At 60.6% G+C, this 230,686-nt stretch carries 176 protein-coding genes, 1 tRNA gene and 2 pseudogenes (1 of these 179 running past the window's edge); 90 read left to right on the plus strand and 89 right to left on the minus strand.

Annotated elements, in window-relative coordinates:
* Positions 1 to 51: 51 nt before the first annotated feature.
* Positions 52 to 1,953, plus strand: coding sequence for a polysaccharide deacetylase family protein (locus NF78_RS23910; RefSeq protein WP_156119945.1), 1,902 nt, complete (start codon positions 52 to 54; stop codon positions 1,951 to 1,953).
* Between the two features lie 69 nt (positions 1,954 to 2,022).
* Here the strand turns inward: NF78_RS23910 and psb32 are convergent, their stop codons facing one another.
* Positions 2,023 to 2,763, minus strand: a complete 741-nt coding sequence (gene psb32 / locus NF78_RS23915; RefSeq protein ID WP_035992333.1) for a photosystem II repair protein Psb32 — start codon at positions 2,761 to 2,763, stop codon at positions 2,023 to 2,025.
* 156 nt (positions 2,764 to 2,919) lie between these two features.
* Positions 2,920 to 3,192, minus strand: coding sequence for an Npun_R1517 family heterocyst differentiation transcriptional regulator (locus tag NF78_RS23920; protein ID WP_035992335.1), 273 nt, complete (start codon positions 3,190 to 3,192; stop codon positions 2,920 to 2,922).
* Between the two features lie 651 nt (positions 3,193 to 3,843).
* Here NF78_RS23920 and NF78_RS23925 point away from each other — a divergent pair.
* The 6 genes from NF78_RS23925 to hpsU all read left to right on the plus strand — a co-directional run bounded on the left by NF78_RS23925 (position 3,844) and on the right by hpsU (position 10,663).
* Positions 3,844 to 4,872: an AEC family transporter gene (locus NF78_RS23925; protein WP_035992338.1), complete on the plus strand. Its 1,029-nt coding sequence runs from the start codon at positions 3,844 to 3,846 to the stop codon at positions 4,870 to 4,872.
* Positions 4,873 to 4,958: 86 nt separating this feature from the next.
* A complete protein-coding gene (locus tag NF78_RS23930; protein ID WP_072016235.1) occupies positions 4,959 to 6,614 on the plus strand; it encodes an alpha-amylase in 1,656 nt (551 codons plus the stop codon).
* A 211-nt stretch (positions 6,615 to 6,825) separates the two neighbouring features.
* Entirely contained in the window at positions 6,826 to 7,905 is a 1,080-nt protein-coding gene (locus NF78_RS23935; protein ID WP_081972880.1) for a fatty acid desaturase, read from the plus strand.
* Between the two features lie 161 nt (positions 7,906 to 8,066).
* Entirely contained in the window at positions 8,067 to 8,999 is a 933-nt protein-coding gene (locus NF78_RS23940; RefSeq protein ID WP_035992340.1) for a glycosyltransferase family 2 protein, read from the plus strand.
* Between the two features lie 73 nt (positions 9,000 to 9,072).
* Positions 9,073 to 10,032, plus strand: a complete 960-nt coding sequence (locus tag NF78_RS23945; protein WP_035992343.1) for a glycosyltransferase family 2 protein — start codon at positions 9,073 to 9,075, stop codon at positions 10,030 to 10,032.
* A 22-nt stretch (positions 10,033 to 10,054) separates the two neighbouring features.
* Positions 10,055 to 10,663, plus strand: a complete 609-nt coding sequence (gene hpsU / locus NF78_RS23950; RefSeq protein ID WP_052050893.1) for a hormogonium polysaccharide biosynthesis acetyltransferase HpsU — start codon at positions 10,055 to 10,057, stop codon at positions 10,661 to 10,663.
* A gap of 185 nt (positions 10,664 to 10,848) precedes the next feature.
* Here the strand turns inward: hpsU and surE are convergent, their stop codons facing one another.
* Complete coding sequence (gene surE, locus NF78_RS23955) at positions 10,849 to 11,583, minus strand: 5'/3'-nucleotidase SurE (protein ID WP_035992346.1); 735 nt, start codon at positions 11,581 to 11,583, stop codon at positions 10,849 to 10,851.
* 129 nt (positions 11,584 to 11,712) lie between these two features.
* Here surE and NF78_RS23960 point away from each other — a divergent pair, with 129 nt between their 5' ends.
* Both NF78_RS23960 and NF78_RS23965 read left to right on the plus strand, forming a co-directional pair.
* The gene (locus NF78_RS23960) at positions 11,713 to 12,630 is read left to right on the plus strand and encodes a diacylglycerol/lipid kinase family protein (protein WP_072016236.1); all 918 of its coding nucleotides are present in this window, start codon (positions 11,713 to 11,715) and stop codon (positions 12,628 to 12,630) included.
* Between the two features lie 15 nt (positions 12,631 to 12,645).
* On the plus strand, positions 12,646 to 12,972 hold the full coding sequence (locus tag NF78_RS23965; protein ID WP_035992352.1) for a hypothetical protein: 327 nt from the start codon (positions 12,646 to 12,648) through the stop codon (positions 12,970 to 12,972).
* A gap of 29 nt (positions 12,973 to 13,001) precedes the next feature.
* On the opposite strand, the gene pyk is transcribed toward NF78_RS23965, so the two are convergent.
* The 4 genes from pyk to NF78_RS23985 all read right to left on the minus strand — a co-directional run bounded on the left by pyk (position 13,002) and on the right by NF78_RS23985 (position 22,461).
* Positions 13,002 to 14,435 (minus strand): pyruvate kinase, encoded by a 1,434-nt coding sequence (pyk, locus tag NF78_RS23970; RefSeq protein ID WP_035992355.1) that lies wholly within the window; start codon positions 14,433 to 14,435, stop codon positions 13,002 to 13,004.
* Between the two features lie 64 nt (positions 14,436 to 14,499).
* Positions 14,500 to 19,065, minus strand: coding sequence for an EAL domain-containing protein (locus NF78_RS28560; RefSeq protein WP_156119946.1), 4,566 nt, complete (start codon positions 19,063 to 19,065; stop codon positions 14,500 to 14,502).
* A gap of 283 nt (positions 19,066 to 19,348) precedes the next feature.
* Positions 19,349 to 20,719, minus strand: coding sequence for a GTP-binding protein (locus NF78_RS23980; protein WP_035992358.1), 1,371 nt, complete (start codon positions 20,717 to 20,719; stop codon positions 19,349 to 19,351).
* 44 nt (positions 20,720 to 20,763) lie between these two features.
* Positions 20,764 to 22,461 (minus strand): DUF697 domain-containing protein, encoded by a 1,698-nt coding sequence (locus NF78_RS23985; RefSeq protein WP_052050895.1) that lies wholly within the window; start codon positions 22,459 to 22,461, stop codon positions 20,764 to 20,766.
* A 254-nt stretch (positions 22,462 to 22,715) separates the two neighbouring features.
* Between NF78_RS23985 and NF78_RS23990 the strand changes: the two genes are divergently transcribed.
* Together NF78_RS23990 and bioD are read left to right on the plus strand one after the other, a co-directional pair.
* The gene (locus NF78_RS23990; RefSeq protein ID WP_035992360.1) at positions 22,716 to 24,620 is read left to right on the plus strand and encodes a serine/threonine-protein kinase; all 1,905 of its coding nucleotides are present in this window, start codon (positions 22,716 to 22,718) and stop codon (positions 24,618 to 24,620) included.
* A 153-nt stretch (positions 24,621 to 24,773) separates the two neighbouring features.
* A complete protein-coding gene (bioD, locus tag NF78_RS23995) occupies positions 24,774 to 25,487 on the plus strand; it encodes a dethiobiotin synthase (RefSeq protein WP_035992363.1) in 714 nt (237 codons plus the stop codon).
* Between the two features lie 148 nt (positions 25,488 to 25,635).
* Here bioD and NF78_RS31530 read toward each other — a convergent pair whose 3' ends face one another.
* Complete coding sequence (locus NF78_RS31530; protein ID WP_156119947.1) at positions 25,636 to 25,842, minus strand: hypothetical protein; 207 nt, start codon at positions 25,840 to 25,842, stop codon at positions 25,636 to 25,638.
* A gap of 314 nt (positions 25,843 to 26,156) precedes the next feature.
* Between NF78_RS31530 and NF78_RS24000 the strand changes: the two genes are divergently transcribed.
* Positions 26,157 to 28,238: a hypothetical protein gene (locus NF78_RS24000; protein WP_156119948.1), complete on the plus strand. Its 2,082-nt coding sequence runs from the start codon at positions 26,157 to 26,159 to the stop codon at positions 28,236 to 28,238.
* A gap of 21 nt (positions 28,239 to 28,259) precedes the next feature.
* Here NF78_RS24000 and NF78_RS24005 read toward each other — a convergent pair whose 3' ends face one another.
* Positions 28,260 to 28,883: an NUDIX hydrolase gene (locus NF78_RS24005; protein WP_035992369.1), complete on the minus strand. Its 624-nt coding sequence runs from the start codon at positions 28,881 to 28,883 to the stop codon at positions 28,260 to 28,262.
* Positions 28,884 to 29,453: 570 nt separating this feature from the next.
* Here NF78_RS24005 and NF78_RS24010 point away from each other — a divergent pair.
* Together NF78_RS24010 and NF78_RS24015 are read left to right on the plus strand one after the other, a co-directional pair.
* Positions 29,454 to 29,636, plus strand: a complete 183-nt coding sequence (locus tag NF78_RS24010) for a hypothetical protein (protein WP_035992372.1) — start codon at positions 29,454 to 29,456, stop codon at positions 29,634 to 29,636.
* A 246-nt stretch (positions 29,637 to 29,882) separates the two neighbouring features.
* The gene (locus NF78_RS24015) at positions 29,883 to 30,146 is read left to right on the plus strand and encodes a hypothetical protein (RefSeq protein ID WP_052050896.1); all 264 of its coding nucleotides are present in this window, start codon (positions 29,883 to 29,885) and stop codon (positions 30,144 to 30,146) included.
* 111 nt (positions 30,147 to 30,257) lie between these two features.
* Here NF78_RS24015 and NF78_RS24020 read toward each other — a convergent pair whose 3' ends face one another.
* On the minus strand, positions 30,258 to 31,640 hold the full coding sequence (locus NF78_RS24020; protein ID WP_035992375.1) for a gluconeogenesis factor YvcK family protein: 1,383 nt from the start codon (positions 31,638 to 31,640) through the stop codon (positions 30,258 to 30,260).
* A 331-nt stretch (positions 31,641 to 31,971) separates the two neighbouring features.
* Between NF78_RS24020 and NF78_RS24025 the strand changes: the two genes are divergently transcribed.
* The 4 genes from NF78_RS24025 to NF78_RS24040 all read left to right on the plus strand — a co-directional run bounded on the left by NF78_RS24025 (position 31,972) and on the right by NF78_RS24040 (position 36,252).
* Positions 31,972 to 32,850, plus strand: a complete 879-nt coding sequence (locus NF78_RS24025; protein ID WP_197064950.1) for an ABC transporter ATP-binding protein — start codon at positions 31,972 to 31,974, stop codon at positions 32,848 to 32,850.
* 225 nt (positions 32,851 to 33,075) lie between these two features.
* Positions 33,076 to 34,341, plus strand: coding sequence for an MlaD family protein (locus NF78_RS24030; protein ID WP_035992378.1), 1,266 nt, complete (start codon positions 33,076 to 33,078; stop codon positions 34,339 to 34,341).
* 36 nt (positions 34,342 to 34,377) lie between these two features.
* Positions 34,378 to 34,866: a nitrate reductase associated protein gene (locus tag NF78_RS24035; RefSeq protein ID WP_035992380.1), complete on the plus strand. Its 489-nt coding sequence runs from the start codon at positions 34,378 to 34,380 to the stop codon at positions 34,864 to 34,866.
* 216 nt (positions 34,867 to 35,082) lie between these two features.
* Positions 35,083 to 36,252: an alpha/beta fold hydrolase gene (locus tag NF78_RS24040; protein ID WP_263970688.1), complete on the plus strand. Its 1,170-nt coding sequence runs from the start codon at positions 35,083 to 35,085 to the stop codon at positions 36,250 to 36,252.
* A 2-nt stretch (positions 36,253 to 36,254) separates the two neighbouring features.
* Here NF78_RS24040 and NF78_RS24045 read toward each other — a convergent pair whose 3' ends face one another.
* Positions 36,255 to 38,807: a glycogen/starch/alpha-glucan phosphorylase gene (locus NF78_RS24045; RefSeq protein WP_035992385.1), complete on the minus strand. Its 2,553-nt coding sequence runs from the start codon at positions 38,805 to 38,807 to the stop codon at positions 36,255 to 36,257.
* Positions 38,808 to 39,398: 591 nt separating this feature from the next.
* On the opposite strand from NF78_RS24045, the gene NF78_RS24055 reads away from it, so the two are divergent.
* A complete protein-coding gene (locus tag NF78_RS24055; RefSeq protein ID WP_035992390.1) occupies positions 39,399 to 40,019 on the plus strand; it encodes an NAD(P)-dependent oxidoreductase in 621 nt (206 codons plus the stop codon).
* A 219-nt stretch (positions 40,020 to 40,238) separates the two neighbouring features.
* Here the strand turns inward: NF78_RS24055 and NF78_RS24060 are convergent, their stop codons facing one another.
* Positions 40,239 to 41,255 (minus strand): hypothetical protein, encoded by a 1,017-nt coding sequence (locus tag NF78_RS24060; protein WP_052050898.1) that lies wholly within the window; start codon positions 41,253 to 41,255, stop codon positions 40,239 to 40,241.
* 243 nt (positions 41,256 to 41,498) lie between these two features.
* Between NF78_RS24060 and NF78_RS24065 the strand changes: the two genes are divergently transcribed.
* Positions 41,499 to 41,864: a DnaJ domain-containing protein gene (locus NF78_RS24065; protein WP_225885407.1), complete on the plus strand. Its 366-nt coding sequence runs from the start codon at positions 41,499 to 41,501 to the stop codon at positions 41,862 to 41,864.
* Positions 41,865 to 41,953: 89 nt separating this feature from the next.
* On the opposite strand, the gene NF78_RS24070 is transcribed toward NF78_RS24065, so the two are convergent.
* The 4 genes from NF78_RS24070 to NF78_RS24085 all read right to left on the minus strand — a co-directional run bounded on the left by NF78_RS24070 (position 41,954) and on the right by NF78_RS24085 (position 47,829).
* Positions 41,954 to 44,323, minus strand: a complete 2,370-nt coding sequence (locus tag NF78_RS24070; protein WP_197064952.1) for a hybrid sensor histidine kinase/response regulator — start codon at positions 44,321 to 44,323, stop codon at positions 41,954 to 41,956.
* A gap of 972 nt (positions 44,324 to 45,295) precedes the next feature.
* On the minus strand, positions 45,296 to 45,688 hold the full coding sequence (locus tag NF78_RS24075; RefSeq protein ID WP_035992393.1) for an AbrB family transcriptional regulator: 393 nt from the start codon (positions 45,686 to 45,688) through the stop codon (positions 45,296 to 45,298).
* A 653-nt stretch (positions 45,689 to 46,341) separates the two neighbouring features.
* Positions 46,342 to 47,046 carry a 2,3-bisphosphoglycerate-dependent phosphoglycerate mutase gene (locus tag NF78_RS24080; protein ID WP_035992396.1) on the minus strand — a complete coding sequence of 235 codons (705 nt, stop codon included), beginning with the start codon at positions 47,044 to 47,046 and terminating at the stop codon, positions 46,342 to 46,344.
* 294 nt (positions 47,047 to 47,340) lie between these two features.
* Positions 47,341 to 47,829, minus strand: coding sequence for a hypothetical protein (locus NF78_RS24085; RefSeq protein WP_035992399.1), 489 nt, complete (start codon positions 47,827 to 47,829; stop codon positions 47,341 to 47,343).
* Positions 47,830 to 48,065: 236 nt separating this feature from the next.
* Here NF78_RS24085 and NF78_RS28565 point away from each other — a divergent pair, with 236 nt between their 5' ends.
* A complete protein-coding gene (locus NF78_RS28565) occupies positions 48,066 to 48,587 on the plus strand; it encodes a hypothetical protein (protein WP_156119949.1) in 522 nt (173 codons plus the stop codon).
* 284 nt (positions 48,588 to 48,871) lie between these two features.
* Here NF78_RS28565 and NF78_RS24095 read toward each other — a convergent pair whose 3' ends face one another.
* From NF78_RS24095 to NF78_RS24105, 3 genes are all read right to left on the minus strand, one after another.
* A complete protein-coding gene (locus NF78_RS24095) occupies positions 48,872 to 52,579 on the minus strand; it encodes a CAAX amino protease (RefSeq protein ID WP_035992402.1) in 3,708 nt (1,235 codons plus the stop codon).
* Positions 52,576 to 53,451: a PHP domain-containing protein gene (locus tag NF78_RS24100; protein WP_035992406.1), complete on the minus strand. Its 876-nt coding sequence runs from the start codon at positions 53,449 to 53,451 to the stop codon at positions 52,576 to 52,578. The genes NF78_RS24095 and NF78_RS24100 overlap by 4 nt, the downstream gene beginning before the upstream one ends.
* A gap of 65 nt (positions 53,452 to 53,516) precedes the next feature.
* On the minus strand, positions 53,517 to 54,020 hold the full coding sequence (locus NF78_RS24105) for a hypothetical protein (RefSeq protein ID WP_035992408.1): 504 nt from the start codon (positions 54,018 to 54,020) through the stop codon (positions 53,517 to 53,519).
* A 125-nt stretch (positions 54,021 to 54,145) separates the two neighbouring features.
* Here NF78_RS24105 and NF78_RS24110 point away from each other — a divergent pair, with 125 nt between their 5' ends.
* A complete protein-coding gene (locus NF78_RS24110) occupies positions 54,146 to 54,730 on the plus strand; it encodes a hypothetical protein (protein ID WP_052050902.1) in 585 nt (194 codons plus the stop codon).
* Positions 54,731 to 54,851: 121 nt separating this feature from the next.
* On the plus strand, positions 54,852 to 55,301 hold the full coding sequence (gene ndk / locus NF78_RS24115) for a nucleoside-diphosphate kinase (RefSeq protein WP_035992411.1): 450 nt from the start codon (positions 54,852 to 54,854) through the stop codon (positions 55,299 to 55,301).
* 233 nt (positions 55,302 to 55,534) lie between these two features.
* Here the strand turns inward: ndk and mtnC are convergent, their stop codons facing one another.
* The 3 genes from mtnC to NF78_RS24130 all read right to left on the minus strand — a co-directional run bounded on the left by mtnC (position 55,535) and on the right by NF78_RS24130 (position 57,509).
* Positions 55,535 to 56,248 (minus strand): acireductone synthase, encoded by a 714-nt coding sequence (gene mtnC, locus NF78_RS24120; protein WP_035992417.1) that lies wholly within the window; start codon positions 56,246 to 56,248, stop codon positions 55,535 to 55,537.
* Positions 56,235 to 56,786 (minus strand): 1,2-dihydroxy-3-keto-5-methylthiopentene dioxygenase, encoded by a 552-nt coding sequence (locus NF78_RS24125; RefSeq protein ID WP_035992420.1) that lies wholly within the window; start codon positions 56,784 to 56,786, stop codon positions 56,235 to 56,237. Before NF78_RS24125 ends, mtnC begins: the two co-directional genes overlap by 14 nt.
* A 66-nt stretch (positions 56,787 to 56,852) precedes the next feature.
* The gene (locus NF78_RS24130) at positions 56,853 to 57,509 is read right to left on the minus strand and encodes a methylthioribulose 1-phosphate dehydratase (protein WP_225885408.1); all 657 of its coding nucleotides are present in this window, start codon (positions 57,507 to 57,509) and stop codon (positions 56,853 to 56,855) included.
* Positions 57,510 to 57,679: 170 nt separating this feature from the next.
* Here NF78_RS24130 and NF78_RS24135 point away from each other — a divergent pair, with 170 nt between their 5' ends.
* A complete protein-coding gene (locus NF78_RS24135; RefSeq protein ID WP_035992426.1) occupies positions 57,680 to 58,078 on the plus strand; it encodes a response regulator in 399 nt (132 codons plus the stop codon).
* A gap of 530 nt (positions 58,079 to 58,608) precedes the next feature.
* Here the strand turns inward: NF78_RS24135 and NF78_RS24140 are convergent.
* The 6 genes from NF78_RS24140 to cheB all read right to left on the minus strand — a co-directional run bounded on the left by NF78_RS24140 (position 58,609) and on the right by cheB (position 68,169).
* Positions 58,609 to 61,518: a hybrid sensor histidine kinase/response regulator gene (locus tag NF78_RS24140; RefSeq protein WP_035992428.1), complete on the minus strand. Its 2,910-nt coding sequence runs from the start codon at positions 61,516 to 61,518 to the stop codon at positions 58,609 to 58,611.
* Between the two features lie 53 nt (positions 61,519 to 61,571).
* Positions 61,572 to 63,029 (minus strand): methyl-accepting chemotaxis protein, encoded by a 1,458-nt coding sequence (locus NF78_RS24145; protein WP_081972888.1) that lies wholly within the window; start codon positions 63,027 to 63,029, stop codon positions 61,572 to 61,574.
* Positions 63,030 to 63,095: 66 nt separating this feature from the next.
* Positions 63,096 to 64,118, minus strand: a complete 1,023-nt coding sequence (locus NF78_RS24150; RefSeq protein WP_035992431.1) for a chemotaxis protein CheW — start codon at positions 64,116 to 64,118, stop codon at positions 63,096 to 63,098.
* Between the two features lie 225 nt (positions 64,119 to 64,343).
* Positions 64,344 to 65,888 carry a CheR family methyltransferase gene (locus NF78_RS24155; protein ID WP_035992434.1) on the minus strand — a complete coding sequence of 515 codons (1,545 nt, stop codon included), beginning with the start codon at positions 65,886 to 65,888 and terminating at the stop codon, positions 64,344 to 64,346.
* A 3-nt stretch (positions 65,889 to 65,891) separates the two neighbouring features.
* Positions 65,892 to 66,731, minus strand: a complete 840-nt coding sequence (locus NF78_RS28570; protein WP_081972979.1) for a pentapeptide repeat-containing protein — start codon at positions 66,729 to 66,731, stop codon at positions 65,892 to 65,894.
* 367 nt (positions 66,732 to 67,098) lie between these two features.
* The gene (gene cheB, locus NF78_RS24165; protein ID WP_035992435.1) at positions 67,099 to 68,169 is read right to left on the minus strand and encodes a chemotaxis-specific protein-glutamate methyltransferase CheB; all 1,071 of its coding nucleotides are present in this window, start codon (positions 68,167 to 68,169) and stop codon (positions 67,099 to 67,101) included.
* Positions 68,170 to 68,475: 306 nt separating this feature from the next.
* On the opposite strand from cheB, the gene cobA reads away from it, so the two are divergent.
* On the plus strand, positions 68,476 to 70,146 hold the full coding sequence (cobA, locus tag NF78_RS24170) for a uroporphyrinogen-III C-methyltransferase (RefSeq protein ID WP_035992438.1): 1,671 nt from the start codon (positions 68,476 to 68,478) through the stop codon (positions 70,144 to 70,146).
* A complete protein-coding gene (gene coaE / locus NF78_RS24175; protein ID WP_035992441.1) occupies positions 70,128 to 70,736 on the plus strand; it encodes a dephospho-CoA kinase in 609 nt (202 codons plus the stop codon). The genes cobA and coaE overlap by 19 nt, the downstream gene beginning before the upstream one ends.
* Here the strand turns inward: coaE and NF78_RS24180 are convergent.
* The 4 genes from NF78_RS24180 to NF78_RS24195 form a co-directional block, all read right to left on the minus strand.
* On the minus strand, positions 70,680 to 72,770 hold the full coding sequence (locus NF78_RS24180) for a hypothetical protein (RefSeq protein ID WP_035992444.1): 2,091 nt from the start codon (positions 72,768 to 72,770) through the stop codon (positions 70,680 to 70,682). The two genes, coaE and NF78_RS24180, sit on opposite strands and share 57 nt — an antisense overlap.
* 5 nt (positions 72,771 to 72,775) lie before the next feature.
* Positions 72,776 to 73,228 carry an SRPBCC family protein gene (locus tag NF78_RS24185; RefSeq protein WP_035992447.1) on the minus strand — a complete coding sequence of 151 codons (453 nt, stop codon included), beginning with the start codon at positions 73,226 to 73,228 and terminating at the stop codon, positions 72,776 to 72,778.
* A gap of 217 nt (positions 73,229 to 73,445) precedes the next feature.
* On the minus strand, positions 73,446 to 74,405 hold the full coding sequence (locus NF78_RS24190; RefSeq protein WP_035992450.1) for a class I SAM-dependent methyltransferase: 960 nt from the start codon (positions 74,403 to 74,405) through the stop codon (positions 73,446 to 73,448).
* Between the two features lie 132 nt (positions 74,406 to 74,537).
* Positions 74,538 to 75,212, minus strand: a complete 675-nt coding sequence (locus NF78_RS24195; RefSeq protein ID WP_035992453.1) for an HAD family hydrolase — start codon at positions 75,210 to 75,212, stop codon at positions 74,538 to 74,540.
* 225 nt (positions 75,213 to 75,437) lie between these two features.
* Between NF78_RS24195 and NF78_RS24200 the strand changes: the two genes are divergently transcribed.
* The 4 genes from NF78_RS24200 (at position 75,438) to NF78_RS31995 (ending at position 77,042) form a co-directional block, all read left to right on the plus strand.
* Complete coding sequence (locus NF78_RS24200) at positions 75,438 to 76,145, plus strand: TVP38/TMEM64 family protein (RefSeq protein WP_052050904.1); 708 nt, start codon at positions 75,438 to 75,440, stop codon at positions 76,143 to 76,145.
* A 112-nt stretch (positions 76,146 to 76,257) separates the two neighbouring features.
* Positions 76,258 to 76,548 (plus strand): UPF0175 family protein, encoded by a 291-nt coding sequence (locus tag NF78_RS24205; protein WP_197064953.1) that lies wholly within the window; start codon positions 76,258 to 76,260, stop codon positions 76,546 to 76,548.
* An 11-nt stretch (positions 76,549 to 76,559) separates the two neighbouring features.
* A complete protein-coding gene (locus tag NF78_RS31990) occupies positions 76,560 to 76,829 on the plus strand; it encodes a hypothetical protein (protein WP_197064954.1) in 270 nt (89 codons plus the stop codon).
* A 15-nt stretch (positions 76,830 to 76,844) separates the two neighbouring features.
* Positions 76,845 to 77,042, plus strand: coding sequence for a DUF3368 domain-containing protein (locus NF78_RS31995; RefSeq protein WP_197064955.1), 198 nt, complete (start codon positions 76,845 to 76,847; stop codon positions 77,040 to 77,042).
* Between the two features lie 82 nt (positions 77,043 to 77,124).
* Here NF78_RS31995 and NF78_RS24215 read toward each other — a convergent pair whose 3' ends face one another.
* Both NF78_RS24215 and NF78_RS24220 read right to left on the minus strand, forming a co-directional pair.
* Entirely contained in the window at positions 77,125 to 78,873 is a 1,749-nt protein-coding gene (locus NF78_RS24215) for an ABC transporter ATP-binding protein (RefSeq protein WP_035992456.1), read from the minus strand.
* A 209-nt stretch (positions 78,874 to 79,082) separates the two neighbouring features.
* Positions 79,083 to 80,210, minus strand: coding sequence for a YdcF family protein (locus NF78_RS24220; RefSeq protein WP_035992458.1), 1,128 nt, complete (start codon positions 80,208 to 80,210; stop codon positions 79,083 to 79,085).
* Between the two features lie 669 nt (positions 80,211 to 80,879).
* Between NF78_RS24220 and NF78_RS24225 the strand changes: the two genes are divergently transcribed.
* Positions 80,880 to 82,379, plus strand: coding sequence for an iron uptake porin (locus tag NF78_RS24225; protein ID WP_081972890.1), 1,500 nt, complete (start codon positions 80,880 to 80,882; stop codon positions 82,377 to 82,379).
* 160 nt (positions 82,380 to 82,539) lie between these two features.
* The gene (locus NF78_RS24230; protein ID WP_035992462.1) at positions 82,540 to 84,201 is read left to right on the plus strand and encodes an ABC transporter permease; all 1,662 of its coding nucleotides are present in this window, start codon (positions 82,540 to 82,542) and stop codon (positions 84,199 to 84,201) included.
* A 322-nt stretch (positions 84,202 to 84,523) separates the two neighbouring features.
* On the opposite strand, the gene NF78_RS24235 is transcribed toward NF78_RS24230, so the two are convergent.
* Both NF78_RS24235 and trmB read right to left on the minus strand, forming a co-directional pair.
* A tRNA-Arg gene (locus tag NF78_RS24235) sits at positions 84,524 to 84,597 on the minus strand.
* Positions 84,598 to 84,651: 54 nt separating this feature from the next.
* Positions 84,652 to 85,287 (minus strand): tRNA (guanosine(46)-N7)-methyltransferase TrmB, encoded by a 636-nt coding sequence (trmB, locus tag NF78_RS24240; protein WP_035992464.1) that lies wholly within the window; start codon positions 85,285 to 85,287, stop codon positions 84,652 to 84,654.
* A gap of 174 nt (positions 85,288 to 85,461) precedes the next feature.
* On the opposite strand from trmB, the gene NF78_RS24245 reads away from it, so the two are divergent.
* Positions 85,462 to 86,574 carry a metallophosphoesterase family protein gene (locus NF78_RS24245; protein ID WP_035992467.1) on the plus strand — a complete coding sequence of 371 codons (1,113 nt, stop codon included), beginning with the start codon at positions 85,462 to 85,464 and terminating at the stop codon, positions 86,572 to 86,574.
* Between the two features lie 57 nt (positions 86,575 to 86,631).
* Here NF78_RS24245 and NF78_RS24250 read toward each other — a convergent pair whose 3' ends face one another.
* Together NF78_RS24250 and NF78_RS24260 are read right to left on the minus strand one after the other, a co-directional pair.
* Positions 86,632 to 89,748 carry an endonuclease/exonuclease/phosphatase family protein gene (locus NF78_RS24250; protein WP_225885409.1) on the minus strand — a complete coding sequence of 1,039 codons (3,117 nt, stop codon included), beginning with the start codon at positions 89,746 to 89,748 and terminating at the stop codon, positions 86,632 to 86,634.
* A gap of 438 nt (positions 89,749 to 90,186) precedes the next feature.
* Positions 90,187 to 90,462, minus strand: coding sequence for a nucleotidyltransferase family protein (locus NF78_RS24260; RefSeq protein WP_052050906.1), 276 nt, complete (start codon positions 90,460 to 90,462; stop codon positions 90,187 to 90,189).
* 106 nt (positions 90,463 to 90,568) lie between these two features.
* Here NF78_RS24260 and NF78_RS24265 point away from each other — a divergent pair, with 106 nt between their 5' ends.
* Entirely contained in the window at positions 90,569 to 91,702 is a 1,134-nt protein-coding gene (locus tag NF78_RS24265; protein ID WP_035987167.1) for an ISAs1 family transposase, read from the plus strand.
* A 103-nt stretch (positions 91,703 to 91,805) separates the two neighbouring features.
* Positions 91,806 to 92,738 (plus strand): tRNA 2-thiocytidine(32) synthetase TtcA, encoded by a 933-nt coding sequence (gene ttcA, locus NF78_RS24270; protein WP_035992469.1) that lies wholly within the window; start codon positions 91,806 to 91,808, stop codon positions 92,736 to 92,738.
* A gap of 196 nt (positions 92,739 to 92,934) precedes the next feature.
* Here ttcA and NF78_RS24275 read toward each other — a convergent pair whose 3' ends face one another.
* From NF78_RS24275 to NF78_RS24325, 11 genes are all read right to left on the minus strand, one after another.
* Entirely contained in the window at positions 92,935 to 94,005 is a 1,071-nt protein-coding gene (locus tag NF78_RS24275) for a potassium channel family protein (protein ID WP_035992471.1), read from the minus strand.
* Between the two features lie 159 nt (positions 94,006 to 94,164).
* Entirely contained in the window at positions 94,165 to 97,893 is a 3,729-nt protein-coding gene (gene metH, locus NF78_RS24280) for a methionine synthase (RefSeq protein WP_035992473.1), read from the minus strand.
* 240 nt (positions 97,894 to 98,133) lie between these two features.
* Positions 98,134 to 98,553 (minus strand): YggT family protein, encoded by a 420-nt coding sequence (locus tag NF78_RS24285; protein ID WP_035992475.1) that lies wholly within the window; start codon positions 98,551 to 98,553, stop codon positions 98,134 to 98,136.
* A gap of 328 nt (positions 98,554 to 98,881) precedes the next feature.
* A complete protein-coding gene (locus NF78_RS24290; RefSeq protein WP_035992477.1) occupies positions 98,882 to 100,063 on the minus strand; it encodes a TRC40/GET3/ArsA family transport-energizing ATPase in 1,182 nt (393 codons plus the stop codon).
* A 168-nt stretch (positions 100,064 to 100,231) separates the two neighbouring features.
* Positions 100,232 to 101,011 (minus strand): YebC/PmpR family DNA-binding transcriptional regulator, encoded by a 780-nt coding sequence (locus NF78_RS24295; RefSeq protein WP_035992478.1) that lies wholly within the window; start codon positions 101,009 to 101,011, stop codon positions 100,232 to 100,234.
* Between the two features lie 173 nt (positions 101,012 to 101,184).
* On the minus strand, positions 101,185 to 102,240 hold the full coding sequence (locus NF78_RS24300; RefSeq protein WP_035992481.1) for a glucokinase: 1,056 nt from the start codon (positions 102,238 to 102,240) through the stop codon (positions 101,185 to 101,187).
* A gap of 26 nt (positions 102,241 to 102,266) precedes the next feature.
* On the minus strand, positions 102,267 to 103,088 hold the full coding sequence (larE, locus tag NF78_RS24305; RefSeq protein ID WP_035992483.1) for an ATP-dependent sacrificial sulfur transferase LarE: 822 nt from the start codon (positions 103,086 to 103,088) through the stop codon (positions 102,267 to 102,269).
* A 140-nt stretch (positions 103,089 to 103,228) separates the two neighbouring features.
* Entirely contained in the window at positions 103,229 to 103,597 is a 369-nt protein-coding gene (locus NF78_RS24310) for an aspartyl protease (protein WP_035992485.1), read from the minus strand.
* Positions 103,594 to 103,869, minus strand: coding sequence for a hypothetical protein (locus NF78_RS24315; RefSeq protein ID WP_035992486.1), 276 nt, complete (start codon positions 103,867 to 103,869; stop codon positions 103,594 to 103,596). Before NF78_RS24315 ends, NF78_RS24310 begins: the two co-directional genes overlap by 4 nt.
* Before the next feature lie 310 nt (positions 103,870 to 104,179).
* Positions 104,180 to 105,397 carry a glycosyltransferase family 4 protein gene (locus tag NF78_RS24320; RefSeq protein WP_035992488.1) on the minus strand — a complete coding sequence of 406 codons (1,218 nt, stop codon included), beginning with the start codon at positions 105,395 to 105,397 and terminating at the stop codon, positions 104,180 to 104,182.
* Positions 105,397 to 106,377: a glycosyltransferase gene (locus NF78_RS24325; RefSeq protein ID WP_035993912.1), complete on the minus strand. Its 981-nt coding sequence runs from the start codon at positions 106,375 to 106,377 to the stop codon at positions 105,397 to 105,399. Before NF78_RS24325 ends, NF78_RS24320 begins: the two co-directional genes overlap by 1 nt.
* Positions 106,378 to 106,486: 109 nt before the next feature.
* On the opposite strand from NF78_RS24325, the gene NF78_RS24330 reads away from it, so the two are divergent.
* Positions 106,487 to 107,404, plus strand: coding sequence for a phosphodiester glycosidase family protein (locus NF78_RS24330; RefSeq protein ID WP_072016237.1), 918 nt, complete (start codon positions 106,487 to 106,489; stop codon positions 107,402 to 107,404).
* Positions 107,405 to 107,735: 331 nt separating this feature from the next.
* Here NF78_RS24330 and NF78_RS24335 read toward each other — a convergent pair whose 3' ends face one another.
* The 4 genes from NF78_RS24335 to recJ are packed head-to-tail and all read right to left on the minus strand — an operon-like array spanning position 107,736 to position 113,406.
* Complete coding sequence (locus NF78_RS24335; RefSeq protein ID WP_035992490.1) at positions 107,736 to 108,434, minus strand: lecithin retinol acyltransferase family protein; 699 nt, start codon at positions 108,432 to 108,434, stop codon at positions 107,736 to 107,738.
* A gap of 34 nt (positions 108,435 to 108,468) precedes the next feature.
* A complete protein-coding gene (locus NF78_RS24340; protein WP_035992492.1) occupies positions 108,469 to 109,092 on the minus strand; it encodes a hypothetical protein in 624 nt (207 codons plus the stop codon).
* Positions 109,086 to 110,051: a zinc-dependent metalloprotease family protein gene (locus tag NF78_RS24345; protein WP_035992494.1), complete on the minus strand. Its 966-nt coding sequence runs from the start codon at positions 110,049 to 110,051 to the stop codon at positions 109,086 to 109,088. The genes NF78_RS24340 and NF78_RS24345 overlap by 7 nt, the downstream gene beginning before the upstream one ends.
* Before the next feature lie 58 nt (positions 110,052 to 110,109).
* On the minus strand, positions 110,110 to 113,406 hold the full coding sequence (gene recJ, locus NF78_RS33105) for a single-stranded-DNA-specific exonuclease RecJ (RefSeq protein ID WP_035992495.1): 3,297 nt from the start codon (positions 113,404 to 113,406) through the stop codon (positions 110,110 to 110,112).
* Positions 113,407 to 113,659: 253 nt separating this feature from the next.
* On the opposite strand from recJ, the gene NF78_RS24355 reads away from it, so the two are divergent.
* A complete protein-coding gene (locus NF78_RS24355) occupies positions 113,660 to 114,331 on the plus strand; it encodes a DJ-1/PfpI family protein (RefSeq protein ID WP_263970711.1) in 672 nt (223 codons plus the stop codon).
* Positions 114,332 to 115,143: 812 nt separating this feature from the next.
* On the opposite strand, the gene NF78_RS24360 is transcribed toward NF78_RS24355, so the two are convergent.
* The 5 genes from NF78_RS24360 to NF78_RS24380 all read right to left on the minus strand — a co-directional run bounded on the left by NF78_RS24360 (position 115,144) and on the right by NF78_RS24380 (position 121,810).
* Complete coding sequence (locus NF78_RS24360; protein WP_035992498.1) at positions 115,144 to 116,733, minus strand: lipase family alpha/beta hydrolase; 1,590 nt, start codon at positions 116,731 to 116,733, stop codon at positions 115,144 to 115,146.
* A gap of 32 nt (positions 116,734 to 116,765) precedes the next feature.
* The gene (locus NF78_RS24365; RefSeq protein ID WP_081972894.1) at positions 116,766 to 118,517 is read right to left on the minus strand and encodes a histidine kinase N-terminal 7TM domain-containing protein; all 1,752 of its coding nucleotides are present in this window, start codon (positions 118,515 to 118,517) and stop codon (positions 116,766 to 116,768) included.
* A gap of 476 nt (positions 118,518 to 118,993) precedes the next feature.
* Entirely contained in the window at positions 118,994 to 119,428 is a 435-nt protein-coding gene (locus NF78_RS24370) for an acyl-CoA thioesterase (protein WP_035992503.1), read from the minus strand.
* Between the two features lie 51 nt (positions 119,429 to 119,479).
* Positions 119,480 to 120,607: a M23 family metallopeptidase gene (locus NF78_RS24375; protein ID WP_225885410.1), complete on the minus strand. Its 1,128-nt coding sequence runs from the start codon at positions 120,605 to 120,607 to the stop codon at positions 119,480 to 119,482.
* A gap of 375 nt (positions 120,608 to 120,982) precedes the next feature.
* Positions 120,983 to 121,810, minus strand: coding sequence for a biotin--[acetyl-CoA-carboxylase] ligase (locus tag NF78_RS24380; RefSeq protein WP_156119951.1), 828 nt, complete (start codon positions 121,808 to 121,810; stop codon positions 120,983 to 120,985).
* A 294-nt stretch (positions 121,811 to 122,104) separates the two neighbouring features.
* Here NF78_RS24380 and pgeF point away from each other — a divergent pair, with 294 nt between their 5' ends.
* The gene (gene pgeF / locus NF78_RS24385; RefSeq protein ID WP_035992508.1) at positions 122,105 to 122,905 is read left to right on the plus strand and encodes a peptidoglycan editing factor PgeF; all 801 of its coding nucleotides are present in this window, start codon (positions 122,105 to 122,107) and stop codon (positions 122,903 to 122,905) included.
* Between the two features lie 2 nt (positions 122,906 to 122,907).
* Here pgeF and NF78_RS24390 read toward each other — a convergent pair whose 3' ends face one another.
* From NF78_RS24390 to NF78_RS33580, 7 genes are all read right to left on the minus strand, one after another.
* Positions 122,908 to 124,599 (minus strand): hypothetical protein, encoded by a 1,692-nt coding sequence (locus NF78_RS24390; RefSeq protein ID WP_035992510.1) that lies wholly within the window; start codon positions 124,597 to 124,599, stop codon positions 122,908 to 122,910.
* Between the two features lie 2 nt (positions 124,600 to 124,601).
* Entirely contained in the window at positions 124,602 to 125,417 is an 816-nt protein-coding gene (locus NF78_RS24395; RefSeq protein WP_035992511.1) for a TIGR03943 family putative permease subunit, read from the minus strand.
* A 92-nt stretch (positions 125,418 to 125,509) separates the two neighbouring features.
* Positions 125,510 to 126,526, minus strand: a complete 1,017-nt coding sequence (locus NF78_RS24400) for a permease (protein ID WP_035992513.1) — start codon at positions 126,524 to 126,526, stop codon at positions 125,510 to 125,512.
* 159 nt (positions 126,527 to 126,685) lie between these two features.
* Entirely contained in the window at positions 126,686 to 127,555 is an 870-nt protein-coding gene (locus NF78_RS24405; protein ID WP_035984211.1) for an aldose epimerase, read from the minus strand.
* Positions 127,556 to 127,778: 223 nt separating this feature from the next.
* A complete protein-coding gene (locus NF78_RS24410) occupies positions 127,779 to 130,145 on the minus strand; it encodes a CapA family protein (protein WP_035992515.1) in 2,367 nt (788 codons plus the stop codon).
* A 286-nt stretch (positions 130,146 to 130,431) separates the two neighbouring features.
* Positions 130,432 to 130,665, minus strand: a complete 234-nt coding sequence (locus tag NF78_RS24415; RefSeq protein WP_052050907.1) for a tyrosine-type recombinase/integrase — start codon at positions 130,663 to 130,665, stop codon at positions 130,432 to 130,434.
* Positions 130,666 to 130,786: 121 nt separating this feature from the next.
* Positions 130,787 to 131,362, minus strand: coding sequence for a tyrosine-type recombinase/integrase (locus NF78_RS33580; RefSeq protein WP_035984218.1), 576 nt, complete (start codon positions 131,360 to 131,362; stop codon positions 130,787 to 130,789).
* A 209-nt stretch (positions 131,363 to 131,571) separates the two neighbouring features.
* Between NF78_RS33580 and NF78_RS24425 the strand changes: the two genes are divergently transcribed.
* Together NF78_RS24425 and NF78_RS31535 are read left to right on the plus strand one after the other, a co-directional pair.
* The gene (locus NF78_RS24425; RefSeq protein WP_052049458.1) at positions 131,572 to 131,880 is read left to right on the plus strand and encodes a hypothetical protein; all 309 of its coding nucleotides are present in this window, start codon (positions 131,572 to 131,574) and stop codon (positions 131,878 to 131,880) included.
* Positions 131,881 to 132,240: 360 nt separating this feature from the next.
* Entirely contained in the window at positions 132,241 to 132,402 is a 162-nt protein-coding gene (locus tag NF78_RS31535) for a hypothetical protein (protein ID WP_156119952.1), read from the plus strand.
* Between the two features lie 191 nt (positions 132,403 to 132,593).
* Here NF78_RS31535 and NF78_RS24430 read toward each other — a convergent pair whose 3' ends face one another.
* Positions 132,594 to 132,812 (minus strand): hypothetical protein, encoded by a 219-nt coding sequence (locus NF78_RS24430; RefSeq protein WP_035992517.1) that lies wholly within the window; start codon positions 132,810 to 132,812, stop codon positions 132,594 to 132,596.
* Between the two features lie 271 nt (positions 132,813 to 133,083).
* On the opposite strand from NF78_RS24430, the gene larC reads away from it, so the two are divergent.
* Together larC and NF78_RS24440 are read left to right on the plus strand one after the other, a co-directional pair.
* Complete coding sequence (gene larC / locus NF78_RS24435) at positions 133,084 to 134,325, plus strand: nickel pincer cofactor biosynthesis protein LarC (RefSeq protein WP_081972896.1); 1,242 nt, start codon at positions 133,084 to 133,086, stop codon at positions 134,323 to 134,325.
* A gap of 111 nt (positions 134,326 to 134,436) precedes the next feature.
* Positions 134,437 to 135,453, plus strand: a complete 1,017-nt coding sequence (locus NF78_RS24440; RefSeq protein ID WP_072016238.1) for an IS110 family transposase — start codon at positions 134,437 to 134,439, stop codon at positions 135,451 to 135,453.
* 45 nt (positions 135,454 to 135,498) lie between these two features.
* Here NF78_RS24440 and NF78_RS31540 read toward each other — a convergent pair whose 3' ends face one another.
* Positions 135,499 to 135,978, minus strand: coding sequence for a hypothetical protein (locus NF78_RS31540; protein WP_156119953.1), 480 nt, complete (start codon positions 135,976 to 135,978; stop codon positions 135,499 to 135,501).
* Here NF78_RS31540 and NF78_RS24445 point away from each other — a divergent pair.
* From NF78_RS24445 to NF78_RS24475, 7 genes are all read left to right on the plus strand, one after another.
* Complete coding sequence (locus NF78_RS24445) at positions 135,977 to 136,282, plus strand: hypothetical protein (protein WP_156119954.1); 306 nt, start codon at positions 135,977 to 135,979, stop codon at positions 136,280 to 136,282. The two genes, NF78_RS31540 and NF78_RS24445, sit on opposite strands and share 2 nt — an antisense overlap.
* A 2-nt stretch (positions 136,283 to 136,284) precedes the next feature.
* On the plus strand, positions 136,285 to 137,844 hold the full coding sequence (locus tag NF78_RS24450; RefSeq protein ID WP_035992524.1) for a hypothetical protein: 1,560 nt from the start codon (positions 136,285 to 136,287) through the stop codon (positions 137,842 to 137,844).
* Between the two features lie 469 nt (positions 137,845 to 138,313).
* Positions 138,314 to 138,685, plus strand: a complete 372-nt coding sequence (locus tag NF78_RS24455; protein WP_156119955.1) for a hypothetical protein — start codon at positions 138,314 to 138,316, stop codon at positions 138,683 to 138,685.
* A gap of 12 nt (positions 138,686 to 138,697) precedes the next feature.
* A complete protein-coding gene (locus tag NF78_RS24460) occupies positions 138,698 to 139,360 on the plus strand; it encodes a hypothetical protein (protein ID WP_156119956.1) in 663 nt (220 codons plus the stop codon).
* A gap of 59 nt (positions 139,361 to 139,419) precedes the next feature.
* Positions 139,420 to 139,686, plus strand: coding sequence for a hypothetical protein (locus tag NF78_RS24465; RefSeq protein WP_156119957.1), 267 nt, complete (start codon positions 139,420 to 139,422; stop codon positions 139,684 to 139,686).
* The gene (locus tag NF78_RS24470) at positions 139,683 to 140,114 is read left to right on the plus strand and encodes a hypothetical protein (protein ID WP_035992532.1); all 432 of its coding nucleotides are present in this window, start codon (positions 139,683 to 139,685) and stop codon (positions 140,112 to 140,114) included. The genes NF78_RS24465 and NF78_RS24470 overlap by 4 nt, the downstream gene beginning before the upstream one ends.
* 3 nt (positions 140,115 to 140,117) lie before the next feature.
* Positions 140,118 to 140,357: a hypothetical protein gene (locus tag NF78_RS24475; RefSeq protein WP_035992534.1), complete on the plus strand. Its 240-nt coding sequence runs from the start codon at positions 140,118 to 140,120 to the stop codon at positions 140,355 to 140,357.
* A gap of 50 nt (positions 140,358 to 140,407) precedes the next feature.
* On the opposite strand, the gene NF78_RS24480 is transcribed toward NF78_RS24475, so the two are convergent.
* Positions 140,408 to 141,343 (minus strand): PAS domain-containing protein, encoded by a 936-nt coding sequence (locus tag NF78_RS24480; RefSeq protein WP_035992535.1) that lies wholly within the window; start codon positions 141,341 to 141,343, stop codon positions 140,408 to 140,410.
* Between the two features lie 432 nt (positions 141,344 to 141,775).
* Here NF78_RS24480 and NF78_RS24485 point away from each other — a divergent pair, with 432 nt between their 5' ends.
* Positions 141,776 to 142,552 (plus strand): HpsJ family protein, encoded by a 777-nt coding sequence (locus NF78_RS24485; protein ID WP_156119958.1) that lies wholly within the window; start codon positions 141,776 to 141,778, stop codon positions 142,550 to 142,552.
* Between the two features lie 158 nt (positions 142,553 to 142,710).
* Positions 142,711 to 143,187 (plus strand): annotated as a pseudogene (locus NF78_RS33585) (archaeosortase/exosortase family protein); the annotation flags it as partial.
* On the opposite strand, the pseudogene NF78_RS33590 reads toward NF78_RS33585, so the two are convergent.
* From NF78_RS33590 to NF78_RS24500, 3 genes and pseudogenes are all read right to left on the minus strand, one after another.
* Positions 143,185 to 143,844: pseudogene (locus tag NF78_RS33590) on the minus strand (EAL domain-containing protein); the annotation flags it as partial. The pseudogenes NF78_RS33585 and NF78_RS33590 overlap by 3 nt on opposite strands.
* Positions 143,768 to 144,343 (minus strand): hypothetical protein, encoded by a 576-nt coding sequence (locus NF78_RS24495; protein WP_052050909.1) that lies wholly within the window; start codon positions 144,341 to 144,343, stop codon positions 143,768 to 143,770. The pseudogene NF78_RS33590 and the gene NF78_RS24495, both read right to left, overlap by 77 nt.
* Positions 144,344 to 144,469: 126 nt before the next feature.
* The gene (locus tag NF78_RS24500; protein ID WP_035992539.1) at positions 144,470 to 144,814 is read right to left on the minus strand and encodes a hypothetical protein; all 345 of its coding nucleotides are present in this window, start codon (positions 144,812 to 144,814) and stop codon (positions 144,470 to 144,472) included.
* 266 nt (positions 144,815 to 145,080) lie between these two features.
* On the opposite strand from NF78_RS24500, the gene NF78_RS24505 reads away from it, so the two are divergent.
* From NF78_RS24505 to NF78_RS24525, 6 genes are all read left to right on the plus strand, one after another.
* The gene (locus tag NF78_RS24505; RefSeq protein WP_035992540.1) at positions 145,081 to 145,302 is read left to right on the plus strand and encodes a hypothetical protein; all 222 of its coding nucleotides are present in this window, start codon (positions 145,081 to 145,083) and stop codon (positions 145,300 to 145,302) included.
* A gap of 3 nt (positions 145,303 to 145,305) precedes the next feature.
* Positions 145,306 to 145,539, plus strand: coding sequence for a hypothetical protein (locus tag NF78_RS31545; RefSeq protein ID WP_156119959.1), 234 nt, complete (start codon positions 145,306 to 145,308; stop codon positions 145,537 to 145,539).
* 250 nt (positions 145,540 to 145,789) lie between these two features.
* Positions 145,790 to 146,374: a hypothetical protein gene (locus NF78_RS24510; RefSeq protein WP_035992542.1), complete on the plus strand. Its 585-nt coding sequence runs from the start codon at positions 145,790 to 145,792 to the stop codon at positions 146,372 to 146,374.
* A complete protein-coding gene (locus NF78_RS24515) occupies positions 146,361 to 146,636 on the plus strand; it encodes a hypothetical protein (RefSeq protein ID WP_035992544.1) in 276 nt (91 codons plus the stop codon). Before NF78_RS24510 ends, NF78_RS24515 begins: the two co-directional genes overlap by 14 nt.
* A complete protein-coding gene (locus NF78_RS24520) occupies positions 146,633 to 147,097 on the plus strand; it encodes a hypothetical protein (protein WP_035992546.1) in 465 nt (154 codons plus the stop codon). The genes NF78_RS24515 and NF78_RS24520 overlap by 4 nt, the downstream gene beginning before the upstream one ends.
* Positions 147,098 to 147,378: 281 nt before the next feature.
* Positions 147,379 to 148,578: an IS110 family transposase gene (locus tag NF78_RS24525; protein WP_081972899.1), complete on the plus strand. Its 1,200-nt coding sequence runs from the start codon at positions 147,379 to 147,381 to the stop codon at positions 148,576 to 148,578.
* Positions 148,579 to 148,730: 152 nt separating this feature from the next.
* Here NF78_RS24525 and crtC read toward each other — a convergent pair whose 3' ends face one another.
* From crtC to NF78_RS28575, 7 genes are all read right to left on the minus strand, one after another.
* On the minus strand, positions 148,731 to 152,321 hold the full coding sequence (gene crtC / locus NF78_RS30030) for a cyanoexosortase C (RefSeq protein WP_081972901.1): 3,591 nt from the start codon (positions 152,319 to 152,321) through the stop codon (positions 148,731 to 148,733).
* Complete coding sequence (locus tag NF78_RS24535) at positions 152,318 to 152,962, minus strand: HpsJ family protein (protein ID WP_035992550.1); 645 nt, start codon at positions 152,960 to 152,962, stop codon at positions 152,318 to 152,320. Before NF78_RS24535 ends, crtC begins: the two co-directional genes overlap by 4 nt.
* Before the next feature lie 39 nt (positions 152,963 to 153,001).
* Positions 153,002 to 153,625, minus strand: coding sequence for a hypothetical protein (locus NF78_RS24540; RefSeq protein WP_035992551.1), 624 nt, complete (start codon positions 153,623 to 153,625; stop codon positions 153,002 to 153,004).
* Between the two features lie 2 nt (positions 153,626 to 153,627).
* Positions 153,628 to 154,356: a hypothetical protein gene (locus tag NF78_RS24545; RefSeq protein ID WP_197064956.1), complete on the minus strand. Its 729-nt coding sequence runs from the start codon at positions 154,354 to 154,356 to the stop codon at positions 153,628 to 153,630.
* Between the two features lie 49 nt (positions 154,357 to 154,405).
* Positions 154,406 to 155,113, minus strand: a complete 708-nt coding sequence (locus NF78_RS24550) for a hypothetical protein (RefSeq protein WP_035992555.1) — start codon at positions 155,111 to 155,113, stop codon at positions 154,406 to 154,408.
* 379 nt (positions 155,114 to 155,492) lie between these two features.
* Positions 155,493 to 156,095 carry a YdcF family protein gene (locus tag NF78_RS24555; protein WP_081972903.1) on the minus strand — a complete coding sequence of 201 codons (603 nt, stop codon included), beginning with the start codon at positions 156,093 to 156,095 and terminating at the stop codon, positions 155,493 to 155,495.
* 82 nt (positions 156,096 to 156,177) lie between these two features.
* Positions 156,178 to 162,135, minus strand: coding sequence for a PAS domain S-box protein (locus tag NF78_RS28575; RefSeq protein WP_052050910.1), 5,958 nt, complete (start codon positions 162,133 to 162,135; stop codon positions 156,178 to 156,180).
* A 432-nt stretch (positions 162,136 to 162,567) separates the two neighbouring features.
* Here NF78_RS28575 and NF78_RS24565 point away from each other — a divergent pair, with 432 nt between their 5' ends.
* Positions 162,568 to 163,344, plus strand: a complete 777-nt coding sequence (locus tag NF78_RS24565; RefSeq protein WP_156119958.1) for an HpsJ family protein — start codon at positions 162,568 to 162,570, stop codon at positions 163,342 to 163,344.
* A gap of 74 nt (positions 163,345 to 163,418) precedes the next feature.
* Positions 163,419 to 164,276: an archaeosortase/exosortase family protein gene (locus NF78_RS24570; protein ID WP_035992556.1), complete on the plus strand. Its 858-nt coding sequence runs from the start codon at positions 163,419 to 163,421 to the stop codon at positions 164,274 to 164,276.
* A gap of 271 nt (positions 164,277 to 164,547) precedes the next feature.
* Here NF78_RS24570 and NF78_RS24575 read toward each other — a convergent pair whose 3' ends face one another.
* Together NF78_RS24575 and NF78_RS24580 are read right to left on the minus strand one after the other, a co-directional pair.
* The gene (locus NF78_RS24575) at positions 164,548 to 166,866 is read right to left on the minus strand and encodes a polysaccharide biosynthesis tyrosine autokinase (RefSeq protein ID WP_035992558.1); all 2,319 of its coding nucleotides are present in this window, start codon (positions 166,864 to 166,866) and stop codon (positions 164,548 to 164,550) included.
* Between the two features lie 26 nt (positions 166,867 to 166,892).
* Complete coding sequence (locus tag NF78_RS24580; RefSeq protein WP_035992560.1) at positions 166,893 to 168,029, minus strand: SLBB domain-containing protein; 1,137 nt, start codon at positions 168,027 to 168,029, stop codon at positions 166,893 to 166,895.
* 199 nt (positions 168,030 to 168,228) lie between these two features.
* Here NF78_RS24580 and NF78_RS24585 point away from each other — a divergent pair, with 199 nt between their 5' ends.
* The 15 genes from NF78_RS24585 (at position 168,229) to NF78_RS24655 (ending at position 187,226) form a co-directional block, all read left to right on the plus strand.
* Positions 168,229 to 169,056: an ABC transporter permease gene (locus tag NF78_RS24585; protein ID WP_035992561.1), complete on the plus strand. Its 828-nt coding sequence runs from the start codon at positions 168,229 to 168,231 to the stop codon at positions 169,054 to 169,056.
* Between the two features lie 123 nt (positions 169,057 to 169,179).
* Positions 169,180 to 170,640, plus strand: a complete 1,461-nt coding sequence (locus NF78_RS30040) for an ABC transporter ATP-binding protein (RefSeq protein ID WP_318655508.1) — start codon at positions 169,180 to 169,182, stop codon at positions 170,638 to 170,640.
* A gap of 7 nt (positions 170,641 to 170,647) precedes the next feature.
* Positions 170,648 to 171,970 (plus strand): glycosyltransferase family 4 protein, encoded by a 1,323-nt coding sequence (locus NF78_RS24595; RefSeq protein WP_072016241.1) that lies wholly within the window; start codon positions 170,648 to 170,650, stop codon positions 171,968 to 171,970.
* A 9-nt stretch (positions 171,971 to 171,979) separates the two neighbouring features.
* Positions 171,980 to 172,924 (plus strand): glycosyltransferase, encoded by a 945-nt coding sequence (locus NF78_RS24600; RefSeq protein ID WP_035992565.1) that lies wholly within the window; start codon positions 171,980 to 171,982, stop codon positions 172,922 to 172,924.
* A 13-nt stretch (positions 172,925 to 172,937) separates the two neighbouring features.
* Entirely contained in the window at positions 172,938 to 173,906 is a 969-nt protein-coding gene (locus tag NF78_RS24605; RefSeq protein ID WP_035992567.1) for a hypothetical protein, read from the plus strand.
* A gap of 291 nt (positions 173,907 to 174,197) precedes the next feature.
* The gene (locus tag NF78_RS24610) at positions 174,198 to 175,232 is read left to right on the plus strand and encodes a glycosyltransferase family 2 protein (protein ID WP_035992569.1); all 1,035 of its coding nucleotides are present in this window, start codon (positions 174,198 to 174,200) and stop codon (positions 175,230 to 175,232) included.
* Positions 175,217 to 176,512: a glycosyltransferase gene (locus NF78_RS24615; protein WP_052050911.1), complete on the plus strand. Its 1,296-nt coding sequence runs from the start codon at positions 175,217 to 175,219 to the stop codon at positions 176,510 to 176,512. The genes NF78_RS24610 and NF78_RS24615 overlap by 16 nt, the downstream gene beginning before the upstream one ends.
* A 13-nt stretch (positions 176,513 to 176,525) precedes the next feature.
* The gene (locus NF78_RS24620; RefSeq protein ID WP_263970689.1) at positions 176,526 to 177,725 is read left to right on the plus strand and encodes a glycosyltransferase; all 1,200 of its coding nucleotides are present in this window, start codon (positions 176,526 to 176,528) and stop codon (positions 177,723 to 177,725) included.
* A 477-nt stretch (positions 177,726 to 178,202) separates the two neighbouring features.
* Entirely contained in the window at positions 178,203 to 179,570 is a 1,368-nt protein-coding gene (locus tag NF78_RS24625) for a glycosyltransferase (protein WP_081972907.1), read from the plus strand.
* Positions 179,571 to 179,750: 180 nt separating this feature from the next.
* On the plus strand, positions 179,751 to 181,265 hold the full coding sequence (locus NF78_RS24630; RefSeq protein ID WP_052050912.1) for a hypothetical protein: 1,515 nt from the start codon (positions 179,751 to 179,753) through the stop codon (positions 181,263 to 181,265).
* Between the two features lie 260 nt (positions 181,266 to 181,525).
* Positions 181,526 to 182,740 carry a glycosyltransferase family 4 protein gene (locus NF78_RS24635; protein WP_052050913.1) on the plus strand — a complete coding sequence of 405 codons (1,215 nt, stop codon included), beginning with the start codon at positions 181,526 to 181,528 and terminating at the stop codon, positions 182,738 to 182,740.
* A gap of 144 nt (positions 182,741 to 182,884) precedes the next feature.
* Positions 182,885 to 183,922 (plus strand): glycosyltransferase family 4 protein, encoded by a 1,038-nt coding sequence (locus NF78_RS24640; protein WP_052050914.1) that lies wholly within the window; start codon positions 182,885 to 182,887, stop codon positions 183,920 to 183,922.
* A 40-nt stretch (positions 183,923 to 183,962) separates the two neighbouring features.
* Positions 183,963 to 185,135 (plus strand): glycosyltransferase, encoded by a 1,173-nt coding sequence (locus tag NF78_RS24645; protein WP_052050915.1) that lies wholly within the window; start codon positions 183,963 to 183,965, stop codon positions 185,133 to 185,135.
* Positions 185,132 to 186,364 (plus strand): glycosyltransferase, encoded by a 1,233-nt coding sequence (locus NF78_RS24650; protein WP_072016242.1) that lies wholly within the window; start codon positions 185,132 to 185,134, stop codon positions 186,362 to 186,364. The genes NF78_RS24645 and NF78_RS24650 overlap by 4 nt, the downstream gene beginning before the upstream one ends.
* Positions 186,365 to 186,425: 61 nt before the next feature.
* Positions 186,426 to 187,226 (plus strand): glycosyltransferase family 2 protein, encoded by an 801-nt coding sequence (locus tag NF78_RS24655; RefSeq protein WP_263970690.1) that lies wholly within the window; start codon positions 186,426 to 186,428, stop codon positions 187,224 to 187,226.
* A 72-nt stretch (positions 187,227 to 187,298) separates the two neighbouring features.
* On the opposite strand, the gene NF78_RS24660 is transcribed toward NF78_RS24655, so the two are convergent.
* The 3 genes from NF78_RS24660 to NF78_RS24670 are packed head-to-tail and all read right to left on the minus strand — an operon-like array spanning position 187,299 to position 192,976.
* Entirely contained in the window at positions 187,299 to 187,766 is a 468-nt protein-coding gene (locus NF78_RS24660; protein ID WP_035992578.1) for a response regulator, read from the minus strand.
* The gene (locus NF78_RS28585) at positions 187,759 to 190,701 is read right to left on the minus strand and encodes an ATP-binding protein (protein ID WP_052050917.1); all 2,943 of its coding nucleotides are present in this window, start codon (positions 190,699 to 190,701) and stop codon (positions 187,759 to 187,761) included. Before NF78_RS28585 ends, NF78_RS24660 begins: the two co-directional genes overlap by 8 nt.
* Complete coding sequence (locus NF78_RS24670) at positions 190,688 to 192,976, minus strand: NACHT domain-containing protein (RefSeq protein ID WP_081972911.1); 2,289 nt, start codon at positions 192,974 to 192,976, stop codon at positions 190,688 to 190,690. Before NF78_RS24670 ends, NF78_RS28585 begins: the two co-directional genes overlap by 14 nt.
* A 403-nt stretch (positions 192,977 to 193,379) precedes the next feature.
* Between NF78_RS24670 and NF78_RS31550 the strand changes: the two genes are divergently transcribed.
* The 9 genes from NF78_RS31550 to NF78_RS24710 all read left to right on the plus strand — a co-directional run bounded on the left by NF78_RS31550 (position 193,380) and on the right by NF78_RS24710 (position 206,720).
* Positions 193,380 to 193,601, plus strand: coding sequence for a hypothetical protein (locus NF78_RS31550; protein WP_156119960.1), 222 nt, complete (start codon positions 193,380 to 193,382; stop codon positions 193,599 to 193,601).
* 256 nt (positions 193,602 to 193,857) lie between these two features.
* On the plus strand, positions 193,858 to 199,338 hold the full coding sequence (locus NF78_RS28590; protein ID WP_052050918.1) for a PAS domain S-box protein: 5,481 nt from the start codon (positions 193,858 to 193,860) through the stop codon (positions 199,336 to 199,338).
* Between the two features lie 18 nt (positions 199,339 to 199,356).
* The gene (locus NF78_RS24680) at positions 199,357 to 200,901 is read left to right on the plus strand and encodes a response regulator (RefSeq protein WP_035992583.1); all 1,545 of its coding nucleotides are present in this window, start codon (positions 199,357 to 199,359) and stop codon (positions 200,899 to 200,901) included.
* A gap of 61 nt (positions 200,902 to 200,962) precedes the next feature.
* Positions 200,963 to 201,340 (plus strand): response regulator, encoded by a 378-nt coding sequence (locus NF78_RS24685; RefSeq protein WP_035992586.1) that lies wholly within the window; start codon positions 200,963 to 200,965, stop codon positions 201,338 to 201,340.
* Between the two features lie 505 nt (positions 201,341 to 201,845).
* Entirely contained in the window at positions 201,846 to 202,130 is a 285-nt protein-coding gene (locus NF78_RS32635) for a hypothetical protein (protein WP_052050919.1), read from the plus strand.
* Between the two features lie 95 nt (positions 202,131 to 202,225).
* A complete protein-coding gene (locus NF78_RS24695; RefSeq protein ID WP_035992588.1) occupies positions 202,226 to 202,528 on the plus strand; it encodes a hypothetical protein in 303 nt (100 codons plus the stop codon).
* Between the two features lie 580 nt (positions 202,529 to 203,108).
* The gene (locus NF78_RS24700) at positions 203,109 to 204,692 is read left to right on the plus strand and encodes a hybrid sensor histidine kinase/response regulator (protein WP_035992591.1); all 1,584 of its coding nucleotides are present in this window, start codon (positions 203,109 to 203,111) and stop codon (positions 204,690 to 204,692) included.
* Positions 204,693 to 204,701: 9 nt separating this feature from the next.
* The gene (locus tag NF78_RS24705; RefSeq protein ID WP_035992593.1) at positions 204,702 to 205,532 is read left to right on the plus strand and encodes a CBS domain-containing protein; all 831 of its coding nucleotides are present in this window, start codon (positions 204,702 to 204,704) and stop codon (positions 205,530 to 205,532) included.
* Positions 205,533 to 205,610: 78 nt separating this feature from the next.
* The gene (locus NF78_RS24710; RefSeq protein ID WP_263970631.1) at positions 205,611 to 206,720 is read left to right on the plus strand and encodes an iron uptake porin; all 1,110 of its coding nucleotides are present in this window, start codon (positions 205,611 to 205,613) and stop codon (positions 206,718 to 206,720) included.
* On the opposite strand, the gene NF78_RS33115 is transcribed toward NF78_RS24710, so the two are convergent.
* Positions 206,709 to 206,849, minus strand: coding sequence for a hypothetical protein (locus NF78_RS33115; protein ID WP_156119961.1), 141 nt, complete (start codon positions 206,847 to 206,849; stop codon positions 206,709 to 206,711). The two genes, NF78_RS24710 and NF78_RS33115, sit on opposite strands and share 12 nt — an antisense overlap.
* A gap of 241 nt (positions 206,850 to 207,090) precedes the next feature.
* Between NF78_RS33115 and NF78_RS28595 the strand changes: the two genes are divergently transcribed.
* The 5 genes from NF78_RS28595 to NF78_RS30050 all read left to right on the plus strand — a co-directional run bounded on the left by NF78_RS28595 (position 207,091) and on the right by NF78_RS30050 (position 219,142).
* Positions 207,091 to 210,051, plus strand: a complete 2,961-nt coding sequence (locus tag NF78_RS28595) for an ATP-binding protein (RefSeq protein ID WP_052050921.1) — start codon at positions 207,091 to 207,093, stop codon at positions 210,049 to 210,051.
* Complete coding sequence (locus NF78_RS24720) at positions 210,044 to 213,181, plus strand: CHASE2 domain-containing protein (RefSeq protein ID WP_035992596.1); 3,138 nt, start codon at positions 210,044 to 210,046, stop codon at positions 213,179 to 213,181. The genes NF78_RS28595 and NF78_RS24720 overlap by 8 nt, the downstream gene beginning before the upstream one ends.
* Before the next feature lie 103 nt (positions 213,182 to 213,284).
* On the plus strand, positions 213,285 to 215,066 hold the full coding sequence (locus NF78_RS24725; protein WP_225885411.1) for a hybrid sensor histidine kinase/response regulator: 1,782 nt from the start codon (positions 213,285 to 213,287) through the stop codon (positions 215,064 to 215,066).
* Positions 215,059 to 216,204, plus strand: a complete 1,146-nt coding sequence (locus NF78_RS24730) for a response regulator (protein ID WP_035992599.1) — start codon at positions 215,059 to 215,061, stop codon at positions 216,202 to 216,204. Before NF78_RS24725 ends, NF78_RS24730 begins: the two co-directional genes overlap by 8 nt.
* A gap of 727 nt (positions 216,205 to 216,931) precedes the next feature.
* Positions 216,932 to 219,142, plus strand: a complete 2,211-nt coding sequence (locus tag NF78_RS30050; protein WP_072016243.1) for an EAL domain-containing protein — start codon at positions 216,932 to 216,934, stop codon at positions 219,140 to 219,142.
* A gap of 124 nt (positions 219,143 to 219,266) precedes the next feature.
* Here the strand turns inward: NF78_RS30050 and NF78_RS24740 are convergent, their stop codons facing one another.
* The 4 genes from NF78_RS24740 to NF78_RS24755 form a co-directional block, all read right to left on the minus strand.
* Positions 219,267 to 221,039: a putative bifunctional diguanylate cyclase/phosphodiesterase gene (locus tag NF78_RS24740; protein ID WP_052050923.1), complete on the minus strand. Its 1,773-nt coding sequence runs from the start codon at positions 221,037 to 221,039 to the stop codon at positions 219,267 to 219,269.
* Between the two features lie 3 nt (positions 221,040 to 221,042).
* Positions 221,043 to 225,947 carry a PAS domain S-box protein gene (locus NF78_RS28600; RefSeq protein WP_072016244.1) on the minus strand — a complete coding sequence of 1,635 codons (4,905 nt, stop codon included), beginning with the start codon at positions 225,945 to 225,947 and terminating at the stop codon, positions 221,043 to 221,045.
* Positions 225,948 to 226,144: 197 nt separating this feature from the next.
* A complete protein-coding gene (locus NF78_RS24750; RefSeq protein ID WP_035992601.1) occupies positions 226,145 to 226,828 on the minus strand; it encodes a hypothetical protein in 684 nt (227 codons plus the stop codon).
* A gap of 182 nt (positions 226,829 to 227,010) precedes the next feature.
* Positions 227,011 to 227,625: a class I SAM-dependent methyltransferase gene (locus NF78_RS24755; RefSeq protein WP_035993999.1), complete on the minus strand. Its 615-nt coding sequence runs from the start codon at positions 227,623 to 227,625 to the stop codon at positions 227,011 to 227,013.
* 70 nt (positions 227,626 to 227,695) lie between these two features.
* On the opposite strand from NF78_RS24755, the gene NF78_RS24760 reads away from it, so the two are divergent.
* Positions 227,696 to 229,261, plus strand: coding sequence for a metallophosphoesterase family protein (locus tag NF78_RS24760; protein WP_035992604.1), 1,566 nt, complete (start codon positions 227,696 to 227,698; stop codon positions 229,259 to 229,261).
* A 204-nt stretch (positions 229,262 to 229,465) separates the two neighbouring features.
* On the plus strand, positions 229,466 to 230,074 hold the full coding sequence (locus tag NF78_RS24765) for a hypothetical protein (protein ID WP_035992606.1): 609 nt from the start codon (positions 229,466 to 229,468) through the stop codon (positions 230,072 to 230,074).
* A 175-nt stretch (positions 230,075 to 230,249) separates the two neighbouring features.
* Here NF78_RS24765 and cobU read toward each other — a convergent pair whose 3' ends face one another.
* On the minus strand, positions 230,250 to 230,686 hold the 3' portion of the coding sequence (cobU, locus tag NF78_RS24770; protein WP_412768538.1) for a bifunctional adenosylcobinamide kinase/adenosylcobinamide-phosphate guanylyltransferase. Its footprint extends 124 nt past the window's final position; only the last 437 of its 561 coding nucleotides appear in the window; its start codon lies beyond the right edge, outside the window — the gene reads right to left on this strand; its stop codon occupies positions 230,250 to 230,252.

The following is a 230,686-nucleotide window of genomic DNA, read 5'->3' on the forward strand; positions in this document are numbered from 1 at the left end:
ATATGTAATGGGTTTTGGCCGGGGCTCTGGTTCCGGTGGGGAGTGTTAGAGATGGCTAAAAGCGCTAAGAAAAGATCTGGCATTCAGCCATCGAAGTCACGCACGCTTTGGAGCATTGGGTCGGCCGCGTTTTTGCTGGGGGCCTCAGTCCCTCTGGCCGGCGCGCTGAGTACTGGATCGATTTCCGTCGGGAGCGGCATTACCCCTCGCTCTGCCCCTCCATCTCAGGCTTTAGATGCCCGGCTATTTGCCCTGATGAATGCGCCGGGGGTAGACGCTTTCCCCACGATGGTCAGCAGTGAGCGGTTCTGCCGCCAATCCCAGCCGGTCACCGCACTAGTGACGGCTAGCGATACCAGCTCAAAGCTGTTTGAAGGGGCAAACTTGGGGGCAGCCATCCGTACCCTGGGGACCGAGGCGATCGCTCAGCTAGGTGCGCAGCCCTGGCCTGCCATTCATCCCCAGGCCGCAGAGGCGCGGGTGCCAGTCCTGATGTACCACGATGTGCTCGAGCCACCGGAGGTGTTTTTTGATCTCACCCCCGAGGACTTTGAAGCCCATCTGACAACTATTCTAGAGAACGGTCTTACCCCGATCAGCCCCGACCAGCTGGTGCAGCACCTGCGTACCGGCGCTCCCCTGCCCGAAAAGCCGGTGCTGATTACCCTGGACGACGGCTACGTCGGCCACTACGAGCATGTGTTTCAGCTGCTGCAAAAGTACCAGGTGCCCGCCACCTTCTTTGTCTTTACGGGCAAGGTTGACGGTGAGGTGGTCGGGCGGTCGACGTTGACCTGGGAACAGCTCCAGACCATGGCCGCCGACCCCCTGGTCACCATCGCCTCCCACAGCGTTACCCATCCGCCCGACTTGCGCACCCTCGACGACGACAGCCTGGCCTATGAAGTTGTGGAGTCGAAACGGCGGCTGGAGGAGCAGTTGGGCATTCCCATCCGCTACTTCAGCTACCCCACCGGCTACTACGATGAGCGAGTGGCTGAGGCGGTGGCCGAAGCTGGCTATCTGGCCGCGTTTACCATGCGCCAGCAAAACGAGCAGTTTGCCGGGGCTTCAGAGTCACTGCTGGCGATCGAGCGGTTTGGCCAGTCCAGCCTCGAGGCCCTCCTCGATGTGGCCTGGGGTGGCCCCCCTGCGCCTGGGGTGGCCCCGGTTGCCGTCGCCAACTCAGAGGTTGACTTTACTAGCCCCGTAGAGGTCCAAAAGATTAACCTGGACAGACAGTCCTTTTCCTTAATTACCGGAGGACAGCCGGTCACCGTTCACGCCAACAGTCGCTACCAGGTGCAGGAAATCACGGCGGGTAGCAACATAGCTGGGGCCGTGGACGGTGGGTTTTTCTCCCTGCAGTACCTGGACTCCAACGTCATGATTGGTCCGGTCCTGAGTCAGAGCACCCGTCAATTTGTGCCTGGCTACCGAGGGGAGACTCCCAAGCTCAACGGTCGTCCCCTGGTGCTGATTTCGCCTTCCGGGGTACAGTTTGTTCCTTTTGATGCCGATCGCCACAACGCGCTGGCGGGGCTGGCCCGCGAGCTGCCCGGTGTCACCGATGCCTTTGTAGCGGCGGCCTGGCTGGTGAGGGATGGGTTGCCTCAGCCCGCCAGCAGCTTTGGCACCCTGTTTGACTACGACGCCCAGCGGCACCGGGCTTTTTGGGGTATCAACACCGCTGGACAACCGGTGGTAGGGGTCACCCACACCATGGTGGATTCGGTCCAGCTTGGCGAAATGCTGCATCAGGCAGGGCTTCGCGACGCGGTAATGCTCGATTCTGGGGCCAGTGCCTCGCTGGCCCACCAGGGCGAGTCCCTGGTGGGGTATATTCCCCGTCCAGTTCCCCACATTGTCGGCCTGATTCCTCCCGACGCCAACAACGGTAGCCCCTGCCCCCTGGTCGTCGATGGGCAAAATCCCACCACCGTCAAGCGCTAGAAGAGCGGTACAGCCTCTGGTGGCGGGCCTGGTTAATGTTTAATGAACAAGCCCAGCCGTAGATCTGGCTCAGTTGCCAAAGCCCACATACCAGAAGTAGGTGGCCATGGGAATAACCGTGGCCAGTACCAGCAGCACCACTACAACAACGGTGCTGTTGCCGCGATTCTCGGCCGTTTCTTCGGCGCTGGCAAAGGTGCTCTCGCTGTTGAAAGAATCGTCGAAGGCCGGCGGTCCGGGGTCGGCTTCACCGCTGAGCACGGCCACCAGGCGATCGCTGGCCGCCAGAAAAGCCTGGTTGTACTTATCGCCCTCCAGCAGGGGATAGAGCACGGTCTCCTGGGCCACGCTGGTCGCAATCTCGGCATCGAGCTGGGTCGCCGACTGATCACCGACGCGAATGCCAACGGTCTTGGTCACCTCATCCAGCACCAGCAGGGTTTGGTTGGCCTGCTCGGTCGGCGTGGGATACCAGCGCTCAAAAAGCTTATCGGTAAAAGTCTGAATGGTTTCGCCGTAGTCGAAGTGGTGGATGGTCACCAGCCGAACCTCATTGCCTGTGGCTTTGGCCAGATCGCCGAAGCGGCTCGAAATCTTATTTTCGTTGATGCGGCTGATGATGCCAGCTTCATCGACAATCCAGGTGGAGTCTCCCGCCGCCACGGTGGGTACCTGAAAAACGGCTACCGCTTCGGCGTCACCAACCCCCAGTCCCAGCGTCAGGCATAGCGGCAAGAGGACCCCTAAAAGGCCTCGCCAGAATAGCTGAGTAAATTGGGCAAGCTTCACCTGGGGAACGTGACGGTTCATGGGTCTGAGCTACAGCGACTACAGGGCTGAGGGATCACCAAACCTACTCTGGCCCTACTAATCAATATACGGGCCCAGGAGCCCTGAGGGAACCAGGTTGTTCAGTTCCTGGCGGGGAAGCGAGGGCTGGGCCCCGGCGACAACGGGACAGCAGAGCTAGGCGACGGGCAGGTTGCGGAGCCGAATCAACTGCCGCCGCATCCGGGGTGAGGCGGCGATTTCTGAAACTTCGCTGACTTCGACTTGAGCCTCTAGCGGTTCTACAAACTCATCGCTGCCGTAGGAATAGGCATCGAGCAAAAGTTCGAGCAGGCGATCGCGGTTGGCAATGACGCCATTTTCTTCCAGGATGCGAAACTTGATGGTGACGGCGCACTCGTAAACGCCAACCTGAGCCTCAGTGGAAAGATGGGGTGCAGACGTAGCCATGATTAGAAAGTGTACTCCCTAGCAAAGTGTAAACAGGAGTCATCAGAGGAGACTGGGGGCTAGAGAATCGAACCTGCCGGAGGCTTGCAGGGGCATCGGGCATGACTGAGCAAGGGGCGAAAAGCAGTCCGTAGCGGCGATGCAACCTCTATGATGACACTTGAACAGTGAGGCCTTTGGATCTGCGCTGCTTTGAAAATCCGCAGTAGAGCAGTCCTGAGCGCTTATTGCTATCAAACCAAAAATAAAGAGAAGGGACTAGATTTTGGGCCTTGTTTTCATGGGATTGATACAGTTTTGTGAGGCCAAGATTAATAGCACAAAGACCTATCCGTATAATTTCAGGCTGAGCCGTTTTTTTTATACTCAATCCTTCCCTTGATCGATGAAATTAGCCCTGGTTTGGGTTTAAATCACAGCTTGTTCCTGACTGGCTAACCCCCATGGAATAAGGCTGATCAGGATTGGCTAAGGCATTGAGCACTGGAGTCAAAGCTGGGCCAATCGTTGCTTTAAAGCATTGGCCTGGGGCCGTTGACAGGACCTGAAAATTGCATGGGGAAAGATGCTGCGATCGCACCAATGTAGCGCTACCTCGGCCAAAGCTGCGTAAAATACTGACTGAGCTAAGTGATATAACGAACGATTTAAATGCGTGATTCTCTGATTCAAGCTTACTTTCCGCTGCTGTTGTGGACGGGGTTAGGCGTGGTGTTGGGTCAGTTTTCGCCCGGGGCTCTGCCGCGACTGCTGGGGCGATCGCTGTACTGGGTAGGGATTCCTCTGGAAATTTTTGCCCTGGCCCGCCAGACCCATTTTGCTCAAGACACGGGGCTGGCACCGCTGTACACCGTACTCGCTCTGGGGCTGGGGCTGGGCCTGGGGCTGGCGGGCCTGGCCCTGGTGCGCTGGAGAAGCACCGCTGGCGAGGCCGCCGTGGCGTTGGCGGTTGTGGGTGCGGCAACGCCTCCAGCCCAGGAGGCCGATGCAGATTTGCCGCCGTGGGGAAACACCGTGATGACCTGGGCCGATCGGCCTCGCCACGGCAGCTTTGTGCTTGCGGCCATGCTGGGCAACACGGGATTTGTGGGGTTGGCGATCGTCCCGGCGCTGGTAAGCGGTCCCTATTTGGGCTGGGCTGTGTTCTACAGCGTGACGCAAAATGTGGTGGGCACCTACGGGCTGGGGGTATATCTAGCCAGCTGGTTTGGGCGCGGTACCCATGCCCAGTCCCGCTGGCAGCAACTGCGCGATGTAGTGACTGTCCCGTCCCTGTGGGCGTTTGGCCTGGGCACCGCTTCCCAGCGGTGGATTGGGCCACCGGCGGTGGAGGCGGCGCTGCACCGGTCGGTGTGGGTGGTCATTCCGGTAGCGCTGCTGCTGATGGGGCTACGGCTGAGCCAGCTGCAGGGCTGGAGCAGCCTCAAGCTGGCCTTGGTACCCGCTGCGCTGAAGGTTGTCGTGCTGCCTGCGGTGGTTGGGGCCGTGGCCTGGGGGGCCAGACTACCGAGCGATGCGGTGCTGGTGCTGGTGCTGATGTCGGGTATGCCCAGCGCCTTTGCGGGGCTGATTTTGGCTGAGGAGTATGAGCTCGATCGGGAGCTAGCGGCGGCCAGCATTGCCCTGTCTACGGGCGCCCTCCTGCTGACCATTCCCCTGTGGCTGCTTGTGTTTGGCTAGGGCCAGGGGTCCGCACGGAACCGGGGCTCGGGTTTTCAAAAGTTTGACCCTATCATAAGGGAGCGCATCCCCCCACGGTGGTAGCTATGGTGACACCCTTTCAGCAGCTCAAGGATCGATTTAAACGGTTTGGGTCGACGCTGAGCGCCGAGGCGACTGACACCGCTAAAACCGCGCTGCGGGACTGGCTGCGGGCCAACGCCGATCTGCTGCAGCGTCGACACAGCCAGGGGGAGTTGAACGGCACCCTAATGCAGTACTTCCACTGGTACTGCCCCGCCGATGGCAGCCACTGGAATCGGCTTAGGGCGGAGGCCCAGTCCCTGGCCGAGGCGGGCATTTCGGCGCTGTGGCTACCGCCGGCCTACAAGGGTATGGGCGGCGGCAAGGAAGTAGGCTACGGAGTGTACGATCTGTTCGACCTGGGGGAGTTTGATCAGCAGAACTCGATCCGCACCAAGTACGGCACCAAGGATGAGTATGTGGCGGCGGTGAAAGCCTGCCGGGAGTTGGGCATCAACATCTATGCCGATGTGGTGTTTAACCACAAAATGGCCGCCGATTTTGAGGAAGAGTTTAACGCGACTCCGATGGATCCCAGCGATCGCCGCCGACCCCTGGGCAACCTGCGCAAAATCAAATCCTGGACGGGGTTTAACTTTCCAGGCCGGGGCGATAAATATTCGAGCATGAAGTGGCACTGGTACCACTTCGATGCCGTTGACTACAACAGCTGGGACCCCGACTATCAGGCTGTCTGGCTGATTGAGAATAAAGCCTTTGAGGACAAGGTGAGCTGGGAGTTGGGTAGCTATGACTACCTGATGGGCTGTGATCTCGATATCGACCACCCCGAGGTCCGCGACGAGCTGAAATACTGGGGCGAATGGATGCTTGATCAGGTTGGGGTAGACGGCTTTCGGCTGGATGCGATCAAGCATATCTGCGGCGACTTTTTTGTCGATTGGCTGGACCATCTAGAGCACTACGCCCAGCGCAGTCTGTTCTGCGTGGGCGAGTACTGGACCTACGACCTGGGCACGCTGAGCTGGTATGCGGGCAACTCCGGCGGTCGGCTCGATCTCTTTGACGCGCCGCTGCACCACAATTTTTACCAGGCCAGCCGGGCAGGCAGCCGCTACGATCTGCGCCGAATTTTTGACAACACCGTCGTGAAGGAAATGCCGCAGCTGGCGGTCACCCTGGTCGAAAACCACGACACCCAGCCGCTACAGAGCCTGGAGTCGGTGGTAGAAGCCTGGTTCAAGCCGCTGGCCTACGCCATGATTCTGCTACGGCAGGAGGGCTATCCCTGTATTTTTTACTGCGACTACTACGGCGCCCACTACGTCGATAGAGGCCGCGACGGCAATGAGTACGAGATCTGGATGGACTCCCACCGGAGGATTTTGGATCGGCTACTGGTGGGCCGCAAGTACTTTGCCTACGGTCCCCAGTACGACTACTTTGACCATCCCAACGTGGTGGGCTGGACTCGGCTGGGCCTGGGCGATCGCGGTCGGGCTATGGCGGTACTGCTGAGCAATGGGGATGCGGGCACCAAATGGATGGAGGTGGGGCGACCTAACACCACCTTCTACGACCTGACCGGGCATATGTCCCAGACCATTACCACCAATGCCGATGGCTGGGCGGAGTTTTGCTGCCACGGCGGGTCGGTCTCGGTCTGGGTAGAAGACCACCCGATTCTGGGGTCGCTGCTGGGGCAACGACTGTCGTAGTCCCCACCGTCTACACCTAGCGCTTACTATGTCCAGCGCCCAGTGAGCGCACCGTAGGCAGCACCGTTTCAAATGACTGGAGTTCAAATTGCTGGGGCCACACCAGCCGCGGGATAGAATTTTTATGCCGCAGAAGGTTAAGCTATGTAACGCCCTCTCATGTTTGTAAAAGCAGCTGGGCGTTCGTCTCTATGGTTAAATTGGTACCTTTGTGCAAGTAGATCGCGTTCCGATCGGGGCTCCAGATATAGAACTATCAGCCCATGTCCGATCGGCCCAAGAGCTAAACTTTACCCTCCAAGACCTCAAGGCCGCTATTCCAGCCTACTGCTTTCAGCCTTCTACCACCCGGTCTCTCGCCTATCTTGCCCTGGATTTGGGGGTGATTGCAGGCCTGTACGCCATGGCCTACGCACTCAATTCCTGGCTGTTTTTCCCGATCTTTTGGCTGGCCCAGGGCACCATGTTTTGGGCGCTGTTTGTGGTGGGGCACGACTGCGGCCACGGCTCGTTTTCGCGCCACAGGTGGCTGAACAACCTGGTCGGTCACCTGACCCACACCCCCATTTTGGTACCCTTCCACGGGTGGCGAATCAGCCACCGCACCCACCACGCCAATACAGGCAACATCGATACCGACGAGAGCTGGTACCCGGTGAGTGAGTCGACCTATCGCGCCATGCCCGCCGCCCAGAAGTTTGTGCGGTTTTACGGCTCGCTGTGGGCGTACCCGTTTTACCTGTTTTTCAGGTCATCGGGGCGCAATGGCTCTCACTTTATGCCCGGCAGCGACCTGTTTCGCCCGACGGAGCGGCGCGGGGTTGTGGTCAGCACGATCTGCTGGTCGGCCATGGTCCTGTTTCTGGTCTGGCTGGGGGTGAGTCAGGGGCTGCTGTTTTTGGTCACGTACTACATAATCCCCTACCTGGTGTTTGTGATGTGGCTCGACTTTGTCACGCTTCTGCACCACACCGAGCCGGATATTCCCTGGTACCGGGGCGATGAGTGGTACTTTCTCAAGGGGGCGCTTTCGACCATCGATCGCGACTACGGCTTCATCAACCCGATCCACCACAACATCGGCACCCATGTGGCCCACCACATCTTTCTAAACATGCCCCACTATCACCTGAAGACGGCGACGGCAGCCATTAAGCCAATTTTGGGGGACTACTACCGCTGTTCAAAGGAGCCGGTGTGGCGCAGCTTTGCCCGCTCCTTTTGGGCCTGCCACTACGTCGCTGACCAGGGCAGCAAGGTGTACTATCAACCCCACCCCCGCCACCGCTAGGCCCTGGGGGCCTCGCAAAAATCCTGGTTCTGGGCTGTACCGGTAGTCTGGGCCGCGAAATGGGCAGTTTAGAATCAGTGTGATTCTGAACTGCCCACGTTTGTTTTGTTGGCGGTGGGATGCGGTTCTTTTGGCGATGCCCTAACGGCGATGCTCCGACTATGACTCAGCCTTTGATCTCGGCAATTATTTGCACCCACAACCGGGCCAGCTACCTGGGGGCCGCGATCGCCAGTGTGCTGGGGCAGACCTACGGAGCTTTCGAGCTGATTGTGGTTGACAACGCCTCAACCGACGATACCCGGGCCGTGGTAGACACCTTTTTGCCCCATCCCCGACTCATCTACGCCTATGAAAGTACCCTGGGGCTGTCGGCGGCGCGCAATCGGGGAGCGGCGATCGCGCGGGGCAGCATTCTCGCCTACCTGGACGACGATGCCGAAGCCTCGCCCCACTGGCTGACGGCCCTGGCGGCGGCCTTTGCCGCCTATCCCCAGGCTGCGATCGCAGGCGGTGCCGTCAGCCTGATCTGGCCCCAAGGGGTGGTGCCCCCCAGCTGGCTGTCGCCCACCCTGTCCGAGAGTCTGGGGGCCTACGATCTGGGGCCAACGGTTCACCCCATTGCCGACGCGGGCCAAACGCCCCGGGGCCTCAACTACGCGGTCAGGAAAAGCTTTTTGGACTCTGTCGGCGGGTTTGATCGGCAGCTGGGGCGAGTGGGCAAAAACCTGCTCTCTAACGAAGAACTGCACCTGACCCGGCAGGCGCTAACCGCTGGCTTTGAGGTCCTGTTTGTGCCCGCAGCCCAGGTGGCCCACAATGTGGCCCCGGAGCGGCTGCGCCGCCGCTGGTTTTTGCGTCGCAGCTGGTGGCAGGGCATCAGCGAATGCTCCCGCGAATACCTCACCCACAGCTTCAGCGGGCAACGGCTGCGGGTTCGGGGGCTGTGTCTGCTGAGAGGCCTGGTAAAAGCCTGCAAAAGCTGGCAGGACCCGGCGCTGCGGTTTGAAAACCTGGTCTACGCCTACGGGCAGTTGGGCTACCTGGTGAGTGGACTGCGCCATTGGACATCTCGGCCCCGGGCCTGCCCTTAACCTGGAATCACTACTGTTTTGCTAGGCCAAGCTCGTTAATCCACGATCAAACTACGCTTTGAAAGGAATCCCGATGGCGACGACCCCCAAAGTACCCATTTCCGTGCTGATTCCGGCTAAAAACGAGGAACAAAACCTGCCCGCCTGCCTGGCTAGTCTGGAGCGGGCGGCGGAGATATTTGTGGTGGACTCCCACAGCAGCGATCGCAGTGTCGACATTGCCACCGCGGCCGGGGCCAAGGTCGTGCAGTTTGAGTTCAACGGTCACTGGCCCAAAAAGAAAAACTGGGCCCTGGACAACCTGCCCTTCAGCCACGAGTGGGTGCTGATTGTGGACTGCGACGAGCGCATTCCCCCCGACCTGTGGGACGAAATTGCCGTCGCCATTCAGCAAACCGATTTTGACGGCTACTACCTGAACCGGCGCGTCTTTTTCCTCGGCACCTGGATTCGCCACGGCGGCAAGTACCCCGACTGGAACCTGCGCCTGTTTCGCCACCGGGCGGGTCGCTACGAAAACCTGCAAACCGCCGATATCCCCAACACCGGCGACAACGAAGTGCACGAGCACGTCATGGTGGAGGGGGCCGTGGGCTACCTGAAGCACGACATGCTCCACGAGGATTTTCGCGATCTGTACCACTGGCTGGCCCGCCACAACCGCTACTCCAACTGGGAGGCCCAGGTCTACTACAACCTGCTCACGGGCATGGGGGACGGCGGCACGATTGGGGCCAATCTGTTTGGCGATGCGGTGCAGCGCAAACGGTTTTTAAAGAAAATTTGGGTGCGGCTGCCCTTCAAGCCCCTGCTGCGGTTTGTGCTGTTCTACGTGCTGCGGCTGGGCTTTTTGGATGGACGGGCCGGCTATATCTACGGGCGACTGCTGAGCCAGTATGAGTACCAGATCGGGGTGAAGCTGTTTGAGCTACGCCAGTTTGGCGGGCAGCTCAACGTTACTCCCCAAGGCAGCCCGGCCCAGCCACAGCCAGCGGTTCAACCGGCGGTTGTTCCGGTAGAATCGGCTCCTTAGACCTCCTCGATCGCGGCTGACTATGGCTGTTTCCCCTGTTGACTCTACTGACTGTCTCCCCAGCGGGGGCGATCGCCCCTGGATAAACCTGGACGCCTACGACCAGTCCTGGTACAAACCGGGGCGTTCCAAGGGCGTAATTTTGCTGTGGTGGCTGCTCCAGGCGGTGATCTTTCCGCTCACGCCCCACGCCTCCCACGGGCCCAGGTGCTGGCTACTGAGGCGATTTGGGGCCACCGTCGGCAAGGGTGTAGTGATTCGCCCCACGGCGCGGTTCACCTTCCCCTGGAACGTCACCATCGGTGACCACAGCTGGATTGGCGACGATGTGGTGTTCTACAGCCTGGCCCAGATCACCGTTGGCCAGCACTGCGTGATTTCACAAAAAAGCTATCTCTGCACCGGCAGTCACGACATCGGCGACCCCCACTTTGGTCTGATGGTCGCCCCCGTGACGGTAGAAAACGGCGCCTGGATCGCGACCGACTGCTTTGTGGCCCCTGGGGTAACGGTGGGGGCCAACACGGTGGTGGGTGCCCGCAGCAGCGTGTTTAAGTCGCTGCCGCCGGGGCAGGTCTGCTACGGCAACCCCTGTCGGGCGGTGGCCCCGCGGCAGATGGGGCAGAACTAGTGCCGCTGCGCGGCCTTCAAACCGATAAATTCAACCGGCAAACCCCTTACCGCGCCAGGGTTGATGCATGGTCATAACAGAATATTACCTACACGTGTTTTGGCCCCCAAACCCCCAATTTTGGGGGCTTCAGATCCCCCAGGATTGGGGCGCAGGGGGGGCGAAGTCATATCGGTGGGTGTGGGTCAGTCGAAGGGATGTCTCGATTTAGCCTGGGCTAACTCCTGCTCGTGGGTCAGGTCGAGGCGCAGGGGGGTGATAGACACATAGCCCTGCTCCACGGCCCAGCGATCGGTCCCCGGTTCGGCGGCCTCCAGCGGCACCACCGTGAACCAGTAGTGCTGTCGCCCCATGGGGTCCTGGCTGGGCATGACCTGACCGTTGTACTGCCGCACCGATTGCCGGGTCCAGCGCAGGCCCTGGGGTTCGCGATCGGGAAAGTTGACATTGACCAGGGGGAGGGCCGGGTCGGACAGCAGCAGGTCCAACACCTCCTCCAGGGCGGGCTTAAGCAGGGCGAAGTTCGGTTCGCTGTCGGTGATAGGCGCACTCAGGGCAATGCCGCGCAGGCCCAGCAGCACCGCCTGCTTGGCGGCCGCCAGGGTGCCGGAGTGCCACATGGCGTTGCCCAAGTTACTGCCCAGGTTGATGCCTGAGAGCACAATGTCCACTTTGTCCCAGTGGTAGGCCCCCAGGGCCACGCAGTCAGCGGGCGTCCCATTGACACGATAGGCCTCAAAGCCCTGGATCGGGGTGCGCTTGTAGGACAGGGGGCGGGACGCCGTAATCGAGTGCCCCGCCGAAGACATTTCCACATCGGGGGCAACCACGCGCACGTCGCCAAACTTCGCCGCCACCTCGGCTAGGGCCGCAATTCCAGGGCTGTAGATGCCGTCGTCGTTAGCGATCAGGATGCGCATGGTTCAACCTCTTTTCCTCCTCTCGTCTGACGGCTATCTGCCTCTTTGCTGAGGAATACCAGAGCCGTCAATCTTTATGCTGTTCAAATCTTGTTCCAGATTTGGTGATAGGGCGTTTAGAGAATTTCTATGAGAGTTACGCTGATTCATAATTCCAAAGCAGGTGATGACGATCAACCTTCCAAAGAAGGACTTTTATCGTCCATTGAGCGGGCGGGCCATGAGGTTAGCTACCGGTCAACTGGCGACGACAATTGGGCAGCCGCCCTGGAAGAACCGGGGGATTTAGTTGTTGCCGCTGGGGGGGATGGCACCGTTGGTAAAGTGGCTAAACGGCTGGTTGAACAACCCGTCCCGATCGCTGTTCTGCCCCTGGGAACAGCCAACAACATTGCCAAAACCCTGGGCCTAATGAATACTCCCCTGGAGGAGCTGATTGCCGGATGGGCCACCGCGCCACGGGTTAAGGTTGACACCGCGATCGCCAGCGGTGCCTGGGGCAAAACCCATTTGATTGAAAGTTTAGGGGTAGGACTGTTTGCCCAAACCATGTCCCGAGCAGACAACAGTCATTATGTGGAGCAGTCGGCGACCGCAGACGAGGAGTTGAAGACTGTTTTAGGGCTGCTAAAAGAGGAAATATCTCGCTGTCCGGCTCGAACCATCACCCTTTCTCTGGATGGGCAGGATATTTCAGGCCAGTACCTTTTGCTGGAGGTGATGAACATTCAGTACGTGGGTCCCAACCTTCACCTCGCGCCCCACAAGGCCCTCAGCGATGGACAACTGACCGTAGTCGTGGTGCATGAGCACGAGCGGGAGCCGCTGAGCGAATACCTGACCGCTTGCTTAACCGGTCACAACTCCCCAGCCCCCTTCAAGCAGTATCAGGGCCGCCACCTGCAACTCCAGGGCCAGGAATTTGGCATTCATCTGGACGACCAACAGCTGCCCTACCACTGTTTGGCTGAGGCAGACAATTCCTGCACGGTTACGGTCAACGTCAATCCCCAGGCGCTCGAATTTCTGGGCTCTGCGGCCGGATAAACGCCAGGGGGGGGTATGAACATTCAGTACGTGGGTCCCAACCTTCACCTCGCGCCCCACAAGGCCCTCAGCGATGGACAACTGACCGTAGTCGTGGTGCATGAGCACGAGCGGGAGCCGCTGAGCGAATACCTGACCGCTTGCTTAACCGGTCACAACTCCCCAGCCCCCTTCAAGCAGTATCAGGGCCGCCACCTGCAACTCCAGGGCCAGGAATTTGGCATTCATCTGGACGACCAACAGCTGCCCTACCACTGTTTGGCTGAGGCAGACAATTCCTGCACGGTTACGGTCAACGTCAATCCCCAGGCGCTCGAATTTCTGGGCTCTGCGGCCGGATAAACGCCAGGGGGGGGTAGTCCAAATCGGCATCAGGCGGAGACCGTGTGAATTTTGAGGAAGTTGGTGCCCTTGGGGGTATTGGCGGGCACACCGCCCATCACCAGCAGCTTGTCGCCGGGGACGACTAAACCGCGCGATCGCAGGCTCTCCTCCGCCACCGTCACCATCTCCTCAAAACTGTGGGGAAAATCGTCCAGCAGAATGGGCTTGACCCCCCAGATCAGGTTCATCCAGTGGTAGACCGTCTGTTTGGGGGTGCAGGCGATCACCAGGGCGTTGGGGCGCTCGCCCGAGGCAATGGTGGCGGTGTAGCCCGTCTCGGTAAAGCAGACGATGTACTTGAGGGAGAGGGTTTGGTCGATGGCGTTGAGAGCTTCGCTGAGGGCGTGGGTTTCGTCGCTGAGGGTGGCGGGCTCGTTGGCAAAGGCCAGGTCCTGCTCCACATCGCTGGCGATGCGGGCCAGCATCTCCACCGCCCGCACCGGAAACGCCCCCACCGCCGACTCCCCCGACAGCATCACCGCGTCGGTGCCGTCGAGGATGGCGTTGGCCACGTCGCTGGCCTCGGCCCGGGTGGGGCGCGGGTTGTGAATCATGCTCTCCAGCATCTGGGTGGCGGTGATCACCGGAATGCAGCGGCGGTTGCACTCGCGGATGATGTGTTTCTGCAGCATGGGCACCTTTTCGGCCCGCATCTCCACCCCTAGATCGCCCCGGGCCACCATCACGGCATCGACCACCGCCAGAATGTCGTTCAGGTTGTGAATCGCCTGGGGCTTTTCAATTTTGGCCAGCACGGGGGTGTGACTGGCCCCCAGACTGGCCAGCAGGTCCTTCAGGGTAAGAATATCCTGGGCCTGACGCACAAAGCTCAGCGACACAATATCCACCCCCTGAGCCACGCCAAACTCGATGTCCTGGCGGTCTTTGGCGGTGAGGGAGGGCAGGCGCAGGGTGAGGTCTGGCAGGTTGACCCCCTTGCGGCTCTTCAGCTCTCCCCCCTGGATCACCCGGCAGATCACCCGGGCGTCTGCAGCCTTTTCCACCCGTAGCTCCAGTAGCCCGTCGTCGAGCAAAATCTGCATGCCGGGCTGGGCTTCCTCGGCCAGGTAGGGGTAGTCAATGCCAATGCCGTCCACCGCGCTGGCCTGGTCCAGCGGCACCAGGGTGACGTTGGTGCCCTCCTTCAGCTCAATGGGGGTGGGCAGCTCGCCCACCCGAATTTTGGGTCCCTGCAGGTCTTGCAGCAGGGTGATGGGGGTGTCGTGCTCCTCGGAGACCTCGCGCAGCAGGGCAATGGTGCGGGCGTGGTCGTCGTAGCTGCCGTGGGAAAAGTTGAGCCGGGCCACGTTCATGCCCGCGTCGATCATTCGCTTGAGGGTGGCTTTGGAGCTGCTGGCGGGGCCAATGGTGGCCACAATCTTGGTGCGGCGGGTCTTGGGGTACCGGGTCAGGGAATCCATCGCAATCGGCGCAATTGGCCAGGGGCAAGGGTCGCCTTCAGTATAGTCGCAGGTATTTTGGATCCTATGTAGCCCTGGCTGCATTCTGGTTGGGCCAGGTCACCAGGAGTTGTTCGGCCTCTGGGGCGGGCAGGGGCTTGGCAAAGTGGTAGCCCTGGGCGTAGGGGCAGCCCAGCTGACGCAGCTGCTCGAGCTGGCTCTGGGTTTCAACTCCTTCGGCGATCGCGGCCATACCCAGGCTCTGGGCCAGGGCCAGAATGGCCTGCACCATCGCTACCCCCCGCGGGTCGGCCTCCATCGACTGAATGAAGGATCGATCGATTTTGAGAATCTGCATCGGAAACTGATGCACCATGCTGAGGGACGAGTAGCCGGTGCCAAAGTCGTCAATGCTGAGCTGAATACCGCGATCGCGCAGCGCCTGCAACATTACCTCGGCGGTTTGGGGGTTTTCGATCAGGGCGCTCTCGGTGATTTCGAGCCGCAGGTGGTTGCCGCTGAGGCCGGAGGCGGCCAGGGCGTCATCGATGGTGTCGATCAGGTGGGGGTGGGCGAACTGCTTGACCGACAGGTTGACGCTGATTACCAGGGCCTGGGCCTGGGGCAGGCCCTGTCGCCACTGCTGGAGCTGCTGGCAGGCGGCCCGCTGGGTCCATTCACCGATGGCAAGAATTAATCCGGTCTCTTCGGCCAGGGGAATAAAGGTGCTGGGCAAAATGACGCCCCACTGGGGGTGGTGCCAGCGCACCAGGGCCTCAAAGCCGATCAGCTGATCGTTGCTTAGATCGACAATGGGCTGGTAGTACAGCGCCAGTTCATTGCGATCGATCGCCCGCTGGAGGGCGTTTTCGAGGGAGAGACGGGTCGCCACCTGCTCGTGCATGGCGGGGTCAAATAGGGCCGACTGGCCCCGACCGTGGTCCTTGGCCCGGTACATGGCGGTGTCGGCGTCGCGCAGAAAGTCCACCGCCTCTACCGCTCCGGTCAGATTGGACGCGATGCCGACGCTGGCGCTGATGAAAATTTCGCGCCCCTCCAGCAGCAGCGGGGTTTGCAGCACCTCATGAATGCGATCGGCCACCCTGCGGGCGTCGTCAATGGCGGTGATCGGGTTGAGCAAAATGGCGAATTCGTCGCCCCCCAGACGGGCCACCAGGTCGCCCTCCCGCACCACCGAACTGAGCCGCCGGGCGCACTCAATCAGCAGCTGGTCGCCCACCAGGTGGCCGAGGCTGTCGTTGATGACTTTGAATCGATCGAGGTCGATGAAGAGCACTGCAAAGATCACCGCCTTTGACACTTTGGCGGCCGCCACGGCCCCGTTGAGCTGCTCCATAAAGTAGGCGCGGTTGGGCGACCCGGTGAGGGGGTCGTGCAGGGCTTCGTAGGCCAGGCGGTCCTCGATCAGTTTGCGATCGGTGATATCGGTGAGGGTGCCCACCAGGGTCGTCACCGCGCCCAGGGCATTGCGCTGGGCCTGCCCCAGCAGCTGCACAAAGCGCCGGCTGCCGTCGGGGCGCACCAGGGTCCCCTCCAGGTTGAGGGGTTGGCCGCTGCGGCTCGATGCGGCCAGCTGATGCTGCCACAGGGGGCGATCGCCGGGGTCCAGGGCCGCCAGCAGTGCCGCCACCGTCGGGGCGGTCTGGCCCAGGGGCAGGCCGTAAATCCGAAACATCTCCTCGGACCAGGAGAGCTGCTGACTGGGCAGGTACAGCTCCCAGCTGCCGGTGTGGGCGATGCGCTGGGCCTCCTTGAGGCGCTGCTCGGCCCGCTGCCGCTGGCGCAGTTCGCGCTGGGCCTGGGCCAGGGTTTGGGCCTGCTGCACGGCGATCGCCAGCTGGTCAGCCACGGTCTGCACCAGCTCGATCTCGGCGGTTTTCCAGGCTTCGGGGTCCGGGGTCTGGCGGTGAATGCCCAACCGTCCCCAGGGCCGGGGGAGACTCAGGTGGAGGGGCACCAGCAGCCAGCGACCGGGCAGGGTGTCGAGCAAACCGTGGGGGGTGGCGGTGGTGTCGATCTGGGCCAGGTCGCTCTGGAGCGGGCTCTCCGCCGGATCCGTGATGGTGCGGAACAGCAGGCTGGGCAGCGTCGGGTGGGCCCGGTGTTCGGCGATGACCCGCCACTGCTGGTCGGCGGGCAGGTACATCTGAATGCTGACGTGGTCCGCCTGGAGCAGGTGGGCGATTTCGCGGGCGGCGGTGTCAAAGATGCTGTCCAGATCAAGGGACTGGCGAATCGCCTGCACCACCCGGTTGAGGGCCTGCTCGCGACGGATCTGGTGCTCAATTTGGTCGTAGGCTCGCTTGCGGCTGGTGACATCCTGAAAGTACACCGCCAGACCCTCCTGGGTGGGGTACACGTGGAACTCGCACCAGCTGTCGGATCGGGCCATGTATTCCTCAAAGGTGAGGCTGACCCGATCGATAATCGCTCGTCTGAGGTGCTGGGCCATCTGGGTGTCCAGCACCTCCGGGAACTCCTGCCAGAGGTTCTGGCCCAGCACCCGGTGACGCGATCGCCGCAAAAACTGCTCCGCCCGCTGGTTGAGGTAGATAAATCGCCAGTTCTGGTCGAGGGCAAAGAAGGCGTCGGTAATGCTCTCCAGAATATTGTTGATGCGCTGGTGGGAGCTTTGCAGGGCCTGTTCGGCGGCCTGGCGCTCGGCCTCCTCCTGCTTGCGATCGCTGATGTCCTGGGACACCCCAATGCTGAACAGGGGCTGGCCGTCGCCATCGCGCACCAGGCACACCGTCAGCGCCACCCAGATCAGGCTGCCGTTCTTGTGGCGGTAGCGCTTTTCCATGGCAAAGGAGTGCAACTCACCGGCCAGCAGCCGCTGGTAGTGCTGCAAATCGAGGGCCAGATCGTCGGAGTGGGTAAAGTCGGCAAAGTTTTTTTGCAGCAACTCCTCGCGACTGAACCCCAGCATGCGGCAGATACCGGGGTTTACATCCACTAGGTCCCCGTTCAGACTGGCCTGGCAAATGCCCACATTGATCTGCTCAAAAATAGCCCGAAACCGAGCTTCGGCGGCGCTCAGGGTAGCCAAAATGGCCTTGCGTTCGGTAATATCCTTGCCGACCGAGAGCAGGCAGGTCTGGTCGTTGAGCTGGGTCAGATCCGCCGACACCAGCAGGGTGCGGGTCTGGCCATCGGCCATCAGGGAGTCGATTTCGATGTTTTGAATGCAGCCGCGATCGCGGATCTGGCGGCGCAGGTGGGCAAACTGGCGGCGATCGTGAACCAGGCCCAGGTCGGCGGGGCGTCGCCCCACAATTTCGGTGCTGGGGCGGCCCAGCCAGCGGGCATAGCTGGCGTTTACCAGCAGGTGACGCCCCTCCGGAAAGGTGGTCACGGCCATGGGGTCGGGGCTGTGGTGAAACAGGCTGGCAAAGGCGTTTTGAGTTTGACGCAGGCAGGTCTGCATGGTGTACTGTTCGCAGGCCAGCGACAGGCTAATCGAGGCAGTCCGCAGCAGCTTAATGGTGGCCGGGGGCCAGGCGTTCGGGGGACTTGTCCCGGCCTGGTCAGGGCCATCGCTAGCGCGGCTAAACACCAAAAAGCCAAAGTACTGGGCGTGGCACCGCAGCGGCAGAACCAGTACCGTATCGCCGCTCAGGTGCCTCAACAGCGCCTGCTCCGCCGCTGGAAAGCTACCCACGGTTCCGGTCAGCAGGCCACCTCGGGAGAGGACGTCGTGCCATCGCTGCAGCTGCACCAGGGGCAGGTTTTGTAGGCTGGCCTGGTCAATGGCGGCGGTGCCCCTCCGGTACCAGGCGGCCCGTAGACTGGTCAGAGTTTTGCCATCGCTGTCTAGATGGGTTTCAAACAGGGCGGCGCCCAGTGCCTGGCTGGCCACTCCCAGCAGGTTGAGACAGCGCCCCAACACCCGCAGGCGATTTTGCCCCTCCATCTGCAGGAGCTGGTAGTGGATGTTGGTCAGGATGGTGAGGCTGCGATCGGGAGGAGTCGGGCGAGGGGCGGGGCTGCGATCGGTAGCGGCGGCTAGCGGGGGGTCGACCTCAGGCCTCAGGTGCCACGGCGGGCTCGGGCGATCGCCCAGGCCCCCGGTATCTTGATCGTCAGAAATGCTGGTCTCAGCCGTAGCCCAGTAGAGCCGCTGATGCGACACCAACCCGCAAATTTGCCGCTGGGCATCCATCACCAGCAGGTAGCGGTGGCCCCCCTGAATGGCCTGGTGGGCCTCCAAAAGGCTGGCCTCATACCCCAGCATGGGTACCTGGGGCAGAGTGCTCAACCCAATGGCGGTCGTCGCAGTATCGACTCCGGCCGCAACGCCATTGAACACCTCTTGCTCCGTAAACAACCCCAAAACATCGCTCCCTTCCGCCACCACCACGCAGCTCTGGCGCTGGGCCTGCATCAGCTGCACCGCCGCCTGAATAGAGGTCTGGGGCGGTACCACCGCCGGCAGCAGATCAACCAGGTCGCCCAGATTGAGGGGCCTGGGAAGGGTGCAGCTCGGGGCGGCGGTGGAGGTTGGGGAGGAGTCTTGGGTGGCTATGGTGCAGCTCAGGGGAGAGAAGGACACTGGGGAGGTGGCCCCGGTGGTTGACGTTTCGGCAGGTTCACGGACAGCGGCAGAATCTGAATTGGAAAGAGCGGCCATGACCAATACACTCGGGCGGTAGGGCATAGCGTTCCCCGGACGGGTCCCCACAGTGGTAGGCGGGCCGGAGGCGGTGGGTTGGGGCTATCGTTTATATCGAACTATCTGATGGGGATCATTCAAGACCTGGCTGTCACCGAGCGCCCCGTGGGTAAACGGGAGCACCCTGGTGAGAACAAAGTGCCCCCAGGGTACCCACTTAAAGTCCTTTGTCAACAGATGCTGCGCTAATCGGTTCTGCGACGAGTCTTGCCCCAACCCGTTCAGCCCCCGCGTAGTGGTACTAGACCCCGGCGGAGGATGCCTTGGTCAGGTCGGCCTTCACCTCCTGGCGCAGGCGGGCCAGGGTCTTGGAGGCATTGGTATCGGCGAGAATGGCGGCTAGGGTGGCGCTGACGCCCTCGGGGCCCCAGGTGCAGCCCTGCTCCAGATAGGTTTTAGCGGCTCTGCCCACCGCATAGGAACCATAGCCTGCGGCGCTGGCCTGGGCGGTCATGGCTCCGGCCAGGGCCATGACCCCGGTGGGGCTGTCGACGAGGCTGACCAGCGCCGCGGTGGTTTTGCCCGCCCCCAGCAGGCCGCTGCCCACCTCGCTCAGCAGCAGTGTGCCGGAGCTTTTGAGAATGGCCCGCCACAGTCTACCGGCCTCGTGGCTGGTGATAGGAAAGCCGTAGAGCCGCGCCAGGGTGCGAATCATGACCAGGTCGATAAGAATGCCACCCGCCAGGTCGAGGCCCGCGATCGGATTGAGGGCGACGGCGGCGGCTTTGTACTTGGCAAACTGCCAGATGGTTTCGTCGGCGCGATCGCTAAACAGTTGACTGACCTGGCCCACCATCTCACCCTCTATGGCGCGGGCGTTGCGCAGGGCGTTGAGGGCAACCAGCCCGGCACCATCCTCGGCCACAATGGTCAGCAGCGCCTGGCGCAGGGGTTCGATCTGGGCCGCCTGGGGCTCCCACTCGTCACTGGTACGACCATCGGGCCACTCGACTCGCACCCGCAGCGGCGCGGGGCTGGCGGCGATAGTGACCACGCTGTCAATGGCCAGAGGCAGCTTGGCCCCCTGGCCCAGGTCTGCCCGCAGGCGGTGGAGGGTCTGGTAAATTGCCTGGCGATCGATTTCGGGGTAGAGGTCGATCTTGTTAAACACCAGCAGCAGGGGTTTTTGTCCCCGCTGTAGCTCCAGCAGCGCCTGGTATTCGAGTTGAGTAATCTCCCCTGAAACCACAAATAAGATTAGATCGGCCTGGGTGGCTACGGTTTGGGCCATATCGGCTCGCACGTCACCCCCCACCTCGTCCAGGCCAGGGGTGTCGATCAGCTCGATCTGCCAGGGCTGATCGAGGTCCATCTGCGGTTGCCAGTACACCGACCGGGGCCAGCGGGTCACCCCGTGCAGAGGGCCGGTCTCGAGCAGGGCTTCTCCCACCAGGGCGTTGATCACCGCCGATTTGCCCCGGCTGACCAGGCCAAACACCGCCACCCGCAGACAGCGCGACTCCAGCTTGGCGTCCAGGCTCTGAAGCTGCCCCAGGCCCGTTTTGACCGCCGCTGCCGCCGCCGGGTCGGGGCTGCCCTGGAGGGCGGCGGAGTAGCGAGAGACGGCCTGACTCAGGGTGTGGCGGGCGCGGTGCAGCAGCGGGGAGGGCATGGGAGGGGTGGGTGAGGGGGTGAGGGGGTGAGGGGGTGAGGGGATTAAAGGGGGTCGTTGGGGGTGGTTTCGAGGGGCAGGGGGGGGACAGTGGTTGTGCTGGGGACGGTTTCGAGGGGGAGGGGGTCGGCGGCGGGGCTGGTGGACTGGAGATCGAGGGCGGGGGTGAGATCGAGGTCCAGGTCGAGGGCGGAGCTGGCAGGGAGCTGGGCTGGGGTGGGTTTGAGGATTTCTATGCCCTGTTTGGCCAGGGTTTGCAGCAGGCTGAGCTGACGGTTTTGCTGAATGGTGGCCTGGAGCCGCTGGGCGATCGCCTCCCAGGAGAGGGCCGTGGTGGGGGTACCGGCCAGGGCGGCCTGCTCAAAGTAGTCAATCAGGCTGAGGCCCGCCATCCGGGTGAGGTAGGTGGCGCTGAGGCCCTGTACCAGCCCGCCCGCCAGATAGGTGGCGAAGTGGCTCTTGAGTACAGCGGTGAGCACCTGGGTCGAGAGTTCGACCAGGCCCAGCTTGACGGTGAGACTGGCCAGGGTGCCAGCGGCGGTCTTGGCTTCGTCGAGGTTGAGGCTGAAGCCGTAGATTTTGCCCAGGTCCATAATCAGCTGGCCGTTGATGGCGACGGTGGCCAGCAGGTCGAGGGTGGGTACGGGGTTGGCAAAGGCGGCGGCCCCGGCCACCCACTGCAGCCGATCGATCAGGGGCATGGCCCGATCGCGGCGCAGGCGGTTGAGATCGCTCTGCACCTGCTGGCGCAGGGCCTGGGTGCGGCGCAGCACGGTGGCCGCCACCAGCGCAGATCGCTGGGCGCCCAGGGCCGACTCAAGGGCGGCAGGCAAATCAGCGATCGCCGCTGGGGGCGTTTCCATGGTTTCGCTCACGGTGCCATCGGCCTGGTGGCGGCGCACCTTGATGGGACGGGGGGCGGCGGCGATCGCCACCACGGGCACGGGGGCAGGCAGGGTAGACACCTGCCGCTGGAGCTGGGCCAGAATGGTCTGCTGATCGGCGGGGTCGTAGTGGTCTTGCTTGTTGAACACCAGCACGGCCCCCTGACCGGCCAGGGCGCGATCGCGCAGCAGGGTGAGGGCGCTATTGGTGATGTCGCCATCGGTGACGAGGAGCACGCCGTCGTAGCCCAGCCAGTCGGGGGAGACGGCTGGCGCCAGGCAGACTTCGGCCCAGCTCAGGGCGGGGGTGGTTTCCCGCAGCAGGGCGAGCAGGGTGCTTTTGCCCGTGCGGGGGTCGCCTGCGATCGCCACCTGTAGGGTCTGGCGATCGAGCTCCGCCAGCAGGGTCTGGTGCTGCTGGCGGTAGGCCACCAGGCTCGCGGCGTCGATCGCGGCCGGGCCCGCCAGCGCCGATTCCTGGGCCAGGGTGTCGACCAGGGTGGCCAGGGCTGCTAGCTCAAACTCCACCCGAGCGCGATCGGTCAGGGGCGGGGCGGCGGGTTTGGCGGCGGCGGGTTTGGCGCTGCGACCCAGACCGGGGATACCTCGCCGCCACCACCAGAGCCCCGACCCCAGGGCCATAGCGCTCAGCAGCGTGGAGCTGTCGAGGGGATTGAAGTGGGCACTCCCCAGCAGCGCCAGGGTAGCCGAGAGGCCCAGCCCGCCCACCAGCAGGGGACGTTTGAGCAGCGCCGATACGGGCGATCGGTCCAGGCCCGCCGTTGGCCCCAGGGCGGGCTCTCCCGCTGGCTGAGCGGGATCGATGGTGTCGTCGTGGTCTGTGACCTCTAGCCCCATGGCCTGATCGCCTCTTGGTAATGTTTGGGTGCCCTGTCTGCGATGGGACTGCGATGGGAGCGCAGCCCTACGCTTCATCCCCATTGTCGCAAAGGAGGTGGCCTGGCTCCAGGGGGGACTTCCTCCCTGCCCAGGTGTGAATCCCGGCGCAGCGCGACCCAGGGGCAGGCCCGGTAATCCTACTGTAAACTGGGGTAGCGATCTTCCTGGCAGACAGGCTGCCCAATCTTCAGCCCCTGAATCGATCCAACACCATGCACCCCACCCTGATTCCTGGTACTACCCTTCAAAACCGCTACCGTGTGCTGCAAGAGCTGGGGTATGGCGGCTTTGGGCGCACCTATCTGGCCGAAGACCTGGGCCGCTTCAACGAACGCTGCGCCGTCAAAGAACTTGAGCCCCAGCAGGGGGATCAGTTTTCCGACAAGGCCCTGCAGCTGTTTCAGCGCGAAGCCGCTATTTTGTACAGCATTGAGCATCCCCAGATTCCCAAGTTCCAGGCTATTTTCGAGGAAAATCAGCGCCTGTTCCTGGTGCAGGACTACATCGACGGTGTCACCTACCGCGACCTACTCAACCAGCGCCTGGGCCAGGGTATGGCATTCTCCGAGGTCGAGGTGCGGCGGTTTTTGCAGCAGATGCTGCCCGTGCTGGCCCACATCCACAGCAAGGGCATCATCCACCGCGATATCAGTCCCGACAACGTTATGCAGCGCAGCACCGACAATTTGCCGGTGCTGATCGACTTTGGCGTGGTCAAAGAAGTGGTCACCCGCATTCAGCCCCCCGGCCCCCACAGCCAGGCGACCTCCGTGGGCAAGCTGGGCTATGCCCCCAGCGAGCAAATGCAGTCGGGCCGGGCCTACCCCAGCAGCGACCTCTACGCCCTGGCGGTGACGGCGATCGTGCTGCTGACCGGCAAAGAGCCCCAGGATATTTTTGACGATGTCAACCTGAGCTGGAACTTGCCCACCAACCTCAGCCCCGGCCTGCTCCAGGTGCTGCAGCGGGCCACCAGCTACCGTCCGGGCGATCGCTACCAGTCGGTCAGTGAAATGGCCCAGGCCCTGGGAGCCCTGGGCAGCACCATGGGCCCCGCCCCAGGACAGCCCACCATGGCCCCGCCGCCCTCCCAGGTGAGAACTGTGGCTGTGGGGCGGCAGTACCAGCCAACCCAGGTGGGCGCGCCTCCCCCAGCGCCCACCTACACGGCCCCGGTCCCCGCCGCCGAACCCACCTCGGTGTGGGAAAACCCCTGGGCGGTAGCCGTGATTGGCGGCATTCTGGCGCTGCTGGCTGGGGTGGGCGGCTGGCTGGTGGTCAGTCTGCTCAACCGCACCCCCGCTCCGACGCCGACCCCCAGCCCAGAAATTACCATCGACCCGATTCCCCAACCCACCCCTGACCCCACCCCCACCCCCACCCCCGATCCCGGCCCCATCGAGTACGACCAGAACCTCGGCATTTCCCCCGGTCAGGACCGCACGGTGACAGGCAGCCTGCGCCGCAACGAAACCATCAACTATCGCTTCAACGCCACCGAAGGCCAGGTGCTGCTGGCCAGAATGCAGGGAGAAGGGGTGCTGCTGACGGTACTCAATCCCCAGGGGCAGCCGGTGGATCGCTCGGCCCAGCGGGTGCTGAACTGGCAGGGCCCTCTCCCCGCCGATGGGGAGTACATCGTGCAGCTGCGCCCCGTTCAGGGTCTGGAGCAGAGCGACTACGAACTGGAGGTCAGCCTCAGCGCGGTGCCCGATCCGCAGCCCACCCCAGAACCCCAACCTGAACCCACCGTGGAGCCGCCGCCGGTTGTGCCCGCGCCCGACCCCGCCCCTCAGCCTGACCCCAACCCCAGCGTCACCCAGCAGCGGGTGCAGATTCCGCCAGGGCAGACCAGTGTGCAGGTGTCGGGACAGGTCAACCAGGGCCGCACTCGTCGTTATGTGATCAACGTGCAGGAGGGCCAGGTCCTGGCCCTCGACCTGCCGACGGTGAGCGGCCCGGTTACCCTCGACGTGCGCTTTCCCAACGGCGAACTGATACCCGATGCCTCGCGGGTGCTGTCGTGGCAGGGGCAGTTGCCCACCAGCGGCGACTACCTGGTCGATGTCTCGTCGCCTCGGCCCTCGAACTACGTGCTGCGGATATCCGCCAACTAGTAGTCAGTCAAGTTAGTAGTCAGTCAAGTTAAATGTGACGGGTTAACGGGGTTGTCGGTCTACGGTAAACCGTACACGGCTCGCCTTAAACCGCTTACCGTGAACCGTGAACCTGAAACCGTTTACCTTGCTCAGGTTATCCTCAAAAATCCTATGGTCTCTCTCAACGCACTGCTGGTGGCGGGTACCGACACCGAAGTTGGCAAAACCGTTGTCACCAGCGCCCTGCTGGCCTACTGGCAGCGGCATCGACCGGCCCAGGCTCCGGCGGTGCTGAAGCCTTTTCAGTCCGGCGTGGGCGATCGCGAACTGTACCAGCGGGTGTTCTTTCCAAACACCAGCCTGGAGACGATCACGCCCCAGTACTTTGAGGCCCCCCTGGCCCCACCGCTGGCGGCAACCCTGGAGGGCCGCACAGTAGACCTGCCCCTGGCCTGGCGCGCCCTGGTGGCCAGCACCGAGCAACACCCCTGGGTGCTGGTGGAGGGGTTGGGGGGGCTGGGGTCCCCCGTTACCTACGAGCTGACCGTGGCCGATCTGGCGGCGGCCTGGCACCTGCCGGTGGTGCTGGTGGTGCCGGTCAAACTGGGGGCGATCGCCCAGGCGGTTGCCAATGTGGCCCTGGCCCGTGAGCGTGGGGTAGAGCTGCGGGGCATTGTGCTCAACTGCCCCCAGCCCCTGAACGAAGAGGACTTGGCTCGGTGGGCACCCGCCGATCTGATCGCCAACCTGACCCAAATCCCGGTGCTGGGCACCCTGCCCTTTCTGCCCGAACCCGAGTCGGTCTCGGCCCTGGCCGTGGCCGCTGCCGCCCTCAACCTGGAGGCCCTGTTCCCCAGGGCGGTGCCGTCCGCAGCAGGCCATTAATTACAACAGAGCCGGGTACTCAGGCAGTAGCCTTAATTGATTGACCGCAGGATGGGCACGCTCTGCTTTGTCTATCCTGCAGAGTTTTACTAGCGCCGTCCTACGGGCAAGGTCGGTCGCCACGGAGTCGATGCCAATCCAGGCACCCCTACGACCATGACTCCACACGCCCTGGGGCAACCGCCCTGGGGACGGCGACATTGAGGATAACAACTTGAGGGGAAGTGCCGACCAGATCGCCTGGAAAACAGTCGCGGCTATTTCTTTTGCACTCGGGGCTGGCTGAAACCACCTCGGTCAGCGCCACACCGATCACTTCAGCTGGAGGGATGGCTGGGGGAAGCTGAAAAATCATCGTTACTACCTCAAAATCACCCTGTGTATGGTCGTTATTTGCCTGTAGAACTGCGATCGCCAGGGGCTTTGATCATAGCCAGGAGCCCCTTTGGCGTCATAGTGTGCAAATCTGCTCTACACCATATAAGAAAAAACTTGATAAACCAACTTATTGCTTAACCAAAGTTTTTTATACTTTTTGTGCCCTTTGTGGCAGCGTTCCTGGCATTTTATTGTCCCCCCACAGGTCAATCCCACAAATCAGGGGCGGCGGCCCTCCCAATTGGTTTTAGGTAAAATCACTGGGGATATAAGCAGGGCAGGGATCACGCGGTGACTCATTTTCAGGGCATGGCGGCAGTTTGGAGCCTGGTTCGGCGACGTCAGGGGAGCTGGTGGCGGTGGCTGGCGGTGATTGTGTTAACCGCTTTTGTGACGACACAGCTGTCGCCCTACCTGGCGCTGGCGGCGGTCGATCGGTCGGGGCAACCGGTGGCATCGGCCTCCCCCGCTGTTCCCGACCCCGCTGTTCCTGACGATTGGCTGGCTCAGATTGACCAACTGCCCTCGGGCAGTGTCTCCCTGCCCAACTTTGACCCGACGGTCAACGGATTTCAATTCTCAAACCAGGAGCTGATTCAGGCCATTGACCTCAACCGCAACGCCTCGGCCTGGGAGGAAGTACTGACGGAGCAGCTGCAGCAGCTCTTTGGCCGCCAGGTGTGCGTGGGCGGGAACGCTGCCACCTGCGTACTGACGACCGCCGCCCAGCGCTGGCTGACGACCCAGCTGGAGCGCATGAACCAGGGCCTGTCGGAGGGGATGGCGGCGGCGGTTCTCGACCTGTGGCAGCCGACTCCACCGCGAATTCCCTGGTGGCAGCGGTTGGTTAACCTGTTGCTGGGGCGCACGGTATTTGGCCTGGCCCGCACTTTGTTTGACCTGCAAACCTTTATCGCCAACCTGTTTTTGATGCAGGGGGTGAGCGAGGTGTTTCAGCCCACCCAGGCGGTGCGCAATACCTTTACCCCTACTCAAATTTTGCAGGCGATCGCGCGGGTGTTTCTGACTGGCTCAGCGGACCCCTTCACCATGGGTGTCTACCGCCTGCTGGGGGGAGCCCTGGGCGAGGGCCATGCCCTCACCCCCTACCGGGTGGAAAACCGGGGGGAAGGCAAGTATTGGGTTTACGTCTACGACAGCAACTACCCCGCCGGTCGCCCCGACAGCCCCACCGATCTCCATGTCGAGTTTGATACCCGGGCCGATCGCTGGACCTACCAGCCCACCGCCAGCGGTCCAGCCTTTGAGGGCGACGCCCAGAGCCACACCCTGGATCTGACCCAGCGATCGTGGCGACAGCCCCCCGCCGACGAACCGACGGCGGCTACGGGGCCTTTCACCTGCCCCTTTTGCCGATCTGAGACTGAGCCCAACGCCGAAATCGAGGCTGAGGCCGAACCCACCGTAGACATTACCCTGATCGGCGAGGGGGTGCTCACGGTGGCCCCCTACGGGCTTGACCGACCTGGGGAACCCGAGCCGGAAGCCCTGGGCATCCGCGAGACCGTTGCCCTGGTGCCTTTTAAGGGGGGCCTCAACCGGGAGGTGCCCGCCAGCCACCGTCTGCCTGCTGCGGCCCTGGGGCAGCCCCTTGAGGTCACCCTGACCGGGGTGGCTACCGTCCCGCGATCGCCCGTTACCCTCCAACTCACCGGGCCGGGCTACACCGCCACGGTGGAGGGGCTGCTGCTCAGGCCCGACCAGCGCCTGACCCTATTTTTGGTGGCCAACGCCAGCGGGCCCGAACTTACCTTTGTGGCTGAGCAAACCGCCGATATTCCTCGACTGTCCATCGGCCTGACCGATGAAACCCGCGCCTATCGGTTCGACTCGTCTACCCCCGAAACCGGGTTTTCAATGACCGACCGCCGGATTTCCAAAAGCTCAGGATTTGACCTCAGCGGGCTGCGGCTGGCGGCAGGACAGCGGGTGGCGATGGCGGCCGATCGCGACCTCAAGCGCCTCTACTTTGCTGACGACGATCTGGCCCCCAGCCAGTACGCCCTCACGGTCACCAATCGCCTGGTGGTCAGCGATCGCATCCAGCTGGGGGAGCGCCAGCCCGACTTCATCAACTACACCCTCACCTACGACGAAGATCTGCGGGCCAGCGGCGTGCAGGTGGAGGGCGATCGCCAGGCCTTTTTTGACTACGACCCCGCCTTCATCGACCCGGCAGAATTGCCCCGGCAAACCCTGCTCGACGCCTTTGACCGGCGCGACTTTCCCATCGCCATCGCCTACGAACCCCTGGTTGCCAGTCCCAACCCCCTCAGCCCCCTGCGGCTGACCCCCTCTGGCGCCGAGCCCCTGGGGCAGCGGGTGTTTCAGGGGGTGCTGCGGAAGCGTTGAGCGGCAGGTAGAGGAGAGGCATCAATCGAAGTCGGGGGGCTGGTCGGGGCGCTGCCACAGGTCGAAGCAGCGCTGGATTTGACTGATGCCGCTGCGGCCTGGCGACAGCGGCGGGATGTCCTCAGGGCCAAAGAAATCAATCGCGGTGGTTTCGTAGCTGGAGGTGGGCTGCCCGCCAACGATTTCGCAGCGAAAGAACAGCTTGTAGCTGTGGTAGGGGGCGGGTGGATGGCCGTGGCGGGGGTGGGCGCGATCGTAGACCGCAAGCAGCCGAGTGGCGCGGGTGGTATAGCCCGACTCCTCAAAAATCTCGCGCTCCACGGCCCGACTGGGTGAGTCGCCGATGTCGACCCAACCACCAGGCAAGGCCCACCGACCGTCAGAACTCTCCTGCACCATCAGCAGTTTGCCTGCGCGAAACACAACCCCCCGCACCTCAATTTTTGGCGTGGCGTGGCCGACGTCCTGGCGCAGCAGATCGGCCAGAACGGGAGGATCGGCGTCGGCGATCGCGGCCAGCATGCTGTCGGCGATCGCCTGGATCTGCCGGTAGCGCTCGGCGTCGAAGGGGTGATTTTTGTAGTGCAGCCCCGTTTGGGCAATGCCCTGAAGCTGCTGAATCCAGCCTAGCCACGGTGAGGTCATAGGGATGTTGGTAAAGGATGAAAAAGCGATTCCTGAGAAATTGGACGGGGGACCTATTTTTTACTCTTTAAAAACGACTGGAAACAGCTCTGTCAAGACCAGAACAAATTAATTCACAGGTACTAGTTGAAGGCTAAACCCTAATTCCCCTCCGTTAGCTTGCACAAGATTGAGCAAAGGCAAGGCGGTAGTTGGCATCCTCCTAAATGTAGACCCTACGGGGATCACGTCAGAATGGCTTGAAACGCAGACAAAACCCATTAATCGGGTGAGTATTTCTACCGGATTTCCCAAGATTTCTTGAAACTCATAGAGGGTTTAAAAAACTTAAGTTAACCTTCCCTTGCGGGCAAAAAATCAGTAGCCCTTGCGTCAATAGCCCTGTCTAAAGGGGTTTGCCCCCGAGCAGAGAGCCGCGATCGCGGCCTGCATCCGAGTTATTTGGGCTGAATGCAATAAAGCCTAAAATTACTTAATAAAATTCTCATGAAGGCAATGATAGGATTCTCTCAAGTAAGCCATAAGCTTTTCTTTATCAATTCTGGTCGCTGTTTTCTGGAGAGCAAAGTCATGTCTGGTAACCCCGTTGGAATTAAGCCCGAAACTCGGAACCATAAGGGATTTTTTGTGCAAGATGCCGACTACGAGCTGGTCAGCATTGAAGCCTCAGGCTGGGCCCTCATTTGCGTAGACGATGCCGTTTGCCACTACGTGGACCCCGACAACCTGCTGATTCAGAATCTAGAGGCATAGGATAACGTCGAGGCATCCTGCCGCTGCGTGGGGTGAATCAATTCGTTACCCATCCATTCTTTTGGGTAGGCTGTTCTAGCATTAGAGCAGCCTGCTTTTGTTTTAGGATCAAAATTCTAGGCGATCGCCCCTGGTGGGTCTAGCGACCCCGGGGAACGGGCAGGCCTTGCCCGCAAACGGTTTCGTCTTCTACAGTAGTCTCCGGCACCACCACCACCCGTATATCCCCTCCATTGATGAGCCCCCATGGAAAAACCCTCCTTAACACAACGCATCTCTGGCCTGATTAGCTGGGTCCTGGTAGTCGATCTGGGGCTGGTGCTGCTCAGCCTGGGTTGGTTTTTGGTGGCCGTGCTGGGGCGCAGCATGAACCTTGATCTGGGCCTCGACCTCTGGTACTCGCTGTGGAATCCGCTGATATTGCCCGCCCTCAGCGTTTTGATGGCCGGGGCGATCGCCAGCGGTGTGGTCGGCTGGGTAAGCCGACGGTTTAAGCGCGACCCCGCTTAGAAAATCAGGGCCTGAAGTTTTTAGGTTTTTAGCACAAGGGTTCCGGTCAGCCTGACACCTAATACCTGACACCTAATACCTGACACCTGATACCTAAACCCTACCCCCCGATCACCACATTCGCTGGGTGCGGGTATACCAGCGCAGCAGCACCCGCGCCAGGCGCTCGCTGTGGTGGCTGACGGTCAGGTTTTCGCGCTCCTCCATCACGTTGGCGGCAATGATCCGGCGGCCCGAGTCGAGAATGGCGGCGCGATCGAGCAGCACTGGCCCCACCCCCGCCCGGGCGTAGTGGCTGATCACCGGGTCGGAGGGCATTGTTTTCTGCACCAGCACGGCGTCAAACAGGTAGCGGCCACAGGCCGAATCGATCGCCCGAATGTGGTCTGAAACCGAAAAGCCATCGGTTTCGCCGGGCTCAGTCATGATGTTGCACACGTAAATGCGGGGCACCTGGCGGGCCGCGATCGCCTTCACCAGGTCGGGCACCAGCAGGTTGGGGATGATGCTGGTATACAGGCTGCCGGGGCCAATCACGATATAGTCCGCCTCTTCGATCGCCTTGATCGCCTTGGGCAGGGGCGGCGGATTGGGGGGCAGGCAGCCAATGTGTACGATGCGGCCCCGCGCCTCGGTGATTTTGGACTCGCCCACAATCCGGCGACCGTCGCTCAGCTCAGCCCACAGCTGCACATCCACCGAGGTGGAGGGCAGCACTTGCCCCCGCACCGCCAGCACCTTGGAGCTGGCGGCAATGGCTTGCTCCAGGTCGCCGGTAATTTCGTTCATGGCGGTCAAAAACAGGTTGCCAAAGCTGTGGCCCACCAAGCCGCTGCCCGCCTCGAACCGGTACTGAAACAGCTCGGTGAGCAGCTTTTCCTCATCGGCTAGCGCCGCCAGGCAGTTCCGAATATCCCCCGGCGGCAGCACCCCCATCTCTCGCCGCAGCCGCCCCGACGACCCACCGTCGTCGGCCACCGTCACAATGGCGGTGATGTTGGAGCTGTAGCGCTTCATGCCGCGCAGCAGGTTGGACAGGCCGGTGCCGCCGCCAATCACCACGATCTTTGGCCCCCGCGACAGCCGCCGCTGGGTTAGCAGGGCATCCAGCAGCTCCTCCTCGTTGCCGGGAATCAGCACGTCGGTAATGGCCCCCACGGTGCGGCTCTGGCCCCAAAAAATTAGCCCCAGCCCCAGCAAAATTCCCAAGGGGCCACTGATGTAGTTGGGCACATGGGTGGTAAACGCCCGCAGCGCCGCCCCCACCAGCTGGCCAGTAAAAAATACCGGCGTCAGCCTCAGCCAGATCATGACTCCCAGCCCCACCAGCAGCACCCCAGCCATACTGAGGAACAGCCATCGCTTGACCAGTAGCCCCGGAGCCAACCACCACATCAGGCGATTGACTTGCCGAGGCGGGGCCAGGGTTAGGGTCTCCTGCCTGACCTGACGAAACAGTCGGGTTAGGACCTGATAGAGGGGTTTTAAGAACATGTAAAAGGAGGTCGATAGCGATCTGACCAACCTGAGCGGCGGGTAAAAACAGGCGTTTGCTGTGCCATTAACCCTTGAGCCGCCCTACCCAGGCCAGACAGGGATGACCACCCTGAAGACCCGCCCTCGGGGTGTGGCCTGAAGCATTTAGGAGGATTTCAATCTGCCTTTGATAGGATTGAGCATCAGCGCCTTCGATTTTAGCGGCTATTTGATAGAGTCAAAGCATGGATATGCCTCTAAAGTTGTTAATGCTTGGTAAAGCCGCCCCAGGTGCGGGCCTGGCGGTCAGGTTGTATCAGGGGGCTGGTTACACCCATCGGTAAGGTCTATGCCCGAATCCCATGACCACGGCTCTAATCCTGGGCAGTCCAATGCGTCCATGGCTTTAGGCGTGGCCACCCAACGCGATCTCGCCCCCGCCGACTGCGGTCCTGAGATTTTGCTAGAGCTGAAAGGCATTTCCAAGCGGTTTGGTACCAACCAGGTGCTGGACCAGGTCGATCTAACGCTGTATCGGGGGGAGGCGGTGGCCATTATCGGCCCCTCGGGTACCGGCAAGTCCACAATTTTAAGAATTATTGCTGGACTACTGTCCCCAGACGAAGGTGAAATCTACGTGCAGGGCCACCGACGGGAGGGCCTGATCGAAGACTCGCCGGACCCGGTGGGAATTGGCATGGTGTTTCAGCAGGCCGCTCTGTTTGACTCCCTCACGGTGGAGGAAAACGTGGGTTTCTTGCTCTATCAGCACTCCAACCTGCCCGCCGGCCAGATTCGCCAAATTGTAGAGGACGTGCTCGAGATGGTGGGGTTGCCCGGCATAGGTAAAAGCTACCCGGCCGAGCTCTCGGGGGGGATGCGCAAACGGGTCAGTTTTGCCAGGGCGATCGTGTCGAACCCTGAGAATCCGCAGGATCGACCGGCCCTGCTGTTGTACGATGAGCCAACGGCGGGGCTTGACCCAATCGCCTCAACGGTGATCGAAGATCTAATTCGCGCCATCAAGGGCAACAACGGCTGTAGCTCCTATCTAATTGTGACCCACCAGGACAGCACCATTCGCCGCACCGCCGATCGCGTCATCTTTCTCCATCGGGGCAGAATTCAGTGGCAGGGCCCCGTGACCGAGGTGGATGAAACCGACAACCCCTTTGTGCGCCAGTTCTTTAGCGGACGGATTGAGGGCCCGATTCAAATGGTGCAGTAGCGCCAGGGGCTGCCGTCCCATCACCTTTAAAGTTCCAAGCACCAACGGTTGCAGCCCCTAGCCTGGGATGGGGAGCGGAGGTGGCCCCGCGGAGGGACAACTTTCCGTCAGAATTGATGTCAGGCCCCAGAACCAGGGGCGATCGCGAGCTGAGGCAGGTCCGGCGAATTTGGTGGAGAATAGGGTTGTGTGCAAATCAGTTCAGGGGTTGGGGTAAGAGGCACCATGCGGGCAAGGGCAATTCGAGAAGGGTCGGTCGGGCTGTTGATCCTGATTGCGGTGGGGTTATTTGCCGGGCTGGTGCTGTGGCTGCGCGGGCTCAACCCTGGCCGACGGACTTACCGGGCGACGTTTGTGTTTGCCAATACCCTGGGTATGCAGGAGGGCACCAGCGTCCGCTACCGGGGGGTGCCGGTGGGGCGCGTGCTCGGCATCAATCCCAGCACCAACGCCGTCGATGTGGCGGTGGAAATCATCGACAGCGAGCTGCGGATTCCGCGGGACTCAACAATTTTTGTCAACCAGTCCGGCCTGATTGGCGACACCACCATCGACATTACCCCCCAGCGCCCGCTAACGCCGCCGGAGCTGGCCCTCAGCCCCCTCGGTGAGGACTGCCCGGACACGATTATTTGCCATGGCGATCGCCTGATTGGCAGCGTGGGGGCCAGCTACGAGTCGCTGATTCGCTCGGCGGAGGGGCTAGCCAACGCCTTTGCCGACCCGGAGATTATCAATGACCTGAAGCTCACCCTCAACAACGCCACCACCCTGACCGAGAGCGCCAGCCTGCTGTCGGCGGAGCTGATTATTCTGTCGCGGCAGCTGCAGACCGACCTGGGGCCGCTGGTGGCCTCGGCCAATCGCGCCACCGAGAACATCGGCAATGCCGCCGCCTCATTTGAGCTGACCGGGACCGAGGTCAACCGGCTGGTGGTGACCAACCGGGGCACCATCGTCACCACCCTCGACAACATCAACCGCAGCGCCGTCAACCTGGAGGCGATTACCACCACCCTCAGACCGGCGCTCCAGGACAGTCAGTTTCTGGTCAACCTCGATCGCCTCTCCGTCGATGCCGCCCTGGCCGCCGCCGACCTGCGATCGATCACGGGCACTTTCAACAGCCCCACCAACCTGGTGATGCTGCAGCAGACCCTGGACTCGGCCCGCAACGTGTTTCAAAGCGCCCACAAGGTGATTGCCGACGTGGACGAACTGACGGGGGATCCGACCCTGCGCCGCAGCCTGCGCGACCTGATCAACGGCCTCAGCGGTCTGGTGTCGCTGACCCATCAGCTGGAGCAGGCCAGCCAGGTGGCCGAGTCGCTCACCCCCACCGCCGGAGAACAGGTGGAGCGGGTTACCTTTACCCCCCTGCCCGGCCCCCCAGTGGCCACCGGGGCTGGCCCCGCCCCCGTCACCGTCACCCACCAGGGGCAGGTCTACCAGCTCGACGTGCACTCCATTCAGCCCCACCAGGGCCCCTAGTTGACCTGTTTTAGCCTGTTACTGACTGGTTTTGCTATGGTTCAAAATTGCGATCGCGGCTTAGACGACAGCGACTTTTTTCAGTTCGAGGCCGACTTTGTCGAGTCGCTGCGCTGTATTCCCATGCAGGTGCGGCTCAAGCTCGACACCTGCGGCGTCAAGCTCAAGCTGGAGCACTGGAACCGCTTTAGCCAGGCCGAACGGGAGCAGCTGGCCCGGCTGCCCTGCGGCGATCGCGCCTCCACCCTCACCTACACCGCCTACGTGCAGGCCCTGGTGCATCGGGTGCAGGGTGCGCCGGCCTCCACCCTGGCCGTTGACCCCCACCCCCCCTGGCACAACGACAGCGATATCCCTGAGCAGGTGCAGGCCAGGGCCGCATCCCTGGGGGTAAAGATTGACCCGGAGCAGTGGCGATCGCTGCGGCCCCTGCAGCGCTTTGCCCTAATCAAGCTCAGCCGCCCCAGCCACGAAAACCGAAACTTTTACCCCGCCCTGGTGGAATTTGGGCTGGTGCCGCTGTAGACACCAGGGACAGCACCCTCAGCCATCCAGTCCTAGCGCCAATTCTGTCCAGCAATCATCTGTCCAGCAATCAGCCGCTGCTCTAAGCAGCCTGGAAACCGACGACTTGAGGGTTTTCCCATTTTGAATTTTGCTTGAATTCCCTCCAGCGCTACCAGTCCTTATTCCTCCCCCAGGTCTATGGTCACTCTACAAACCAGCCCCCAAACGAGTTCTGTGACTCCAACTGAAGCCCAGCTGCAGCAGACCCGCCAGCGCATCGATGCCTATATCCAAACCCTGGCCAGCCATCCCGATCGCCGCGATGGGGCCTTTCCCTACTATCTGTTTCACGACGCGGGCACCCCGACTCAGGGCACCGTCCTAATGTTTCACGGGTTTAGCGCCAAACCTCACCAGATGGCACGGCTGGCCGACTACCTGTTTCGCAATGGCTTCAATGTGTACCAGGCCACCCTGGCCGGCCATGCCTACGGCATTCCCCAGCAGTACTGGCCCCAGGTCGATCTCAAGCCCGAAATTTTGGCTCCCCTGCGCGAAAAGGTCAACGCCGACCCGGTGCTGCAAAGCTTTCTCGCCAATCTGGCTGCTGCGGGTGGGGTGGGTGCGGTGTCGCCCTCGCCCGTGCAGATGGTGGGCATGGTGGCCCGGCTGCGCCAGCTAGAGCCGCGCCTGCTGGATATTGCAGCGGCGATCGAGCGCGAAAACGACCCCGAGTTTGACCGCTACTTTGTCTCGTCGCACCTGAGCTACCTGAGCGATGCCCAGGCCCGGCTGAGCGAACTGGAGGCCATGCCCGGCCCTATATATACCGTTGGGCTGTCGGTGGGTGGGGCGGTGGCTTTGGCCCTGGGGGCCAGATACCCCCAGCGGGTGGCCGGGGTGGTGGCCTTTGCCCCCCTGCTGGAGGTGTACGGTGAAACCCGCGAGCGCTACGTCAACCTGGCTGGCCCGCTGGGGATTCAGGAGTTTGGCTGGGATGAGCTGCGGTTTCCGCTGAGCTGCTTTACCGCCGCCAACCAGTTTGGCGCGTTTGTGCGCAGACAGGACAACCTGGCCGCCCTGCGCCCAACGCCGACGCTGATGGTTTTGACCGAAAACGAGGACGCCGCCGACGTTCGAATCAACCAGAAGTTTTCTCAATCGCTGAGCCGCGCCTCCATCTTCAAACGCTACGACAACCACTACCTGTACACCTTTCCCAGTGCGGCCCTGGTGCCCCACCCCATGGTGGACCCGCTGGAGATCAGCCAGAACATGAGTAATGGCTACTGGAAGCCCATGTACCAGGAGACGCTGCGATTTTTGACCCGAACCCAGTTCCAGGCCAGCAGCCTGGAGCAGACGGGGGACGTACCCGACCTGCCAGCGGTGCCCCCCGTGTAAGCTCAGCTCAGCTTGCAGGTGAGCTTGCCACCGGGATCGCCGCCCAGTTCGCCGTAGTCCACCAGGCCAACGGGGAAGGGGGAGACTTTCCAGATGTGGCTACAGTACTCGCCGATGGAGCGATCGCTGGAAAAGCACCCCATCCGCACCGCGTTGAGAATCGCCATTCGGGTCCAGCTATCGGTATCGCTGTAGGCCTGGCCCACGGTTTGCTGGCAGTCGATGTAGGCCTGGTAGTCGGCCAGCAGCATGAAGGGGTCCTGGTGCAGTAGCTTCTCGAGCAGCGGGCGAAACAGGCTGCGATCGCCCTGGGAAAAGTGCCCCGAGGCGATCAGGTCGATGGCATCCCTGAGCAGGGGGTTGCGCTGGTAGTAGCTGTAGGGGCTGTAGCCTTCTGTCTTGTGGGCCACCACCTGATCGGCGGTAAGGCCAAACAAAAAGAAGTTTTCGGCCCCGACGGCGTCGCGAATCTCCACGTTGGCCCCGTCTAGGGTGCCGATGGTGAGCGCCCCGTTCATGGCAAACTTCATGTTGCCGGTGCCCGAGGCCTCAAATCCGGCGGTGGAAATCTGCTCCGACAGGTCGGAGGCCGGGTAGATGCGCTGGCTGTTGGTGACGTTGTAGTTGGGCAGAAAAATCACCTTGATCTGGTTGCGCAGGTCGGGATCTTTGTTGACCATGTCGCCCACGGCGGTGATCAGCTTGATCATCAGCTTGGCCATGTGGTACCCGGGGGCTGCCTTGCCGCTGAAGATAAACGTGCGGGGGGTGATGTCGAGGTTGGGGTTCTGCTTCAGCTGGCTGTAGAGGGTGACGATGTGCAGGGCATTGAGGTGCTGGCGCTTGTACTCATGGATGCGCTTCACCTGCACGTCGAACAGCGAGGCGGGGTCAACCAGAATGCCAAACTGGCTGTGGATGCGGCTGGCCAAATCGCGTTTCACCGCCTGCTTGATGCCGCGCCACTGGTCTCGGAAGCCGGGGTCATCGGCCAGGGGCTCAATTTGTTTGAGGTCGTCCAGGTGCTTGATCCAGCGATCGCCGATGCGGGCCGAAACCAGCGTGCTCAGGCGGGGGTTGCTGAGCACCATCCAGCGACGGGGGGTGACGCCGTTGGTGACGTTGGTAAACCTTTCGGGAAACAGTTCGTAGAAGTCGCGCAGCACCGTTTCTTTGAGCAGTTCGCTGTGCAGGGCGGCGACACCGTTGATGGTGTGGCTGCTGACGCAGGCCAGGTTGGCCATCCGTACGTAGCGATCGCCGCTTTCGTCGATTAGCGACATCCGGGCCAGGCGAGCGCTGTCTTTGGGGAATTTCATTCGCACCAGCTCCAGGAAGCGGCGGTTGATCTCGTAGATGATCTCCAGGTGGCGGGGCAGCAGTCGCCCAAACAGGCTAACCGGCCACTTCTCCAGCGCCTCCGGCAGCAGGGTGTGGTTGGTGTAGGCGAGGGTCTTCTGCGTGATCTCCCAGGCCAGGGTCCAGTCGAGGCCGTGCTCGTCCAGCAGCAGGCGCATCAGCTCGGCGGCGGCGATCGCCGGGTGGGTGTCGTTGAGCTGAATGGCAAATTTCTCGTGGAACTGCTCAACGGGCATATTCTGCCCGGCCAGAATGCGGAACATGTCCTGCAGGGAGCAGGAGACAAAGAATGCCTGCTGTTCCAGTCGCAGCTGCTTGCCCGCCTGGGTTTCATCGTTGGGGTAGAGCACCTTGGAGAGGTTTTCGGAGGCCACTTTTTCTTCGACCGCGCCGTAGTAGTTGCCCTGGTTGAACACCGCAAAGTCAAAGGATTCGATTGCCTCGGCCTTCCACAGGCGCAGGGTGTTGGCGGTGTTGACCCGGTAGCCCAGGATGGGGGTGTCGTAGGGTACCCCCAGCACCTCACGGTGGGGCACCCAGCGCACCCGGTAGCGGCCCTGGTCGTCGGTGTAGGGCTCGGTGTAGCCGCCAAACTTGACTGCCACCGACCACTCGGGTCGGGCCACCTCCCAGGGGTTGCCGTAGCGCAGCCACTTGTCGGTGCGCTCCACCTGCCAGCCGTCGCGCAGGTCCTGCTCAAAGATGCCAAACTCGTAGCGAATGCCGTAGCCCACTGAGGGGATCTCCAGGGAGGCCAGGGAGTCGAGGTAGCAGGCCGCCAGCCGGCCCAACCCCCCATTGCCCAGCCCCGGCTCCTCCTCCTGGGCCAGCAGGGTGTCAAAGTCCAGGCCCAGCTCGGCCATCGCCTGCTTCACCTGCTCGTAGATGCCCATGTTGATCAGGTTGTTGCCCAGGTGCGGCCCCATTAGAAACTCTGCCGACAGGTAGCACACCGTGCGGGCCCGATGCTGGGTGTAGCTCTCGGCGGTGCCGTTCCAGCGGTGCAGCATGCGATCGCGTACCAGGTAAGCCAGCGCCATGTAGTAGTCGTGCTGGGTGGCCAACGACACCGGCTTGCCCTGCACGTAGAATAGATTGTTCAAAAACGCCCGCTTGATGCTCTCAATATCGTCGGCGGTGCGCTCCTTGGCCAGGGCCGTGGCAACCGCAACGTCTACCGGAGAAGGGGTATCCATAGGTGATCCGTCCTGGGTCAGGACATGAGAAGTGACCCTTTGATCAGATCAAATTGGGCGATCGCAAAATGTGATTTCAGGCACGATTTAACCTTTGTTTAAGGATGCTGCAACCTACGGCAACACTAGCTAGTAATGGTTAGCAGAATATAGTGCGACCTTGGCTGGGGGGGCAGGTGTCAGGTGTCAGGTGTCGGATGCTGTTGGCGAATTATTTCTTCAAGGAATTGCTCGGCGTAGCCCCCAAAATCCCCCAGCTATGGGGGACTTTGACTTTCCGGTACCCCCAAAATTGGGGGCTAGGGGGCCTTTGGGGCAACTTTTCCAAGCGTATTTTGCAGATTGTTGATTTCGCCAACAGCATCAGCGGAGCGTAACCCAACGGCAGTCAGCCCTGTTGGGTTACGCCAGCTCGCCACCCAATCTACAAATTTAGGCTTGACAGAGCAGTAGTCTTTGGAGTCCCGAGAACCTCCGGTTACAGATCCCCGGCCAGCAGGGCAATCAACACAATTCATCTCAGGGTAGACGCCAGCGATCGCCCCGTCTGCCACCCTGGAGAGACTATATGGTGACGATGGAGAGCACAGGATGAACTTGCTAGTTTTTGGCGCAACGGGGGACACGGGCCGCGAGGTGGTGAAGCAAGCGCTGGCCCAGGGGCATGCCGTCACCGGGTTCTCTCGCCACGCCGACGATCTCCTGGCCGACTTCCCCTCCCTCAAGACCATCGAGGGGGATGTAACCGACAAAACCACCGTTGAGAAAGCGGTGCAGGGGCAGGATGCGGTGCTCTCGACCCTGGGGTCCTCGAGCCTGAAGCGGAGCCCTGCGCTGACGGACGGCGTGCGAACCATTGTCGCAGCCATGGAGCAGCACGGGGTGCGGCGGTTGGTTTACCAGTCATCGCTGGGGGTGGGCGACAGCCGCAAACAGGTTGGCTTTCTGGTCCGCTACATCATCATTCCGCTGGTGCTGCGCAATGCGATCGCCGACCACGCCGACAAGGAGCAAATCATTCGACAGAGCAGCCTGGACTGGGTCATTGTGCGCCCCGCCGGACTCACCAACGATGACTTTACCGGCCAATACCGCCACGGCGAAACCATTGATTTTGGGGCCAAGATCGCCCGTGCCGATGTGGCTGACTTTATGCTGAAGCAGGTCACCGCTGACACCTACCTGAAGAAAACTCCTGGCGTGTCCTACTAGGATTGTCGGGCTAGGATTGTCGGGCAGAAATATAACAACCCTTGCTGTGGGTGTTAGGTGCCGGGTGCTAGGTGTCAGGAGCGGTTGACTGTTTGCCGTCAGGCGGGGCTAGTGCTCTGCGGCGTAAGTTGGTCAACCATTCCTGACACCCGAGACCCAGCACCCTAAACCTGTCGCAGCGGTACTCTAAACTCCGAAGAGTCCTACTCCCCCGACAGCCTACTCCCCCGACAGAGAGTTCAGGGTGAGACAGCGCACAGGGGCCAGCCCTGTGGCCAGCCGCCGCCAGGTCAGGCCCGCATCCTGCGAGCCAAAGATCTCACCATTGCTGGTGCCGAAGGCGGCGCAACGGCCAGCGGTTGCCAGAGTCCCGGTGTTGATGTTGTCAGCAAACCACTGGGGCAGCCCCTGATCACATTTTTCAAACCCTCCTGGTCCGTACAGGGGGCGGCGGTACAGGGCCGCCCGGCTGGTGCGGGGGCCGGTGGAGGCCGACATCAGAATGGTTTCGCCACAGACGGCGATCGCGCGGGCATAGGCTCCGTGCAGATGGTCGCGATCGAAGTCCCAGGAGCGCCCCCGATCGGTGCTGATAGCCAGCCCCTCGGCGGTGGCCGCCAGCACCCAGTCGGGCCGATCGGCCAGGGTGTATACCTGGTGGACGTCGGCGTGAACATCAATGGTGGGCTGCCAGGTCTGGCCGCGATCGCTGGATCGCACAATGCCGCCCACGTGCACGTTGACGTAGAGATCGCCGCAGGCGCTAAGGGCCAGCGATCGCACATCGGGCGGGTCACCCCAGGGGGTGTACCACTCGTCGCGCCCCTGCACCGACTCAAAGCCGTTGAGCCATTCCAGGCTGCCGTTTTCCAGGCGTAGCAGGCGGGCCCCGGAGTTGCCAACTAAAACCGTGTCGTCAAAAGGGAGCAGGCAATTTAGCGCTACATCGGTGATCGCAGCCACCCTGCGCCACCGCTGGTCGGCGTCGCGCTGCCAGATCGAGGTGCGATCGGCAATGGCCCAGAGGCGATCGGGACCGACTGCCAGGGCCGTAATCGTGTGCCCTTCTAGATCTACTCTCGGGTCAGACTGCCCGACAGACCTGATGGACACCAACCCATTTGCAGTTCCCGCCAGCCACTGCGGTCCATGGCTCGGTGGCTCGGCCAGGCCAATCGCTGTTTGGGCGGGTTGGGGCTGGGTTGGGGTAATTGACGGTCGCTCAAACGTAGTCATGGTTAGAACCTCCCTGATGAAGGTAAGGGGGTTGCTTCTGGGCTCGGGTGTCATCCAGGATTTTGAGGGTATATACAAGCTACTCAATTCAGGCCGCGATCGCCTCAGTCGCAAGCAGGAAAACGCCTAAGGCTTTGTTTTGGGGGTTTCGGGCCTGCACCAATGGAGCCGTCCAGTATAGTGAAAAAGCAGCCGGGATTTCGCCAGCGGGCTATCCGCAGCCATTCACCAGACAGCAAACCGATGCCAACTCCCCCAGAGTCAGTGGATTATTATGCGGTCCTAAGGGTCGACCGCCAGGCCAGCCTGTTCACCATCAAACGGGCCTATCGGGAGTTGGCCCGCCAGCTCCATCCCGACCTCAACCCCAACAATGCAGCCGCGGTAGCGCAATTTCAAGCCCTCACCGAAGCCTACGACGTGCTCTCAGACCCAACAAAACGCCGCCAGTACGATCGCTACGGTGTCCATTGGAAAAAAGCTGCCCCCCAATACCCAGCTGCCAGCCAACCCAGCAGCAGACAAACCGACGACTTTGACGATATGGAATTTGGCCGCTTTGGCCACTTCGAAGACCTGCTAGGCGATCTCCTCGACCGCTACAGCTAAGTAGGCAGGCTGGAGCCAGCGTAGGGGGCCAGCGCCGTAACCTATGCTTAACAACCGATGTTTTGTCAGCGCAGAGGCAGCTACACCTGTTATGGCAGGGGGGGATCGGGTGCGTCGGTCATATCCACGATTGCTTCGATCAGTTGATCGATTTCGAGGGGCTTGGCAATGTGGCGCTGGTAGCCACTGGTTCTAGTTTGCTGGTAGTCGCTGTCCTGGCAGTAGGAGGTGAAGGCCAGGGCCGGCACCTGCCCTCCTTGATCCGCAGGTAGGGCCCGAATTGCTTGAATCAGGGTATGGCCGTCGGCAATGGGCATGCCGATGTCGCTGATCAGCAGATCAGGCCGAAAGGACTCCAGTTTTTCCATCGCCTCCAGGGCAGAGGCCGCCGTTAGCACTGTGGCCCCCTGCTGTTTGAGCAGGGTGGCCAACAGATCGAGGGTGGCCGGATGGTCGTCTACCACCAGCAGGCGAATGCCGCCTAGGGACGGACCGGGCAGGGGTTGTGGTGTCCCTGGAGGCGCGTCCAGGGGTGCTTCGGTCTTGAGAAGCGGCAGGCTGACGGTAAAGGTGGCCCCGAGGCCTTCCCCAGGGCTATTGGCGGCCACAGTGCCGCCGTGGGCTTCCACCAGGTAGCGCACAATCGACAGTCCCAGCCCCAGCCCCCCGTACTGACGGGTGATGGAAATATCTTCCTGGCGGAACAACTCAAACAACCGGGGCAGAAATTCGGGTTTGATGCCTTTGCCATTGTCTTTGATGGTGATGTCAACCTGGCGATCGCCCTGGCTCAGCCCCACCTCCACCTGCCCGCCCTCCGGGGTAAATTTGACCGCGTTGGAGAGCAGGTTCCAGACTACTTGCTGTAGTCGTGCTTTGTCGCCCGTCACCTGAAAGCGCAGACCCTGATCTGTCGCTGTCGCTGTCGCTGCCCCGTCAGGGGTTGAAGGGGCAGCGTTTGGAGGGGCCTGCTCCACCGCGTAGCTCAGGGAGATAAACTTTGCGGTGGCGGCTGGTCTCACGGTGTCTATGGCCGACTCCACAACAGCGTTGAGATCGACCGGCCTGGGATCGATTCTGAGCTTGCCCCGCAGAATCTTGGCCATGTCCAGGAGATCGTCGACCAGCTGGGCCTGGAGTTTGGCGTTTCGCTCAATGGTGGCCAGGGCTTGGGCGGTTTTGGCCGCACTTAGCTGGCGGGTCTGCAGCAGCCTGACCCAGCCCAGAATAGGGTTGAGGGGGGTTCTCAGCTCGTGGGAAAGAATAGTCAAAAATTCATCTTTGACTCGGTTAGCTCGCTCGGCCTCGGCGCGGGCCTGCTGCTCTCGCCGCAGCAGAATTTCTTGCTGGGCTTCTGCGGCTTTGAGCGCACTCAAATCGAGCACAAAGGCAATGGTTTCTTCCCTGGTTTCGCCTACCTGGCTGTAGCCAATCAGCACCGGTACCCGACTGCCGTCCTTGCGAAGGTATTCCTTTTCGTAAGGGGTGCAGGCTCCCTTAGCCCGCGATTCGGCAATGGCATACTCATCCAGCGGCATGCTCTCTGGGGGAGTGATGCTGGCCCAATGAATGTTCCCAGCCTCTAGCTCCGTGCGGCTGTAGCCAATGATCCTGAGCAGTTCATCGTTGGCCTTGTAGATGTAGCCCTGGGCATCGCCGTAGAGAATGCCGACGACATTGGCGTTGACAAAGCACTGGAGTCTGGATTCGTTCTCGGCCAGGGCGGCGGCGGTTTTTTCGCGCTCGGCCTCTCGGCGTTTGCGCTCGGAAATATCGACGGTGGAGCCGACAATGCGAACGACTTCGCCCTGGGCATTCCGCACCAGATAGCCGCGCTCCCACACATCTACCCAGTGCCCATCGCGGTGACGAACCCGGTATTCACTTTCGTAGTGCTCGCTGGTGCTGGTAAATAGCGCCTCTAGCTCGGGCTGTAGTCGGGCCAGGTCGTCGGGATGCAGGCGATCGCACCACCACTGCGGCGTCGAGGCGGCCTCGCTGGCCTCAAACCCCACCAGATCGTGCAGTTGGTCCGATCGATAGACGCTGTTAGCGTTTAAATCCCAGTCAAATATCACTCCCTTGACAGCCTGGGTCACAAGCCGGAGCCGCTCCTCTAGCTGCTCCGGCCGCTCCAGGCTGGCCGGTAGTTCCGGAACGGGCTGGCGGTCCCGTTGGGTCTGGGCGATCGCCTCTCCTACACAGGTGGCCAGCCCCGCCGGGGTGAGCTGGGCCTTGACCAGGTAGTCAGCGGCCCCCCACTTAAAGGCTGCCACAATGAGCGCTGCCACGTCGTCCCCTACGACTACCACTGGCGGCGCGATCGCCCCCAATTCCTGCCTGATCTGGTGGAGCAGGTTCAGTTCCCCGGGGTCGGCCGTATCCAGTTCCAGCACGATCGCATTAAACGGTTGAGCCTGGCAGCGGGCTAAAATCTGCGGCACCTGCGGCTTCGCCATTACCTCGTAGGTAATGGCGGCCTGCGGAGCTAACCACGAACTATTGCCCCCACCAAGGATGGACAGCTCCCCAATTATCAAAAGCGCGCGGTAGGTGCCTAGCATACCCTGCACTTACCTAAGCGTGGCCGATTCGCAGACGGGCTAGGGATGGTCTCAGATCCCAAAAAGTGGAGGACAAAGCGATCGACGCACCAGCTTAACCTGGACGGAAAACTGGTGCAGGATGCGGTTGAAATCAACGTTGGCCTCACCAGCACATATATCTGTTAGGCAGATTGACCCAGACTTTTCAATAGTTATAAAAATTTAGCGCAGGCCTGCCCGCTTAAAATCTATCCCAGGGTAGAAACAACGGCCTGGGGCAGCGGAAACCGATGCGGTTTTTGGCTTTAGGCTTGATTTGCGGCACTGTTATCAAACCCAAATACGTGTGTACCTGTACTGTCAACGTTGGCAGTACAGGTGACTTAAAATCCCCTGACTAAACCTCTGGGACCACTTTCTAAGTCAGGGATTGACGGTGCCACTAAGACTGGCGCCTTGACAGGTGCGCGGAGACGCCTTTAGAAACTGGGAACTACCAGCCAAATCTTTCGATTCCCAACCGTTGCCTACGCCTCAAGGAGTCGTTCCCGTTCTGTGTCTAACCGAGAAAGCCTCCACTCATCTGAGGAAACGGGTTGACCCACAAAACTTGACAATAATGAGGCCTCGCCCAGGCAGATCTGGGCAAAACGAGTTTTGACGGAGTTCAGTCAATGGAGGTGGGCAGCGGTGTTCCCTATGTATAGATTTAGGAATACCGCTGCCTGGGGGCGTGTCATCAGGGCGTATCATCAATTGTGGCTAAAAGCCCGGTATATCAGGCCTTTCCACGCCTCAGCTAAAAGCCAGACTAGGGGCTGTAACCTTTGATTTTTGAGCGTTTAGCCGCTAATTGATAACAGCCCCCAAACATTGGGCTACAGCCTACTCTTCCCCTTCTTCATTGCCATCGCTGTCGAGCTTGACCAGGCGAATGTGCTTGTAGCCCAGCTTGATCTGAAACTCATCGCCGGTCTTGAGGCCCATTTCTTGGGTGTAGGCCGCCCCAATCACAATCTGGCCGTTTTTGTGAACCGTGACGCTGTAGGAAGCCTCCCGGCCCCTACCGTCTTTGGTTTTCTCGGGTTCAAGCTGAATGCCCTTAGCCGACAGTAGCGCATCATAAAACTCGGCCAGGTTGACCCGAACTTGACCGTCTTTGCCTACGGTGTAGTAGCCGCATTCCTTAGCCAGTTCCCGCTTGGTCAGGCCGTCATTTTCCTTGACTTTGGCCAAAAGTTCTTTGCCTGTCAAAGCTTCCTTACTTTTTACTGCCATAGCTCAGAGCGTCCATAAATGTATACGTCGAAGTTGTGGTAGTCGCTGGGCGACTTTCACCAGGTGTTGGGAGTTCTTTTATCTACTCTAACTGATGATCGATCGTCTGACGACTCAATAGGTCAGCGATTTGATCCAGTATCTACAACCCTGTACATAGATTCCACACTGATTATAGTTATGAATAGGCGAAGTGGTTCTTATCTTTGAGATCAATATCGAGAGTATTTAGAGGCAAAATTTGTTGACGTCACAATCGATGGAGTGCATCGCCGGTTTGTTATTCGGTTCGTGAAACGGCTGTGGCGGAAAAATAGAGCGGAGTGGATTATAAGGATCTCACTGCTCACGCGGGTTACGGATTCTTCACGGCGCGATCGCGACATTCAGCAATCGCTGTTGCGGCCGTAGAATTTACGCCCTGATAGCCCATTCCCCAGACCCAGAACTCGACAACTGGGTCCACCATCTGGTTTTCCCGAACCAGTTTGCTCTACCGACAACATTCAGGCCATCACCTATGAATGCGGCTGAAAACCGCCCCGGCACCCCAAACTGCCCGATGGGTTGAGGAATCTCATCTCAGATCGAATTGGCTTTAGCCCACGTGAATGGAGCATGGAAAGCCAACCCGGAGGCGATCGCCGGAGCTGTTACGCAACTAATATTTGTTTCTGGGTAAACGCGCCCTGGGCATCCACATCGTAGGTAATGGGGACCCCCGTAGCCAGTTCCAGGTGGGCCACCTCATCCTCGCTGAGGCGATCGAGGACCATCAGTATCGATCGCAGCGAATTGCCGTGGGCTGCCACCAGCACATTTTTCCCGGACAGGAGTTCTGGCAAAATAGCCTGCTCAAAAAAAGGGACCGTCCGCTTTACCGTATCGGCCAAACTCTCGCCCCCCGGCGGACGCACATCGTAGGAACGACGCCAGAGGTGAACCTGCTGTTCACCAAACTTGGCCGACATTTCGGCTTTATTCAACCCCTGGAGGTCGCCGTAGTAGCGCTCATCCAGGGCCGGAGATCGAATGATCTTAAGCTCTTGCTCGGGTTGGCCAATGTGGTGATCCCAACCGTGCCAGTCGGGCTCTGCCGGGTCGTGCCAGATGTAGGGAATGCGACCACCGCGCACCTCATCGCATTCAGTCAGACAGACAATCGCCGTTTCGATCGCCCGAATCAGCATACTGGTGAAGCAAATATCCACGGTGTAGCCTGCGTCCCGCAACTTACACGACGCAATGGTTGCCTCTGCCCGCCCCCGTTCGCTCATGGGCACATCGACCCAACCCGTGAACTTGTTGGCGGCATTCCACAGACTTTGCCCGTGGCGGATCAAAATGAGTTTGGCCATGGGGTAAGAACAACCCAAGAGTTTTTAGCAACTATAGCGATGACCATGCCCAGAACGGCTGGACATCCCCAAAACCCAGAGGCGATAGCTATACCATCCTAGGACGGACGAGGCCCTTGACCCATCCCATAAGGAGGAAATAAGGAGGAAAAATCCTGCTTGGGATCCCCTGAGGGCGTGTCATCAATTCTGGCCAACACCCTTCAATATCGGTGTTGCCACGCCCGACCCAAGTCATTGACTAGGAACTGTAGCCGTTTACTCTGGGGCATTAGAGACCAGGTGACGACAGCCCTAGGCGTCAGATTCCGCCTCGACCGACTCGTCGGCTAGCAGGCTCTCCCGCAGGGCCAAATATTTCTTGCCCTGGGGAGTGAGATTGACGTGTTGGGTCAGATTCCCTCCCTCAGGCAGCTGATCGAGGTCTGACTTGGCGCTGACAAAGCCCAGGCTAGTCAGCCGCTTGAGGTCGCCAATCAAGTCGGCGGAGTGGTCAAAAGACTCTGCATCCTGGTCTGTATCGAGTTGCTGCAGGTGGTGAAGCTCAGATTCAGACACAAAGCTGGTCAACAATAGCTTGAGGGACTCAACATAGGTCTGCTTGGATTCCTCAAGTTCAACTGGTCCAATTTTTGCTTTCTGAATATTGCTGTTCGAAAATTTCTCGAGCAGGCTGAACAGCGGCCGGTAGAAAAATAGCAGCACAACCGTAATCAACAGCGGCCAGGACAGCAAAATTGGCCCCAGCACCGAAACCCAGTCGAAAATAGAGTGCGCTTTCACGAAACCGGCCTCCCTGACCCCAGAACTGCCCCGTACTTAGCCTAATGACCCTATTTCGCTACAGAATCAACCCGACGGCATGTTTTAGCGCGATCGCCGCTCTAGTTGCTGGGCCTGAATTCTATGACAGAGATACGCCTCTGGATAGAGGCCTACTTCCTTTGGCTGAGGGATAGCGAGGCAACCTATTTTCCCGATCATGAAATAGTAACTAAATAGGGAGATTTCTAAATCCTATGTCTACTGTGTCAAAACCCAGTACCACTAAGCGCAGACTATCGTTTTTGGGCAATAGCCTGCTGGTGGTGGCGGTGCTTGGGGTGGCTAAGGTGAATGCCCAAACAGCACCAGCGGTCCAGCCGTCACAGCCCCAACTATCCAGCGTCAACTGGCTGGCCCAGGCTGAAACTATCCCGTCCCTGTACGAGCGCCTGACGCCGGTAGGGTCCATCGGTCCGGTCCAGGGTGATGTAACCATCACGCTTCACAACAATAGTGGCTCGGCGATCACCTACGAAGCCATTGCGGTAACCGACGCGCGCACCCTGGCCAGTGGCGAAAGCGTCGAACTGTCGGGCCTGAGTGCGCCTATGACTATTGCGTTTTATCGAGCAGACGGTGGATTAACCCAGGCCACCCTGACAGAGGTCTCCCCCCAGGAAACAGCCTTTACGGTGGAGCTTGCCCCAACCCCAACCCTGGATGACGACAGCAATGCGATTGTTCTGCAGGAGACGGGCAGCATCTTTTTGATGTAGCAATGGCCCTTGTACTCTGCGGCGCAAGTTGGCCAACCACTCCTGACACCTGGCACCCAGTACCCAACACCCACAGCAAGGGTTTTTATATAGCGATGGCTAGCGATGGCCATCGCGCTTAGGACATTGGCCCCTGCCAACGGCAAAAACGGGGGCGGCGCAATGGCTATACGCCATTGCTTCTGGAGCGTTGGTCATGTCCTAACGGTTCTGGCGATGGCTATATTCCTGCCCGCCAGTTCTAGTCACCTACGGATGGGGAAGTGGAGCGCTGGCCCAGCGGGCTAGAGCGTGAACGGAGCCAAGGGTTCGATGGTGGGGTCGTGACCGCCGAGCTGGTTGGTGCGCAGCACCCAGAGGGCCGCGCCGTGGCGTAGACAGAGCTGGGTCATGGTGTCGCTGGCTTTGCGGGGCAGCATCGTGCGCCAGCTCAATAGGCCTCGGCCCAGGGTCTTTAAGGGAAAGTCCGACAGGTTGCTGCCCAGGGATTCCTGCTCGTCGGCCCAGTCGGCCCGGGCGCTGCCAAAGGGCAGCAGCTCCTGCTGAATCGCCCGGCGCAGGCGGAGCAGCTGCTGGAACTGCTTGGCCTGCTCGGGGTTCTGGGCTTCCCAGGCTTTGAGCGTGGCCCGGTGAGCCTTGACCGCCTCCTCCAGGTGGATGGCGCTGGCGTACATGGCCTGGTTAGAGTCCTGGGCGCAGTTGTTGGCGGGGCCTACGTAGGTGACGCCGGTACCGTCGCCCGTGCGGTAGCGGGCGGTCATCAGCTCTAGCTCCAGGCGCAGGTCGTCGAGGGCCGACCAGGGTTGGCCGTTGAAGTCGAAGGGTTGCGTGTAGGCGGGCAGCCTGATCAAAATATCTGAGACCGGCCGGCTGCCCATGAAGCCCCACTGGCGATCGCCCATGTACAGCGGCCAGTCGAGGGCCCCCGCTACCAGCCCGCGCCGGTTGTGAGTGTAGACCTGATGGTAGCGAATTTCAAACTGAAGCTCGTCGGCCAGGGGATCGCGCACCACCGTGGCAATGCCGTAGGCAAAGTGACCAAAGTAGATCGGCCCCTGGGCCGCCGGTTCGCGCTGCTCGCCGCCAATGCCGCCGTAGACATGCACCAGCAGCGCCTGATCGCCCTCCTGCCATCGGGCGATGGCGGCCTGCTCGGAGGTGGCGCTGGGGTCAATCAAAACCGCTGCGGCGGTGCCCTTGCGCTGGGCCAGGTGACGCCATGACTCGCGCCGCAGGTACTGCCTGCCCTGGTGGGCACTGGTGATCACGTGATCGGGGCGCAGTTGAAACAGGCATCGGGGGCGCAGCGCTTTCACCACAAAGTCACCGTCGTGGGACTGGGCTCCGTAGAGGTACCAGCCGGAGGCATTCAGGGGCGATCGCTCCAGCCCGGCATTGGTAAAGGGCAGCACTCCGTTGTCGTCGGCGACCACCGTCGGCAGGCGCACCGTTTCGCTCAGCCCGTCAAAGGCCTGGGTGGCGAGGTTGTAGTGCACCACCCGGTAGCACTCCAGGTCATCGTCGACCGGGCCGAGAAACTGTACCAGGGCGGTGTAGGGGCCGGAAATTTGGATTGGCTCGTGGAGGACGGTGAGGGTGAGGGTGGGTGTATGGATAGATGGGTGGTGGGGTGGATGGGTGGATGGGGAGTTGGATGAATCGGGGGTGACGGCTACGGGTTCCGGCAGCTTGACCAGGATGTCGTCGATGGGGTGCGCTCCGGCCAACGATTCCAGCGGCGTCACCAGACGCCAGTGGTTGAGGCGGGTGGGCAAAATCAGGCCCTGGCGGTGGGAGTCTTCGGCCCCGGCGCTGAAGTGAATGTCGCGGGTGACGGCCTGAAAGCGGTAGTTGAGGCCGGCTGCCCCCTGCCAGCGCAGGATGACCCGTTGCCCAAGCCAGGGGCGGTAGGCGGGAGGGGTATGCAGCAGCTCCAGCCATACTCCGTCAATCTGACTGCGCTGGGCCGGTTCGGGCAGTACCAGCCGCCCCACCCAGTTCCCCACGGGTTGGTACCAGGGGGCGGGCAGGGTTTGCCGCAGCGGGTAGTAGCTGGGGTGGTTAAAGGCGGCGCTCTGGAAGTGGTAGTAGTTGCCCAGCTTAACCACCTGAACTTTTTGAATGTCCAGGTACTGGCGCAGATCGCCCACCAGAATATCGAGGCTAAGATCCAGGGTTTGCTGCAGGTGGCTGCGCCCATCCGGCAACATCGCCTGGTCGTCGAGGACGCCCCCTGGCGTCTGGTGCCCGACCGGCCCCAGGGAGATGAAGGTAATTTTCCTTTTCTGCCTGGCCCGGTTCCAGTAGGAGAGCGGCACAATTCTCCAGCGGCGGGGGAACATAACTGGCCCCAGGCGCTCGATCGGGTCTTTGCGGCCCACCAGGTGGTAGATCTGCTCGGCCTCGGTGGCGTATCCGTTCCCCGCTATCACCCCGGCCAGGGAAATAATTTCGATCGGGGCCCCCAGGGCCTGTTTCAAAAAGGGCAAAATGCCCAGGGCAATCTGGCCGCCGCCGCTGTAACCAATCAGCGTCAGAGGAATGCCGCCGCTGGTGGGGTACCCCGCCTGCAGCAGGCTTTCGTAGACCCGCTGGGCCACCCCCTGGTTGTAGATAGGGCCAAAGCGCTGGTCCGCCGACACCGCCACAATCAAAATATTGCGGATATTGATGACCAGCCCTACCCAGGGGCCCAACCGCTGGGCCAGCGCCTCAACCCCGCGCCAGAAGAAGGCCAGGGGGCGGTCCTGGGTCAGCGATCGGTTTAGCACCGAGTAGGGAATCAGCCCTTTGACCAGGGTAATGGTGGCAGGCAGGTGCTGGTCCAGTTCGTCGAGGTAGCGGGCGACCGTGGGCTGATAGGTGGCGGTGGCCTGGTTGATACCGTCGAGGTAGACAATGAAGCGGCGCGGACAGGCGCGATCGCCCTCAGGTTGCTCAATCGGCTGGGGGCCAAGGGTATCGACCTCGTCGCCGTACCAGCCCGCCCACCAGCCCAGGGCCTCCAGCGGAGCCAGCATGGCGCCAACCACCAGGGCGATCGCGCCGACCCAGACCAGATCGGCTAGCCAGCGGGCCGAGCGACTCTGGCTCTGGCCGGTGAACAGAAGCGATCGCAGGGGTTCCAGGCTGAGAGCCACCACCAGGGCCAGCAGGCCCAGGCCCAGGTAGATTCCCAGCAATGTCAGCCGCCGGGTCTCCAGCTTGGGCAACCCCTGCCGCCGGGTTTTGCCTCGCGGTTTGACACGCCCCGAAAGTTCGTCACTCCCTGCCGACAGCGTTTCCATCGCCACCGAAGCAGGGACTGTCTCCATCCCTGGCTGGCCGCTGCTGTCGGCGGTTTTTGTCCCCATAGGCCCGGCGGTGATCAGCGTTTTGATCTGCCACCGGTTGACCACCAGCTTTACCCCCGCCGCCCGGTTGGTGAGCCAGCGGCCCAGGTTGACAATCGGCTGGCCCACAGTCTGTTGCAGCACCTGCAGCACAATCCACCCCAGGCCCACATGGCCCACCGCCTGGGTCACCGAGAGATTGGCCAGCACCGCAAAACCGACCACCACAGCCAGCAGGTTCCACACCGAGAGCAGCCGCAGCACCGGGACACCCAGGTAGGGCATGGCCCCCAAAAAGCTAAACACCAGGGGCAGGTAGCTAAAGGCCAGGCTGTCGGCCACCGTCTGCCAGGGAATCGACTGTTCTAGAAACCAACGGCTGGCCAGCCAGATGCTCAACGCCCAAAATAGGTAGCCCGCCACAAATAGCAGCCCCGCCAGCACCAGACTCAGCACAAACCGCCAGGGTTTCACCCGGTTGGCAAACAAAATAATGCTCTGGGCCACCGCCTGGGACAGCCCCGCCACAAACACCACCGCCAGGGCCAGGGCGTCTACCCGGTCGGACGGGAACTGGCGCAGGGCCAAAAACGCCTCGGGATCGAGGCTCAAAATGCCGCCCAGCACTCGGCCCAGCGTGTCAAAGGTCAACTCAGTCATGGCTGGTCGGAGTTGGTCGCCAGGGTTGCCGCCGCCTGCTTGAGTGGGTTCAGCAGCTCCAGGGGAAGGTGCAGGTGGTTGAGCTCCACCGGAGCATCGGCGGATTTTTTGGCGCTGGGCCTGGCCTTGGTGGCGGGTTTGGGCTCCGGCGGGCCGTGGTAGTCGCTGCCGCCGGTCATCAGCAGGCCGTAGTGGCGGCAGTAGTCCTCCAGCCGCCGCACATCGCTGGGGCTATGGTGGGGGTGGTAGACCTCCACCCCCATCAGCCCCGCCGCCACCAGCTGGGGCATCAGGGCATCTACGGTCGATCCCTTGAACAGGCACGGGTGCGCCCACACCGGCACCGCGCCGCAGTCGCGCAGCAGCTGAATGCCCTCGGCGGCAGAAAATTTTTCGTAGGGCACGTAGACGGGGCCGTGGTCCCCCAGCCAGCGGTCAAAGGCTTCGCGTTTGGTGGCCACGTGGCCAGCCTCAACCAGGGCAGCCGCCAGGTGGGGCCGCCCGGGGGCCATGTTTCCCCCCATGGCGGGCAGCTCGATCGGGTAGCCCAACTCGGCCAGCTTGGCCGCCATCTGCCGAGCCCGGCGGCGACGGCCTTCAATGCGTTCGCTCAGGGGCGGTTCTAGCCAGTCTCGGCGAGGGTAAAAGCCCAGAATATGGAGCGATCGCCCCTGTTCCACCGTGCTGAGTTCTACCCCCGGCACTACCTCCAGACGGTCTCCGGCGGCGGCGATCGCCTCATCCCACCCGGCCAGGGTGTCGTGGTCGGTAATGGCTAGAGCTTGCACACCCGCAGCGATCGCCGCCCTGACCAGGGCCGCTGGGGTCAGGGTGCCGTCCGAGTAGGTGGTGTGGCTGTGCAGGTCGAGCATGGCAGTGGTGCGTCGCTGGGGTACGTGCTTTCATTGTGCCCTACCGGCTGTGCCCTCACGGTCGTCTAAACCGCTGCGGTCGCCTGGTCAATCGCCCGCTCGACCAGGGACTTGGCCTTCTGATCGAGGGTGAGCCAGTCGATCTCGCCATCGGGGGCGATCAGGGTGGGGTCCACGGTGACGGGCTGCCCAGGGCGGTAGTCGGTGAAGCACACCGCGAAACACAAATCCCACAGGTCAAGGGTGGCGGTGCGGGGTTCCTCGGTGGTACCAGGTCCCTGGGTGAGCCGGAGCTCGTAGCCAGGCAGGGGGGTGGGCAGCTGGCTGAGCTGTTGGCGAATGGTTTCGGCCGCCGCTGGCGAGGCGGCCTCTAGCTGGGCCGCCAGATCGCGCACCTGCTGCCGCTGGGCGGGGGTGGCATCGCCCGGCCAGCGCACCTGCTCCAGGTAGTCACTGCGCCAGTTGAGGGTTTCGGTGTGCTTGCGCACGTTGTCGACCACGCGAATCAGGCAGGGTTGCAGGAGCTGGGCGGCCTGGGTTTCGTCGGCGGGGGTGGCAAAGGTTAGCATGGCGGCAGCTGTGGCAGCATAGGACGAGGCGTGACAGCATTCTAGCTGACCCCTGGCGCTGCCCAGGCCCAGCCCCCCATGCCACACTGCTCTGCAAACCCCGCTCACAACCCTCCGAGGTCGATATGCCCCTGCGGCCCTTCCACAGCCCCGGCGCTGGGCTTGAATATCGCCTGCTGCTGGCCCTGATTATGGCGGGGGCCGCCCTGGTCACGGTGCTGCTGATTCAGCTGCTGTTGCCCTGGCTGGTGGTCGGGGGGCTGGCCTTCGGTAGCATTTGGCTTTGGCGGCGGCACCGGGCGCGCGAACAGGCCCTGCACCGGCTGTTCTACGCCCAAATCGCCGCCCACCAGGGCCGCCTCAGCGTGCTCGACTTTGCGATCGCAGCTCAGATTACCGGCCGCGAGGCCCGCCGATTCCTCGACCAGCGGGCCCAGGAGTTTTGGGGCGACTTTGAACCGACCCCGGCTGGGGATGTGCTCTACACCTTTCGATCGCCCAACACCTCGCCCCATTCCGTTGCCAGCGCCGTCCCGCCCGCCCTCTCGCTCACCGTCGCCGACCTGGCCCAGCGGCTGGGCTGCACCCCAGAGGATCTGGCGGCCCGGTGCAGCCAGCCCGATTTTGGGCCGTGGAGCCGCGATCTCGACCCCGACGGCTGTCGCTGGCGGTACGATGCCGATTGCGATCGCTTCTGGTCTGAACCATAAATCTTTGCCCAAATCCTTTACAAAGTGGCCACCGTTTCCCAGCATAGAAAAGGTCTTGCAAGCACAGACTCGCTCACAGCCAGCCCTTTTACCCCGAATTAAAAATTAGGAACAGGTATCTATGGAACGCACTTTTTTGATGATCAAGCCCGACGGCGTTCAGCGCGGCCTGATTAGCAACATCATCGGTCGCTTTGAAACCAAAGGCTTCACCCTGGTGGGCCTGAAGTTCATGGCCGTCTCCCGCGAGCTGGCCGAAAAGCACTACGACGTCCACCGCGAGCGCCCCTTTTTCGCTGGCCTGGTGGACTTCATCACCTCTGGCCCGGTGGTGGCCATGGTGTGGGAAGGCGAAGGCGTGATCGCCTCGGCCCGCAAAATCATCGGGGCCACCAAGCCCCTGGAGGCGGAACCCGGCACCATTCGCGGCGACCTGGGTGTCACCGTGGGTCGCAATATCATCCACGGTTCCGATGCCCCCGAAACCGCCCAGGCCGAGATTGCCCTGTGGTTTAGCGAGTCCGAACTGGTGAGCTGGGAACCCGCCGCCAAGGGCTGGCTCTACGAGTAGAGAGATCGCCCCGGAGGCCAGGGGTGCGTCCTACCCCAGCGGTGACGCACCCACCTGTCACTCCAGCACCGTGAATTACGTCCCGTTCAGAAACCCCGAAACACCGATAGGTCAGCGGTTTTGCATGTTGAATTTTGAGCTTCTGCGCAGCGGCCCTGGTGGTCTGACAATCCTAAATCTGTAGGTTGGGTGGCGCGCTAGCAGAACCCAACACGGCTAAGTGATGACAGCCCCTAGACACCCTCAAAGGTAATGGGCAACTCACCAAAGTCACGCACCACAGGCAGGGTTAACTCAAAGTTGGGGGTGCCAGGGCGCTGCACGCCACACACCTGCCAGCCCGCCTGTTGCGCCGCCGCCAGTTCCCCCGGATGGTCCGACAGAAACAGCAGCTCCTGGGGGGGCATTCCCAACGCCTCAGCAATTTTTTGGTAGGACCTGGCCTCAACCTTGGCCCCGGTGGTGGTGTCGAAGTAGCCGCTGAAGCAGGGGGTGAGGTCGCCCACAGTGGTGTGGGCAAACAGCAGCTTCTGAGCCGCGATCGAGCCCGACGAATAGACGTACAGCGGCACCCCCCGCCGCTGCCACTCCTGAATGTGGGCGGCAGCATCGTCATAGATGTGGCTGTAGTAGGCCTGGGTGCGGTAGCCCTCCTCCCAGATCATGCCCTGCACCGTTTTGAGCGGGGTGACCTTTTGGTCGGCCCTGGCCCAGGCCAGCAGTTGGGCAATGGCATCGTCCACTGAGAGGTCCGCGTCGCCCACCTCAGCTCGCACCTGAGTCAAAATGCTCTGCCCCTCGGCGGTGGGCACCAGCTCGGCCATAAAAGCCTCCAGCCGGTCTTCCGCGTAGGGAAACAGGGTGTCTTTGACGAAGGCAATGTCGGTGGTGGTGCCCTCAATGTCGAGCACGATCGCCCCCAGGGGCCGCTGATTAAACAAAGGCATGGTATTCAGGAAAGCCTTTCGCGATCGGACTCTCGGTAAAGTGGGCCACCCAGCCCTCGGGATTGCAGAACAGGCGAATGGCGGCAAACTGAGGTGCCTCGCCCATGTCGAACCAGTGGGGGGTGTTGGCGGGCACGCCGATCAGATCGCCTGCGGTGCAGAGGGTGGCGTAGATTTTGTCCCCCAGGTGCAGGTAAAACACCGCCTGCCCCTCCACAAAAAAGCGCACCTCGTCCTCTTTGTGGATGTGCTCATCGAGAAACTTCTGGCGCAGCTCCGCCTTTTGGGGATGCTCTGGGTGCATGCGAATGACGTCGGCGGTGATATAGCCGCCCTCGGCCTTGAGGCGATCGATATCTTTGGCATAGGCGGCCAGAATGGCCTCGGGGGCGGCCTCGGGGGGAAGGGGAGCCTGGGTTTGCCACTGCTCAAAGCGCACGCCAGCCTTGGCCAGGGTAGCCGCGATCGCCTCAGTGTCGCGGAACTCATCCAGCAGCGTGGCGCCGTCCTGGTCGCTAAAAATGCGGAGTAGAGTCATCGAGTCGGTGTCCTTGGATCGAGAAGAGCTAGGGTAAGGCAGGGGCCTTTACCAGTGTAAAACGCGCTACCCCAGCTTGTGGCTGAGCAGGTGGTCCTGGAGGGCACAGCTGACCAGCACCTCCAGCGCTTCGGTCGCCATCCGCGCCTGGGCTACCGTGGCTCCCCAGCTGTAGAGTCCGTGGCCAGCGATGATATAGCCAATTGGGCGCGACACCGACGCCAGACGGGCCAACACCGCTTTGCTCAGGGCGACCATATCCTGACTGTTGGCCAGAATGGGTACGGCGATGTCTACATCGTGGGTGGTTATACCTGGAAATGCTTTCAGCAATTCATAGTTGGTTAACCGCAGGTGGTCCTGGTCCTGGCTCAGCAGCCAGCGCGACAGGCTAACACAGGGGATCGAGTGGGTGTGCAGCACCGCCCCGATCTCTGGATAGGCCCCATAGAGACTGGTGTGCAGCAGCGTCTCCGCCGACGATCGCTGCCCCGGACTGAGCGCTTCCCCCGCCAGGTCAACCGCCATAATGTCCTCGACCGTCAGCTGTCCCTTGTCGCGACCGGAGACGGTAATGGCGACCGAGTCTGGGCTCAGGCGGGCGGAGTAGTTGCCGCTGGTGGCCGGTGCCCAACCCTGGCCCGCCAGAAAGCGGCCTGCCTCTACTAACGACGGCGCGATCGCATCGAGATCCATTCCAGTTTGGCCCTTGTCTATGCCCACAGGTTCAGCACTATAGCACTAATGTTTTAACGAGATAGGAGCAAGAGCCAGGACAAATTGAGCCATTCAGCGGTAGTTTGGCCTTTTGGGTAGATGTACGTTATTGAAACCTATGATTTTTGGGCATAACTATAACCAGCGCCCGTGTTGACCCAAGAGGTTGTTTGACTATGTCCACCTGTGTTGCAGCCAAGCAAACCGTTCTGTCGGTAGACGACAGCTTAATTAGCCAACAGATGATCAAACGCGCTTTGGATACCAGTTACCGGGTGCTGCTGGCGGACAACGCGGTGGATGCTCTTTCAGTTATCTATCAAGAAGCGGTCGAGGCCCTGCTGCTCGACATCTCCATGCCGGGAATTGACGGCTTCGAGCTGTGTCGTACCGTCCGCAGCCTGCCCCAGTTCAAAAATCTGCCCATTGTCATGGTGACCTCCCGCGATACCGAAGCCGATCGCCAGGAGGCCCGTATGGCCGGCGCTTCGGGCTACCTTACCAAACCCTGCGAACCCGAGCGTCTGAAGGCGGTCATGGGGCGACTACTGCCCCACACCCTGGACGGCAACTAGAGCACCGGTTCAGTATGGCTGGGATCTCGAATTTGCCACCGCGGGGTCTACAGAACCTTAACGATTCCTTGGCAGAACAGAGGTTTAAACCGATGATCGATCCCTCCTTTCCCTCGGGTCCAGGGCGGCGGAACGCCCCTGGTCGACGGGGGGCTGGAGCCAGCGACATGGCCCCAGTAGCATCTTGGGCTTAGCACCGCAGTTGTGGCTCGCGGGCCCCGACCTCGCTGCAACACAAATACTGTACCGATGCTCTAGATGCTTGCGGGGGCAAAGACCCTTTGCCCCGCCCAGTGATCTGTCAATCCTAGGATTGGTAGGCTGGGTGGCACACCAGCAGCACTCAGCAACCCCAGACGTTGCACAGCGAACCACCAAACTGTCCCACAAAATTTTCCCACAGCCCCTTGATCCCCAGGAGGCCAACTTCTTCTGGAATGGACCTCTGGTCCGTCCTGCCCCGACGATGAGCCGGAACTATTTATTTCCCTGCATTAAACAGAATCGCTCCTCGGGTACAGGAGTTTGAACTAGCTCAAAATTAAGCGATCCAGGGTTTCAAACAGCAGATCCTGGGTGAAGCTGCCCTTGGGAATGTAGGCGTTGGCTCCGGCTTCCGCGCCCCGACGGAGGTCGTCTTCGCTGGCCAGGGTGGTGACCAGTACCACGGGCAAATCGTTGAAAGCCTGGTGCTGACGGATGCGCTGGGTAAGCCCCAGGCCGTCGAGATTGGGCATTTGGACATCTGAAACAACCGCATCAAAGGCCCGCGACTGGAGTTTTTCAAACCCGTCCAGGCCATCTACCGCCGTGACGACCTCATAGCCCGCCGATTCGAGAATGCGCTTCTCCTGGGTCCGGGTGGCAATGGAATCCTCGACCAGCAAGATGCTTTTGGGCCTGGGCTGGCTGGGCACAGCACCCTGGGACCGAGCCGCCTGAGGCGAGGATGAGGAGACCAGCCGGTGGCGCACCGCTGCGATCAAGTCATGGGAATTGAGCACCAGACAGACATCGCCTGTGCCCAGAATCGTGGCCCCAGCAATGTAGCGCACCCGCTTGAGCAACTGGCTCTGGGGTTTCAGCACGACGTCCTGCTTGTCAATCAGGGCATCGACCAGAACACCCACCCGGTACAGCCCAACCTGCAAAATAATGCAGGAAAACGACTGGGTTTGAGGATAGCGGTGCTCTTCCGGCGGAGAGCCCCCGTCGCGGTAGTCGGCCTCGCCCAGATTGAGCAGTTCAGCCAGCCACACTACAGAGATTGGCTCGTCATTGTAGGCCATGGTGCTGTGACCCTCCAGCGTAAACAGATCGCTGGCCTTTACCAGGCAGGTGGTTTGCACAAACTCCACCGGCAGGGCAAAGGTTTGCCCCGCCGCTGCCACCAGCAGCACGTGGGCCGTGGCCAGGCTATTGCCCAGCTGTACCCGCAGGGTACAGCCCTGCCCCGGTACCGATTGGACCTCCACCGTGCCCTTGAGCCGTTCGACATTGGTGCGCAGCACATCGAGCCCCACCCCCCGGCCGGAGATCTCCGTGACCATAGTGCGGGTTGAAAATCCAGGGTTGAGAATCAGGGTGTGCAGCTGGCTGGGCGCCATTTGCTCTAGTTCTTCAGGGCGGTACAGCCCTCGCCGGATCGCCGTTTGTTTTACCGCGTCCAGGTCTAGCCCACGGCCGTCATCGCTGACCTCAACCACAATGCTGGTAGCGGTTTGAGCCCCGCGCAGGGTAATTGTGGCCACCTCGGGTTTGCCCTGCTGCCGCCGAATCTCAGGCGGTTCGACACCGTGGTCAACGGCATTGAGCAGCATGTGCAGGAGGGGATCTTTCATCTCCTCCAGAATGCGTTTGTCGGCGCGGGTATCTCCCCCTTCAATCACCAGCTCTACCTGTTTGCCCTGCTGCCGGGCCAGATCCCGGACCAGCCGAGGAAACAGATTGAAAATGGTTGACAGCGGCATCAGGCGCAGGGTGCGGATGCATTCGTCCATGCGGTCAGTGACGCGGTCCAGCCGGGCGGTATCTTCATGCAGGGCACTGCTGAGCCGCTCAATCAGAGTGCCAATCTGCTCCAGCTGCTGCCCGGCGCGGTGGTGAAAACTCTCAATTTGGGACCAGACCGGTTTGCCCTGCTGGGCCTCGTGGTACAGAAAGCGGTTGATCAGCAGATCTCGGCTCCACTCCTCCCAGAGGCCGGTGATGGTGTCGATTTCGGTCAGCCGATGGGCCACTCGGGTTTTGGCGATGGTTAACTCGCCGCTGTCCTTCATCAGGGCATCGAGATTTTGAGTCGGAACTCGAATGGTGTCGATGCTGTAGTTGGAGGCTTCGGTAAGGGCGGCCTCGGGCAGGGGAGGGGGAAGCAGGCAGGAGGGAGGAGATGCGGGGGATGGGGCGGTGGCGATCGCGTCCGGGGGGGCGCCTGGAGCAGAGCCTGCGGTTGCCCCAGCGGGCTGAGGCGGGGTGGCGACCTCGGTGAGGGCCGCGATCGCGCCAGCGGCATCCACGCCGGTGGGCTCACCCGTGGTCGCTTCGTAGACCAGCTGCTGCATGGCGGCCAGGCCCTGGGAGAGGCGATCGCAGAGTTCAGCCGACAGCGATGCAGCCCGGCCGTTTACCTGGGTGAGGATGTGCTCAATCTGGTGGGCAATTTGCCCCAGGTCGGCGACCCCCAGCATGGTGCTATCGCCCTTGAGGGAGTGGGCGGCGCGCATCAGCGCTTCGATCACCGCCGGGTCGTCGGGGTGGTTTTCCAGGTGCAGCAGGCCCTGGTCGATGGCTTGCAGGTGCTCTTCGCTGGCGCTTTTGAAGATGCCGCGCAGGTGGTCGTCGTCGATGTAGCGATCGCTGCGCTCCAGCGTTTGGGTGGCGACAGTAGCCACCTGGACCGCAGGGGAATCGGCCTCCAGGTCGGCCACCACCGCCGGGGGCAGATCCGCAAAGATGGCGTCGGCGAGGTCGTAGGCGGCTGAATCGGTGACTGGGGCAGCGCCATTCCCGTTCGGGCTGGGGGCGGGTTCAGGGCCGTGGTCTGACTGGGGCGGCGCCGCCAGATCGGCCCCCATCAGCGTGGCGATCGCGTAGAACGTCTGGATCTGGGCCGGTTCGCCGGTCACCGCCTCGTGGGCAATCTGCCGCATCGCCTCCAGGCCGTGGGCCAGACGGTCGAACAGCTCGGCGGAAAGCGGCTGTTTGCCCTGTTTAATGCCCCCCAGCACATGCTCAAACTGGTGGGCTACCTTGCCCAGGTCGGTGACCCCCAGCATGTTGCCGTCGCCCTTCAGTGAGTGGGCCTCGCGCATCAGACTGGCCAGGTTGTCCAGGTCGTCGGGATGCTTTTCGAGGTGCAGCAGGCCCTCGTCGATGGCTTGCAGACGCTCCAGGCTAGAGGTCTTAAAAATACTGCGCAGCTCGCTGTCGTCGATCATCATGGCAGGTGCTTTTCCCTAGGGTCTATGCGGGCTCCCGGCTGGGGTCGTCGGGGCTAAATCGCCACCTTGAGCTGGTGGGCGCTCTCGTTGAGCTGGTGAGTGCCCACTTTGATCTGACTGATGCCGTTGGCGGTTTCCTGGGCTCCAGTGTTGAGGCTGTTCATGGCGCTTACCACCTGCTGAATGGCCACCGCCTGCTGCTTGACGTTGAGGGAAATCTGCTGGCTGTTGAGCACGACATGGTTGACGGCATCGGCAACACCGGCAAACGTATCGGCGGTTTCTTCGGCAATTTTGACCCCTTCTTCCACTTTTTTGGTGCCCTCATCGGTGACCATGACAGTGGAATTGATGGCGGTTTGGATGTCGGCCACCAGGGCGTTGATTTTTTCGGCAGAGCGCTTGCTCTGGTCGGCCAGCTTGCGAATTTCTCCAGAGACCACGGCAAAGCCCTTGCCGTGTTCACCCGCTCGCACCGCCTCCACAGCGGCGTTGAGGGCTAGCATGTTGGTCTGGTTGGCCAGGTCGCTGACCAGGCCAGAGATGCCGCCAATCTGGCTGGTCTGCTCGCTGAGCCGCAGAATCTGATCGGCGATCGCATCCACCTTTTCGCGCAGGGCGGTCATGCCGTCGAGGCTGCGCTCCACCGCCAGGGTACCGCTCTCGGCCAGGGCCAGGGCCTGCCGGGCTCCGGCGGCGGCGGCTTCGGCCTGCTCCGCCGACTGGCGCGAGGAGGCCCCCAGTTCATCCATCGTGGTGCTGGTTTCGCTGACGGAGGCCACCTGCTGGCTGCTGGTGCGCTCCTGCTGCTCCACGCTGGCGGCAATTTCGCTGGCCGAACTGGCGATATCGCTAGCAGCCCCGTTCATGATCCGCGAGGCCTTGAGCACAATCAGCGTGCCGATCAGCGTTGATAGGATGACCGACAGCGCGGCGGCACCGATCAGGGTCGCTTGCAGACTCCGCAGGGCTGCTGTTTGACGGGTCTCGTCGATCGCGACAATCTCGTCTTCGATCTGTTCCATCGTCGAAATCAAACTGTCAATTTGGCTATTTAGGGCGCGACCATTGCTCTCGCGCCAGGCCTGTACGCCCTCCTGGCTCTGGTTGGCATTGACTAGATTGATCATGGTTTGGTGCACATCCATGAACTGGTTGATCAGCGACTCTAACTCAGATAGGTTTTGCTGCTGCACCTCATTGGTGACCTGATTATTTAGCTCATCCATCAGGGCCGTGTAGTCGGTTTTGGCCTTGTTAAAATCCAGCAGAGAGGTCGGGTTTCTTTGGAGCAGGTAGCCCCGGGTAGCGCGGGACATGATCTGAACATTGAGGTTGACATGATCAATTTTTTCCTTGTTCTCCCGCGCCTGTTTGACTTCCTCAAAGATGTGAGCAAGCTGGCGCACGTTGACCACCGTGACCCCAGCGGAGAGAATCAGCGCTACAACCGGGACGGCATAGCCCAGTACAATCCAGTGGCGCAGCTTCCAAATCTTGTGCATTTTCATGGCGAATCTCCGTAGGGGTGGCAAGGGTAGAGGCTAAGGTAAAAACGGGCGATCGCCCCGGGGGAATCAGGCCGCCTGATCGACCACTAGCTCACCCTGGGTCAGCAGCCGGGGCAAGTCTAGGAGGCTCATCATGGCATCGCCGTAGCGGGCGATGCCTCCGAGGTAGGGGTTTTCGCTGGAGTGAACGGTGGTAGGCAGGGCGGCAATATCGGCGGCGTCAACGTAGATGACGTCAAAAACATCGTCGACAACTACCCCTGCGACCAGCGACCCCAACCGCATGACCACGGCTTTGGCGGGCCGATTGGCGGTGGTCTGGGGCAGGTTGAGGAAACGCCGCACATCCACCAGGGTCAACACCTCGCCCCGCAGATTCATGTTGCCGACCACGTGGGGCGGACAGCAGGGGATCGGCGTGATCCGGGAGATGTTGGTGAACTCGTGCACCATCTCCAGCCCCAGGGCAAAGTGCTCCCCGGCCAGGCTGATCACCGCCAGGGCAGCCAGATCGGAGGAGACAGTATCGGTGGCCAAAAGCTGTGCCAGCCCGGCCGCGCGATCGCGCAGCACCTGCTGCTCAGCTGGGGTAAACTGCGCCATGAAGCGGTCGAGCGGAACCCCGGCCTCGGCGACGGGGGCCTCTGGGGCCACCCTCGCCGCCCCCTGCCCCAGCACCTGGGGGTTGAGCAGGACAATCACCCTGTCGCCAATCTGGGCCAGCCCGGCGGTAAGGGAAGCCTGGGTATCCCCGATGTAGGGGGTAGTGGCGGTCACCGTGATCTGGTCGAGGGCGATCGTCGCTACGTTTTGAATCTGGTCAACCACCAGCCCCACCATCTGGTCGTCATGCTGCACCAGGACCACGGCCTGGCTCAGGCGGTTGGGTTCGCCGGGGTGGCCCAGATACCGCTTCAGATTGAGAACGGGCAGCAGTTGCCCGCGCAGGTTGAGCACGCCCGCCACCTCGGATCCCACGTCGGGCACCGAGGTGAGGGCGGGCAGCAAAAAGACTTCCTTGACACAATCTGCCGCCAGTCCGTAGGGGGTATCGCCCAGGGTAAACAGCAGATAAGACTTTGAGGGCATAGCGAAATAGCTGGGAAAAACGTTGGGGCAGGCTCAGTTTTTTGCCGATCGAGAGGGGCGCTGGGTTCAGACCGCAGCACCGTTCGGCTTAGCATTCCCGAGAAAGGCGAACGGGCAGCAATTAATTTCAACAAAAGTGCTGAAACTCGGACCTGACCAGAATTTGGACGGGAAAACGGGCGGGGTTAGCGCGCAGCGATTGATAGGACGAGGGGGTCGTCTTCGCTAACCCTCCCGAGCCCCAACCTTTTGGCTGAGGTGCGTCTGCCACTGGGCGACGGTTGTGTCACTGTCGCGATCAAGGCGAGTATCGGGGGGCAGTTTGGCCAGTAGCTTGAGGGCCTGGTCGTGAATTTTTTGAGTCTTGTCGGGCTGATTTTCGCGCTCGTAGATGCTGGCTAGATCCAGGTAAGCTTTCACAAAGCTGGCGTCTAAATAGATGATTTTTCGTAAATGCCCTTTGGCGGCTTCCAGGTCGTTTTGATCCTCGGCGATCTGGGCCAACAGGTAGTAGGTCTCGACGCTCAGCGGCTGACGCCGAATGATTTGCAGGCAGAGATTCTTGGCCTGTTCATGGCAGCCGGTGTTGGCGTAGGCATGGGCGGCAATTTTGCGGGCGGCATCGCAGCTGGGGTGAGCTTTCAAAATGGCCTCGGCCCGCTGAATGGCGCTGGTGTAAGCTTCCTGTCGAAGCCGTCCCTCCGCCTCCTGTAGCGCTTTTTCCAGATCATGCTGGGCCAGGCCGGTATCCCTGGATTTGGGCCGAGCCGTCGGCTGAGTCACCCTGGGGGCGAGCGATCGCGGCCGTTCTGGAGCGCGGGGGAGGGAGAGAGCCGGTTCAGGCGGCGGGGGCTCCGGCTGAGTCACCATCGGTACTGGCCTGGATGGCTTTCTATAGATGACTGACTCTGGAAAACTTAGGGTCTGGAACTGGCTGGTATCCTGGCTGTAGAGCTCGGTATGGCCGGTGATCAAGTAGCCCTCAGCTCCCAGGGCGCCGTGGAATTTTTGCAGGATTTGGCCAATCGACTGGCGATCGAGGTAGATAAAAACGTTGCGGCAAAAAATCAAATCTATGGCGCACAGCCCCTGGGCTGGATTGGGACAGGCATCCTGGAGCAGATTGCCGTACTGAAAGATCACCCGCTGCCGCAGGCGATCGCAAATCTTGTCTACCTGATGGTGGGGGGCAAAGTACTTTTGCCGCAGGGCTATCGGCGTCTGCCGAAATGACCAGTTGCCGTAGAGCCCCAGGCGGGCGCTGTCTACCGCAGTCGGGCTGAGGTCGGTGCCGATCAGCAGGGTATCCCAATGGTCCCAGGGAAAGTTGAGTTCATCCAGGGCGATCGCAATCGAGTACAGCTCCTCCCCGGTGGAGCAGCCAGCGCTCCAGATCCGCAGGCTGGGTCTGCCCCCCGGACCAGCGGCAGCTTGCTTGCGGCCAATCAGTTCGGGAAGAAGGTGCTGTGTGAGTAACCGGAACTGATTGCTGTCACGAAAGAAGTAGCTTTCGTTAACGGTCAAAATTGAGTACAGTTCCTGCCACTCGGAGCGATCGCCCCCCAGGCCAGCGACACCGGGCCAAGCCCCTGCCCTCGGCTCCAGTTCCTGCAGCAGACAGGTATAGTAATCGGCCAGGGAGGACAACCCCAAGCATTTGGTCCGCCGCCACACCTTTTCCGCCAGCAGGCTGTAGTCCTGGTCGCGAATGTGAATGCCGGAGTGGCGGCTGATCAGACTGCTGATACGCTTCAGATTGGGGTCGTCCATAGCTTAGTTCAAAGCGCTAGAGTCGACGGTGATGGCATCGCGGTCGTGGCCGGGGTGGGTGAGGATGAGCTGTCCCAGGTTGACGCGCCACAGGTTGGTTTTCTTAAAGTTGGCCCCCGCCAGCTGTGCGTAGTCGAGGCAGGCCTCCGACAGATTGGCCCGAAACAGGTTGGCGTTTTCCAGGCAGGTATTGCTGAGGTCGGCCAACCGCAGCACCGCCTCGCGCAGGTCGGCTTCGGTCAAGTCGGCCCCCGCCAGCACGGCCCGAAACAGGTTGGTACCCACGCAGCTGGCCCGCCGCAGGTTGGCTTTGGCCATATTGGCTCCCATCAGGCTGGCGCAGCTCAAATTGGCCTGGCACAGGTTGGCGTTACACAGGTTGGAGTAGTAAAACGTAGTCCTCACCAGGCTGGCCGACTGGAGAATGACCTCTCGCATGTCAACTTCATAGAAATTCGATTCCCCCAGGTCGGCATCGGTCAGCAGCGTTTCCTGCATGTCGGCTTTGTAGAAGTGGGAATGCCGCAGGTTGGCGTTACTGAGGTTGGCCGTGTAGAGGTTAGTTTTGTAGAAGTCCACCATGCTGAGGTTGGCGCTGCTGAGGTCGGCCATGCACAGGTCGCAGCGGTACAGCGTGGAGGACTCAAAGTTGGCCTGGGTGAAGACGCTTTCCCGCAGGTTGGCCTCATAGAAATTGGCGTGCCGAAAGTCTACCCCAGGCAGATAGAGCCGCCCTAAATCTGCCCCCTGAAAGTCTGGCCGAACACCAGGATTTTGAAGGCGCCAGGCATTCCAGGTCTCAACGCCCTTGTTCAGTATGTTCAGATGTTCGGTGTTGGCCATTGGTTGGTAGCTCCCTAAGTTGCGCAGGTGGGGCTGGCCGCCCTGCACGATGTGACGATGTCAAAGGCGGCCCTTATCCCAGGGAAATCGACGGACGACTTGACCCCAGAGGCGGCTAAGGAACCATGGGTGGCCTGGCCTGGGAAGCAGGCCAGGCCACCGTTTTATTGGATTGGCAGGCTCTAAGTCAGGCTCTGTAAGCACGCTTGGGCCGGGCAGCAGGAGCCTCTCGACCTCAATTTTCCCCGCTGGAATGACTTATTAACACTTGTACACAAAGTTACGTAATTTCCTCAGCTCCCCGAGAAACTACGCAGCGCCCTGGGGTCTATCCAGCTGACGAGGACGGGCCGTGGGGCGTACGGCTCTAGCTGGGCAGCGTGGGCGAGACCTGGGCCAGCAGATAGGGCGCGATCGCATTCAGCGGCAGAACCTTTTGGACGGCCCCCAGGGCGATCGCCTCCTTGGGCATGCCAAATACGACACAGCTGGCTTCGTCCTGGGCAATGGTGAGACCGCCGGCCTGGGCCAGGGCCTGTAGCCCGTCGGCCCCGTCGCGGCCCATGCCCGTGAGCAACACCCCCACCGCCGCTCGCCGATAGTGGGCCGCCACCGACTTAAACATCACCGTGGCCGACGGGCAGTGCCCCGCCACCGGGGCCCCTGGAGTCAGCACCAGCCGCCCCTGGGAGCCAATTTCCAGGTGGTGGCGTTCGGGCGGAAAGTACACCACTCCCGGCTGGGGTAGGTCGCCGGGGGCGGCGATCGCCACCCGCAGTTCGCAGCTGCTGTCCAGCCAGTCCACCAGGCCCTGCAAAAAGCCGTCGCTGATGTGCTGCACACACAGGATGGGTACCGGCAGCGTCTTGGGCAACGACTGCAAAATCGTCAGCAGCGCCTGGGGGCCGCCCGTGGAGGCCCCAATGGCCACCAGCCGGGGACTTTTAGTTTCCCTGGGCAATGTCGCTGGCCTGGGCGGAGGGGCCGCCGCCCCTGGGGAGGGGCCGCGCCGTCGATGGGTAAACACCGACACCCCGGCCAGTACCCGAATTTTGGCCAGCAGATCGGTTTTAACCTGCTCGTACTCGGCGTCTAAACCCGCGCGGGGTTTCGGAAAAATATCGAGGGCACCGGCCTCTAAAATGCGAAACACGGTTTGGGTATCGTCCTCTCGCACCGACGCGCTAATCACCAGAATCGGGCAGGGAAAGCGCGCCATCACCTCCGCGGTGAGCTCCAGCCCGTCCATTTTGGGCATGTGCAGATCGGTACAGATCAGGCTGGGGTTAACCATGGGAATCATCGCCAGCGCCTCTTGCCCGTTGCGAGCTACCCCCACCACTTCCATATCCGGGGCGCTGCGCAACATGCGCTGCAGAATGGCCAGGGCAACGGGGGAATCTTCGACAATCAGGAGGCGAATGGGGCCAGTGGTCATGCGATCGCTTGGGTAAGTACTGCTCTCAGGGGTGGGTTTTCAGGCCGGGGAGGTTAAAGCATATAGCTTTCCCGTCGTCTTATAGCGATAGCCATGGTGCGGCTAAGCAATCTTTTGTGGAGTGGGCTGTTCCCCCAGGCTGTTCCACCAGTCTAAAGCCGAGCAAAGCTGCCTTGAATCCGCCTTCTGTATCGATGCTATCCAGCCGCCGTTGGGGGTAGCACTGCTGGAGGGCTGTGGGCAAGGTACTCTAGGCTTTAGAGTGGGGGATACTCACCGCTTGTAAACGTCGCAGCCGTTTTGACCATGATTCAGCCGGGGCCAGTGTACATCGTAGGGGCGGGGCCGGGGAGCCTCGACTACCTCACCCTGCGAGGTTTTGCCCTGGTGCAGCAGGCGGAGTGCCTGGTGTACGACGCCCTGGTGGACGAAGGGCTGCTGGCTTTGCTGCCGCAGGGGTGCGATCGCATTGACATGGGCAAGCGCGGCGGCCAGCCCAGCCCGGCCCAGGACGAGATCAGCCGGCTGCTGGTGGAGCTGTCCCGCTCCGGTCGCCGGGTAGTGCGGCTGAAGAGTGGCGACCCCTTTATCTTTGGTCGCACCGCCGCCGAGGTGCAGGCACTGCGGGAGGCGGGCTGCCCGGTGGAGGTGGTGCCCGGCCTGTCCTCGGCCCTGGCTGCCCCGCTGCTGGCGGGCATTCCCCTCACTGACCCGGTGTGGAGCCACGGCTTTGCGGTGGTTACCGCCCACAACCCCGACCTGCTCGACTGGGGTACCCTGGCCCGCCTCAAAACCCTGGTGGTGCTGATGGGCAGCCGCCATCTAGAGGAGATCGTGGGGCGTCTGCGGGCCAGCGGCTGCCGGGGCGATATGCCGGTGGCGATTATTCGCTGGGGCGGCCATCCCCAGCAGCAAGTCTGGGAGGGCACGCTGCTGACCATTGCCCAGGTGACCCGGGGCGAAATCCTCTCCCCCTGCGTAATGGTGTTTGGGGAGGTGGTGCGGCTGCGGCGGTATTTGGGGGGCGTTGAAATTCAAAATTCAAAATTTTTTGGAGCCCCACCCCTGCCCCTCCCAGGAGGGGATACAGAGACATTGGCGGTGCATTGCTCCGCCAATGCACCCTACGCACCTCACCCCCCTTCACCCATCCACCCATCCACCCATCCACCCATCCACCCATCCACCCCCCAACCCCTCACCCCAAAGACCATCCTGATCACCCGCGCTACGGAGCAGTCCAGCGCCTTTGCCGATCTGCTTACGGCCCAGGGCGCTACGGTGGTCGATCTGCCAGCGCTGGAGCTGCGGCCCCCGTCGAGCTGGGCCGGGCTGGATGGGGCGATCGCAGCCCTGCCCACCTTCCACTGGCTGATTCTGTCCTCGGCCAACGCCGTCACCTTCTTTGTCGATCGGCTGCTGGAGCGGGGTCAGGATCTGCGGGCGTTGAGCGGGCTTAAGATTGCCGTGGTGGGCCGCAAAACGGCGGCAGTGCTTAAACAGCGAGGACTGGTGCCGGACTTTGTCCCGCCCGACTTTGTGGCCGATTCGATGGTTAAACACTTTCCTGAACCTGTGGCGGGGCAGCGGCTGCTGTTCCCCCGGGTGGAGCGCGGCGGCAGAGAGGTGCTGGTGCAGGAGTTTACCGCCGCCGGGGCCGAGGTGGTGGAAGTGGCGGCCTACGAAACGGGCTGCCCGGAGGTCCCGGATCCAGCGGCCCTCCAGGCGCTCCAGGGGGGCCAGGTCGATGTGATCACCTTCGCCAGTTCCAAAACCGTTGTCCACACCGCCCAGCTGCTGGAGCAGGGCTTGGGGGCAGACTGGCGCGGGGTGCTCAAGGGCGTGGCGATCGCCTCCATTGGCCCCAAGACCTCCGACACCTGCCGCGAACTCCTGGGCCGGGTGGACATTGAGCCGGCGGAGTACACCCTGGACGGACTGACGGAGGCGATCGCCGCATGGGCCAGCGCATCCTAGGGCTCACCGGGGGCATTGCCACCGGCAAGTCAACCGTCGCCGACTACCTGGCGCGGGTGCACCACCTGCCCGTGCTCGATGCCGACCTCTACGCCCGCCAAGCGGTGGAGCCAGGCACCGCCGCCCTGGAGTCGATTGTGTCTCGCTACGGTGACGCGCTGCTCCACGGCGATGGCACGCTCAACCGCGCCAGGCTGGGGGAGATTGTCTTTGGCGACCCCGCCGAAAAAGCCTGGCTGGAGCAGCAGATTCACCCGGTGGTGCGGCAGCACTTTGCGGCGGCGATGGCGGAGCTGGGGACGGCGGCGATCGTCGTACAGGTGATTCCGCTGTTGTTTGAAGCCAACCTGACCGACCAGGTGAGCGAAATTTGGGTGGTGACTTGCCCGGAGGATGTGCAGCGCCAGCGGCTGATGGCCCGCAACGGTCTGAGCCTGGAGCAGGCCAACGCCCGCATCCAGAGCCAGATGCCCCTGGCCGCCAAAGTAGCCCAGGCCGACGTTGTGCTCGACAACTCGGCGGATCTGACCGCCCTATTTCGCCGGGTCGATCAGGCGCTGCAGCACATCCCCCAGGGCCGTCGGGGTTAGGGCGTTGTCGGGTTTGGCGTAGGCGCGGTAAGGGCAGGCCCGGGTTGGCCCCCGGTGGTGCAGCCACAGGGCACAAAGAGTGGTGCGCCCAGGGGCGTGGGCCCAGAGCCCCTGGTGATTGGAGAGGTCGATGACGGTGGCCAGGTCGGTCTGCTGCTGGAGCCAGTGGCGCAGGGGAGCGCTGTTGCGCTGAGCCCAGAACGGGTCGAGCAGGACGGCACAGCGCCCGTCGGGGCGCAACAGCTGCAAACTTCGCTCTAGAAACAGCCGCGACCAGTACAGCCGACTCTGGCCCTCCCCCCCCTGGCTGCTGTGGGGGTAGGCGTCGCATCGGCGCAGGTACTGGCTCACCCAGGCCACCTGCCCCCGGTACTCGGCCCAGGCCTGGGTGAGGTCAGGGTCGATGGTGAGCACCGACTGCTGGTTGTGCAAAAAGGTGGATGGGGCCACGTTTTTTTGCTCAAACAGGCTGGCGTAGCGCTCCACAAACTCGGCCTTGGACGCCTCGACCACCCCGGAGGGAAAGTGGCTCAGCACGATGTCAAAGCCGCCCTGGTCGCGCAGCCGGTGGTGAAAGTAGAACCCCCAGTGAAAGGGCTGGGCCACCTCGATATCGGCCTGGCTGAGGGGGCGGGTAGGGCGGCTGCCGTTGGGGTCGGGGACCCGCAGGCTGAGCTGCTGACTGCACTCGCTCCACAGCAGGTGGGTGAGTTTGCTGTGGGCAATGGCGTTGAGTTCGTCGAGGCGATCGCGCAGAAAGTCGGCCTGGGCGTAGGCGGGTACATTGCCCACCTCGGCCAGCAGCTGGGTTTGGCTGCGGTAGTGCTCCAGCCGCACCTGGCGCTCCGCCAGCACCGACTGGTAGCTGTCGGCGATCAGCGGCTGGAGCAGATTGCCCTGGAGCAGGGTTTCAGACGCTGGGGTTTTGGCCTTGGCCCCCCGTCGGGCGGGCACCTGGTCAAAGCGTTCGTCATCCACCCGCACCAACCCGACCAGGGCATTGCCCTGGAGTACCGTCAGGGTCAGATCGGGCAGGCTGGCCAGCTCGCTGGGGCGACGGGTGTGCTGCACCCCGACCAGCCACAGCCGCAGCCGAGTCAGCTCCACCGCCGGGGGCCACAGGTCGAGTCCGTAGAGGGCGTGGTTGGCCAGGTGCTGGTAGAGGCCGACGCTGGGGCTCAGGGATGACCCGGCTGGGGGCAGGTGGGCCCAGCTGGGTACAGCCTTATCCCCGCTGGGAAGCGCGATCGCCCGCAGCCGCTGGGCCAGATCCAGCAGCTGGTGCAGCGCCGCCACCAGCAGGCGGCCCGAGCCGCAGGCGGGGTCGAGCAGGGTGAGCTGGCCCAGTTCGGCCAGGAGTGCCCCAGCTTCGGCGGGGGCGAGGTCCTGCAGCAGCTCGTCGGTGTCTCGGTGGCGGCGTCCGGTGAGGGCGGCGGCGCGATCGAGCAGGGTGGCGTGAATGGTGCGATCGCACAGCGACGCCAGCAGCGGGGCGGGCGTTGCCACCCCCGGCCCGCCGTAGCCATTGACCACCTGCTCCAGCAGCACCCCCAGCCCCCCATCGAGACCCTCTGGGGCCACCGCCGCCAGGTCGGCCAGCCAGTTCAGGGCCGGTTCAAAGGCGGCGTCGGGCAGGGGAAGGTGGCCCCAGCGCTGGTCTAGCTCCGTAAACCGAAACGGCCCCGTGGGCACAAACGGCAGCGCCCCCAGCCGCTGGTGGAGCAGCGGCGGCCATTCCTCGGCGGGCAGGGTAAACCCCTGCTGGCACAGGGGCTGAAACACCTGGGCGAAAAACCGATTCAGCTCGCGCTGCTGGCTCTGGCCAAACTGGTTGTGCAGGTACCACTCGTCACCGCCCAGGTAGCCCCGCTGCTGTAGCGCTCCCACGGCAATCAGCCGGGCCAGCAGCAGGGTGGCATAGTGGCGGCGCTGATCGCCCGGCAGCGGCAGCAGGGCATCGGTCAGGGCCTGCCAGCTCTGCTGAAACCCCGCCGCCAGGGCTGGGGTCGGGGTTTGCTCTGCCGAAAGGCCCATCGCCCCTAGGCTGAAGGGGACTGCTTAGCCGCCATAGCGTAATCGCGAAAGCGGTTGAGGTCGTCCTGCAGGGTAGCCTCGACCAGGCGTCCCAAAAACAGGCCATCCATCCACTTGATTACGGCGGGCACCGAGTAGGAGACGGTGAGTTTGACGGTGGACTGTCCTTCTTTGCGATCGTAGAAGCGAATGGCCCCCCGGTTGGGCAGGCCGTCGATCGCCTCCCACTGAATAATTTGGTGGGTGACCAGGTTGGTAATTTTGGAGCGCCAGGTAAACTCCAGCCCCCGCGAGGCCAGCTTCCACTCTGAAATATCGGGGTCGGCCTCAGAAATTCTGACGGAGTCGATCCACTTCATCCAGCGGGGCATTTGCTCCAGGTCAGACCACAAATCCCAGGAGGTTTCTACCGGCACATCGACATCTACCAATACGCTGTGATCGAGCCATTCACCCATGGTTTATCCTGCCGTTGATTGAGGCTGTGCCGATGGCGACCGGCAAACTGACGTTGCGATCGCCAAACCCGTTTCAGGGCAGCGTCATGCCACGCCAGCACTGAGCCTATTCTACCCGCATTTCTACGGGGACAGGTGTCCAGATGGGTTTTGTCGGCTCCAAAGGGCTCATGCCGCTGCGCGGAGTTCAAAATCGCCCCTTCACCCCCGCACCCCTTCACCCGCCCTTTCGGGCCACCAGCGTACGGTGGCGAGGATCGCTGGGCACCATCACGGGCGTCTCAAACCCCGCCTCCCTCAGCGCCACCTCCAGATCAAAGGTGTAGTAGTCGTCGCTCCAGGGTTCGGTGCTTTTCATCAGGGTAAACAGGACGGGGGGCAGCGACTGAATTACCGGCGACTGAGGGTTGTTGTCCACAATCGCCAGCACCCCGCCCGGTCGCAGCACCCGCAGGGCTTCGGCAAAGATGGCCTGGGTGGCGGTGCGGGGCAGTTCGTGGGCGACAAACTGCATGGTGACCACATCGAAGGAAGCGGCGGCAAAGCCGGTCGCCTCGGCGGCGGCGTGGACCCACTGGGAAATTTCGCCCTGGGTGTCCTGGGTCTGGGCTACCGCCAGCATGTAGGGCGACAGGTCGAGGCCCACGGTGCGCAGGGGGTGGTTGGGATCACTTTTCGGGGCGTAGTGGCGGTGGACGCTGAGGGTGGACAGGCCCACTGAGCAGCCCAGATCGAGAATGTCGCGCACCTGGGGGGGGCGGTGCTGGTTGAGCACAGTCAGAAAGCTCTGCCGCAGCCGTTCCTGGGCTGCTTGCCAGGAGAGATTGTCCTGGGGCCAAACCCTCAGGGCCATGGCATAGGTGGCGGGGGCGGCTTCAAAAGCGGCCTGCCAGCAGAGGTTACCCTCGCTGTAGGCATGGAAGGGCACCTGGTAATAGTCGGGATAGACCACAGCCGGATTGGTCAGGGCCTCTAGCCGCTGGCGCATGGCGGGGGTGTCGAGCTCGGCGCAGGTCTGCCGCCAGGGCACGCCGTTTTTCTCGGCGGTTTTGATCATCACCTGGCGGGCCTGGCGCTTCATCAGCGCGTAGAGAAGCGGGGTTTGAATGGCGCGGTTAACCAGGCGGGAGAGCAGGTCGTCGCCCGCCCAGTCGGGCTTGAGTTTGGTCGCGGTCATGGGTAGCGGTTTAGGGGTTTAGGCTACTCTACCGGATTCCCAGGCTGTCCCGGTAGGGATTTGGTTGCCTGAGCGACACCTGGGCACGGCTACCTGGGGAACGAGAGGGCTCGACGGCCAATCGCCTAAGCCTCAAACCGCTGTGGCCTGAGCTAGGGGGGAGCGATCGTAGTGGTGGAGCAGATCGGCGGGATCGTCGTAGATGGCGATCGCCCCCGCCAGCTCCTCGTCGCTGAAGCCACCGGAGCGGACTGCAATCACCTTTACCCCGGCCTTTCCAGCCGCTTCAATGTCGTAGGGAGTGTCGGCCAGCATCACGACGCGACCGGGGTCAAGCTCGGCTTTTTTCAGCGCAGCCTGGACAATGTCGGGGGCTGGCTTGGAGTTCTCCGCCTCGCTGGAGGAAGTGGTTTCGTGCAGCAGATCGTCCACTTCGGCGACCTTGAGCATGACCTCCAGTTCGCGATCGCTGGCGGAGGTGGCAACGATCACCCGAAACTCAGCCTCCATTAACGCCTGCACCAGCTCCCGTGCTCCGGCGGTGGGTTTGAGCTGCGGGCGATACTTGGTCAGCACCAGCTCTTTGTGGTCGCTGGCGATGGTTTTGCCGGGCTCCTGGTCTTCGCTAAGCTCGGCCATCAGCGTGGGCAAAAGCTGATCGCCCCCCATCCCCATCAGCGGACGCACCTGCTCAAACGGCACGTCATAGCCGTGGCTGGCAAAGGACTCGACCCAGGCCTGGGCGTGGATGTCATTGCTCAAAACCAGGGTGCCATCAATATCTAAAATAACGCCGTCAAGTGCCATAGTCGCCCACCCTTACAGTCCCATCATCCTGGCATGGGCCGCAGCGGGACACATCTGCCCAGGGACTAGTGTGTCCGGGGGGAGGGTAGACGTTAGGGGCACGGCGGGAGTACCCCCAGCCTGGCGATGACGCATCCTCAGGCAGACGGCGAAGCGGGCGATCGCTGACTACGATCAGGCATCTTCAACTTCTTCAGGCGGCATCGGTCTGAGCTTCACCTAGACATGAAATTGACAATCTTCCGAAGCCGTAGGTTTTGGCTGTTGGTGCTCGGTGGCCTGGGGCTGGCGCTGCTGGGTAGCCAACTCCCCTTGCAAGACTGGTTTGTGGGCGCTTACAACTGGCTTTCGGGTTTGGGTCCCGTGGCCATACCCGCGTTCATTGCGGTGTACGTGCTGGCGACGGTGGTGGGCTTACCCAACATTGTGCTGATTCTGGTGGCGGGGGCTGTCTTTGGGCTGAAGGGCATTGCGGTGGCCTCCGTCGCCGACCTCCTGGGGGCGATCGCCTGCTATGGGGTGGGGCGAACGCTGGCCCGCGATCGGATTAAGCGCTGGGTCAGAAAAAAACCAAACTTTTCCCGCCTCGATCACGCTGTCGGCCAGGAAGGCTGGAAAATTCTGCTGCTGACGCGGCTGTCGCCCCTGGTGCCGTCCAACATTCTCAACTACGGCTTTAGCTGTACCCGAGTTAACTTCTGGCAGTACTGCTTTTTCTCATGGGTAGGCATGCTGCCGGTGATCACGCTGTACGTCTACCTGGGTTCCCTGGGCCTGGCCCTGTTTCAAGATGAGCTGAGTGCCAGCAACCTCGCCCTCCAGGGCGGCGGCGTAGCGCTGGCGCTCTCAGCCGGGTGGTACACTACCAGCCTGACCCGCAAGGCGCTAAACCCTTCAGGCGACGACTCAAGCGATCGCAATCGTCAGGAATAGCGGCGATAGCTCACGCTACTGATAGCGCTGGCCAACCTGCTACCCTGAGTGCAGAATTGATGGGCGCAGGAGATCGCGTTTCTAGCAAATTTCTAGCAAACCTAAATGTCGAATGCCGAACGTCATGGGTACTGAAACAATTACGCTGGAAGTGTCACAAGATGTGCTGGCCGCTCTAAAGATGGGGGCAACTGATTTAGGCGATCGGATTCGGCTACTGGCTGCGATCGCTTTTTTCCAAGAGAAGCAGCTGTCCCTGGGTAAAGCCGCAGAATTGGCAGGCTTGAACCGCTTGGCCTTTATGGATCTCTTGGCTCAGAGAGGAATTGTCGCCTTTGACTATGATGAGTCTGCCCTCAGCACCGATTTAGCGGGTATCGCCGAGCTTGTAGGCGATGGCTAGCATTATTAGTAATGCCACACCGTAATGCCACACCACTTATTGCGTTCGCCCGCATTGGTAAGCTTTCGCTTCTGCAAGATGTTGTTAAGCAATTGGTGATCCCAAATGCCGTAGCTGAAGAAGTGACAAACTATCAAGGCCCGGCATTGGGTCAAGTTAGTTTGGCCAAAGAAACCTGGATTCGGGTGGAAAGGCTGCAATCTGAAAGGCAGGTGCGGCTACTGTTACCTACCCTAGACCGCGGGGAAGCTGAGGTGATTGCCCTGGCCCTGGAACGGTAGGCATCCCTGGTGCTAATGGATGAATTGACGGGGCGTAAGGTTGCTGAATCGTTGCAAATTAAGGTGACGGGCTCAGTAGGTTTATTAATTCAGGCAAAACAGCAGGGGAAAATTGAGGCGGTTAAGCCTTTACTAGATGCAATGCAAGCGGCAGGAATATACTTCAGTCAGCGGTTCATAGCAGCTGTTCTCCAGTATGTCCATGAGTCATAGGCAGGTATGCCAGAGGCGGAGCGCCTGCAAGCTAGCTCTGTTCTCTAGTGCGATCGCGCGCCGAACCCTGCTGACCAGGTGCTCACTGCAACACTGATTCGAGCTGGTGCTGTTCCCAGAGGTTGCGGTAGAGGCCAGGCCGCTGGACCAGGTCGCGGTGGCGGCCCTGCTGCACAATCCGGCCCCGGTCCATGACAAAGATGCGATCGGCGGTGGCGGCGGCGGACATCTGGTGGGAGATAAACAGCACCGTTTTCTGCTGGGTGCCCGCCGCCAGTTCCTTGAGAATGGCGGTGGCGGTGCGGTTGTCCACGCTGGAGAGGGCGTCGTCGAGTACCAGAATGGGGGCATCGACCACCAGGGCGCGGGCCAGGGCGGTGCGCTGGCGCTGGCCACCGGAGAGGGTAATGCCCCGCTCCCCGACAATGGTGCTGTACTGCTGGGGAAAGTTGGCGATCTCTTCGTCCATCTGCGCCTGTTTGGCGGCGTACTGCACCTCGGGGAACTCCATGGTGGGTTCGCCGTAGCGGATGTTGTTTTGAATGCTGGTGCTAAACAGGAAGCTGTCCTGGGGGACGTAGGCGATCGCCCGTCTCAGATCTGCCAGCGGCAGCTCGGTGATGTCATAGCCATCCAGGTAAAGCTGGCCGGGGCCAATGTCGAGCAGGCGGGGCAGGGCGTTGGCCAGGGTAGACTTGCCCGAACCAATTGGGCCTACGATCGCGATTTGCTCCCCCGGGGCAATTTTAAAGCTGACGCCGTCGAGGGCGGGAGTTTTGCTGTCGGGGTAGGCGTAGCTGAGGAGGCGGGCCTCCAGGGTGCCCTGCACCTGCGTCAGCGGTAGGGGAATGGCGCTGGGGGCGGTCTGGACCTCTGGTTGGGCATCGAGAATTTCTTCGACCCGCTGGATGCTGACCTCGCCACGCTGGTAGGCGGTGATGGTAAAGCCCAGCAGCGCCGTGGGAAACACCAGCCGCTCTACGTAGAGCAGCAGCGCCACAAAGTCGCCCACGGTGAGTACCCCATCGGCGATCGCCCCTGCCCCGGTGGCCAAAATCACCAGCAGGCTAATGCTGGCCAGCCCCCCCAGCAGGGGAAACAGCGTGTTGCGGGTGCGGGCCAGTTTCAGGTTGGCCTCGAGCAGGCTGGTGTTGCGGCGGCTAAAGGCGCGGCGCTCGTTGTCCTCCTGGGCGTAGATCTTAATCAGCGAAATGCCGCTCATGTCCTCCTGGATCAGGTCGCTGAGGTCTGAGATTCGCTCCTGTACGGCGAGTTGCTCATCGCGCAGGCGGTTGCTAAAGCTCTGCACCAGCACCAGCATCACCGGGTACACCAGCAGCGAGATCAGCGTTAGCCGCACGTTGATCGACAGCATGACCGGCACTGTGAGGGCGTAGGCAAACAGGGTGTTGGCCAAACTCAGAATGGCAAACCCCAGCAGCCGCCGAATGTTGTCCACATCGCTGGTGGCGCGGCTGATCAGCTCTCCGGCGGTATTGCGGCCAAAGTAGGCGGGCTCCATGCGCAGCAGGTGCTCAAAAATGCGCTGCTTGAGGTCAAACTCCACCTGGCGACCCACGCCAAACAGCGTGATGCGCGACACCATGCGAATCACCCACATCACCGAGGCCAGAATCAGCACCATCAGGGCGTAGTACAGGATGCGATTGAAGCTAAAGGTGACCTGCAGCTCGTCAATACCGTTGCGAATCAGCAGCGGGATCCACACCCCCAGCAGGTTGACGATGAACAGCGCCCCTACCCCCAGCGCGGCCTTGTGCCAGTGGGGCCGCAGGTAGGTGCCCAGTTTTTGTAGCTGCGATCGCGCCATAGCCTCTGCCCTAATTGCCCCCTTATCCTAGACGAATTTGAGCAGCCCCATCTCAGCCGGGCACGCCCTAGAGCGTGTCAATAATTGTGGCTAAAAGCTCGGTATACTAAGCTTTGCCACGTCCGACCCAAACGACAGGCTAGGGGCTGTAACCCTTATTTTTGGGTGTTGGGTAGCTATGGGTGTTTGGCAGCTAATTGATGACAGCCCTAGGGCAGGGTTTCAACCACCTGCTCCCACTGCATGGTAAAGGGCGGCAGCCAGCCCCGCAGGTAGTAGTAGACAGCGCTGAGCAATTCGCTCCAGTAGCGGCTGGTCAGCGCCAGCGCATTGACGTCGGGCACCAGGTCGGCCAGGCGGGCCAGGGTGTCGCGCCCCACTTCGCCGGGGGTGCTGTAAAGCTCTGTGGGGGCCGCCACCACCTGAATGCCTTCGTTCTCAAAGGCCAGGGCAGCCCGGCGCATGGTCAGGGCGGGGGCGACCAGCACCACCCGGTTGGCATCGCGGTTGTTGCGGGTGGTGTCAAAGGCCCCAACCCGGGCCGGGGTTGTAAACAGCCCCTGCTCGGTCAAAAAGTTGCGCTGATCGACCACCGTGGCGCGGACGTCGGTACCTGAATCCTGCACCCGAATGCTCTCTGGGGGCACCCCCCGGCTGATCAACTGCTGGCGAATGGCCTGCCGCAGCGGTTCCCGCTCCTCGCCAGTGCCAAAGCGCGGCCCGGCGGTCACCGTCACAAAGGGGCGGGCCAGGGCAATGCGGTTGTAGATGTTGGCGGTGCTGTTGAGCCGGGCCACCAGGGTCGGGTCGAGGGGGCTATCGGCGTCAATGCGACTGTTGAGGGCATTGGTGAGACGGAAGGCGTCGGCATTTTCGCCAATCACCACCAGGGAGACAGCGCGGTCGACGGGCACCTCATCGATCGCCGGACAAATATCGCTGCACAGGCGTCGCTGGCTCAGGTAAGCCCGCTGTACCGACTGTTCGGCGTTGTTCACCAGCGCCCGCGCCACCAGGGGCATGCTGCTGACAAACAAAATCAGCAGCGCTACGGTCACCATGCGCGGTCCCTGTTTGGCGAAACCGCCCCCCATCGACAGCGCCAGCAGCGTGATCGCCGCGCCCAGAGGGGTAAGCGGAAACGCCAGGAATCGCCAAAACACGCCAATGGTGTTGTCTTCGGGAAACAAGAACGCCGCCGCGATCAGGGCCAAAATCATTGCTCCGCCAAACCAGGTGAGAAAGTTGGCCGGAATGAATTTCCTCAGAATCCACCACAGGAAGTAGCCAATCCCAAGCCACAGCAGCAGGCGGGTAAGCAGGTTGAGAATGTTCATGGTCAGCACTCAGATCTGCGGCGGAAAGGGGGTGGACCGAGGACGGCGGGGAGCCAGGACAGGGAACAGGCCACCAGCCCGCAGGGACTCTCTGCAAAGCATACTTCAGTACTGAAAACTCGGGACCAAAAACTCGCCGCAGTCCTCGACTAAATCAGCCCCTAGAGGGAGCGAACCCCCAAGGTTTTGCCCAGTACTCGATGGCTTAAGTCAGCCCGTCAGTCTTGACGCCTGACACCTGATACCTCGACAAAGGTAGTTTCATTCTTGCCAAGCGGGACTAGGGCGAACCGCCCCAGGGTGCACAGTTCCAATGATGGAACCCGATCGCCCCCGTTAGCCCAGAGGTTGTAACCGCCGCCGGGCAGAGCCTCTGCGGCAGGTAGCCTAATCCCACACCCACCCATGTTATTGAACCAGAATGTCATTAGCCATAGCCTCTGAGCAGGCGATCGCCGCCCCAGATTCTCCTGTGAGGTATGACGAGGAAAGACCGTGAGCTTTTCAACAGGCGACCCTAGTGGTAATAGTCCTATTTTCTTGTAACAGCTTATTGACAAATGGATTCAATAGCCCGATGCTGGTGTCAGCGCCATTCCCCAGTCCAAGTCACGGCTATGCGTGGGCTGACTGCGGTGTTGTGCGCCTTGTTTTGAGGAGTGTTAAACAATGAACGTTTTGCGTTTGCTTGGCCGGGGTGTAGCTCCGGCAATGTTCTGTGCGCCCCTGCCCGCCGGGGTAGCGGTGGCCGCTGAATTTCCCCTGGGCGCGGGGAATCTTGCCCCTGAGGCCGTGCAACTAGCCCAGATTACCAGCGTTTCGGAGCTAACCGATGTGCTGCCCTCCGACTGGGCTTTTCAGGCTTTGCAAAGCCTGGTTGAAAACTACGGCTGCATCCAGGGGTACCCCGATCGCACCTTCCGCGGGCAGCGCAGCCTCACCCGCTTTGAGTTTGCGGCCGGCCTCAATGCCTGTCTGGATGTGATTGCGGCTCTGATTGCCCAGACTGGCATCAACCCCGACGATCTGGCCACCATTCGTCGTTTGCAGGAGGAATTTCAGGCTGAACTGGCTACCCTGCGCGGCCGGGTCGATGCCCTGGAAGCAGAGACCGCTACCCTGCGGGCCCAACAATTCTCCACTACGACCAAACTGCGGGGCGAGGTGGCAACCCACTTGGGGGTACCTTTAGACACCTTCGAGGTGGTCAACGCGGCCGGTAATACCCTGGTGCGCGAAACCAGCACCAGCGTCGCCTCACGGGCGCGGCTGGTGTTCGACTCGAGCTTCACCGGACGCGATCGCCTGCGCATTCGGCTACAGGCCCGCAGCGGCAATTTTCTCACCCCGTTCAACGGCTTAGACCGGGGCGGAGCCGGGGACTATAACGTTGAGATGGACAACCTGTTCTACAGCTTCCCCCTGGGCAACCGCATCACCGTCACCGCCGCCGCCCGGGGCCGCGCAGGAAACGACTGGGTGACCAGCACCATTGTGCCGTACCACGGCCGCTCAGTGGCCGATGCCGGTAAACCGCAGTTTTACAACACCGGGGCCAGCTCCAGTAACGGTGCTGGACTAGGGATCAATTTCAACCTCACCGATAGCATCGCGCTGGATCTGGGCTACACCGCCAGCAATCCTGGCGCGACCAACCCCGCTGTTGGTCTCTTTGCCGCCCAGGGACAGAGCTACATCGCTCAGCTCAATTTCCTCCCCGACGGTTTCTTCCGTGCAGCAGTCACCTATATGCACAACGATCGCTCCAACATCTTTGCCATCAATAACCTGGGTACCCAGGCCGCCCCTGGGGCAACCGATACCTTTGCCGGGCTTTTGAGTCTCAACTTCGGCAACTTCTTTGTGGCGGGTCACGGTGCATACCAGACCTTCAACGGCGGTAATGACTTTAGCTGGAGTGCGGGACTGGGGTTTAATGACTTACTGGTTCCCGGCGCTCAATTGGGCATTTACGGTACTCAGCTGCCACAGCTAGCTGGCCGCAGCGACAACCCATTTTTGGTGGAGGGCTACTACGACTTCCCCCTCAACCGGTTTATTAGCCTGACTCCGGCGATTGTCTATGGCGACGCCAAGTTTGTCGGCGGCGGAGCCACCACCGACAACACCGGTCTGTACGGCATTATGCGCGCCACCATGCGTTTCTAGCCTGACGGCCCTTCGATTTTTTAATTTCTCCACCAAAGCGTCTAGGGCCCTGCTGTGCTAGAGCGGGGCTTTTTTTTGGTTCCAAGCCTATTTCCCGCCGACTCCTATGGCCCCGGCAGCGTTCTATGTTAAAAGGAATGAGTAGCAATAATTCCTGCCGATGAAAGTCTTGGGTATCTCCCGCAACGTCCCGCTGCCCCGGCTGGATGGCTGGACCGTGGGGGTCGGGCTGATTGCCGTGGTGATGCTACTGCCGGTGGCAATTATTCTCATGGGGCTGTTCACCAACTCCAGCGATGCCTGGGAGCACCTGGCGGCCACGGTGCTGCCCCAGTACGTCCGCAACTCTCTACTGCTGATGGTAGGGGTCGGCCTGGGGGTGATGGCGATCGGAGTGAGTACGGCCTGGCTGGTGAGCACCTGCCAGTTTTGGGGCAGGCGCTGGTTTGAGTGGCTGCTGCTGCTGCCGCTGGCGGCCCCCACCTACATCCTCGCCTACGTCTATACCGATACCCTGGAGTACTTTGGCCCGGTGCAGACGACGCTGCGCGGCCTGTTTGGCTGGCAGCGGGCTACCGACTACTGGTTTCCCAACATTCGATCCCTTGAGGGGGCCATTCTGCTTTTTAGCCTGACGCTGTACCCCTACGTCTACCTGCTGGCGCGGGTGGCGTTTATGGAGCAGTCGACCGTTACCCTGGAGGCCAGTCGCTCCCTGGGTTGCAGCCCCTGGCGCAGCTTTCGCACGGTGGCGCTGCCCCTGGCCCGACCGGCGATCGCTGCCGGGGTTACCCTGGCCCTGATGGAAACTCTGAACGACTTTGGCACCGTGGCCTACTTCAGCGTGCCCACCTTTACCACGGGCATCTACCGCACCTGGTTTGGCATGGGCGATCGCCCGGCGGCCGTGCAGCTGTCGGCGGTGCTGCTGCTGGTTATCTTTGCCCTGGTGGTGCTGGAGCAGCGATCGCGGCGGCAGGCCCGCTACTACCAGAGCATGGGGCGATCGGTGTCGCAGTCGCGCTACCCCCTGGCGGGCCTGCGAGGGCTGGGTGCCTGGGTGGTCTGCGCGCTGCCCGTCCTGCTGGGGCTGCTCGTGCCCATCGGGCTGCTGATGGCGATGACCATTCGCCACGCCGATGCCACCCTCAACCGCAGTTTTTTTGTGCTCAGCTTTAACAGCCTGGTGCTGGCGGTGCTGGCAGCGATCCTGGCGGTGCTGCTGGCGCTGGTGATGGCCTACGGCCTGCGGCTTAACGCAAATCCGCCGCTCAAGCTGGCGGTGCAGGGGGCCAACCTGGGCTACGCCGTTCCCGGCGCGGTGATTGCCGTGGGCACCCTGATTCCCCTGGCCCAGTTCGACAATACGATCGACGCCTGGATGCGGCAAACCTTCGGCTTCTCCACCGGGCTGCTGCTCAGCGGCACCATCATCGCGCTGCTGTATGCCTACCTGGTGCGGTTTTTGGCGGTCAGCTTTGGGGCGGTGGAAGCGGGGTTAAGCAAAATCAAGCCGTCCCTGGACGATGCTGCCCGCAGCCTGGGCCAGAGCCCCGGCCAAACGCTGCTGAAAATTCACCGGCCGCTGCTGGGCAGCAGCCTGCTCACCGCCGCCATGCTGGTGTTCGTGGATGTGATGAAGGAACTGCCCGCCACGCTGATTATCCGCCCCTTCAACTTCGACACCCTGGCGGTGCGAGTCTACCAGTACGCCGCCGACGAACGGCTGATCGAGGCCTCGGCCCCGGCCCTGGCGATCATTCTGGTGGGGCTGCTGCCGGTGCTGTGGCTGAGCCAGCAGATTGCCAAGGATGGGAAGTAACCTTCAGGTAAGCATCCCGGCTGCTCGAAGAAGCCGAGATGCTTAAATCCTCTTTCCAGGCAAGGCGCCTCAGCGGATCGGCCGCCCTTTCGGCTGGGCTTGGGCAGCAGAGGCTGTAGGCGTTGCCTGGCAGGTAGCCCAGCAGGCTTGGGGGTTGGTGAGGCTTGAAGTTGCCAGAACTGGGCTTAGGAGGCAGTACAGCCCTGAAATACAGTCAATGTCCACGCCGAAGGATAATGACACGGACACCTGCTGCCCTGAGCTTGTCACTGACAGTGCAGAAAATAGAGGCAAAAGCCCTGAAATGAGGGCCTTTGGGGTACAGGGCTGGCGGGATTCGAACCCACGACCTGCCGCTTAGGAGGCGGCCGCTCTATCCTGCTGAGCTACAGCCCCAAGGTTTAACTGGGAGTACTGGGTCATTTTACACCCTGGGCTAGGGGTGAGGCTTCAAGACCGGGTAAAGATGGCGCGGTAGACGGGCAGCCCCTGCTCCAGGGTGACCCGCTCCCGATCGGTCTGGGCGGGGAAGGGACTGGCGGGCAGCCAGCGATCGCCCTGAGGCAGAAAGTGGGGATGTTCGCTGAGGCGATCGCACATATCCACCGCCACCTCTTCCACATCGGACTGCACTACCACGCGACCGCCGGGCGGCAAAAACTCCGCCAGGGTGGCCACCAACTCAGGTTGTAGCACACGCCGCTTCTGGTGGCGCTTTTTGAACCAGGGGTCGGGGAATTGAATCGACACCTGCTGGAGGGGGTTCTGGTCGCCCCAGCTCTCCAGCAGGGCGCGCAGGGAAATATTGACGTTGCAGTACATAAAATGCAGGTTGCTTAGCCCCGCCTCTTGCTGGCGCTTTTGGGCCGATTCGACCACCGGCTTGCGAATTTCGAGGCCCAAAAAATTCCACTCGGGCTGAAGCTGAGCCATATGCAGCGCAAACACCCCTTTGCCGCAGCCGATGTCAATGTGCAACGGCTGCTGGGGGTTGGCAAAAGCCTCGCTCCAGTCGGGCATCGCCACGGGAGCCTGGTATCGTTCGCTCAGGGGGTTAACGTGCTGACGCACCCGCACAACTGCCACAGGTTGACCTCAATGGAGCAAGGTCTTCTATCATGCCATTTGGGGTGCTAGGTGTCAGGTGTTAGGAGTCAGGCCCGATACCCGATACCTGATCCCCAACACCCTTTTTTTACCGAATCGGTCGATGAGCGGCTAGGCTGATAGGGGAATTCACATATCTATACGTCTAAGTTCATGGGACAGCGTTTTCGCTTCGCTATCATCAGCGACCCTCACATTGCTCGACCGGAGACGATCTACAACGGCCCCCATCGCTTTCATCTGGTGGAGGTCAGCATTCCAGGCATCGAGCAGATTTTTGACCATTTAGAAACGCTGGATCTCGATTTTCTGCTGCTGCCCGGCGACCTTACCCAGCATGGGGAATGGGTGAACCACCAGTGGCTGATCGATCGCCTCAAGCGGCTGCCCTTTCCGGCCTACGTAGTGCCGGGGAACCACGACGTAATCGCCCGCGATGCGACGGATCGCGCCATTGGCCTGCACGACTTTCCTCGCCTGTACCAGGACTTTGGCTATAGCGACGGCAAAACCCTGCACTACCACCGTGAAATTCTCCCCGGTGTACGGCTGGTGGCGCTCAACTCCAATGCCTTTGAGGCCAATGGGGAGCAGGTGCGGGTGGGCTATGTGGATCAGGCCCAACTCGACTGGTTGGAAACGACCCTGGCAGAATTTCGCGACGATTTGATTCTCGTCATGCTGCACCACAATGTGCTGGAGCACCTGCCGGGACAGTCCCAGAGCCCCTTGGGCCAGCGCTACATGGTGAGCAATGCCGAGGAGATTATTCAACGGCTGGAGGCTGCCAACGTGCGGCTGATGTTTACGGGGCACCTGCACGTGCAGGATGTGGCGCGGCGGGGCAATCTGTGCGAGGTGTTGACCGGGTCGCTGGTCAGCTATCCGCACCCCTACCGGGTTGTGGAGATTGACCACGGCGAGGGGGACCTGCGGGTGGATGTCCGATCGCGCCGTCTGACCGCCGTTGCCCCCTGGGACGACCTGCAGGCCATGTCGCACCAGTGGATGAGCGATCGCGCCGAGGGGTTTATGGCTAAGTTTCTCACCAGCCCGCCCGTGGGGTTGGGGGAAGCCGAAGCAGCGGCGATCGCCCCCAAACTCAAGCACTTCTGGCCCAGCATTGCGGCAGGGGATACCCAGATCGATTTTTCGCACCTGCCGCCCGAGGTGCAGCAGCGCTTAGCCCACTTCAATTCGGTGGACGCCCAGGGCAATCCCCAGGCGATCGACAACACCGCCACCCTGGTGTGGCCTGCCAGGTAGAAAAAATCCCAGGGTTCTCAAAGAACCCTGGGATTTTGTAGCTTAGAACCTTGTAGCTTAGAACACGAAGTTCTCCGGGTTGTTCAATGCCGCCGCATCCACCCCCAGGAGGGTAATGAAGTTGGTAAACATGTTGCGCCCAGCCACGCCCTCTAGCTCTAGCGAAAGCTGGGTGCGCCCACTGTTGCCCAGGTTGCGAATCTGGATTGTGCCGTCGGCCAGGGGGTTGGTGCCGGTGTAGCCGACGCTGGTCAGCAGGTCGGTAAACACCAGCTGGTCGGCCCCCACCTCAAAGTCGGTGATGGTGTCGCCAGTTTGGTTGGTGTTGGTGTAGACGATCTGGTCGCGGCCGCCGCCCGTGGTGATCAGGTCAGGGCCGGGGCTGGCGAAGATGCGGTCATTGCCAGCCGTCCCCACCAGCACGTCGCGCCGGTCGGTGCCGGTGATGATGTTGAAGATCGGGGCCGCTGGGGCCAGGGTAAATCGGGCCAGGATGGGGTCGTGGTCACTGGCCCGCTGGGGAGTTTCGGCAAACTCAATGTTGGCGTGGACGATATCCACCTCGGCGGTGGTGGCTAAACCGCCGCTGACCAGGATGTGATCCAGCGACTGGGAGTTGCCCTGGAAAATGAACGTGTAGCGCTCATTCTCGGGCAGCAGTTCTGTCAGGTTGGTAAGGCCGGTGTTGGCCGCCAGATCCCGCACCGGGGAGACAAACTCAAACTCGTTGAAGTCGCCCAGCACCACCACGTTGGCGGCGGAGTCGGCCCCCAACACGTCGCTGACAAAGTTCTGCACCGCCAAAGATTGCTGCTGACGGCGATCTAGCGAACCGTTGACGGTGGGGTCTTCCTGCCTAGCCTCAAAGGGCTGCTCGGTACCCAAAATCGGGGCGCTGCCGCCCTTTGACGAGAAGTGGTTGTTGACCAGGGTGACGGTTTCGCCGTTGAACTGGAAGCTAGCCACCAGGGGCAGGCGAGCCCCCGCGAAGGCTGCGCCTGGGGCCTGGCTGCTGATGGTGGAAACCGAACCCTCCACCAGGCTGACCCGGCTGGGGTCGTAGAGGTAGGCATTGCGGATGTTGCCGCCGGGCTGGCCGCCCCCGGCATTGTTGAGAATGCCGGGGGTGTCGATGAAGGCGTAGGTAGGGCCGCCCGCAGCGACAATGGCATTGATCAGGGTTTGCAGGGTGACGTCCGCCGCCGTGACGCCGTCGTTGACGGAGCCGCTGTTGTCCTGCACCTCTTGCAGGGCAATGATGTCGGGGCGATTGAGGTTGTTGACGATCTGGCGGGCGATCGCATCAAAGCGCCCGTCGGCAATGTCGGTGTCGCCATCGTTCTCGTTGGGGTCGAGGTTGAGCACGTTGTAGGTGGCCACCAGCAGTTGCTCACTGCCACGGGTCAGGGGGCTGACCTCGGGCTGCAATCCGCTGGGCACAATCTGGCTGGTGAAGTCTTCGGTGACCAAGATTTCGTAGTTGCCGAAGGCGTAGCTGACTACCCCAGTCACATCGCCCAGGCGATCGCCCACATTCACCAGCGGAAAGGCAAAGTCGCGCACGCCGCTGTCAAACTGAAGCTGGATGCGCTCGGGGTTGAAGTCGTCGGGGCTGATGTTGAGGGTGCCTCTTTCGCTCAGCCCCGTCGCCCCAAAGCCGTTGTCGATGACGCCAAAGATTTCGCCAAAGTTGTTGGTGGCGTCGATCACCCGGAAGTTCTGGGCCGTCACCAGCATGCCTTCCAGGGACTCAAAGAAGTCGATGCCGTCGTTCACCGGGTCAAACACGGTGAAGGCGTCGTCATCGATGGTTCCCGTGGGGGGCACCCGCCCGCCCTGGCCGATGATGGTGGCCGCGGGCAGCGGGTTGCCGGAGGACAGCACATCCACCGTGGGGTTGCCGCCAATCTGGGTGATGGACAGGTTGCGGGTGGCCAAACCGCCGGGGGTGAACTCCGACACCACGCCGTTGACCTGCACCTCGTCGCCCACCTGCACCGGGATGGGGGTGGCGCTGCCCACAAACACAAAGATGGCGTCGGAGGTGGCGATGTTGCCGTCGCCCACCGGGTCTTGCAGGTAGAAGCCACGGCTGCCGGTGGTGTCGATCGCCGTCACAATGCCGCTGGTGATCACCCGCTGGCCGTTGAAGGGCGAAATGTGGGATGCGCCCTGGATGTCGTAGATGGCGACGGTGGGCACCGCGTCGCGAATGGTCACGGTGGCGCTGGCGGCGGCCCCCAGGTCGTAATCGGCCTCATCCACCAGGGTGAGCACCACGGTTTCGTCACCTTCAATCAGGTCGTCGTCGAGGGGGGTGACGGTGATGGTAGCGGAGGTCTGCCCCGCCGGAATTTCCACAGTGCCGCTCAGCGCCTCGTAGTCGACCCCGTTGGTGGCGGTGCCGTTGATGGTGTAGGTCACGGTCAGCGCCTCGGCGATGTCGCCGGAGCGGGTGACGGTGAAGGTGCCGGTGTTGACCGGGGTTTCGCCCTCAGCGGCGATCGCATCGGTGGCTGCAATGGTCACTACCGGGCGCACGACCCCTCCCTGCACCAGGGGAATCAGCGTGAAGTCGTCCACCGCCAGGCCGTCGTCGGCCCCGGCGGCGTCAAAGTCGCTCCAGCGAATCCAGAGGGTTTCGCCAGGGGCCACGGTCAGCCCGGCCAGGGTGCCCGTGACCAGGGTGCGGTTGGCGGCATCATTGCCGTCCCGCGCCCCTACCCCCCCAGTTGTGACGGGGGCGACAAAGTCCAGGGCGTCCACGTCAATCCAGGTGCCGTTGTTGAGGGCGGTGGCATTGAGGCTGTACTGGAAGTCGAGGCGGTCGGGGATGGCGCGGTTATCGGTACCCAATCGCCACTGCTCGCCAAAGTAGCTGATGTTGAAGCCAGCGAAGGTGGTGTCGGTGGCGTTGGTGAAGCTGGCCCCAAAGGTGGGAATCAGCGTGCCCGATCGCAGGCCGCCCAGGGCGCGATCGCCGTCCCCCGCCGCCCCAAAGCTGTAGGTGTTGCCCGCATTGCTGCTGCCGGTGCCAATGCCGTAGGTGTCGTTGGCGTTGGTGCCCGCCTCAAAGAAAAACCAGCCCTGGGGCAGAATGCTGCCCGTGGTGCCCGTACTGGCCAGGCCGTCAAAATCCTGGATGTATACCGTTCCGTCTAGATTGACCGTCATCGTCCGCTACAACCTCGTATAAATGTCACGACCTACGAATCCAGGCCGCACCGATAACTCAGCGCAGCACAAACCGGCGCCCAGAGGCGGGGTGACGGCCTCCAGGGCAATCGCCCTCCTTCCAGGCGCAAAACAACCCGCTGGAATGCGGTTCTGCACAGCAGAACTCCGGCGTTCATACCTATCCCAAGGGGGTGTAGGCTAACAAGCTCGTTGTGTTTTCTAAAAAACTGGGTAGGTCAGGTGAAGAAAGCTGCGATCGCAGCCTCCGCTATCGCCTAAACCTCAGCAAGCATTGGCAATTTTAATTGTCAGTATTTCCACATAGAACAGTATCAGACCACACGAAATTAGGCGGTAAAGGTAGGTTTAAGGTCTTTTTAAACCATCGTTTCTTCGTTTGTGCCTGCAAAGACTGGGGTCAGGGCGATCGCCAGATCAGTTTTCCGCTGCCTGCTGTAGAACCCTGTGGTCTGCTGCGATCGCCCGGTGAAAGGACTCCGGTAGCTCATCCCACCCAAACAGATCGACGCGAAACGGCAAGTCGCTTTCCTCAAAGGCTTCTCTCAGGTCGGGGATGGCCCGCCGCAGCTGAGGGCTGGCAAAGACCACCAGATCCAGGTCAGAGTGGGGGCGCGCCGTGCCCTTGACCCGCGAACCGTAGGCCCACACGGCTGTACCGGGCAGGTACTTTTGCCGCAGGGTCAGCACCATCTATCGCTGCTGGGGAGTGATGCCTAAGGGGGTGGCTAGATCCATGATTTAGGGCAAACGCATACTCGAGATGAGAATATTAAGACTCATTTCTAGGAAGTGAGTTATGTGTTCTGCCCAGCCCCTATCGCCGTTAATCGAGCATTTTCAGTCATTAGACGACCCTCGCTGTAGCCACTTGGTTGAGCATCGATTGCTCGATATCATCGGGCTCACGCTTTGTGCGGTGATCTGTGGAGCCGATAGCTGGGTAGATATTGCGGCCTATGGCCGTGCCAAAGAAGCTTGGCTGCGCGGTTTTCTGAGCCTACCCCACGGAATTCCCTCCCACGACACCATCGCCCGATTGTTTGCAGCCTTAGACTCCGCCGCCTTTCAGAGTTGCTTTGTCGCGTGGGTCAAGGCCGTCGCCCACCTCGGCTCAAGCGAACAGATAGCCATTGACGGCAAGACATTGCGCCACTCCTATGACCGAGGGGGCGGCAAGGGAGCCATCCATATGGTGAGTGCTTGGGCCAATGAGCAGCGGTTGGTACTAGCCCAGGTCAAGGTGGATGAGAAATCCAACGAGATCACTGCGATTCCAGAGCTTCTGAAGGTTCTGGACCTCCAGGGATGCCTAGTCACCATTGATGCCATGGGCACTCAAACCGCCATTGCTCACCAGATTATCGAAGGCCGTGGCGACTACATCTTGAGCCTTAAAGGCAATCAGGGCAACATTCACGAGGATGTCGAGCAGGTGTTTACCTGGGCGCGGCAGCAGGACTTTAAGGACATCTCCCACGAGTTTCATCAGACCATCACCCCTGGGCACGGGCGCATCGACATCCGCCGCCACTGGTTGCTCGATGGGGTCGAGCACCTCATCAACGCTGAGCGCTGGGTTGGCTTAAAACGCGTTGGCCTCGTGGAGGCTGAACGCCGTATCCTCGGTCAACCCCCGACCATTGAGCAGCGCTACTATCTCGTTAGTTTTGACGGCGATGTCCAACGCTTTGCCCAAGGGGTGCGCAGCCACTGGGGTATTGAAAACCAGCTCCACTGGGTGCTCGATGTCGCCTTCCACGAAGATGCCTCTCGAATTCGTAAAGACCACGCCCCCGCTAATCTGGCCGTCGTCCGTCACATCGCCCTCAATCTGCTGCGTCAGGACGCTTTTGCCAAAGGGGGTATCAAGGCTAAACGCTTGCAAGCAGGATGGGATAATGACTACCTAATTCGGCTACTCTCCTCCTGAGTATGCGTTTGCCCTAATCCATGATTGATTGCCCTCCCGGAGGTGGCGCTGAGCCGCTTAAAATTGGTGTGATGTCTACATTATTGCCCAGGAGCCCGCGCCCATGGCCGCCCCCCAGCAGCCCACCTCCAACAGTTTCAAAAAGCTCCAGGGGTTTTTGCGATCGCGCATGGGTCAGGCGATCGCCGACTACGCCATGATTGACGAGGGCGATCGCGTCATGGTCTGCGTCTCCGGCGGCAAAGACTCCCACACCCTGCTGGATATTTTGCGCCACCTCCAGCGCAGTGCTCCGATTCACTTCGACATTCTGGCGGTCAACCTCGACCAAAAGCAGCCGGGCTTTCCCGCCCACGTGCTGCCCGAGTACTTTGAGGTGATTGGCGTACCCTACAGAATTGTGGAGCAGGACACCTACAGCACCGTCAAGCGGGTGATTCCCGAGGGCAAGACCATGTGCGGGCTGTGCTCGCGGCTGCGGCGGGGCATTCTCTACCGGGTGGCCGCCGAGGAGGGGGCGACCAAAATTGCCCTCGGCCACCACCGCGACGACATGATCGAAACGCTGTTTCTCAATATGTTCCACGGCGGCAGGCTCAAGGCCATGCCCCCCAAGCTGCTCACCGACGATCGCCGCCACATTGTGATTCGGCCCCTGGCCTACTGCCCCGAACCCGACATCGCCCGCTACGCCCGCTACCGCGAGTTTCCGATTATTCCCTGCACGCTGTGCGGGTCTCAGGCCAACCTGCAGCGGGCCCAGATCAAGGAGATGCTGCAAACCTGGGAAAAACAGTGGCCGGGCCGCACCGAAACCCTGTTTCGCAGCCTGCAAAATGTGGCCCCCTCGCAGCTGGCCGACCCCAACCTGTTCGACTTTGGCGGGCTGGAGTCGGCCCGCATTGTCCCTACAGACGGCGATGGTGAGGATGGGGTCGAAACGGATCTGGAGGCGGAGTTTAACCCGGCCCTGGCACTGTTTGAGGGAGGGCTGCCACCGCTGCCAGCGGGCCTTATCCAGCATCAGCCTCAGTGAGTTGCCCTAGTACTCTGCGGCATAAGTTGGCCAACCATTCCCGATACCTGACATCCGGCACCCGATGATACCCACAGCAAGGGTTGTTATATTGCTGCTCGCCAATACTAGGCAGGACCGTGCCTGAGGCTGTGCCCACTGGGGAGAGTACAGCCTCCAGCCTCCTATACCCAAGTAAACTCCGCTACCAGAACCATTACTGAAAAATATGGTTGGGTTTGTAGGCCATATAGCGAATGAGTTTGTGCAGCTGCGGTGCCCATTTTCGGCGCATAGACACGTAAGCATTAGCGCCACCAGCGGGGTTTTGGGTGGTATGAATCCCGCAGTCTTTCAGCGTCTCAAGCGCACGGTAGTAATGCTCACGCCACAGCGGTTCCTGCGGTTCCTTGGGGAGTCCTCCTGAGTTAGAGGCGATCGCCTGGTCGACCTCCTCCAGCAGATGCAGGCCGCCACACCAGAGTTCTGCCGTCCCCGCAGCCTGAATCACCGAGCTGTAGTGGTCCTGGTCGAGGGCTGTTTTGACTAATGTAGCCGTATCGATAGCGAGATAGATGACTCGCGGCAACGCATAGTAGGTCTGGCGATAGCGAAAATAGAGCAACAGCGGATAGGAGTTATTTAGCTCCAGCAGCTGCATCAGATTCTGGGCAATGGATGCTGTGTTTTGCTGGAGACTGCGGGTATCGTTGCCGGCGGCCAGGTGAGCCAGCAGGTTGGCCGAGTTGGCCGTATCGGCGCTGCGGTGGTGCAGGCTGAGCGCAAAGGTGTTGCGGCAGGTGAGGGCGTTGTATACCGACAGCACGTAGGAGAGCACCAGGGTGAACACAGAAAATCCCAGCAGGCTTTTTAATATCATCAGCAGTCGGTAGGTGGCACCCTGGGGAACGAGATCGCCTGTGCCCAGGGTAGCCAGGGAGAAGCCGGTGTAGTAGAGTGCGGTCACAAAATCCGTAGGCGTCTCGCCCTGCTGGGCCTGAATGCCCCCGCCCAACCCCGGCCAGACAATCAGGGCAAACCCGAGCAGCAGCAGCAGAACCCAAACCCCAATCAGGGTGACAATGATGGTGGGTCCACCGTAGGACAACATGCGATCGCGCCGCTTTAGCGGGCCCTGGGCACCCGCCCGGAACAGGTACCACACCACCTGGGCAACAGGAATACTGAGCAGATTGCTCTCAGAACGAGGATGCAACACCGTCAAAAAAATATCCACCAGGGACACTAAGACCAGCCCAGTTCCCGCAAGCTGAAGAAAAATTGCCATAGCGCTGAGTCGGTCAGAGAGAAGGTGGACAGGGGCGATTCCCCCCCTCTGACTGTAACCACAGGACCGCAGCCGCTTCCTCCTTCAGATTGCAGGGCTAGGCCAAATCGCCGGATGTATTCCCTACCGGTGTTGGAGGCTAGCCCAGATCTGCCGGTGTTAGGCGCTGAAGTATTTGGCCGTCGGGTGGTAGGCCACGATCGCCGTGGTAGATTGTTCCGGGTACAGCTGATCGCTTTCGTCGATGGTCAGGCCAATGCGATCGCTGCCCAGCAGCTCCAGCTGCACCGGCTGATCGGCCATGTTGGGGCAGGCCGGGTAGCCAAAGCTGTAGCGCGACCCCTGGTACCGCTGTTGTAGCACCTCGCGGATGGTGTCCGGCTCCAGCTCGCCAAAGCCCAGTTCCCGGCGAATGCGGGCGTGGCCCCACTCCGCCAGAGCCTCGGCGGTCTGCACCGACAGCCCGTAGTAGTAGAGGTAGTCGGTGTACTGATCCGCCTGGAACAGCTTTTGGGCAAATTCCGTGGCGATCTCACCCACCGTTACCGCCTGCATGGGGAACACATCGAACTGCCCCGGTGCGGCCATCTCCTTTGGCAAGAAGAAGTCGGCAATGCACAGCCGCCGCAGGGATTTTTGGCGGGGGAAGGTGAAGGTGGCGATGGGTTCGGGGTGGATGGGTGGATGGGTGGGTGGGTGGATGGGTGCATCCATTACAGCGGGATCGTAGATGTGCAGCGAATTACCCTCGGCCAGGCAGGGGAAGTAGCCGTAGACCAGTTGGGGAAGCAGCAGGTTTTCACTCAAAATCCGCTGCTTCCAGGTGGCCAGAATTGGGTGAACCGTCTCTTGCAAAAAGGCGTCGTAGTCCTCGCGAGACTGCTCCTGGGGTTTGCGGAACTGCCACTGGCCGACGAATAGCGCCTGCAAGTCGAGGTAGCTAAAGACCTCTTCCAGGGGAATATCCGCCGGGGTGAGCACGCGGGTACCCCAGAAGGGCGGCGTGGGGCGGGGGATGGTGGGGTCTACGGCTTCGGAGCGGGTGGTGTCCGGGGTGGATGGGTGGATGGGTGGATGGGTGGATGGTTGGTCGGTTGCAGCGTCTACAGTTTGGATGTTGGACGCCTCTGTCCCCGACCGGGAGGGGTAGGGGTGGGTTCCTTCTGCCTCATCCAAAAAGCCCTTCAAATCATCCCAATTCCCCTCAGCCTTGGCGGGCATGAGCTTATCCATGAAGTGCAGGTCTGAGAAGGCGTCTTTGCCGTAAACGACCTTGCCCTTGTAGGTGTTCTGGCAGTCTTCGTGGACAAACTTCGGCGTCAGCGCCGCGCCGCCGAGGATAACGGGCACGGTAATGCCCTCCTGGTTGAAGGTTTCCAGGTTGTCTTTCATAAAGGCGGTGGACTTCACCAGCAGGCCGCTCATGGCGATGCAGTCGGCGTTGTGCTCCCGGTAGGCCTGGATGATCGCTTCCACGGGCTGTTTGATGCCCAGGTTGACGACCTTGTAGCCGTTGTTCGAGAGGATGATATCCACCAGGTTTTTGCCGATGTCGTGGACATCGCCCTTGACCGTGGCGATGATGAAGGTGCCCTTGCCGGAGCCGTCGCTATCGGACTTTTCCATGAAGGGTTCCAGGTAGGCGACGGCGGCTTTCATGGTCTGGGCCGATTGCAGCACAAAGGGCAGCTGCATTTGCCCGGAGCCAAACAGTTCGCCAACGACCTTCATGCCATCGAGCAAAAAGGTGTTGATAATGTCGAGGGGCGGGTAGGTTTCCAGGGCCTTGGCCAGGGCATCCTCTAGGCCAATGCGCTCGCCGTCGATGATGTGCTGTTTGAGTTGTTCGTCGATGGGCAGGTCCTTGGCGATCGCCTCTTTTTTCTTCAGGCTCTTGCCCTCAAACAGGGTAGTGAGCTTGGTCAGGGGATCGTAGGTGACGATGTCGCCGTCGAACTGGCGGCGATCAAAAATCAGATCGCGGCACACCTGCTGGTGCTCCGGCTCAATCTTCGCCAACGGCAAAATCTTGGCGGCGCTGACGATCGCCCCATCCAGCCCCACCTGCATGGCCTCGTGGAGAAACACCGAGTTCAGGGTGACGCGGGCGGCGGGGTTGAGGCCAAAGGAGACGTTTGACACCCCCAGCATGATGTGGCAGCCGGGCAGATGCTCGCGAATCATCCGAATCGACTCGATGGTTTCGCGCCCATTGACGCGATCCTCCTCAATCCCTGTGGAGATGGGCAGGGCCAGGGTGTCAAAGAAAATTTCGTGGGCGGGGATGCCGTACTCCAGGGCGTCGCGGTAGGCCCGCTGGGCAATTTGGAACTTCTTCTCTGCCGTGCGGGCCATGCCATCTTCATCGATGGTACCAACGACGATACCGGCACCGTACTGTTTGGCCAACTCCAGCACCTTAAAGAAGCGCTCCTCGCCGTCCTCGTAGTTGGTGGAGTTGAGGATGCACTTGCCCCCGGCCACCTTCAGGCCCGCCTCCATCTTCTGCCACTCGGTGGAGTCGAGCATCAGCGGCAGGGTGACGTTGGTCACCAGCCGCGACACCAGTTCGTGCATATCCCGCTCGCCGTCGCGGCCCACGTAGTCCACGTTCACATCTAGAACGTGGGCACCTTCCTTCACCTGCGCCCTGGCCAGGGCCACCAGTCCGTCCCAGTCCTCGGCGTTCAGCATCTCCCGACACTTCTTGGAGCCGCTGGCGTTCAGCCGTTCGCCCACGATTAAGAACGAGTTGTCCTGCTCGTAGGGCTGGGGGCTGTAGATCGAGGCGGCGGAGGGGATGTAGTTGAGCGCGGGGCGGGGGGTGGGGTAGGCGGATGGGAGGGTGGGAGGGTGGGAGGATGGGAGGGTGGGAGGGTGTTCTGTATTGGGGGACTCGCCTACATGCCCACTCGCCCACTCGCCTACCCGAACGGGTCGTTGCTTGGGTCGCAGATCCTTCGCTAGCTCCGCCAGTTGGGCGATGTGCTCGGGTCGGGTGCCGCAGCAGCCGCCGATTACCTGCACACCAAGATCCTCCACGAAGTGCATGAGGGACATGCGCAGCTCGGTGGGGGTGAGGCGGTAGACGGCGTGGCCGCCCACGTTCTCGGGCAGCCCGGCGTTGGGGATGCAGGAGATTACGAAGGGGGACTGCTCCGCCAGGTGCCGGATGTGGTCTTTCATCAGGTCGGGGCCGGTGGCGCAGTTGAGGCCCAGGATGTCGATGGGGTAGGGTTCGAGAATGGCCAGGGCGGCGGCCATTTCGGTGCCCACCAGCATGGTGCCCTGCTGTTCCATGGTCACCGAAACCATCAGGGGCAGGCGGTTGCGGGTGGCCGCGAAGGCGGCCTCGATGCCGTTGAGGGCCGCTTTAATTTGCAGTACGTCCTGGCAGGTTTCCACCAGCAGCAGGTCGGCTCCGCCGTCGATTAGGCCCCGGGCCTGCTCCACGTAGGCCTCCTTGAGGGAATCAAAATCAATGTGGCCCAGGGTGGGCAGCTTGGTGCCGGGGCCCATGGACCCGGCCACAAAGCGGGGTTTGGCGGGGGTGGAATACTCGTCGGCGACGCGGCGGGCCAGGGCGGCGGCGGTTTTGTTCAGCTCGTAGGCCCGATCGGCCAGGTCGTACTCCGCTAGCACGATCGAGGTGCCGCCAAAGGTGTCGGTTTCAATCACGTCGGCCCCGGCTTCTAGAAACCCCCGGTGTACCGTTTCGACCGCTTTGGGATTAGTGAATACCAGGTATTCGTTGCAGCCTTCGTACTCGGGGCCGCCAAAGTCTGCCACCGTCAAATTTTGCACCTGGAGGTTGGTGCCCATGGCCCCATCGAAGACTATAACCGGGCGATCGGGGCTGTGGAGGCGATCGAGAAAGGCGTTAGACATGGGCGCGAGGATAGACGGTAGGGCTGGGTAGGTTTCCTATTATCCGCCATTGTCTCTAAAGTCGGAACGCGATCGCCCCACCGTTCCCCCAATTGCAGGGAATTTTGCCCTGGGGCAACACAATGACCATCGCTATAAATTCTGCCCAAAAGCCTTGTATGCCAAGCCTTGCCATGCCCGTCCCAAACACGAGTGGGGGCTGTAACGATAGTGCTTGGGCATCAGAGGCTTTTGGACGGTCTAGCGCCCCTGGATGGGTCCCTGAAAATAATTCACCAGGGCAATGGCCAATCCCCCCAGCAGGGCGTAGACCACCATAGCGATCAAATTGTTGAGGTCAAAAATTCGAATCGCGCTGGCGTCGGTAGGGCTGATAAACAGAGTAGAAAACGGGCTCATGAAGGGAGCCGATAGACTGTAGATCGTTTGGGCAAAGGGGTTTTCAGGGTTGGCGCTGGACAGCCGCAGGAAAAACCGAAGGGCCAGCAGTACCTCAAGTGCCCCCACCAGCAAGAGGATCGTATTGCGCACCCAACCCAACCGGGCCTGACGCTGGGCCGCCCGCAGTCGGGCCTGCTCCTGCCTCAGACGATAGACCTCTTGATTGCGGATGAGTTCGCGCTCGTGGTCAAACTCATTGTGTCCGTAGGGGTGGCTCATGGTGGTGCTACTGCTCGCGATCGATATCTCCAGATACCATTCTGGTTAATCTCCAATTAGAGCCAATACCCATCTCGCTATTTCCCTCAAAATTCTCACCGGTACGCCGTCAATAAGCTAACCGAGCGCCCCTACGAAGCGCCCTGATTTAGAAGCGGGGAATTATCAGAGGTTGGATCCGAGGGCTGCTCTTGTCGAAATAGAACCGAAGGGGTAGAGGGAGTCACCACCACCATACTCGAATAGCCTAAGAAAGCTATATGACTTTGGTATGAGATAGTCAGCGATCGCGTCGATTTTTCCCAGGGAACCGCCCCAGCCCTCGGAGCTAAACCGCGCTGGCGAAGCGAATTTTCAAGTAGTCGTCCTCCATTTTTGCCCCCGCCGGTTGCAGCGCCGCCAGGGCCTGGGGCAGCACCAGGTTGCGGCGGTGGTTGCCGATGCGTACATTCAGTTCGTCCGCCGACTTGCTCAGCTCGATCTGGTCTTTGGGAATGCCCGGCAGGTAGAGCTCCAGGCTGTAGTTGCCCTCCTCCTGCACGACCCGCAGGGTGGTCTCTTTGTAGTAGACCTGGGTGGGGTCTTCGTCGGCGTAGAGGGTTTCCTTCAGTCGCTGCAGCGACTCCAGCCCGCACAGTTCCTCCGAAAACAGGGGCACCTCCTTCACCGGTAGAGGGCGGAAGTTCTCGTGGATTTCGTGCTTGTACTGCTGCTGCTTGTCCTTCATGGTCTGAAAGAACGGATCCTGCACCGTGTCGGGGATGATCCGGTTGGCAATCACCAGGTCGGTACCGACGTTGTAAAGACTGAGATAGGCGTGGGCCCGCAGCGACTCCTTGATCACCATTTTTTCGGGGTTGGTGACCAGGCGCACGGAGGTGGTGCCCGCGTCGGTGAGCACTTTCTCCAGCTCGATTAGCTGCTCGTAGAACTCGTAGGGGGCGTCCATCACCTCTTTAGTGGGCAGGTTAAAGCCCGCCACCGGGCGAAAGAAGGGCTGCACCAGGGGCCTGAGCGCCTCAGACACCGCCTGGAAGGGTTTGTAGAGCTTGCGCATGTACCAGCCCGCCACCTCCGGCAAACTGAGCAGCCGCAGGGCGGTGCCCGTAGGGGCCGAGTCGATGATCAGCACATCGTACTCGCCTTCGTCGTGGTGGCGCTTCATCCGCACCAGGCTAAAGATTTCATCCATGCCGGGCAGAATCGCCAGCTCTTCGGCCTCGATGCCCTCCAGCCCTCGGGCCTGGAGCACATCGGTAATGTAGCGCTTCACCGCCCCCCAGTTGCCCTCCAGCTCCATCAGGGCGTCGAGTTCGGCCCCCCACAGGTTGGGCTGTACCAGGCGCGGCTCGTGGCCCAGCTCCATATCAAAGCTATCGGCCAGGGAGTGGGCGGGATCGGTGCTCAGCACCAGGGTTTTGTAGCCCAGTTCAGCGCAGCGCAAGCCGGTGGCCGCAGCGACTGAGGTCTTGCCAACGCCGCCTTTGCCGGTCAATAACAATACCCGCATGTGGGTGTCCTCGTGTTTTTCCTATAGTTCCCTATTCTTCTAATCTATAAGGTTTTTGAGGTTTCCGCAGGGCGGGGGGCGTGCAGTTTAGGGCGCGATCCCCGAACTTATCAGTTTTTCTACGCTTGAAGTTTTTTGACACTCATTCTGGCTGTCAGTGGCACTCAGCTAGGCCGCGATCGCATCGATCAGCTCCTCCGCCATATCAAAATTGGCGGTAACGGACTGCACATCGTCGAGGTCCTCAAGGGCATCCATCAGCTTGAGCAGCAGACGGGCCTGGTCGGGATCCTCTACGGTGACGGTGTTGCTGGGCATCCAGCGCAACTCGCTCTGGTGAACGGTCAGCCCCTGGTCCTTGAGCGCGGTGTCCAGGGCTTCCAGGTCGGCTGGGGGGCAAAATAGGTCGGCGGCCGGGATCTCCTCATCGCGTCGGCCCAGTACGGTGGTCAGTTCGTAGGTTTCGGCTCCGGCCTCCATGGCGGCCTCTAGCAGCGTCTCTTCGTCGCCGGGGTGGGCAACGGTGACCACGCCCTTCTGCTCAAACATCCAGCCCACGCAGCCGGTTTCACCCAGGTTGCCGTTGCTTTTGCTGAAGGCGGCGCGCAGGTCGGCGGCGGTGCGGTTGCGGTTGTCGGTCAGCGCCTCGATCAGCACGGCGATGCCGCCAGGGCCGTAGCCCTCGTAGCGAATGGCTTCGTAGCTGTCGTCGGCCCCCAGGTTGCCGGATCCTTTGGCGATCGCGCGATCGATGTTGTCGTTGGGCACCCCCGCCGCCTTGGCCTTGTCGATCGCGGTGCGCAGCTGAAAGTTGCCCGCCGGGTCGCCGCCGCCCGTGCGTGCGGCCACAATGATCTCCCGCGACATCTTGGCGAAAACTTTGCCCTTAACGGCGTCTACCCGGGCCTTCTGGCGCTTGATGTTGGCCCACTTGCTATGACCTGCCATACCGCACAAACCGGTCCACTGCGTGATCGATTTTATCGCCTTGGGGATCGTCCTTGGCATGAAGCAATCTGATGGGGGGATGGCTGACGGTCTCCGGTCTCCGGTCTCCGGTTGGCTTTGAAGCGCCGCCCGTGAACCGTAAACGCTAAACTCCACCTCAGCTTGACAAACGCCTAGGGCACCGCAGCCCGCAGCGCCGCGCCGATCAGCCCCACCTGGGGGTTGAGCACGATGTGTACGGGCACCCGGTCGAGCAGGTGGCTGACCCGGCCTTTGTGGGTAAAGGCGTCCAGGAAAGTCCCGGCGGTCATCAGGGCCAGGTTTTTGGCGGCGATGCCGCCGGCCACGTAGAGGCCGCCGTAGGGCAGCAGCTTGAGGGCCAGATTGCCCGCCTCGGCCCCGTAGGCGGAGGCGAAGATCTCCATCGCTTTTTGGCAGAGGCGATCGCGGCCCTCAGCGGCGGCCTGGGCAATCACGGCGGCGGGATCGATGGTTTTGGTGGAGAGGCCGGTCTGGCGTTCCCAGCTGGTGATGGCGTCGGCAATCTCTGGGGTTTCGTGGGCGAACTCGCGATCGCGCAGAAACTGGTAGATCGCCACAATGCCCTGGCCCGACACCACCCGCTCCACCGACACCCGCGAGATCTGGTGCTTGTCGAGCAGGTAGCGCATGAGTTGAAACTCCAGCTCTGAGCGGGGGGCAAAGTCGGCGTGGCCGCCCTCGGAGGGAAACACCAGGGGCCGCCCCGCCTGGCGGAGGGCAAAGCCCTGTCCCAGGCCGGTCCCTGCGCCCAAGATTGCCACCGGGGCATTGGGGTCGGGGTCACCCGCTTGCAGGGTGTGAATATCCTCGGGGGCGAGGCCAAACACGCCGTAGCCCACGGCCTCAAAATCGTTGATCAGCTCGACTCTCTGGAGGTCCAGTTCGTCCTGGAGGCGATCGCCCTCCAGGGACCAGGCCAGGTTGGTCAGGCTGGAGGTGTTGTTGACCACGGGGCCGGCGATCGCAAAACAGGCCCGCTGTGGGTCGTAGCCATGCCCGGCGGCGATGGCGGCCTGGTGCAGGAATTCTTTCACCATTGGTACCAGGTCGGGGTAGGCCTGGCTGAAGTAGGTGCGCTCGAACTCAGTTTTGAGAATGACCGGAGTCTCTGGGCTGGGTGCGCTGGCCTGAACCAGGCGCAGAATGGTTTTGGTGCCGCCAATGTCACCGGCAAGCAGATAGGTCATGGCTGGGGCGTTCTCCTGGAGCGTTCTCAGGAGCTAACAAGGGTGGCGGGTAGCTCCTGGTTTAGCTTACCGCTGCGAAAGCCCTCCAGATCGAGGGTGACGTAGGTGAAACCGTAGCCTTGCAGCGCCTTTACCAGGGCTTCAAGATCGGCAGCGGCGACAAAATCTTTAATATTTTCTGCGGGTATTTCGATGCGGGCGGTGTCCGCCTGCGATCGCACCCTCAGCTGCCTGAGCCCCAGCTGCCGCAGGTACAGCTCGGCCTGCCCCACCCGCCGCAGCTTCTCCAGGGTAATGGCCTCACCGTAGGGAAAGCGTGAGCTGAGGCAGGGCTGAGCCGGTTTGTCCCACCAGGGCAGGCCCAGCAGTCGCGAGATCTCGCGCACCTCTAGCTTGGTAATGCCCACCTCAGCCAGGGGCGAGCGCGCCCCTCGCTCCTGGGCCGCCTGGATGCCGGGGCGGTAGTCGCCCAGGTCGTCGGCGTTGACGCCATCAACCACGTAGGGGTAGCCCCGCCCCAGGGCCAGGGGCTTAAGGGTGTCGTGCAGCTCGCTCTTGCAGAAGTAGCAGCGGTTAACCGGGTTGGCGGCGTAGCTGGGGTTCTCCAGCTCGTGGGTGGCGATAACCTCGTGGGCAATGCCGATCGCCACCGCCTGCACCCGGGCTTCTTCAAGGTCGGCGGGCAGCAGCGAGGGGGAGTTGGCGGTAATGGCGAGGGCGCGATCGCCCAGCACGTCGTAGGCCACCTTGGCCACCAGGGTGCTATCGATGCCGCCCGAGTAGGCAATCAGCGCCCGATCCATCGCGGCAAAGAGGGCTTTGAGCTGGTCTAGTTTTTGCGACACCATGGTTGAGCTAAAGAATTTGAAAGAATAAAAACTAACGGTGAACTGGGCCAACACTGCCCATCCCCATCCTACCGATAGCGCTCTCCCGTTGCCTGTCTTGGGTCAGCGCTCGCGCTCGGCTCGCAGTCTTTGAGCTGAACTCAAAGCGCTTCAATTCTCACTATGCCGCCCTCAATGGCGTCAATTTGTAGGCGATACCCATAGAGGAGCGCCATGCCAATGAGCGGTTCAGTCTCCGATTCAGCAATATCAATGTCTTGATATTGCCCATCCCAGATAACGGTAGCAGCGTACAGGTCAAACACCGTCTCGCTGCCATCCCCCAGCGTAATGATGTCGGAGGCGTTCCACGGCAGGCTTAAGGCGGTCACAAGCGCAGCAGGCAGCGTGAGAAAACCATTGAACACGGTGTCAATAACCGCATCAATGATTTGCCTTTGGCCACTGGCACTGCCCACGACCAGGGGAATTGTTGCTTCTCGGCGCAGGTTTACAACCCCTTGAATCATTGAGGTTTCGTTAGACTCCGCGCTCCAAAGTGATAAACCGCTCGGTGCCCAATGCGAATGACCCAGGGCTGAGCGTCTGGGTATCGTTCAAACAATCGCTGGGTGGCAGGTAAAACATGATCGGCTACTTCAAAGGCTCCGGTCTCAATATCGATCGCAACAATTTTGCCGTTGTTGCCTGCTTCGACCTGCTGCCGAATTCCAGATTCATAGAGCGCTTGCCCCCGTCGAGCTAGCTCTTCTTTACTGTAGCGCCGCTGTCGGACTGCCATAAGATGGCCCCTTAACTACCCCTTAGTCGTCGTGATTTGAAGCCTGAAATGCAGAAATTTTGGCATATAGACTGTCCACGGATTCTTGAGCAAAAAGTTCGTCTTTAATCTTTAGATAGTCACTGCTGCTGGCACCCTAGGCGGCACAGAAGCGAGCGAATTTAGAGGGTTCCATGGTCGACAAAAGAATTTGAAATCCTTCACGGTTGTAGGCACTGGTGTCTAGATATACTCTCGTCACGCGATCGCAGGCAGCAAGACCATTCCATCTTATCGCGCAGATGTTGGTTGACTTGCCAATCCCTACGCTCTAGGACGTGTTAGAACTTAGAACCGCTTCGTAAGCCTGCCCCGCCCGCTCCCAGGTAAAGGTGGATTCAATCAGCTTGCGGCCTTGCGTTGAAAGGGTGGCGCGCAGGTCGGGCTGGTCAAAGAGCTGAGCGATCGCCCCCACGTACTCCTCCACTGTATTGGCCCGCAGCGCTCGCTGGGGCTGGTCTACGGCCAGACCTTCGAGGCCGCGATCGCTGGCCACCACCGGCACTCCTGCCGCCATCGCCTCCAGGGTTTTGTTCTTGATGCCAAAGCCGATTCGCATGGGCACCACGCAAACGGTCGCCCGGTGCAAATACTCGGCCACCGAGGACACCCGTCCGGTAACGACCACGCCCGGCAGGTGGCCCAGCGCCTGAACCTCCGGGGTGGGTTTGTTGCCCACCAGGTACAGCGTGGCGGCGGGGTAGCGCTGGCGCAGGGGCGGCAGAATGGCCTGGGCCAGGAATTTTGCCGTGTCCACGTTGGCGATGTAATCCATTGCGCCCACAAATACCAGGCTGTGACCGCCGGGGTCGGCGCTGCGGTAGGGAAACTGCACCAGGTCGACGCCGTTGGGCACCAGGTGGAGGGGGGCACGGCCTGCGATCGGGGCAAAGAACTGGCGGTCTTCGGCGGTGGTGATCACCAGGTCGGTGAATTTTTGGCTGTAGCGGCGTTCGTAGCGGCGCAGCAGGGGCAGGTTGAGGCGATCGCGCAGCGGTTTCTCGGCAGTCCCAGTCTGGATCTGGTTCATCAGGGTGCCATAGAGTGAGCTGTGAATATCGACCACCACCTTCGGCACCCGCTGGCGGTAGCTGGGTCGCACAAACACCTCATTGACGCTGTGTTCGCAGGTGATGGCGTCGCAATGGCCGCCCTCCACCCAGTCGTCGATCCACCGCTGCATGGCGGCGCTGTGCAGGTAGGTGGTGCTGGGGGGGGTGCCGGTGGCGAGGAAGTGGGCAAAGCGGCTGAGTTTGCCGGGGAGGCCGGGCTGAAGATCGGCGGTGGTGGGGCGGGGGAAGCAGACCAGCTTGGTGACGTAGGTAGACAGGGTGGCGACATCGTCGTCGGTGACCTCGGGCGATCGCTGGGTCACCAGCGTCACCTCGTGGGTTTGGCTCAGGTGTTTGAGCAGGTAGAAGGTGCGAATTTGGGTGCCCCCCAGGGTCGGCGGGTAGGGAAAGGTGGCCGAAATCATCAGGATTCGCATTAGACCCGTTCTCCCAGGTGGGCAATGGTGTGGGCAGGGGCGGGGAGCTGAGCTTCCGCCTGTCCCCGACTGCGGGCATGGGCGCACCAGAGGTCGAGGGGGGTAATCACTAGCTCTAGCGGAGTGGCTCGACCCGTCAACAGCTTGACGGTGGCCTGGGGCAGTTCCTTTAGGCCCCAGCGCAGCAGGCGATAGCGGAGTTCTTGGGCGGTGAGCGATCGCATCAGGTCCACGCCGTGCAGGTCGTGGAGGTAGCGGTTGGAGCAGCCGTAGCGGTACCACTGGCTCCGCAGGCCCTTCAGGGTATCGCGGTGGCGGTGGTAGACCACGGCCTCGGCAGCGTGGACCAGTCCCCAGTCGGTGGCCTGCTGAATGCGCCAGCACAGGTCGGCATCCCCGCCCGTGGTCAGGTGGGGCCGAAAGAGGCCAACTGTACCCAAAATTTCGGCTCGCACCGCCAGGTTGGCGGTCTGACCGTAGGGCAAGAAGGCGTGGTTGAGGGTGTTTTGCTGGGAGAGGGTGCCCTGGCGATCGGCGTAGCGCTCGAGCCAGTTTCGGCTGGGCAGGGCTTTGATCTCCCCGGCCACCAGGCCCACCGCAGGATCGTCAAAGGGTTGCACCAGGGCAGATAGCCAGTCCGGCTCGGGCTGACAGTCGGCATCGGTAAACACCAGGATATTGCCAGTGGCGGCGGCGATTCCCGCATTGCGGGCGGCGTAGGCGCTCTGGACGGTGGTGCAGGTGAGGGCATGCAGGTTGGGATGGTGGGATGCGGCGGCCTGGAGCAGGGCGGCGGTGCGATCGCGGCTGCCGTTGTCCACCAGCAGATACTCGACGCGATCGCTGGGGTACCGCTGCCCCAGCAGCCGCTCCACCAGGCCCGGCAGGTCGGCCTCGCCGTTGTAGATGGGCACGATCACCGAGACCGCAGGATACGCCCTGGGCCCGGTCTCGCTGGATGTGACTGGGGGAACCGCCATCGCCTGCCACCAAAACTGGTTCCAGTATGCCCATCCCTCCACTGGATGTCGCGGCCAACAGCGATCGCTGTTGCCGCTATACTGCTGAGCGCAGTCTGTTTTTGACGCTATGGCTTCTCTGCTTCGCCCCACGCTCTCCATTGGCCTGCCCGTGGCGCTGGGCCTGTTTGGGTGCGCGCCAGTCCCCAGCGCCGCCGATGCGGCCGATGCGGAGGCTGGCCCAGCGGTTCCAGCGGTGCCGCCCGTGCCGCCGGTCTATGAAACCGTGACTTTGCCTGCCGCGACGATGCATGTGGTGACGATCGCCGACCCAGTGCACTATCCGGTGCGGGTGGCGGTGGTAGATGGCCTGGAGCGAGTTGACCACATAGCGGCCCGGGTGTGTGAGGGCGAGGGGTGTGTGGCCACCGCCATCAACGCGGGCTTTTTTGACCCCAACAACGGCCTGACCACCTCCTACGTAGTGGTCGATGGGGCGCTGGTGGCGGACCCCAACCAGAATGAGCGGCTGATCGGCAATCCAGACCTAGCCAGCTACATGGATAGAATCCTCAATCGCTCTGAGTTTCGCCGCTACGACTGCGGCGGCATTCCCAGCTACGACATTGTGCTGCACCAAGAACCCGTTCCCACAGGCTGCAATCTGGCGGATGCGGTGGGGGCGGGGCCACAGCTGTTGCCCTTGAATACGTCCGAGGAAGAAGGCTTTGTTGATCGGGCCGTCAACCGTGATGCCCTGGGGAGTCAGTCGGCCAACGCGCGATCGGCGGTGGGGCTCAAGGCCGATGGCAGCGTGGTGCTGGCGATGGCGGCCCAGGTGCCGGGGGTATCGCCCAGTGGTGTGACTATGGCCGAGATGGCGGCGTTTTTGGGCGATCGCGGGGTGGTGCAGGCCCTCAACCTCGACGGCGGCAGCTCCTCAACGCTGATGTACCAGGGCACGACCTACTTTGGTCGCCTCAATGCGTCAGGCGAACAGGTGCAGCGTCCGGTGAAATCAATCTTGTGGGTTGAAAACACCCCGTAGGGGCAAACGGTTGTTTGCCCAGCGCAATGTCTACGGTTTCAAACGCAAACCCTGGTGCAGTCAGAATTTGGGGATAGAGCCCAGCCTACCGCTGGGGGCGTTTCGATTGCCCCCAGACCCCGTCGAGAGGGACGTTCCGTCGTCCTTCACCTCACGGAAGGATAGGGCTGTACATCGCTAAATTTGGCAAGGTTTACCTGTCGCAGGTGGTGGGCGATCGCGGAAATGGCAGATGAAGTTTTCCTGTGCATCCACCCATCCACCCATCCACCCATCCACCCATCCACCCATCCACCTACTCACCCACTCGCCTACCCATCCACCCACCCACTCACCCACCCACCTGCCGCTCGGCAAAGGCTCGGTTGCGCTGAAGATTCAGCTCCAGCTCCACCAGTTCCCCGAGTTGGGCGGTGAGCGTTTCGATCCGCTTGTTAGCCGCGACTTTGCGGTGCAGGGCGGCGCGGGCCAGGTCTTCGCGATCCATGGCGAGGGCTTTTTGGGCAACGCGATACCACTCCTCGGCGGTCTTGTAGGCGGCCTGCTGGTCGGCGAGGGTGGTTCTGTAGGCGGTGGCGATGTCGCCCAGGGCTTTTTGAAAGTTGGCCCGGGCCTGTTCGGGGGTGGTGACGTGGCGATCGCGCTCGGCCAGGCGCCGCAGTTCGGGCAGGTTGAGCTGGTCGGGGCGCAGGCCAAAGCTGAACAGCTGGCGGCTTTCGCTGCGTCCGGTGGTGCACCAGGTGGCGAAGTGTTCGCAGTTGTTGAGCAGCAGGTCGTACTGGCGCTCGCCCAGGCGGCTGGTGGCCCGCTCAATCACGGTTTCGGGAGGGTAAATCAGCGACTGCCGGACGGGGTAGACCGAGTTGCCCCAGGAGAAGGCTGCAAAGCTGGTGCGGGCAATCTCGGCAATTTCCCTGGCTTTGCTGTAGTGGACGACGGTGTCGTCGCCGCAGTCGATGCCGTGGTGCTGGTACAGCCCTGGCACCCCGGCCAGGTCGCGCAGTACGTAGATTTGATCGCCCTTAGCCATAGCTGCTGAACCGTTTCTTTTCTTTATAGCAGCCCTATCCAGGGTTCGCAGGGGTGGACATTCCCACCTCAAACGTCAGTTCTCCGCTGTCCAGATCGAGGACGAGCTTCCCCCCAGCGGTAGGAATAGAAACCCGAGATCCGGGTTGTTCCAGGGTAGGCGGGCCGCTGATCCAAAAGCCCTGGGCGGCCTGTTCGACCACCGCCCCGCGCGTTTGTCCCGTGACCCGCACGATGTCGTCAAAGCTGGACTCGACCTCGACAGTGCCATCGTGCCCCATCACCACAATGGCGCGGGGGGTGGCCACATTGATCCACTCGTCCAGCAGGACGACGGTGCCGGCGTCGGTCACCAGGGCCAGGCGAGGGCCGTAGCTGTGGGGCAGGGGGTGCGACCAGACCTGCTGGCAGCGATCGCCCGTGGAGGCAAACAGGCTGGCTGTGGTGTGCCGGGAACCGGATGGATCTGGCTCCAGGGTCAAAATCAGGTGGTAGGCCCCGGCGGGTGACGCTTCGTGGCGCAGGAGGGGCGGGTGGGGAATGGCATCTCGGCCCAGCATAGGCAGCGACAGCAGGTAGAGATTGGGCCGGGGCAGGTCAGGGGGAGGGGCGATCGCCAGTTGGCCCCCCAGAATGCCGCCGATCAGTACCCCTAGCACTTCGGCCTCCGGGGCTGCCAGCGCAGGTACCCCGCCAGCAGCGCCGCCGTCCCCAGGCCCATGGCGGGGCCGTTGGGAATGGGCCGCGGGGGCGCAGGATCGGTAAAGGTGGCTTCGGGCAGGAGGGCCAGGTAGGTGACCGGGGGCGGGTCGGCCAGGGTGGCGCTGGGGGGTAGCGCGTCGGGGGAGGCGATCGCCGCATCTGGGGTCAGCAGGGGTGGAGCGGGGGGCGCTGCCGGGGGGGCGTCTGCCGCCAGAGCTGGATTGGCCCGGGTCAGGCTGCTGCTGCGGGCCACCTCGATTTGACGGCTGGTGAGGCGATCGAGGTTGGCCCCGTCGGGGGTGATGTCGTCGATGGAACTGGGCGAATTGCGAAAGCCGCCGTCAGTCATCAGGTTGTTCGCCCCCCCGGCCCCAAACCCTTCGTGGGTAAGGCCCAGGTTGTGGCCAATTTCGTGGGCCACGGTATCGAGGCGGCCCAGGCCGTTATTAAAAGTCAAAATAGCGTCATCGATGATAATGCCGTTCTGGCCAATCCAGGCCAACCCCAGCGTGTCAAACCCATCCAGGGGAAAGATGCTCTCCACAAACCACATGTTGATTGGGCCAGAGGTGCGGGTGGAGAGGGGGTGGCGACCAAACGCTCCGGCCCCGCCAGCAAAGGACAGCTCCGCAAACTCGTTCTGGTTGTCGATGGAGAGAAAGCGGCTGGCGTTCAGGCGGTTGGGGGCCAGAAAGCTGATGTCGATGTTGGCCTGGGCCCAGATTTTGCGGGTGGCTTCCTCAAAGGTGGCCAGGTCGGCGCAGAACAGGCCAATGTCGTCGCACACCTGAATGGGCTGAATGCTGACAAAGCGGGTGGGCCCACCGCTGCCCTGGCCCTCGCCTGTGCAGGACACCAGCGCCGCCGAGAGGCCGCACACAAGCAAAAACTGGGGCTTAAGGGGCAGGTTGACCATCGGGGGCAGGCACAGCTTTCAGACCACCTTACCCTGAGCAACCGTAGGATCAGGGAGGTCAACCAAAAATTTTCTGTAAAATTCCCTTTTTTTGCCGCTGGCCCAGCACCAGTTGTTGCAGCAGTTGCCCTTGCCACAGGGGCAGCGAGTTGCTAGCCTGCTGCAGTTGTGCCACCTGGGCCAGGTCTGAGGCGGCCTCGGCTCCGCCCCCGGTCAGCCAGCGGGCGATGGGGTGGTCCCAGCCCTGGAGAAATTCGTCGAGCATGACCCGGTGGCTGTCGTCGATGGGGAACGGGGTGTCGCCGGTGTCGGCGTGGGTGGTTTCGTGCAGGCTTTTGCGAGGCTTGGCTTTGGCAGTCAGGGCTTTGGCGGTGAGCGATCGCCAGGTTTCGCTCAGCAGCGGCGGCAGCACCGCCAGGCTCGCCGCCTGGGACAACTCACTGGCTAGGGCTGCCAGGTCGCGATCGCCGGTTTCGTCCCCGTAGCGGGCAAAGTCGGCCAGCAGGGGCTGCAACAGCTCGCGTTCGACCACCGTAGCCAGCCTGGCCACGGTGGGGTCGGCGACGGCATCGCTGGCGTTGGCCAGGTGGGCGATGGCCACGGCCAGATCCGTCTGGCTCTCGGCGCTGAGGCAAAACCAGACGCGATCGCTCAGGGTCTGGCGCACCTGCTGTCGGGCCTCGTCGAGGGGCAGCGCTGTTACCGTCGGCGGTTTGCTGACCACCGCAGGCGAACTTGGTGGCGATGGCGCGGGGGGGGTGGCGATCGGCGGCCTTGGCTGAGTAGGGGGCTGAGCAGGGGGCGGCACGGGCAGGTGGGCTGCCGCCGCAGGCTGCTCCGGCAGCGCCTCAACCTGCGCGGCCAAAAAGGCGGCTTTCTCGGCCTGCCGGGAGTTTGTTTGCACGGTCTCCGGTGGCGAAGTAGCTGGGGTTCGGGCCGTTAGCAAAGCCGCATTTTCAGCTTCCAGGGCGCTCAGCTGCGCGTCTTTTTGGGCCAGCAGGGCCTCCTGCTCGGCCAGACGCGCTTCGGCTGCGGCCAGTTGCTGGGTCAGCTGCAGCAGCTCCACCGCCGCCGCCCCGGCCCGCACCAGATTGCCGTAGTGGGGCTCGCTCAGGTCAACCGGTTTGGCCGCCTCGCCGGGGGGATAGAGCCATCCCTGGGGGTCGCCCCGCTTCACAACTAGCCGCTGCCCCTCCGGGTTGCTGATGGTCAGGGTGGCGATCTCGGCGACGGTGGTGGTGGCGGCGGCGTAGCGGCGGTTGCTGAAGGTGAACTCAGCGCTAGCAGGGGCGGCTGGTCCGGCGGTTAGGGCCTGGGCGGCGGCGGTCTCTGGCCCTACTTCCGGGGGCGATGGAGCGGTGAGAGGCTCTGCTGGAGCAGGACTTTCCCCAGGCAGCTCGGCAGTTTCAGCGTCGTAGCCGACCGCGTCCCTCGACTCTTGCAGCGGGGCAATGGGGGCTACGCCCCGGCCAACCGAGAGCCTGGGCAGCGATGGCCCAGCCAACCGGGTGGGCAACGCCGGGGTCGAGCCAGAAGCCGCCCTGGCGCTAGAGGTTGTAGAGGTGGCCCCCGCCGCTATCTGCACCCCCACCAGCTCCAACTCGACGCTGGTGGTGCCCTGCCACTCGTTTTGCTTCAGTTTGTAGGCGACATCGAGGCGATCGGGCAGGGGATAGTACTCGCCCCAGCGCCAGGCGATCGCCTTGATCGTGGCGTCGCCCTTCGCGTCCCCCAGCACCAGCTTCAGGTGGTCGCGGTTGCGGCCCACGGTCTCCTGCTTTAGCACCCGCAGGTTGGGCGTCCAGAACACCGGATCGGGATTTTCAATGCCGCAGGGGTGCAGGTGGTCGATCTGGTCGAACAGGCCCTGGTCAATGTCCCCCAAGCTGGCCTGACTGTCGATTTTGACCAGGGGCTTGAGCAGATCCACAGTCAGGGTTTGGCAGGCGTAGTGGGACAGCCTCGTGGTCACCTGGCGCAGGCGATTAGCCAAAAACGAAAAGCCCCCCGCCGCCCGGTGACCGCCAAATTTCTCCAGCAGGTCGTGGCAGGCTTGCAGGGCGGCAAACACGTCAAACTCGGGAATACCCCGGGCCGACCCGCGAATAACTTTGTGGTCGTCGTCCTCAAAGGTGCCAATGAAGACGGGCACCCCGTAGCGCTCCACCAGCCGCGAGGCCACAATGCCGATTACACCGTGGTGCCAGCCGGGGTGCACCACCACCAGCACCCGATCGCGCTCAATATCCACCGTGCCCAGCGCCCGCTGTTGCTCACACCAGGCGATCGCCTCCTGTTCAATGCTCTGGCACAGGTCCTGGCGGGTGCCGTTGATCTGCTCACACTGCATCGCCCGCTCCAGGGCCACCCCCACATCGTCGGTGGTGAGCAGGTCGATTACAATCTGCGGTTCGCTGATTCGGCCCACGGCGTTGATCCGCGGCCCCAGGCGAAAGCCAATGTGCTCGGGCTTGAGCGGCTTGCTCTGGTCGGCCAGCCCCGCCACCTGAATCAGCGCCTGAATGCCAAACAACCGCGATCGGGGCAGCAGCCCCAGCCCCCGCCGCACCCAGCGGCGGTTTACCCCCGTCAGCGGGGCCAGATCGGCAATCGTGCCCAGGGTAAACAGCTCCAGCAGTGGCCCGGTCAAATCCTGAGTACGCCCCAGGGCCTGGGCCAGACACACCGCCAGAATGTAGGCCACCCCCACCCCCGCCACTCCCCGGTAGGGCGATGTTTCCGGCAACAGCTTGGGGTTCAAAATTGCGTTGGCCGGGGGAATCTCAGGCGGCACATCGTGGTGGTCGGTGACAATCACCGCCAGGCCCAGCTCGCGGGCGCGGGCGATCGGAGCCACCGCCGCAATGCCGTTGTCCACCGTGAGAATAATGCTCACCCCCTCGGCGCAGCAATCTTCCACAATGCGGGTATTGATGCCGTAGCCCTCGGCCATGCGGCTGGGGATGGTGTAGCTCACCTGGGCCCCCAGTGCCCGCAGCGCTCGCAGCAGCAGGGCGGTGCTGGTCATGCCGTCGGCATCGTAGTCGCCGCAGATGGCGATCGCCCGCTGGTCCGTAATCGCCTCCACCAGCAGCTCCAGGCTCGCCGCCAGGTCGGGAAATTCCGCCAGGGGCGAGGGCAGCTGCTGCCGCTCCGGATCGAGAAAATCGGTCGCCTGCTCCAGGGTGGTGATGCCCCGGTTGATCAACACCTGGGTCAGCAAGGGCGACAGCCCGGTCGCCTGGGCCAGGGAGTCCGCCAGTGGGGCATTGGCCGTTGCCACCTGCCACCGCTGGCGGGGCAGCCCAGGGGCACTGGCGGATGTGGTTGAGGGGGCGGTGGCAGACTCAGTCACAGGACAGGGGTACTAGATCATGTGAACTTATCATAGCCGGAGTTTCTGGTTTGGTTACCAGGAAACACCAGTCGAGCAATTTAACTCCGTCAGTATAAAGAGATCAGGGCCGATAGTCACCGATGGCCCAGGGAATAGCAAAGGTGGCGTTTCCTCTGGCTTAGAAATTCCATCAAAGGCTGTGTTCCAGGCAGCGGGCGATCGCAGGGTAAAGCTTTGATTGAATCCAACCGGGGATTACACTTTGTTGCCAGTGCTCCAGAGAAAATATCGGCTGGCCTACCGTCATAGATATGTTCACTATGAACTCATTCAAGGAGAACAGACCATGGTGGCTAAGATCCTGATGCTGGTTGGTGACTTCGTTGAAGATTATGAGGTGATGGTACCCTTTCAGGCACTACAGATGGTGGGCCATACCGTTCATGCCGTGTGCCCAAACAAAAAGTCCGGTGAGTTTGTACGCACGGCCATCCACGACTTTGAGGGCGACCAGACCTACTCTGAAAAGCCTGGGCACAACTTTACTCTGAATGCCACCTTTGCTGATGCAAATCCTGCTGACTACGATGCTCTGGTCATTCCTGGTGGCCGCGCCCCAGAGTACCTCCGCCTCAACCATGATGTGATCGCTGCTGTTCAGCACTTTGCCCAGGCCAACAAGCCGATCGCGGCTATCTGTCATGGGGCTCAACTCCTGGCCGCTGCTGGAGTGCTCAATGGCAAACGCTGCTCTGCCTATCCAGCCTGCGGCCCAGACGTGAATGCAGCAGGCGGAAAGTATGCTGAGGTGCCTGTTACTGAGGCCGTTGTTGACGGCAACCTGGTGACAGCTCCCGCTTGGCCTGCTCACCCCCGGTGGTTAGCTGAATTTTTGACGGTTCTGGGGACTCGGGTTGAACATGCTGAGTTGGTGACAGCTTAGTTATTGGTTGGGGATGGTCTCAATTCCCAGACTGGCAGAACATTGGTGAACTCTTGCCAATAACCAAGGGGAGCCTGGTACCCTAGCCCAGGAAAAATTTCACTTCAGCCCCCGGTGTTCACACCGTGTCCCCGAAGGGGAATCGCGCTGGGGGCTTTTGTTGTCAGCGTTTTGGTTAAGAGCGATCGCACTCTCATCAGCTCCCAAGATTCTAGGCCTCTGCCCACCACCTCAGCCTCTACCTAAGCTGAGTTCCAGATTAACCAGATCCCGCGCACCACGCCGCTGAAATGCTATCGGGGAGAACTCTACCTGCCCCAGCCCTGGACCGACATCTTTGTCCCGCTGAGCCAGGATTCACGATTCCAATTGGGGCCGACTTTTGCTACGGCTACAACAGCAACATTGTCATTGCATCAGGTCTGTTCCAACGAGGTAGAAGCTACTGAATTGAAGCCGCCTTTGGTAACTTCCCATCTAAAGACCCCGTAAAGGGTACAGCGAGTGGTGCCACCTCTGGGCCTCCAACAGTTCGGTGTTCAGGGGATTGGCGAGAGTTAAACTTTGCCTGGGAAGTTGAAAGCTCTACCCGTGGAGCAACCATTGGCACCAGCGACAACCCAAGGGAAGACGATCTGCTAGAGATTTACTTCAACCAGGAAACTTCCTGTCTCACCCCGTATTGGCTCACCAATCCACCCGCCTGGATCACCTTCTAGTCTACTCACTCCCAAAAACCAGCATCTGAATCCGGACTATCCGGGTTTTCAGCCTCACCAAGGCTCTGTAGGTCGAGGCTTTTTTGTATGGAATTATAGTACTTTGAAAATTATTCCGATAAAGACTAAGGCACCGACTAAAACACAAAATAGCAGCACGGACTGCGTAATTATAGAAACGGCGAACAAGCCGATCAACACTAGGACAATGACTCTGAAAATCCATGGGGCAACCCTGGTTAGAAGGCTGAACTTTTCTTTTTCTTCAGCAAGATTGGCAGGTTTAGATGCATCTTTTCCATTGATAATAAAATCCAAGAAGCTAACCAGATTGTTTCTGTGGAGGGCAGCACCATGATCTCCTTCATGGAAGGCGTACTGAAAAATACTATTGTCGTCGTCCTCAAAGCCTTCATACCCTCCTTTGCCAATATCTTTGCGGCCAAGACCATTCAGACCACCACATAAAAAGCCAACCGGGAAATCTAGATTGGCCTGATCATTCCTGAGTTCTTTATACTGGCCTCGCTTGTAAATCTCACGCCAGGGATAGTTGGTTGGTAAAACGCTGCCCGCCAGAATAATTCTCTGAAATTGCATACCTGTTAGCTCTAGGAGAGAATGACCTAGAATATAGGTTCCGTTGCTGTGACCTATAAAGTAGAAGTTTGCATTTGGGTTGGCTGCAAAATAGTCTGCATATTTGTTGTGAAACCAACGTAGCGGACGGCGGTGAAGCCAGGGAAGCAAAAACTCAAGGGCTGATAGATACCCATAGCTCGATTGAATTACCTCAGTGTCGGGTAGCGTTTGCTCAATAAGCTCAGCTAATTGACTGACCCAACCACGATTTGAAGCCCGTATCCCGTGCAGGATAAAGACCACATTCCTTTTGCGTAAAAGCTTCTTCGTTTCTTCGGATCGCTTAGATAGGTTTAAGCCCAAAATAGAATCTCGGAAAATTTGAAATCTAAGCTCCCCATTTTTGCCCCGTTCAATTAACGGCAAAATTCCATGCCCCACTTCTGGTACAGGAATATGAAAGGCATGGGGAAACTGCTCTAAATCTATGCTGTCATCCCTCGTTACAACACTGTCATCTCTTCCCAAGATTTGAACAACTGTTGGGACTGCTTCATCGGGGAGGGAAGCCATGAACTTTATCCATTGCAGTCTCAGGTTTGTGATGAACTCACTGCCGAACATCCCATCCTGACCCGTCATTTTTTTGCCGAGGGATACTGCGCTGAGTAGTTCAAGCAGTAAATCGTAAATTTTAAGCCAAGGACGATTGGGCTTGATGCCTCGATTAACCGCAGCCAACAAGATAAACCTATCAACTGCCTTCCACCAATCTGAAGCCGGTCTACCTGGCTCTATGCCTGTTGAGAGTAGGTAAGCTTGGCGAGCGATAATACCTCCGATGCTATGACCAATCAAAATAATCTTTTCGTAGCCACCCGAGGTAAACCATTTTGAATCTAGCCAATCACAAAAACGCTGGGAGACAGTCATCAGGGGTATAGCACTTAGCGGCTGGCAGCCATGATTCCATCCAGCCCACTCTATTTCTCCTAAATCTGTGACATCATTGAGTTCATTCTGTAGCCGTTTAATCAGTGGATTCCAGGCACTTGTCTTCATTCCAATGCCCGGCACATAAGCAACCAGTGTTTTCTTCATGGCTTCTTGGTTGAGCGGATGGATCACCGCCCCTAGACCGGATCGAGCCGGTGGACAGGGGCATTGAAGCAGACAATCCGATCGCGACCCGATCTTTTCGCCGCGTACAGGGCTAAATCGACGGTGTGGAGCAAGTCGTCTGGGTGGATACCGTGGTCGGGAAAACTGGCGACGCCGCCAGAGACCGTCGTGCGAATGTCTGTGCCTTCCCAGGGTACCGCGGCGGCCGCAAAGGCACGACGAATGCGATCGCCCTGCTGTAGCCCAGTCGCTAGGGTTTGGCGAGGCAAAATCAGCAAAAATTCTTCCCCGCCCAGCCGGTAGGGGCTACTGTCTCCGTCTACCTGAGCCCGCAGAATCTGGCTGAAGGACTGAATGAGCAGGTCGCCAGCCCGGTGCCCAAACGTGTCGTTAACCTGTTTGAAATGGTCGATGTCGAGCATGACAAGAGCTACAGAATAGCTTTCCTGGTGGGCCTGCTGGAGAACCTGGGGCAGGGTTTCATTGAGGTGGTGACGGTTGAAGAGCCCGGTGAGTTGGTCTCGACTGGCCTGGGTTTTGAGCTTAGCCTGGAGACGTTCAATCACCTGTAGCTGGTGGCTGAGGCGGGTATTGGCCTGACGCAGTTCTAGCTCCGACAGATACTGCTGAGTTGTGTCGTGCAACATCAGCAGACGGCCCTGAGCCTCACCTCGGTAGTCTCTCAAAGGCGATATGCGCACTGTAATGTGGATTGGACGGCCAGGGTCTACCCGTTGGGGGCTGGCCTTGCGGGAGCCAGCGGTTTGAGGATTAATCCAGAGGCACAGGGGTGTTTCGGTGCCCTGGTTGTAGTGGTGCAAGAGCTGCGGTAGGTTGGCCAGGGCCCTGTGGAGCGATCGCCCTACCACACTGCTCTGGAGCCCAGTCAGCGATCGCCCCTGGGGATTGATATCGACAATTTGGTGCTCCAGGTCTACCACAATGACACCGTCGCTCATGTGTTCCACCAGCGTTTCGCGGGCAATGGGAACCGCCTCGAAGACCCCTGTGCGAAACAGCCCCCAGAAGCACAGCAGTCCTGTGGCCCCAAACGACATTGGGGTCAGGTTAAGGCCTGCTGGGGACAGATCCAGGGAGTAGATCGCAGCGCCCAGGTAGGGGGCCATTGCGCCCGCCAGGAGCCATCGCGCCTGCCGTCGGTGCAGCGGTCCGCCGCTGAAGGTCGCCCGGCCCAGCAGCTGAATCCCCCGTAGGCTATAGAGCGCCAGGCAGACCAGAATAAACCCGTAGCCAGGACCGTGGTTGTAGATAGCCATGTTGCTCGGCGGGTCAGCCAGCCCCACCTCGGTCCAGACCCACCGATGCCAGGGATTGGTGGCTACCAAAAGAATGTTGAGCAAGGGCCAGAGGCTCAGCCAGAGTAGCGGGCGCAGGGTAAACCGCGATCGCCCATCGACGTAGGCTTGGGCAAACAGCACAAAGAAAATAGTGATACCGCCGGTGCCGACGTACTCCAGCGTGGACCAGAATAGCTTGTCTTCCAGGGCGACCGATGCCGCCTCCAGGGCGGCTACAGCGGCGTAGAACGTCGCTGCCGCCATCATCAGCGCAAAGTACTGTCGGGCCAGGGCGGCCCCTCGCCGGTGCCAGGCCATACTGGTCACGAGGGCGTTGACAGTTGCCGCCAGGGCCAGGATACCCATCTGGGATGTCATCTGAAGGTACATGTAGTAAAGCTTGCCCAGCGTCAACGGTAGATGTCCCCAGGTGCTCACTGAACTTAGAAGCTGGGGTTCACTCATTCCAGATTGCCCAGCTAGCCCCTGGCGCTGAACGATGACGATGCACCTGCTTCAGGGCACGATCTTCCCCCAACAAAAACCCCCGACCGAAGCCGGGGGAAACCCCATCAGGAGACGCCTATCTGACGTTTACGTTTAAAAGCAAAGCCGCCCTTTCAGCGCTTGTAACCAGCCTATCGGAGGGGCGTCGACTTGAGGGGAACACCACCGAGAATTTACTGAAACAATACGGCAAACTTTAAAAATCGTTTAAACGGCTCAACCCGTCAGACAGCGGGTTGATAAACCGACGGAAGGGCAGCCGGGGGCCGACATCAAGCTGACCACCGAGGTAGCCACCTGCGATTCCGTAGGCTGTCGGTAGCCGCTACCGTTCGGGGCCAGAGCGGAGCACCAGAACGGCGATCGCCACTAAAAAGCCCACGTACCCCCCCACAAACAGCCACTCCTGCCAGCTTCCTTCCATTCCCTGCCCTCTAGCTATCCTCTGCCCTAACCAGCGATGGACCCTCGCTCCAGCGGTCGAGCCAGCCCGTCATCTCGGCGGGCAGGGGGCAGCGATCGCGACTGGCGACTGCAATGCACACGTGGCGGGTTTGGGCCTGGGCTGCCACGATTTCCTGGCGCTTGATCTGGTATTGGATGGCAAAGCTGCTGTCGTCGAGGCGGGTGGGGGCGAGGTGGATGGCAACGCGATCGCCACAGTGTAGGGGCCGACGAAAATCTACACTGGCATGGACTATTGGGTAGGCAAGGGTCTCGGCCCCAAAGAACGCCCTCAGGTCAATGCCCGCCGCCGCCAGGGACGCCTCGTAGGCGCTATGGCATATCACCAGCTCATTGGCAAAATACACGACCCCAGCGCCATCGGTTTCGTGGAATCGCACCTGGTGCTCAAAGACGTAACCCACAGCCGCTACCCCCGGCTCCCACGGGGGTAGCTTGTCCAGCCCGGCCTGTCTTTAGCTGGCATTGGGCTGGGCCGGTCGGAAGGGATAGTCAGCCGGGAGGCCCACTTCGGTGTCCGCAGCTTCGTCCCCGGCCCGGCCCAGGGCCAGCAGAGGATTGTCGATCAGCTCTAGCAGGTTGGCCAGGCCGTATTCCACCACTTCGATGGGGTCTACGGCGGCCCAGCCCTCCGCGGTGAGCTGACGCAGCTCAAAGTGCAGGTGTGGTCCCGTGGAGGCACCCGTGCTGCCAACCAGACCGATTACCTCACCCTGCTCAACCCACTCCCCAGCCTTGACCGCCAGCTGAGATAGGTGGGCGTAGCGCGATTCCAGGCTGCCGTCTCCGTGCCGCAGAATAACGGTCAGACCGTAACCGCCCAAAAAGTCTGAGACTGACACCCGCCCGGACCGAGTGGCCAGAACCGGCGTGCCCATGGGGGCAGCCAGGTCGACGCCAGCATGGAACCGCCAGCTCTGATGGATGGGGTGCATGCGCCAGCCAAACAGCGAAGAGATAGAGACGGGTATCGACAGCGGAAATACATATTCTTCATTGCCGCGCCGCAGCACATTGAGGGGGCGTAGTTTTTCGTTGAGGGCCTCACGACTGACAATCGTGGTGCTGCCCAAGCGCACCCCCTGGGAACTGACGGCGATGGGGCCAACTCGAATTTCGCCCTGGCCGCCGCCGCCGCCCGCGGTGCTCTGGCCCGGTGCGGCGGCGGCATTGCAGGCGGCGCTGGAGCTTGGTTGCCCCCCCGCCACAGTGATCTGACAGCCGCTGCTGCGCTCTGAGAACACCACGTTGGGCGAGCCGTTGGGCCGTGCCACCGGGGCCTGGGTCGCCCCCAGGCCGTACTCGGTGGGATCGATAAAGACGCTGTTGTAGCCAGCGGGCACCGACTCATCGGCCGCGATCGCTTCGGGCACAACCGTGGTGGGCATTGCCGGGGCGGCGGGGGCGGCCGGAGCCACTGGGGCTGGGGCTGGAACCGCCGCCGGTGGCTCAGCGACAGCGTCGTTGGCCATCGTGGCAACGGCGGGCTTCAGCAAGCTCTCAGCCATCGTGGGGGCCGCAGGCGTAGCCGGAATGGTAACGGTAATAGCCGCTGGAGGAGGAGGGGGAACCGGAGAGAACATCGGCGAACTCGCTGCGGGGGAGGATGTCACAACGGCTGACGGGGCGGGACGCTGGGGGGTAAATTCAGGTCTCGCTACCGCATGCGAAGGCAAACTTAGAGTCGTTTGGGAACTTGGCCGATGAGCACTACTGCTGCCTGGGGAAAGGTAATCAGCGGTGGTTTCAGCGGGCTTCTGGGCCGTCAGGGAAGGCTCTGACGGGGACTCAGAGGAGCCGGAGGCCTCAGCGGTTTCCGCATTGGCTAGCCCACTGGGGGCAAGTCCCATACCGCCAACCAGCATCGCTATCTGTAGCCAGGCTACCGATGGATAGGCGGAGGAAAGTTTAAACGTTTGAATAGGCTCTAAGTTATTTTTCTTCACCATAATCAACCGCTACGCATTGTAGCCCAAAGTTACTTCACCTGGTTCAATCTCCAGCGTCTTGTCCGCTGGTACGTTCTCGTGTAAGGGCTTTAGCCGTACCCGTAGATTTCCCGACAAGGCTACGCCCACAACCTCCGTCGCCCGCCCCCCAACGGTGAGCCCCTGCCCGAGGTTGGCCAGGCAGGCATGGTAGTCGACCAGGAAGGCATCGTCGCCCTGGCTTTGCCAGTGGAGATACCCCTGCATGAGGCCGTAGAGGGCGATCGCGGCCAGGTTCTCCAAGGTATTCAGGACAGCGGGGCTCGATTCCGGCTGAATTAGCTGCTGAACAGAAATACCCGTAGCCGGCACCGGGTTAAAGCCGTTCAGCCCCAGCCCCACCACCACCGTTTGCACCCGGCCGTTTTCCAGATGGGTTTCGGCCAGCACGCCCCCCAGCTTTTTGCCCTTGGCGACCAGGTCGTTGGGCCACTTGACCTGGACCGGCAGCCCCAGGTTGGCCAGACTGGTTGCCACTCCCCAGGTGCTGGCCAGGGTGAGGTAGGGGCTGCGGCACGCAGGCAGGTCGGGCTTCAGCCCCAGGGACAGATACAGCCCCCCCAGACTGGACTCCCACTGCCGCCCCCACTGCCCTCGCCCCGCCTGCTGGGTGGCTGCCACCAGCACCGTACCGGCGGGGGCCCCCGCCGCCATCATGTCGGCCAGGGCTCGGTTGGTGGAGTCAATTTGCTCAACCCAGTGGAGGCAAAACCGCGGCCGCAATGCCCGATAGCGGGGCATGATTCCCAGGGTTTCTGGAGGCTGCGCAACCGCCTGGCGGAGTCGTTCTAGAGTCACCTATAGCTAGTCCTGGAGTTTATATAAATAAGCGAAATCCAAACCCAGCGGGAGAACTTTGCCAAGGGAAAACTCCCTCGCTGGGGCTGGCATAGACATCAAAATAAGTGGTTGTTGATACCGACCACGCTACCACCCTAAAAACGCTTAGGGGCATTGCTGGCCGACCCCAAAATAGAACTTGATAAACCAGCGCTGAAACTTAATCGCTTCTCTACATTGGCGATCGCGATTGGCGGCGGGCGGCGATCGCTGTAGCATCGTACAGGGATCACCACCAACCCAGGGGGCAGTATGGCGGATTGGCACTGGCAAACCTGGCAGGGAGAAGAGTTTCTGACCTGTGACCTGCTGGGCGATTGGTCCCACGGATTTTTTACTCGACAGTTTTGGCCCCAGGCCCCAGAGACCCTGACCGCGGCGCTGGCGGTCGATGCGGCGGTACAGCGGGTGAAGCAGGTACACGGCAATCGCGTGCTCACCCCCGCCGACCTCCCCAACCCGGCGACCACCGAATCGGCCTCCCCCAGGGCAGAAGCCGATGGGCTGCTGAGCGATCGCCCCCGCCAGGCCCTCTGGGTCTGCTCGGCGGACTGTAGCCCGGTGCTGATTGGCGATCGCGCCACCGGGCAGGTGGCGGCGGTCCACGCGGGCTGGCGCGGCACGGCCCAGGCCATTGTGCCCGTGGCGGTGGGCAGGCTCCAGGCCCAGGGCAGCCGCCCGGAGGACCTGGTCGTGGCGATTGGCCCAGCGATCGCCGGAGCGGTTTATCAGGTGTCTGTGGATGTGGCCGCCGCCGTGGGTCGTACCCTGGTGCCGGAGACCGGGGCAGAGGCGGCGGACGAAGCGGTGGTGGCAGAGCTCCTCACTCGGCATGAGTCGCCGCTGCTGGCCGACTCTGCTCCTGGCAAGGTGCGCCTGGATGTGCGACAGGCCAATGCCCTACAGCTAGAGCACCTGGGCTTGGGCAAAGCTCAGGTGGCGATTGCCCCCCACTGTACGTTTCAAGACCCCAATCGCTTCTTTTCCTACCGCCGCACCGGTGAAAAGCAGGTGCAGTGGTCGGGCATTGTCAGTCGGGATATAGGCGATTGAGGTCAGGGTAGCCAGGTGGCTTGAAGCCCGCTGAAGGGAAAGGTCTCCGGGTCGATGACGGTCGGCAGCGCGATCGCATTCTCCTGCTCATCCTCCAGGGCCGTGACGTCGGCCGCCTCCGGCCCAGGGGACGAGCCCTCCGCTGTCTCAGGTCGGTCAGCGCCAGCCTTCAGGGAGGCATCGCTGACGGGGGCCGGGTCAATCAGCGGCAGGTTCCAGATCCTGGGGGCCTGGGCCGAGTCCAGGGCGCTGGACTCATGCTGGAGATCCAGCAGCAGCGATCGCCCGTCGGGGGCCACGCTGAGGTGAATGCGCTGGCGCAGGGGCAGGCGCAGCAGGGGGCTGACCTCACCGTCGGTCAGGGCAACGGCCAGCAGCAGAGGCTGCTCCACGAAAGCATCGATGGCCTCCAGAGAACCGCTGTCCGCCGGGGCATCGACCAGTTCACTGGCCAGCACGTAGAGCACGGGCCGAGTGGGGTCAAACTGGGCATCTAAAATCGATCCGCTGACCTGTAATAGCTCCTCTTCACGCCCCTGGTTGGTGACTAAGAACAGCGACTCGGTGAAGCGCTTTTCGGGGTCATCTTGGTTGAAGTTGATCATGGCCGCCGCTGAACCATTGGCGGCCAGATCCAGCACTCGGCCATAGTTGGGCAAAAAGTCGAGGGGTTGGCGGGGGCCGCTGGTGGGCTCCCCGCCCAGGTCGATGATGGCGGTTCCCTGCCCCTGCAGCAGCAGGAGCGACTGGCTATCGGGGGCAATTAAGAAGTCGCCACCGGGCTCGGTTTCTATTGGCGTGGGCGGTGCTCCGTCCCGCAGGATCCAGGGGCCAAAGTCGGCCGGGTTTTGCTGGTTAACCCGCTGCACCACGATGGTTGTACCGTCGGGGGACAGGTCAAACTTGAGGTTTTGATAGTCGCGGTTGTCGAGGACCAGGGTGGTTTCCCCGGAAACGGGCGGTGCCCCCTGGGGCATGAATCGCCGCCAGAAGGGAGGGGGATCGGCCATGAAATCGACTGGGGGGCGAGGGGCAATCCCGGTAGTTACGGTGTACAGCTGCTGGTTGAGTAAGCCGCCTTCCTGGCGGGCGTCACTGGCCGAGAACAGCACCCGGTCCCCTAGCGGGTAGGGCTTGAAGGCCAGCACCGAGAGATGCCTGGGGGTGAGAATCGTGCGCTCCTGGCGGGCCAGGTCGGCCAGCACCAGACGATTGGCTTCGTCGCCCTCGGTGCCAATGTACAGAAAGGCCCGCCGGCGAGTTTGAAACTGCGCCTGGAAGGGTTCGAACCGACTGGGGCGGCCGCTGCGGACAGCGTAGCGATCGCGGGCGCCATCCAGGCTGAGGGTAAAGGATTCGCCGTAGGGTGGTGGGTTGGTCAGGGTGTAGGCCATCCGTCGGCCCGCCCAGCTCACCTTGCCCGGCAGGGGCGGATCCATGGTCAGGTTTTGCTCCACGCTGGCCACGTCCATTGGGCGGCTAAAGGTGATCAAAAAGGCCCGGTCTTCGGCCCCCACCTGACGGTCCTGCCAGGTGAATTCGCGCACCCGCGCCGTGGCATGGTCGCCCGAGAGAATGAGCAGCCCCAGCACCACCGCCAGGGAGGCCATAGCGATGAGGGCCAGGCGATCCAGCGGTTGGTTGAACCGTTGCGAACGGGAGCGGCGGGAGCGGGAGGATTGTCTGCGGGCCATAGCTAGTATTCGTAGGGAGTGCGAGGCTCAGGAATTTCGGTCAGGCTGGCCGAGCCAATGGCGAGCTGGCGCTTGCCGTCCAGGGTGGTGGTCTGCATGGTGCCCTTGACCTCCAGCCAGGTGTCGGGATCCGGGCGAGCGGTGCCCGGCGGCAGCTCCACCGGCAGCCCCACCGGGTAGGCGTCGGCGGCACAGCAGGTGAGCACAAACCGCGAAATCATGAAGTAGTTTTCGGGCCAGCCGGGAATGTGGGTGACAAACCCGCTCACCAGCGCCCCCTGGCCGGTGTAGGCCGTGGGTTCAGGGTACACGTTGAGGGTGCGCACCCAGTCGACGATGGTGCGATCTTCGGTGTCGCCGCCCAGGGAAAATCGCTGGGGCCGCGATCGCGTCTGGCCCAGCACATCGGTGATGCCCCGCTGAAAAGCAGTCTCGCTGGTGAAGGGGCGGGGGGTATAGATCAGCCCAAACACGGCAATGGCGATCAGCAGCGCCGTGCTGATCTGGCGCGGCAGCAGGGCGATGTGCTCCTGGCTGCGGGGGGCCAGGCCCCGGCGCTGGCGGTAGCTGACCCCCACCTGCACCAGGCGGGCCACCCCCATGGCCGACAGCAGCACCATGGCCAGGTGGGCCAGCCACATGTAGTCGGGGTGCAGCAGCAGGTACAGCTTGCCGGTCACCGTAAACCGCAGCAGCATGACTCCCCACAGCAGCAGCATGGTGGCATCAATCAGAGCCTGCCAGGGCACCGCTCGCCGGCGGGAGGGGCGACGAGAGCCGTTGGCCTGGGGACCGTTCGCCTGGGGAATAGAGGTCATAGTCGATTACAGTTACATCGTCTCAACGTCTTGACTCAGCCTGGGGTGCTGGCTCCATGGCCAGGGTGATTTGCCGTCAGGGCAAAGTGGGGCTAGCCCGTGTAAAGGTTCATCACCAGGGTCAGCAAAAACGTCAGCTGCGCCGCCAGCACAAACAAATAGATAATGGCACGGCCCTTAAAAACCGTCAGCAGCAGGCTGATGTTTTTGAGGTCGATCATGGGGCCAAACACCAAAAAGGCCAGCAGCGCGCCGCTGGTGAAGGTGGAGGCAAAGGATAGAGCAAAAAACGAGTCCACCGTAGAGCAGATCGACACCACCCAGGCCAGCACCATCATCGCCACGATGGAGGTGACCGGGCCCTGTCCCAGGCTCAAAATGATCTCCCGCGGCACGGCCACCTGCACGAAGGCGGCGATCGCGCTACCGATCACCAGCACGGCGCCCAACTCCCGCAGCTCCAGCACCATGTTGTCAACCATCATCCGCAGTCGGTCCACCAGCGGCGGGGCGGCCGCCACCTGGGCCAGCACCTGGGCCGGGGGGGCATCGAGCTGCAGCACCTGTCCCGGCGACTGCATCAAAAAGGTGCCCGACTTGAGCAGCGGTGACACCTCGGGAGCCGCCACCGTCTCGACGGCAGGCTCCGGGCCCATGGCGCGGGTCAGGTTGTCCTGCAGAAAAGGCCGCACATCGGCCTGGGTGCTGAAGATCAAGGCGATGGTCACCGCCACAATCAGGGTGAAAATCACCCGCAAAAACACGATTTCGGGCTGGTCGCGGAAGGCAATCCAGGTGGCCCAAAACACGATCGGGTTCACCGTGGGCGCGGCCAGCAGATACCCAATCGCGACCGCCGTGGGGGCCCCCTTGGTGAGCAGCCGTCGGGCTACCGGAATGTTGCCGCACTCGCACACCGGAAACATAAAGCCAATCAAGCCACCTGCCAAAGCCGCCAGGACTGGGTTTTTGGGCATCATCGCCAGCAGCTTTTGCTCATCGACAAACAGCAGCAGCACGCTGGAAAAAATCACCCCCAGCAGCAGAAAGGGCATGGCTTCGACCAGCAGGCTAAAAAATAGCGTGATGCCGTTGTTGAGTTGGGTCATAGAACCAGCTACGGTGCAGGGAAGCAGCCTCGGTGGGTAAATCCCTCCAGGCCGAAGCACATTTTAACGGATCTCATTGCCTCCTGACTGTCGTCCGGGATCACTCCAAGCCGGGCGATCCCCGAATTTGGTCAGCCAGAACCGCAGGAGACGGCGGTACTACAGGAAAGCGATCGCCATCTGAACCGTAGTTTCCAGGCTCTGCTGGGGGTCAATGATGGACAAGTTTTCGCCCGTGTTCAGGGCATTGCGAGGGGCCGTCCAGGGTTCCAGGCAGTAGTAGTCTTTGCCCTGCACGGTCCAGAACACCAGCTTGGTGTAGTCGGCGCTCCAGGAGAGGGTGAGCTGTCGCCCCAGGTTGCGATCGGTGACCGTGGCGGTCGTCGCCGTCAGCCCTTGAAAGGCCAGATCGATCTCGGCCTGGTCGAAGTCGAATTGGCCATCAAAGCGCTCTACCCCGCCAGTCAGGTGGTTGCGAAACTCCGTTGAGGGAATCTCAAACGTCAGCTGAGATTTATCTTTGACTAGAAAATAAGGGTGCAGTCCGGTGGAAAAGGGCATCGACTGGGTCGACAGGTTGGTGAACCGCTGCTGTAGCTCCAGGCTGTGGCCCCGCAGCCGTAAGGTAAACGCCAGCCTGAACTCAAAGGGGTACTGGGCCAGGGTGGTCTCGCTGCTGGTCAGTTCCAGGGTGAGGCTGGCGGCCTCGGTGACGTCCTGGTGGGTGACCCGCCAGGGCAGATCGCGGGCAAAGCCGTGCTGCTTGAGGCTGTAGGTGCGATCGCCCAGGCGGTACTGGTGGTCGGGCAGGTTGCCGCAGATCGGGAACAGGATGGGAATCCCGCCCCGCACTGAGAGTTCGGGGTTGGCAAAGCGATCGCGATCAAAATAAAAAATATCCTGGCCCCCTATCTGCCAGCGGGTGGCCAAACCGCCGCGATCGGGCACCAGCTCCAGGCGGGCGTCGGCGTCGGTATCCGTCAGCAGGTAGGTGGACGGGGAATCTGCGTTTAGGGCAACGGCAAACACAAAGGCACCTCAGCGGCAGTATGCCTAGACGTTACCACGAGCCCCGTTCGCCCAGGACGGTTTGAGGCAGCGGGTTTCCGGCATCAGGGCAAAAGGGCATTGGGCATTAGGGAGTTTAGGCATGAATTGGTTAGGGCAAACGGCCGTTTGCCCCTAGGGGAGCGGTTGAATCTTTGCTGCATAGCCCTGTTCAGCAGTGCCGCTCTCTATCTCAGGCGGTGGGTCAATCGACAGCAGCAGGGGCCGCCTCCGACGTCGCTGCCGCTGGGGCAACGCTGACCGGGCTGGCGGGCACTGGATCGGCCCAGTCGGGTGTCGCCAGGGCCTTTTCCACCGATTTTGGCGGTGGGAGCAGAGCCGCAACGGACTCCTCACGGCCCAGGTTATGCTGGGGCGTCGAGATGGTCGAGATTTCGGTATGAGCCCCTGTTCCCCCCGATCGCTGGGGCGGTACGGGCTGAAACTCGCGCTGCTCGGGGGCTAGCTTCGGTCCCCACTCCAGCAGTTCTTCGTTAAACTCCACCTCCATCTCCGGCGGCACGGCAGAGTCGTCACCGGCCTCGGGCGAGACAGGGGATGCCGAGGGTGCAACCGGTTCGTTGCCCTTGTCTTCTGGGACGGTCAGCAGCTCGGGCTGGGGCTCAAACACCTCTTGCTCATCGGTCTGTTTGGGCGCTAGCTCCACCGGCAGGGTATCTTCGGCCTCAGGCGACACAAAGGGGCTGCTGGGGTCGCTGAGCGCTTCGGGGGGCACCTCTGGAGCCTTGAGATCCAGCACCACGGGGGACTTTAGCGGCTTATCGAAGTGGGATGAGGCCTGCTCAATGCGCTGCAGCACCTGCTGGTTGGCCTCGCCGCTGAGGGTTTTGGGCCGTGAGTCGCGCACCCGCACCGGCACCAGCTCTACCCGCATCTGCTCGTCTTTTAGGGATACCTTGAGAACGGCGGAGTCCTGGTTCTCGAGCGGCTCGTCGGGACGGAAGACAAAGTCCCCCAGGGAGTAGGCGATCGGTCGACCCTTATAGATCTCTCCCCCCTGAATCACCGTGGGGTGGTAGCCCACGACCACATCGGCGCCCTGGTCAATGGCCAGGCGGGCCAGGTTGGTCTGCATAAAGTTGGGCTGCTCGCTGAGGTGGTCCACCCAGCGGAAGTTCACCACAATCCAGTCCACCTCGCTGCGCAGCGCCTGAATGTCGGCCACGATTTCGGGCATCCCCTGGGCGTTGAAGCCAGCCCGATCCTTGAAGGCGGTGGCGGCTTTGAACGTTTCGACTTCCCTGGCGATCGCCTGGTCTTCGGCCCCCGCCCGTTCCTTGAGGACAGCGGTGTCGTGGGCGGCGTTGCTGCCCCCCATGGCATAGCTCAGGTAGGCGATCCGCTTGCCCTTGACATCGAGCACCTCGGGGCGGCGGGCCTCCAGGGCGTTGCGTCCGGCCCCAATCCGGTAGAGGCCCTTGCTGTCGAGGGTGGTCAGGGTTTCGTCGAGGCCTGCCGCCCCGTAGTCCATCAATCGGCTGTGGGTGAGGTTGACAATGTCGACCCCGCTGTTGACCAGCAGATCGACCGCATCGGCGCGGGTCCGTTGCCGCAGTCCCTCCTCCAGATTGGTCGCCGCCGTTGCCAGGGGCGTGGCCAGATTGACCAGGGCCAGATCGGCCTCCCCGTAGTCGGCGACATCGGCGAAGAAGCCTCCTGGGGTCGTCAGCGTGTCGGGGGCAATGTCTTCGAGGGAAATATCGCCGCCAAACAGGAGCGTAACGTCGTCGCTAGGGGCTGGGGTGAGGGTGGGATGGGTGATGACGCCCACGGGCTCCAGGGCCGCATCGACCACCGTAGGCCGATGGCTGTTGCCGCCAGGCGCACCCGATCGAGACGCAGGCGCACTGGACCGAGATGCGGGGGCGTTGACCAGGGCAGTGGCGGCGTCTCCGGCGTCCGCCGCTGGCCCCCCCCCCCCACGGTCTACTCGGCCCCACGCGCCCCCAGGTTGGACCTCCGACTGGGCCGAAAACTGGGGCAGGCTGGGGGAGGGGGCCGAGATAATCACCTCCAGCAGGCAGCCCATGACAAAGGCCGCCACCGCCGAGCCTGATAGGACAAAGGTCCGTAGCGTTTGCAGGCTTTGCCGCGAGAGCTTTTGGGCCGGACGGGGCCCCCGGATTTGAGCGGGCAGCGGTGAGGCTTTGGGGCGACTGGGCTTGGTGCTGCGATCGGCCTGCAGCCGCTTGAGGGCGGGGGTGACAATCTTGATCCGCTGCTGCCAGAGGATTTGACGATGTCCCAGGGGCCGCGCCACCACGCAGATTCCCTCGATCAGCTCAGAGTTGAGCAGCCAGACTCGGTGGCACAAAAACCGCAGCAGCCGATCGCGGATGGGCGGTCGCTGAAACTCCACCACCAGCTTCAGGCAACCCGGGCGATCGGCCTGCACCTGGACAAAAATGCCCTGGGTTGCCAGGGGCTGGTTTAGCCACAGGGCAATGTCGCGAAAATAGCCCGCTGCCGCCCGCTCTCGCACGGTGAGGGGCTGCGCCAACGGTTCCAGGGAAACCAGCCGAGGCTGAGGGGGAACGACCGCACTAATCATAGGAATGCAAACACAGGTAAAACGGCATTGGCAGAGTGGCCCGATCGCGCCCCAAACCCCAGAGCCAGAGTCCCCAAGTCAGAGGCCGAAACCGCCACGGCAAACGCATTGCCCCAATCATAGTGCAGACTTGAAAGGGCGGCACATCCATCCTTTTACCGATCCCAATTACCGATCCCCAGGGCCTGACGCTGGGGTTCTGCCCCTGCCGATACAGACCGGCACAGGGCTATCCCAATAATGTTGCTCTAGTATATTTTGTCTGCTAATTGGGTACAGTTGGCCCCTACAGCAGCGCGATCGCCCGCTGTGCCCGCCGTGGGTTTGCTTCGATGTAGCCCACCAACACCTTTAAATCCTGGTGCCCTGTAATCGACTGCAGGGTTTTCAGGTCTACCCCCTTTTCAGACAGCCGCGTGATCAGTGTGCGTCTGAAGCTGTGGGTGCTGTAGCCCTTATGGTCTAGCCCGGCCCGCTCCAGGGCCCGGCGCAAAAAGTTGTCGCAGGCCTGAAACGACATCGGCCCCAGGTCGCCGGGGAACAGTGGACCGGCATACGTGGGGGCTTAATGAAAACGCTTTATCAATTTAACGTTATTCTGTCGGATCTATCTAGCCAGATGGGTACAAACGCACCCCTCTTTATAGAAGCGCGATCGCCCGCTGCGCTCGCCGGGGGTTTGCTTCCACATACCCCACCAAAACCTTTAAATCCTGATGCCCTGTGATCGACTGCAAGGTCTTCAGGTCGACCCCCTTTTCAGAGAGCCGTGTGATCAGTGTTCGCCTGAAGCTATGGGTGCTGTAGCCCTTGTGATCCAACCCGGCTCGCTCCAACGCTCGCCGCAAAAAGTTGTCGCAGGCCTGGAACGACATTGGCCCCAGCTCACCTGGGAACAGTGGCCCATCAATAGGCGGCTCGTAGGCCGTCAGGAGCTCTCCCAGGGTTGGGTGTGTAGGGCACTCCCGAGTTCTGCGCACACCTCCCGGCGTAGCCTTTCGAGTTCTGGCCCTGAAGGTGATAAACGCCCTGGGCCTGCCATGCAGATCGTAAACGTCGGAAACCTGGAGCTGTCGAACGGCTCCCATGCGCTCCCCAGTCCATCGGGCAATGTCGAACATTAGCCGGTGCTTTGGATTCTCTATTTGTTTACGCAGCTTAACTAAATCGGCGTCAGTGAAGATCGAAGCTTTGCCGTGGCGATTGTTTTTTGCCAATTTTTAGATTCTGTCTTTTTGATAGTTAACCCTGCTAACAGGAAAAGCATCAAAGAACAGCCTCATAAACTACCTGCAATTATGCCCACAATCCTTGAAGGGTGGCTATTACAGGAGTTTCAATAATTAATTTCTTTTACCCAAAAGCTCATCTTGCCGCCCTAGGCGCGATCGGCCTAGAACTGGTCTAGTTTCTCCTAGCAAAAATCATGGTCGATTTCAACCGAGCTACCGACATGCCCGCCGCGATCAACACATTAGAGCGCTACGTTGCCCATGGCGTCCTCACCCTAAACAACCTGTTCAGTGCCTTGACCTATCAGGAGCTGCCGGGCGCGTTGCTGGAGCGGGTCTGTGATGTGAACATTGTCACCGCTGCCGACGGCACTACCCGGCTGATCGCCCGCATAAGCCTACCCCTCGACCCCGCTTATATCACCTCAACAACTCAAAAGCTCTGGACGTTTGCCCAGGAGTTCAAAGAGGCCACTATCCCCGCCGCTTATAAGGTGGATTAGTGAGCGTCTCAAGCATGTATACCTGGCTTGAGACAACCACAGGAATGAGGTTGCCGACAGCCCAAACCCACACCCCTGCCAGCACTCCAGCAGCAGGCGGGGGCAGTGGCGGTGTCTACCGCGTCAACACTGCCCCGCCTGCTGCCCCGGTCAATCGGGGCTCTCCATTGCCTACAGGTCGGTTAAAACCCAGCTTTAACGCAGATCCTTTCGTCAGCTATCAGCCAGGCTACGAACCGTCCTACAGCCGCCTGACGCCTCAATCGGCGGCCAACCCGGCAATTACTCCTAACCGGCCTGCGGTGTCTCCGGCCAGGCCCCCGGCCTCGACCTACGCAAACGCTCAACCCGTGGTCAACCGTGCCTACACCCCCGGCGCAAACTACCGACCAGGTGGATCAGGCATCGCGGCGAAAAATGCCGCCGCTGCCGCCGGTGCTACAGGCGCTCAGGCAGCAGCAGCTGCTCGCGCTGCTGCCCCTCGCGTTGTGTCCCCCGCCATGGCAGCGCGTGGCTCCTTGAGTGGTGCCCCCCTGATTGGCGCTGTCATGTCCGGGCCAGTATCAGCCGGGTTCGTTAAAGCCGCTGGCGGTAGCTGGTGGGAAGCTACAGGTGCTGGTGTGGGCGCTACGGTGGGGACGGTCTTAGGTCAAGCTGGCGGGGCTGCTGCAGGCGCTGCAGCCACAGTCAACCCCGCCGGGGTTGTCGTGGGTTCATACGCTGGCGGTACAGCTGGCGGCCTGGCCGGTGCTGCTTTCGGTCGCCGGATCGGCGGTGGGCTTGGGCGGCTGCCCATGGCCCGCCCTGTCGGTGCTGCGGTGGCGGGCTATCTCCAGGGTGGAGCCGTCGGCGCAGCTGGCCGCCTGTTCGGCAATGCTACATATGATGGGTTCCTGCAGGGGGACGATGTAGCCGGGCCCGCGATCGCCCAACCGGAGGATGGCTTACCTCAACCGGCAACAAACGGTCTAAGCTGGCCCGCTAATTTAGGCAGCTTTTTCCATCGTCCCAGCGGCTCAAACGGTATCCCTACAACCATCTGCGGCAAAGTTCTAAACCCGGAAATTTTCTTCAGGGCCGACAATAACTTTTTTTTGAGCGGGAATATTCAGTACCAGGCAACGCCTGACGCCCCAATTCAAACTATGACAGTTTGGCGCAACCTGAATTGGAATGGTCCCGGCGGTGGTGTAAACATCACCATTGCAAGCTGCAACACTCCGGATTATTCGACACCCGGCACCAACTCTCAACCACCCAACCGCCCCACCGATCGCCCTCAACGCGCACTCCCATGAACACGGTCACGGGGAGCACCATCGCGATCCCACGGCCAGCGCCACCCGCAACCTGCCTGCGATCGAGCAGTTGATCACCCAGGCGAACCTGCCCGATCGCGCCCAGCGATGGAGTCTGGCCGTTTTTCAAACCTTGGCTAGGGCCGAGGCCGCCGTCCACGGCATCGCCATCGATCAGGTGCACTTCCACGAAGTGGGGGCCATTGATGCCATTGTTGATATTGTGGGCGCTTGCCTGGGGTTTGACTATTTAAATATTGACACTCTGGTCTGCTCTCCCCTGCCCACCGGACGAGGGCGCGTCAGGGCCGCCCACGGCTGGCTCCCCGTGCCTGCTCCCGCCGTGCTCAAGCTGCTGGAGCAGCACCGGGTCCCCCTCTACAGCAACGGGCTCGACGGCGAACTGGTCACCCCCACCGGGGCCGCGATCGCCACCACCCTGGCCCACCACTTTGGCGACCCACCGGCCATGACCCTGCACCGCACCGGGTTGGGGGCCGGGGGCAAAACGCTCCCCGTAGCCAACGCGCTGCGCCTGTGGATTGGTGTCGCCGAGGCTGGGCCCGCCTCATCCCCCACAGCTCCGTCCCCAACCCGACCCCTGGCCACCCAGCCCCAGCCACCAACCCCAGAACAGCGCGGCCAGCCTCCCGATATCGAGGTAGCCTACGATCGCGACACCGTCATCCTGCTAGAAACCCAGGTGGATGACCTCGTTCCCCAGGCCATCGGCTACCTCTACGATCGCCTCTTTGCGGTTGGAGCCCTGGACGTCTTTACCCAGCCTGTATCGATGAAAAAATCGCGACCGGGCCTGCTCCTCACCGTTATTTGCCGCCCTGACCATGAACCCCGCTGCACGGATATCCTCTTTGCTGAGACCTCTACCCTGGGTATTCGTCGCCAGCCTCAGCAGCGGTGGGTGCTGCCCCGCTCCCTGCAAACCCTAGAAACCCCCTACGGCCCCATCAGCCTCAAATTGGCCTACCATCCCCAAACCCAGTCCGTCCTGAACGCCCAGCCCGAATACGAAGACTGCGCAGCCGCGGCCCGCGATCGGGGCATCCCCTGGCAGGTGGTGTACCACGCAGCGCTGAGCACCTGGTACTGTCAACCCTCTCGCTCTCCTGAGCTGTCCTCCGACTGAGGTTGACTGGCCTCTAGATCAGAGCCTAGCTCAAAGCGACCCTCCGACAAACCCGGTGATAGCTCTTCCTGGATCCACGCCTCAGCCACCTCAGGCGGGTTTTTGTAAACCATGCCTTCCATAATCGGTGTTGAGGTGGCTAAGACCTCAATTCTTTGCTGTGCCGTCGACAGTCACAGCATCCCCGGCGACCTGGCCCAATTTGCCCGGTCCTACACCCCGGTAACCCTGCTCAGCAATCTAAGCGGCGTGCAGACGCTGTTAGAGCTGGGCGATATCTACGTGCTGGAACCAACCGGCGACTACTCCAAAATCTGGATCGATACCCTCAAGTCCAACGGTAAAACCGTGCTCAGGGTCAATCCTAAGCGAGTTACGGCCCTAAAAGCCTACTCCGGCGTAGCCAACAAAACCGACCGTTACGACGCGGCCTTTCTGGCCCTCTACGGTGCCCTAAATCTGGATAAGGCATCGGCATTCCTGAGCGACTTCGCCGAAGACTTGCGGGCGGCTACCCTGCACCATCAGTTTCTTACCCGCATGACCGGAAACCATCAGCGGCGGCTGTGGCAGCTGCTCAGCCACGAATGGCCGGAGGTGTGCCGCACGGCCTCCGGCAAAAAGCCTCAGCAGAATCGAGACTGGCTCTACCCCAAACCCCCGGCCCTGTGGCGCTTTATTGCGGGCCAGCCAACCAACACGACCGCCCGCCGCCAGGCCCAGCTCGACGCTACCATCGGCACCGGCCTTACCGATCTAAGCCGAGCCCTGGCCGCTCAGATCTGTGAGCTGGAGCGGCAGCAGCTTCCCTACGAGGAAAAAATTAGCGCCCTGCTGGAGTCGTCTCAGTTCAAGCCCTATCACGCCGTCTTCAACGCCTTCGGGTTTGGTGAGATGACGCGCGCCGTCATCCTCAGCCGCATTTACCCCCTAAGCCAATTTCTAGGGGAAGACGGTCAGCCCATCAAAACCAAAGCACCCAGCGAAAAGGGTCGCTATCACCGCCGAAACCGAAGCCTGGGCGCGTTCCGCCTGGCCCTGGGCCTTGGCACCCAGGCCTACCAATCCGGCCAAGAGCGCCGCCACAAGCCCGCAGGCTCAAAGGTCCCACCACCGCGATGGGCGTAGCGGCCCGGCTGCTGGCGGTGGCGGTGGCCACCGTGGCGATCGTGGTCATTTTCGACGATTAGCCCGCCGCCCGGCCCGCCAGCCGTCGATCATCGCCAGTACATCAGCGTGCGATCGCCTCTCGACGTGAACCGCCTGGTGAACCCGGTAGGCTCGGTTGGCCACTACTAACCTAGTCAGCGCCCCGCCGGGGATGTGACGCACGCCTTCAAGCTTCCAGCCCCTACCCCAGCGATAGCGGTAGTAGGTTTTGCCCTTGCTGGTGTAGGGGCCGCACTCTGACCAGAAATCGCTAGAACGTCGAGAATTGGCTATGTCGGAAGCACAGTCGGCGATCGCAACCGGATTCCGACATAAGACCCGATCCTCTATGTCGGAAATGTCGTCAAAATCGCTGAAACCCCCTGAAATCAGTATGTCGGAAACGCTGTCGGAATTTTCGATAGCAGGGGCCGCGATCGAGGGCCTATTACAGGAGAGCAGCGCCAAAATCAAAGGCTGGGCCAACACCGACGGCCAGGACATGAAACAGATCTTCGCTGAACTCCTTCACGCCGCTGCCATCATTCGCGCCGTGTTCTGGCGCAAGCTCGACACCAAAGGCGACTTTAAAACCCAGGTCGACAAAATTGTCAAAGACCAAAGCGGGTTTGTTGACGACCTGGCCGAAACTCCCCCCAAAGGGAAGGAATCCGACTGGAAAGAGTATCTAGAGGCCGTCCAGAAAGGTTTTAGCGACCTGACCAAAGACCGAACCCCCTACGGCCGCGATAGCAGCGAACGCCCTGTAATTAAAGACCTCAACCCCAACCCAGGGAACAATGATTGATCATGCCCTTAACTCTGCGAGTAGACCAGCTTTATAGCCGTCGCGGCAACCTACTGAACCGGGTCCAGTCCGCTGGACAGACTCTGCTAGACAACCTCCGCGACGCAGCCGGGCGGGTGATCAAGGCCCTAACCTGGGGCAACATTCGCGGCTTTCTGGTAGGGGCCGTGCTGGCCCAAATTCCCTCCATGCTGTGGAGCCTGACCGGGCTGTGGAGCGTCTTTACCAATGCCGCCATTGAGTTGTACTACTTTGACTGGAATATCCCCGACGACAACCTAGACCGCATGGCGCAGCAGCGGTGGAACTCCTTTGGGGGCATTGCTGGTGGCACAGTCGGCAGCGCGATCGGTTACTTTGCCTGCGGCATCGTTCCGGCTACCTCCCTAATGGCCTTTGATGAACGCCTGGCCGCCCACGTTCTGAGAGAAGTGGGGGAAGAGGCCTGGGAAGAAGTGAGTTTTCAGTTTACCTTTGCCCTACGCATGGCCGTTCGCAATATGTTCCGGCAGACGGCGGGCTGGCTGTACAAAGGTGCCCGCCGATGGCTAAAGCAGCCCGGCAACCCGGTAGCGCGAGCTATCTTTGGCAATCGCCTGGAAGCCGTGCAGCAGAAGTGGGGCGAGGCCGAGGGCCAGGCCTGGAGCTTTGCCCAGGCCGTCGACGAGCAAGTAGAACGCATCCCCTCCCAGTTTTGGCAAAATTTTACTGAAGAGGTGATTGAAGAAGCTATTGATAGCTGCATCGAAGCCGGGTACGTGCTGCTGAGCAGCGTAGAGGGCTACTACGCTGCTCAGAAAGCGGCACAGCTGCTGATAGCGGAAGAAACTAAGGTTGTCGAGATCATCCCCAACGGAGCCAACGACAGCGAAGCGATTGTGCTGGCAGGCCCTGAGAGCGAGATCCGGGGGCAGATTCCTGCCGTGCTGGCCCACCACCAGCTGATCGAAAGCCGCGACGTGGGCCAGCTAGTGGGACAACCCTTTGATGACTACGTGCGGGCCCGGCCCTTCGAGGGTTTCCGTCTGCAATTTGCCCTGTACTCCAAACCGGCCCCGCCCTACGCCGGGACCGAGCGCGATCGCCTGGTGCGTGTTGCCGTGCAGGTGAGCGACGTAGACCGAACCAAAATCGACTGGGAACGCCTAATTTTGTGCTGTGGGGGGCGCAATGGCTATCTGTGGGGCCGGTTTCGCGCCCATGCGGTGCTGACGAATAACCGCCCGCTGACCGTCTACGGTGGTACCCCCGCCGAAGCCGAAGGCAGGCTGAAGGCCTTCTTGACCCTCACCAACAGTGAAATCCGTACTATATCGGTGACCGAGGAAAAGCGCGAGGGCAGCCGCCTGAAGAACCCCAAAATGTACAAAGAGACTACGCGGGTGTACCCAGGCCACCTAACCATCATCAATCGTGAACGGCTGGAAACCTTCGACCGGGGGCAGCGTAGCCTAGATGGCAATTACTTCGACAAAAAAGCTCGGATTGACCTATGGAGGGAAACCAGGCCCGCAGACTTTGAAGACACTATAAGGGAGCTGCTCCGTCGCTCAGCGCTTTAAGCTTTTTGTGCAAAGACACTAAATCATCAAAAACACGCTCAACAGGGCTACTTGTTTCGCGTGACAGCCGCCTGCAAAGGGTAATTCTTGGCCGGTATTCGTAGGAGCGACCAAAGGCGGCTTTCTGCCTCCTAATGGCTCTCCGTGAGCGAGTCGATAGTAAAGAAAAGAGACGTTCTTCTTGGGGCGTCAGCATACAAAATAATCCTCTGTGCTAAGCACAAACACAATGGGGTTTACTGTTAGCACAGTAGGCCCAAACCCTAGTAAATACCGGGGGTTGACGTTTCGTGAAGGGGCGCTACTGTTGGGTTTATGACCTGTTAAAGGCGCGTACATGGCGACGATTACTCCCGGGGGCGGCGGCACAATCAAGAGCACAACCGCAGAGGGACAATTGATGGAGGTTCTCTCCTTCATCTCCCTAAACCAAGCCATTGCTGCCAGAAACCCGGCTGGGGTTACCAATGTGACCGGGACCCACAACCAACAGTCCTTGATCTACTCGGGAACTTATCGCTTTGATGTTACCCAGACCATCAACAGCGCGGGTCACCTAGAACTAGAGGCCCAACCGTTCCTGGTGGGGGCCAATTTCCAGGTAGGCAGCAGCGGCACCTTTAAGGGCAATTCTCCTGAGAAGTATGCCCTAGAAGTGCTGATGTACCTCCAAAACCTGGAGAACACCCCAGGGTTAAACCCTCAAAACCGAAACTTTGTTTCGGGCACCTACAACAGTGACAACCAACGGTATGAGGGCAGTTTCTCTATCCCTGTGACCTTCAGCCTAAACCCTACCACCGGCGTCATTTCCTACGGCGCCAACCCCTATCTTCTTTAGGAGAACCCTCCCATGCCTGCTTATATCCGTGGTTCAGTCCGTGAAACTCTTACGTTTGTAGCGATCAATCCCATCTTTTTCTATGGTTGGAAGGCCCCCGACTTGGCCGCCCGTGTCGGCGTTTCAGCCGCTGACCTGGTGAGCGACCTGGGCCACATGGATGCCCTGCAAGCCCAGGCCGTTCCGAGCGCCATTCTAGTGACTGGAGCAAACAGCCCCAAACCAGGGCGGGTTGTGAAACGTGATCGCACCGCTCCCCTCTCCCAGGTGGGTAGCACCAGCACGTTCATTGCCTACGACAAACTTGCCATGGCCACCGCTGCCGGGTGGACCCTGGCCAAGCAGGGCCGGGGGGTGAAGCTGACCGCCTCGACTGCCCCCGTGCGGAAGGTGACGGCGGTGGCCACCCTGTCTAACGGCATCAAGTACGCCTTCCCGATGGACAAGCCCGACTTCACCAACTTTGGCGGAGAACTGGGCCTGGAGTCTGCCGAACAGATGAACACTGTCAACGAGCGCCGTCGCCTGGTGACGGGCAGCCGCACCAAGCCGGGGCGCTGCACTCGCCGCCAGGGCGCAGGTGACTTCCAGTCGTTCTTCTCCACCGGCAGCGAGGACGCTGTGGTGGCCAACGGCTTCAACATCGACCGTTTTGAGTTCATCGAATTTGCTTAAAGCCTTTCCCAGCCAGCCGCCCACCTGGTGGCTGGCTGAGCCTCTCTCAGGTAATGACCATGGAAGACGATGATGTAGGGCTGATTTTGCCAGGTACCGTGGCCTACGCGGTGGCCCTGACCGAAATTCCCCCGGTGCCCACCTGGCGGGCCGAAGCGGGCCAGGAAAAGACCTACATGATTTGCCGGGCCGGGCAGCAGGGCCTGATGGAGTCGGTGACCTACAAAGAGTGGGCGGATTATGTCTACGGCGGCGAGCTGGACGAACGGCAAGAGGAAATCGACACTTTAGACGATGAGCTGGAAGGCCTCATCCTGGCCGCATGACCTGGCGCGACATGGGCACCGTGACCCCCATTAACCTGGGGCAGTGGATGACCTTCCCGGTCCCCACCGCCTTTGCCGAAGCCGATGTGAGCCCGACCTACAAAATTGCCTGCACCAACGTCACCCCCTCCGAGCGATTTCGCACCTTCTGTTGGTTTCGATTCCTCTTCTATGACCCCTCCAGTGAGGCGTTGTTGCCCCTCCCGGCCTTCAAGGTTTACCCTTCCGACGAACCGCTGGTGAGGGTGATTGAAGTGCCGCAAACGCTCAAGGATGCTGGGGCGATCGTCTGGCTCCCCCAGATTCAAAAGCGGTCCACCCGGCGCAATCTGGCGGGAACGACTTCAGAACCGCCCTGGGGCATCAACTTGCAGGAGTGGCGCACAGCGGCCAACCCGCTCCCAAACCTTCCCCCTATCCCTATTTGAGCCATGGCTATTCTGCCCAACCCAACTCCGTTCCTGCTGCGCTTGGTGGGTGGGTGGCCCTCAATCGCCGCCCAGGTGGACACTATCGCCCGCGATCGCGCCTGGCCCACCTACAGCGAGGCCCCCACCCGCTACCGCTTTTCTGGCTGGGGTACCGTGGGCTTTCCCCCGGCGCTGGCCTGCAATGTCTACTACTTCCCGGTTGATGGCCCCATGGTGGACATGGGGCGGGTGGTGGGGTAACTATGGACCTCCAGCAACTGACGGCGATCGCTGCGGCATCCCTGGCTACCCTACTGGTCATTGGGGGCCTGGCCCTGGCGGGCGATCGCGACAAGTTTCCGAAGCGTCGCCAGGGCGGGGGCAGCCATGGCGAAACTATCGATCAGGTTGAACCGTACCGTCGGGGCAACTGCAGTCCCCTGGGGGTCGCGAAGCAGAGAATTGACAACGTAGATCGGCAGCAGATGGCCGTCTTTGCGGTAGACCTCAAACTCCCCTTCCCAGTAGCCCCTCTCCTCCACCGTCTGGAGGATGGCCTGCGCCTGAGTTTGGTCCTCCCCAGGAACCAGCACCTCCACGATATTTTTGCCGATGGTTTCCGCCGCAGTCCATTGGTACATGACCTCGGCGTACCGGTTCCAGTGGACAATGTTGCCGTCTAGATCGGTGGCAACAACGCCATTTTTGACCTGGTGCAGCAGCGAGGCCTGAAAGGATACCTGCTTGGCGATTGGGTGGGTTGTGGGCTGGGTCAAGCCGCAGTCCTCCGGCCTGGGCTGACTCAAACCCGAGCAGGGCACCGAATCGAGGGCAGTTTTAAGCCACTGGTTTTCCCATTCCAGGGCCTGAAGCCGCTTTTCCCGCTGGGCGGCGTTTAAGATACGTTGTAAAACCAGGGTCAGCTGAGGCGGCGAAAGATGGTCTGAGCTGAAGTAGTCCCAGGGGCTTTGGGGCATCCAGGGGCCGGGCCCGTCGGGCACCTGGCCATTGGTTAAAACGACCCAGTAGGGAATGGGGCGATCGCGCGGGCGCCAGGCCGTGACCCCCAGGGTTTCTCCGGCCTGGAGGGGAAGAAAAACAATGTCGTAGGCAGCGAGGGCGGCGGCGGGCAGGGGAGCACCAGGAACCGGACGACTCTCAAAGTGATCGAGAGCGGTCAGGGCGGCGATCGCGTGCTTAAATTCAGAGCCCTCCCAGCCGTCAGCCTCTAAAAACAGAATTTTCATCGCCAAAACTGACCTTTGGGTTTCCCGTTCGCTAACAAATAAACGCTTTGCATTCCTGAGGCTCTGGTTCCCCTCCCTGTGCGATCCAGATTTTTCTTTACTCCCTGATAATGTTGTTTTTCACATCACCAAATCCGGGAATTTGCCGAACTTTTTGACTTGCAATATCACTCAGTATTCCTACAGGGGGAATTGCCCGAACATCTCCTTCACCGTTCTTCACCACAGCGAGGGGATAGTTAACAGTGCCCAAAAAGCCTTTAAAGCGAACCAGAACGCAAACACGTTCTCCCTAGGGTGGGCTTAACCCGTTACCAAGAGACTGCTATGGCTTCATTCCCCAGGCCGAAGGCTGCTGCCCAGGCCAACCCTCCCCGGCGAGTTGTCCCACCCGCAGCCGATACGGCCCCCCCCTCCCCCCCCGCTGAGGCTATGGCACAACCCATGGCCATAGGCTACCTATTTCGGCTGGCCAGGGTGGTGGGCTACGGTCTGCTGCTGATCTCGTTCATTGATTTTCTCTATATTCTGATCCCTGCTAAGTTCATGGACCCGGTGTGGGAATACCAGTTTGTCGGCAACCTGATTCGGCTGGTGCCGGTGCCGCTGCTGGCCCTTGTGCTGGTGTTTGGCGGCGACGGAACGGAGCGCCAACCGATTGAATGGCCGCTACTCAAGTTTTTTTCCTGGCTGACGCTGGTATTGAGCGTGATTCTGTTTTTGTTAATTCCGCTAACGGTGGCAAACACCCTGCGAATTCATCAGTTCAACAACGAGCAGATAGCCACTCAGACAAATCAGCAGCGTCAGCAGCTTGAGGCCAATTGGGCTGAACTGGAGCAGGCCACCCCCCAGCAATTGCAAAGCCTGCTCTCGTCTCCCAATTCCGCGCTCAGCCCCGAAGATGCCCGCGCCCAAATTTTAGAGAACGTCACCAAAGCGAAGGAGCAGGCTGACACCAGGGCCAATCAAGCCCGCGCCAATGTGAAGCAAAATCTGATTAAAAACAGCTTGAAGCTGGTTTCGGAAAGCTTTTTGGGCAGCTTTTTGTTCCTCTATGCCTGGTTGATCAGCGGCTGGGCGCGCCGGGGGCAGGGGGCCCTGACCACCGACAACAGGCCCCAGGTCAACCCGGCTACGGTTTTTGGTCGTCGCATCAGCCGCCTGCTGGGCCGCCGTCCCAAGCGAATGCAGCACCGGATTCGCTAGTGCTCTGCTGAACAGTGCCGCCATGGTGCTGGCGGCCTGACTATTTTCTGTTGTTGCCTATCTGGCGTGCTGGCATGCTCAAGTCCCTCCTGCCCTGGTTTTCGGTTTCGAGTTCGTTGGCAGGCTCTCGCCCCCTCTGGCCGATGGGCCTGGGGCTGATGGGTCTGCATTTGGCTTTGATTGTGGCGGTGACAGGGAACCTGGATCAGGCGGTGCTGAGCCTGCTGTTCTGGGCGGCGATCGCGGCCCAGGTGCGCCAGCAGGGGGTTGACCGGCTGGGGCGATCGCCTCAGTGGCTGGGGGTCGTCGCGATCGGGCTGGTTGGCCTGGTGGCCTGGCCCCTGCTGGGTTCAGACCCGGCGATCGCGAGGGCGGTGGTGCGGCTGTTTCCCATCCTGACCTGGGCCAGTTGGTGCCTGCTGGGGCGGCGGTGGCAGGGCCAAGGGCCAGTCTGGGCGCTGGTGCTGGCGATGTCGGTGCCGCCCCGGGCTCTGCCGCTGCTGCTGGAGACGGTTGTGGACTTGCCCCTGCGGGTGACGACGGCGGCGATCGCGGCCTTTGGCCTCCACTACCTGGGGTTTGAGGTGGTGCAGACAGACAGCCTCATTCAACTGCCCACCGGCACGGTCAACGTGGAGTTTGCCTGTACGGACCAGATTGGTGCTGATGGTCAGGTCGCTGTGGTCGGGAAACTGCCGTTGCCAGGCCACCAGCTGACGGCAGGCCGTCTGCAGCACCCAGCGATCGAGGGGGGCAATCAACCCCGTTTCTTCCGCCAGGGGAATAAATTTGTCGGGGGAGATAAAGCCCCGAGTCGGGTGTTGCCAGCGCACCAGGGCTTCGAACCCACTGACGCGGTGGCGCTGGATGTCGATAATCGGCTGGTAGTAGACCACCAGTTCTTCGTTGACCAGGGCGTTGCGCAGGTCCTGCTCCAGCTGCAGGCGCTCCAGGGCATAGACATGCATGGCTTCGTTGAACAGGGCGTACTGGTTTCTGCCTTGACCTTTGGCCCGGTACAGGGCGATATCGGCATCGCGGAGAATCTCGGCGGCGGTCTGGTAGGCGGCAGGCCCCACTACCAGGCCGATGCTGGTTTTGACAAAGATTTCCCGCTCACCAATCGTCAACGGCTGCTGAAACGCCTGCAAAACCCGCTGGGCAAAGTCCGTCGGTGACTGGGCCTCGGTTACGGGGGGCAGCACCACGACAAATTCATCCCCGCCCAGGCGAGCCGCCAGTCCTGCCGGGGGGAGCAGGGCTTTGAGCTGGCGAGCTATTTGCACCAGCACCTGATCGCCGGCGGCGTGGCCGAGGCCCGGTCACCACATCGGGGTACAGGTCGTAGACCAGGGAGATGTAGGCGCTACCCCACAGCAGGCTGAGCAAAAAGCCGACCACCTGGACGTAGGGCGGTTCGCTGACGAATAGGGTAATATCGCCCCGATGGCGCGGCTGCCGCAGGTGCCAGGCGGTGTGCAGACAAAAGGCCAGGCTGCTGAGGGTGCGCCCCGCCATGCGGCGGGAGCGGTTGCGCAGAAAGTTGGAGCGGGTGATGTGAACCGGGCCTTTTGCTTCGGTGGCGGGGGCTTCGGCCACCTCAAAGGCGTAGCTGGGTTGCCCGGTGAACACCTGGACCTCAAACCCCTGCTGCCCCAGGTGGGTGGCCAGTTCGTCCATATACTGCCCGGTGGCGGCGAAGTCGGGGGGAAAGAACTGGGTCACAATCGACAGCCGAATGGGGCGATGGTCGGCATTGGCGTCTGGAGCAACTCCAGGATTACGGCGCAAGAGCTTGAGGGAGTACCGAGGGGCTATCTACACCCTCAATGAGGTTCACCTCTACTGAGCAACCCTGCATACATGAATACAACGAAGCCCCAGGGGTGCGATCGCACCCCTGGGGCTTCTGTTTGCCTATTCCTCGGGCAGGTTTTCACCTGATAACTGTTTAGCTAGGTCTTCGAGTTCGTCAAGGCGCTTCTGGGCTTTGGCGACCTCTCGCCTATACCAAATAACGCATTCCTCCATTTCGCCCAGCCGCTCCCTAGCGTCTTGAATCAGCCGGGCGATGATTCCCCCGACAACTGATGATTCGAGCGGGCTATCACTTCCAGGTAATCCGCCACAGATAGCCCCTGCTGAGCTGCATTCGCCTTCAACTTCTCCAATCCCGTAGGGGTCATGCGTTGTGGAGGTAGGCGATCGGTTTTCATCTCCCCCCACTTGGAGTGCTTCGCTTTGGGCATTGTCGTAGGCCATGACTTAACTAAGCTCCATTGTATAGCCAATAAAAGGCAAATCAAGATGCTGATTCTCCTCACATATTGACTATACATCTTGAATTATTGGATATACAATAGCCCGTGTGAAGCATCAAACGTCGGATCTCACGCCGGGGCTAACTCACCCCCGGCTTACCTGGCCAGTCTCGGCAGCCCGCCGCATGGCGGTGGCGGGTTCGACTCCCGCCCTGGCCACCCCTGACAATCAGAGTTTCGCCGGGGGCGATCGCCCCCGTTCCCTCTATGGAAATGGAAAAAGAGGAATACCCCATCCCGCTGTACTCGCTCGATTTAACTCTTAGGGAAGTGCATGCCCTAAAGGCTCTGCTTCTTGGTGGCATGTCACCAGCGCCTCTAGATGACGCTCCCTGCGTAGAAGAGTTTGATTTTGTAGAACGACTTGACGAGTTAATCGCCCTGGCCACTGGCGATGTCCAAACACGTCGAACAAAACCCGAGGAATAGCCCATGCCCACCCAACAAAAAAGCCCCGCCGTAGCGGAGCCATCCACGAGAGTGCAAGACACCCTGAGGGTACCCCGATTCCCCTGGCTAGTGGTCCACCGCGACCCGCGCACCCGCGTGCTCTCCCCGGTGGCCACCTTTGCCTACAAGTCTCACGCCGCGGCCCTAATCCGCCAGCTGGCCACCACCAACCCCGACGCCGGCGACCAATTCGAGGTGAGAGAAAACGACTACTGACTCCCACCGGCAAGGGCCACGGACCCGGGGCCAGGGCAACCACCCCACCGGATAGGTAAAAGTTTGGTGAGATGCGCTTGGCGAAATGCCGCCGACGTACAGCCCGCCTATAGGCCGAGCCAGGGGAGCATGGGATACCAGCCTACACAACTCCCCCCGCCCTGCTAACAGAGAACACAGAACCACAGAACCCGTGCTCACGGCCCCCCTCGGGGGGCCACCCCCAACCTAACCCAAAAGGAAACCCTCTATGACCGCAGGACGACCCTACATCCTCCCCCCCTGGAGCGCTGACGCTATCCGCGAACTGCTCGACACCCTCAACTGCCTCAACAACGGCCTGTATGAGAGCCCCAAAGACCTCTCCGACTGCCTCCACGCCACCGCCGAGTCTATTCGCCTGGTGCTCGACCCGGCGGAATTTGAGAACGACACGCCCCGGCTGCTGGACGCGATCGCCGTTCTCTACATCGCCCTGCAGCTGGCCGCCAATGAAGCCGCCCTGTTCCATCCCTACCCCCAGGACCACGCCGATACCTTCGAGCGCTGGGCCAAAAGCGCGATCGACACCGTGATCAATACCCCCGGTGACCAGCTGCGCGACCTCATCACCGGCACGCTGGCCCGGGTGGCGCAGCTGCGGGCCGAGCTGCACCACCCGGCGCCCCCGGTCGTTACCTATGTCGAGTTCCCAGAACGTGGGACTGGCCGCGTGACTGGTGCTTCACCGTCTACCACCGTGCTGCCCCCATGGCCCGCCTGGCTTCCCCCTTCCCCCGACGACATCCCCACCGCTGCTGACCCCGACTATGAGGAGCTTCATGAGCACTATTAACGGCATCCCCACCGAAGTTCTCGACTGTATCGCCGCCCACCTGCTGGCGGTTGAGTGGCTGGCCGATGAAGTTCAGGACCTGGGCCCCTGGGCTGAGTTGAGCCGAGACGAGCTGATTGCCGAAGCTCGTCGCCAGGGTTTCAACCGCTACCGCGATACTCCACCGGAGGGAATCGCCGCGATCGCTGCCCAGGCCCTGGCCGACTACCAGGCGATCGCCGCCCAGGTCGACTCCCACACTACTGAGGACGTAAACCTATGACACCCAAAGAAATCATCGATCGCCTTGTTCACTCTGAGCAGCCGATTGAGTTCTACACCACCCCAGCCCGCGCCTTCATGCTCATTGCCAATCTACAGCTCGCCCTTCGCCACCCTGAGAACAAAGGCCTCAGCACTGAGCTCGTCAGGGACATGATCGCCAACCTCTCCACCGCGATCGCCACCGTCACTGAAATGCCTGAAGTGATTGTCCTGGTAGCCCAGGGCTATCAACCCGAGTTTGACCTCACCAACGAGCAAGCCGATGAGTATTTTGGTCAGCGCTCCCGACCGGAGCGATCGCTAAATATCTCCCTCGACCTGGCGGAGAACTGCGACCTCGAAGCGATCGGCCAGGCCCTGGCCATGCTCATGCAGCAGACCCCTGACCCCCAGGCCGCCTTCCAGCAGTGGCAAGACGCCCTGGCCAAGGCCAAGATTGAGCCCATTTTTCCCGCCTGATGAGTCCTGAAGGACGAAACGGCCCGCCGTGGCCGTCGCGGGATAGCTTGCATGGGTAGGGGGGCCGCAATCCCTCTATTCTCTAGACCGCCTCTGGGCCGGAGTTTTATAAATGTTGCTGTTTTTCGGCTACGGAACGTTGCTAAACGGCCCTTAGCCCCACGCTCATTTAACGTTGCTAAACGGCCCTCTGTACGGGACAGCGAATCTAAGAATGACGTGCTAAACAGCGCCGATTCTTCGGCCTGGAGCTTTTGGAACAACGATTGAGCTGATTTCCCATGTCTACCAAAATAGTCGGAGTGGAGGTAGCTAAAACCTCCATCGTTTGCTGTTGTCTAGAGGTCGAAAACCTCCCCCGAGACTACGGCCAATTTGCCCGTAGCTACACCCCACAAACCCTGCTCCCTAACATCAGTGGTGTTCAAACCCTATTGGAGCTGGGCGACGTGTTTGTCATCGAGCCCACCGGCGACTACTCAAAAATCTGGATTGACCTGCTCAAGGCCAATGAACGGCGGGTACTCAGGGTCAACCCCAAGCGGGTTAAAGCCTTGAAGGAATACCACGGACTGATGTCGAAGACAGACCGCTACGACGGCGCTTTTCTAGCCCTCTATGGCGCTGAAAATCTCGACAACCCCGCCGCCTTTCTTAGCGACTACGCCGAAGACTTGAGAGAGGCCCTGCTGCAGCACACCTTTCTGTCTCGAATGGCGGGGAACCACCAGCGCCGCCTGTGGCAGCTGCTGGCCCGCGAATGGCCGGAGGTGTGCCGGAGTCGCGGCGGTGGCAAGCCCCGCCAGGTCAGAGAGTTTATGGAGCCATCCCCCCCGGGCCTATGGCGCTTCATTGCCGGAGAACAGTACACCCAGGCCGCCAGCCGCCAGCGGTCGCTAGATGAGACGATCGGGTGTGGGCTGTCGGAGTTGGCTCGAACCCTGGCCGCCCAAATCTGCGAATTGGAGCGCAAGCAGTTTGCCATGGAGGAGCGGGTGCAGGCCCTGGCGGCCGCCCCGGAGTTTGCCCCCTATCATTCTGTCTTCGACAGTTTTGGGTTTGGCCCTCTGACCCGCGCAGCGGTCCTGAGCCGGGTCTACCCCTTCCAGCAGTTTATGGGGCCTGACGGCCGCCCTATCAAGCTCCGGGTGCCCTCCACCAGGGGCGATCATCTCCACCGGCGAAACAAATCGCTAGGGGCCTTCCGCCTCAGTCTGGGCAATGGCACCAAAACCTACCAATCTGGCCAGCTTCAGACCGAAAAGGCCGCGGGTCCAAAGTACGCCCGCGTCTCACTATTCCTGCACGTCCGCTCTCAGGTGGTTCTGAGGGGCAATGCCCCAGGCCAGGCCCCCAAGTACCTCAAAAAGCACCGAGATATGTACCAGGCCCTGCCCCCAATGCCCCATAACAAAGCGGTGTCTAAGGTAATCTCTCGGGTCGTGAAGGACCTCTACAGAGAGCTGCTGGCCAACCTGTAGGCCGTTCCATAGCCGATGGACCACAGCCCCCTGGGATTCCCAGGGGGGCTTTTTTGGCGCGCCGGTTATAAATGCTCCTTCACTCGCTCGCCCCATTGCGATCGCTGGTGGGTTACGCGATCTGCCTGTGGGGCTCTCTCGTTACGGAACATTTATAAACACTTGTCAAGGTCACCGGCCGCCAGGGTCGCCTCCTCAGGCGTCGGATCCGAGACTCCCGCAGCAGGGTTGAGCAGGCGCTTGAGGCGCTGTTTCAGAATCGACCAGTTGATGGGTTTGGTAATGTAGTCCGTAGCTCCGGCATCAAAGGCGCGCTCAACCGAACTGTCGTCATCAAGGGCGGTAATCATCAGGATCGGAAAGTCCCCGGCGGGGGCTGACAGGGCGGGGGGAACCGGGCCCTCAGCGGATACAACCTGGGCCACCTGCAACAGCCGAATTTGGCGACAGCAGGCAAAGCCATTCATCTCCGGCATCATGGCATCGAGCAACACCAGATCGGGGGACTCCCGTTGGTAAAGCTCCAGCGCTTCTCGGCCGTTGGCCGCTTCGATGGTGCGATAGCCCGACTGTTTGATGGCCATGGTCAGCAATTTGCGGAGCGATCGATCGTCATCGACCACCAGCACCAGGGGAGAATCGACCGCGTGGGGCAGGGCAGGGGTGGTTGGCACAGGCTCGAGCAAAAAGGAAAAGGGGTTGTGGTGCGCTAGAAACCGGGTGATGCTCGCAGCCGGCTCGGGCCTTGAAAAGCCATAGCCCTGCCCGTAGGCAATGCCCATTTCACGGGTGCGGCGGTGCTGAAAGGCGGTTTCTATGCCCATGGCAACCAGGGTGATCTGGAGGTCGGAGGCTATGACAATCAAGCTCTTGAGCCACTCCGCCAGCTTGGTGTCAATATCTAAGCGATTGATGGTTTTAGCCTCAATTTTGAGGCTGCTGACCGGAAACCGATGCAGAAAACTGAGGGACGTGTAGTTGCTGCCGATATCGTCGATACAGACCCGAACCCCCCGCGCCTGGAGCTGCATCCACAGCCCGGTGGTGGCGGCGGTATCAACCATGATGGTGTGGTCTTTGATTTCCAGCACCAGGTCGTCTCCCCGCAGGTTGTGGGCCATCAGCGCCTGGTCCAGGCGGGAGATCAGTTCGGGATGGAGAAATTGCTGGGTGCCCAGGTTAACACTGACGCGGCAGCGCTTTTCGGGAAATTGTGAACGCCATTCCGAAAGCTGGCGGCAGGCCTGATCCAGCACCCACCAGCCCAAGGGGATGATCAAGTCGGTGTCCTTCGCCGCATGGATAAACTCGCTCGGTTCCAGCAGGCCCCGCTGGGGATGGTGCCACCGCACCAGGGCTTCAACGGTATCGATGCGGCCATTGCCCAGGTTGACAATGGGCTGGTAGTAGAGCTCAAATTCGTTGTTGTCCAACGCCCGGTAGAGGTCAACGTTTTTGACCACGGCCCGCTGAATCAGCCGGTAGTACTGGCGGCTAATGGCCTGCACCGTGAAGTTTTCTCGAATAAATCGGTGCCCGGAGAAGCCCAGCTGCTGGGTTGTTTCTCCGTCCTTCATCAGGTAGCGAATGAAGCTGGCCAATCCCTGGCTGTCGCCGTTGATAAAGGCGGCTCCGCTATTGGCCTGGGACACCAACCCCCGCAGGTAGGAGTGGCGTTCGCAGATGACGGCTACGGGTTTGCCCGAGGACAGGGCCGAGTAAAACTTGCTGGGGGCCACCAGCCCTTCCATGTCGGTGTCGATGCTGATCAAGTGCAGGTCGCAGGCGGTGAGCGACTGGGGCAGCAGAGCTTTGTCCTGGTAGGGCAAAAAGCGGCAGTTGGTCAGGCCCAGGCTCTCCACCTGCTGCTGGGTGGCCTTCCGCTTTGGCCCCCCGCCAATGAACAAGAACTGAACCGGCTCGTCGGCCAGGGCCTGGGCCGCGCCGATGATCGTCTCCATGTCGTGGCAGCGGCCCATATTGCCGGAGTAGAGGATGGTAAACCGGTCCTGAATCCCCTGTTCCTGGGCAAAGGGGTTGTCGGCCTTGGCCAGAGGCTTGATGGACTCTGGATCGGACCAGTTGTGGATGACGGTGATGTGGTCGGCCAGGTGCGGGTGCTTGGCCACAATGCGGGCTTTCATGGTTTCGCAGGGCACGATGATCGCCTCGGCCCGCTGCCACACCCGGCGGTTAATGGCATCCCACAGGCGCACAACCCAGTGGTGCGGGGGCAGCATGCCCAACCCGGTCACCACATCGGGGTACAGGTCGTAGACCAGGGAGATGTAGGCGCTACCCCACAGCAGGCTGAGCAAAAAGCCGACCACCTGGACGTAGGGCGGTTCGCTGACGAATAGGGTAATATCGCCCCGATGGCGCGGCTGCCGCAGGTGCCAGGCGGTGTGCAGACAAAAGGCCAGGCTGCTGAGGGTGCGCCCCGCCATGCGGCGGGAGCGGTTGCGCAGAAAGTTGGAGCGGGTGATGTGAACCGGGCCTTTTGCTTCGGTGGCGGGGGCTTCGGCCACCTCAAAGGCGTAGCTGGGTTGCCCGGTGAACACCTGGACCTCAAACCCCTGCTGCCCCAGGTGGGTGGCCAGTTCGTCCATATACTGCCCGGTGGCGGCGAAGTCGGGGGGAAAGAACTGGGTCACAATCGACAGCCGAATGGGGCGATGGTCGGCATTGGCGTCTGGAGCAACTCCAGGATTACGGCGCAAGAGCTTGAGCATGGTTAAGACCGCTGAGAAGGAATAGGAAAAGCCTGAGCTATCGGAGAGGTTAGCTGCTGATCTTGAGACTACTGAGGCGGGGTCTGCGTTTGAGTCTGCGTTTGTTTGAGTTTGCGGCTGGCAGGGGGAGGCGATCGCAACAGCTTTGGGAAAGAGGCTCAGCACACAGCAGTAGTAGCTCATAAACAGAGCGCCGACGAAGAGTTGTCCGCCGATGGAACCGTGCCAAAATTCAAACGCGTCTGTGCCCCAGTAGACCGCTGCCAGGGCCATCAGCACCAGCCGAGGAATATTGAAAAGCAACGCCAGAGCAACGCCCAGGCCGCTCAACTGGACAATTTTGGGCCAGGGGAAGTTCAGGTATAGGCCCAGCCCGAGACTGGCCCCTATCATGGCCAGGGCGATATCGAAACCGCTACAGCCCCAGCTAACGTTAACCGTGTGGTCGGGGAAGCGCATGGCTGAACCCGACGCCACTACGGGGTGCCCCAGCCACTGCAAAACCGTGGCGGACACCGCGGCCATGGGGGTTTCTAAAACCTGGGCCGGCAGCAGCGTTTGCCACAGCGTACCGATAATATGACCAGGGTTGGGATAGGCGCTGAGGGTAAAGGCCCAGGCCATAGCGGGATATTGGCTAAAGAACGCCATGCCCCAGCAGCTGATCGCCGTACCCGCCAAAATCAGCAGCCACAGCAGGGCCTGGGGCCAGAGGGAAAAACGGCAAAACGGAAACAACACAATGCCCGTCACAATCAGCAGATGGCCCAGCCAGCGATCGGCCAGCAGGGGCTGGGTCGCCGCCAGCTGCGGCCAGTGACGCCAGAGCTTCACCGCCCCCACCGCCACCAGGCAGAGGGCGAGAATAAAGCTGCCGGAACCGTTAGCCGTATTTTGGTACAGGAGAAACCGCACCCAACTGGGCAAGTAGCAGAGCCCCACGAATAACCCCAGGCTGACGATCGCCCCATGGGGGGTGTCGAGGGCGGCGCGGTAGGGTGGCCTCATCATCCGACTTGCCGCAGGGAAAATCGGCGTTTTTGGGAGAGTGACAGGCTTTGCAGCAGGCCAAGGCGACCGATGCTGAGCAATCCGACACCCATCAGCAGGAGGTTTCCAGCCGAGGAAATGAGGGTTTTCATCGCCCCTGTCTGGGTCTCCTGGATCAGCGATGCGGCTTGACTATCGACCGTTTGCAGCGCCTCTGAGAAGGCCTCGGGGGAAATTTGCTGGCTCAGGGCGGCGTCCTCCTGGCCCTGCTCAATCCGGTTGCGGAGTTCAGCGGCCTGGGTGTTGATGGTGGCGATCGCCTGCTCCTGCAGGGTCAGGGTGTCTTGAATCACCAGCAGGCTGGATAACCCCAGCAAAAGACCGATCGCCAGACAGGCTATGGATAGGGTTTTCAAGGACTGGAGGCGGTTCTCCAACTGGCTATAGATCAGCAGCACAGTGCCGATCAGCAGCAGCAGGCTGCGCTCGGCAACCTGCTGGAGAAAGTTGAGCCGCCACTGGGGCGCCAGGGGGTTGGGGGGGAAGCCAATCACCAGAATGTCAATCAGAAATCCAATTAGGCAAAGGCAGCCAATGGTAAGCGCCAAACGCTGGGAGAGCACATCGTACGGCTTCGGCAGAGGGTTTGAGAGGTTGGCCATGGAAGATAAGGTGAAGCGGTGAATAGTGGGCTTGAGCCATCAACGGGGCGATCGCGACAGGGGCGCGTACAGGGCTATTTGACCTAAAGCCACCAGGCCTAAGCCCGCCAGCAAGAGGCTGAAAAAGGTTCTGATAGCTGTTTTTTGAATGCCGATTTTTGCCCTCGCTTCCAGCGCCTGAGCACTTTCGCCCAGGCGTTCGATCGCGCGCGCTTTTTGGGCCGCATCGACGTTCAAATTCAGGGGTGAATTCGGCTGGGGGGCGAAGGTTTGAATGCGCTGCTCCAGATTTTGCGTTTGGGTGGCCAGGTTCGCGATCGCCAGGCTGCTAAACTGAACGCTGTCTCGCAGGTAGAAAAAACTGCTCAGGCTCAGGCAGAGCCCCAGCCCGCAACAGGCCCAGGCCAAGCGCTTTAGCCCCCTGGGCCTGGGCTGAAAGCCGTGGCACAGCAACCCGCCTGCAAACAGCAGAATGACGCAGCGTTCCCCCACCTGCTGCATGTACCCCATCCGCCATTCGAGGGAAGCCTGTAGGGGACTGAGGCTCAGGGCGAGCAGGTCCAAGCTAACGCCGACCAGGCAGATCAGGCCAGTGATCAGGGCCAGGGTGTAGACGAGGCGCTGGGGCTGGGGTAGGGCACCGCTGGGTTGGGACAACCTCATGGCTATTTCCCCCAGACTTTACGCCGTTCCGCTGACCCTGGGGAGCGACGGTTCTGCTGACGCCAGACGGCCACACCAAGGCCCAAAATACCGGGAATCAGGAGGGGCGAGGGAACGTCAGTGGTGCTGGTGGTTTGAGTGCTGGCCAGCCTGAGCGAGGCGACGCTAAAGTTTTCATCGCCGTTTTGGGTGGCCATAAACCGGATGGTGGCGATCGCCACGTCGGTCACAAAGCCCCAGTTTTTCGTGCCGTTGGGCACCGCCACCACCTGGGTAATGCCATCAATGCCGGTGATGGCGATCTGCGTATTTTTAGTAAACGCACTGGAGGTAAAGTCCAGAAATAATCCTTGAACAGCTTCCGGAAAGGTCCACTGCACGGCAATACTCTGCTTGCCGGTGTTGCCGTAGCTGACGCTATAGCCGCTGCCGTCAATGCCGTGTTTGGTCAGGGTGGTGGGGGTCAGGGTGGCGTCTGGATCGCTCAGCACGCCGTTGATACTCAACTGACTGGTGATGCCGGTATTGCAAAAATTACCCAGGGTGACGTAGTTGCCGCCGTTGCTGTAGGGGGCACAGTCCAACCCGGCCAGGCTGCGGTTTTGCAGAGAAAAATCGGTGCCGCTGCCAGTCAGGGCATCTTGCCAGGCACTGGCATCGGTGAAGGTGCCCGAGACGGTGAGGGCCTGGGCTGGGGAGGTGGCCAACAGCAGCGATGCCGTTGACACCATGGCTGTCTTGAGTAGCGTTTTGAGAGTCATGTCTGAGCTGGGGTTTGGGTTAATTCAAAACTACGGTTGGCCGCCGTCGGGGGCGGCGGCGTAAGAGAACAATGGCCGCGATCGCCAGCAGGCCCAGGGCGCTGTGCATTTCAAAGGGCACGTCTTGGATCTCGGCAGCAGAGTATGGATCGTTGCTCGTACCACCGGTCGTCTCAAAGACCGTTTGGGTGGCGGTGTTGTCGCCTGTCACATCGCTGCTATTGGTCTCACCGCCCCCTGGCAGAGCCAGGGAACCGGCGGAGGTGGTGGCGTCGGTGACGGGATCAGAGTTCGTCAGGGTGAAATCACTGTCTGAGGTGCTGGCGCTGAGGTCGCCGCCGCTGGCGATCTGGGAGCCGCCGCTTTGGGTTTCTCCCTCGATTTCCAGTAGGGAAACGCTGTCGCTGAGTTGCAGGGAGGGGTCGCCGGTGTAGAGAATGCTGTCGGCGTTGGGGTCGCTGCTGTACAGGGTGATGCCCCCGGTGGTGGACGCCATATCGGTGCTGGCCATGGGGGCCAGGTAGCCGTCGCCGTCGCTGTAGAGGCTGGTGAAGCCCTCCAGCCCCGAACCGGCGGTGGTCTGGTCGTCGAGGCTGCTGGTATCCACCAGCCAGAGGTTGCTGCCTGTCAGGGTCAGCGCGTTGCTGTCCTGGGTGCCCAGATCGCTATATTCAACTTGTTCAAGCTCGGTAGAGTAGGTGTCGATGGTGCCAACGGAAAGAGACATGATGATTACGGGGTAACGACGACGGGTAGGGGGAGAAGCGGTGGAACCGCTCTCCCAGGGATGCTACTGGGTACACACAAGTCTGGTTTGGCCTTATCTCCCCCGACTTGGCCCCCCAAATCCCCCAATTCTGGGGGACTTTGAAGTCCGACCCCCCCGATTTCGGGGCCAGGGCGGCCAAAATCGACGGCGGTTCGCGAGATGGGTGTACTTAGTCGCCCTGGGGCGAAGGGCAGGGGTGAGGGCAAACGGTCGGGCGGTCATTCTGGAGGCCGCTAAGGCGACTTCTGGAAAACTTTCTCCCTAATGGTGGGCAGTGCCCACCCTAGGGTGGTTGTAGCCGCTGGATAGAGCAGGGATTTTCTTTTTCAGAAACCTCCTAAACGTTGCGGATGGCTGCACCGCTCCAGCCGGTGGCCAGCCAGATCCAGGAGCGCACCATGTCGCGGCCAATGCGGAAGGGGGATTCTGCTGGCCGGGTGGAGGGGGTGACCACGGGGGTAAAGGCGATCCGGTGACTGCCCAGGATGATGGTGGCAATCGCCCGAGCCCTGGCCATGTGGTAGTCGGAGGTGACCAGGTAGAGGTGATGGACATTCTGGTGCTGGAAGGTTTTCACCAGGGTGGTGAAGTTGGTGACGGTATCGACCGCCTGGTAGTCGAGGGTGATGCGATCGCGGCTCACCCCAAGGGCATCAAAGATGGGATAGGCCTGGTCTGGACCGAGGCCGGAGGACAACCAGACCGGCAGACCGGGGCGCAGGCTGGCCAGGCGGGCGGCGGTGCCCTCGCGATCGCGCTGTCCGCCCAGGATCAAAATGCCGTCGGGCTGGGGCCACAGCCAGTGGGCGATCGCCAGGTTGATCGGACCATAGAGCAGCAGCAGACAGGTGCTGCTGAGCAGGAACCGCCAGAGAAACCGTCTCCAGCGCCGCCACAGCCCCAGACCTGGTCGAGAAGCAGAGGGACTCATCGTTTGCATTGAGGCATCCAGGGACGAGACAACAACCTGTTTCTACTGTTGGGCAGGCGGGGTTGCGATCGCGGTTGCGCTGGTGTCTAACTTATTCGGGCTGGGCAAACTGGGTCAAAAAGGCGGCGGCGGCCTCGGCAGGCAGCGGCGGGGCAAACAGGTAGCCCTGGGCGCGATCACAGTTTAGTCGCTTGAGGTACTGCAGCTGAGCCTCGGTCTCTACCCCTTCGGCGATGATCTTCAGGCCCAGGCGATTGCTGAGGGTGATGATCGTCTTGACAATTTCGGCATTTTTGCCGCCCGGCGTCATGTGCATGACAAAGGAGCGATCGATCTTGAACGCGTTGACCGGCAGCCGGTGCAGGTAGCTGAGGGACGAGTAGCCGGTGCCAAAGTCGTCGATGCTGACGCGAATGCCTCGGCTCTGCAGCTTTTCGAGCACTTGCACCATGGGTTGCAGCTGCTCGATCAGCATACTTTCGGTGATCTCCAAGGCCAGGTGCCGTCCGTCCAGCCCGGTTTCGGCCAGAATGCGATCGATGCTACTCAGCAGATCGGGGTAGATCAAATCGGTCACCACCAGATTGGTGCTGATGGTCAGGTCGCTGTGGTCGGGAAACTGCCGTTGCCAGGCCACCAGCTGACGGCAGGCCGTCTGCAGCACCCAGCGATCGAGGGGGGCAATCAACCCCGTTTCTTCCGCCAGGGGAATAAATTTGTCGGGGGAGATAAAGCCCCGAGTCGGGTGTTGCCAGCGCACCAGGGCTTCGAACCCACTGACGCGGTGGCGCTGGATGTCGATAATCGGCTGGTAGTAGACCACCAGTTCTTCGTTGACCAGGGCGTTGCGCAGGTCCTGCTCCAGCTGCAGGCGCTCCAGGGCATAGACATGCATGGCTTCGTTGAACAGGGCGTACTGGTTTCTGCCTTGACCTTTGGCCCGGTACAGGGCGATATCGGCATCGCGGAGAATCTCGGCGGCGGTCTGGTAGGCGGCAGGCCCCACTACCAGGCCGATGCTGGTTTTGACAAAGATTTCCCGCTCACCAATCGTCAACGGCTGCTGAAACGCCTGCAAAACCCGCTGGGCAAAGTCCGTCGGTGACTGGGCCTCGGTTACGGGGGGCAGCACCACGACAAATTCATCCCCGCCCAGGCGAGCCGCCAGTCCTGCCGGGGGGAGCAGGGCTTTGAGCTGGCGAGCTATTTGCACCAGCACCTGATCGCCGGCGGCGTGGCCGAGGCTGTCGTTGATCACTTTGAAGTGGTCAAGATCGAGATACAGCACGGCAAACTCGGCCTGCCCAGGGGTTTGCCCCTGCTGGAGAATGCAGTCGAGCTGCTGGGTTAACAGGTCGCGGTTGGGCAAGTCGGTGAGGCTGTCGTGCAGGCTGTTGTAGCGCAGCTGGTCTTCGCTGCGTTTGCGATCGCTGACATCGCGAAACACCACTACTCCCCCCATCGATCGCTGGGCGGCGTCCCGCAGGGGCCGACCCGACACCTCCAGGTAGCGCCCCTCGGGGCAGTGCTGATGGCGCATAACAATTTCGACCCGGTCAAAGGCTTCCCCCTGCACAGCCCGCCAGAGGGGCACTTGATCGGGTGGGCAGGGCTGGTTGTCGGGCAAAAAGAGGCCCCAGTGGGTTTGCCAGTCCATTGGCTCCACCGGGGGAGGCTGCTCGATTTGGGTGATTTGCCGACCCGCCGGGTTATAGAGCATGATCTCGCCCGCCTGGTTGGCCACCATCACGCCATCGCCCATACCGTTAAGAATCGTCTCCAGTAGGGTGGCCTGGTTGCGGAGTTCGGTGGTGCGCTGCTGTACCACCCACTCCAGATCGTCGTTGAGCTTTTGCAGGGCCAGTTCGGCCTGTTTACGCCCGCTCACATCGGCTACGTATCCCACTATTTCTACCGGGTTGCCCTGGTCGTCACGGATTAGTCGGAGTTCATCGTGGACCCAGTAGTAGTGGCCAGCCTTGTGCCGCAGGCGATACTCGTGGGCGTAGGTGCCGAAGCTAGACAGGGTCTCTAGCCCCTGCAAGACCTGCTCAGCATCGTCTGGGTGCAGGCAGCGAACCCAAAAGTCTGGTTCAGCCAGCCATTCCGCTGGGGTATAGCCCAAAATTCGCTCGATATTTTCGCTGATGTAGGTACAGGAGAAGTCCCCGGCAGGCTCACAGGTGTAAATGATGGCTGGGCTGGCCGACAGCAAAAACTGAAGGCGCTCCCGCAGCCGCTGCATTTCTCGCTCTGCCTGCTGGCGATCGCTGATGTCGCGAAAAATGCTCTGGGCCATGGGCTGGCCGTTAATTTCGATGATTGCAGCGGTGACCTCTACGGGCCGCAGCTGGCCATCTTTGCGGAGCACCTGGGTGAGCATGGGCGGAGCATTGCGGTGCGTCAGGAGATCGGTAAAGGTAGCGGTATCTCGCTCCAGCGACTCGGGGGGATGCAGCTGGAAGACGTGCATGCCCAGCAGCTCGTCGTAGCTGTAGCCCAGCAGCGCCAGCGCTTTTTGGTTGACATCCACCACAATGCCCTCGCGGCTGGCCATGATGATGGCGTCACTGGCACCGTCCATCAGGCGGCGGTAGCGAGCCTCACTCTGGCGCAGTGCTGCTTCGGTTCGCTTGCGATCGCTAATGTTGCGCACCACTACCAGGGCTTCATCGGCACTGATCGCCCCGATCCGGACTTCCTCGTAGACAATGCGCCCCTCTCGTTCGAGCTGGTGCTCGTAGACCTGGAGATCTCGGGTGGCGATCGCCTGCCGAACCGCCGCCAGCTGCCGCCGCAGCAAGGGCTCCGCCAGAACCTCGGACAGGTGGCGAGTAATTGGGAAGAACTGCCCCGAGACATGGGGAGAGCAAATCACAGCCCGGCAGTCGCCACTGGTCGTGACGCGCAGCAGCAGGTCGGGCAGGGCATCGATCACCATCCGCATTTGGGCCTCGCTCTCCCGCAGCGCCGCCTCGGCCCGTTTGCGATCGGTAATGTCAAAATTGACGCCAATGGCCCGGGTGACCTCCCCCTCAGGGGTGCGTTCGTAAAAGCCATAGGCCTTCAGGTGGCGAATGTCGCCGTTGGGGTGGACCACCCGAAATTCGGTGTCGTAGGGCCGCTCTCCCCGAACGCCCTGGTCAGACCTGGCCTTGGCCCCGGCCAGGTCCTCGGGGTGAATCCGTTGCTCCCAGTCCGTTATCGAGCCGCCAAAGTCTGCGACGGCAATGCCGTAAAGCTCGCACATGCGATCGTCCCAGATCAGCTGGTTTTGGGCGACGTTGTACTCCCAAATGCCAAACCGCCCCGACTGCACCGCCAGGGACAGGCGCTGGGAGAGTTGTTCCAGCTGGGCCTCTTTTTGCTTCAGGTCGGTGATGTCGCTCAGAATGCCGCCGAAAGCCACGGGTTCGCCCGTCTCGGGGTGAGTGATGACAAAGGCATTGTGGGTGGTGGGAATGGCTGCCCCGGTCTGAAAATGCCGCAGATTGACCTCCCCCTGCCAGGTGCCACCCCGGCGCAGGGGCGGCAGCACGGTTTGTTCTAACCAGGGCCAGTCGGCGGGGAAATGGAAGTCGGCAAGGGCATAGCGACGGATATCCGCCGTTTCGGGGAGGCCCACCAGCTGCCGTCCGGCCCGGTTGAGGTAGGTGATGTGGCCGTCCAGGTTAGCGGTAATGATAAAGTTCGTGCTGTGTTCCACCAGGGCGGCCAGCCGTTGCCGTTCCGCCAGGGATTGCTGCAGCTGAAAGTTGGCCTGCTGGAGTTCGGCGGTGCGGGCGGCAACCTGGCTTTCCAGGGTTTGGTTCAGCGTCTGAAGGGCATCGGTGGTGGCCTGGCGATCGAGCTCGGCGGCCACCCGGGCGGCAAACACCCGCAGAATGTTTGTGGCCCGGCCCAGATTGTGGATCGGCTTGTCATCCAAAACGCACAGGCTACCGATGCTGTCGCCAGTTGAGTTGGTCAGTCTGACTCCGACGTGGGCCTCCGCGCCCAGATCTTTGAGCAACGCCTGGTCGGGAAACTGCTGCTGGAGGTCTTGGGCGCAGGCAAACAAGCCTTCCCGAATGGCTACCCCACAGGGGCTATTGGTCAGGGATCCAGAAATATTGGGTTGAATTTGGCCATCGGCCCAGAAGGCGTAGGTGGTGAAGGCTTCCCCCAATTGTTTAGAGATGATGACATAGCGGATTTGCAGAGCCGCCGCCAGGTAGGCCGCCAGGGCCGGGAAAAAGTCCTGGCCGGTGACGGCGGCTGCCCCCTCCACCAAATCGTGCAGAGCCCACTCAGCCTGCTTGCGGGCGGTAATATCTTCGACGGTGGCAATAAAGCAGGGGTCTGACTGGGTGCCATCGCGCATGATGGTGACGCTGAGGCTGCCCCAGACCACGGCTCTGTCTTTGCGGATGTAGCGTTTTTCGAGGGTAAACGTCGAGTGTTTTTGTTGAAGCAGCTGGTGGACTCCCCTGAGAAAGAGGTCTAAATCGTCGGGATGGGTGACCGCCTGAACCGTGCGAGCTAACAATTCCTCCTGGGTATACCCCAGGAATCGACAGAGCTGCTGGTTGGCCTGCAAAAACTGCCCTTCCAAAGAAATTCGGCCGATGCCGACCGTCGCCTGCTCAAAGATGGCCCGAAAGCGCGCTTCGCTTTCCCGCAGGGCTTCGTCGCTCCGCTGCTGCTCAATGGCCAGCCCGGCCAGCTTAGTGGCGGTATCGATCAGCGCCCAGTCCTGGGCATTGGGTTTGCGGGGTTCCCGGTAATACTGGGCGAAGGTGCCCAACACCTGGCCGGTGCGGGAGACGATCGGCACGGACCAGCAGGCTCTTAGGCCGTGGTCTAGAGGCAGATGCTTGCTGGTCTCCCAAAGAGGGTCGGTGGCAATGTCGGCCACAACAACGGGTTCTTTGCGGTAAGCGGCGGTGCCGCAGGAGCCAACCTGCGGACCTATCCGTAAACCATTTACAGCCTGCTGATAGGCTTCAGGCAAACTGGGAGCCGCGCCGTGCCAGAGCTGCTGGTCGTGCAGCAGCAGCACCGAGCCCACCATGCCCTGGGTTTGAGCTTCTAGAAACGTCACCAGCTGGTCAAGCACCTCGGGCAGGGGGTTGCCCAGGGCAATCAGTTCCAGTATTTTCTGCTGGCCCGCCAGCAGACTGGCCTGGCGGTTGCGATCGGCCTCCAAACGGCGGCGATCGCTGATGTCGATGCTGACCCCGGCAAACCCAACTGCAGTCCCCTGGGGGTCGCGAAGCAGAGAATTGACAACGTAGATCGGCAGCAGATGGCCGTCTTTGCGGTAGACCTCAAACTCCCCTTCCCAGTAGCCCCTCTCCTCCACCGTCTGGAGGATGGCCTGCGCCTGAGTTTGGTCCTCCCCAGGAACCAGCACCTCCACGATATTTTTGCCGATGGTTTCCGCCGCAGTCCATTGGTACATGACCTCGGCGTACCGGTTCCAGTGGACAATGTTGCCGTCTAGATCGGTGGCAACAACGCCATTTTTGACCTGGTGCAGCAGCGAGGCCTGAAAGGATACCTGCTTGGCGATTGGGTGGGTTGTGGGCTGGGTCAAGCCGCAGTCCTCCGGCCTGGGCTGACTCAAACCCGAGCAGGGCACCGAATCGAGGGCAGTTTTAAGCCACTGGTTTTCCCATTCCAGGGCCTGAAGCCGCTTTTCCCGCTGGGCGGCGTTTAAGATACGTTGTAAAACCAGGGTCAGCTGAGGCGGCGAAAGATGGTCTGAGCTGAAGTAGTCCCAGGGGCTTTGGGGCATCCAGGGGCCGGGCCCGTCGGGCACCTGGCCATTGGTTAAAACGACCCAGTAGGGAATGGGGCGATCGCGCGGGCGCCAGGCCGTGACCCCCAGGGTTTCTCCGGCCTGGAGGGGAAGAAAAACAATGTCGTAGGCAGCGAGGGCGGCGGCGGGCAGGGGAGCACCAGGAACCGGACGACTCTCAAAGTGATCGAGAGCGGTCAGGGCGGCGATCGCGTGCTTAAATTCAGAGCCCTCCCAGCCGTCAGCCTCTAAAAACAGAATTTTCATCGCCAAAACTGACCTTTGGGTTTCCCGTTCGCTAACAAATAAACGCTTTGCATTCCTGAGGCTCTGGTTCCCCTCCCTGTGCGATCCAGATTTTTCTTTACTCCCTGATAATGTTGTTTTTCACATCACCAAATCCGGGAATTTGCCGAACTTTTTGACTTGCAATATCACTCAGTATTCCTACAGGGGGAATTGCCCGAACATCTCCTTCACCGTTCTTCACCACAGCGAGGGGATAGTTAACAGTGCCCAAAAAGCCTTTAAAGCGAACCAGAACGCAAACACGTTCTCCCTAGGGTGGGCTTAACCCGTTACCAAGAGACTGCTATGGCTTCATTCCCCAGGCCGAAGGCTGCTGCCCAGGCCAACCCTCCCCGGCGAGTTGTCCCACCCGCAGCCGATACGGCCCCCCCCTCCCCCCCCGCTGAGGCTATGGCACAACCCATGGCCATAGGCTACCTATTTCGGCTGGCCAGGGTGGTGGGCTACGGTCTGCTGCTGATCTCGTTCATTGATTTTCTCTATATTCTGATCCCTGCTAAGTTCATGGACCCGGTGTGGGAATACCAGTTTGTCGGCAACCTGATTCGGCTGGTGCCGGTGCCGCTGCTGGCCCTTGTGCTGGTGTTTGGCGGCGACGGAACGGAGCGCCAACCGATTGAATGGCCGCTACTCAAGTTTTTTTCCTGGCTGACGCTGGTATTGAGCGTGATTCTGTTTTTGTTAATTCCGCTAACGGTGGCAAACACCCTGCGAATTCATCAGTTCAACAACGAGCAGATAGCCACTCAGACAAATCAGCAGCGTCAGCAGCTTGAGGCCAATTGGGCTGAACTGGAGCAGGCCACCCCCCAGCAATTGCAAAGCCTGCTCTCGTCTCCCAATTCCGCGCTCAGCCCCGAAGATGCCCGCGCCCAAATTTTAGAGAACGTCACCAAAGCGAAGGAGCAGGCTGACACCAGGGCCAATCAAGCCCGCGCCAATGTGAAGCAAAATCTGATTAAAAACAGCTTGAAGCTGGTTTCGGAAAGCTTTTTGGGCAGCTTTTTGTTCCTCTATGCCTGGTTGATCAGCGGCTGGGCGCGCCGGGGGCAGGGGGCCCTGACCACCGACAACAGGCCCCAGGTCAACCCGGCTACGGTTTTTGGTCGTCGCATCAGCCGCCTGCTGGGCCGCCGTCCCAAGCGAATGCAGCACCGGATTCGCTAGTGCTCTGCTGAACAGTGCCGCCATGGTGCTGGCGGCCTGACTATTTTCTGTTGTTGCCTATCTGGCGTGCTGGCATGCTCAAGTCCCTCCTGCCCTGGTTTTCGGTTTCGAGTTCGTTGGCAGGCTCTCGCCCCCTCTGGCCGATGGGCCTGGGGCTGATGGGTCTGCATTTGGCTTTGATTGTGGCGGTGACAGGGAACCTGGATCAGGCGGTGCTGAGCCTGCTGTTCTGGGCGGCGATCGCGGCCCAGGTGCGCCAGCAGGGGGTTGACCGGCTGGGGCGATCGCCTCAGTGGCTGGGGGTCGTCGCGATCGGGCTGGTTGGCCTGGTGGCCTGGCCCCTGCTGGGTTCAGACCCGGCGATCGCGAGGGCGGTGGTGCGGCTGTTTCCCATCCTGACCTGGGCCAGTTGGTGCCTGCTGGGGCGGCGGTGGCAGGGCCAAGGGCCAGTCTGGGCGCTGGTGCTGGCGATGTCGGTGCCGCCCCGGGCTCTGCCGCTGCTGCTGGAGACGGTTGTGGACTTGCCCCTGCGGGTGACGACGGCGGCGATCGCGGCCTTTGGCCTCCACTACCTGGGGTTTGAGGTGGTGCAGACAGACAGCCTCATTCAACTGCCCACCGGCACGGTCAACGTGGAGTTTGCCTGTACGGGCGCGGCGCTGCTGGGCCTGCTGCTCCAGGTGTCGGTGCTGCTGGCGGCGATCACCCACTGGCAGAGGCTGCCTGCACTGGGGGGCTGGTCGGTGGCGATCGCCGCCCTGCTCAGCGTTGTGCGGGTGGCGATCATGGCCGCCGTGGTCGGCGATGGGGCGGCCTTTCAGTTTTGGCACGGCCCCAGCGGGGGGCAGATCTTTACCCTGGTGGCGCTGGCGGTGCTGAGCTATCGGGGGTTGGGGCGATCGGGGGTGGGTGGGGGGTGGGGTGGCGGGTGAGAGGTGGCGGGTGGCGGGTATGAGGACAAACTTTGGGCGTTGCTGAATTGAGTAATGAATTTGTAAACTTGACATCCTTGCATCGCCCCCTTAAATCCCCGAGTTCTGGGGGATTTTGAGCTTTCTACTCCCCCCAGGATTTGGGGGGTTAGGGGGCCATACCATCCCGCTGACCAGCAACATCCCAAACGTGAACCCTGAAACCCCAAACCAAAAACCGTAAACCGTGAACCGTAAACCGTGAACCGTAAACCGCAACCCACCCCCCTCCTCAAGCCGACTTAGCGTAGAAATCCACCTCATAGTTCTTCACTTTGTTCACCACCAGCCCGACCACCGGCACGCGGGCGATCTGCATACGCTCCAGGGTGCGTTTGAGGGCATCGGCAATGTTGCGGCGACCGAGGGAGGTGACCAGCAAAACGCCGTCGGTCTTGGCCGCCACCAGCCCCACATCAGCCAGCCCCATCAGCGGGGGCATGGTGTAGACCACCAGGTCAAAGTTTTTCTCCATCCGCGCCATCAGGTCTTTCATGCGGGAGGACGACAGCAGACGGGTGGGGTCCAGGGCGGCGGTGCCGGAGCTGATGGCAAACAGGTTGGCTTCCCAGGAGAGGCGCTGGGTGATGTCGTTGAGGGTGGCGGTGCCGTTGATGTAGTTGCTGAGGCCGGGTTCTGACCCGATGCCCAGCAGCGAACTCAGGCGGGTGCCGCCCCGGCGGAACTGGCCATCCACCAGCAGCACTTTGCGCTCCATGGCGGCGGCGGCCTGAACCAGGTGGACGGCGACGGTGGTGGCCCCCTCACCGGGCAGGGCCGAGGTTATAACCAGCGATCGCAGCGAAAAGGTTCCCAGATTGGCATTGAGTGCCCGAAACGCCTCCAAAAACCCGTAGCTGTCGTACTCCATCAGCCAGCGCTCGGCGGGGGAGTTGGCCTCGGGGGCAACGGGCTGGTGGCCATTGGTGCCCTGGTCACTGGTGTCCTGGCCATTGCTGGCTGGGTCACCAATGGCCAGGGCCGCCGGGTTGGTGGTTTTGGCCTGCAAAACGTAGTCCTGCCAGTTGCTCAGCTTGGGGCTGATCATGGTCTTGAGCTGGGTTTTCAGGGCCTCTGCATCGGCGGATAGGGAGGTGGCGGCAGGCCCAGCGCGGAGATCGACCACGTGGGCATCGGGGGCGGCATCGATCAGCTCTGGGTGTAGCGGAATCGCGCCCAGAATGGGGAGGGGTACCCGCTTTTTGAGGTCGTCGAGGGTGTAGTAGGTGTTGGCCAGTTTTTCGATCAGGTAGCCCAGGGCCAGCCCCAGCACCGCCCCCATCAAAAAGCCGCTCACCAGCGACTTGACCGGGCTGGTGCCCGGCTTGCGGCGGGCATTGGCGGGGGGGGTGATCAGCTCCCAGGGAATTTCGTTTTGGGAGGCCTGAATCTGCAAGACCTCCTTGGTTTCGCGAAAGCGGGTGAGGCTGTTGGTGGCCAGCAGCAGCTCGCGCTGGAGTTCCTGGTAGCGGCGAGACACACTGGGCACCGCCTGGAGCTGCTGCTGGAGGGCGTTCTCCCGGCGGGCTAACTCCTGGTCCTGGGCCGAGATCACCTCCATCGCATCCGTCAGCTGGGCGATCTGCCCCTGAATCACCCGTTCGGCCTCCTCAAACAGCAGGGGGGCCAGGTTGCTCTGCTGCCGCTGAATCAGCTGAATGGTGGGGCTGTTGGGGCCAAACCGGGCCGACTCCACGGCCAGCTGCTGGCGCAGCACCTGGTACTCCTGGCGCAGGGTTTCGTAGGCCTCGGACTGGCGCAGGGCGGCCGAAACGCTGGCCTGATCGAGCAGGGCGTTGTACTGCGATTCCAGGGCGATAAACTCGTCCCGCAGCCCCTGGCGGGTCTGATCAATTTGGGCCGTCTGTTTGAACAGCTCATTGGCGAAGTCGTCGGGTTCCAAAAATTGGTAGTTCTGCTGGAGGTCCTGAATTTCCTGGTGCAGACTGTTGACTCGATTTTCAATCAGCGGCAGCCGCTCATCGACAAAGGCGATGCCCTGGAGCAGCTGCGATCGCTGGGACTCCAGGCTGTATTTCAGGTAGCCCTGGGCGATCGCCTCCAGCACCGCTTTGACCTTTTCGGGGTTGCTGTTGGTGTACTGCACCTCCAAAATTTTGGTTTCCCCCAGGCGGTACACGTTGAGCTGGCCAATCACCCCGTCGTAGGTGGCTTCGGGGTAGCGCTTTTGGGCCTCGGCCAGAATGGGGGTCAGGGTTTCGGGGCTGAGCAGCACCTCCACCTGGGTGATGTAGTCCAGCTCCTGGGGTTTAGTGCCCTGCTGGGTGTCGGTGAGGCGGGAGAGATTGCGCTGCTCGCGCACCGGCTCCACCAGCAGGCGAAAGCTGCTCTGGTAGACCGGCACCACCTGGGCGTTTTTGACCACCGACAGGGCACTGGCGACCAGCCCCAGGGCCAGCATCAGCCAGAGCTTGCGGCGCACGACCCCCAGCACAATGCCCACGGTAGAGCCCGGATCGCCCTCCAGCGCCGGGGGAGAAGCGGGGGCGGCGGGGGGAGAATTGGCGGTGATGTCTAGGTTTTGAGTCATGGTAGATGGTGCACCCAAGGGGTGAATTATCGAAGCAGGAGGAAGGGCAAAAAGAGGTTGAGCAGGGAGGACGCGTCGGACAGCGGTTGCAGCACGGTGCCGATGGAGTCGCCGAGGGCTGCCGACCAGTTGCGGCCCACCAAAATCACATCGCGGTCTTGCAGCAGGGGGTTGGTTTCGTCGTTGATGGCGCTGGCAAAGTCCACGGGCAGCGATCGCTGAGTCACCGTACCGTCGGGGTTGAGGCGCAGCAGCTGCACATCCACCCGCCGCGATCGCCGGGTAAAGCTGCCCGCTAGCAGCAGCGCCTCGGAGACCGAGGTGTCGGGGGGCACTTCGATCACGCCGGGGGAGGCAATCTCGCCGACGATGTTGACCCGCATCGCCCCGCCCGAAAACGTAGACCCGGCCAGCTCGCGGACGGTGGCCACGGTGACGGCCTCCGCCTGAGGCACCACAATGGTGTCGCCATCGCGCAAAGGAATGTCCTGGCTGCGATCGCCCTGGGTGAGCAGATCCCACAGGCTGACGGTGATGGTGGTTTCCTGCCGGTTATCGGGGTTGACCCGCCGCACCTGGATAGATCGCAAGTCGGTGCGTTGGGTAATGCCGCCCGCCGCATCCAGGGCCATAGCCAGGGTGGGCAGCCGCCCCTGCTCGGGCGATAGCGAGTAAGCTCCGGGCTGGCCCACTTCGCCAATGACGGCGATCCGCAGCGGACTGAGCTGCGACAGGGTGACGGTAATGCGCGGCTCCACCAAGATCTCGGCGGTGGCATAGCCCTCGGTGATCGCTTGCTCAACGTCGGTCAGGGTTTTGCCCCAGGCCTCCACACGCCCCAGCACGGGCAGGTTGAGCGAGCCGTCGGGCATGACCTGAAAGGTGCCGCTGTAGTCGGGCACATTGGCGACGATCACATAGACAATGTCGCCCACGGTCAGGCGATAGGCATCCAGAGGGTACACCAGGGGCGGCTGGGGCTGGCCGGGCAGCAGCTCCGGAGCTGAACGGCTGGGGTTGAGGGGCTGGCTTGGGAATGTGGCGGCCTCCATGGTGGTAGCGAGACTGGCGGAGGAGAGGCCACCGCCCCAGGCCACGGCCACCCCCAGCGATAGGGCCAGCCAGCGGCGCTGAGGGTGGGAGGTGAAGGGAAGAGAAGGCATGAATACTGATGGGGCTGATGGCTCTCTTCCCTTTTCTCAAAAGGCGATCCTAAATCCGCTCAAATCCTTGAATTTCAGTAGATTCGCGGAGACAACTGGAGCGTAATTAAACCGATTTTGAACGTGGACTTTAGCGCAGACGCGATCGCAATCATCCCCCTTCCACCGTAGGACTAGATTCCTCTCCCGGCCCCTTCCTATGCGTGACCCCTCTGCCGAACTTGTAATTGCCGCTGGCCGCACCCAGCGCCAGTACTGGCAAGACCTCTGGCGCTACCGAGAACTGTTCTATTTTTTGGCCTGGCGCGATATTTTAGTGCGCTACAAGCAGACGGCCATTGGCATTATCTGGGCCTTAATTCGCCCATTTTTGACCATGGTGGTCTTTACCGTGGTGTTTGGCAAAATTGCCCAGCTGCCCTCCGACGGCGTGCCCTACCCAATTTTGGTGTTTGCGGGTATGCTGCCCTGGCAATTTTTTGCCAACGCCCTAGCCGAGTGCAGCAACAGCCTAATTTCCAACGCCAATTTAATTTCTAAGGTGTATTTTCCCCGCCTGGTGGTGCCCACCAGCGCCGTAATTGTCAGCCTGGTCGATTTTTTCATCTCTGGCATTATTCTGCTGGGGCTGATGGTGGTCTACGACTTTGTGCCCAGCTGGCGGATTATTACCCTGCCCTTTTTCATCGCCATTGCCTTCGCCGCCGCCATGGGGGCAGGTCTGCTGCTGGCCACCCTCAACGTCAAATACCGCGACTTTCGCTACGTGGTGCCCTTCATTTTGCAGTTTGGCCTCTACATTTCCCCGGTCGGCTTCAGCAGCTCGGTAGTGCCCGAGCAGTGGCGCTGGCTCTACTCCCTCAACCCCATGGTGGGGGTGATCGACGGCTTCCGCTGGGCCATCCTCGGCGACTCGTCCCTCTACCTGCCCGGCTTTAGCCTGTCCGTGGGCCTGGTGCTGTTCCTACTCTGGTATGGCATCCGCTACTTCCGCGCCTACGAACGCACGTTTGCCGATGTGATTTGAGGACGGGGAAAGGTATCAGCTGCAAGGTGCAAGGTGTCGGCCTTCAACCTGAAGCCCTCAACCCGTAACCCAATACCCGCAACCTAAAACCCTATTCATCCCAAACCCATTCAGGGCAGACACATGGGTCTGCCCCTACGCATTCCCCATCCACCCATCCACCCATCCACCCATCCACCCATCCACCCATCCACCCATCCACCCATCCACCCATCCACCCATCCACCCACCCACCCATCCACCCATCCACCCATCCACCCATCCACCCATCCACCCACCCACCCATCCACCCATCCACCCACCCACCCATCCACTCCCCATCCCCCCATGTCCTACCCCGTCATCCAAGTCGAAAACCTGAGCAAACGCTACGTCCTGGGCCGCTCCCAGGGGGAAAAGTACCAGTCGCTGCGGGACACCCTCAGCCGGGGTGGCCGCCACCTGCGGCAGCGGTTGTCGCCGCGCCGTCGCCGTGCCGCTGAGCCCGAGGAAGCCTTTTGGGCCTTGCAGGATGTGTCCTTTGAAATCAACCAGGGCGATCGCGTCGGCATTGTCGGGCGCAACGGCGCTGGCAAATCCACCCTGTTGAAAATCCTCAGCCGGATTACGGAACCCACGGCGGGGCAGATTCGCATGCGGGGCCGGGTGGCCAGTCTGCTGGAGGTGGGTACCGGCTTTCACCCCGAGCTGACCGGGCGGGAGAATATCTTTCTCAACGGGGCCATTCTGGGCATGGGCAAGGCCGAGATTCGCCGCAAGTTTGACGAGATTGTCGCCTTTGCCGAGGTGGAGCGGTTTCTCGATACTCCGGTCAAGCGCTACTCCTCAGGTATGTACGTGCGGCTGGCCTTTGCGGTAGCGGCCCACCTGGAGCCCGAAATTTTGATTGTGGATGAGGTGCTGGCGGTGGGCGATGCCCAGTTCCAGAACAAGTGCCTGGGCAAGATGCAGGATGTGGCCCACAGCGGTCGCACGGTGCTATTTGTCAGCCACAACATGGCGGCGGTGCGGCAGTTGTGCACCTCGGCTCTCTACATGCAGCAGGGCGAACTGCTGCTGGCGGGCAGCGCCGAGCAGGTGGTGAGCCGCTACCTGAATGCCGCTCCGGTGGCGAGCAGCCAGCTGGGGCAAGTGAGCCGCCACGGCATTTCGCTGGTGGATATGGCTTTGCAAGATGCCGAGGGCGTTCGCACCCAGGCTCCGGTGTTCGATCGCGACTACCGGCTGCGGCTGGTGTTTCGCGCCCAGCAGCCGATGGCCGATGCCGCCGTAGTCGTCCGCATCTATGACGCCCTGGGCATCTTGATTTCCAGCATTTGCAGCCCCGAGGAGGGGATTGATCCCTTCCCGATTCAGTCGATGGTGGAGGTCACCTTCAACCTGGATCGCTTGCAGCTGCTGCCCGGTCAGTATCGGGCCAGCGTCTTTATGTTTCGCGCCAACGACCCGGAAACCTACCTGGAAGCTGAGGATGTGTTCAGCTTTGAGGTGCATCCGGCCATTGTGCACCGGGCGATGGCGGCCTACCGCCCCGACCACGGCATTGTTCGCGTTTCCCAGTCCGGTACCCTCGTTACCTATTGAGCCCGCTATGAAAATTGCCTTTATCAGCTACGAATATCCCCCCGATACGGCCTTTGGCGGCATTGCCACCTACGTGCGCCAGGCGGCCACCATGCTCAGCCAGCGGGGCCACCAGGTGGAGGTGTTTGCCGGGGGCCGCGCCACCGACGGCCCCCTGACCACCCACACCACCCTGGAGGGAGGGGTGATGGTGCACCGGCTCCAGGGGGTAGACCGCCACGGGTTTCCAGAGCGGGTGGGGCGGGTGTTTTGCGATCGCCACCGCGTCCTTGAGTTTGATGTGCTAGAAGGGCCAGACTGCGGGGCCGAGGCCGCCGTGGCCCTCCGCTACGTGCCCGACATTCCCTTGGTGCTGAAGCTGCACACCCCCCAGTACGTGCTGGAGATGCTGGGCAACCCGCTGCAAACCTGGCAGGCCAAAACCCGCATGACCCTGGGAGCCCTGCGCCGGGGCCAGTGGCCCAAGCGTCGCCCCCCCTACGACCCCGCCGCCGACCCAGAATGTCGCCACGCCCACGAGGCCGACGAAATCGCGGCTCCCTCCCAGGCGATCGGCCAGCGCATTCTCACTGACTGGAAGCTAGATCCGGCTCTAGTGGCGTCAGTGCCCTACCCCTATCTGCCCAGCCCCGATCTGCTGGCTATTCCTCTCGATACCGATACCCAGGTGGTGACCTTTCTGGGTCGCTTAGAGCTGCGCAAGGGAGTGGTGGAGCTGGGTAAAGCCATTCCCGCCATCCTTCGCCGCCATCCCCAGGTGAAATTTCGGTTTGTGGGGCCAGCCTGGAACTCGCCCCGGCCCGGCTTGAACATGCAGCAGTACCTAGAGCGCACCCTGCCCCGCCACCGCCAGGCCCTAGAGTTTACCGGCGGGGTGCCCCTCGATCGCATTCCCCACTACCTGGCCACCACCGATATCTGCGTCTTCCCCAGCCGCTGGGAGAGCTTTGGCCTGGTGTGCACCGAGGCCATGGCCGCAGGCCGCGGCATTGTGGCCAGCTCAGCGGGGGGCATGGCCGAACTGCTGGATCAGGGCCGGGTGGGCCGCCTGGTGCCGCCCCGCCGCCCCGCCCCCCTGGCCCAGGCTGTGATCGACCTGCTCGATCATCCCCAGCAGCGCCAGGAGCTGGGCCGCGCCGCCCGCGATCGCGTTCTCAGCCACTACTCCCTGGAGCCGATCGGGGCAACCCAAGAGGCCAGCTACCGGCGGGCGATTGCCCGCCGGCAGGCCCTCGGGGCGCGATCGGTGAGCGATCGCGCCATTGGCGAAGGGGGCAGGCTGAATGCGATCGCCATCCCCAACCCGTCCCCCTCACTCCAAGGACTCTAGGCCACCGCCATGGCGCATCAACTCACCGTCATTCTCTGCACCCACAACCCCCGTGCCGACTACCTGGAGCGGGTGTTGGCGGCACTCCAGGGGCAAACCCTGGCCCTCAGCCAGTGGGAGCTGATTGTCATCGACAACGCCAGCACCCCGCCCCTCGCCCCCCGTCTAGACTTAAGCTGGCATCCCCAGGGCCGCGTGGTGCTCGAACCCCACCTGGGCCTCACCCGGGCCCGCCAGCGGGGGTTTCGGGAGGCCCAGGCCGAAGTTCTCGTCTACGTGGACGACGACAACGTGCTCGCTGCCGATTACCTGGAGCAGGTCCAGCAGGCCTTTAGCCAATATCCCCAGCTGGGGGTGGCCGCCGGGAAAGCCCTGCCCGAGTTTGAAGCGGCTCCCCCCGCCTGGCTGCCCGAGTTTTACTCCATGCTGGCCCTGCGCGACTTCGGCGATACGGCCACCCTGATCCCCGGCGGTAGCCCCTGCCAGCACTACCCCGACCAGGCCCCAGCCGGAGCGGGCATGGCGCTGCGGCTGGCCGCCTTTGCCGACTACTGGGCCAGCCTGGGGGATGACGCCGCCCGGCTGGGGTTGGGGCGCACGGGGCAAAACCTGGTGTCTGGGGAAGATAACGACATCGTACTGACCCTGCTCAACCGGGGCTGGGATGGGGCCTATCTACCTCAGCTTCAGCTCATCCACCTGATTGCGGCCAGGCGGCTACAGCCCGACTACCTGGCCCGCCTCAACTTTGCCGCCAGCCAATCCTGGGTCCAGGTGCTGGATCTGCATGGCATTCGGCTGTGGCCCGCCATTGCCCCCTGGACGGTGGGCCTGCGCCAGGCGCAGGCCTGGCTGCGGCTGCGGCCCTGGCAAAGTGCGGCGGCCTACGTGCGCTGGCGCGGCATCTGCGGCATTTTGGCCGGGCAGGCCCGTTTATCCTCATCCCAGTCCTAACTTTGGTAGCGCTATGACCTCGTTAACTTCCCACGCCAGCCACTGGGCCAAGCAGTTGGGCCTGGGGGTGGCCCTTTACCGCCTGTATCACCAGCCGCGCCAATTTGTGCAGCGCTGGCGCAGGGTGGGGCTGAGCCGCCTGGCCGATCTGGCCCATGCCCAGCGGCAGATGGAGCGGGCCGCCGCCGCCCTGCCACCCCTGGCCCCCCGCTCTGGGCCACCGCTGGAGGTCTACTACCTCAGCGGGCGCAAATTCTGGTACCAGACCGTGTTTTGCTTTTATTCGCTGGCGTTGCAGACCGATCTCAATGTGCAGCTGGTGGTGGTAGACGATGGCACTCTGTCCCGTCGCTATCAAACCTTGATTCGGCAGGTTTGTCCTACGGTCAGGTTTGTGCTGGCCACCGAAATTGAAACTCGGCTGAATGCGGTGCTGCCCTGGGAGCGGTATCCAACTCTGCGATCGCGCCGTGAAGAATACCCCAACCTGCGCAAACTCACTGATATCCACGCCGGTACCACTGGCTGGAAGCTGGTGCTCGACTCAGATATGCTCTTCTTTCGCCCGCCCACGGCCCTGCTGGGCTGGCTGCAAAATCCCCAAACCCCCTGCCACATGGTGGATGTGGAAACCTCCTACGGCTATTCCCCGGAGCTGATGGAGCAGCTGGCGGGGGTGCCCATTCCAGAGCAGATCAACGTCGGCATCACCGGATTGCAGAGCGACGCCCTCGACTGGGACGAGCTAGAGCACTGGTGCCGCACCCAGATCGAGCAGGTGGGCTCCCACTACTACCAGGAGCAGGGGCTAATCGCCATGGTGATGGCCCAATCGGACTGCTGCGTGATGCCCGCTAAGGACTATGTGGTCATGCCCAGCGAGGCGGAAGTTATTGATCCGCAAGCCCAAATGCACCACTACGTCGCCGACTCCAAACCCTGGTACTTCCGCTACGGCTGGCGGCACATTTTGAAGGGGTAGGCGATTTCTCAAAAAGGGCATCTCTGCAAGGGGCAAACAGCCATTTGCCTCTACGGAAGAACATTTCGGTGTGGGGCAAACAACCGTTTGCCCCACACCAAATTAGAAACGGAGTTGAGGAGATCGCTTCAGACATCGCATACATCTTTTCCTCGGTTCTTATACAGGTTCGCCAACCCGGTGGGGTCACGGTAAGAACAGTCAACTAGACCGCATCCAGCCACCTAACACCCTAGAGACCGCCGTGCCTGGGCTGGCTTGCATACGCCGTATATCTGCAATGGCATACCGATGAAACCCCTCGTTTCCATACTCATTCCCAGCCACAACGCCGCGCCCTGGCTGGCCGCAACGCTAGACTCGGCCCTGGGGCAGACCTGGCCCCAGCTCGAAGTCATTCTGGTGGACGACGGCTCGACCGACGAAAGCCTGACCGTAGCCAGCCAGTTCGACCATCCCAACCTGCGGATTGTGGCCCAGCGCAACCGGGGGGCCGCCGCCGCCCGCAACTGTGCGCTGGAGATGGCCCAGGGCGATGTGATTCAGTTCCTCGATGCCGATGACCTGCTGGCCCCCGACAAGATTGAGCGGCAGATGGCGCTGCTGGAGACCCACCCCGACTGTCTGATCGCCGGGGCCTGGGCCCGGTTTCGCCACCAGCCCGAGACGGCCATCTTTACCCCGGAACCGCCGTGGCAGGATATGGACCCGGTGGACTGGTTGGTCTGTGCCTGGTCGGGCCACTGGATGATGCACCCCGCCGCCTGGCTGGTGCCGCGCCGCCTGATTCAAGCCGCTGGCCCCTGGCAGGAGTCGCTGTCGCTGAACGACGATGGCGAATACTTTGCCCGGGTGGTGCTGGCCAGCCGGGGGGTGCGCTTTTGTGCCACCGCCCGCAGCTACTACCGATCGGGCAACGACGGCAGCCTCAGCGGTCGCAAAACGGCTGAGGCCTGGGCTTCGCAGTATCGAGCGATTGCCTCCCAGTGCCAGCATCTGCTGGCGGCAGAGGACAGCGATCGCACCCGGCAGGTCTGCGCCAATCTGATGCAGCGCTTTATCTACGAGGTGTTTCCGGCGGTGCCGTCGCTGCGCAATCTGGCCGCCCGCCAGGTGCGCCAGCTGGGAGGAGCCACCGAACGACCAATGGGTGGCCCCTGCTTTCAGCTGGCGGCCCGGTGGTTGGGGTGGCAGCAAGCCCGCTACGCTCAGCTCTTCATTAACCAGTGGGGCTATCGCCGGGTGGCCTTGGGGCGCATGGTGCCGAAACCAGACCGCGAAGAGAGCGTACCCCAACTGGAGAAGCCCCAATGGCAAGAATCCTGATTTTGATTGGGGGCCACTGCTGCACCGCCCCCCGACCACAAAAGGAGGCCGACACCCTGGCCGCCGCTGGTCACAAGGTGACGGTGGCCGGGGTCTGGTTTGACCCAGACCTGGTGCGCCGGGACCAGGATTTGCTGCAGGACAGGGCCTGGACGTTCTGCCCGGTGCTGGATTTTCGCCCCGGACGGCGCAGCCGCCTGGGGGTGCGGTTGCAGGCCAACCTGGCCCGACGGTTGTTTGGCCGCTTTGGCCTCGCTACCCCAGCGCTGCTGGGCTATGGTGCTCGGCGGATGCTGCAATTCGCCCAGACCCACCGAGCGGATCTGACCATTGTGCATTCCGAAGCGGGGCTATGGGTGGGGCAGCAGCTCCTGCGTCAGGGCTACGCCGTGGGGGTCGATTTTGAGGACTGGTTTTCTCACGATCTGCTGCCCGCCGCCCGCCAGCAGCGCCCCCTTCAGTGGCTGGGCGAGTTGGAAGCGGACCTGCTGCGCCACTGCGGCTACCGCCTGACAACGTCCCAGGCCATGGCCGAGGCGATCGCCCGTCACTACGACGTTACCCCGCCGACGGTGGTGTACAACGTTTTCCCCCAGGTGAAGCTTGAGCAGCCCCAGGTTCGCACCTATAGCAACCTGCGATTGCACTGGTTTTCTCAAACCATTGGGCCAGGGCGGGGGCTAGAGCTGCTGTTTGAGGCGCTGCCCCATTTGACGATGCTGGTGGAGGTGCACCTGCGCGGCACCTGTTCGTCCGCCAACCAGACCTGGCTAGCCCACCAGATTCCGCTGGGCTGGGCCAATCACGTCCATATTCATCCCACGGTGCCCAATGACGAGCTGCCCATCCGCATCGCCGAAAACGACATCGGCCTGGCCCTGGAGCAGGTCGATCCGCCCAGCCGCGACCTGACGGTGACCAACAAGCTGTTTCAGTACCTCCAGGCCGGGCTGGCGGTGATTGCCACCGACACTGCCGGTCAGCGAGAGGTGTTTCAGCAGGCCCCAGCGATCGGGCATCTAGTGGCAGTAGGAGACGGGCAAGCCCTGGCCACCGCCATTGAGGATCTGGTGTGCAATCCTGCCCGTCTCCAGGCGGCGAAGGCAGCAGCCCGCCATGCAGCCCAATCCCGCTTTAGCTGGGAGGTCGAAGAGAAAACGTTACTGGCTGCCGCCGAGATGGCCTTGCCCCCAGCCCCATCTGACGTCAACCAGCCAGCACCAGCACTCATACCAAATCCAAATCACATAACCCCGCTTCCAACCAGGCGGATTGCCTAGCGACATACGGTGTTTGCCCCATACCCCATACCCCACCACCCCTTCACCCCTTCACCCCTCACCCATCCACCCATCCACCCCCCACCCATCCACCCATCCACCCCTCACCCATCCACCCATCCACCCCCCACCCATCCACCCATCCACCCATCCACCCATGAACATCCTCCTCACCGCCGACCCCGAACTCCCCGTCCCCCCCACCCTCTACGGGGGCATTGAACGCATCATCGATCTGCTGGTAGAGGGCCTGCGGCAGCGCGGCCACCGGGTGGGTCTGGTGGCCCACCGCGACTCGACCTGCCCGGTGGATGCCTTCTACCCCTGGCCGGGGTTGAGTTCCCAGTCCCCTGGGGACACCCTGCGTAACACAATGGCCCTGTGGCAGGCGGTGCAGCGGTTTCAGCCGGATGTGCTGCACAGTTTCTCGCGGTTGCAGTACTTGCTGCCGCTGCTGCCGACAGCACTGCCGAAAATTATGTCGTACCAACGGCAGCCCACTGGGCGCACGGTGCGCTGGGCGGCTCAGTTGGCGGGCCGCAGCCTCACCTTTACCGGTTGTAGTGAGCACATCTGCCGCCAGGGCCGGGCTGCGGGGGGGCAGTGGCAGCCAATCCACAACTGCGTGCAGCTGGAGAAGTTTACCTTCCAGCCCCAGGTGGCCGAGGATGCGCCGCTGGTGTTTCTCAGCCGATTGGACCCGATTAAGGGAGCCCACAATGCGATCGCAGCCGCCCAGAAAGCCCACCGCCGCCTGCTGATTGCGGGCAATCGCATCGATACCCCAGCCGGTAACACCTATTGGGAAAGCCAAATCGCGCCCCACCTGGGCAAAGACGGCATCGAGTACGTTGGCCCAGTGGATGACCGCCAGAAGAACGAGTTGCTGGGCCGGGCCGCCGCCATGATCGTACCCATCGAGTGGGATGAGCCGTTTGGGATTGTGTTTGCCGAGGCCCTGGCCTGCGGCACGCCGGTCATTTCCACGCCGCGCGGGTCGCTGCCCGAGATTGTGCGGCCTGGGGTCGATGGCTTTCTGGTCAATTCCGTCGCTGAGGCGGTGGGGGCAATTGGGCAACTGCCTGCGATCGATCGCCACCACTGCCGCCAGCGGGTCGAAAGCCATTTTTCCGCCGAGGCAGTTGTGAGTCAGTACGAAAGGCTTTACCAGGCGCAATGTCGTGCTGGGGCAACGGCGATCGCGGTGGCTTAAGTTATCCATGAGCCTTAGGATTGCGGATTAAGTAGGTGACATGAATAAACGTACTTCTGTCATGTCGAGCGGAGCGAAGTGAAGTCGAGACATCTAGGTCTTTGGCGGAGACCGAGATTCCTCCCTTTGGTCGGAATGACAGCAATTAATTTTGTCCACCTACTTAAAACGGGTGAGGTGACTTCTGGAAAAGAGTTTCCCAAATGGGAGGCACTGCCCACCCAGCCTTGTCAATATGGCCAAACTATTCCCGAAATGCTCATAGGGGCTAAGGGACTCCGGCTACGACCACCAGGGAGAGTGAACTCCCTGGCTCACCACAAAAGTCTGCTAAAGCAGACTGGAGAACTTGGCTCCCAATCCTCTTCAGAGGATTTTGGCTTTGAGCCTTGGACTTCTAGTCCTGGGCTCTCTCCGCAGACGCGATCGCAAACACCGACCCCCCACGCTGGGAATAACGTTGCATCGGTGCTGCCCATGCCTGCTGTCTCCCCCCGGCCCATTTCCCTAGCTTCTGTAGACATGAATGCGCCCCGATCGCCCCGGCGGCGGGTGCTGCTGGTCAGCCCCCACTTTCCGCCCGTCAATGCGCCCGACCATCAGCGCCTGCGCACGGCCCTCCCCTACCTGGAGGCGTTGGGTTGGGAGGCCGAAATTCTCACGGTCAACCCCGAGGACGTGCCCCACCCCCAGGACGAGTGGCTGATGCAGACGCTGCCCCCGGCCCTGCCCATTCACCGGGCCGGGGCGCTACCCAAATCGATCACCCGCTGGGTGGGGTTGGGCCACGTGGGCTGGCGGTGTCTGCCCTACCTGGCCCGGCTGGGCGATCGCCTGCTGGCCGGGCAGTCCTTCGACCTGGTCTTTTTCTCCACCACCCTTTTTCCGGTGATGATTCTCGGCCCCTACTGGCAGCGGCGGTTTGGCGTTCCCTTCGCGGTCGATTTTCAAGATCCCTGGCGGGTGGATGCCGCCCCGGCGGGTCAGCATCGCCCCGGTGGCCGCCTCAAGTACGGCCTCGATAAGGCCCTGGCCGCCTTCTGGGAGCCCCGGGTGATGGCGGGGGTGAGCCAGGTGATGGCGGTGTCGGCGGCCTACACCCAGACCTTGCAGGCCCGCTATCCCTGGCTGCGACCGGAGCAGTTCACCGTGCTGCCCTTTGGGGCACCGGAGGCCGACTTTGCCCAGCTGGCCCACTGGCCCATACAGCAGACCCACTTTGACCCCAGCGATGGCCGCCAGCACTGGGTCTACGTGGGCCGAGGCGGGCCGGATATGGCGTTAGCGGTGCAGGGGTTGCTGCTGGGATTGCAGCAGGTGCGATCGCAGCAACCCGACCTAGCCGACCGGGTCCACCTCCACTTCATCGGCACCAGCTATGCCCCCGCCGGACGAGCGCTCAAAACCATCGAACCCATTGCCACCGCCTGCGGGGTCGCTGACTTGGTCACCGAGCACCCCCAGCGGGTGCCCTACTTCGAGGCACAGAAGCTGCTGACTGATAGCGACGCCGTGCTGCTGATCGGCTCCAGCGACCCCCAGTACACGGCCTCCAAGCTGTACCCGGCGGTGCTGGCCAAAAAGCCGATCCTCGCTGTCTTCCACACCGCCAGTTCGGTTGTGGATATTCTGCACCAGACCCAGGCAGGCACCGCCGTCACCTTCGACGCCCACACCTCCCCAGTGCAGCTCGCCCGCCAGCTCGCTGCCCCCCTGCACACCCTGCTGGCCCAGCCGAAACCTAGCCCGCCCACCACCGACTGGGACGCCTTTGCCCCCTACACCGCCCGCGCCATGACCCAAACTCTCTGCCAGGTATTCGATCGCTGTGTCCGCTCTCCCTAGGCCTAGAAGTTAGTTAACTCTGACTTTGTAGGTTGAGTGGCACGATAGCAAACCCAACCACCTTTAGGTAATTTCCAGAAAACAGTTTCCCCCGTGGTGGGCAGTGCCCACCCTACGGCTCTTTTACCCCCTCACCCATCCACCCATCCACCCATCAACCCCCTCACCCACCCACCACCCATGTCCACCCCCGGTCAAAAATCCGAAGCCATGACCCTCCTGTTCTGGGCCGGGATGGCGGCGCTGCTGTTCTCCAATCTGGACAGTTTGCGCAGTTCGCCCCAGGAGACTGCGATCGGTGCCCTGCTGATTGGGGTGGCCAGCATGTACCCGGTGTACCTGTGGTGCGCGGGGCAGGTGCAGGGGCTGCCGGTGTTCCCTTTTTTTTCGCTGACCTACCTGTGGACCTTTTGTCTGCCGCTGCTGAGTGCCAACCCCAACGTGCTGTCCTACAGCCCAGAGGCTCAGCTGCGGGGGGCGCTGACGACGGTGCTGTTTTTGGCCAGCGGCATTCTCGTCTGGCTGCAGATTGTCAGAACGCCAAGAACCGTTAAAAAGCCCTTCCGCGCCCTCAAAACCGCCACCGCCGACAACGTTTTCATCGCCGTCGTGGCGGCGGGGGCATTTTTGAACATGTATGTTGTGGGGGGCTGGAGCGGCATCCCCGACAAGCTGTTTACCATCGTGCGGGGCATCATTCTGGGCCTGAGTTTTTTGGGTATTTTTGTGCTGGCCTACCGGGCCGGACAAAACTCCATGCCGCGCCCGAAGCAGTACATCTTTTTTTGGGCCCTGGTGGCCAACATCGTCACCGCCGCCGCTGGGCTGATTCTAAAGACATCGCTCACGCTGTTTTTGCTATCGGTGATGGCTTTTGTCATCGGCGGTCGGCGGCTACCGATTGTGGGCCTGCTGATGGGGATTTTTCTGCTGCTGCCGCTGCACTACGGCAAACACGAAATGCGGCACAAATATTGGGAAGGAGATACTCCCCACTTTGTGCAGCCCTGGCAGTATGCTGCCTGGTTTCAGGAGTGGCAGGGCTATGCGGAGGAAAACAAAAATCATGTGCCCCAGCGATGGGAAAAGGTGGAAGAAAAAGAGTCCTTTGTGGAGCGTTCCAGCGTCATCCACATGCTGATGATGGCCCAGGCCAAAATTCCAGAACCCTACCCCTACCTGGAGGGCAAAACCTACGCCATCATTCCCGGTCTGATCGTGCCAAGGATCCTCAACCCCAACAAACTGCGCAGCCATGAGGGTACCCACATGTTGAACGTCCACGTGCGGCGACAGACCTATGAGCAGACCTGGAAAACGACCATTGCCTGGGGGTTATTGCCTGAGGCCTACGCCAATTTTGGCTACTTTGGCTGCATCTTAATTGGCGGCATTATGGGGGCCTTCTACGGAACGATCACCATAGCGGCCATTGGCACGCCCCCCTTCTCGGCTCGCATGATGTTTTGTGTGTTGATTATGAGTCTGGCCCTGGCCTCAACGGAATGGACCGCCGGGGTCTATGCTGCGACGCTGTTTCAGTCGTCGGTGCCGATCGTCGGCATCAAGTATGCGTTTATGAAAATCTATCGGCCTAAAACGGCAGGCAGTTGGTCTGGAAAATCAGCTTTTGAGGGACAGGCCTACCCCTATTTAGTGCAGCCCAAAATCTCCCCAGAGCGATCGACGAACTGACTTAGTTAGATAGACATTAACAAAAGTAGTTCTGTCATGTCGAGCGAAGCGAAGCGAAGTCAAGACATCTCGATCTTTGGCGAAGTCCAGAGATTCCTCCCTTTGGTCGAAATGACAGCATTTAATTATGTTTACCTACTTCATAGTTGCCTAAGGCTTCTCTGCGGTGCATTGCTTCGCGAATACACCCTACAGTTGGACGGGGTTCTTGATCACAACTATTTATCCAAAAACAAGTTATTTAAAACCAGAGGAAAATCATGCTTCGTCTCGCCATTATTACCTCCCACCCTATTCAATACTATGCCCCCTGGTTTCAGCATCTAAGCGCTACGGCGGGCCTTAACCTGCGGGTATTTTATCTCTGGGATTTTGGCATTACCCAGCAGGCCGATCGCCAGTTTAATCAGGCGATTCAGTGGGATATTCCGCTGCTGGAGGGGTATGACCATGAGTTTGTGCCCAACACCAGCAAGCGACCGGGTACCAGCCACTTTTGGGGCCTGCAAAACCCAACGCTGATAGCCCGGGTGCGGGCTTTTCAACCCGATGCGGTGCTGACGATGAACTATAACTATGCCAGCCTCTACCGATTTTTGTGGACCTGGCGCGATACCCCACTGCTGTTTCGGGGAGATTCCCATCGGTTAGTGCCTGAAACGGGCTTGAAAGCGGCCTTAAAACGGGGTTGGATTACGCAACTCTACAAAAACTTTGACGCCTGCCTCTATGTCGGCCAAGCCAACCGCGAGTATTTTAGGTACCACGGTGTAGGGGACGATCGCCTGTTTTTCTCACCCCATGCGATCGACAACAGCCGGTTTATGGCGCAGACGGCCGCTGCCGATCGCGAGGCCGCCGTTTGGAAACGCGATCTGGGCATTCCGGCAGATCACAGGGTGGTTTTGTTTGCCGGAAAGCTGATTCCCAAAAAGCGACCACTGGATCTGCTAGAAGCGTTTTTACGGGCCGATTTGCCCCAGGTTTCTCTACTCTTTGTTGGCTCTGGCAGTTTAGAGGAGGCTGTTAGAGAGCAGGCCCAGGCATCGGGTCATGGCTACATCTACTTTGCTCCGTTTCAAAACCAGAGTCAGATGCCGCGCACCTACGCCGCTGGCGATGTGCTGGTGCTGCCGAGCTATGGCTCGGGTGAAACCTGGGGTCTGGCTGTCAACGAAGCCCTCTGTCTGGGAACGCCGGTGATTGTCAGCGATCGCGTAGGCTGTGCCGCCGATCTGGTCAAACCCGGCGAAACGGGGCTGGTTTTTGCGGCGGGGGATGTCGATGCGCTAACGAACTGCCTGAAACAGGCGTTTGACGGCCAAGCCCAGTTGCTACCGAACTGGGGAAAAGCAGGCCAACAACACATTCAGCGCTACAGCTACAACGAGGCCACCCAGGGGTTGTGGGGGGCTTTGTCCGCTCAAAATAAAGTTTGGAAACCTCGTTTTCAACCGCAGATTTCCGTTGGCTAAAGCGCTAATCTGTGCCGATCAATGTATACGGTGTTAGCTCTGATCGCTGGGAAGTTGTACATCTAAAAAAACTATCCCCGACGCGATCGCAAACTTCGCCCCTCGAAACTGAGAACTATCCAATCTCCTTACAAGACAAGACTCATGTTTCCATGGATAGTTCCCGGGGTTGCGGCCCTGACGGTAGTGGGCCTGACCCCACTGGTACAAAAAATCGGGTTGCGGTTCGGCTACATCGATCAACCCAATGCCCGCAAAATTCATCGCCAGCCCATTGTGCGCATCGGTGGAGCAGGCATTTTTGTTGGCACTTGTGTGAGCTGGATTGTGGCCAGCCAATGGGTGCCAGCAGGGACTGAAAACCACATTTTTTTGGCCCTTTTGCTGGGTGGTCTGGGCTTTTTTGCCACGGGCTTCTTAGATGACCTATTTAATTTGTCCCCCTTTGTCCGTCTGGGCATGCAGGCCCTGCTATCTGCCGGGGTGTGGAGCCTGGGAATTCGCCTAGACACCCTACCCCTGCCCGGCCTGACCGACACAATGCCCGCCTGGCTGAGCCTGCTGGTCACCTTCCTCTGGCTGGCCGGTATGGCCAACGCCATCAACTGGCTCGACGGCATGGATGGCCTGGCCGCAGGCACTGCCACTGTCGCCGCTGGGGTCCTGGCCGTTGGGGGCTGGGCAGTTCAGCCCGCGATCGCCTGTATGGCCCTGGGGCTGGCTGGAGCCACGCTGGGATTTCTCCGCTACAACGCCGCCCCGGCCCGCATCTTTATGGGGGATGGCGGCTCCTACTTTCTGGGGTTTTCCCTGGCTGCGATCGCAGCGGTCGGCCTGCCCAGCGACGGCTCGTTCACCACGGCGCTGCTGCCCTTCGCCGTGCTGCTGGTGCCCATGCTGGACATGACCCTGGTGATCGGAGCCCGGCTGAGCGATCGCAAGTCCCCCTTCTTCCCCGATCAGCGCCACATCCACCACCGCCTGATGCACGCCAATTTTCCCAAATCCACGGTGGTCTGGTGCATTTACAGCCTCACCCTGCTGTCTGGACTGAGTGCCCTGACCCTCCTGCACAGCCCCCTCGGCTGGTGGCTGCTCGGTGCCGATCTAGCGCTCTTCAGCCTCACTATGCGTTCCCTCTGGCTCCCAACAGCGACCCCAGCCCCAGTCATGGGCCAATAACCCACCCTCCTACCCTTCACCCTCCCACCCCTCACCCACCATGCCACCCACCCTCCACCTCTGGACCCCCGGCCTCTTCGACTTCAAAGGCGGCATCCAAACCTACTCTGGTTTTCTGCTGGAGGGTCTACAGACCGTGTTGCCCACCGCCCATATCCGCGTCTTTACCCTGCACGATCGCTCAACCACCCTGCCGCCCTCCGCCTCGCCCCGGCTCAGCTACCACACCACGGGCGATCGCCATCCCCGCCTGCGCACCGCCGCCTTTGCGGCCCAAACCTTCCAGGCCGCCCTGACCGATCGCCCCGACCTGATCATCACTACCCACGTCAACTTCACCCCCGTGGCCTATGAGCTGAAGCGATGGGCAAAGCTGCCCTACTGGGCGATCGCCCACGGGTTTGAGGCCTGGGAGGTGGAGAAGCCCCAGGTGCGGCGGGGCATGGCTAAGGCCGACCAAATCTTGGCGGTGAGCGAGTTTACCCGCGATCGCATCCGCCAGTCCCAGGGGCTCTCCAACCTCGGCGTTTTGCCGAACACCTTCGATGCCGACCGCTTCCGGGTTGCAGCCAAACCGCCCCACCTGCTCCAGCGCTACGGCCTACGGCCCGACCAACCCGTCATTCTCACCGTCAACCGGTTGGCTGCCGGGGAAGCGTTCCACAGCTACGACCAGATTTTGGCGGCGCTACCCGCCATTCGCCAGGCGCTGCCCGACGTCCACTACCTGATCGTCGGTAAAGGGGACGATCGCCCCCGCCTGGAGCAGCTGATCGCCGATCGCCACCTGGAGGACTGCGTCACCCTGGCCGGGTTTGTGCCCGATGCCGACCTGCCCGACCACTACGCCCTCTGCGACGTGTTTGCCATGCCCAGCCAGTTGGAGGGCTTTGGCATTGTCTACCTGGAGGCGATGGCCTGCGGCAAACCCATTGTGGCCGGCTTTGACGGCGGCCAGGATGCCCTCCAGCACGGTGCCCTGGGTGCCCTGGTCGACCCCCAGGCCATCGATGCCCTTGGCGAAACGCTGATCGCTATCCTCACCGGTCAGTATCCCAATCCGTTGATTTACCAACCCCAGGCCCTGCGGCAGAGTGCGATCGCCGCCTTCGGGTTCCAGACCTTCCAACACCTGTTGAGCGACCACCTGATCACTCAATTCACCACCGATCGGGCTGCCCCATTACCCACCCTTCAACCCTCACCCCAATGAGAATTCTTCACGTGATTCCCTCGCTGTCTCCCCTGCGGGGAGGGCCGAGTCAGGCTGTTTTAGAGATGGTGCAGGCCCAGCGCCAGCAGGGGCTTGACGCCGCGATCGCCGCCACCAATGACCACGGCGACGGCACCCTTAGCGCCCCCTACGCTCAGCCCATTTTCAGCGGTTCAATTCCGGAACTGACCGGCCCATCGGTGCCCGTGTACATCTTTCCTCGGGTGCTGTCCCAAATGACGGCCCTGCGGGAGTTTGCCGTGGCTCCAGCCCTTGCGCCCTGGCTGGGGCAACACCTGGCCGAGGTTGATCTGGTTCACGTCCACGCCATTTTCAACTACCCCACCACCGTGGCGATGGCGATGGCACAAGTGCGGAGAGTGCCCTACGTGGTGCGGCCCCTGGGCTCCCTGTGCCGCTGGTCCCTCGAACAGGGCAAGGGCAAAAAGCAGATTTATTTGCGAAGCGGTGGTCAGCGGCTATTGCAAAGCTGCGCTGCCCTGCACTTCACCACCCCCCAGGAGCGGCAGGAGGCCAGGGAGGCGGGCTTTGACGGAGCCAGTTTTGTGCTGCCCCACGGGGTACAGCTCCCGACCCCGATCGCCAATGCCCGCCAGCGCCTACGCCAGCAGCTGCAGATTCCCGTCGACCATCGGGTGCTGCTGTTTCTCTCGCGGCTGCATCCCAAAAAAGGCATCGAGCCGCTAATCGACGCCCTGGCCAGCCTGGGCGATGCGCCCTTCACCCTGGTGCTGGCGGGCAGCGGCGAAGCGGAGTACGAAACCGCGATCGCTCAGCGCATTCAGGCCGCAGGGCTAAGGCTACAGGTACGCCAGGTGGGCTTTGTCAGCGGCGAGCAAAAAAATACCCTCCTCCAGGGGGCCGACCTGTTTGTGCTGCCCTCCCATTCCGAAAACCTCGGCATTGCCCTGCTAGAGGCGATGGCGGCCGCCCTACCTGTGATCACCACGCCCGAGGTGGCGATCGCACCCCTAATCCAGCGCCACCAGACCGGCCACGTCACCCCGGCCCACCCCCCCGCCCTGGCCCTGGCCATTCAGCACTATCTGCAGCAGCCCACCGCCGCCCGCCAGGCCGGTCAACGCGGTCGCGCCCTGATGGAAGCCGAATTTAGCTGGCCCACCCAGGCCGCCCGGCTAATTGAACAATACGCCCGCCTATCCACCACCCCACCCCACCCCGCCCCCACCCCATCCCCCTTCTTCTAATCCCCCACCCCTCCACCCCTCCACCCCTCCACCCGCCCACCCCTTCACCCACACCTTCACCATGCTCACCCTCTCCCCACCCCACCCCACCCCGGCCATGCTGGCCGCCATCACACCCGTCATCCTTACCTACAACGAGGCCGCCAACATTGAGCGCACGCTACAGCAGCTCACCTGGGCCGACCGCATTGTGGTTGTAGACAGCTTCAGCACCGATGAGACCCTCGACATTCTGGCCCGCTACCCCCAGGTTGAGGTCCACCAGCGGGCGTTCGACACCCATGCCACCCAGTGGAACTACGGCCTGTCGCTGGTCACCACCGCCTGGGTGCTGTCCCTGGATGCTGACTATTGCCTCAGCGACGACCTTGTCGCGGAACTGGCCACCCTCGATCCCCTGGGGGCGGTAGACTGCTACAGCATTCCGTTTCAGTACTGTGTGTTTGGCAAACCCCTGCGGGGCAGCATTTTGCCCCCCCGCGCCGCCCTGTTTCGCCGGGCTCAGGCCACCTACGTTGACGACGGCCACACACAGTTGCTGCAGTGCTGGGGCACCGTGGCCACCCTCAAGCATCCAATCCACCACGACGATCGCAAGTCCCTGAACCGCTGGCTCTGGGCTCAAGATCGCTATGCCCTGCTGGAAGTGCAGAAGCAGCTGGAGAAAGGCCCGACGGATTTGGGCTGGAGCGATCGCATCCGTCGCGTCCCCGGACTTTCCGCCCCGATCATTCTGGTCTACTGCCTGATTCTTAAAGGCGGCATTTTAGACGGTTGGGCCGGTTGCTACTACGCCTTTCAGCGGATTGTAGCAGAGCTAATTCTGTCGATTCGGCTGATCGAGGCCAGATCGCACCAGTGATCCCAACGGCGAGGGGTGTAGCGCAGAGGTTTCCCTGGCGCTACACCCCTTGCCATCGGTACCCGGTGGCCGTCAACAGGGTTGACAATCCCGCAGCGTTGCCTCTAACTGGGCAATGGTAGAGTGCGCCTGGAGCAGTTCCTGGCTGAGCAGATGGGTCTGCAGAATGCGCTGCACCCGCTGGCGCAGCACGGCCCAGTGGATGGGTTTGGTCACATAGTCCACTGCGCCGACGGCAAAGGCCCGCTCCACAGAGGGGGTATCGGCCAGGGCGGTGATCATCAGAATAGGCGGACAGCGATCGCCGAAGGTAGCCCCCAGGGTGGTGCAGCAGGTAAAGCCGTCCATTTCCGGCATCATGGCATCCATCAAAATCAGATCGGGCAGATGCTGCTGGCAAAACCCCAGGCAGGCTTCGCCGTTGCTGGCGGTTTCAACCCGGTAGCCTTCGGTCGTCATGGCGTGGGTGAGCAGACGCCGCAGGTTGCGTTCGTCATCGACGATCAAAATCGAGGGTGGGACATAGCTGGGGTCAGACATGGGAATGGGTCGTAGTAGCAGACTGTAGCGCGGCCATCACTTCGGCAAAGGTGTGCTCGATGGTGACTAGTAGGGCCTGCTGGTCCGCCAATGACATCTGGTGATGGTAGGATTCCAGGTCTTGGCAGAGGGTGCTCAGCCGCAGGGCACCCAGATTCAAGCTCATCGATCGCAGCGCGTGGGCCTGGTGGCGAATTTGTTCAGAGGTTTGCTCAGCAATGGCCTGGTGTAGCTGTTGCAGACAGTGGGTGGCATCTTCCTGGTAATTTTGGACCAGCTCGGCCAGCAGGAGATCGGCTTCGGCCCCGGCCATATCATAAATGCTGGTGAGCATCGAGGGGTCGAGGAGGGGCTGGGCCGGGGGGGCCGCCTTCCCGGCGGAGTCATGGACCGCTGGCAGTAGGCCGGGGCCCAGGCGCTCGGAGTGGTAATTGCGCCCGTAGCGGATCAGGCAATCGCTCAGGGAGGACAGCACCACCGGCTTACTGAGAAAGTCGTTCATGCCAATCTGCAGCGATCGCTGATGATTCTCCTGGTTAGAGTGGGCGGTCATGGCCACAATCCAGGGCTGCTCGGGGGTGACCGAGGGCAGTTTGCGAATCAGTTCGGTCGTTTCGTACCCGTCCAGCCCCGGCATTTGCACATCCATGAACACCAGGTCGTAGGAGGTTTGCTGCACCATGTCAATGGCAGCTATGCCGTTGGCGGCGCAGTCAGGGGTGTACCCCAGCCGCTCCAGCATTTTGCTGGCCACTTTTTGATTCACCGTCAGGTCGTCCACGACCAAAATTTTGAGCGGCAGTTGGGCCGCCAGGGCCAACGGGGAAACGCCAGGCTGCGGGGGAGGGCTGCCGTCGGAGGGGTGGGCCGAGGCCGGCAGCAGGGGGGACGGAAGGGTGAACGAGAAGGTGGTGCCTACCCCCGGCTGGGTGGTAAAGCCGATTCTGCCTCCCATCGCCTCCACCAGCTTTTTGCAGATCGCCAGCCCCAGGCCCGTCCCGCCATAGCGCCTGGCCACCGACGCGTCGAGTTGGCTGAAGGCATCGAACAGGTCGCCGCAGTTTTCCTCCGGAATGCCAATGCCTGTGTCTGTGACGGAGAAATGCAGCTGGATGGTGTTGTCCAGGGGAATGGCGGAGGGTTGCCCATGCACCTCTACGGTGACCTGGCCCCGATGGGTAAATTTAACGCCGTTGCTGACCAAATTTAGAAGCACCTGCCGCAGCCGGGTGACGTCGCCCACCATCTGTTGAGGAACGTCGGGGTGAATGTGCGATCGCACGGTCAGTCCCTTCTCCTCGGCCAGGGGCTTCATCAGACTGGTGACCTCCTGCACGCAGCGGTGCAGATCAAAAACCCGCCGCTCTAGCTCCAGTTTGTTGGCCTCAATTTTTGAAAAGTCAAGAATGTCGTTGATTAGCGACAGCAGCATAGCGCCACTGTTGTGAATCGTATCGACAAAGTCCTGCTGCTCATCGTCCAGGTCGGTGAGCAGCAGCAGATCGGTCAGGCCAATAATGGCGTTGAGCGGGGTGCGAATTTCGTGGCTCATGGTGGCCAAAAATCTGGACTTGGCCCGGTTCGCCGCCTCAGCGGTCTGACTGGCCGCCTCAAGCTGCTGCTGGATTTGCTTGCGCTGGGTAATGTCGCGGTACTGCCACAGGTGCCCCTGGTAGTCGCCATCGATAAAAATAGGAATGTAGTCCCGCTCCAGCACGCGCCCATCCACCAGGTCGATCTCCTGCCCAATGCGCGGCTGTTGCCGCTGTAGCGTCACCTCAATATCGGCAACGACGGCCACGGGGTCGCAGAACAGCGAGGCCGCCTGCCGGAGCAGGGCGTCGCAGTCTGGCCCCTTCAGCAGGTCGGCGGCCATCGGCAGCTGAAAAATCTGGCAAAAGGTCTGATTGGCCAGCAACACGCGGCGATTTTCGTCCTCGACCAAAACGCCCGCCTCCAGGTTTTGAATCAGGGTTGTCAGGCGCGTGGTCACGGTGCGAAGCTGAAATTCGGCCCGCTTTTGCTCGGTGATATCGCGCACCAGCCCCAGACACCCCCTCACCGCTCCCGAGGGGTCAGTGAGGGGGCTGTAGCGAGCTTCAAAATACCCCTTCTGCCCGGTTCCTGGCACCGTAAAGGCTCGATTTTGAGCCACGACGGACTGGCCGGCCATGGCCAAAGACATCAGTTTGTCTTCTCCGGTGTCTTTGAGAAAGGGAAAGACTTCCCAGGCCACCCGCCCAATCACCTCTTTTTTGGACAGCCCGGAAATCTTTTCCATCGGTCCATTCCAGACCTGGTAGCGGTAGTTGGTGTCTAGAACAATGATGCCGTCCCCAGCGCTTTCGACCAGCCGGTCTGAAAATTGACGCAGCTGCATCTGGTGAATGGAGTGGAACAGATGCTGGGAAAGCTGTCGCAAAAAGGCCACCTCCAGCGGATTCCAGCGGCGCGGCCGACTCTGCTGAGCCATCAAAAGCCCCCACACCTGCAGGTCTTGGGGCTGGCTGGGCCAGGGGGAACCCTGCTGCCAATCCAGGCGTTGGTAAATGGGGACCAAAAGGCTGGCCTCAATACCCATAGATCCCAGGATTCGGCGCTCACAGGTCGAGAGGTTGGCCGTGGCAACCTTGTGGATCACCCGTGGCTGCAGGGAAGCCGCCTCCCCCAGCCATTGGTGCAAACAGGGGGACAGGTCGATGGATTGGTCCGGGAGAGATGGTAGGAGCGTATTTTCGGCGATCGCGATCGCCTGGGCCTCCTGCCTGGAGTTGAGCCGATAGATCACCACCCGATCGATGTCCAGCAGCCGCTGCACATCCGCAACTGTGTTTTGCAAAATGTCCTCCAGGTTGTCGGCCTGGTACAACCGCAGGGCTGTGATAGAGACCAAATCCAGGAAGTTGGATGTTCCCGACAGACTAGGCAAGCTCATACTGCACCTCTTCCCCAAACAGACATTGCTCAAAGGTCGCCACCGTGGCGGCGGCGAAGGTGCGGTTGTGGCGCAGACAGTCGACCAGCAGCCGCTGCATCCGGTAGTAGACGGCCAGCGATGGGGCGGAGGCTGTATCCAGTCCATTGACATCCCACTGGCGATCGGCGGCAATGGCATGCTGAAGCGCCGTGAACCAGGCCGCCCCGGCCTGAGCACACCAGGCGGCCAACTCGGCCTCGTCCCCCAGCGCATCGAGTAGTTGGGCCTGCAGTTGCTCCAGGGTGGTGGTCAGGCGATCTGCCAGGGCAAAGCGCGGCTTGAGGTCCAGGCCAAAAGCCAGATCAAAGCCGGTTTGCAGGGAGGGGTTGCGCAGCCACTGCTGACTCCGCTGTAGCAGATGAATCAGAGCCTGATCCAGGGCCAGACAGGGGGGGAGGTCAACCGCTAAACGGCTATCGAGGGCGGTCGCCAGGTCTAGCCCCTGGTCCAGCCGCAGCCCCAGGTAAAATCCCCTCAGGGCTACCGGGCTATAGGCCGCCGTTGACTGGTCAGCCTGGCGTTGGGCCCAGCGCAGCAGAGGCTGCAACTCGGGGTGATGGATCACGTAGCGCTGGCTGGCCTGCCACAGGGCCTGCCAGAGAGTCTCGGCCTGGGGCACCATCTCTACCGTCAGGCCAATCACTTCGTGCCAGCGGGCATCGGGCAGGTGGTCGGCCAGATCAGCCCAATCCTCGGGGCGGCGGATGGCCAGCGCGGCTAGGGCCCAGTGGCGGGCGGTGAGGTATTCCTGAAAACTGAGGTGGGCAAAGGCGTAGCTGCCCATTTCTCGTTCGCTGAGGATGCCGTAGTGCTCTATTAAAACCTGTACCAGGGTCTGGCTGTCGGCCCAGAGCTGCTCCGGGCTGTCGGACTGGTAGCCCCGGCGCACCAGGCTTTTGGCAATCAGGCCCAGTAGCTCGGCGGCCTCTAGTACCACCCGTCCCTGGGCAAAGCTACAGGCGGCGATTTCGCCCAGCAGGGCGCTGAGGTCGACACTGGAAACCTGGCGCAGGGGCTGGTGACGGTAAATACCGCGCTGCTGATCCCACTGGCCGAGCAACAGGTCGAGCGCCCGCTGGTACAGCTTGCTGCGCTGGCTGGGGAAGCCGCCGGAACTGTGAAAAACCAGGCAAATCAGATGCAGCAGGATGGGGGTCAACGCCATTTCCCGCAGGCGATCGTTTTCTGGATGGTTGAGGGCCTGCAAACAGTTCTGGGCCTGGGTTTCCCCCTGCTCCAGGCCGTTGGCGGTAAACCATTTGTGCACAAATGTGTTAATTTGCTGCGCTCCAAACTCCGCCAGTTCCAGGGTGACCAGTCCGTTGAGCTGGGGCATGGGGCCACCGCTACGACCTGAAATCAGCACTCGCAGCCCGGGGTAGGTGTCGAGCAGGGTCTGGACCTGCTGGGTGACAATGCGATGCTGCTCGGTGGGGAGTTCATCCCAGCCGTCCAGCAGCAGCCAGAGGTGCCCCTGCGGCCAAAGCTGGTCAATCTGGGGTTGGCTCAGCCCGGCCGCCAGCCAGCGCTGGCTGAGGTATGCCTGGAGATTAAGCTCGGCCGGAGGGACCAGGGCCAGTTGCCGCAGGCGCAGAAAGACCGGCAGGCAGGTCTGCCCGTTGCCCTGCAGACGGTTGGCCCCAATCTCCAGGGCCAGGTGCTGGAGTAGCGTGGTTTTTCCTGCCCCCGGTCGGCCCAAAACCAGCAGCCGCGAGTGGGGCTGTACGGCCGCGGTGGCCGGAGCTTTAGCCGCAGGTTGCGGGTGGCCCAGCCGCTGGTAAGGGCGCAGGTAGGCGTCGGTGTAGAGCTGGGCCAGGGTGATCGGCTGGTGCAGGTCGAGGGGCAGCTCTAGCAGCTGACACTGGGCCTGGGTCAGGGTCAGCAGGTGCGATCGCGCCGCCGAGAGGTCCTGTCCACTCTCCTGACCAGCCACGGGGGCATCGCCGTCGGGGGCCGCAGCCGTGGCGGTCGGGACCGTCGCCACCGGTTCGGATTCATTGGGCTCAAATGCCGCGCGATCGACAATGGTTTCCCAATCCAGGTCGAGGGTGAAACAGATATCGATAAAGATGTGGCGTTCCACCGGACGCCCTGAAAAAAACTTCCAGATGGACTGGCGGGTTTGCAATCCCACCTCAGCCGCCAGGTATTCCTGAGTCCATCCCCGGCGGTCGAAGGCTCGCTTAGCTTGGATGATGCCGGATTGGGAAGCTTGAAGCGATCGTTTTGCCATAACTCTATCCAGATCTTTTCAGCTCTCTAGGGCTGTTTTCTAGCTAAAACAATCTTCTAGTCGCAACGGTTCAAACCGGAAAGAAAGCTGGGGGAGAAGAAAGTTACGTGATTCCACCAGCCTGGAAACAAAATCAATTTTTTGAAGAAAATTCTGGCCCTTAATACCTAGGTGGAATCACGGAAAAACTAACCCCAAACGCCTGGAATTGTTGACTTATGTTGCGCTACCAGGGCCTTGATTTCTGCCGTCAAATCTGATTTTTTGATTCTTTCAACAGGTACATCCATTTATCAAAGTCGGGCGATCAAAATCGGGGCGAATCGTCTCAGTTTTGAAGCAGAATGGGAACTATTTAATTCTCTAGACTAGGTTCAGAATGGCAACCCCTCCGCCTCTACAATTGGCAAGATGTCTTGCCAACCAGGGCTCGAAACGGGAGTATGCCCGTGAAGTACGCCTGCCCACAACGGTAGCCAACCGGCCAGCGGTGGTGACACCGGCCGCTAAGGGGGTGGCGTCTATTGACCTACTGCAACTCAACAGCCCATGGGCCGATCGCCGCCGCCCTCCAGCGGAGGCATCGGCGGTCAACAGCAGTTGTCGTTCGACTTGGGCCGCCTAGGAGCTAAGGGTTAAGCTAAAGATTTAGACTGAATGGTGCTGAGGGCCTGAGCGTGGATAAATAAAATAGGCTGGGTCCCAGCTAGACGGGGGCCCATTAGTGCAGAGCGGTAACGTCAGATCGTTGATCCAGGTATGGCCAATCTAGCCCCATGCCTCAAAGTTTCAATCTATGGTGTCGTTGCTCTGCAGGTTAGTCAAAGGTAAAGGGGATGGCCGCGATCAGCAATAGCATCTGCACGCTAGGGAGTTGGGGCATGGCGCTGGCCCTGGCGTTGACCAATGGAGCCTGGCTAATCCAATCGATCCTGCGGGCTCGTCGCCGCTCGGCCACCTCGATGCCGGCCGACCCCGCGGTCACCGAACGCGCCCTGCAGGTCAGCGAGGCGCGCTACCGGGCGATCGTAGAAGACCAGACAGAGCTGATTTTCCGCTCTGCGGTCGATACCACCCTGCTGTTTGTGAATGGGGCCTTTTGCCGCTACTTCGGCCTCGATCGCGACGAGATTTTGGGCCAGAGCTACAACCCGGTGATCTACGAGCCCGATCGCGCCTGGGTAGCCCAGCGGCTCAGGCTGCTGGGCCCAGACAATCCCACCGTTACGGTGGAGAACCGAGTGGTGGTCAGGGGCGAGATTCGCTGGACCCAGTGGGTCAGCCGACTGCTGCTCGACAAGCAGGGCCACTGGAGCGAGGTGCAGTCGGTGGGGCGTGACATCACCGATTTGAAGCGGGCCGAGGAGGCGCTGAGGCAGAGCGAGAAGCGTTTGCTCGATGCCCAGCGCATTGCCCGCGTGGGGAGCTGGGCTTTTGAGATCGCCACTCAGGAGCTGTCCTGGTCGGAGGCGCTATTTCACATTTTTGGGCTCGACCCGACCCAGCCGCCGCCGACCTTCAGTGCCTACCTGCGGCTGATTCACCCGGACGATCGCAGGCGCCTGCAGCGGACGGCCCAGAGAGCGATCAGCACCGGCAACGCCTGCGAAATTGAGCATCGGATAGTTCAGCCGGGGGGGGCGGTACGCCACGTGCTGGGGCGGGCAGAAGTCCAGCGCGATGAGCGGGGTCGGGTGGTGCGGCTGATGGGTACCGCCCTCGACATCACCGATCGCAAGCGCATGGAAGCGGCGCTCCAGGAGAGTGAAGCCCGCTTTCACACCCTGATGGCCAACCTGCCGGGAATGATCTACCGCTACTGCCCCGGCAATCCGGAGACGGCGGGGCAGTTTACCTACGCCAGTGCCGGAGCCTATGACCTGCTGGAACTGACCCCAGCCCAGGTGCAGGCCGACGCCAGTGCCCTCTGGCGGCTGATCCACCCCGACGATCTGGTCGACCTGCAGGCGTCGGTGGGGAGCGCTGTTGAGGCCGGCACCGACTGGCACTGGGAAGGGCGGTTGACCACCCCCTCCGGCACGCTCAAGTGGATTCAGGGCCACTCGCGCCCTCAGCAGACCGACAGCGGCACGGTGTGGGACGGCCTGCTGATCGACATTAGCGATCGCAAGTTTGCAGAGCTAACCCTGCGTCAGTCGGAAGCCCGCTACCTGTCTATTCTGGAAGACCAGACCGAACTGATCACCCGCTTCCAGCCCGACGGCACCCTGGTCTTTGTCAACGATGCCTTCTGCCGCTACTACGATCTGCCCCGGGAGCAGCTGCTGGGGCAGAGCTACAAACCCCGCATCTACCCCGACGATCAGCCCCTGATCGATCGCTGCCTCGCCGCCCTGACCCCCGAAAACCCGATTGGGCAGGTGGAGCACCGCGTCTTTGCCAAGGGGATGGTGCGGTGGACCCAGTGGACCAATCAAATTATCTACAACGCCCAGGGCGAGTTTGTGGAGCTGCAGTCGGTGGGCCGAGACATCCACGACCGCAAACAGGCCGAGCTGGCCCTGCAGCAGAGCGAGCGGCGCTACGCCACCCTCACCAACGGTTCCCCGGTCGGCATTTTTCGCTTCAATCCGGCGGGGGAGTGCCTGTACGTCAATCCGCGCTGGTGCGAGATGACCGGCTACAGGGCGGCGGAGGGGTTTGGCCTGGGGTGGATGCGGACGATCCACCCCGACGATCGCGATCGCCTGTGGGCGGACTGGCAGGCCGTCCTCAACCAAAAGGCCAGTTTTCGGGGGGAAGGTCGCCATCTCACTCGCGCCGGGGAGGTGCGGTGGTTTGACTGCCAGGTGGTGCCCGAACTGGATGAGGGCGGCGACCTGCTCGGCTACATCGGCACAGTGTCGGACATTACCGATCGCAAACGGGCTGAGCTGGCTCTGCAACAGAGCGAAACCCGGTTTCAAAAACTAGCGTCCGCCTCCCCAGCGGTTATTTACACCGTGGTAGAAGGACCTAGGGGCGTTGTGCACTTTGACTACCTGAGCCCAGCCGCCGAGCAAATTCATGAAATTCCCCTGGACACCCTGCTCCAGCAGGGGCATCTCGTGTCGGATCAAATCCACCCCGATGACCGAGAGCCCTATGCCCAGACCTACCAGGCCTGCAGGCAGGCTATGGTTCCGTTCAGGTTCGAGTGGCGCATCGTCACCCCCTCGGGTCAGATCAAGTGGCTGAGGGCCAGCTCAGGGCCAGAAGCGCGGGCCGATGGCACGGTGGCCTGGCATGGCATTGTCCTGGATATCAGCGATCGCAAGCAGGCCGAAGCCCAGCTTCAGCAGGTGCAGGCGGCCCTGCTGGAGGCCCAGCGGATTGCCCACATCAGCAACTGGTCCTTCGATCTGGAGAGTCAGACTATCAGCTGGTCTCCCGAACTCTTTCGCATGTTTGGGCTGAAGCCCGACCAGGGAGAACCGAGCTACGGTGACTACCTGACCATGGTTCACCCCGACGATCGGGTCGTTTTGCAGCAGTCGATCGCCCGGGCGATTGAGGCCGGAACCCCCTACACCATCGACTATCGGGCGCTGCTGCCCGATGGCTCAATGCGATACCACGAGGGCCGGGGCGAAGTGGCCCGCAACGCCGAGGGAAAGGTGACGGGGCTGTTTGGCACCGCCCTGGATATTACCGAGCGCAAGCAGATTGAGCTGGCCCTGCAGGCCAGCGAGACCCGATTTCGCGCCATCTTTGAACAGGCGGCGGTGGGCATCAACCAGGCTGATGGTTCGGGCCGCTATGTGGAGGTCAACCAGTACTTCTGTGACCTGCTGGGCTACACCAAGGATGAACTGCTTGGCCTAAACTATGCTGACCTCTCCCATCCAGACGAGTTAGCCGAGCAGCAGCCTCTGTTTCGCAACCTGTTTCACCAAGACTCAGCAATCTTAGAACTAGAGAAGCGCTATCGCCACAAGCATGGTGAGTGGATCTGGACCAGCGTCACCCTCTCTGTGATCAGAGATGCCGACGGGCAGCCGATCGCAGACCTGGCGATTGTGATCGATATCCGCGATCGCAAGCGGGCTGAACAGGCCCTGGTACAGGCCAATCAGCGCATGGAAGCCATCCTGGCCGCCTTCCCAGACCTGATCTTTTACATCACGGCCGATGGCCGAGTTTACGACTTTCAGGTCAGAGACAACCGGGACCTCTACAGCGCCCCGGAGACCTTTCTCAACCAGACTATTCAGAGCATTCTGCCCCCGGATACTGGGGAGCGGCTCTACCAGGCGGTGCAAAAAACCCTGGCCGAACGCACCCTGGTCGCCATTGAATACGGTTTACCCCTACCCACTGGAGAAGCCTTCTTTGACGCCCGCATTATGCCCCTGGACGAAACCAGCGTGATTGCCGTCGTGCGCAACATCAGCGATCGCAAACAGGCCGAATTTGAGCTGCAGCGGCTGAACGAAGACCTGGAGCGGCGAGTTGAGCGGCGCACCCAGCAGCTGAGCCAGAGCGAGGAACGCCTGCGCCTGGCGCTGGCGGCCTCCCAGCAGGGCCTCTACGATCTCAACATCCAAACCGGAGAGGCGATCACCAGCCCCGAATATGCGCTCATGCTTGGGTACGACCCCGCCACCTTCAGCGAAACGCTTCAGCAGTGGCTGGAGCGGCTGCACCCCGACGACCAGGCCACGGTTGCCGCCACCTATGGGGCCTACATCGCCGGAGACATAAGCGAATACCAGGTGGAGTTTCGCCAGCGCACCCGCAGCGGCGACTGGAAATGGATTCTCTCCACGGGCAAAATTGTCGCCTGGGATGAAGCCGGGCAGCCGCTCCGCATGCTGGGCATTCACACCGATCTGACCAACCTCAAACAGGCCGAAACCGCGCTGCATCAGCTCAACGCCGAACTGGAGCAGCGCATCGAGGCGCGCACCTACGACCTCCAGCAGGCGGTAGAGGCTGCCGATGCGGCAAACCAGGCCAAGAGCCTGTTTTTGGCCAACATGAGCCACGAGCTGCGCACCCCGCTCAATGTCATTCTGGGCTTTACCCAGCTGATGCGCCACAACCGCGACCTCGACCCAGAGCAGCAGGACTACATCCGCATTATTCACCGCAGCGGCGATCACCTGCTGCACCTGATCAACGACATTCTGGACCTGTCCAAGATCGAGGCCAACCGAATTAGCCTGGAGGTAGACAGCATCGACCTGCTGGAACTGCTGGAAGACTTGTGCAGCATGTTTCAGGAGCGAGCCGACGAAAAAGCTCTGGCCTTCAGGCTCAAGCTTGCCCCTGACCTGCCTCAGCACATTCTCATCGACCCCAGCAAGCTGCGCCAGGTGTTGATCAACCTGCTCAGCAACGCCATCAAGTTCACCCAATCTGGCGAAGTGATCCTGGAGGCCACCCTAGTACACCAGGACTTAGCGCTGGAGCCAACCCTCGCCTTTGCGGTCCAAGATACGGGCATGGGCATCGCCCCCGACGAGCAGGCCAGTATTTTTGACGCCTTTACCCAGGCCAAGGCCGGGCGCATGTCCCTGGAGGGAACGGGGCTGGGCCTGGCCATCAGCCACAAAATTGTCAGCCTGATGGGCGGGCACCTCACCGTCTGCAGCAGGCTGGGCCAGGGCAGTCGCTTTCAGTTTGCTATTCCGCTGCGCCTGGCCCAGGTTAGCGATGTCCTGCCCAGTGCCAACTCCGGTGTGGTGATCGGGCTGGCGCCGGGGCAGCCCACCTACCGCATTCTGGTGGTAGACGACCAGCCCGACAACCGCCAACTGCTGGTTAAGCTGCTCTCTCAGATTGGGTTGTCGGTGCAGGCGGTTGGTAGCGGGGCGGAGGCGATCGCCCGCTGGCAGCGCTGGCAGCCCCACCTGATCTGGATGGACATGCGGATGCCCGGTATGGACGGCTATGAGACCACCCGGCGGATTCGGGCGGCGGTAGCCCAGCAGCCGGACCTGGGTACCGCCGCCCCCATTATCCTTGCCTTCACGGCCCAAGCCGCTAGCGACGCCCAGCGCCGGGCCCTGGAGGCCGGCTGCGACGATTTCCTCAGCAAGCCAATTCAGCTCGACTTGGTGTTGACGAAAATGGCCCAATACCTGGATCTTCGCTACCGCTACGATGTCCCTCCCCCCGTGGCAGCGGCCAGTCCAGCAGCCAGCCTGAACAGCCAGACGCTTCAGGTCATGCCCCCCGATTGGATCGCGGAGCTTCACCGGGCGGCCATTTACTGCGATAGTACCGATGTCGCCCGGCTGATTGAGCAAATTCCCGCCGATTTCTCTCCCCTGATCGATGGGCTCAACCGGCTTTTGCACGACTACAGGTTTGAGGTGATCATGGACCTGACCCAGCCCCAAACGTCCCCTGACTAACTCCTTTTGGCAGAACAGATGAGAATTTTACTGGTCGACGACGATGAACTGCTGGCCCAAACCCTGGCGGATTTTTTGATCTCGCAGCACTACGCTGTCGATTGGGTCACCGATGGCGAAATGGGCTGGGACTATGCTCAGGCGGCCACCTACGACCTGATCGTACTCGATGTCAATTTGCCTCAGGTTGACGGCGTGCGCCTTTGCCAGCAGCTGCGCCAGAGCCAGTACGGCGGCCCTATTTTGCTGCTGACGGCGAAGGGAGACAGCGCTGACAAAGTGATGGGTCTCGATGCCGGGGCCGATGACTACCTGGTTAAACCCTGCACCCTGGACGAGCTGTCGGCCCGCATTCGCGCCTTGCTGCGCCGTCCCACGGCGATCGCCAATCCGCTGCTGCAGTGGGGCGATCTCTGCCTCAACCCCGGCACCTGTGAGGTCAGCTACCGGGGGCAGCCGCTGGCCCTGTCGCCCAAGGAATACAGTCTGCTGGAGCTGTTTCTGCGGCATCCCCAGCAGGTGTTTAGCAGCAGCGTTATTCTCGAACACCTGTGGAGCTTTTCGGAGATCCCGGGGGAAGAAACGGTCAGAACCCACATCAAGCGGCTGCGGCGCAAACTAAAGGCGGTGGGGGCCGAGCAGGCGATCGACACAGTTTACGGCATGGGCTATCGCCTTCAGACGTTGCCAGATTCCCCGACCGCCCCTGACCCTGTACCCGTGGGAGACCAGGCTCGCCAGGCGGTTGTCTCCCTCTGGGAGACGCTGCGGGCTCCCATTCTCAAACGCCTGAGCAGTCTGGAGCAGGCGGTGGCGGCGCTGCAAACCGGCCCGCTAACTGACCCCCTCCGCCAAACCGCCGCGGTAGATGCTCACAAACTGTCCGGGTCCCTGGGCATGTTTGGGTTTGCTGAGGGCTCGCGCCTCAGCCAGGAGATAGAGCGCTGGCTGGCCACCCCCGAAGAGGATGAGGACGGTGACCAGCTGCGATCGCGGGTGGAGGCCCTGCGCCAGGAACTGGAGCGATCGCCCACCGCCCCGGTCACCCCTGTGTCCCAGCCGGTTGTCCTCCCTCTCACCCCACCCCCAGGGCCACGGCTGGGGGAACCACAACCGCCCTCTGGACCCAGCAAGGTGCTAGTCCTCGACGATGACGACACCATTTTAGCCACGGTCCAGCAGCTGCTAGCCCATTGGGGAATCCAGACTGTCATCCTCAATGACCCTCTGCAGTTGTGGCCAACGCTGGCTAGCGAGTTGCCCGATCTGCTGATTTTGGACGTGGACATGCCCCACCTCAACGGCATTGAGGTCTGTCAACTGCTGCGGGATGACGATACCTGGAACGGGCTGCCGATTCTGTTCCTGACCGCCCATCGCCACCCGGAGGTCATTCTCCAGCTCTACAGCGCGGGTGCCGACGACTATGTGGGCAAGCCCTTTACCGAACCCGAACTGGTGACCCGCATCTTCAACCGCATAGAGCGCAACCGCCTGCTCCAGGCCTGGCGAAAGCCCAGCCAGCCTCTTTCTAGCGGTCTGGATGGGGGCGGGGAATACTGACATGGGGTGGTTTAAACCCTGCTCCGCCGCAGGCCCTGCGGTCTGTCCATACGATATCCCTATGAAACAGATTTTAGTCATCGACGACGAAGCTGATATTCGTATCGTTACCCAGGTCAGCCTGCAGATCACCAAGCAGTGGCTGGTGCTGACCGCCGGTTCCGGAGAAGAGGGGATCGCGATCGCCACTGAAAAACAGCCCGACGCCATCCTGCTCGATGTGGTAATGCCCGATGTCGATGGGCTGATGACCCTCAGCGCCCTCAAGCGAACCCCGGCGACCCAAGGGATTCCGGTGATCATGCTCACCGCCACCGGAGGTATCGTGACCGAGCTAGAGTACGCTGAACTGGGAGCTCAGGCGATTGTGACAAAGCCCTTTGACCCGGCTATTTTAGGCGATCAGATTGCCACCGCCCTGCACTGGGACCAGGACTAGCGGTAGGCGGCAGGGACTGCCCCCAGACCAAAGTTATAGCGATGGCCATTGCGCTTAGGACATGGGCCTCTTCCAACAGCAAAAACCGGGGCGGCGCGATGGCCTATAGCCATCGCTTCAGGGGCATGGGTCATGTCCTAACAGTTCTGGCGATGACTATAACCGGGGAAAGTCCACGGTTGTCATCCTGACGCCATGCTGAGGAAAGCAGCGCCAGAAGGGCAAGGGAACGTGCAGAAAAAGGCCCAGAGAGCCGAGTTCAGGAATAATTCCTGTACACGTGGATGTCACATTTTTTACCTAAGCTTTGACCTAGATGGATTAGAGTCCACGCCGATTGGACCGATAACCTAGGCCCCCCTGACTCCGGGGCAGGCAAGGTAACTGGGTCGCCCCATCAAGGGCTAGGCCAGGTAAACCCAAACCCACCTGCAGCAGCGGCCATAGGTTGGGAAAATCCAATCTCGATTTTGTCCCCTCTGTTCAACCTGATTCTTGAAGAGAAATGGTTCCTTCCGTTGTCGACGAAAGCCTTGTTCAGCCCTTTAAATACTGGGATAAGACTATACAAAAGGGAATATTTTACAATCAGGAACTGTACATTCAGCTCAGGTCATTCGCTAAGGATGAACGGTTAAAGGCCTACGAAGCAGCCTTTGAACAGTCTCAACAGGGGGTGATCACCTGTATTTCAGTGTCGCCGAGTCATTACACCATCTGGCTCAGGTTGCGATCGCTCAATCAAAACCTAAAACTCAATCTACAGCCCGCTGAAATGAGCGCAAGGTAGACGAGCTATCCTATAAAATTCGTCGAAATTCTTCCCAGGGTGATCGAAAAACCAGGCCTTCAGTTACTTTAAAGTCCAGCTTCATTTGGTGCAGTATGCGTCTATCTCCGGCAACAACCTACTACATTCGAAATTTGCTGACCTCCTCAGTTAAGACTCAAGAATCTGCTGGCAATCAGAGTTTTTATCGCAGGGCTCTTCTCAATTTAGAAACCGCCTTAAAAGAACAACCTTTTCTTGACCATGGCTCTGAACTGATCCAAAGACTTGAAGATCTGGTGCTTCTGCACAAAACCCTTAACGCTCAGGCCATACTGTATGCCAGCTATAGCCAGGAATTGTCCATGCTAGAGCAAGAGATGTTCAAACTTTTAGAAGCCTGGGAAACCGTATGCTGATATTGCGACTGCACCAGCACCCGGCGATCGCGGGAGGGGAAGAGGTTGAGCCCCAAAGCAGCAAACCCCGCAGGGGTAAGGCCCTCTCCAGGGCGTTCTGACGAATGGGGGCAGGGTGAGCCGTCCTTTGCTCCAACAGACCCTGCGGCTTTACCGGCACTCATGCCGACAACAGGTCCTAATGAGTCGGGTGATTGGGTGGAGAGTGAGGACCGAGTTGATGGGAGCGTTGCCCGCTAGCCCACTGTTCCAGCAGCGGAGTGTAACACGATATGGGCAAGCCGTTTCCCGAGGGAGTAATCTTAGAGAATACTGAACAAAAAGCAGGGGGCAGTCCACTTAGGCCGATCCCAATCCTCAAAAAGACAAGTTCCATAACCCATGGCCTGGGCCCTGGCTATGATTTCCGGTGTCGGGTATAGCCGCCACACCAAACTGCCATCCCAGGAGTAGATCGGAAATTGATTAAGACTGAGGAGGAAGTCCTGGCAGCCAATCTAACCTGAGCCAAGATCTTGGTCCAAAGCTTTAGCTGTGTTCAATTGACGCTTCTCTTCCCATTGACTCGGCCCTAGTTTAAATGAATTCATCCCTAGATAATCACTCCAAAGGCAATATTCTGGTTGTTGATGACTCCCCCGACAATCTGCGGGTATTGTCTGCCAATTTGATTAAATTTGGGTACGAGGTTCGCTGCGTTACAAACGGCCATATGGCCCTGGTCAGTATTAGCCATCGCCTGCCCAACCTGATCTTGCTCGACATTAGGATGCCCGATTTAGACGGCTATGAAGTCTGCCGTAGACTGAAGGAAAATCCCAAAACCCAAGACATTCCAATTATTTTTCTGAGTGCGGCTGACGACATCAGCGCAAAGATAAAAGGATTTGAGCTGGGGGGAGCCGATTACATTACCAAGCCCTTTCATACCGAAGAAGTTTTAGCCCGGATTGCCCATCAGCTGACGATCCAGAAACTACAGAATCAACTAACTCTAAAGAATCAAAGTCTTCAGCAAGAGATAGAGGCTCATACTCAAACAGAGGCAGCGCTGCAGAGTGCTAAAGAGGCGGCTGAGGTGGCAAACTATGCCAAAAGCAAGTTTATAGCCAAAATGAGCCACGAGTTGCGTACGCCCTTAAACGCAATCTTAGGCTTTTCAGCACTGATGGAGCACGACCTATCCCTTACTGAGGAGCATAGGGAATACATTACAAGCATTAACCAGAGTGCTCAGTCTCTACTTCTGCTCATTAACCAAATTTTAGCCGTTACCAAAGACGAGTCCAGCCAAATTTCCCTGAACAACCGGAATTTTGACCTGCACGCTCTACTCAATACCCTGACCTTGACCTGGCAGACCAAAGCCCATCAAAAGGGGCTTGAGTTTGCTTTCTACCGGGCCTCAACGGTACCCAGGTATGTTTTTGCTGACGATGGAAAAATACAGCAGGTATTACTGAACTTGCTCAAAAATGCTGTTCAGTATACCTCTGTGGGAAAAATATCCATTCGGGTGACGAGGGGCGAGGGGACGGACTGGGATTTAGCGGGATCAGCGGCCGAAGACGTCGATCTTAAGCCGCTGATCCCGCTGTTTTTTGAGATCGAAGATACGGGGTCTGGGATTTCCGACGATGAAATTGAGAAACTGTTTGAGGCTTTTTCACAGACTGAAGCAGGCCAGCGGTCAGGGCAAGGGGCGGGGTTAGGCCTTTACATTAGTCGGCAGTATGTTCGAGTGATGGGAGGGGAGATGACCGTTACCAGTATCCCTGGTGTGGGTACAAAGGCTCGATTTTATAGTCTCTTTCAGATCGTTGCGGAAAAGCCAGATTCGCAAGATACACCCATGTTAGCTAAAGCAGTTGATCAGAGCGACTGCGACCGCCAAGACCTGTCCTTTTCGGTTGCCTCTGGGCTTTCGATGGATACGGCCACAGAGTTGATGATCAGTGCTACTGACTCAGGCCTCTCCAGGGACTGGGTCATTCGGCTGAATCGTTCGGCTAATCAAGGTTTAGATCGTCAGATCACAGCGCTGCTTAAGGATAATGATTTGGTAGGCCCTCCCTTAGCAAATATACTGGCTGAGTGGAATCGAAATTTCCAGTTTGACCAGATTTTAGCGGTTACTCAGCGGGTTTTAGATCAAAATCTTTAAGTTGGCCCTATGGAACGTTTGCTTGAGGCAGCCATTCAGCATCCCTTTTTAACGGCTTCGGCCGATGTCTCTGTGGACAATGCGATCGCGCTCCTCGGCCGGACAGAACAGTCCTGCCTGCTGGTGGTTGAGCCCCAGCACAAACAGCTGCTGGGGGTATTTACTAAGGGTGATGCACTGCGGTTAATGGCCGGTGGCATAGATTTGCGCTCTTTGACGCTGTCCGTCGTCTTGCCCCATACCTGCATCTCCCTTGAACGCAGTAAGTTGCGATCGCCTGGGGATCTGTTGCAGCTTTTCCACCGGCATTCGCTGACGATACTGCCCATTGTGGACGACCGGGGCTGCCCCGTTGGTCTGATCACCGCAGACACCCTGCTGCACAGTCTGCGGAGTCAAACGATGGCGGCTGACCCCGGCAACGCCGTGGACAAAGGGAAACTGGCGTCAATCCAGACCTCGATTCAAACCTCGTCAATTAAAACCAATCACCTCCTGGATTCTGAGGCCTTCCACCGAGATCTCGAGCAGGCAACCCTACGCGATTTGCGCCTGGCCGAAAAGCGATTGGAGCTGTTTTTTGCCCAATCCCTCGATGGTTTTTTCTTTATGATGCTGGATCAGCCCGTGGCCTGGAACGATGGAATTGATAAGCAAAGCGTCCTGGACTACGTGTTTGCCCACCAGCGCATTACTAAAATCAATGACGCCATGCTAGAGCAATATGGGGCGACCCGAGAGGAATTTGTCGGGCTTACTCCCAACGATCTATTTGCCCATGACTTAGCCCACGGTCGCCAGATATGGGGTCAGTTTTTCGGGAGCATGTCACCTTTGTAACCCAATGGCTCCATTGAGATAAGCACAACGATGGGCCAGCACCTGGGGAACATTGTCCTCATTCCACTGGGCCCCTGCATTGACCCCGAAGATTTGGCTGCCATCCGCCGCCTACAGCAAGAGTTCCAAGCCGAATTGGCCACCCTGCGCGGTCGTGTCGATGCTCTGGAAGCCGAAACCGCGACCCTGCGGGCTCAGCAGTTCTCGACTACCACCAAACTGCGCGGTGAGGCGGTATTCAACTTAATCACGCCCTTTGACACCCTGGCTCCCGAAACCAGCACCAGTGTTGCCTCTCGGGCTCGTCTGAACTTTGACACGAGTTTTTCCGGTCGCGATCGCCTGCGCATTCGTCTACAGGCCGGGGATGGTAACGCTATCACGGGTGGCCCCGGCAACCCTCTGGGCGGTCTAGCTACCGCTGCTGGCGGTGGCTTTAACGTCGATGTCACCACCTTCGCCTACAGCTTTCCCCTCGGCAACCGCATCAATGCTACTGTTTCTGCGCGAGGCAACGCTGGCAGGGACTGGGTAAACCCCGCTACCCGCCCCTTCGATGGCCCTTCCGTGGCCAACGCGGGTCGCGTTCAGTTCTATGACACCTTTGGCAGCACGTCTAACGGTGCTGGCGTTGGCCTGAACATCGCCTTCACCGACAACCTGATTCTGGACTTGGGCTACACCGCTTCGAATCCTGGCGGTGCTACCAACCCTGCCGTTGGTATTGCCGCTGCCCGAAACCAGAGCTACATCGCTCAGCTTAATCTGGTCAACGCTGGAATTCTCAATTTAGCGGCGGCCTATCTGCACAGTGATGGTGCGGCCGCTGGCTTTGCGGTTCCCACCGCCACCGATACCTTTGCAGGGCTGGTGAACCTCAACTTTGGCGGGTTCTTTATCGCTGGCCACGGGGCGTTTACCTCGTTCACCGGGGGAGACGACTTTAGCTGGACGGCGGGTCTCGGGATCAACAACTTCCTGGTGGAAGGCGCAAGATTTGGCGTGTACGGTGGTCAACTACCCACTGCCAGTCGTCCGCAATGTGCTGATTCCAGAGTCGCTGCCCGCCCTGGTGCTGGGCCTCACCCTGATGGTGATCAGCCTGATTGGCAACTCAGCCATGGCGGGGGTAGTCGGCGGCGGCGGGCTGGGCGATCTGGCCATTCGCTACGGCTTTCAGCGCTTTGATACGCGGGTGATGCTGTTCACCGTGGTGATTTCTAGAGTCTGCATGTCAGCCGGATCGCTCTCCTCGTAGAGCAATTGAGCGATTGCTGCGAGATGAGTTTTGAGTTGGGTGGCTTTCTCAGGGGTCATCAGTTAGGCCTTTAGGTCAACACTTGCATCCTCACCTGTTTCAGCCGACCTTGCAAACCTGACATGCTCCCAGTTTTTCGACGCTGGTAAGCTGCATGTTGAAACCCGAGAACGCAAACTGGACGGTACTCCCATCTGGATTGAGGGGGATTACATTTGCCTCTACGATGAGCAGGGCAATATTACGGGTCACTTTGGTGTTCAACGGGACGAAACTAGCCGCAAGCAGTCAGAAATTGCGTTGGCAAAACGAGAACGCTATCTGGCAGCCCTGGTAGAAATTCAGCAGCAACTGCTGCAAACTAAAACCCATCAATACCAGTACGATGAAATCTTAGCCCAACTTGGGTTGGCCTCTGGCGCTTCCCGAGTGTACCTGTTTGAACGTCATTGCGATCGGCAGGGTCAAATGCTCATGAGCCAGCGGGCCGAGTGGTGTGCCGCCGGTATCTCACCTCAACGGGACAATCTGCTGCTTCAAAACTTACCCTACCCAGACTTTCTCCCCCGCTGGGCTGCCGAACTGGATAGCGGCAACCGTATCCATGGCCTTGTGGCCGACCTACCTGAACCAGAGCGCCTGGTGCTAGAACCCCAGGGCATTTTGGCGATTTTAGTTTTGCCGCTGAGGGTCAAGAATCAACTGTTTGGGTTTATTGGCTTTGACAATTGCCAGGTAGCCTGTGAGTGGGACTCACTGGAAATCAACTTACTCAATGCCGCCGCCGCCGCGCTGGCCCTGCACCAGGAGCATCTCCAGCTGCATCGGGAACACCATCAGGCTGAACTGACGCTGCAGCGGCAGCAGGAATTCCTTCGCAACGTCATTGATACACCCACCAATTTGATTTTTGCCAAAGATTGGGAGGGCCGATTTGTGCTGGCCAACCAGGCGGTGGCTGAGCTCTACGGGACTACCGTGGAGAAACTGATTGGCAAAACCGACGCCAATTTTAACCCCAATGCTGCAGAAGTGGAGCTTTTTCTTCAGGCTGATCGCGATGTGATCAGCACCGGCAAGCCTCAAATCATTGAGGAGATGATAACTACTAAAGCGGGCAAACCTCGCGTTTTTAGAACAATAAAGAAGCCCTTAAAGACGATTGACGGGAAATCCGTGCTGGCCCTGGGGGTGGCTACCGACATCAGCGATTACAAGCAAATGGAGCAGGCCCTCCGTCTGATTGTGGAAGGGACGGCGGCTAAAACGGGCCAGGATTTTTTTCGATCGCTGGTGCGTTACCTAGCCGAGGTTTTGCAGGTTGACTATGCCTGTGTGACTGAGCTGATCGCGCCCCACAAAAGTAGGGCGTTTACCCTGGCTCTCTGGCAGGGGGAGACCTTTGGGGAGCCGTTTGAGTATGCCCTGGCGGGTAGTCCCTGTGAGAAAATTTTGGCGGGCGATATTGTCTACTACCGCGATTCTATTCAAACCCATTTTCCGACCCTGGAGCATTTGGCGGCGATGGGAGTCGAGAGCTATTTGGGGATTCCTCTAACCAATTCTGGGGGAGACATCATTGGGCACCTGATGGTTTTAGATCGCAAACCATTAGTAGATCAAGAGTTTTCCCAGCAAATTCTTCGAATTTTTGCGGCCCGGGCAGGGGCCGAACTAGAGCGCCAGCAAGCTGAAAATGCCGTCGCGACGCTCCTGCTTCAGACTCAGGAGCAGGCTTTAGCCCTAGAAAAAGCGAAGGAGGCGGCAGAAACCGCAAACCGAGCCAAAAGTGAGTTTTTGGCCAACATGAGCCACGAGCTTCGTACTCCGCTGAACGCCATTTTGGGGTTTACCCAAATTATCGACCGAGACTCCTATCTCAATTCAGAAACTCGAGAATACATTTCAATTATTGATCGCAGCGGACAGCACTTACTGACCTTAATTAACGATGTGCTAGAGATGTCAAAGATTGAAGCCGGTCGGCTCAAGCTTCAAACCACCGAGTTTGACCTCTATCACCTGCTTAATACTCTCTACGAAATGCTCTACCTCAAGGCCAGCGCCAAGCGCTTGAGCATGACCTTTAACCGATCTCCCCACCTGCCCCAGTATGTTTTTGCCGATGAAGGAAAGCTGCGACAGGTGCTGTTGAATCTGCTGGGGAATGCAATTAAGTTTACTGAGCATGGCGAGGTTACGCTGCGGGTAGATGCAGCGCCACAGCCTGACGGTAGCCTGGAGTCTATGCTGCTCCGGGTGGCGGTTGAGGATACGGGTTCTGGCATTGCCCCGGAGGATCTAAAACGGTTATTTTCTCCCTTTGTGCAGACCCGCCGGGGGCAACAGACAGGAGAAGGTACGGGCTTAGGTCTGACCATTAGCCAAAAATTTGTGCAGCTGATGGGTGGCACGATCACCGTAGAGAGTGAGGTTAATCGGGGCAGTCAATTTCAGTTTCAAATTCCGATTAGGGTTTCATCCCGCGGGAAGGATGTGACTGTCTATCCTGCTCGCAGGGTTGTGGGTTTGCACCCCAGACACTTACCCTGCCGATTGCTGATTGTCGAAGACCATTGGGAGAATCAGCAGGTTTTAATTCAGCTGTTGCGGCCCTTAGGCCTCGAAGTTCAGGTGGCTCAGAACGGTCGAGAGGGGGTCGAGCGATGGGCCCAGTGGCATCCCCAGATTATTTTGATGGATATGCGGATGCCGATTATGGATGGGTGTGAGGCGACTCGGCACATTCGAGATCAGGAGCAGCAGATGAAGGCTGTGGCAACCGGGGACTTTCAGGCGACCAAGATTATCGCGGTGACCAGCAGCGCGTTTGATGAAGAGCGCTCGATGATTTTGGCCGCCGGCTGTGATGATGTGATCAGTAAGCCTTTCCGGGAGCAGGAGGTGTTTGCCAAGTTGGCCCAGCATGCCGGATTGACCTACATCTATACAAGCGACATCGCCGCGGTGGCCCTGGGGGAGAGGGCGCCAGAGGCCCCGCAGGCGATCGCTGTCCCCACCATCCCGACTGCCGCCGAGCCTGGCGAGAACAGCGGCGATCCCGCCCTGGGCGATCTACCCGAGGACTGGGTTCTTCAACTGCACCAGGCCGCCATTCTGGGGAGCGATCGCCAAATTTTGGCATTGATCGACCAGTTGCCCAGCACCCATGATTCCCTGGCGCAGGGGCTGCGCGCCTGGGCCAATCGCTTTCAGTTTGAGGAAATCTTGGCGCTGACCAGGACAGCGGGCTATGAATAGACGTCGCAGCCCTGGGCTTTGGCGACTGTTGCCGGGCGTGCTGGCCGCCGTGGCGATCGGGCTGTTGCTGTGGAGCAATGGGTTTCAAGCCTTAGAACATATCATCTACACTGAGCTGTTTGAACTGCGTGGCCCCACGGCCATCGACGAGCGGCTGGTGATTGTGGCTATTGACGATGCCAGCCTTGCCCAGCTAGGGCGGTTTCCCTGGCCGCGTCGGTACTACACTCAGCTGCTCAATCAGCTGAGCCGCGATCGAGCCAGCGTGGTGGCCTTCAACTTACTCTGGTCAGAGCCCAGCCCAGAGGACGCTCAACTGGCGGAGGCGATCGCGCAGCAGAGGGCGGTGGTACTGGCCCAGGCATGGGATCCCAGGGGCGAAATGCTGACGCCGGTGCCGACCTTAAATGAGGCTGCGATCGCCACCGGTCATATTATGCGTCAGGAGGACAACGATGGCCTGGTACGTCGGCTCCAGCTCAATCGGCAGGGACAGCCCGCCCTGGCGATCGTGGCTCTGCAGGCCTACAGCTTGGTGGCAGCCCCGGCTACGCTGCCCGACGTTGCCGCTGCCTCCCTGTGGGTCAACTGGCCTGGCCCCGCCGACCAGTTCCAGACCTTTTCTTTCGCCGATGTTTTGCAGGGTAAGGTTCCAACCGCCGCTTTGCAAAACAAAATTGTGCTGGTTGGGGTAACGGCAGCCGGACTTGACCCCCTCATCACCCCCTTCGATCGCAACCCCCCGGCCAGTGGCCTGCATCTCCATGCCGCCGCTATTGATAACCTGCTCCACCCCAGGGCACTGAAGCCCCTGCAGTCCCCGCAGATTTGGCTGGTAATTCTGCTCACTGCGCCAGGGTTGAGCTGGTTTATGGCGGGTTGGAATACCCGTCAGCAGCTGATCACAATGGTTGGTCTGTGCGGCGGCTGGGGGTTGCTTAGCCTGGGGCTGTTTCACCTGCACTACTGGTTGCCTACGGCGGCTCCGGTGTCGTTGTTTGTGGCCACGGCGGCCGCTGTAGCCCTCAGCGATCGCCTCCGCGAAGACCATCTGCTCAGGCGGCAGGTCTCCTACCTGTGGGAACACTACCACCAGGACCTGATCCTGCCTCTGGAGCCAGGGCAGCCAGTCGCCAAAACCGCAGCCCTACCCCGACCCCGGGGAGCGGTGTCGCAGGTGGCGCAACTGGCCGATCTGGCGGAGCAGTTGGGGCGTTCCCAGGCCATGCAAACGGCGATCGCTCGTACCCTACCCATGGGGCTGCTGGCGGCCGACTGGGGCGGCACCATCTGGTTTTGTAATCCTGTCGCCCTTGACCTGCTGCAGGTCGCAGTGGGTAGTCCCATCGACCAGGCTCTGATCCCCCAATGGCTTAGTCCTGCCCAGTGGCAGGCCAGTCTGGCCACCCTTAGCCTGGGCTACCCCTTCCGCTATCACGACATCCAGTGGAACAACCGCTGGTTTGACCTTGTGTTGCAGCCGCTGCCTGCCTCCCCACTGATTTCTCATTCCCCCACCAGCTCAGCTGCGCCAAGCTTTTTGCTGGTTTTAGAAGAAACGACTGCCCACAAAGAGGCGGAGGCCAACCTGCAGCGCGCCAAGGAAGCCGCTCTGCGCGAGGCCGAGCGTAGTGAAGCCGCCAGCCGTGCCAAAGGAGACTTTTTGGCCAACATGAGCCACGAGTTGCGTACCCCGCTAAACGTAATTCTGGGTTTTACTCAGGTCATTAGCCACGATCAGTCGCTACAGATTGAGCACCGCAACCACCTCAAAATTATCAACCGCAGTGGTCAACACTTGCTGGGCTTGATCAACGACGTTTTAGAAATGTCTAAGATTGAGTCGGGTCGAGTTCAGCTCAATGAAACCAGTATCGATCTCTACGCTCTGCTCGCTGACTTAGAAGCCATGGTGCGCTTTAAAGCCGAAAGCAAGCACCTGAAACTAACTTTTAAACGCGCGGCTGAGCTACCCCAGTATGTCACCACTGACGAAAGCAAACTGCGCCAGGTCTTGCTCAATTTAGTTGGCAATGCGATCAAATTTACTGATGTGGGGGAGGTCAGCCTGCAGGTAAAATCCTGTGAAAATAGGTCAAATCGCCCCATCACCCTGACATTTCAGGTTGAAGATACCGGTTTGGGCATTGCGGCTGAGGAGCTTAACCACCTGTTTCAACCCTTCAGTCAGGTTGGTTCTAATCATCGTATCTCCGAGGGTACGGGTTTGGGTTTAGCTATTAGCCAAAAGTTCATTCGTCTGATGGGAGGCGACATCACTGCCCACAGCAGCCTAGGGAAAGGGAGTATTTTTCAGTTCTACATACAGGTTGCCCTGGCCGATAGAACTGAGCCCAAAGTTTTATGGTCAGAGGGACGGGCGATCGCCCTTGCGACTAACCAGCCCGAGTACCGCATTTTAATAGTCGAAGATCAGTGGGAAAATAGTCAACTACTCGTTAAACTCCTAGACCCCATTGGTTTTCAACTGCGGGAAGCCAGGCATGGTCAGGAAGGTGTTGAGATCTGGCAACAGTGGCATCCTCACCTGATCCTGATGGATTTACGCATGCCCGTCATGGATGGGGTAAAAGCGACCCAGGTCATCCGTTCTATCGAGTACGATCGCCAGCAGATTCTGTGCTTGAGCAACGCTACTCCCCCCAATGGAACAGAAGTCGATGCCGCACATCTCCCCCTTGATTTTCCGAACCGCACTAAAATTATTGCGCTAACCGCCAGCGTTTTTGAAGAGACAAAATCAAACGCAGCAGCAATCGGCTGTGATGATTTTTTGCGTAAACCACTCCAGGAAACCCTGCTACTGAGCAAAATATCAGAGCACCTTGGGGTACGCTATATCTACGAAAAAAATTGCTTACAGCCCGCTGATGAGCCGAATGTTAGTTTGGCTTCTGCTCAAGAACTGGCTGATCTGCTGGCGGAGATGCCCTCAGACTGGATTCAACAACTTCATGACTGTGCTATTCGAGGCATTGACAAAGTAATTTTGAGCTTGATCCAACAAATACCCGCGAACCTTGCTCCGTTGACCATAGCGCTGACCCACTGGGCAGAGAATTTCCTCTTCGACGAAATTATTTTCCTCACCCATTCGCAGCTTAAATAAACACACTTCATCGACCAACATTAACCCTTCTAAGATGCACCTCAGGCTGTTTCGATATCTAACCTTCAAGCAATCGCCTAAACTGCCACTTCGACTAATATTGGTGGTTCCCTTTGTTTCGCAGGTAGCTTTAGCGGTGGGTTTGACCGGTTGGTTCTCACTCCTGAATGGTGAAAAAGCCATTGCTGAACTTGTTACTCAACTACATCTTCACCTGGCCAGCCAAGTTACGCATCACCTTGAAGATCGTTTGGCTTTACCTATTTTGATTAATGAGCTAAATACAGATGCGATCAACACTGGCCGCTTAGATCTGAGTAACTTTGAACAGATCGAACAAACATTTCACCGCCAAATAAAATTGTTCGACGTAGGTTATATCAATTTTGCTAACCCTCAAGGAGAGTTCATTGGTATTGAGCGGTCGAGCAACGGTCAAATACTAATCAACGAAACGCGCCAACCGTTCTTATCCAGAATGTCTATTTACCAAACCGATGCAGAGGGGAACCGCATAGGGCTAATGGAGGTTAGCCATGATCAGCCTCCAGTGGTAGAGGAAGCCTGGTATGCTGACGCGATTGCGGCCCAAGCACCCGCCTGGAGTAGTATCTACCAGTGGGATGACAAACCTGAAATCATGTCTATTTCATCTAGCTATCCTATTTATGATGAGGACAATACTCTGCAGGGAGTAATTGGCGTCGACTTGCTGATTTCCGACTTAAACCAATTCTTGAGAGATTTAGATTCTGGTGGAGAAATATTTATTGTTGAGCGCAGTGGTTTGCTAGTAGCCAGCTCAAAACCAGAACCTTTTTTTGCTAATAATGCCGACAATAGTCGTTCTTATGCTGTTGAAAGCAAACATCTTCTAATCCAAAAGGCAGCGAAATGTTTGCTTAATAAATATGGCAGTTTTAGCGAGATTAAGTCTAGTCAGCAGTTTGACTTTCCCGTTTTAGGGAAGCGAGACTTTCTTCAGGTGACTCCTTGGCAGGATTCCTATGGCTTAGACTGGCTAATCGTAATTGTAGTGCCCAGATCAAATTTTATGGAGCAGATTAATGCCAATACGCGCACTACAGTGCTGCTGTGTTTGCTAGCTTTAATATCTGCTATTTTTCTGGGTCTGATAACTTCACGATGGATGAGCCAGTATATCCATCGTTTGGTGAAAGTTACCCAGGAGATTGCTGACGGAAATCTCGAGCAAACAGTTGATAGCCAACCTATCCAAGAGCTAGATGATTTAGCTCAGACCGTCAATCAAATGGCTCTGGAATTAAAGGAATCTTTTTTTGAACTTGAAGATCGAGTTGCCCAACGCACCGCTGAACTCTTAGAAGCAAAAAATACTGCTGAGATGGCTAGTCGTGCGAAAAGCGAGTTTTTGGAGTCTATCAGCCATGAGTTGAGAACCCCTCTCAATGCTATTTTAGGCGTTACCCAGGTGTTTCAGAGCAGTGATTCTCTCAGCCCTGAAGACCAGGAAAACTGGCAAATAATCTATCGAAACGGCAACCATTTGCTGGCACTAATTAATGACCTACTAGCAATCGCGAAAATTGGCAAATATCAAATGGAGCTAGCGAGCGATCGGTTTGACCAACGGTTGACGCCGCAGTTTTCCGATAGCGAACAATTGGACAAGCCACCTGTAGATCTAGACCTTAAAGGCTACCTGACGCAGATGTCCCCTGATTGGATTGATCAGCTTCACTGCGCTGCTATAAAGGGGCTTGATCACGATATCATTTATCTTATTAGTCAAATTCCAGCAGAACTTTCTTTGTTGGCTTTTAGCTTAACTGCCTGGGCCAAGGACTTTCGGTTTGAAAACATAATTGATTTAATTCAAAAAATAAAAGAAGATTATGAATAAGGTAGCCAACCTAAGCAGCTATTCTCAAGACAGCAAGAGAGTAGATATTTTACTCGTAGATGACACCCCGGACAATCTGCGAGTATTGTCTGCCATGTTAACAAACCAAGGGTATGAGGTTCGTAAGGCTTTAAGTGGGCAGCGGGCGATCGCCTCTGTCCAAGCCGACCCGCCAGATTTAATTTTGCTCGACATCAAAATGCCTGAAATGGATGGCTATAGGGTTTGTCAGCATTTGAAGGCAGACCCCAAAACCCGAGATGTACCCATTATTTTTATCAGTGCGCTAGACGATGCTACAGATAAGGTTAGGGCTTTTGCGGCGGGAGGGGTTGACTATGTTACCAAGCCTTTTCAAGAAATGGAGGTCCTAGCCCGAATTGAGCACCAGCTCTGTATTCAGAGACTACAGCAACAGTTGATAGAGCACAATCGAGAACTTGTTCGCTCCAATCGAGAGTTAGAGCAATTTGCCTATGTCGTTTCCCACGACCTGCAGCAGCCGCTGCAAGGCATTACTGGATTTGCAAAAATTATGCAGCTAACCTACCAAGAGACTCTGGATGAGGCAGCTTTAGACTATCTCAACCGGATCTACAACTCCGGTAGTCGAATGCAGATTCTAATCCAAGAGCTATTGTCCTACTCCAAGGTAGGGGTCGGAGATAAGGCGATGATTCCGGTTGATGTTAAAGAGGTTTTGAAGCAGGTCTTAGATAATCTTCACAGCGATATTATCCAGGGTGAAATTAGCGTTGACTATGAATCGCTTCCCACGGTGCTGGGTTATGAAGCTCAGCTAATTCAGTTGTTGCAAAATCTTATTAGCAACGCTATTAAATTTGTCCATCCTGGGACGCCCCCAAAAATTGAAATTTCTGTGCGGGAGGATGGTAATCACTGGCTATTTCAGATTCGCGATCATGGTATAGGTATTGAGTCCCATAACCTTGAAAAAGTTTTTGATATCTTTCGAAGAACCCAGGCTGCGGAACATTATCCAGGCACTGGCATTGGCCTAGCTACCTGTAAAAAAATTGTTGAGAACCACGGTGGACGAATTTGGGTTACGTCTCAGCCAGGCGTAGGAACGACGTTCTTTTTCACGCTGTTGCCCTGTTCAGGTTACGTTGGATGAACGCCCACCAGGCTTAGCAACGACCACCCCATTCAGGCTGCTGACTTAAGTTGGATTGCCAGAAGACCCCCAACGCCATGAATGGGGCCACGCGACAGTATGTGTTGGGAAACCCCTATGTCTCCGTATTTGATGTCCACAGGAATGCCACATTTGATGCATACACTTTAAAAGTGTACGTAACTCATCGAGAGGGGTATAGCCATCGCCAGAACCGTTAGGACATGACCAATGCCCCTGAAGCGATGGCTGTACGGCATCGCACCGCCCGAGTTTATGCCTTTGGAAGAGGCCAATATCCTAAGCGCAATGGCCATCGCTATAAGGGAAGTACCCGATTGGTCTAATTCTAAATACTTAGCCAATATCAGCAATCTTCACAGTCCTAGAAACACCTCAAAAGAGGTGTTTAGACTAGGCTAGATTGTTGTTCAAGGGTTAGCAACTCTATGTTGGGTTCGCAATCAGACTGACGACATAGCAAGGATTTCCGAAGTTAATTTGAACAGCCTGAGCCTTGAGATTATGCTTAGCAGGTCAGGATAGCTTCCAAAAAGCTAAGTGATATTGCCGATCTAAAACAACAATTTTATTTGCTATTAATTGGATGTTCTATAGCAATAAATAGCTGCCTGTCTTTTTTAGCTCAAAGAGTTTGTAAGCGTAACTTATAAAACGGAAAAGGAAATCCTGAGCACATTGGTGATACATTTTTTACATTGATGCGATGTTACAAAGCTTAAAAATGGAAAAAACTTCAACGGAAGTAGTTGATGGAAATGCCTGTGAAGTCGTTGCATCTAACCAAAGTAGTATTCAGGAATTAGAATACTACTCTAGAATTGGCAAGCCCAGTAGGCATGCATTGATCGTTTGCGATAGTAATACGATTCGGATTTTTCCCCTGGAAAAGGAAAAGCTAACCATTGGTCGCCATAATAGCAACGATATTGTTCTGCAGTATAAGGGGGTTTCTCGCCACCATGCCGTCATTCAGGCTATAGGTGAAACCTGCTGGATTGCCGATGGCAATGAGCAGGGAAAACCAAGTATGAATGGCCTGGCCATCAATGGTGTAGTGCGTAAGTCTCAACAGCTTCAGGATGGTGATCTAATTGTCATTTGTCGGGGTGTTTATTCACTATTTGTCAAACTTGAGGATGGCGATCGCAGTCCACTTGGTTATAAAAACTTTAAGAAGTTCCTGCTTGCCTGCATGCATCAGGAGCAATTATCTGATTTGCCTGCAAAAGTCCTATCGCAAACCATATCCCCAGAGTTCGTAGTATGCCTGGACGAAATAGGCACTATTTTATCCTTTAAAGAGGCTTTAGATATTCAAGATCTAAGCCTTTTTCGCCTATTCAAGCACAATATAGGTCGGCCTATTGACCACGTACTTGCTTCTGCTGATGAGTACAAGGTTATTAAGGCTATACAAGACATCAAAAGCATGAAGCCTGTTGAGCCCATTATTTGCGAGTTAATTACTGATCAGGAAAATAGCTTTTATGAAGTGCAGATTACGGCTGTGCGTCCTAACGTATTTGCCGCAAAATTCAAGCATACTCCTCAGAAAAGCTCTTTGGAAGAAAAGCTTTTGCACGATGTTCGTCATGATGCTCTGACTCAGTTGCCCAATCGCACATTATTTTTGAGAAAAGTTTCACGCCTGATTCAGGCCCATAGAGAGAAGGAAACCATTCCTCTATACGCCATTTTATTTATCGATCTCGATCGCTTTAAACTGGTGAATGACAGCTTTGGACACCTGGTTGGCGATCAGTTCTTAGTCCAGGTCTCTGAACGACTGAAGGCTTGTATGCGTCCCTCCGATCTGATCGCTAGACTTGGCGGAGATGAGTTTTCAATTTTATTGGAAGACCTAAACAGCACCGATGAAAGCATAGAGATCGCGATGCGAATTCAGCGAGAAATTTCAAAGCCCCTCAGTTTGAATGGACATGAGGTTTTTCCCAGCGCCAGCATTGGCATTGCGACCAGTGATTTGCGCTATCAGTGCGTAGAAGATATTTTGCGAGATGCAGATACCGCCATGTATCAGGCCAAGTTTTCAGGGCGGTCTCGCTATGTGGTGTTTAATCATCACATGCAGGGCAAAGCGATGGACAGTTTGAAGTTGGACGGCGATTTGAGACGAGCGCTGCAAAATCAAGAGTTCTGCATGGTTTATCAGCCCATTGTTGCCCTCAAGGGGCAAACTTTAATGGGATTTGAAGCACTGATTCGCTGGCATCATCCAGAACGGGGGCTGCTGAGTCCATCGGAATTTATTGCCCAGGCTGAGGAAAATGGCTTGATCACCGAGATTGGCACCTGGGCTTTAGACGCGGTTTGTGCCCAAATGCAGGCCTGGAACCAGATTTCACCGGAGTGTCAAGAGCTGTCGGTCAGTATCAATATCTCGTCTCAGCAGATGGCCGACGCCCGGTTACTGAAGACAATTCAAATGATGCTGGATAAGTATGCTATTCGCTCGGAGCAGCTGAAGCTTGAAATCACCGAAAGTATTGTGATGGACAACAGTCAATCAGCGGTCGATATCTTTAACCAGCTCAGGCAGCTGGGGGTGCAAATCTATATTGACGATTTTGGTACCGGCTATTCCTCGCTGAGCTACCTGCATCGATTCCCCATTGATGCCCTAAAAATCGATCGCTCGTTTATTGCCAGCATCGACGGTTCTGACGAAACAACCAGCCTCAGCATTACCCAGTCTATCATCGGCCTAGCTCACAACCTGGGGGTTAAGGTCGTAGCTGAGGGGATCGAAACGGTGCGGCACTTGCTTTACCTCGAGGCATCGCAGTGCGACTATGGCCAGGGCTACTTGTTTGCCAAACCCCTAGACGTATCCCAGGCTACTGCCATGATTCAAGCTCCAGATCGGCGGGTATGGCACTACGGCGATCACTAGAACCGGTGACAAAATTATAGTGATGGCCATTGCGTTCAGCCAAGGCGAATGCCTCAGGAGGCTGAGAACAGGGCTGACGCCGTTAGCGACATGGCTGAGGGACTCTTGCTGAGGCTGCAAAGGGTCAAGCTAGCGTCATTCCCGCTGGTTTCAACAGGGCATTGTTCACCGGGTTCGACTGTAGGTGAGTGTCGATGTCGGCCGCCGGGAGGGGCTTAGAGAAAAGGTATCCCTGTCCCAGTTCACAGTTAAGCTGCTGGAGACGGCGCAGCTGGGGCTCAGTTTCAATGCCTTCGGCGGTGACGGTCAGGCCCAGCTGCTGGCCCAGGGTGACGATGGTATCCACCACCTTGTATTTCGACTCAGAGACCTGAATTTGGTTGGTAAAGGATCGGTCGACTTTGAGATCGTTGACCGAGAACCGGTGCAGGTAGCCCAGGGACGAGTAGCCGGTACCGAAATCGTCGATGCTGATTTGAATCTGGCGCGATCGCAGGGCTTCGACAATGCCAATAGCGGTTTCGGCGTTGTCCATGATGGCGCTTTCGGTGATCTCTAGCTTGAGCCGGGCGGGGTTGATCTGGGTTTCGGCCAGGATTTGATCAATGTCGTCGAGGAGGGTAGAGCAGGCAAACTGCCGCACCGACAGATTGACGCTGACAGTCAACTCGCTCCAGCCCTGCTGCTGCCAGCGGTATAGCTGTTGGCAAGCCTGCCTGAGAATGAGAAGGCCCACGGGGACCACCAGGCCAGTCGTTTCCATCAGCGGAATGAATTCCCCCGGCGCGATCAGACCGCGCTCGGGGTGCTGCCAGCGCACCAGAGCTTCTAACCCAACCAGCGCAAACGTTTTGAGTCGAACAATGGGCTGGTAGTACACCACAAATTCCTGGCGTTCCAGGGCGCGCTTGAGATCGCTCTCCAGGGCTAGACGCTGCACCATGGTCTGATGCATTTCGGGACAGAAAAATTGATAGCTGCCGGCCCCCTGCTGTTTGGCCTGATACATGGCAATGCTGGCATCCTGCAGCGGTTGTTCGGGGTACTGGTAGGCGCTGTTGGCCAGGGCGATGCCCACGCAGGCGGTGATGAAAATGTCGATTCCAGCGACGGCAAAGGGGGTATCAAAGCTTTTTAAAATGCCCTGCACTCGGGGTTCGAGGCTGGGGACACCGTCGATCTGGCGCAGCAAAAAGCAAAACTCGTTGCCGCTCAGCCGGGCTAGCAAGTCTCCTGCGGCTAAGTGCGGCTTCAGCCGTTCGGCGATCGCGATCAGCAGCTGGTTGCTAACGGCATAGCCAAAGGAGCCGTTGATCAGCTTGAACTGGTCACAATCGAGGTAGACCACGGCAAAGTCTGCGGCTTTGGCCCGCAGCAAATCGGCCAGGTTCTGGGTGAGGCAAACTCGACTGGGCAGCCGGGTCAGGTCATCCTGGAGGATGATGGCTTGCAGCTGAGCCGTGCGCTCCAGCACCTTGGCTTCCAGATGGGTATTGATGGCCTCCAGTTGCTGGTACTGTTCGCGCAGCAGCAGCATCGACCGCACCCGGGCGGTCAACTCCAGACCGCTGACAGGCTTGCTGATAAAGTCGTTGGCTCCGGCCCCAAAGCAGCGGGCCAGATCCTGCTTTTCACTCAGAGCCGTCACCATAATAATTGGAATGGCGGCATGCTCTGGCATGGCCCTGATCCGCTGGCACACTTCAATGCCGTCGAGGTCGGGCATCATGACATCCAGCAAAATCAGGTCGGGATTGAGGTAGTCGAGGGACTCAATCGCCGCTACGCCGCTGCTGACATACTGCAGCTGATAGTCCTGGTCATCTAACAGCGTTTCGATGACGTCAAAATTGTTAGGGTCATCGTCAATCACCAGAATTGAGATCGGCTTCATCATCGATTACGCGTAGGTGAGCAGGTGCTGAACATGGGCGGTTAGCTGCTTGAGCTTGACGGGTTTACTCATGTACTGATTGGCGCCGGCGGCCAGGCAGCGATCGCGATCGGCCTCAGTGGCGAGGGCGGTGAGAGCAATGATCGGCAGGTGGGCCAGGCTGGGATCCGCTCTCAGGCGGCGAATGGCCTCCAGGCCGTCCATTCCAGGCATTTGAATATCCATCAGGATCAAGTCGGGATGTTCCGCCCGGGCCATAGCTACCGCCTCTTCCCCACGGCGCGCCACCGCTATACGGTAGCCTTTGGCGCTCAGGTAGTGGGCGATGGTGCTGATGTTGGCCTCCTGGTCTTCGGCCAGTAAAATCCGGGGCGATCGCCCCGGCGCAGGCCCCACCGGATGGTCAGGCGGATCGGCCAGCACGGGCGTCGATTCCCTGGGCCTGGCCGCTGGGGTATAGGGCAGCTCAACCCTGAAGCAACTCCCCACCCCGACCTCACTGGTCAGCGTCACCTGGCCGTTGTGCAGCTCGGTGATCTGCTTGACCAGGGCTAACCCCAGCCCGGTGCCCTGGTACTGGCGATTGAGGGCGCTATCAATCTGAATAAAGGGCTGAAAGAGCCTGGGAATATCGTCGGGGGCAATACCAATCCCGGTATCCTCGACGGTAAAGCGGATGACGTGCCGGGTGCTGTTGCCCTCGCGATGGGCGTCGGCGGCTACGGAAAGGAGCACTCGCCCCCCCTCTGGGGTGAACTTGACCGCGTTGGTGAGCAGATTGATCAATACCTGGCGAATGCGGCGCTCATCGATCACCAGTTCTGCCAGCTGGGCAGGAATGCGCTCGGCCAGCTGAACGCGCTTTTTGAGGGCCTGCTGCCGCACAAATGCCAGGCTCGACTGGCAGAGGGGCGCGATCGCCGTGGGGGCGAGATTCAGATCGATTTGCCCCGACTCGATTTTGGCCACGTCGAGAATGTCGTTGATCAGCGATAGCAGGTGGGTGGCGCTGGACTCAATGGTGTCGAGGGAGCGGCGCTGGCGGGGGGTGATGGGGCCAAACACCTCTTCCTGGAGCCCCTCGCTCAGACCCAGAATAGCGTTGAGGGGGGTGCGCAGTTCGTGGCTCATGTTGGCGAGAAACTCGTCTTTGAGCCGGGTGGCGCGGACCAGCTCGGCGTTGGTTTGCCGCAGGGTTTCCTCAGCGCACCTGCGATCGCTGACATCCAGCACAAACCCCTCCCAGACAACGGTTCCGTTGGCCTGTTCCTCGGGCAGCGACTCGACGCGAACCCACTTGGCCACGCCGCTGGCGGTGACGATGCGGTGCTCACTCTCAAACCGGGTCAGCTGCCGGGCCGATTGCTCAATCAGGGCTTGCAGGGGTTCGCGATCGGCCTCGACGACCAGGGACAAGAGCGCTGAGACATCCTGCATGGCCGTGGTGGCGGTCACCTCATAGATCTCCTGCACGCGGGGGCTGACGTAGGTAAAGGCCTGCTGACCGTCGGCCCCGAGGCTAAAGCGAAAGATCATGCTGGGGATGTTTTCGGTCAGGCGGCGGTACTTCATTTCGCTGGCCAGAAGAGCGGCCTCGGCCTGCTGGCGTTCGTCTTCGCCCTGTTTCCGGGCGCTGATGTCAAAATTGACCCCAATCATTTTGATCGGGCAGCTCTGCTCATCGTGCAGCACCTCGCCGTAGGCTTTGATGTGGTGAATGCTGCCGTTGCTATGCACGACTCGAAATTCAGAATCGTACCGGGTGGTGCCCAAAACGGCCTGGTGCAGCAATGTCTCGGTAGCAGCGCGATCCTCGGGGTGAATGCGCTTAGTCCACAGGGTGTAGGGCTGGGGTGCCGAGACTGCACCGCTCTGGAAGGGCACGTCGTAGAGGGCATACATGCGCTCATCCCAGGTGAGGACATTGTGTTTGAGATCCCACTCCCAGCAGCCGATCGCCCCCGACTTGAGGGCGATGGCCAGGCGCTGGGCCAGTTCTTCCCGCTCGAGTTCAGCCTGTTTGCGATCGCTAATGTCGGTCCAGAAGCCAATCACCTCAACGGGCTGGCCCTGATCGTCGCGCACCAGCTTGGTGTGGTCCTCGGCCCAGACGTAATGCCCATCGCGATGGCGAAACCGATACTGCTGGCAATGATGGCCCGTGATCAGCAAGTCGTCCATCTCGGTCAGGACGGTCTCCCTGTCGTCGGGGTGAATGCGATCGGTCCAGAAGCTGGACTCGCCGATGAAGTCGCTGGGCTGATAGCCAAAGATCTGGCTGACATTGGGGCTCATGTAGGTTGACCAGTAGTCGCCGCCCACTTTGCAGCTGTAAATCACGGCGGGGCTGGAGGACAGCAAAAACTCAAGCCGATCGCGCAGGCTTTGGTTTTCGGCCTCGATCCGCTGCCGCTGGCTCACGTCTCGAAAAATGCCCTGCACCACCCGGGTGGATCCCAGGGTGATGGTTGTGGCCGTAATATCGACCGGCACCTGCTGCCCGTCGGCGCGCACTATGGGCACGTTGACCGTCTGGTAGTGGTCCAGATCGATCGATTCATGAAACATGGCCCTGATCTCAGCCAGCATCTCCTGGGGATGGAGCTGGGACTGGTGCATCTGGGTCAGCTGGGCGCGGGAGTAGCCAAACAACTCTTCGGTACGGCGGTTGACTTCCAGGATGTGGCCCTGGGGGTCAGCCACCAGAATGGCGTCGCTAGCCCCCTCCATCAGACCCCGGTAGCGGGCCTCCCGCTCCTGCAGAGCGGCGGTGCGATCGGCCACCTGCTGCTCCAGGGACTGATTCAGTTCCAGCAGCTGCTGCTCGGCCCGCTTGCGATCGCTAATGTCGCGCACCAGGGCCAGCACCTCGTCGTCCCGGTAGGGCACAACGCGCACTTCTTCGATCCGAAAGTTGTCTGCCGTGGAGAGATCCTGTTCGTAGAACTGAATGGTTTGAGTGTCCAGGGCGCGCTGGATGGCGTTCAGGCGTTGTCGGGCCGCGGCAGGGGGCAGCGAGTCGCTGACGTGGGTGCCGACCAGCTCCGCCAGATCGCCCACAATCTGAAAAATGGGGCTGGCGGCAAACTCCAGGTAAATGCCATCCCGATTCAGCCGCACCAGCAGATCGGGCAGGGCCTCGATCAGGGCTCGCTGGTGGGCCTCGCTCTGCTGTAGGGCCAGCTCCGACCGCCTGCGATCGCTGATGTCGCGAATTAAAAACAGCACTTCATCCTGGCCGCACCGCACCGCCCGCACTTCCTCATCCTGCACGCGATCGCCCACCCGCAGCTGCTGCTCGTAGGTTTGCACCTCCCCCGTTGCCAGCGCCTGGCGAATGGCCTGGAGCTTCAGTGCGCTCAGGTCGGCGGGCAGCAGCTCCGAGACATGACGACCCACCCGACTCTGGGAGGACGGCACAATATCGAGCGGGTGCCCCTGGCTCAGAACTTCGCGGTAGCGGCCATCGGCCCCCATTCGCACCAGCAGGTCGGGCATCACCGAGAGCATCGCCCAGCTCTGGGCCTCCCGCTGGGCCAGCACCGTTTCGGCCTGGCGTCGCTCCTGGGTATTGGCCAGGGTCTGGGCCAGCACCGGCAGGAGCTGCTGGGTGTTCTCGTCCCACAGCATGGGACGGCCAAAGGTCAAGAATCCCACGTGACCCACCACACTGGTCTTTTGAATCAGCGGGGCTGACAGCACCGCCTGAATGTTAAATTGCTGCCAGCTGGCCCGATCGGTGGCGCAGGGGTCGGGCAGGGCGTCCACCTGGGGCACGCCAATCACCTCGCGCCTCAGCAGCGCGGCTGTGGCCCAGGGAAAGGCGGCCAGGGGGATGGATGCCGGGGGCTGGCTGGCCCCCTCGCAGCCGGGGCGGTACCACTGGTGGGTGACCCGCATGGTGCGATCGCAAGCCGGGGCGCTGAGACTGTCAAAGAGCGTCACGTAGCCGTGGTCGGCCTGGAGAAAGTCGCCAATCAGCTGCAGCGATCGCGTCACCTCGGCGTCGAAATCGGCGGCCCTGACGTCGACAAAGCGGCTGGTGACATCGACCATCAGCCGGTTGAGGTCGAGCTGGCGCACCACCGCCAGCTCCGCCCGCTTGCGGCAGCTCACCTCCAGGAGCACGCCAAACCACTGCACGGCTCCACCGGGCAGGCGCTCGGGCCGGAGGTTGGCCTGAATCCACTTAGTTTTGCCTGTCGGGGTGACGATGCGCCACTCGTGGCGAAAGGGCATCAGGGTGGCCAGGCTTTCGGCCTCGGCGGCGGCATAGCCCGCCCGGTCGTCGGGGTGAAAGAGATTGAAAATTAGCTCGGCATCGGCCAGGGTGGCGGCAATGGAGACCTCAAACAGATCGGGCCAGGTGGGGCTGACGTAGGTAAAGGCGCGATCGCCCTGCTGGTCCTGAATGGCGGTGTAAAGCACGCCGGGTTGGGTATCCACCAGCTTTTGAAATCGGGCCTCGCTGAGGTTGAGCGCCGCTTTGATCCGCTGGCGATCGCGGCGGTTTTGGGCCTCGCGCACCTCTCGCCGCACCGCCTCGGGCAGGCGGGCCAGGTTGTCCTTCATCAGGTAGTCGTGGGCTCCGGCCTTCATCATCGTCACGGCCTGCTGCTCACCGATAGTGCCAGACACCACAATAAACGGCAGGTCTAGCCCCTGCTCCTGCACGATGGACAGGGCGGCAGGGGCATTGAACTGGGGCAGGTTGTGGTCAGAAATCACCACGTCCCAGGGGCGAGCGTTGAGGGCATGGCGCAGTTCCGCCGCCGTTTGAACTCGCTCCCAGTCGAGGGCAAGCCCTCCCCGGCGCAACGTCTGAACGGTCAGCAGCGCATCGTCTTCGGTATCTTCAACGATTAAGACCTTAAGAAGGTCAGTTAAACCATTAGCTACAACTTCAGCCATCTCTCACCTACGACGCTTGAGCGCCGCTCTAACCCAGGGAACCCTGATCCGGTCAGGGGATAGTGCACGATCCTCTGCAGGTAGAGTACCCGGCCCATAGCAGTGACACGCTGAAGGCGGATCAATAAGTAACCTAAACTGGTCTTTTGGCTGAAAACCCGCTGTTGGCACTGGGGCTCTAGGGGCTGTCAGCTTGACTAAGGACTGGGGCGATCGCGCTCTAGCAGGGGCGGCACCAGGTCTCCGGCGGCGGCGATCGCCGTTCGCAGGTGCCGATTGGTATGTCTGGCCACCACCGCTGTGATCCGGCTGGCCTGATCCGGGGTCGTCCCCAGCTGCACCAGTCGGGCGATCAGCGCTCTGTTAAAGGCTGCGGCCAGGGCCGACTGATGGAAGCAGCCCGCCGCCAGGCGTGCCTCTGCCTCCGTCAGCTCAAAAATGCCCAGGGCTTTGACCGGCAGGGTGATGGTTTTGGCCCGGGGGGTGTTGTCCTTCGCCCTCAGCCACTGCTCGATCTTGGGATGTTGCCTGGCAAAGGTGCAAAAACTCTCCAGATAGGCCGCCTGACTGGCCAGGGCCACCGCCTGAGCCGGGGTAGGCGGCGTTTGGGTAGCCGCCACGTAGTACTCAATCAGCCCAGCCCCGATGGCAAGCAGGGGGAGGTTGGCCCCTACCAGTTTGCCCAGCGGAGAGTTGATTGCATCTAGCAGGGAGTCGAGTTGGTTAACCAGGGCCGCAACCGTTGGAATATTGAGGTCTTCCGCCGCCAGTGCCGCCGCCAGACCCAGCACCACATCGACGGCATCGGCGGTACCAGGCGAGGCCAGAGCGCCCAAATCGCCCAGGTCGGCAATCAAGAAGTTCCAGAGGCGGGTGGCCATGGCAGGCAGAGTCCCTAACGGCTAGGCTTCGGTGCAGCGGGGCTGAGCGCGATCGCCCCCCACAGACTGATCTAACGAATTTACTTATCAGCCTAACCGTACCCTACGGCGAATTGCCCCCAGACCACAATCTCTCCCAGCGCAGTCTCGGCGTTGTGCCCGCCAGGTTAAGCCTGGGTGGGCTAAGCCTTGGTGGCCACTCCCCGGTAGAAGTAGCCCATAATTTTCGGCAGCCGCTCCACGTAGGCGGCCGTCAGGCTCACCTGGTCAAACTGCTGCTCGATCAGCTGGCGCATGTTGCGGTTGATGTGACACCCTCCAGCAATGCGCTTTTGCAGAGGCGTCAGCCGATTTTGCCAGGTTTGAATGCCGGGCTCATCGCTGAGGCCGTGTTCAACAAAAAAGAACCGTCCACCGGGTTTGAGCACGCGGTAAATTTCAGCCAGGGCCTGCTCAATCTCAGGAATGCTGCACAGGGTGAACGTGCTGACTACACTGTCAAAGGTGGCCTCTGCCATGGGCAGGGCCTCGCCGCTGAGCAGGCGATGGTCGACGGCGATGGGCGAAGCATCGATGCGCTTTTGGGCCAAACGATGCACCCCTGGGCTGGGATCTACGGTGACCAGGTGACGCACATGGTCGGGGTAGTAGGGTAAATTTAAGCCGGTACCGAAGCCAATTTCCAGCACCGCGCCCTCCACCTCGGCCAGGACTTCCCGCCGATAGGGCTCCAGCGTGGTCCCGGCCATGGAAACGTCGATCAGGTAAGGCAAAATCCTTTCGTTATAGAGGCCCATGGGGCTCATGCTCCGTTGGTCGTCAGCACATCCAGGCTACGGGGTCATTTTACACACCGCACCTAGCGCTATGTCTCTCAAACTGATAACCGAACCGTCGATTGAGACCAAAATTCGCTGCATGGAGCAGCGGGTGCGATGGCAGCATGCCCAGGTGGTCGAACGGGGTATCGACCAAACCCGCCTGGTAATCGACGAAGGCGGTGCCGATGACGACGCCTTCTCGTTTCTGGTGGTGGGGGACAGCGGCACGGGGCGGCACCGCAGCAGCAGCCCCCAGCGGCAGGTGGCCGAACAACTGCTGCCCCACCTCGACTCGGCCCGCTTTACCCTCCACACGGGCGATGTGGTGTACCTGGTGGGCTCCCGTGACCAGTATCCGACCAACTTTATCAAACCCTACCGCGAGTGGCTGGTGGGGGGCGACGACTACCGAAAGATTCCCTACGATCGCATGGTGTTCAACCACCCCATCCTGCCGGTCCTGGGCAACCACGACTACTACGACCTGCCGGCGCTGATTGGGCTGGTGTCGGGGATAACCGGGCCGCTGCGCTATGCCCTGCGCTCCTACCTGGACCTGGACGTGGGCTGGCGCGGCTCCCAGCGGGGCGATGCCTACGCCAGGGCATTTTTGGACTACCTCAGGGCGGTGCCGCCCAGCCAGCTGGGTCAGCACCTGGAGGCCCACTACACCAGCCCCGTGGAAGACTGCGGCGGCGGCACCCTGGCCCTCACCTACCGCCCCGGCCAGTTTACCCGCCTGCCCAACCGCTACTACACCTTCCGCTACGGCGGTATCGACTTTTTTGCCCTCGACTCCAACACCTTTAACCAGCCCCTGCCGGTGATTCACGACCGGGCCAGCCGTCAGGAGCTACAGCGGCAGTGCCAGCAGCTCGAGGCCGCCAAGGCCGACCTGATGCGCCAGGCGGGCATGGACGTTCTGGGCCTGGACGGCGACGATCCCCAGGAGGACATCACCGAGCAAATGGAATCGATCGACGAGCAGCTCAACGACATTGCCAAGCAGCTCGACAGCGCTCGCGTATCAACCGTGGATCTGGCCCAGCTCGACTGGCTGCGCGATCGCCTGATCGCCTCCTGGCAAAACCCAGCGGTGCGCGGGCGCATTCTGTTCTTTCACCACCCGCCCTACGTCAGCGAAGCCACCAAGTGGCCCCAGGGACAAACCCTGGCGGTGCGTCACCACCTGCGCCAGGTGCTCAACGCCGTCGCCACCGAGGTGGGCGAGGCTGCCCAGGGCCGCCCCCTAGTGGATTTGGTGCTCAACGGCCATGCCCACTGCTTTGACTACCTGCGCACGGGCGACACGGGCCACGCCGACGCCCACACGGCCTGGGTGGTCTGCGGCGGCAGCGGCTACAGCCTCAGGCGGCAGCGCAAGGAAGGCCCCGAGATCACCGAGACCCTGGATGGCACGGTGCGCCCGGTGGCCAAATCGCACCTGTATCTGGGCCGCACAGGCGACGGCAGCCGCCTCAAGCGCCCCTACTCTGGTCTGCGCGTAGAGGTAGCCCCAGGCAATCCGCCGAAGCTGACCCTGACCCCCCTGGTGGCGGAGAAGTTTGACGGTAAGTGGCGCGGGGTTGAGCTGGAGGGGTTTGAGGTATAGGGCTGGGGAGCCCCCAGCAATTGCTCCCCCGCCCTGGGGACTCTTACCCAAGGTCGCAATCGCTAGACTGGGGGTACTCAATGCGGCCCAGAGCTAGCGGTGACGTTTGGCCAGTGGAAAAACTGGCAAGAACACCACGGATGGCAAGCTGGACTTGGTACAGAGTTTTCTGTACAGCATTTCTGTACAGCGGTATGGATGGGCATGAAAGCGATTGTTGTTGCACTGGCGGGTCTGGTGCCGTGGCTGGTGGTGGGGTGTACCCCGAACCGGTTTCTCTCGCCGGAGGACTTGCTGGATCCCGAGCGGATTGTATCCCAATGCCCGGAGGGAACTACAGCGGGAGAGGTTGAGCTGCTGGGGAGTCGGCAGGAGCAGGGCCGGGCAATTGTCCTGTACCGGACCACCTGTGCCGGGGCCGACCTCGATGACCCCTACCAGAACTACGACTTGCTGGGCAGCTCAATTTTTGCCTGGCGGGGGTGGCAGTGGCAGCTCCAGGGTACTGGTTCGGCGGCCTGGAATGTGGATGAGCGTTCCAGGGCCGAGGCCGAGGCTGGCTACATCGATCTGATGGGCAGCACGACCACCCGATCCCCCCTGCACAGCACCATTCAAATTCTGTTTGGGCGGATCCATTCTCCAGCGGTGGCAGCCGTGGAGGTTGTACTGGGGAATGGTCAAATCCTGCGGGATGAGGGCACCAACGACTTCTATGCCATCTTTATTCCGGCAAACCAATCTCCCCAGGCGGTGCGGGTGGTGGGACAGGACAACCAGATTCTGCGGCAGGAAAAGTATCCCCAATCCTGAGCCCAGCCGGCTCTGTAATCCTGAGCCCAGCCGGCTCTATAGCGATGGCCCTTGCGCTTAGGACATTGGCCTCTTCCAAAGGCAAAAACTGGGGCGGCGCAATGGCGTATAGCCATCGCTTCAAAGGCGTTGGCCACGTCCTAACGGTTCTGGCGATGGCTATCAATTCTCCGGGCTAAACCGGGTGCCCCAGGGCCTTCACATCCACCGCATACCCGGCGATGACGACATACACCGCCCCAGCGACGGTGCCCACCCGGCGGGTGAGATAGCCCAGGCGATCGCGGAACAAGCGCCCCACCGGGTAGGCAGGCACCACCCCCCAGCCGGTTTCCTCAGAGACCAGAATGACGCGGCTGGGGCTCTGCCGCAGACTCTCAATTAGGGCCTCAACGGTGGCTCGCCAGGTGGCGTTGTCCTGCTCCAGCAGGTTGGCCAGCCAGGTGCCGAGGGAGTCAATCAGCAGGCAGTCCTGGGCGGTGGCGGCAAGGATGACTTCGGAGAGGGCGATGGGTACTTCCCGAAGCTGCCAGTGGGCGGGGCGGCGATCGCGGTGCAGCGCCACCCGCTTTTGCCAGTCCAGATCCGCCGGATCATCTGTGGACGTGGCGA

The organism is Leptolyngbya sp. KIOST-1 (assembly GCF_000763385.1).
In the GTDB taxonomy this organism is placed as follows: Bacteria; Cyanobacteriota; Cyanobacteriia; order Phormidesmidales; family Phormidesmidaceae; genus Nodosilinea.

What these genes read in the sequence shown, in the direction of transcription:
- NF78_RS24135 (WP_035992426.1), top strand. Translation starts at nt 57,680, where the DNA reads ATGTCCACCTGTGTTGCAGCCAAGCAAACCGTTCTGTCGGTAGACGAC.
- NF78_RS31545 (WP_156119959.1), top strand. Translation starts at nt 145,306, where the DNA reads ATGCCCACCCAACAAAAAAGCCCCGCCGTAGCGGAGCCATCCACGAGA.
- NF78_RS23965 (WP_035992352.1), top strand. Translation starts at nt 12,646, where the DNA reads ATGAACATTCAGTACGTGGGTCCCAACCTTCACCTCGCGCCCCACAAG.
- NF78_RS24265 (WP_035987167.1), top strand. Translation starts at nt 90,569, where the DNA reads ATGTGTTCTGCCCAGCCCCTATCGCCGTTAATCGAGCATTTTCAGTCA.
- NF78_RS24500 (WP_035992539.1), bottom strand. Translation starts at nt 144,814, where the DNA reads ATGGCCTACGACAATGCCCAAAGCGAAGCACTCCAAGTGGGGGGAGAT.
- NF78_RS24045 (WP_035992385.1), bottom strand. Translation starts at nt 38,807, where the DNA reads ATGGATACCCCTTCTCCGGTAGACGTTGCGGTTGCCACGGCCCTGGCC.
- NF78_RS24345 (WP_035992494.1), bottom strand. Translation starts at nt 110,051, where the DNA reads ATGGTCAACCTGCCCCTTAAGCCCCAGTTTTTGCTTGTGTGCGGCCTC.
- NF78_RS24225 (WP_081972890.1), top strand. Translation starts at nt 80,880, where the DNA reads ATGAACGTTTTGCGTTTGCTTGGCCGGGGTGTAGCTCCGGCAATGTTC.
- NF78_RS24465 (WP_156119957.1), top strand. Translation starts at nt 139,420, where the DNA reads ATGGAAGACGATGATGTAGGGCTGATTTTGCCAGGTACCGTGGCCTAC.
- NF78_RS24080 (WP_035992396.1), bottom strand. Translation starts at nt 47,046, where the DNA reads ATGGCCAAACTCATTTTGATCCGCCACGGGCAAAGTCTGTGGAATGCC.
- NF78_RS24625 (WP_081972907.1), top strand. Translation starts at nt 178,203, where the DNA reads ATGCCTGCTGTCTCCCCCCGGCCCATTTCCCTAGCTTCTGTAGACATG.
- NF78_RS24520 (WP_035992546.1), top strand. Translation starts at nt 146,633, where the DNA reads ATGACACCCAAAGAAATCATCGATCGCCTTGTTCACTCTGAGCAGCCG.
- NF78_RS24025 (WP_197064950.1), top strand. Translation starts at nt 31,972, where the DNA reads ATGCCCGAATCCCATGACCACGGCTCTAATCCTGGGCAGTCCAATGCG.
- NF78_RS24290 (WP_035992477.1), bottom strand. Translation starts at nt 100,063, where the DNA reads ATGCGGGTATTGTTATTGACCGGCAAAGGCGGCGTTGGCAAGACCTCA.
- NF78_RS24450 (WP_035992524.1), top strand. Translation starts at nt 136,285, where the DNA reads ATGCCCTTAACTCTGCGAGTAGACCAGCTTTATAGCCGTCGCGGCAAC.
- NF78_RS24410 (WP_035992515.1), bottom strand. Translation starts at nt 130,145, where the DNA reads ATGATTAGTGCGGTCGTTCCCCCTCAGCCTCGGCTGGTTTCCCTGGAA.
- pgeF (WP_035992508.1), top strand. Translation starts at nt 122,105, where the DNA reads ATGGCGGATTGGCACTGGCAAACCTGGCAGGGAGAAGAGTTTCTGACC.
- NF78_RS24460 (WP_156119956.1), top strand. Translation starts at nt 138,698, where the DNA reads ATGCCTGCTTATATCCGTGGTTCAGTCCGTGAAACTCTTACGTTTGTA.
- NF78_RS24445 (WP_156119954.1), top strand. Translation starts at nt 135,977, where the DNA reads ATGAAACAGATCTTCGCTGAACTCCTTCACGCCGCTGCCATCATTCGC.
- coaE (WP_035992441.1), top strand. Translation starts at nt 70,128, where the DNA reads ATGGGCCAGCGCATCCTAGGGCTCACCGGGGGCATTGCCACCGGCAAG.
- NF78_RS33115 (WP_156119961.1), bottom strand. Translation starts at nt 206,849, where the DNA reads ATGACCCCTGAGAAAGCCACCCAACTCAAAACTCATCTCGCAGCAATC.
- NF78_RS32635 (WP_052050919.1), top strand. Translation starts at nt 201,846, where the DNA reads ATGGTTCCTTCCGTTGTCGACGAAAGCCTTGTTCAGCCCTTTAAATAC.
- NF78_RS24440 (WP_072016238.1), top strand. Translation starts at nt 134,437, where the DNA reads ATGCCTTCCATAATCGGTGTTGAGGTGGCTAAGACCTCAATTCTTTGC.
- NF78_RS24200 (WP_052050904.1), top strand. Translation starts at nt 75,438, where the DNA reads ATGAAATTGACAATCTTCCGAAGCCGTAGGTTTTGGCTGTTGGTGCTC.
- NF78_RS24695 (WP_035992588.1), top strand. Translation starts at nt 202,226, where the DNA reads ATGCGTCTATCTCCGGCAACAACCTACTACATTCGAAATTTGCTGACC.
- NF78_RS24610 (WP_035992569.1), top strand. Translation starts at nt 174,198, where the DNA reads ATGAAACCCCTCGTTTCCATACTCATTCCCAGCCACAACGCCGCGCCC.
- NF78_RS31990 (WP_197064954.1), top strand. Translation starts at nt 76,560, where the DNA reads ATGCCACACCGTAATGCCACACCACTTATTGCGTTCGCCCGCATTGGT.
- NF78_RS24060 (WP_052050898.1), bottom strand. Translation starts at nt 41,255, where the DNA reads ATGACTACGTTTGAGCGACCGTCAATTACCCCAACCCAGCCCCAACCC.
- NF78_RS24485 (WP_156119958.1), top strand. Translation starts at nt 141,776, where the DNA reads ATGGCACAACCCATGGCCATAGGCTACCTATTTCGGCTGGCCAGGGTG.
- NF78_RS24325 (WP_035993912.1), bottom strand. Translation starts at nt 106,377, where the DNA reads ATGGCGGTTCCCCCAGTCACATCCAGCGAGACCGGGCCCAGGGCGTAT.
- NF78_RS24645 (WP_052050915.1), top strand. Translation starts at nt 183,963, where the DNA reads ATGCCACCCACCCTCCACCTCTGGACCCCCGGCCTCTTCGACTTCAAA.
- NF78_RS24155 (WP_035992434.1), bottom strand. Translation starts at nt 65,888, where the DNA reads ATGGACGACCCCAATCTGAAGCGTATCAGCAGTCTGATCAGCCGCCAC.
- crtC (WP_081972901.1), bottom strand. Translation starts at nt 152,321, where the DNA reads ATGATGAGGCCACCCTACCGCGCCGCCCTCGACACCCCCCATGGGGCG.
- NF78_RS24245 (WP_035992467.1), top strand. Translation starts at nt 85,462, where the DNA reads ATGGGACAGCGTTTTCGCTTCGCTATCATCAGCGACCCTCACATTGCT.
- NF78_RS24550 (WP_035992555.1), bottom strand. Translation starts at nt 155,113, where the DNA reads ATGTCTCTTTCCGTTGGCACCATCGACACCTACTCTACCGAGCTTGAA.
- NF78_RS24755 (WP_035993999.1), bottom strand. Translation starts at nt 227,625, where the DNA reads ATGGGCCTCTATAACGAAAGGATTTTGCCTTACCTGATCGACGTTTCC.
- NF78_RS24095 (WP_035992402.1), bottom strand. Translation starts at nt 52,579, where the DNA reads ATGACTGAGTTGACCTTTGACACGCTGGGCCGAGTGCTGGGCGGCATT.
- NF78_RS24765 (WP_035992606.1), top strand. Translation starts at nt 229,466, where the DNA reads ATGAAAGCGATTGTTGTTGCACTGGCGGGTCTGGTGCCGTGGCTGGTG.
- NF78_RS24535 (WP_035992550.1), bottom strand. Translation starts at nt 152,962, where the DNA reads ATGGCCAACCTCTCAAACCCTCTGCCGAAGCCGTACGATGTGCTCTCC.
- NF78_RS24150 (WP_035992431.1), bottom strand. Translation starts at nt 64,118, where the DNA reads ATGCCCTCAAAGTCTTATCTGCTGTTTACCCTGGGCGATACCCCCTAC.
- NF78_RS23930 (WP_072016235.1), top strand. Translation starts at nt 4,959, where the DNA reads ATGGTGACACCCTTTCAGCAGCTCAAGGATCGATTTAAACGGTTTGGG.
- NF78_RS24300 (WP_035992481.1), bottom strand. Translation starts at nt 102,240, where the DNA reads ATGACCTATCTGCTTGCCGGTGACATTGGCGGCACCAAAACCATTCTG.
- NF78_RS24330 (WP_072016237.1), top strand. Translation starts at nt 106,487, where the DNA reads ATGGCTTCTCTGCTTCGCCCCACGCTCTCCATTGGCCTGCCCGTGGCG.
- NF78_RS24250 (WP_225885409.1), bottom strand. Translation starts at nt 89,748, where the DNA reads ATGACGGTCAATCTAGACGGAACGGTATACATCCAGGATTTTGACGGC.
- NF78_RS24205 (WP_197064953.1), top strand. Translation starts at nt 76,258, where the DNA reads ATGCCGAACGTCATGGGTACTGAAACAATTACGCTGGAAGTGTCACAA.
- NF78_RS24635 (WP_052050913.1), top strand. Translation starts at nt 181,526, where the DNA reads ATGCTTCGTCTCGCCATTATTACCTCCCACCCTATTCAATACTATGCC.
- NF78_RS24275 (WP_035992471.1), bottom strand. Translation starts at nt 94,005, where the DNA reads ATGGCAATTTTTCTTCAGCTTGCGGGAACTGGGCTGGTCTTAGTGTCC.
- psb32 (WP_035992333.1), bottom strand. Translation starts at nt 2,763, where the DNA reads ATGAACCGTCACGTTCCCCAGGTGAAGCTTGCCCAATTTACTCAGCTA.
- NF78_RS23920 (WP_035992335.1), bottom strand. Translation starts at nt 3,192, where the DNA reads ATGGCTACGTCTGCACCCCATCTTTCCACTGAGGCTCAGGTTGGCGTT.
- NF78_RS24565 (WP_156119958.1), top strand. Translation starts at nt 162,568, where the DNA reads ATGGCACAACCCATGGCCATAGGCTACCTATTTCGGCTGGCCAGGGTG.
- NF78_RS24020 (WP_035992375.1), bottom strand. Translation starts at nt 31,640, where the DNA reads ATGTTCTTAAAACCCCTCTATCAGGTCCTAACCCGACTGTTTCGTCAG.
- NF78_RS24105 (WP_035992408.1), bottom strand. Translation starts at nt 54,020, where the DNA reads ATGCTAACCTTTGCCACCCCCGCCGACGAAACCCAGGCCGCCCAGCTC.
- NF78_RS24125 (WP_035992420.1), bottom strand. Translation starts at nt 56,786, where the DNA reads ATGACTCTACTCCGCATTTTTAGCGACCAGGACGGCGCCACGCTGCTG.
- NF78_RS24750 (WP_035992601.1), bottom strand. Translation starts at nt 226,828, where the DNA reads ATGGCCACCCGCCTCTGGAACTTCTTGATTGCCGACCTGGGCGATTTG.
- NF78_RS24400 (WP_035992513.1), bottom strand. Translation starts at nt 126,526, where the DNA reads ATGACCCAACTCAACAACGGCATCACGCTATTTTTTAGCCTGCTGGTC.
- NF78_RS24605 (WP_035992567.1), top strand. Translation starts at nt 172,938, where the DNA reads ATGACCTCGTTAACTTCCCACGCCAGCCACTGGGCCAAGCAGTTGGGC.
- NF78_RS30050 (WP_072016243.1), top strand. Translation starts at nt 216,932, where the DNA reads ATGTTACAAAGCTTAAAAATGGAAAAAACTTCAACGGAAGTAGTTGAT.
- NF78_RS24720 (WP_035992596.1), top strand. Translation starts at nt 210,044, where the DNA reads ATGAATAGACGTCGCAGCCCTGGGCTTTGGCGACTGTTGCCGGGCGTG.
- NF78_RS23925 (WP_035992338.1), top strand. Translation starts at nt 3,844, where the DNA reads ATGCGTGATTCTCTGATTCAAGCTTACTTTCCGCTGCTGTTGTGGACG.
- NF78_RS24055 (WP_035992390.1), top strand. Translation starts at nt 39,399, where the DNA reads ATGAACTTGCTAGTTTTTGGCGCAACGGGGGACACGGGCCGCGAGGTG.
- NF78_RS28585 (WP_052050917.1), bottom strand. Translation starts at nt 190,701, where the DNA reads ATGAGCTTGCCTAGTCTGTCGGGAACATCCAACTTCCTGGATTTGGTC.
- NF78_RS24285 (WP_035992475.1), bottom strand. Translation starts at nt 98,553, where the DNA reads ATGAGCCACCCCTACGGACACAATGAGTTTGACCACGAGCGCGAACTC.
- NF78_RS24475 (WP_035992534.1), top strand. Translation starts at nt 140,118, where the DNA reads ATGGCTATTCTGCCCAACCCAACTCCGTTCCTGCTGCGCTTGGTGGGT.
- NF78_RS24600 (WP_035992565.1), top strand. Translation starts at nt 171,980, where the DNA reads ATGGCGCATCAACTCACCGTCATTCTCTGCACCCACAACCCCCGTGCC.
- NF78_RS24315 (WP_035992486.1), bottom strand. Translation starts at nt 103,869, where the DNA reads ATGGCAGTCCGACAGCGGCGCTACAGTAAAGAAGAGCTAGCTCGACGG.
- NF78_RS28570 (WP_081972979.1), bottom strand. Translation starts at nt 66,731, where the DNA reads ATGGCCAACACCGAACATCTGAACATACTGAACAAGGGCGTTGAGACC.
- NF78_RS24630 (WP_052050912.1), top strand. Translation starts at nt 179,751, where the DNA reads ATGTCCACCCCCGGTCAAAAATCCGAAGCCATGACCCTCCTGTTCTGG.
- NF78_RS24685 (WP_035992586.1), top strand. Translation starts at nt 200,963, where the DNA reads ATGAAACAGATTTTAGTCATCGACGACGAAGCTGATATTCGTATCGTT.
- NF78_RS28575 (WP_052050910.1), bottom strand. Translation starts at nt 162,135, where the DNA reads ATGAAAATTCTGTTTTTAGAGGCTGACGGCTGGGAGGGCTCTGAATTT.
- NF78_RS23990 (WP_035992360.1), top strand. Translation starts at nt 22,716, where the DNA reads ATGCACCCCACCCTGATTCCTGGTACTACCCTTCAAAACCGCTACCGT.
- NF78_RS28590 (WP_052050918.1), top strand. Translation starts at nt 193,858, where the DNA reads ATGGCGCTGGCCCTGGCGTTGACCAATGGAGCCTGGCTAATCCAATCG.
- NF78_RS24260 (WP_052050906.1), bottom strand. Translation starts at nt 90,462, where the DNA reads ATGGTGCTGACCCTGCGGCAAAAGTACCTGCCCGGTACAGCCGTGTGG.
- NF78_RS24510 (WP_035992542.1), top strand. Translation starts at nt 145,790, where the DNA reads ATGACCGCAGGACGACCCTACATCCTCCCCCCCTGGAGCGCTGACGCT.
- NF78_RS24295 (WP_035992478.1), bottom strand. Translation starts at nt 101,011, where the DNA reads ATGGCAGGTCATAGCAAGTGGGCCAACATCAAGCGCCAGAAGGCCCGG.
- NF78_RS24670 (WP_081972911.1), bottom strand. Translation starts at nt 192,976, where the DNA reads ATGGCAAAACGATCGCTTCAAGCTTCCCAATCCGGCATCATCCAAGCT.
- ttcA (WP_035992469.1), top strand. Translation starts at nt 91,806, where the DNA reads ATGGCCGCCCCCCAGCAGCCCACCTCCAACAGTTTCAAAAAGCTCCAG.
- NF78_RS24425 (WP_052049458.1), top strand. Translation starts at nt 131,572, where the DNA reads ATGGTCGATTTCAACCGAGCTACCGACATGCCCGCCGCGATCAACACA.
- hpsU (WP_052050893.1), top strand. Translation starts at nt 10,055, where the DNA reads ATGGCTGTTTCCCCTGTTGACTCTACTGACTGTCTCCCCAGCGGGGGC.
- NF78_RS24650 (WP_072016242.1), top strand. Translation starts at nt 185,132, where the DNA reads ATGAGAATTCTTCACGTGATTCCCTCGCTGTCTCCCCTGCGGGGAGGG.
- NF78_RS24615 (WP_052050911.1), top strand. Translation starts at nt 175,217, where the DNA reads ATGGCAAGAATCCTGATTTTGATTGGGGGCCACTGCTGCACCGCCCCC.
- NF78_RS24065 (WP_225885407.1), top strand. Translation starts at nt 41,499, where the DNA reads ATGCCAACTCCCCCAGAGTCAGTGGATTATTATGCGGTCCTAAGGGTC.
- larE (WP_035992483.1), bottom strand. Translation starts at nt 103,088, where the DNA reads ATGGTGTCGCAAAAACTAGACCAGCTCAAAGCCCTCTTTGCCGCGATG.
- NF78_RS28600 (WP_072016244.1), bottom strand. Translation starts at nt 225,947, where the DNA reads ATGGCTGAAGTTGTAGCTAATGGTTTAACTGACCTTCTTAAGGTCTTA.
- NF78_RS24180 (WP_035992444.1), bottom strand. Translation starts at nt 72,770, where the DNA reads ATGGGCCTTTCGGCAGAGCAAACCCCGACCCCAGCCCTGGCGGCGGGG.
- NF78_RS24215 (WP_035992456.1), bottom strand. Translation starts at nt 78,873, where the DNA reads ATGGCGCGATCGCAGCTACAAAAACTGGGCACCTACCTGCGGCCCCAC.
- NF78_RS24580 (WP_035992560.1), bottom strand. Translation starts at nt 168,029, where the DNA reads ATGCCTTCTCTTCCCTTCACCTCCCACCCTCAGCGCCGCTGGCTGGCC.
- NF78_RS24015 (WP_052050896.1), top strand. Translation starts at nt 29,883, where the DNA reads ATGGAAAAACCCTCCTTAACACAACGCATCTCTGGCCTGATTAGCTGG.
- ndk (WP_035992411.1), top strand. Translation starts at nt 54,852, where the DNA reads ATGGAACGCACTTTTTTGATGATCAAGCCCGACGGCGTTCAGCGCGGC.
- NF78_RS24415 (WP_052050907.1), bottom strand. Translation starts at nt 130,665, where the DNA reads ATGTCGTTTCAGGCCTGCGACAACTTTTTGCGCCGGGCCCTGGAGCGG.
- NF78_RS24035 (WP_035992380.1), top strand. Translation starts at nt 34,378, where the DNA reads ATGGTTCAAAATTGCGATCGCGGCTTAGACGACAGCGACTTTTTTCAG.
- NF78_RS24660 (WP_035992578.1), bottom strand. Translation starts at nt 187,766, where the DNA reads ATGTCTGACCCCAGCTATGTCCCACCCTCGATTTTGATCGTCGATGAC.
- NF78_RS24505 (WP_035992540.1), top strand. Translation starts at nt 145,081, where the DNA reads ATGGAAATGGAAAAAGAGGAATACCCCATCCCGCTGTACTCGCTCGAT.
- NF78_RS24320 (WP_035992488.1), bottom strand. Translation starts at nt 105,397, where the DNA reads ATGCGAATCCTGATGATTTCGGCCACCTTTCCCTACCCGCCGACCCTG.
- NF78_RS31540 (WP_156119953.1), bottom strand. Translation starts at nt 135,978, where the DNA reads ATGTCCTGGCCGTCGGTGTTGGCCCAGCCTTTGATTTTGGCGCTGCTC.
- NF78_RS24190 (WP_035992450.1), bottom strand. Translation starts at nt 74,405, where the DNA reads ATGACCGCGACCAAACTCAAGCCCGACTGGGCGGGCGACGACCTGCTC.
- NF78_RS31530 (WP_156119947.1), bottom strand. Translation starts at nt 25,842, where the DNA reads ATGATTTTTCAGCTTCCCCCAGCCATCCCTCCAGCTGAAGTGATCGGT.
- NF78_RS24680 (WP_035992583.1), top strand. Translation starts at nt 199,357, where the DNA reads ATGAGAATTTTACTGGTCGACGACGATGAACTGCTGGCCCAAACCCTG.
- NF78_RS24700 (WP_035992591.1), top strand. Translation starts at nt 203,109, where the DNA reads ATGAATTCATCCCTAGATAATCACTCCAAAGGCAATATTCTGGTTGTT.
- NF78_RS24335 (WP_035992490.1), bottom strand. Translation starts at nt 108,434, where the DNA reads ATGGCTAAGGGCGATCAAATCTACGTACTGCGCGACCTGGCCGGGGTG.
- NF78_RS24365 (WP_081972894.1), bottom strand. Translation starts at nt 118,517, where the DNA reads ATGAGTGAACCCCAGCTTCTAAGTTCAGTGAGCACCTGGGGACATCTA.
- NF78_RS24570 (WP_035992556.1), top strand. Translation starts at nt 163,419, where the DNA reads ATGCTCAAGTCCCTCCTGCCCTGGTTTTCGGTTTCGAGTTCGTTGGCA.
- NF78_RS24030 (WP_035992378.1), top strand. Translation starts at nt 33,076, where the DNA reads ATGCGGGCAAGGGCAATTCGAGAAGGGTCGGTCGGGCTGTTGATCCTG.
- NF78_RS24310 (WP_035992485.1), bottom strand. Translation starts at nt 103,597, where the DNA reads ATGATTCAAGGGGTTGTAAACCTGCGCCGAGAAGCAACAATTCCCCTG.
- NF78_RS24145 (WP_081972888.1), bottom strand. Translation starts at nt 63,029, where the DNA reads ATGAAAATGCACAAGATTTGGAAGCTGCGCCACTGGATTGTACTGGGC.
- NF78_RS23985 (WP_052050895.1), bottom strand. Translation starts at nt 22,461, where the DNA reads ATGGGGCTAGAGGTCACAGACCACGACGACACCATCGATCCCGCTCAG.
- NF78_RS24070 (WP_197064952.1), bottom strand. Translation starts at nt 44,323, where the DNA reads ATGGCGAAGCCGCAGGTGCCGCAGATTTTAGCCCGCTGCCAGGCTCAA.
- NF78_RS24595 (WP_072016241.1), top strand. Translation starts at nt 170,648, where the DNA reads ATGAAAATTGCCTTTATCAGCTACGAATATCCCCCCGATACGGCCTTT.
- NF78_RS24525 (WP_081972899.1), top strand. Translation starts at nt 147,379, where the DNA reads ATGTCTACCAAAATAGTCGGAGTGGAGGTAGCTAAAACCTCCATCGTT.
- bioD (WP_035992363.1), top strand. Translation starts at nt 24,774, where the DNA reads ATGGTCTCTCTCAACGCACTGCTGGTGGCGGGTACCGACACCGAAGTT.
- NF78_RS24375 (WP_225885410.1), bottom strand. Translation starts at nt 120,607, where the DNA reads ATGTTCTCTCCGGTTCCCCCTCCTCCTCCAGCGGCTATTACCGTTACC.
- NF78_RS24010 (WP_035992372.1), top strand. Translation starts at nt 29,454, where the DNA reads ATGTCTGGTAACCCCGTTGGAATTAAGCCCGAAACTCGGAACCATAAG.
- NF78_RS24395 (WP_035992511.1), bottom strand. Translation starts at nt 125,417, where the DNA reads ATGACCTCTATTCCCCAGGCGAACGGTCCCCAGGCCAACGGCTCTCGT.
- NF78_RS23960 (WP_072016236.1), top strand. Translation starts at nt 11,713, where the DNA reads ATGAGAGTTACGCTGATTCATAATTCCAAAGCAGGTGATGACGATCAA.
- NF78_RS24230 (WP_035992462.1), top strand. Translation starts at nt 82,540, where the DNA reads ATGAAAGTCTTGGGTATCTCCCGCAACGTCCCGCTGCCCCGGCTGGAT.
- pyk (WP_035992355.1), bottom strand. Translation starts at nt 14,435, where the DNA reads ATGGATTCCCTGACCCGGTACCCCAAGACCCGCCGCACCAAGATTGTG.
- NF78_RS24760 (WP_035992604.1), top strand. Translation starts at nt 227,696, where the DNA reads ATGTCTCTCAAACTGATAACCGAACCGTCGATTGAGACCAAAATTCGC.
- cobA (WP_035992438.1), top strand. Translation starts at nt 68,476, where the DNA reads ATGATTCAGCCGGGGCCAGTGTACATCGTAGGGGCGGGGCCGGGGAGC.
- NF78_RS24540 (WP_035992551.1), bottom strand. Translation starts at nt 153,625, where the DNA reads ATGAGGTTGTCCCAACCCAGCGGTGCCCTACCCCAGCCCCAGCGCCTC.
- metH (WP_035992473.1), bottom strand. Translation starts at nt 97,893, where the DNA reads ATGTCTAACGCCTTTCTCGATCGCCTCCACAGCCCCGATCGCCCGGTT.
- mtnC (WP_035992417.1), bottom strand. Translation starts at nt 56,248, where the DNA reads ATGCCTTTGTTTAATCAGCGGCCCCTGGGGGCGATCGTGCTCGACATT.
- NF78_RS24575 (WP_035992558.1), bottom strand. Translation starts at nt 166,866, where the DNA reads ATGACTCAAAACCTAGACATCACCGCCAATTCTCCCCCCGCCGCCCCC.
- NF78_RS23940 (WP_035992340.1), top strand. Translation starts at nt 8,067, where the DNA reads ATGACTCAGCCTTTGATCTCGGCAATTATTTGCACCCACAACCGGGCC.
- NF78_RS24740 (WP_052050923.1), bottom strand. Translation starts at nt 221,039, where the DNA reads ATGATGAAGCCGATCTCAATTCTGGTGATTGACGATGACCCTAACAAT.
- NF78_RS24470 (WP_035992532.1), top strand. Translation starts at nt 139,683, where the DNA reads ATGACCTGGCGCGACATGGGCACCGTGACCCCCATTAACCTGGGGCAG.
- NF78_RS23910 (WP_156119945.1), top strand. Translation starts at nt 52, where the DNA reads ATGGCTAAAAGCGCTAAGAAAAGATCTGGCATTCAGCCATCGAAGTCA.
- NF78_RS24360 (WP_035992498.1), bottom strand. Translation starts at nt 116,733, where the DNA reads ATGAAGAAAACACTGGTTGCTTATGTGCCGGGCATTGGAATGAAGACA.
- NF78_RS24705 (WP_035992593.1), top strand. Translation starts at nt 204,702, where the DNA reads ATGGAACGTTTGCTTGAGGCAGCCATTCAGCATCCCTTTTTAACGGCT.
- NF78_RS24185 (WP_035992447.1), bottom strand. Translation starts at nt 73,228, where the DNA reads ATGGGTGAATGGCTCGATCACAGCGTATTGGTAGATGTCGATGTGCCG.
- NF78_RS24005 (WP_035992369.1), bottom strand. Translation starts at nt 28,883, where the DNA reads ATGACCTCACCGTGGCTAGGCTGGATTCAGCAGCTTCAGGGCATTGCC.
- NF78_RS24110 (WP_052050902.1), top strand. Translation starts at nt 54,146, where the DNA reads ATGCCCCTGCGGCCCTTCCACAGCCCCGGCGCTGGGCTTGAATATCGC.
- surE (WP_035992346.1), bottom strand. Translation starts at nt 11,583, where the DNA reads ATGCGCATCCTGATCGCTAACGACGACGGCATCTACAGCCCTGGAATT.
- NF78_RS24515 (WP_035992544.1), top strand. Translation starts at nt 146,361, where the DNA reads ATGAGCACTATTAACGGCATCCCCACCGAAGTTCTCGACTGTATCGCC.
- NF78_RS24545 (WP_197064956.1), bottom strand. Translation starts at nt 154,356, where the DNA reads ATGGTGTCAACGGCATCGCTGCTGTTGGCCACCTCCCCAGCCCAGGCC.
- NF78_RS31995 (WP_197064955.1), top strand. Translation starts at nt 76,845, where the DNA reads ATGGATGAATTGACGGGGCGTAAGGTTGCTGAATCGTTGCAAATTAAG.
- NF78_RS28560 (WP_156119946.1), bottom strand. Translation starts at nt 19,065, where the DNA reads ATGGCCGCTCTTTCCAATTCAGATTCTGCCGCTGTCCGTGAACCTGCC.
- cheB (WP_035992435.1), bottom strand. Translation starts at nt 68,169, where the DNA reads ATGACCACTGGCCCCATTCGCCTCCTGATTGTCGAAGATTCCCCCGTT.
- NF78_RS30040 (WP_318655508.1), top strand. Translation starts at nt 169,180, where the DNA reads ATGGGTCTGCCCCTACGCATTCCCCATCCACCCATCCACCCATCCACC.
- NF78_RS24075 (WP_035992393.1), bottom strand. Translation starts at nt 45,688, where the DNA reads ATGGCAGTAAAAAGTAAGGAAGCTTTGACAGGCAAAGAACTTTTGGCC.
- NF78_RS23980 (WP_035992358.1), bottom strand. Translation starts at nt 20,719, where the DNA reads ATGCCCTCCCCGCTGCTGCACCGCGCCCGCCACACCCTGAGTCAGGCC.
- NF78_RS28565 (WP_156119949.1), top strand. Translation starts at nt 48,066, where the DNA reads ATGTCTACTGTGTCAAAACCCAGTACCACTAAGCGCAGACTATCGTTT.
- NF78_RS24480 (WP_035992535.1), bottom strand. Translation starts at nt 141,343, where the DNA reads ATGAAAATTCTGTTTTTAGAGGCTGACGGCTGGGAGGGCTCTGAATTT.
- NF78_RS24655 (WP_263970690.1), top strand. Translation starts at nt 186,426, where the DNA reads ATGCTCACCCTCTCCCCACCCCACCCCACCCCGGCCATGCTGGCCGCC.
- NF78_RS24390 (WP_035992510.1), bottom strand. Translation starts at nt 124,599, where the DNA reads ATGGCCCGCAGACAATCCTCCCGCTCCCGCCGCTCCCGTTCGCAACGG.
- NF78_RS23945 (WP_035992343.1), top strand. Translation starts at nt 9,073, where the DNA reads ATGGCGACGACCCCCAAAGTACCCATTTCCGTGCTGATTCCGGCTAAA.
- NF78_RS24100 (WP_035992406.1), bottom strand. Translation starts at nt 53,451, where the DNA reads ATGCTCGACCTGCACAGCCACACCACCTACTCGGACGGCACCCTGACC.
- NF78_RS24220 (WP_035992458.1), bottom strand. Translation starts at nt 80,210, where the DNA reads ATGAACATTCTCAACCTGCTTACCCGCCTGCTGCTGTGGCTTGGGATT.
- NF78_RS24730 (WP_035992599.1), top strand. Translation starts at nt 215,059, where the DNA reads ATGAATAAGGTAGCCAACCTAAGCAGCTATTCTCAAGACAGCAAGAGA.
- NF78_RS24640 (WP_052050914.1), top strand. Translation starts at nt 182,885, where the DNA reads ATGTTTCCATGGATAGTTCCCGGGGTTGCGGCCCTGACGGTAGTGGGC.
- NF78_RS24195 (WP_035992453.1), bottom strand. Translation starts at nt 75,212, where the DNA reads ATGGCACTTGACGGCGTTATTTTAGATATTGATGGCACCCTGGTTTTG.
- NF78_RS24140 (WP_035992428.1), bottom strand. Translation starts at nt 61,518, where the DNA reads ATGATGATCGACGACAGCGAGCTGCGCAGTATTTTTAAGACCTCTAGC.
- NF78_RS24555 (WP_081972903.1), bottom strand. Translation starts at nt 156,095, where the DNA reads ATGCAAACGATGAGTCCCTCTGCTTCTCGACCAGGTCTGGGGCTGTGG.
- NF78_RS24585 (WP_035992561.1), top strand. Translation starts at nt 168,229, where the DNA reads ATGCGTGACCCCTCTGCCGAACTTGTAATTGCCGCTGGCCGCACCCAG.